We start from the raw sequence: 205,704 nt of genomic DNA on the forward strand, positions 1-205,704 counted from the left end.
CGGCACGCACGTCGAGGATCGTGCCGTCCGCGCGCCTGAGTTGCGCGCGCCACTCGCCACCGGCGCGCACGGCGCTCAGCAGCTTGGTGCGCGTGAGGATTTTCGCGCCGCGTTCCTGCGCGTCGAGCGCGTTCAGCACGACCAGACGCGCATCGTTGACCCAGCCATCCGAATAGACGAAGCCGCGTTTGATCGAATCGACCAGCGGCGCGCCGGCCGGATGGTCGCGCATGACGATGCCGCGCGAACCCGGCAGCAGTTCGCGTTTGGCGAGATGATCGTAAAGGAACAGGCCGGCGCGGATCAGCCAGGCCGGGCGCAGGTCGGGCATGTGCGGCATCACGAAACGCAGCGGCCACATGATGTGAGGCGCCGCGCGCAACAGCGTTTCGCGCTCCTGCAGCGCTTTGCGCACGAGGCCGAACTCGCGGTATTCCAGATAGCGCAGGCCGCCGTGAATCAGCTTGGTGCTGGCCGACGACGTATGTGCGGCCAGGTCGTCCTGTTCGCAGAGCAGCACGGACAGGCCGCGGCCTGCGGCGTCGCGTGCGATGCCCGCGCCGTTGATCCCGCCGCCCACGACGAGCAAATCGTATTTCGAGCCTTGCGTCACCTGCTGTGCCCCTTTGTGCGGTATCCGTATGCTGTTCGCCCGGACAAACTATCGAACCGATAGTGTTCGTTTTCGAACTCTAATGAACATATTCGAAAAAGTAAAGTTCGCTTTGCGGAGACGCCCTCTCCCAGATGGCTAAGGTGGTGGCGCAACGCGCAGCCACGGACGATACTCTCGGCAGCAGCCATAACGAGGTGAATTCATGCGTGGACTAGGGATAATCGGCGCCGCCGTGCTTCTGGCGGGATGTGTCAGCTCGCCGAGCTTGAGCGGCACGGCGGGTGCGCCGTCGTTCGTGGCGTTGCAGCAGATGTGCAGCGCGCAGACGGTGGATTACGGCAACGACGCGCAAGGCGTGTACGCGGCGTTATTCGACGCGTATGTGGCGAACCGGCGCGGCAAACTGTCGAAGGAAGATTTCTGCGGGTTCCAGGCGTCGATCGCGCAGAACTATACGAGTTTGGGAAAGAGCAGCGACGTCCAGACCCGTAACCAGTGGGTCCAGTTCTTTACGGATCAGCGCGCGAAGGCGATTAGCTGGCGCGCCGCAGCCGATCCTACCTTGCGTAGCGGCTGAGCGTTGCGGTAGATCGCACAGCGCTTGCGCTGTGGGTCATTCGGGCGGATGCCGTTCGGGTGGTTAGCCGCGCTGCGGCTGTGCTCCACGCCACAGCATCCGGCGAATTTGCGTCAGCACGGCCTCGCGCGTCGGCGCGTTGCTTGCGGCGGGTTGTTGCGCCTCGGGCAGCGGTAGCTGGTTCGCCAGCGCCAGCATCGTGAATCCGTGAAGGCTTGCCCAGTAAGCGTAGCCGATCAGTCGAGGGTCGCCTTCCAGGATGCCCGCGTCGACGAGACGCTCGAAATGGGCGCCGAGCATTTGCCACGCGCGTTGCGAGGCGTCGGCGAGTTCAGGGTACGCGCCGTCCTGCTGGGTCAGATCGAACATCAGCCGGTAGGCATGCGGTTCGTCGAGCGCGAAGGTCACATAAGCATCGCTGACGGCGGAATGGTGGTGCTCCGGGGCCTGCTTCGCCGCTGTTTCGAGGCGCGCCGCGAAACGGTTGAACGCGGCGGCGCGCACCATCGCCAGGATTTCGTCCTTGTCGCGGAAATAACGGTAGGGCGTCATCGCGCTGCAACCCAGTTCCTTCGCCAGTTCGCGCATCGTCACACCTTCTGCGCCGCGCGTAGCGAACGCGTTCTCGGCCACGCGCCGCATGGTTTCACGGAACTGGTGGATGTCGTCGGAGGAGAGCGTTTTGGGCATGCGCGAAGGCTGGAAATCCGTCGCGTGAATTTACTGTGTAAATGAGTTGGGCACAACAAAGCTTTCGCGAGGAGCGAAAGCCAAGGTTGACGCGAGTGAATGCGCGGCTGGCTGGTGGGCTGGCGCACGTTGATGCGACGATGTGCAAGGGTACGGGCAGCGCGGCGGAACCCGCATAGTCACCGCATGCTCGCGCTGCCGGGCGCATGCCGCTCGGCGCCGCACTCGCACCCCGACATTCCGTTCAGGAAAAACGCTTGATCGCGCGAAGCGCGCTGTCGCCCGATTCGGTCACGCGCCATTGTTCGCTGCCCGATGCGAGCCGTTCGAGTTGCACGAGCTGGCGTTCCAGCAACGCGTCGAGTTCTTCTCGCTCCATGTCGACCTGGTTGGGAGCATCCTTGACGAGCAACAACGTGGCGAATTCATGCGGACTCAGCATCGTTCTCTCCATGTCAAGCAAACGCGGACGGCCTTACAGGCGACTGGCCAGGTAGAGGCCAGAGAAGTCCGCTAAAGGATCGGGCGGGAGGTACGGCTTTTTCGACGGGCTACAGCAGTTTCAAAGCAGATTCGCAGCGCCGACACTCCGCATAACGCGGAACGGACGCTGGGGAACTGGAGTGTAGTCAACCGCACGCGAAAGACCAAAGTCGCCGCAGTAAATTTTCCCTTTGACAACCGCGCCCCGCAGAGGCGGTTGGGAGCCGTGGCCAGATCCTTGATTTCACTTGAAGTTTCGCGTGCGGTGCAGCATGGCGGCGCGTGCCTCGCGTCAGTCCGCCACGTACACCTGGCAGTTCGCGGCGGCGAGCGTTTCGATCATCTCGGCGGGCGGCGCGGCGTCGGTGAAAAGTGCGTCGATCTGTTCCAGATGACCCTGGCGGACCAGTGCGGGGCGGCCGAATTTCGAGTTGTCCGCGGCGAGGAACACCGTGCGCGCATGCTCGATGATCGCCTCGGCCACGCGCACTTCACGCGTGTCGAAATCGCGCAGCGTGCCGTCCGATTCGATCGCCGACGTGCCGATGATCGCGAAATCCACCTTGAACTGGCGGATGAAATCGATCGCCAGTTCGCCGACAATGCCCTTGTCCCACGGTCGCACGATCCCGCCCGTCACGAGCACCTCGCAATCCGGATAGCCGCTCATCATGCTGGCGACGTTCAGATTGTTGGTGATCACACGCAGCCCGCGATGCCGGTTGAGCGCGCGCGCCACTTCTTCGGTGGTCGTACCGAGGTTGATGAACAGCGAGGCCTGGTCGGGAATGTGAGTGGCCACTAATGCCGCGATGCGCCGTTTCTCGTCATGGAACATTCGCTGACGCGCGGTGTACGACACGTTCTCCGAACTGGTCGGCAGGCTCGCTCCGCCGTGATAGCGGCGCAGCAGGTTCATGTCGGCGAGCCAGTTGACGTCGCGGCGGATCGTTTGCGGCGTCACGTCGAAGTGGGCCGCCAGGTCGTCCACGGTCACGAAGCCGTCGCGTTGCACCCACTCCAGCAGTTCCTGTTGCCGGGCGTTGAGAGTCAGGCGGGGGTCTCGGGTCATGGGTCTCGAAGTCGTATGTTTTTGTCGGCGCCTGCTTGGGCCGACGACGCAAAGCGGGGTGCCGGGAAGCGGGCGAGGCGTGAATGGCGAATAGGCAGAGTGGGCTATTGTAAGACCATCGCCGCGCGCTGCCTGCCAACTCTTGCGACATGCATCCGACGCGTGCCGACTCATTCAGGCGATTTGTGCATTTATTCATTTGATAAATGAATTTGTTTTTTGGGCCGGATCGCGCTGCAATCCAAGGTTCCCGTTTTCACCCGTCTTCCATGGCTTACGGCGTTTTACCCACGCCCGGCCGCGCTTTCGAGAGTGTTCGACATGACTGGCTTCAACTGGCAAAACCCTTACCCGACGCCGCGTCTGCCTGTATTCGCGCGCAATATCGTTTCGACGTCGCATCCGCTCGCCGCGCAAGCCGGGCTGCGGATGCTGTGGAAAGGCGGCAATGCCGTCGACGCGGCGATCGCCGCCGCTGCCGCGATCACGGTAGTCGAGCCGGTGTCGTGCGGGCTGGGCGGCGACGCGTTCGCACTGGTGTGGGACGGCAAGAAACTGCATGGGCTGAACGCGTCGGGCGTTTCGCCGGCGGCATGGAACGTCGATTATTTCAAGCGCAAGTACGGCGAGGAAAACGGCATCGCGAAGCAACCGAAGCGCGGCTGGGACGCGGTCACGGTGCCGGGCGTGATCGCCGGCTGGGAAGCGTTGCACCAGAAATTTGGCTCGCTGCCGTTCGCCGACCTGATGGAACCGGCAATCGAGATCGCCGAGCGCGGTCACGCGGTGGCGAGCATCGTCGCGTACAAGTGGGCGGCGGCCGTGCCCGAGTTGAAAGACCTGCCGGGCTTCGCGCAAACTTTCATGCCGCGCGGCCGCGCGCCGGAAGTCAGCGAACTCGTGCGCTTTCCGGGCCACGCGAAGACGCTGCGCAAGCTGGCCGAACAAGGTCCGCGTGCGTACTACGAAGGCGAGATCGCCGAGCGGATCGCCGCGTTCGCGCGTGAAGGCGGCGGCGCGATGACCCTCGACGATCTGCGCAACTATCGCGCGGATTGGGTCGAGCCGATCGGCAAGGATTATCGCGGCTACACGGTGCATGAGATTCCGCCGAACGGCCAGGGCATCGCGGCGCTGATCGCGCTCGGCATCCTCGAAAAATTCGACGTGAAGGAACTGGCCGTCGACAACGTCGAGTCGCAGCATCTGCAGATCGAAGCCATGAAGCTGGCATTCGCCGACGTGTACCGCTACGTCGCCGACCCACGTTCGATGGACGTCACGCCCGAGCAGATGCTCGACGACGCCTACCTCACGTCGCGCGCGAAGCTGATCGATCACAAGCGCGCCACGCAGTTCGACTTCGGGATGCCAAAGGCCGGCGGCACGATCTACATGTCGGTCGCCGACGAGCGCGGGATGATGGTCAGCTTCATCCAGTCGAACTATATGGGCTTCGGCTCGGGCATCGTGGTGCCGGACAGCGGCATCGCGATGCAGAACCGCGGCTGCGGTTTCTCGATGGACCCGAAATCGCCGAATGTCGTGGAAGGCGGCAAGCGGCCGTTCCACACGATCATCCCGTCGTTCCTCACGCAGCAGGTGAACGGCCAGCAGGAAGCGGTGATGAGCTTCGGCGTGATGGGCGGCGACATGCAGCCGCAAGGCCATCTGCAGTCGATCGTGCGGATGCTCGACTACGGCCAGCAGCCGCAGGCGGCGTGCGACGCGCCGCGCTGGAAGGTCAACCGCGACTTCACGATCGACATCGAAGCGACACTCGATCCGAACACCGCCGCGGCGTTGCAGAAACTCGGCCACACGATCAAATCGGTCGACGATCCGTACATGGACTTCGGCTCTGGCCAGTACATCTGGAAGCTCGATCGCAACGATCCTGAGCGCGGCTATGTGGCGGCGAGCGATAGCCGTCGCGACGGGCTGGCTGCGGGCTTCTGATGACGACTACTCCCGCGCCGCATACCGCGACAGCTTCAATTCATTCCGCAGCCGCACCGCTTTCCAAGGCCATGGTGCGGCGAATCGTGTTTTCGTCGTCGGTCGGCAACGCGCTCGAGTGGTTCGACTTCCTGGTCTACGGCTATTTCGCGACCATCATCGCGAAACAGTTTTTCCCGATGCAGGACGAGTGGCTGTCGACGCTCCTCGCGATCGCCACGTTCGGCATCTCGTTCCTGATGCGGCCGCTGGGCGCGATCGTGCTCGGCATCTACGGCGACCGCAAAGGCCGCAAGGCGGCGCTCACGCTCGCGATCGCGCTGATGATGGTCGGCACTTTCACGATGGCCGTGATGCCGCCGTATGCGTCGATCGGTATTGCGGCGCCCGTGTTGATCCTGCTCGCGCGCCTCGTGCAAGGCTTTGCGGTGGGCGGCGAGTTCGGCAGCGCGACGGCCTTCATGGTCGAGCACAGCGCGTCGCGGCGCGGCTATTACGCGAGCTGGCAATTCGCCAGCCAGGGGTTGGCGGCGATCACCGCGGCGGCGTTCGGCTCGCTGCTGACCGCGTGGATGCCGCCCGCGGAGCTCAATAGCTGGGGTTGGCGCATTCCGTTCGTATTCGGCTTGCTGGTCGGGCCGATCGGCTATTACATCCGCTCGCATCTCGACGAGACGCCGGAGTTTCTCGCCATGCGCGAAGAGCGCGAGGCGGCGGCGAAACTCGCCGGCACCCGCGACGTGAAAGAGCCGGGCGCGTCGTTCAGCAACCAGTGGGTCAATCTGTTGCTGGCGGTGGGCATCGTCGCGCAATCGACGGTGGGCGTATATGTGCTGCAGCTCTACATGCCGCTGTATGCGGTCAAACAGTTGCACATGGCGGCTGCGGCGTCGTTCGGCGTGGTGGTGCTCAACGGCGGCTTGCAGTTCCTGCTGTCGCCGGTCATGGGCGCGCTGTCGGATCGCATCGGACGGATTCGCATCATGCTGACCACGTCGATCCTGATGGGCGCGCTGATCTATCCGATGTTCGCGTGGTTGCAGTCGCATCCGACCATCGGTTGGCTGCTGTTGCTGCAAGCGGTGGCCGGAATTTTCAAGGCGGCTTACTCCGGTCCGATGCCCGCGCTGATGTCCGAGATATTTCCCGCGCAGGTGCGCTCGACCGGTCTTTCAATCGGTTACAGCATCGGCGTGACGATCTTCGGCGGTTTTGCGCCGACGATCGTGGAAACCTTCATTCACTTGACCGGCGACAAACTCGCGCCGAGTTACTACGTGCTGATTGCCGCGGTGCTGTCGGGTTTGTCGCTCGTAGTCGTGGCCTGGCGTATGCGGCGCGTGCGGCGGATGGACGTCGTGCAGGCCGCCTGATCTCTTGCGTGGCCGTGACGGTTCGCGTTGCCGCGAGCTTCGATAAGCGTCAGCGAGGACCTTTCGCTCAAAGCAAAAGCCAGCTCCCGAAGCTGGCTTTTTTGCATCTGCTCTGTTGCAGATTATTACGACCGAATGATTCGACTATCGCGAATCCGGAACTGCGGACGCGCGGCACGGTCTGTGCTGGGTTATCTGCAGAGTTGCACAACACCGGCTAAGATGCAGATACACGGGGTTAACTCTAATTCAAGGCGCTGTATCCGACGCAGTGAGCCGTCCCGGCAAAGCGGGCGGCTTCGAGCGGGCTCCACGAGTCGATACAGCTTTCGGAGCAATGACACGATGCACATTGAGCTGAACCATGTGATGCCCTGGCGGATCGAGGATATCGACCTCACGCGCATTGACCGCCAGAAGGCCGCCTCCAACGAAGACTTGCTGCTGCTGCTGTGCGCGTCGTCCTTTATTGAAAGCGGCACCGATCTTTATACGAGCAATCTGAGCACCTTCTTCCACGGCGACCCGGAGGTCTCGGCCTGGCTGAATCAGGAATGGGAGCCGGAAGAAATGCAGCATGGCCGCGCGTTGAAGACCTATATCGCCTACGTGTGGCCCGAATTCGATTGGGACACGGCGTTCCGCAATTTCATGGAGGAGTACTCGCTGACCTGTTCGGTCGAGGACTTCGAAAAAACCCGCGCGCTCGAGATGGTGGCGCGCTGTGTGGTGGAAACGGGTACGGCTACGCTGTATCGCGCGATCAACGAATGTTCGGACGAGCCGGTGCTCAAGCAGATCACCGACAACATCCGGACGGATGAAGTCCGTCACTACAAGCACTTTTTAAAGTTTTTCAAGAAGTACAACAAGATCGAGGGCAATGGCCGTCTTGCCGTGCTCGGCGCGCTGATGCGCCGTGTGATGGAGATCAAGAACGAAGACTCGGAGATCGCGTTGCGCCATGTGTTCGCGGTGCGTTATCCGGAGCGCGTGCACGATTCGGCGTATAACCGCGAACGCGCGGCACGCATCAACGCTTTGGTGCGTCGCAATCTGTCCGCGGACATGTGCGTGAAAATGCTGCTCAAGCCGCTCGATCTGCCGGCGAGAATTCAACCAGGCGTGCATTATCCGCTCGCCAAGATCACGCAGCATGTGTTCTTTCGCTGATGCGCTAGTCTGTTTGAACCGCGTATGAGAATGGCCCGCTCGCGCGGGCCATTTGCGTTTCGACGCCTGATCGATCTTCTTGCGTTAAGCTTGATTCACCGGACCGCCGCGATGAACGAATCCCCCGCACCCTACCGCCCGCTCGAGCAAACCGTGTTCGACGAATGGCCCGCTGCCGTGCGCGCGTTGCTCGACGGTTCTTCGCTGGCGGCCAGGAAGGGCTTTACCGCATCGCTGCTGAGCGTCGACGCGAAGGGTCATATGCGGACGTCGCTGCTGGGTGTCGGCGAGCTGTATGCGCCCGATTCGCGCACGCTGTGCATCGCGTTGTGGCCGCAAGCGAGGGCGGCGCGGGCGATCGGCCAAAGCGGCCGGGCTGCGCTGAGCTTTGTCTGCGACGAAGCGTTCTATCAGGTGCAATTGTTTGCCGCGCCGTTAGCGGGCGTCGAAGGCGACGACAGCGGGCTGCGCTACCTGATCTGCTCGATCGATACAGGTGAAGCGCAAAGTGTGCGCTATGCGCGCCTGACGAGCGGCATCACATTCGAGTTTGCGCAAGGGGAAGGGGAAGCTGTGCTCGATCGTTGGGAACGACAGATCGAGCACCTGAAGCAGGCGGCCGCCGCGGCTCACCGTTAGGATTTCACTGGATTCACTAACGGTTAGCCGTCAAGCGGCCTTGCAGATCAACGGCCGCGCTGGCCGCTGCGCGACGGTTGGCCGCCACGCGGCGCGTCGTTGCGCGGCTTGGCGCCGCCCAGCAACGCGCCGGGATTGCCGCCTTGCGGCCGGTTGCCCTGCGGCTTGCGCGGCGCGTGCTGCGCGGCATTGCCGTCATGGTTGACCGAGCGCGGCTTGTCGTCGTGACGCTGGCCTTCGCGGCGCGGCTGGCCGCCGCCGCCGTTGCTGGCCGGCTTCGCGCCTTGCGGCTTCGGCTGTTGCTGAGCGCTGCCGTTGCCATTTCCGTTCGACGGACGCTGACCGCCGCCCGTACGCTGCGCCGGCTTCGCAGCCGACGCACCGTCGCGACGGCCGCCTTCGCGCGGCGCGCCATCACGTTTGGGCGCACCGCCACCCTGGCCCTGACGCGGCGAGCGACCACCACCGCCGCCACCACCCTGGCCACGGCGCAGAATCGGCTCCGGCTTCGCGGTCGGGTCCGGCTCGAAGCCGGCGATGACTTCCTGCGGCACCGGACGCTTGATCAGCTTCTCGATGTCTTTCAGCAGTTGCAATTCGTCGACGCACACCAGCGAGATCGCCTCGCCGGTCGCACCGGCGCGACCCGTGCGGCCGATGCGGTGCACATAGTCTTCCGGCACGTTCGGCAGATCGTAGTTGACCACGTGCGGCAGTTGATCGATATCGATGCCGCGTGCGGCGATGTCGGTCGCGACCAGCACCTGCAACGTGCCGTCCTTGAACTCAGCGAGCGCGCGGGTACGCGCCGACTGGCTCTTGTTGCCGTGAATCGCCAATGCGCTGATGCTGTCTTTGGTCAGTTGCTCGGCCAGGCGGTTCGCGCCGTGCTTGGTGCGCGTGAACACCAGCACCTGGAACCAGTTGTGCTGCTTGATCAGATGCGTGAGCAATTCGCGCTTCTTGTCGCGATCCACCGGGTGGATCTTCTGCGCGACCGTCTCGGCCGTCGTATTGCGGCGCGCGACTTCGATCAGCGCCGGCGAGTCGAGCAGGTTGTCGGCGAGCGTCTTGATTTCATCCGAGAAGGTGGCCGAGAACAGCAGGTTCTGGCGCTTCGGCGGCAGCTTCGCGAGCACGCGCTTGATGTCGTGGATGAAACCCATGTCGAGCATCCGATCGGCTTCGTCGAGCACGAGAATCTCGAGGTGCGACAGGTCGATGGTCTTTTGCTGCATGTGGTCGAGCAAACGGCCCGGCGTCGCGACGACGATGTCCACGCCGCTGCGCAGCGCGCCGATCTGCGGATTGATGCCGACGCCGCCGAACATCACGGTCGACTTCAGCTTCAGGTACTTGCCGTAAGCGCGCACGCTTTCTTCGACCTGCGCGGCCAGCTCGCGAGTGGGGGTGAGAATCAGCGCGCGAACCACGCGCTTGCCCGACGCGGAAGTGACGGCGGGCATCGTGTTCAGACGCTGCAGGATCGGCAGCGTGAAGCCGGCGGTCTTGCCGGTGCCGGTCTGCGCGCCGGCGAGCAGATCGCCGCCGTTGAGCACGGCGGGAATCGCTTGCGTCTGGATCGGAGTCGGCGTGGTGTAGCCGAGTTCGTGTACAGCGCGGACCAACGGTTCGGACAAGCCGAGGGAATCAAAAGACATAAAAACTCTTTGCAATGCAGTGTCGCGAACGGCACACAGGGGACTGATCGAGCCCGGGCGGGCTAAAACAGGCACAAGCACGGCATGAACACGCCCGCATGGCGCGTTCGAGGCCGAAGCCCGGTTCCGGTCGCAGAGAAATCGGCGGCACGCGGAAACGCGTGCCGAATGCTTCAACGCGCTATGCAGACACGTTGACTGGCCTTAAGTTGCACTTCGGTTGCACTTCGCCGCCGTGGGATGTCACGCGACATAGCGCGCGACACTGACGAATTGACACAGACTGCCCGCCAGTACGAACAGGTGCCAGATACCATGTCCATGCCGGATGCGCTCGTCGTTGATGAAGAAGTAGATGCCGGCGCTGTAGATGACCCCGCCGGCCACGAGCCAGGCGGTACCCGCTGCTGGTAATGCCTGCACCAGCGGGCGGACGGCAACGAGCGCGAGCCATCCCATCAACACATACAACACCATCGAAACGCTGCGGGTGCGCCGCCCGAGCGTCAGTTCCTGCACGATGCCAAGAATGGCAAGGCCCCAGCTTACCCCGAAAAGCGACCAGCCCCACGGTCCGCGCAACGTAACAAGTGTGAACGGGGTGTAACTGCCGGCGATCAACAGGTAGATCGCCGAGTGGTCGCATTTCTGCAGAACGGCTTTGAGACGTGGGGTGCGTACGCTGTGGTAAAGCGTCGAAATCGTGTACAGCACGATCAGCATCGCGCCGTACACACTGAAACTGACCACTTTGTACGGGTCGCCGGCAAGTGCGCCCATGGTGACGAGCGCGGCAAGACCCGCCACCGACAGTACGGTGCCGACGAGGTGGGTAATGCTGTTGAAACGCTCACCGACATGCACGGCTCTTTCCTCCTGCGCGGTTTCATAAGGGTTTAGCCCTACATGATACCGGTCCTGCAAAAACGAAGGGCGCGGCTGCTTGATTTCGCAGCCGCGCCCCGGATGCCTCGAACGCTGTTTAGTCGAGCGGCGCCGAACGCAAATCCGACACCTGCTGCGGCGACACAGCCGTACCGTGGTTGCCCCACGACATCCGGATGTACGTGACGACCGCTGCCACTTCCGTATTCGACAATGCCTGCGCGAACGGCGGCATGCCGTACGGATGCGGATTGCCATCCGTGCTCGGCGGATAACCGCCGTTCAGCACCATGCGGATCGGGTTGACCGCCGATGGCATCTGGATCGACTGGTTGTTCGCGAGCGGCGGGAACGCCGGCGGCATACCGAGGCCGTTTTCCGCATGGCATTTCGCACAGTTGTCAGCGTAGATCTTCTGACCTTGCTTCAACAGTTCGCCACCGAACTTTTCCGAGGTTTCGAGCTGCAGCGGTTCCGGTGCTTCGCTCTTCTGCGGAATCGTCTTCAGGTACGTGGCCATTGCGTTGATGTCGGCGTCCGACATGTATTGCAGGCTGTTGTGAACCACTTCGGCCATCGGACCGAACACCGCGCCGCGGTTCGACACGCCGGTCTTCAGCAGATCGGCGATGTCTTTGGTTTCCCAGTCGCCGAGGCCGGCTTCCTTGTTCGACGTGAGCGACGGCGCGTACCAGTTCTGCAGCGGGATCAGACCGCCGGCAAACGCGGCCGAGCTGACCGGGCCGCCCATTGCGTTGATCGACGTGTGGCACATGCCGCAATGGCCGAGGCCTTCGATCAGGTAAGCGCCGCGATTCCATTCCACCGACTTGGTCGGATCGGCCTTGTACTCGCCTTCACGGAAGAACAGCGTGCGCCAGCCGATCAGCATGTTGCGCTGGTTGAACGGGAATTTCAGTTCGTGCGGACGGCTCGCCACGTTGACCGGCGCGACCGAGCGCAGGTACGCGTAGATCGCGTCCGAGTCGGCGCGCGTGACCTTCGTGTAGCTCGTGAACGGGAAGCCCGGATACAGCAGGCTGCCGTCTTTCGAGCGACCGGTATGCATCGCGCGATAAAAGTCGTCCTGGGTCCACTTGCCGATCCCGTATTGGTCGTCGGGCGTGATGTTCGGCGTGAACATCGTGCCGAACGGCGTGGCCATCGGCAGGCCGCCGGCGAACTGCTTGCCGCCGCGCACCGTGTGGCAGGCGATACAGTCGCCCGCGCGGGCGAGGTACTCGCCCTGTTTGATCAGCGCGGCCTGGTCGGCGGGCGTGGCCGCCATGGCCGTGCCGTTATGCAGGTGGTCGCCGCCCGACCACAGGACGGGAACGAGTGCGGCAGCTGCAACGACGACGACTGCCGAGAGGGCGAACAAAGACTTGCGTTTCATTTGAGTGTCTCCCGGTGCCTTATTGCGGTTCGCTGCCGCAGGCAAGCGGAGTCTTCATCGAGCGGGCCGGAGCCGGCACGGGATTTTGCGGAGCCTGTTGTGTGGCAAGCCATGACGCGACGGCGTTCACGTCTTCGTCGGTGAGGCGCGTGGCGATGGTGTGCATGCAGTCAGGTGCGATAGCGTGACGCGAGCCCGAACGCCATGCGCCTAGTTGCGCGCTGATGTAGTCGGCGTGCAGTCCCACCAGACCCGGAATCGCCGGTTCCATGCCGGTCAGGCCCTTCCCGTGACAGGCCGCGCAAGCCGGAATCTGCTTGCCCGCGTCGCCGTTCAGCACGATCTGCTGGCCGCGCGCCAGCGTGCTCGACGACACCGTCGGCTTGGCCGGCGGCGGATACGGCGGACGCTGTTGCGAGAAGTACGTGGCGATCTGATGAAGGTAGTCGTCCGAAAGGTACGTGACGAGGTAGTTCATGGGCGGGTAGCGGCGGCGCCCTTCGCGGAAATTCTGCAGTTGGTTGTACAGATAATCGGCCGGCTTGCCCGCGAGACGTGGGAAGTAGTCGTTGTCGGTACCTTGGCCCTTCGAGCCGTGACAGGCCGTGCAGCCCTGCACGCGCGCTTCCATTGTGTCAGGGGCCTTCGGTTGAGTTTGCGCTTTCGCAGCGCTATACACACCCGCGGAGCCGATCAGCAGAAGAGCGAGCAACGGGCGGAAAATGCGTCTTGAAGACACGCGTAACTCCATCAATATCGGGGACCTGACCGAACTTCTAGAGGCTCGGTGTGGAGGGCAGCCGGCGCTGCGGCGACGCGGAATTCTATCATTGAAGGGTGATGATGACTATTTGTCAGCCGTTGTAAGGTTCCCCGCGTGACAGCGATGCGACAGTTTGACGCGCGAAGAATTTTCGCTTGGCGGCAATCCGAAATTGTGTGTCGAATCAACGCGCAAGCGTCGTGCTGGGGGTGTCGCGCGAGAAAGCCGGTTGAACCGACGCGCGTGTCTCCCATCGAAGCGTACACTTCCGGGCGCGCCGGCTTGCGTCACGCATTGACATCCGGCGAAACCCGGCGAAAGCCTACGACGCAAGCGCCCATCGTTTCCCTTTTTTCAAGCTATCGGCCTTACATGAAGCTATTCAATTTCTCGCCTGCCGCATTGCGCGCGTGGGCATTCGGCGCCCTGGCGCTGGCTGTCTCCTCCACGGCTTTCGCGCATGCGCATCTGGTGTCGAGCGAACCGGCCGCGAACGCCGACGTTGCCGCTCCCACCGAAGTGACGATCCATTTCACCGAACCGCTCGAACCGGCCTTCAGCAAGATCGAACTGAGCGACGCAGGCGGCAAGCCTGCCGCGCAGGCCGCGTCGCAAGTCGACAACGGCGACGCCAAGGTCATGCACCTCGCGTTGCCGCAGTTGGGCGCGGGCCGTTACGCGGTGCATTGGACGGCGGTGGCCACCGACGGCCATCGCACCCAGGGTGACTTTGCGTTCAACGTCAAATGAGCATCGACGGACTGTGGATCGGGCAGGTCGCCATGGCCGGGCTCATGAATGTCGCGTTTGCGTTTGCCGTCGGATCGGCGTTGCTCGGCGCGTGGCTCGCGCCGGATGCAAAGGCCAGTATCTCGCCGGCGCGGCCCGCGTGGTTGCGCGCGCAACGGTCGATGCAGACGGCCAGCGTCGTGCTGGTGCTCGCGGATCTCGGCTGGCTGCTGTACCAGGCGGCGTCGATGAGCGGCGTGGCGTTGCCGGCCGCGATCGGCGTGGTGCCCACCGTGCTGACGCAGACCCATGTCGGCTACGGCTGGAGCGTCGCGTTCGCCGGCTCGCTCGTGCTGCTCGGCACCGCGATGGCGAGCCACACCGGTATGCTGCGCAACGCGCTGCTATGGCTCGCGGTGATCGTGGTGGCGGCCGGCAAGGCTTCGCTCGGGCACGCGGCCGATGCCGGCCCGCTATCGGCCGCGATCGCCATGCAGACGCTGCACGTGCTGGTCACGAGCGTGTGGGGCGGTCTCGCGATGGCGGCGGGACTTTCGGTGCTGCCGGCGCTGGGTGCTTCGACCGCGCGCGGCATGCTGATCCGTACCGCGGGGCAGGTGTCGAATGTTTCGGTCGTGGCGGTCGGGTTGGTGCTGTTGTCCGGCGTGTTCAATGCGGTGCGCGGTTCAGGCGGTTCGTTCGAAGCGATCGAAATGAGCACCTGGGGTCATGTGCTGACGCTCAAGCTCGCGCTGGTCGCGCTGGCGCTGGTGCTCGGCGGACTCAACCGATTTTCGGCGCTGCCGCGCCTGCGCCGCACGGCTTCGACGATGGACGCGCACACCTTCGTCAACGTGCTGTATTTCGAAGCATTGGCGATGATCGGCGTGTTCGCCGCGGCGGCCGCGTTGTCGCATAGCGTGCCGGCGTTCGCCGCGTTGGGCTGAGCGGCAGGGTCATAAAAGCAGGCAATAAAGCAACGCCCTAAAAGCAACGCCATAAAAAAGCGCCGCACAGCAAAAGCGTGCGGCGCAATACACACGGTCGCCCGGCGGTGGCCGGCTGATCCGTTACTGCTTCAGGCGGCGAGCGCGTTGCGCACCCGTTCCAGCGTCTCCTCCGGAAACATTTCCTGCTGTAAGTCGCCGTCGGCGTCGAACCACTGGCAGATCAGCCAGTTGCCCGGCGCGAATACCACCGGTCCGCTCCACGTGGCCGTCATCGGACGTCCGCCGGATTTGAGCGCGAGCACGTCGCCGGCGGTGTACGCGGGTCTGGTGGATCGTTTGATCAGTCTGGTCAGTCGCATGCTGAGGGCTCCGGCGCGGGCCGCGCTTATTCGAAGCCGAGCCGATGGCCGAGGATCGGCGCGCAGAACAGCGCGATCGCGCAGCCGGCGGCCTTGCCTTCGAGTTCGGCGCCGGCGCTGTGCGAGCCGTACATATGCGTAAGCAGGTCGAAGAGTTGCGGCGCGCAGTACAGCACCGCCGCGCCGATAAAGCATTTCTCGACCACCGAGATGCGCCAGCCGCGCTCGTAAGCGAGCATCGCCCCGATGATGCGCAGCACGCCGAACACCACCAACGCGCCGACGGCGGCCTGTTCGCGGATCAGATAGTCAGGAAGGAATTCGCCCATGATGCACCCCGTTGCAAATGTCGTTTGATGGCATTTGAGCAAGGAGTGGGCCAAGCGTATGTCCGGTGCCGAACAAAAAGCCTGAAATCCTTTATGGGTAAGGCTTTGCGAGGTGGCGGCCACGGCTAGAAAAGCGGGCCGAAACGGCTGTTCGAGCCGTTTCGGTCCGCTGTGTTACGTAACTGAGACGGCACACGCTACGGCTGCCGTAACGCGCGCGCCGCCGGGCTCCACGCCGCTAGCGGATCCGCTCGATCCGCCCGACCACGAACAGATAGGACAACGCGCCGATCACGCCGACCGCGCTCATGAACACGAGCGCCGGCTTGAAGTCGTTGTTCCTGACGAGGAAACCGATCACAACGGGCACGCAGATCGAAGACAGATTGCCCATCAGGTTGAACATGCCGCCGGTGAGGCCGAGCAATTCCTTCTTCGCCATCGACGACACCAGCACCCACGTGATCGACGAAAACCCGCTGCCGAAGAACGCGATCGCCATGAACAGGATCACCATGGCCGGCGTCTCGACATAATTCGCGCCGACGATCGTCGTGGACAGCAGCAGGCCCGTCACGATCGGCACCTTGCGCGCAACGATGGGCGACACGCCGCGCCTGACCATCCAGTCCGACAGCAACCCCGAACTCAGAATCCCGACGAATGCCGCGAGAAACGGCACGGCCGCCATGAAACCGGCCTTCAGGAAGTCCATGTGCCGGTACTTGACGAGATAGGTCGGGAACCACGTCAGAAAGAACCACAGCGTCGAGGTGACCGCGATCTGGCCGATATACACGCCCCACAGCTTGCGATTGCCGAGTACCGCGCGCCAGTCCGCCGCGGTGTAGCGCGGGCGCGCGCGGCGCGCATCGCCCAGTTCGACGAGTCCGCCGCCTGCCCGGATTGTTTCAAGTTCGGCTTCGTTCACGTCCGTGGCTTCGGACGGTTCGCGATACAGCGCGTACCAGACCAATCCCCACGCAATGCCGATCGCGCCGGTCAGAAAGAACACGCCTTGCCAGCCGAAATGCTGTTGCGTCAGCACGAGCACGGGCGTCAGAAACGCGAGTCCGACATATTGGCCCGACGTATAACTGGCGATCGCGCGCGCCCGTTCGCTATCGGGAAACCAGGTCGTCACGACACGATTGAGCGTCGGATAGGCCGGCGCTTCCAGCGCGCCGAGCAGCACGCGCAGCGACAGCAGCACCGCGAACGCGCTGGCGAAGCCTTGCAGGATGGTCGCGAGCGACCAGAGCCCGATCACCAGCGCGAGCAGCAGGCGAGGCCGCGTGCGGTCGACCAGCATGCCGCCCGGAATCTGCAGCAACGCATACGACCAGCCGAACGCGGAAAACACCAGCCCCATCTGCGCGGGATCGAGTTGCAGGTCCTGCGCGATCGCGGTGGCCGCAATCGACAGATTGCTGCGGTCCAGATAAGTGATGACGACGGTGACGAACAGCATCGCGAGCAGACGGTGGCGCTTGCCGGTCGCTCGCGTTTGAAGGTGGGTTGTCTCCACGAGGTAGTCCTCTTCTTGTTGGATTGTTGGCCGGCGCGCCGCGGCCCGGCCACATGAAAACGCCGCCCACGGGCGGCGTTCAGCTACGCACTTACCATTCGGCGACGCTGCCGTCCTCGTGGCGCCACACCGGATTGCGCCAGCGGTGGCCGACCTTCGCCATCTCGCGCACTTTTTCCTCATTCACTTCGATGCCGAGGCCAGGGCCTTGCGGAATCGAGACGAAGCCATCTTCGTATTTGAAGACTTCCGGATTCCTGATGTAATCGAGCAGGTCGTTGCCCTGGTTGTAGTGAATGCCGAGGCTCTGTTCCTGAATGAACGCGTTGTAGCTGACCGCGTCGATTTGCAGGCAGGTTGCAAGCGCAATCGGGCCGAGCGGGCAGTGCAGCGCCAGCGCGACGTCGTAGGCCTCGGCCATCGACGCGATCTTGCGGCACTCGGTAATGCCGCCCGCGTGCGACGCGTCCGGCTGGATGATGTCGACGTAGCCGCCTGCCAGGATGTGCTTGAAGTCCCAGCGCGAATACAGGCGCTCGCCCAGTGCGATCGGCGTGTTGGTCTGGTTGACGATGTCGCGCAGCGCTTCCGCGTTTTCCGACAGCACCGGTTCTTCGATGAACAGCAGCTTGTACGGGTCGAGTTCTTTCGCCAGCACCTTCGCCATCGGCTTGTGCACGCGGCCGTGGAAGTCCACGCCGATGCCGATGTTCGGCCCGACCGCCTCGCGCACCGCTGCGACGTTGTTGATGACGCCCTGCACTTTGTCGAAGGTGTCGATGATCTGCAACTCTTCCGAGCCGTTCATCTTGACCGCCTTGAAGCCGCGTTCGACCACCGCGCGCGCGTTGTTCGCGACGTCGCTCGGACGGTCGCCGCCGATCCACGAATACACCTTGATCTTGTCGCGCACCTGGCCGCCGAGCAGCGCGTGAATCGGCACGCCGTGATGCTTGCCCTTGATGTCCCACAACGCCTGGTCGACGCCGGCGATCGCGCTCATCGTGATCGGGCCGCCGCGGTAGAAGCCCGCGCGGTACATCACTTGCCAGTGGTCTTCGATCAGAAGCGGGTCTTTGCCGATCAGATAGTCGGACAGTTCCTCGACGGCGGCGGCCACCGTATGCGCGCGGCCCTCGACCACCGGCTCGCCCCAGCCGACGATGCCTTCGTCCGTTTCGATTTTCAGGAAGCACCAGCGCGGCGGAACGATGAAGGTTTCGAGCTTGGTGATTTTCATGACGCGTCTCCTTGCGGCCTCGGCCCGTGCGAAATATTTCGAGGGTTCCCATGCTACAACAAAAGCGCGTTTAAGTACTATTAATAGTACTATTTGCCAGATAGTGAGCGGCGGCCCCTTCCGGCGCGGGTGCCGATCCAGTGGGGATTCATGCCGGGATACCGGATAATCGCGCTCGTTCCAGCTTCGGAACGGATATCCATTCACGCCGCGAGGCGGCTGGGAGAGAGCTATTCAGCACGATCTGCATGGGCGCGTCGCCCATCTGCTGGCGACCGCGATTCTGCGCGGCGACTACGCGCCCGATTCGATCCTGCCGCGCGAGGCGGAGTTGATGGACACGTTCGGCGTGAGCCGCACCGTGTTGCGCGAGGCGTTGCGCACGCTGACTTCGAAGGGGCTGATCGAATCGCGGCCGCGCGTGGGCACGCGGGTGCGGCCGAAGATCGCGTGGAATCTGCTCGACGTCGACGTGCTCGACTGGTACTCGCGGGTCGCCGAGCCGATGGCTTTCGCGCTCAAGCTGCAGGAAATGCGCGAGATGATCGAGCCTTACGCGGCGGGTCTCGCGGCGGCTTCGTACTCGGACGAGACTTTCGACGCACTGGCGGCGTCGCATGCGGCAATGGTGGCCGCGCGTAATGTCGACGAATGGGTGCGCGCCGATCTGCAATTTCATCTGAGCGTGTTGAGCGCGTGCAGCAACGAGTTGCTGATTCCGCTCGGCACGCTGATCGAGCGCACGCTGGAGGCGCAATTGCGTTTGAACGCGAAGCGCGCGGACGTGTTCAATGCGTCTTTGAGCGAGCACACGGCGGTGTTCGAAGCGATTCGCGAGCGCAACTCGACTGCGGCGCGCGACGCAATGGCAAGTTTGCTCGGCGTGACGCGCGGGCGGATCGAAGGGTAAGCGCAGCGCGTCGGGCGGATCAGCAGCAGCGACGGAATCATCAGCAGCGTCGCCATGAACATCAGCTTGAAGTTGTTCAGATACGCGATCATCGACGCCTGCTGCGTGATCGACACATCGAGCACCGCCATGTTGTAGTTAGAACCGCTGTTGAGCATCGGCTGGATCGAGCGCACCGCCAATCCGGAAGATCGCCGCGAACGCCAGGTGCACATGACGCCCAAGGCCGAGCGCACGCTCGGCAAGGCGCGCAAGGTGGGCGACGAAGTCGCGCTGGAAGCGCTCGACGGTTTCAGCGACGCGGAAGCGAAACAACTGATCGCGCTGCTGCAACGTGTTCGGGGCAATCTGAGCCGGCTGGTGGATCGCTGAAGCCGCACTGGCTTTACAAAAGCTAAAGCCTTTCGTAACGAAGTTGCCACGCAACGGTAATCGCGAGTACCGATACTGATAGTCAGGATCGCGAACTTCCGTTCGATCAAGGCGAAACCTCATCTTGTGTCTGATTTCCAACACTTTTTCTGCGTGTGGCCGATGTACGGATAATGCGCCCTGCATCGCGATAAGCACTGTCGGCGAGTAAAACGCTACCCGTGCTGACGCATAGACGAAAGGAGCGCGTGGACGGCCGCCTTTTTCACAGATCAAACCGTCCATACCAGATCAAACCAATGAATAAGAAACAGCTCACCGTCAAAGCGAAGCTGACGACGGCGTTCGGGGTGCTCGCGTTAAGCGTATTGCTCGTTGCGGGCATGGCGGTCAAATCGCTCGACGACGCGGACCAGCGCTTCGCCGATTACATCTCAGGGAGCAGTGCCCGTGCTGAACTGGCCGGGCGCGTGCGTACCGCGGTCGACCGGCGTGCGATCGCCGCGCGCAACCTGGCGCTCGTCACGAAGGCGGAAGATTTCGACGTCGAGAAAGCCGCCGAAGCGCAAGCCCAACAGGACGTTACCTCCCGTCTTGCCAAACTCAACCAGATGGCCGATGCCGCCGCCGATCCGTCCGGCAGAACGCATGCACTGGTGGGGGAAATGAATCGCATTGAAGCCGCTTACGCGCCCGTGGCGCAAGCCATCGTGGAGCTTGCGGTAGCCGGCAAACACGACGAGGCGGCGGCCAAACTGACCAACGATTGCCGCCCGTTGCTTGCCGCGCTGATCAAGGCGACCAACGACTACCTGGCGTACACGAATCAACAGGCGGAGCAGAGTGTGCGCGACGCAAGCGAGCGCAACGCGAATCAACGGAACTTGCAGATCGCAATCAGTCTGTTCGCGGTCGCGGCGGCCGTCGCCGCGGGCGTGTCGATCACGCGCGGTTTGACGCGCGCATTGGGTGCCGAGCCGGGTGAGTTGAGCGACATCACGCAGCGCGTCTCGGCGGGCGACCTGAGCTCGGTGCCGGGTGCGCAGCAAGCGCCGGCCGGCAGTGTGCTTGCGTCGATGGGCGGCATGCAGCAAAGCCTTGTGCGCCTGATCGGCCAGGTGCGCGCCGCAGCCGACGGCATCGCGACCGGTTCCAGCCAGATCGCGGCGGGCAACGTCGATCTGTCGTCGCGCACGGAGCAGCAGGCCTCGTCATTGCAGGAAACCGCGGCGAGCATGGACCAGCTCACCGCGACCGTGCGGCATAACGCCGAGAGCGCGCAGCAGGCGAGCGTGTTGTCGACTAGCGCGTCGGACATCGCGCATAAGGGCAACGAAGTCGTCAGCCGGGTTGTCGACACGATGGGCGATATCAGCGAGAGGTCGTCGAAGATCGCGGACATCACCGGGATCATCGAAGGCATTGCGTTTCAGACCAATATTCTTGCGCTGAACGCCGCAGTGGAAGCGGCGCGCGCAGGTGAGCAGGGGCGCGGCTTCGCGGTGGTGGCGAGCGAGGTTCGCAGCCTCGCGCAGCGTTCGTCGGTGGCTGCGAAGGAGATCAAGGATCTGATCGGCGCGTCGGTGGACAGGATCAGGGACGGCTCGTCGTTCGCGCAGGAGGCCGGCAGCACGATGGCGGAGGTCACGCAAGCGGTGGCGCGCGTGACCGACATCATGGGTGAGATCGCCGCGGCGACCGGCGAGCAGAGCCGTGGCATCGAGCAGGTCAATCAGGCGCTCACGCAGATGGACCAGGTGACGCAGCAGAACGCGGCGCTCGTCGAGGAGGCCGCGGCTGCTTCACAGTCGCTCGAGGATCAGGGGCGGCAGCTCAACCAGTCGATCGCGTTTTTCAGGCTGGAGCCGGCGCGCGCGTAGGTTTGTGGGCGGCGCGGCCGAATGTCTGCGACGACGGCGCGCCTGTTGGCCATGCGCGATGCGTCGGCTTACTTTGCGTCGGGCGCCGGGCCTGATGGCTGAACCAGTTCGAAGCAGGCTGCTTTCGTTCGGGCGTCGGGCTGCTGCGGATCGATGCATTTGAACGCGCTCTGGTCGCGCTGGACGAAGATCGTGTCGGCCATGCCCGCGTTGCCGCGCGCGCCGTTCACTACCGCGACGATCTTGTAGCCGTCCTGCAGCAGGTTGGACAGCGTGAGTGGGGTGGGGCGCCATTGGCTTGGACTGTCCGGTGCGGCTTGAGCAACGGCAGTGAGCGGAGCCGCGGCGACCAGCAGCGAAACCGAGACGGCGAGCAGGGTGGGGCGGAACGTCATCAAGAAAACCTCCTTGAAGTTGCGGTGCGGGAAGCCGAAAACGAAAAGCTGAAAACGAAAAGCCAAAACAAAAAAGCCGCTGAACCTTACGGATCAGCGGCTTTTTCTTGCAACTGGTGGCGAATCAGGGACTCGAACCCCGGACCTGCGGATTATGATTCCGTCGCTCTAACCAACTGAGCTAATTCGCCGAAAGAAGCGAGATTATGCGGACGGTGCCGGAGGCTGTCAACCCCCGGCGCGCAACTTTTTCAGCTTGCGCCTCGTCCACGCGTTGCATCAGTCCTGCGCGTAAATATCCGAGTCCTTGGTTTCCTTCACGAACAGCATGCCGATCACGAAGGTCGCGACCGCAATCACGATCGGATACCACAGCCCCGAAAAGATGTTGCCCTTCGCCGCGACGATCGCGAACGCGGTCGCCGGCAGGAAGCCGCCGAACCAGCCATTGCCGATGTGATACGGCAGCGACATCGACGTGTAGCGAATCCGCGTCGGGAACATCTCGACCAGCATCGCGGCGATCGGGCCGTACACCATCGTCACGTAGATCATCATGATCGTCAGGATCACGATGCTCATCGGCCAGTTGATCTGCGACGGATCGGCTTTGGCCGGGTAGCCGGCGGCTTTCAGCGTCGTCGAGATGGTTTTGTCGAACGCTTTGCCTTGCTCCTTGGCGTCGGCGGCCTTGCCGTCATACGTATTCACCACCGTATCGCCGACCTTGATCTCCGCGAGCGTCCCCGCCGGCGCGGCGACATTCTCGTAGTTCAGGCCGGCCTTCGAAAGCGCGGCCTTGGCGATGTCGCACGAACTCGTGAACTTCGACGTGCCCACCGGGTTGAACTGGAACGAGCATTCGTCAGGGTTCGCGATCACGACGATCGGCGCCTTCGCGCTCGCGGCTTCCAGCGCCGGGTTGGTGTAGTGCGCGAGTGCCTTGAACAGCGGGAAGTACGTGCACGCAGCGATCAGCAGGCCGGCCATGATGATCGGCTTGCGGCCGACGCGGTCCGACAGCGAGCCGAAGAACAGGAAGAACGGCGTGCCGATCAGCAACGCGACCGCGATCATGATGTTGGCGCTGCTGCCGTCGACTTTCATCGTCTGGGTCAGGAAGAACAGCGTGTAGAACTGCCCCGTGTACCAGACCACGGCCTGGCCGGCGGTCAAGCCGACCAGCGCGAGAATCACGATCTTCAGGTTCTTCCATTCGGCGAACGCTTCCGTCAGCGGTCTCTTCGAAGTTTTGCCTTCGGCCTTGATGCGTTCGAACACCGGTGATTCATGCAGTTGCAGACGAATCCACACCGACACGCCCAGCAGGATGATCGACGCGACAAACGGAATGCGCCAGCCCCAGGCGCCGAATGCGTCTTCGCCCATGGCCGTGCGTACGCCGAGAATCACCAGCAGCGACAGGAACAGCCCGAGCGTGGCGGTTGCCTGAATCCACGACGTATAGAAGCCGCGACGTCCCGCCGGCGCGTGTTCCGCGACGTAGGTGGCGGCTCCGCCGTACTCGCCGCCGAGCGCGAGGCCTTGCAGCATCCGCATCGCAATGAAGATCACCGGCGACGCAATGCCGATCGTCGCGTAGCCCGGCAGGAAGCCGACCAGGAAGGTCGAGAAACCCATGATCAGGATCGTGACGAGGAACGTGTACTTGCGCCCGACCATATCGCCGAGCCGGCCGAACACGATCGCGCCGAACGGCCGCACCGCAAAACCCGCGGCGAAACTGAGGAGGGTGAAGATGAACGCGGCGGTCGGATTGACGCCGGAGAAAAAGCTTTTGCTGATGAAAGCCGCAAGCGAGCCGGCCAGGAAGAAGTCGTACCACTCGAAAACCGTACCCAGCGAAGACGCGAAGATCACCCGCTTCTCTTCTTTCGTCATCGGCACGTGCGAGATTTGCCCGCCAACGGTAGCCATAAGTCGTCTCCAATATTGATATGTACACGCGATTCGCCGGCAAAGGCGTTCCCGTGCGACCGATTATTGGAGTGGAAACTTACGGCGTACTGACGTGGAAGAGGGAATTCGAGAGGTGCCATGTGCCGGACGATTTCGCTAAAAATGCGCTAAGTTGTGGTCAATGGCGTTAATTTTACGGATAAGTTCTCTCTAAATCGCGCTTTCTGAATTTCGCGTGCTGGCCGCGTTAGGGTAAGTCCCGTACCCGTTCCAGTACGTGCAAGCTGACGCGCACGAGCGTTCCTGCGAGGCGCGGCGAGGTTTGATAGACGTTGTCGTCGATGGTGAGTTCGCCGCCGTGCATCGTCGCGATTTCGCGGACGATCGCAAGCCCGAGGCCGCTGCCGTCGCCCTCGCGGCCCAGAATCCTGTAAAAGCGTTCGATTACCCGCGAACGCTCCGCCACCGGAATGCCGAGCCCCGTGTCTTCCACTTCGAGATGGACGAGCCGCGCGGCCGCGTCGTGCCTGACGCGCACGGTGATGCGTCCGCCGGCCGGCGTATAGCGGATCGCGTTGTCGATCAGGTTCGACAGCATTTCGCGCAGCATGACCGGATTGCCGTCGACTTCGACCGGCTGTTCGGGCGCTTCGTAGCCGAGATCCATCTGCTTGGCGAGCGCGGCCTGGACCCAGTCGCGCACCGCGTTGCGCGCCACTTCGGTGACTTCGACCGGCGTGAAAATCTGCCCGGACATGCGGTTTTCCGCGCGCGCCAGCGCCAGCAGTTGCGTGACGAGCCGAGCCGCCTGCTCCGAGCTGGTCGCGATCTGTTCGAGCGAGCGGTGCACTTCCGCGGACGCGTCCTGGCGCAACGCGAGCTCGGCCTGAGTGCGCAGGCCGGCCAGCGGCGTTTTCATCTGATGCGCGGCATCGGCGATAAAGCGCTTTTGCAACTCCATGTTCTGCTCGAGGCGCGTCAGCAGATCGTTGAACGACGTCACCAGCGGTTCGATTTCCGGCGGCGCGCGGCGTGCTTCGAGCGGCGACAGATCGTCCGGCCGACGCGCGCGGATATGCGCCTGCAACGCGTGCAACGGCGCAAGTCCGCGCGACAGCCCGAACCACACCAGCAGGATCGCCAGCGGCAGGATCACGAACTGCGGCAGGATCACGCCTTTGATGATGTCGTTCGCGAGCTGGCTGCGTTTGTCGAGCGTTTCGGCAACTTGCACCAGCACCGGCTGCGCGCCGGGCGTCTGCGGGAACTCGACGGTCGTGTACGCGACGCGGATATCGTTGCCGCGCAGCACGTCGTCGCGAAACTCGACGAGACCGGGTTGCGGCCGGTCTTCCTCGTGCGGCAGCGGCATGTCGCGTTCGCCGCCCACCAGTTCGCCACGCGTGCCGAGCACCTGATAGAACACGCTGTCGACGTTATCGGTGCGCAGGAAGTCGCGCGTGGAGTCGGGCAGCGACAGCTCGGCCACGCCGTTGACCGGATGGATCTGCCTCGCGAGCACGTAGGCGTCGGTTTCGAGCGCGCGGTCGAACGGTCCGTTGGCGATCGACTTGGCGACCAGGTAGGTGACTGCGAGGCTCATCGGCCAGAGCAGCAGCAGCGGCGCCAGCATCCAGTCGAGAATCTCGCCGAATAGCGAGCGCGGACGCGCTTCGGCGGCGGCCTCGGTCTCGTCGGGCGGCGCGAAGGGATTGGCGTAGCGCTCGTCGCGCGCCTCGTCGAGGTCCGCCGCGTGCGCCGGGGCGCGGTTTGCGCGTGCGGACATGGTGCCTTCTATTTGTAGTGGTGGCTCGCCGGCATCGCGCCGGACGGCGGCTCGGGCGGGGCGGCGGGCGGTGTGGCGCCTGCGTCGGTGCTGGCGTTCGCCGGCAGGTTCGCAGCCGAAGCGGCTTTTTCCAGGCAATAGCCGAGGCCGCGCACGGTGATGATGCGCACGCCGCTCGGCTCGATCTTTTTACGCAGCCGGTGCACATACACCTCGATCGCGTTGTTGCTGACTTCCTCGCCCCATCCGCAAAGATGGTCGACCAGCTGTTCCTTCGACACCAGCCTGCCGATCCGCTGCAGCAGCACTTCGAGCAGGCCGAGTTCGCGTGCGGACAGGTCGATCACCTGCTCGTTGACATAGGCGATCCGGCCGACCTGGTCGAACGACAGCGAGCCGTGGCGCACCACCGTCGGACCGCCGCCGGCGCCGCGCCGGGTCAGCGCGCGCACGCGGGCTTCGAGTTCGTTCAGCGCGAAGGGTTTGGCCATGTAATCGTCAGCGCCGAGATCGAGGCCTTTGACGCGCTCGTCGACGCTGTCCGCGGCAGTCAGGATCAGCACCGGCACCGTCGAATTGCGCGCGCGCAGGCGGCGCAGCACCTCGAGACCGGACATGCGCGGCAGGCCGAGATCGAGGATCAGCAGGTCGAAAGTCTGCAATGACAGCGCGGTGTCGGCCTCGACGCCGTTCTTCACGTGATCGACCGCATAGGCCGATTGGCGGAGTGATCGAACCAGACCGTCCGCGAGTATGCTGTCGTCTTCGGCAATCAGAATTCGCATGATGCGCAGCCTGGCCTTGCCGGCACCGTGGGGAAAGCCCCAGGCGCACAGCGGTCTCCGGATTAATTGTGGGTAGTTGGGCGGCGCGACTGTAAAAATGCGCGTTCGCATGAGAATCGCGCTTGCCAAAACTACTGTTTTTTTATACAGTGTCTGGGTTTCGTGTGCTGTTGTTCACGAGTCACTTGAACTCGGGGCTGCACACCTGCCTCAGACGCCGTTCATCATAGCAAAGGACGATTCATGGAAGAAAGCAAGAAAGGCTCGGCTGGACTGACTGCTGAAAAGAGCAAGGCACTTGCTGCCGCACTCGCGCAGATCGAAAAGCAGTTCGGCAAAGGGTCGGTCATGCGGCTCGGCGCAGGTGAGGTAGTCGAAGACATCCAGGTGGTCTCAACGGGATCGCTCGGCCTCGACATCGCGCTGGGCGTCGGCGGTCTGCCGCGTGGCCGTGTGGTCGAAATTTATGGCCCGGAATCGTCCGGTAAAACCACGCTGACGCTGCAGGTCATCGCCGAAATGCAGAAGATCGGCGGCACGGCGGCGTTTATCGACGCGGAACACGCGCTGGATATCCAGTACGCGGGCAAGCTCGGCGTGAACGTGAACGATCTGCTGGTGTCGCAGCCGGACACGGGTGAGCAGGCGCTTGAAATTGCCGACGCACTGGTGCGCTCGGGCTCGATCGACATGATCGTGATCGACTCGGTCGCGGCGCTGGTGCCGAAGGCTGAAATCGAAGGCGAAATGGGCGACTCGCTGCCGGGTCTGCAAGCGCGGCTGATGTCGCAAGCGCTGCGCAAGCTCACCGGCACGATCAAGCGCACGAACTGCCTCGTGATCTTCATCAACCAGATCCGCATGAAGATCGGTGTGATGTTCGGCAATCCGGAAACCACCACCGGTGGTAACGCACTGAAGTTCTACGCGTCGGTGCGTCTGGACATTCGCCGGATCGGCTCGATCAAGAAGAACGACGAGGTAATCGGCAACGAAACCCGCGTGAAGGTCGTCAAGAACAAGGTGTCGCCACCGTTCCGCGAAGCGATTTTCGACATCCTGTACGGCGAAGGCATTTCGCGTCAGGGTGAAGTCATCGACCTGGGCGTGCAAGCCAAGATCGTCGACAAGGCCGGCGCCTGGTACAGCTATAACGGCGAACGGATCGGTCAGGGTAAGGACAACGCGCGTGAGTTCCTGCGCGAAAATCCGGACATCGCCCGTGAGATCGAAAACCGCATCCGTGAATCGCTGGGCGTGAACGCAATGGCGGAAGCGGCGACCGGCGTCAGCGCGGAAGTCGCGGACGAAGAAGAGTAAGCGTCGCGTGATACGTAAGGGCCGGTCGCTGTCCAACGCAGCCAATACTGGACGCTACGCGAACGGCCCGCGCGGCAATGCGCGTGGCGGCAATTCCGCGGATTCATTCGATCCGCCTGATTCTTTGGATCCGCTTGATCTACCCGATCCATTCGAATCGTTCGACGCACATGATCGGGCCGCAGGCCGAGGCCGGTCGCCCGATTCTTCCTCTGAGTCCGCCGCGGACCCATCCGAAACGACCTACACCCGCTCGCGTCGCACACCTGGTGAAGCGAAGCCGGAGCAGGCCGATTCGAAAAAATCGCAACGCCCAGCCCGTTCGCTAAAAGGACGCGCGCTCGGCTATCTGTCCCGGCGTGAATACAGCCGCACCGAACTGGCGCGCAAGCTGAAGCCGTTCGTCGAAGAAACCGATTCGCTGGACACCTTGCTCGACTCGCTCGAGGCCGAAAACTGGCTGTCCGACTCACGTTTTGCGGAAAGTCTGATTCATCGGCGCTCGTCGCGGCTGGGCGCAAGCCGGATCGTCGGTGAACTGAAGCAGCATGCGGTCGACCAGACGCTGGTCGAAGAAGCCAGCGCGCAATTGCGCGAAACCGAGCTCGCGCGTGCGCAGGCCGTGTGGCGCAAGAAATTCGGCAAGCGCCCCGAAACGCCGGTCGAGCGCGCCAAACAGGCGCGATTTCTGGCGTCGCGCGGCTTTTCCGGCGCCACGATCGGCAAGATCCTCAAAGGTATCGACGAGGAATGGAGCGGCGAGTAGCCGCGTCGCGTCGCCGGCCGCCGGCAACAGCGCTTCAAAAACAAGCTTTAAAGATAAGGTCCCCCGCGCGCAGCCCCACGGCTCGTGGCGCTGCGCATTCCGGCCTGTCTCAAATACCCAGTATGCTAAAATTCGTGGGTTTTCCAATCCGGCCTTTCCTTTCCGCATGCCGCTCCCCTCGCCCGTGTCCCGTCAGTTGCGCCACCGTCGCGCAATCCGAGCGGAAGCCTATGAGAGAGCCGATGGCCTGTGGGATGTGGAAGCGTGCTTGACCGACGAAAAGCCGCGCGACGTGGTGCTTGCGTCGGGCGTCCGGCCCAATGGCCAGCCGATCCATGAACTCTGGCTTCGCATCACCATCGATCGCAAGCTCAATGTCGTCGACGCCCAGGCGTCGTCTGACTGGGTGCCCTATCCTGGGCTCTGCGAAGCCAGCAATCCCGCCTACCGTGCCCTCATCGGGCTCAATCTGTTCCATCACTTCCGTCGCGATGCCGCCCGTTTGCTGGCCGGCACCGCGGGTTGCACGCATCTCACCGAGTTATGCGCGCTACTGCCTACGGCCGCGATTCAGGCGTTCGCCGGCGAAGTATGGAACACCCATCAAGGCACGCCGGGCGCGAGCGAAGGTTCGGGAGACGAGTCGTCTAACAGCACAGGCGAGCATTCCAACGACAAACCGCCATTCCAGCTGGGACGCTGCCACGCGCTGCGTTTCGACGGCGAGGCGGTGCAGCAGTTTTATCCGCGCTGGTATGGCCGCGCTCCTTATACAGCAAACCGCGCAGCGGACCGCGCGGCCTCGTCAGGCGACGCGGCGCCTCGCCAGCAAAGCGAGAGCGGCAATGCGTCCGGCATGGACGGCAGCGGAAACGATGTTCAATCCAACTCTCAGACTGAAGGGAATCACGCATGAAGATTCACGAGTACCAGGGTAAGGAAATCCTGCGGAAATTCGGCGTCGCGGTACCGCGCGGCAAGCCGGTCTTCTCGGTGGATGATGCGGTCAAGGCCGCGGAAGAGCTTGGCGGCCCGGTATGGGTCGTGAAGGCTCAGATCCACGCGGGTGGCCGTGGCAAGGGCGGCGGCGTGAAGGTCGCCAAGTCGCTGGATCAGGTTCGCGAGTATTCGCAACAGATCCTCGGCATGCAGCTCGTCACGCACCAGACCGGTCCGGAAGGCCAGAAGGTGAATCGTCTGCTGATCGAAGAAGGCGCTGACATCAAGAAGGAACTGTATGTCGGCCTCGTGATCGATCGCGTTTCGCAGAAGATCGTCGTGATGGCGTCGAGCGAAGGCGGCATGGACGTCGAAGAAGTCGCGGAAAAGACGCCTGAGCTGATCCACAAGATCGCCGTCGACCCGGCTACCGGCCTGAAAGACGCCGAAGCCGACGAGCTCGCCACGAAGATCGGCGTGCCCGCCGCTTCGCTGCCGCAGGCACGCGCGATCCTGCAAGGCCTGTACAAGGCATTCTGGGAAACCGACGCATCGCTCGCGGAAATCAACCCGCTGATCCTGACCGGCGACGGCAAGGTCATCGCGTTGGACGCCAAGTTCAACTTCGATTCGAACGCGCTGTTCCGTCATCCGGAAATCGTCGCGTATCGCGATCTGGACGAAGAAGATCCGGCTGAAGTCGAAGCGTCGAAGTTCGACCTCGCGTACATCTCGCTCGACGGCAACATCGGCTGCCTCGTGAACGGCGCAGGCCTCGCCATGGCGACGATGGACACCATCAAGCTGTTCGGCGGCGAACCGGCGAACTTCCTCGACGTTGGCGGTGGCGCCACGACCGAGAAGGTCACGGAAGCGTTCAAGATCATGCTGAAGAACCCGAACCTGACCGCGATTCTGGTCAACATCTTCGGCGGCATCATGCGCTGCGACGTGATCGCGGAAGGCGTGATCGCGGCGTCGAAGGCCGTGTCGCTGAAGGTGCCGCTCGTCGTGCGCATGAAGGGCACGAACGAAGACCTGGGCAAGAAGATGCTCGCTGAATCCGGTCTGCCGATCATTGCGGCAGACAGCATGGAAGAAGCGGCCCAGAAGGTCGTCGCGGCCGCTCAAGGCAAGTAAAGAGCGCTCGGTTATCCAATTAGCCAGGATTAACCAGGATTACGAATGGCGGCGCGCGAGCGACGCGGGCGGAGAACATCCCGCCCCGTGGCGCAACAGCGCGACGCCAAACGAACAGAGGTCAATACATGTCGATTCTGATTAACAAAGACACCAAGGTCATCACGCAGGGCATCACCGGCAAGACCGGTCAGTTCCACACGCGTGCTTGCCGTGAATATGCAAACGGTCGTGAAGCGTACGTTGCGGGTGTGAACCCGAAGCGTGCGGGCGAAGACTTCGAAGGCATTCCTATCTACGCTAGCGTCGCTGAAGCCAAGGCTGAAACGGGCGCGACCGTGTCGGTGATTTACGTTCCGCCGGCAGGCGCTGCTGCTGCGATCTGGGAAGCGGTCGAAGCCGACCTGGATCTGGCGATCTGCATCACGGAAGGCATTCCTGTGCGCGACATGATCGAGCTGAAGGCACGTATGCGCGCTGAAAACCGCAAGACGCTGCTGCTCGGACCGAACTGCCCGGGCACGATCACGCCGGACGAACTGAAGATCGGCATCATGCCGGGTCACATTCACCGCAAGGGCCGCATCGGCGTCGTGTCGCGTTCGGGCACGCTGACGTACGAAGCAGTCGGTCAATTGACGGCGATCGGCCTCGGCCAGTCGTCGGCAGTCGGTATCGGCGGCGACCCGATTAACGGTCTGAAGCACATCGACGTGATGAAGATGTTCAACGACGATCCGGAAACGGACGCCGTCATCATGATCGGCGAGATCGGCGGTCCGGACGAAGCGAATGCTGCTGAGTGGATCAAGGACAACATGAAGAAGCCGGTGGTCGGCTTCATCGCCGGCGTCACGGCGCCTCCGGGCAAGCGCATGGGCCACGCCGGCGCGCTGATCTCGGGCGGTGCGGATACGGCCGAAGCGAAGCTGGAAATCATGGAAGCCTGCGGTATCAAGGTCACGAAGAACCCGTCGGAAATGGCGCGTCTTCTGAAGGCGATGCTGTAAGACAAAATTCGCGCGCTGTCACGGCGCGTTTTTTGATACGCTTACGAGACCCTTTCGTGAGCGGGCAGTCCCAAAAGCGGGGGAGTCGAAAACTCCCCCGCTTTTTTATTGGCTGCGCGTCGGATCCCTTCTTATATTTCCAGCCATGCTCGAATTTTTCGCCACGCTCCACTGGGGCGCTGTCATTCAGATCATCGTGATCGACATCCTGCTGGGTGGCGACAACGCGGTCGTGATCGCGCTGGCGTGCCGCAACCTGCCGGCTTCGCAGCGCACGAAAGGCGTGCTGTGGGGCACCGCGGGCGCGATCGTGTTGCGTATCGCGCTGATTGCTTTCGCGGTGGCGTTGCTGGATGTGCCGCTGCTCAAATTCGCGGGCGGTCTGCTGCTGTTGTGGATCGGCGTGCGGCTGATGGCGCCCGCGCACGACGTGCACGAAAACGTCAAACCGGCGGACAAACTGATTTCGGCGATCAAGACGATCATCGTCGCCGATGCCGTGATGAGTCTCGACAACGTGATCGCGATTGCCGGCGCGGCCGAAGCGGCCGATCCCGAACACCGGCTCGCGCTGGTGATTTTCGGCTTGCTGGTGAGCATTCCGTTGATCGTGTGGGGCAGCCAGATCGTGCTCAAGCTGCTCGACCGTTTTCCGATCGTCATTACGCTCGGCGCCGCGCTGCTCGGGTGGATCGCGGGCGGTCTGATCATCAACGACCCGGCCGGTGACCGTTGGCCGATTCTCGATTCGCCGCTGGCCGAATACGGGATGAGCGTCGCCGGCGCACTGTTCGTCGTGTTGCTGGGCTATGCGCTCAAGCGCCGCAATGCGCGCCGTGAGGCGGCTTCGAATTGAGTGAGCGTGAACGGCGCATGAACGAAGGCTGCTTGCCGCTGTAGAGTTAGCCATCCGGCTGACTGCCTGATTCCGGTACTGCTGGCTACGATAGGAACGCCTGTCCCCGAAACACGGGGCAGGCGTTTTTCGTTTCAGGAGCCTGCCTATGATCGTTACTTTGCCGTATTCGCTTCACCGTCAATCCACGTCGTGCACGACCTTCACGCGACTCGCAGCCGGCCGGACGCACTGGGCCGCGCGATTCGCGCTGGTCAGCCGCAGGCTTGGCCGCGGTTTCACCCTGATCGAGCTGATGATCGTGCTGGCGATCGTCGGCGTGATCGCCGCTTATGCGATTCCCGCGTATCAGGACTATCTGGCCCGTAGCCGTGTGGGGGAGGGCTTGTCGCTGGCTTCATCCGCGCGGCTTGCGGTTGCGGAAAACGCCGCGAGCGGAAACGCGTTCGGCGGGGGTTATGCATCGCCGCCGGCCACCCGCAATGTCGATTCGATTCACGTCGACGACGATACCGGCCAGATCACCGTCACCTTCTCCACGCGCGTGGCGCCGGCCGGCTCGAACACGTTGACGCTGGTGCCGTCGGTGCCGGACAACATGGACGCGCCGACCGCGCGGATCGCGTTGGCCAGGGGCTCCTCGCAGCCGGGCGCACTCACGTGGGAATGCTTCGCCGGCAGCAAAACGGCGTCGTCGTTACCGGCGCCGGGCGCGGGACCGACTCCCGCCGATGCCCCGACCTTGCCGTCGAATCTGGCGCCGCCGGAATGTCGTGCGTGAGGGCCGGCAGCCCGGTGGGCATGAGTAGTGCCGTCCGCGCGTAAAACGCTGATTTTTGGGATATTTCAGCCCAGCCGGCGCACAGCAGGAGGATTTTTTTGTATAGTGCGCCGGTTGCTGACGCCCACCGGTTCCTCGATGCCCACCCCATTTGCGCGCTACTTTTCACTGATTCTGTTGGCTCTCGCGTTGATGCTGCCGTACGCAGTCGTCAACCACACCTATCCGATTCCGACTTTTTACGCCGAGTTCACGGCGCTGGCGCTTTATCTGCTGACCGGTGCGGGCGTCGTGTTCATGATCCTGAGTTCGACGCCGCGCATTGCGTTCGCGTCACCGGTAGTGGCGCTCGTGCCGTTGTTGTTCGGGCTCTTGCTGGTTGCGCAGTCGGTGCTATTGCCGGTCACGCAGCCGACGATGAACTGGCTCGGCGGCGGCTACCTGCTGGCGGCGCTCATGGCGACGCACGCCGGTTATGGATTCGCGCGCGCGAGGCTCAACGAAACCGCGTTGCGTTGGGCGGCGGGCGCGTTGATCGTCGGCGGGCTGTTTGCGGTGTTCTGTCAGGTGATCCAGCTGTTTCACCTGGAGGTGCGCGTGTCGCCGTGGGTGGTGGCCTATAACGTGACCACCGAGCGCCGGCCGTTCGGCAATATGGCGCAGGCGAATCACCTCGCCACCTATATTGCGTTCGCGACGGCGGGGGCGATGTTCCTCGTGCAAACGCGCAAGATCGCCGTAGCGATCTGGTTGCTCGTGTCGACCCTCTTCGCGGTCGGACTCGCGTTGACCGTGTCGCGCGGGCCCTGGTTGCAGATGGGCGTGATCGTGGTGGCAGGTTTCTGGATGGCGTTTGCGCAGATTCGCAGCCAGCCGCTGCTGCGTCGCAGTCATCGCGAATGGCTGATTCCGATCGCGCTGGCGGTGCTGTTCTTCGTGGTCAATGCGTTGATCCGCTGGGCGAACGTGCGCTATCACCTGGAACTCGGGCAATCCGCGGCCGAGCGTTTCAAGGACGCCGGCCAGATCGCGCCGCGTCTCGCGCTGTGGAAGTACGGCTGGACGATGTTCAAGGCCCATCCGCTGCTGGGCGTCGGCTGGGGCGAGTTTCCGCACTACCAGTTCGACTATGCAAAGGCGCTCGGCTCGGTCGAAATCGCCAACAATTCGCACAACATTTTCATCGACCTGCTTGCAAAGACCGGCCTGATCGGCCTCGCGATCGTGTTGTTCGGGCTGGTTGCGTGGCTGGTGCGAGTCTTACGCGCACCGCAAAGCGCTGCGAGCGTGTTCGGTATCGCGCTGATCGGCGTGCTGGTGATGCACGCGTTGGTCGAGTATCCGCAGCAATACATGTTCTTCCTGCTGCCGGCGATGTTCGTGTTCGGCCTGCTCGAAACGCGGCCGTTGCGGCTCGTGCCGGGCCGGCTCTCGTTCGGTGTGTTCGTCGTGGTGGTGTTCGGCGGGATCGCCGCGTTGTATCCGGTGTACCGCGACTACGCGCGCGCCGAGGTGCTGTATTACGGCTCGCGGCCGGCCGAGCAGTATCGTGCGGACCCGTCGCATCTGTTCAGCGCGTGGGGCGAGTACGGTCTCGCGACGCTGTTGCCGATGAATCAGACGGATTTGCCGAACAAGCTCGCGATGCACAAGCAGGCGATGGCGCTGCTGCCGGGCGAAACCGTGCTGCGCCGCTATGCGGTGCTACAGGCGTTGGGCGGCGACACGGCCGGCGCGTTCGACACGGTTGAGCGCCTGAAGCTTTTCGCACTGGAATTGAACGACTGGCCGTTGCAGCTCGGCTATCTGTACGAACTGCTCGACGAGCAGAAGACGCTCGCGGGCTTCAAGGCGGAATTGGTGAAACGCTACGGCGCGGCAGCGAGCGGTAGCGATCAGGATGACGATAGCGACGAGGATTGAGGTCGAGAGCTATCGTTCGGATCCACCCCGAACCGACGTGTAGACGCCCGGCCGATTCGATTCATGTCTGCGGCCATTCCTGAGTGCTACGGAATGTTGGCGTCGACTTTCTCAGGTTGGCTTCAGTCGATCGCAGTCACCGCAGCATGCAGGCCAGCAAAAAACGCGCGATCGGGAGCGAAGGTGCCAAGCGACGCAGCCATGTCGTGCAGAGTGGCATCGTCCGGAAAGCCGTCGCCGTGTGCGCGCTGCTTTTCCGTAACGGAACGGGTTGCACACGTGGGCGCTTCCGTCGTTGCGTCGCTAGCCGCCCCAGCATCGGAAGGGCGCTGCGCCCCCGCTGCCGATGCCGCCTCTCCCGGCTCATGCGCCACAAAATCGAGCGCGGCGACGAACGCACCGTTCGTCAGCGCCGCATCCGCATCACGCAACGCCGAGCTTGCCTGCCGCTGATTCAGGTATTTCACGATCAGCGCGGCCATACCGGTGCCGAGGTCGCGCCAGATCGCCGGCTGTTGTTCGGGATCCTCCTTCTTGCGCGTGTTGACCAGTGTGACGATCATGTCCTCGCTGAACGCGCTCGCAGCGCTCGATAGCAGCGACACGCCGAGCAACCCGAGGTAGCCGGGCAGCGGCACCTTCGATGCCCCGCCGGCGAGGCCATTGACGAGGCGTGGAATGAGCTGTGCGCCGGCCGAGCCCAGAACACCCAACTGGAACGACTTGCAGAAGCTGCGCATCATCTCGTCGGTCATTTCGCGGCGCGTCCATTTGGCGCCGATTGCCGCACGCCAGAGCCCACCGCCCGAAGCATGACGCGCGACATCGACGGCGCGTCCGCTGATCTCGGGGTGCGCCGCGCCGTCTCCGGAGCGGGCCAGCCAGTCGAGCCGATCGGCTTTCCAGTCCTTCAGCGCCTGATCGATGACCCGCCGGCGTTCCGGCGGATAACGGTCGAGCGCCAGCTCGGTCGCCTTGAACGCGCGTTCGAGCATGGCTTCGGCCGGCGAGACCACGAGCTTGCGCAGCTTGTTCTCGTCCATGTCCTCGGGCGCCAGAGTCAGGCCCGCGTCGATTTTGGCGCGGCTCTCGGGTTTGACCACATCGGCGAACAACGCATTCAGCCGATGCTTCGCGTCTACCTTGCGCTTCTGGTCGCGCGGCGCAAGCAACAGAAACTGGACGACCAGGCTGGCGAGCACGATGCCGATCGACACGAACAGCACTTCGCGTGACGACAGCAGATTGGTCCGGTGCGGGCCGAGCAGCGACGCGACGGCCGCCAGTGGCGGGCGCGAGATTCTCAACAGCGCCTGGCTCCTGTAACCCGCGCTCTGGCGCAGCAGGCCCGTCATGACCATCATCAGCGTGGCTGCGTTGTTGCTGGCCTGCTTGCCGGTGTCCGCGACATGTCGGTATGCGCTGATGAGCCGAGCCCGCTGTTCGGGCGCGAGAGCGGACAGCCTTGTGTGGATGTCGGGTGCGTCAGCCGGCACGTCCGGTCCGAACGCTTCGTCGAGGCACTGGCGCAACGCGTGGTTGGCCGCGTCGAGTTGCCGTGCAGCTTCGCGCGTGTTCGCGGCCTCGATCGGCATCCGGTGCTTGAAGTTGACCGATTTTTCATCGAGCTTGATCGACGGACCGCCGCGCGCCTGGATGAACTCCGAGGTGCCGGCCGTGACCGGCTGCATCATCGCGTTGATGACGAGATTCGCGATCGACAGCACCGCGCTTGCATAAAAAGTCTTCATCGGATCGCCGGTCGCGATGCCGACTGCCGGTACGACGCCGTATTGCAGCGCACTCGGCGCAAGACGCGCGACCAGCAGCAAGTGGTTTGCGCTCCGCTGAGCACGCTGCTGCGCGCTCAGATCTTCCGGTTCCATCCCGAGCGCCTTGCGCCAGCGGTCCAGATACTGTTCGTCGACCCGGGCGAGCAGCGCTTCTGCGGAGAGCGCCAGTTTGTCCTCGCGGATCGCCCGCGCCCCGGTCCCGCGTACCTCGTTGACGATCGCCGCGACCTCGGCTGTATCGATCGGCCGGGAGCGCGCGGCCGTGACCTGTGAGCGCAGGCCCGCCCAATCCTTCGGCAGCGTATCGAAGAGCGGGCGGCGATTCGCTTCGAGATCGCCATCGGGTGGGCGCGGCGACCTGGCGCGCGAACTTGATGAGCCGCGCGATGAGCCGCGGGACGGGTCGCGCGATGGGCTGCATGAGGAGCCGCTCAGCTCGCGCAGACGGATGTCGGTCGCGGGGCGCGAAGACGGCGTTTCCGGCGACGGGCCAGCAACTGCGTTGCTATTGCCGGCGTCGCCTATATCGACGGATGTCGGGGTTCGGACTGAGAGGATGGAAGGCAACGGATCTCCGATAGTGGGTCGAGTGAACATTTGCGACCTGCCTATCGAACTTCAGGAGTTCCTGGGTACTAGCGCAATCTTGGCCCGAGCGTGCCGGGCGTCATGACTCAGTCAACATAGTCGACGCCGGAAGAGCGAGCCGGTTCTGGCGCGAAATCATGGTTCGCATGACGAAGCAGATAACGACTGCGATCGCAGCAATATCGCGAGCGTCCATTCGCCGGCGAGTTCGCAAATCGACTTCCCGTTTCGTGATCCCGATGCGAAGCGAACACCGGGACACGTAGTGTTCACCCGATATTTTTTTCCTCGCTCAATCCAGACTCGCCATGCCATCCTCGATCCGCTCCATCTCTCCGCCTCCTGTCACGCACGCAACTCAACCCGACGGCGGCCCGCTCGAAACCGCGCCCACCGCTGATGTGGGCCGTTCTTCACGCGGCCGCTCGGAAGCAGCGTCGATGCAATTTTCCACGCTAAAGTCGCGTCGCTCGGGCGAGAGCCCGGATGCACGCTCAGGCGAAAGCAAGACAGCTTCGTCGCGCAGGAGAACAGGCGCGCTGCCGACAGATCATCGGTCAGTATCTCCCGATGCCGCCCACGTGCTCGGCAGCGGACAGTCGATGGAGATGACCAACCTCTCGCGCACGAACTCTACGGCCGCCTCACAAGTCAGCAAAGTCAGCACGGAGTCGGGCGACGACGACATCAAGCTGAAGTTGCCTCCCCCTTGCGGCGGTACGCTGAGCGTGGGCGACGATGGACGCTTGCGCTGCGAGCAGGATCACGGTGTACAGGGCCTGCTCGATCTGATGGCCGAGCTGGATTCAACGGCCATGAGAGAACTGACCGTACCGCCGGGCACGCAGATCCACATCGGGTGGGACGAGAACCTGACGGGCAAGATGGGTGAATTCAGGAAATTTGCCGGCGGCAATCTGCTGGTTGCCACCGATCTGCTGCGCGATGCAATTGGCAAGGGTGAGAGCGCATTTACACCCGAGGCCCGCATCCCGGGTACGAATCAGCACCCACTCGAATTCCTGCGTGGCATCGGCATGCGCGTTCACGTCACTCCGGACACCGGAATTGGCGCTCGCCTGCAATCCATATTGGAGCGTCAGTCCAACGATCCGGCCAACAATGCACGGATAGCAAAATTCCGCAGCGATTTCGGCGCGATGTCGCTGCTCTCGCTCGCCACCAACAAGGACTTCAACAAGGGGCTCGCCTATGGTCTCGGTGCCAGCCTGATCGGTACCGGTGCGATCGGCGCGACCTTTGACTACGGGGTGTGGCGCAGCGTCAAGAATGCGATGGGCGCCGAGAACGCGGCCAAATACGGCCCGCTGATCGATTCGCTGACGCCGCTGTTCGCGGAAACCTTCGACTCGATGGTGATCAAGCGGCTGATGGAGGTGATGAAGGGCGGCAACTTCATGCCGGACGACATCGCTGCGGCATTGGGCGACCTGAAGGGCGCGGCGTTCTCGGGTTCGATCGCGGCGGTCGGTTCGATTCCGAACAACTTCGTGCGCGAACTGGCCAAGGCGGCGAGAGATAGCGGCAACACCAGTCTTGCTATCGGCCTGCTGGTGGCGAAGCAGTTCACCAACCTGCTGGCAACGTGGACCTCCGGCGCGATGGTGCCACTGGAGGTGATGGAAGACCACAAGGCGCTGGTCGACGCCAAGATGTCGATGATCGACGCCGGGGCCATTCCGCGTCCTGATGTAGCCGACGTGCGCAAGCATGTCAGTGACGAGGCGCTCAACACGTTGCGCGCGGCGCGTGGCACCGGATCGTCGATCCGGTCGATGGCCACGGGTGGCGAGATTGCCGCGACGCTCGGGCTGACGCTCTCGCTGCTCGAACACAACGGCCTGATTTCGAGTTCGGTCGAACAGTTGATCACGTTGATGTACTCGACACCGACCGAAGTCATCAGCATGTTGTCGACGATGGCGGCCGAGAAGTGGGTGGGCGCCGACGCGAGCGAGGCGAACGCGCGCATTACCACCGACGCCGCCAAGCAGAGCGGCATGCTGGCCCAGATTTCCAGATCGGGCTCGACGACGCTCGCCGACCTCGACCGGGGAGCCCGGCCGTATGGTGAGCGCAATGCGCAGATCGGCTCTGCCGTCACCGTTGCACTCGGCACGGCAATGGGGCTGGTGGAAAAGGGCGGCGAGCTCGGTGCGCAATACGCCAGCACCCTGGGGCAGGGCGTGCAGGCATGGTCGGGCGCTGCATACGAACATGCGCTCAAGCCGGTGGGCCAGGGCATCGCGTGGACGGCGCAGAGAACAGCCGAAACAGTCGGCCCGATCCTCGCCCCGGTCGGAGGCGCCGCGATGGCGGCGGCATCGGCGGCCGGAACCTACGCGCTTCAACCGACGGCCAATGCGACCGCAATGGCATTCGACGGGATCGTGCGAGCGCCAGGCGCGGGAGCGAAACTCGTGAGCCAGGCCGTGTCGAGCGGAACGGAACTGGCCATGAACCTCGCGAAATCGAGGCATCGTCGTCAGGACAACGAGCCGACGGGTGACGAGATGGTTTGACGACGCCTTGGGATCGGACCTGGGGACACGCACGACGGGATTCCATGATCAACGCCGCATGCCATGGGCGGCAGGAACCTGTCGTGCTCGCCGATGCGAGATGTGAGGGATTCTTTGCGTGACTGCATCGACCGGCTTTAACCCGCCACCCAATCCCCCGACTTCCCACCATGCTTCTCCAGCACTTTCACGTCGGTGATGGTCATCCCCCGATCCACTGCCTTGCACATGTCGTACACCGTCAGCAAACCCACCTGCACGGCGGTGAGCGCTTCCATCTCCACACCCGTTCGCCCAAGCGTCTCCACCTGCACCGTGCAATGCACGCCAGGCAGTGTTTCATCGAGTTCGAAGTCCACTTTGACGCGCGTCAGCGCGAGCGGATGACATAGCGGAATCAGATCGGCGGTGCGCTTCGCGCCCTGGATCGCGGCGATACGGGCGATGCCGATCACGTCGCCCTTTTTGGCGTTGCCGTCGCGAATCAGCGCGAAGGTGTCCGGCAGCATGCGAATCGAACCGCGCGCGAGCGCAATACGCTTCGTCTCCTGTTTGCCGCCGACATCCACCATATGCGCCTGTCCGGCGGCATCGAAATGAGTGAGTTCAGGCATGGTCGGGCTCCTTCAGAGGGCGCCATCATAGCAGCGTGGCAGAGCGGGCCGGGATGATTACAATTGCCCTATGCCCGCTATCTTAGTCCGAGCGGCGGGCCTCGCTTTTCGACCTGGTACTATCGACCTCGCCAACCTCGCGATGCGTTCAAAACGGATTCTTGCCGCGTTGTTATCCGCCGCGCTGATCGCGCCGCCGGGCGCGTTCGCGCAAACGCCCAGGAGCCCGCCCACGAGTCTCGCGCTCAACATGCCGTCCGCGGAACCGCCGCTCGAAAGCGGTCCGATCGAATCCTTCGCCGACCCGATCGTGCCGCCCGACATCGCGCGCGGCGTATTCGGCGTGTACGGCGGCGCGCAGAGCCGCTTCTCCGGCAACACGGGCGTGAGCGGCAACTGGCGCACGCCGATCGTCACGCAGCAATTGCCCGATCTCGGCAACGGCGGCTCCAGTTCGCTCACGCCGCAAGCCGAACGCAAACTGGGCGAGCGTGTGATGCGCGAACTGCGCCGCGACCCCGACTATCTCGACGACTGGCTGGTGCGCGACTACCTGAACTCGATCTCCGCCAAACTGGCCGCGGCGGCGAGCGCGCAATACCTCGGCGGCTATCGTCCGGACTTCGACCTGTTCGCCGTGCGCGATCCGCAGATCAACGCGTTTTCGTTGCCGGGCGGCTTCATCGGCGTGAACACCGGTTTGATCGTCACGACGCAGACGGAATCCGAATTGGCGTCGGTGCTTGGCCACGAGATGGGCCACGTATTGCAAAGGCATATTTCGCGGATGATCTCGACCGGCGAACGCAGCGGCTATGCCGCGCTTGCCGGCCTCCTGTTCGGCGTGCTGGCGGGCGTCCTCGCGCATAGCGGCGATCTCGGCAGCGCGATTGCGATCGGCGGTCAGGCGTACGCGGTCGACAACCAGTTGCGCTTCTCCCGCTCCGCCGAACACGAAGCGGACCGCGTCGGCTTCCTGCTGCTGGCCGGCGCCGGCTACGACCCGTACGCGATGTCGAGTTTCTTCGGCCGTCTCGATCGCGCGGCGATGAGCGACACGGGCATCCCGGCCTACGCGCGCACCCACCCGCTGACGGGCGAGCGCATCGCCGACATGGAAGACCGCGCGCGCCGCGCGCCCTACCGGCAGCCGCGTCAGTCGTCCGAATACGGTTTCGTGCGGGCGAGGGCGCGTTTGCTGCAAGACCGTTCGCGCGGCGAATACGCGGATGAGATTTCGCGCATGCGCTCTGAAATCGAAGATCGCACGGCGGTCAACGTCGCCGCCAACTGGTATGGCATCGCGTATGGACAGTTGCTGCTCGAGCGCTATGACGAAGCGTCGTCGTCGTTGATGAGCGCGCGCGGCGCTTTTGTGGCCGGCGAGCGCAGCGAGGGCGACGCGACGCGCAGTTCGCCGAGCCTCGACGTGCTGGCCGCCGACATCGCGCGGCGCGCCGGCCGCGACGACGAAGCGGTGCGTCTGGCCGCGCTGGCGCAGCAACGCTGGCCGCAGTCGAACGCTGCTATCGATATGCATATCCGGACGCTGCTCACGTTGCGCCGCTTCACGGACGCGCAAGCGCTGGCCTTGCAGGAGACCCGCGCGCATCCTGATCAGCCGGACTGGTGGCTCTATCTCGCGCAGGCCAGTGCGGGCAGCGGCGATGCGTTGACGCGGCATCGCGCGTTGGCCGAGAAATTCGCGCTCGACGGCGCGTGGCCGTCCGCGATCCGGCAGTTGAAGGAAGCGCGCGATATGAAGACGATCGGGTACTACGATCTCGCGACGGTCGACGCGCGGCTTCATGAAATGGAAAACCGCTATCAGGAAGAGCGGCTCGACGAGAAAAGTTAGGTTGCCTGAGGGCGATCGCTTAGCTCGCGGTCTTGCCGCTTGCCCGGTCAGCCGGGCTGGCGACGAACCCGAAGCGCTCGCCCACTTCCGCCTGCCGGATGCTCTGGATCGGCAGTACCTGACCGCGCCACGTGAATCCTCCGCTCGCCGCGCCGTCGTCGGCGATTTCCGCGTGTTCGGAGAACACACCCAGATCGTGATCGTGCAAAACCGCGACTCGCAGCGGCTTGGCTTCATCGCTGCGACCTTCGGTGAACAGAATGCCGCCTTCGTCGTCGATGAACACGGCCGAAGGCTCGAAAGCACTGCCCGCCTGATCGCTCAACGAGAGCAAGCCGTCGGCGGCTGCGGACAACCTGACCACCCACGGCGTATAAGCCAGCTCGACATACACCCGCTGCGGCCCGTTCTGGAAGAACCACTGTCCGCGCTCATCGGCGTCGTAATTCCGGTTGATGAAGCCGAGCAACGCTTCATGCCGGATCGGCTCGCCGAGCGCGCCGCTCGCCTGCGCGGCCTCGTCCCGCATGCGCCAGTTGCCGCGCCGGTCGAGCAGCAGCCAGCCTGTGCAACTCGGGACGTTCGGCCATTTGGCCAGTGCCTGCCTGACGATGTCATCCATGATCGATGTGCCGCTCCAGATAGCCGAACACGCGCCGCGAGAGCCAGTCGATGCGGCCCGGAAACGGGCCGGTCATAAAGCCGGCGTGGCCGCCGTGTTTGGGTTGATCGAGTTCCACAGTAGCCGACACTTCGTGCCGGGACGGTAAAACTTCCGCGGGCAGGAACGGGTCGTTGCGCGCGTTCAGCACCAACGTGGGCACGGCGATTCCGGGCAGCAAAGGCCGCGTGGTCGCGGTGCTCCAGTAGTCGTCGGTATTGCGGAAACCGTGCAGCGGCGCAGTCACCACGTTGTCGAATTCGTACATCGTGCGGCTTGCGATCATTGCGTCGCGATCGAACAGGCCGGGGAACTGCACGAGTTTCTGCGCGGCTTTCTGCTTGAGCGTTTTCAGGAAGCTGCGCGTATAGATCATGCCGAAGCCTTGCGACAACGCGCGGCCGCCCGCGTGCACGTCGATCGGCGTGGAAATGGCCGCAGCCGCCGCGATCACCGAAGCCGCGTCCTCGCGCCGCTCGCCGAGCCAGCGCAGCAGCACATTGCCGCCGAGCGACACACCCGCTACGACGATCGGGCCGCGATGCGTGGCGCGCAAACGCCGCAGCACCCAATCGACCTCGTCGCTGTCGGCGAGGTGATAGAAGCGCGGCATCAGATTCAGCGAGCCGCTGCAACTGCGGAAGTGCGGCACCACACCGTGCCAGCCGGCGTTGCGCGCGGCGGCCATCAAGGCCAACGCATAGTGCGAAGTCGAACTGCCTTCGAGGCCATGGAACAACACGAACAGCGGCGCATCGGGCGCGGGAAGTTGGGGCGCGGCGGCAGGCAATGCCGATGGCGCGGCCGATGAGCCGTCGTGCACGACCCAGTCGAGATCGATGAAGTCGCCGTCCGGCGTATCCCAACGCTCGCGCCGGAAACTGACCGCCGGGCGGCGCGCGAACAGCGACGGGACGATGGTCTGCACATGCCGGTTCGGCAACCATAGCGGCGCGCGATAAAGCAGGTCGACGCTCGCCTCGACGGCCGCTGCCGCCGCGCGCACCGCGCCGGACGAAGCGGACGGGTCGGGGGGCGTCGCCCGGCTGCCCGCCAGGGCTTCCTGCGAAGCGGGGGAGTTCCTGCGAGGCGTGCTCATGCGTGCGCTAAAGCAAAAGAATAAAACAGGTGAAGCACGGCAAACGACGCCCGCGCTTTAGTGCAGCGACCCTTGGCCATGGCGCATTTTCGTGGCGAACTGGCTGGCGGTCTCGTTCGGCATCGGGCTCGCGTGAATATGCGCGATGCGCCATTCGCCGCGTTCGTGGACCATCACGTAAGTCGTGAACACCATGTTGGGTGCGGCTTTCGGATCGACCGGCCGATGCACTTCGGCAATCGCGTAGACGACCGTGCCGAGGCTGTCGTACACGCGGATATCGAGCGGCTCGATCGAAACCGGCGCGGTTTCCAGCTGGATCTGCAAGCCCGTGCGGATGCTCTCGAGCCCGTGCAGGTGCGAGCCGTCCGCACAAATGCAACTGACGAACTCTTCATCGATCCACAGGCCCATCAAGCTGTCGATATTTACCTCGGCGACTGCCTGGTAATAGGCGTTCAGCGTGTCAGCGGCGGCTTCGAAGATATGGGCAAAACGTGGCATGGCTCGTCAGTCTCTTGTGCGCGGCGCGCGGTTGCGGGGCAGCGGTCAGCGGGACAGTCCGGAGCACCGGACAATCGCTTCCAGAACGCGAGAATGCCCGCGCCGCGAGGCGTGAACATGACGCAACGCGTTGAGGGGCGTGCGGTGTTGCGTGTCTGCAATCGATTTGCAGGGACCCGTGCAGAATCAGGCCATTGTACCTGTGGAGGTTGGCGCTTGGGGTCTGGGTGGCGAATGACGGTTGCTGCGGATTAAGTGAGGGTGCGCGCGAGGGTCGCGTTGGGAGCAGGTTATGGCGAGGGAGGCAGGCGTGCCGGATTCATTCAGCGGGCCAACGGGCGTTGGCCGCGGTCGAATCTGCCGACGGTGAGCACGGAATCATGCAGGCACTACGTCTTGGGTGAATTGCAAAATAATGAACTCCGCAGGGCGCGTAGCGGCCATTCCGACTTGAACGATCATCTGACCTTGCGCGATGTCGTCGGCGGACATCGTGATGTCTTTGCCGATCTTGACGAAATAGGCTTGCTGTTCGGTTGTGCCGACCAATGCGCCTTGTCGCCATAAGCCGTACAGGTAGTTGTTGATCGCGGAGCGTACCTTTTCCCAGGTGGGTTGGTTATTTGGCTCGAAAACCATCGACCGCAACGAGGTTTTTATGTCTCTTTCTGCGCTGTTGAACAGGCGTCGTACTGAGATATAGCGCCATTCGTCGCTGTCTTCCAGCGTTCGTGCGCCCCAGACGAGGAGCCCGCGATCGTCGATTTGGCGGATCATGTTGATCGCCTTGCCCGTGTTGTATTTGCCCTGAAGATCATCAGTGACGATGTATTGCGGAGTGTAGCCGGCTGGTAAAGCAATATTGGCAGGTGCCTTCCATATGCCGCGTGTGCGATCGGACACGCAATACATACCTGCCATTACGATGGCTGCTGGAATGTTTCCTGCGTTCCAGGGCGCTTTGAGCCACGGATAATAAGTGGCAGCAAAAGGCGTTTCGGGGTAGTCGCTCGCTGCCGTGCTGTTGGTGATTTCAGTCGCGGGTCTGTCAAGAAGAGCAAACAAACCTCTACCAGGCTGACAGAGTGCGGCGACATCGCTGTTCATGTCGTGTTTTCTGGCGTTAACCAGGAGTGTCACGTCATCGTGCTTGGGCACCTCGGTTAAAAAATCTTTATAGGACACAACGTAGCAGGGTCCGCCACCACATTCGAAATAAGAATGCATGTCAATATCGTCATCTCCATTCGTATCGTTGTGGGATAAAAAATCGGCATAACTATTCAGCTTTTGCGCTGCACCGGCTGGCCATCCCTCCAGTCCAATTATCGGAACGGTAGTTTCATTTGAGTAAACAACGGGAGAGGTTGAGGTTATTTCTTTAACGTATACACCGGGGTAGCTGGTTGGATCGGACACTTTAAGTACTCCAGATATTGAATGTAAAGCCGATGATTGCGCGAATCACAGAAAGGCCGGCACCTGTAATGATCTTCGTTCGGGTTATTGGGAATATCTAATCGTAAAATACTGGTGGAAGAGCGCGGGCGCAAGAATTATTTTATCTGGATTGTTCGGAAAGTCGATTTGAAAATTGTAATTCTATTTAAATCCGAAACAGTCGAAATAATCGGTGTCTTTATTGCGGATTGCAACTATGTTGCGGATTCGTGGCCACGTAATCCGTAAATGTAATGCCGGGAGTGTTTCAGAGACCCGTGGGCGAACGGTTTCGCTGCTGTCGGCATTCCGGCCGTGGAGATTCGACCCGGCGCACCGAGCGTGCGCCGTCTGCCAAGTCGGTCAAGTTTGCAGTTCGTTCGCGGACCTGGAGCGCTCTGTAGAGATTGAACCGGAAAGCGCTGACCCTATGCTGCGTCAGCACCCCCACATTCACCGCTGCGCCAGCAACATCCCCCGCAAATCGCCAAACACCTGTTCGGCGCTCAACTGCTTGAGACAGTTCAAATGCCCAAGCGGACACTCCCGCTCAAAACACGGGCTGCATTCCAGATGAAGCCACTGCACCTTCGCCAATTCCGACAACGGCGGCGTGTGGCGCGGATCGGTCGACCCATACACGGCCACCAGCGGCCGGCGCAACGCAGCGGCCACATGCATCAGCCCGGAGTCGTTGGTGACCACCGCATTAGCCCGCGAAATCAGCGTACAAGCCTCGCCGAGCGCGGTCTGGCCGCACAGATTGCGCACATTCGGCGCTTTCTCGGCGATTGCCTGCGCGAGCGGCGCATCCTTCGGCGAACCTAACGCGACGATCTGCGTATACGGAAACGACTGCCCGACCATCTGCGCGAGCGCCGCGAAATGCTCCGGCGGCCAGCGCTTCGCCGGACCGTACTCGGCACCCGGACAAAACACCAGCAGCGGCACGCGCGTATCCAGATTGAAGCGCGCCGACACGCGCGACGCTTCGTTCAGGTCGGCGTCGAGCCGCGGCATCGGCAGGTCGTCGGGAATCCTGGCGCCGGGCGCGTACGCGAGGGCGGCGTAGTGGCCGACCATCGGCGGGCGCTCGTCCTTGCGCGGATTCGCGTGACGCACGTTCAACAGGCCGTAGCGGCTCTCGCCGGTGTAGCCGATGCGCAGCGGAATACCCGCCATCCACGGAATTAGCGCCGATTTGAGCGAGTTCGGCAGCACATAGGCAGCGTCGTAGCCCACATCGCGCAAATCGCTCGACAGTTGCCAGCGGCGCAGCATCTGCAGCTTGCCGTGCGCGAGGTCGGTCGCGTAGACGTCGCGAATCTCGGGCATGCGTTCGAGCACGGGCGCGACCCACGAGGGCGCGACCGCGTCGATCACGATGCGCGGATGCAATTTCACGAGGCGCGCAAACAGCGGCTGCGCCATCAATGCGTCACCGATCCAGTTCGGTGCGATAACCAACGCGCGACGCATCAGAGTGAGTGTCCGGTGTCGAAACGAAACGCCGCGCATGTCGTATGCGCGGCATTCGGATAGGTAAAAGGGAAGGAGCCGCGAGCCGGGAGACGCGAGTCCGGTAAAACCGGAAGCGCGTCTGCGCCGACGGCCAGCATGCAATGCGCTCGCCCGCTCGCCATGGGCCGCCGCATGCGCGAAACCGGCCGGTGCAACGAAGCACCGGCCCAGACAGCGGGCAGCAGAACGGTCGGCAAATCCGGCAAGCCGCGTTGCACGCGATCAGCGCTCAGTGTTCAGGTCCAATCAATGACCTCTGACCACTTCGCCGTCGCGCAGCTTGTACCGCGTGCCGCAATACGGGCAACGCGCTTCGCCGTGCGTGACATCGATAAACACACGCGGATGCGCGCTCCAGCGCGCCATGGCCGGGTTCGGACAGTACGCCGGCAGGTCTTTCGCCGACAGTTCGACCAGCGGCATTTCCTTGATTTCGCTCATGTGGACTTTCTCGTTGTATGCAGGGTGCGTGCGTTGCGCGACGTGCGTCAGATTTTGGTGAGCCAGTGCGCGTACTTGTCGCTCTTGCCGTTCACGATATCGAAGAAGCCCGATTGCAGCTTCTCGGTGATCGGGCCGCGTGCGCCGGAGCCGATCGTGCGGTTGTCGAGTTCGCGGATCGGCGTGACTTCGGCGGCGGTGCCGGTGAAGAACGCTTCGTCGCAGGTGTAGACCTCGTCGCGCGTGATGCGCTTTTCGATCACCTGAATGCCGGCGTCGCGCGCGAGCGTGATGACCGTGTCGCGCGTGATGCCGTCGAGGCACGACGACAGATCCGGCGTGTACAGCTTGCCGTTGTTCACGAGGAAGAAGTTCTCGCCCGAGCCTTCCGACACGTAGCCGTCCACGTCGAGCAGCAGCGCTTCGTCGTAACCGTCGGCGATCGCTTCCTGGTTCGCGAGGATCGAGTTCACGTACCAGCCGGACGCCTTCGCGCGAACCATCGACACGTTCACATGATGGCGCGTGAACGACGAGGTCTTCACGCGGATGCCCTTGGCGATGCCGTCTTCACCGAGGTAAGCGCCCCACGGCCACGCGGCGATCGCCACGTGAATGGTGTTGCCCTTGGCCGACACGCCGAGCTTTTCCGAGCCGACCCAGATGATCGGGCGCAGATAGCAGGACTCGAGCCTGTTTTCGCGCACGACTTCGCATTGAGCGGCGGCCAGCGTTTCGTGGTCGAACGGCACGTCCATCTGGAAAATCTTGGCCGAGTTCAACAGGCGCTTGGTGTGCTCCTGCAGACGGAAAATCGCGGTGCCGCCGTCGGCCGTCTTGTACGCGCGGACGCCCTCGAAAACGCCCATGCCGTAGTGCAGGGTATGGGTGAGCACGTGGATCTTGGCGTCGCGCCAGTCGATGAGCTTGCCATCCATCCAGATCTTGCCGTCGCGGTCGGCCATTGACATACGGTTCTCCAGCAGGAATTTTGTGGGTGCCCCAAACCCGCGCGCTTGCGTCAGGCCCCCGAGGGGAAAGAAAACCAGGGCGGCCCGGCAGTTTCTTTTTGAGGTGTAGGGTGAAGGCCGTTATTTTAGCGTCTTTTGCACATGAAACGGGCATTTGGCCGCACGCCGGGCGCTATAATTCGGCGCACGCATAATTCAAATCCGGATGCGCCAGCGGGTGCTTGACGACCTGGCGCCGACTTCCCATCGTTGCGGCGCGCCTCGCGCCGATGCGTTTCGCCTCATGCTCTCTCGCCTGTCAGACATCGATCGCCGCGCCTTCCGACAGGGGGCACGCGACTATTCGCCCACGCTGATGGCGATTCTCTCGTGGGGGCTCGTCACCGGCATCGCGATGAGCAAGTCGGTGCTCACGCTGCCGCAGTCGCTCTCGATGTCGCTGCTGTGCTACGCCGGTTCGTCGCAACTGGCCGTGTTGCCGCTGCTCGCGGCCAAATTGCCGATCTGGACCGTGCTGCTCACCGCGGCCATGGTCAATACGCGTTTCGTGATCTTCAGCGTCGGCCTCGCGCCGCATTTTTCCTATCTGCCGATGTGGCGGCGCATCCTGCTCGGCTACTTCAACGGCGACGTGATCTATCTGCTGTTCCAGAAGAAAAGCTTTGCGACCGGTCACGTGCCGGGCAAGGAGGCGTACTTCTGGGGGATGGCGAGTTGCAGCTGGGTGTCGTGGCAGGCGTCGTCGATTGCCGGCATTCTGCTCGCGAGCCTGATTCCCGATAACTGGGGCCTCGCGCTCGCGGGCACGCTCGCGCTCCTGCCGATCATGGTGTCGGCGATCGCCACGCGCTCCACGCTGGTGGCGGTCGGCATTGCCGGCGTCGTTGCGCTGCTCGCGTTCGATCTGCCATACCGGCTCGGCCTGCCGCTCGCGGTGATCGCCGCGATCCTCGCCGGCAGCGCGGCCGATCTGATGGTCGAGCGCGCCGATCTGCGCCGCATCCGTAGTAACGCCGGAGATTCCCGATGACTTCCACGCAAATCTGGATCGCGATTGTCGGCATGACCTTCGTCACCGCCGTGACACGCGCGATGTTTCTAATCGGCGGCGAGCGCACGGTGTTGCCGGCGCGGGTCCAGCGCATGTTGCGCTACGCGCCCGCCGCGGCGCTGGCGGCGGTCGTGCTGCCCGACGTGCTGTCGACTCCGGACGGGTTGTCGTTCGCGCCGTCGAACCACGAGTTCTACGCGACGCTGGCGGGTCTCGTGTGGTTTTTGTGGCGCCGCACCATGCTCGGCACGATTGTCGTCGGGATGGTGGTGTTCACGCTGCTGCGGCTCTTCATGTGATTGGCCGAGTGGCAAATGTTGCATTGCGGCAAGCGTGGCGCTATCCGCCGCGCCTCCATCAGGCAACCATCAAATACGGGACATTCGCCCGCCGGCGGGTCAGAAGGGAGTGGGGATCAGTTAAAATGCTCGTTTCCGGGATAAGCGCGCAGCAGCACCGCGCGAGCGCCGCGGCCCACGCCGCCGGCCCCCGATTCAGTGGAGCCGCTGCCATGTCGAAGCGCTGGAGTCCGTTGCGCTGGCTGGCGGCGCGTCGTCCGCCACCGCCTTCCCATCAACTCGCACACAAACGCCCATGAACAAGGTATTGCGTCTCTCCGATCTGATCGCCGAAGGCAAACTGTCCGGCAAGCGCGTGTTCATCCGCGCCGATCTGAACGTGCCGCAGGACGACCAAGGCAACATCACCGAAGACACCCGTATCCGCGCCTCCGTGCCGGCCATCAAGGCCGCGCTCGACGCAGGCGCCGCCGTGATGGTCACCTCGCACCTGGGCCGCCCGACCGAAGGCGCGTTCAAGCCGGAAGATTCGCTCGCGCCGGTCGCGAAGCGTCTGGCCGAACAGCTCGGCCGCGATGTGCCGCTGGTCGCGAACTGGGTCGAAAACGGCGTGAACGTGGCGCCGGGCCAGGTCGTGCTGCTGGAAAACTGCCGCGTCAACCAGGGCGAAAAGAAGGATTCCGACGAGCTCGCGCAGAAAATGGCGAAGCTCTGCGACATCTACGTGAACGACGCGTTCGGCACCGCGCACCGCGCGGAAGCCACCACCCACGGCATCGCGAAGTACGCGCCGGTCGCCTGTGCCGGTCCGCTGCTGGCCGCCGAACTCGAAGCGCTCGGCAAGGCGCTGGGCGCGCCGAAGCGTCCGCTGACGGCGATCGTCGCCGGTTCGAAGGTGTCCACCAAGCTGACCATTCTGAAATCGCTGGCCGACAAGGTCGATCAGCTGATCGTAGGCGGCGGGATCGCCAATACGTTCATGCTGGCCGCGGGCCTCAAGATCGGCAAGTCGCTCGCCGAAGCGGATCTGGTGGAGGAAGCGCGCGCCATCATCGAAGCGGCGAAAGCCCGCGGCGCGTCGGTGCCGATTCCGGTCGACGTGGTCACCGCGAAAGAGTTTTCGCCGACCGCCAAGGCCGAAATCAAGGCCGTCGCCGACGTTCAAGACGACGACCTGATCCTCGACATCGGACCGGAAACCGCGAAGGTACTGGCCGCGCAACTCGAAAAAGCCGGCACGATCGTGTGGAACGGCCCGGTCGGCGTGTTCGAATTCGACCAGTTCGGCAACGGCACGAAAACGCTGGCGGACGCGATCGCGAAGTCGTCGGCATTCTCGATTGCCGGTGGCGGCGACACGCTCGCGGCCATCGCCAAATACGGGATCCACGACAAGATCAGCTATATCTCGACGGGCGGCGGCGCCTTCCTCGAGTTCCTCGAAGGCAAGAAGCTGCCGGCGGTCGAAGTTCTGGAATCGCGGGCTTAACGTGGCAACGCGCTCCCCAACGGCAAAGTCTGCAAAAGCGCGCGGCGCGAAGTCGCCGCGCAACACCGCGGCTGCAACGAGTGGGGAGCGCGCGGCGCGCTCCGCCGCCGCTCCAGGCGCGGCCGAAGCCGAAGTCATCGCTCATCGGCAGGAACCCGGGTCGCCCGGCGAGTCCATCGAGTCAATCGAGCCCGTGGAGTCGACCACTGCCGGTGCGGCAGCGAACTTGCCCGGCACGAACGCCGCGCAAGCCGTGCTGGCGTCAGCAGAACTCCCGGACGGCGAAATTACGCTCGCCCCTCCATCGGCCTCTCCGGTGCTGGTATCGAACACCGCTTCACCCCATAAAGCGACGCTGGTTTCAACCGGCGCGCAACCCCTGGCAGCATCTTTCGGTGCGCAGCCTCCGCATCCGACTCGCAGCGCTTATCCCAGCGATCCTATCCAGACGAGGAGACTCATGCATCGCGCCACCAAGATTGTCGCAACCATCGGCCCGGCTTCCAGTACGCCGGAAATCCTGCTGCAAATGATTCAGGCAGGTCTCGACGTGGTGCGGCTCAATTTCTCGCACGGCACCGCCGACGACCACCGCCAGCGCGCCGAATTCGTGCGCGAGGCGGCCCGTCAGGCTGGCCGTGAAGTCGCCATCATGGCCGATCTGCAAGGCCCGAAGATCCGCGTCGGCAAGTTCGAAAACGGCAAGATCACGCTGGTCGCTGGCGAGCCGTTCATTCTCGATGCCGACTGCGAACTCGGTAACGAACAACGCGCCGGCCTCGACTACAAGGATCTACCGCGCGACCTGAAAGCCGGCGACGTGCTGCTGCTCAACGACGGTCTGATCGTGCTGAACGTGGCCCGCGTGATCGGCAACGAGATCCACACGATCGTGAAGATCGGCGGCGAGCTGTCGAACAACAAGGGCATCAACCGCCAGGGCGGCGGCCTGTCGGCGCCGGCGCTGACCGCGAAAGACATGGAAGACATCCGCACCGCGATGTCGCTCGGCGTGGATTTCGTCGCCGTGTCGTTCCCGAAGAACGCCACCGACATGGAAATGGCTCGCCAACTGGCGAACATCGCCGGCGCGCCGTTCGGCATCAAGCCGAAGATGATCGCGAAGATCGAGCGCGCGGAAGCGATTCCGGCGCTGCAAGGCATTCTCGACGCGTCGGACGGCATCATGGTCGCGCGCGGCGACCTGGCTGTGGAAGTGGGCAACGCCGCGGTGCCGGCGCTGCAAAAGCGCATGATCCGGATGGCGCGCGAATCGAACAAGTTCGTGATCACCGCGACCCAGATGATGGAGTCGATGATCTACGCGCCGGTGCCGACCCGCGCTGAAGTGTCGGACGTCGCGAACGCGGTGCTCGACGGCACGGACGCGGTGATGCTGTCGGCGGAATCGGCGGCGGGCAAGTATCCGGTGCAGACGATCGAAACCATGGCGGCGATCTGTATCGAAGCCGAGAAGTCCGAGCAGTCGGAACTGGACAAGGATTTCCTCGACCGCACGTTCACGCGGATCGACCAGTCGATCGCGATGGGCGCGCTGTTCACGGCGTTCCATCTCGGCGCGAAGGCGATCGTCGCGTTGACGGAATCCGGCTCGACCGCGTTGTGGATGTCGCGCCACTGGACCCACGTGCCGATTTTCGCGCTGACGCCGCGGGTCGGCAGCGAACGGGCGATGGCGTTGTACCGCAACGTGACGTCGCTGCATCTCGATACCAACACCGACCGCGATACGGCATTGCAGCAGGCGTTGGAGACCGTGGTGAGCAAGGGTTATGCGTCGCGCGGCGATATGGTGGTGCTGACGGTCGGCGAGCCGATGGGGCAGGCTGGTGGCACCAATACGCTGAAGATCGTGCGGGTGGGTGAGCCGTATTGATTGGGTGGTGGTTTTGCGTGGGGCTGGAGTAGGCGCTGAAGCGCTAGCTCTGGTCGACTCGCTTTGCGTGGGGTCAGAGTAGGCGCTAAAGCGCTAACTCTGGCCGACTCGCTTTGCATGGGACAGAAGTAAGCGCTAAAGCGCTAACTCTGGCCGACAGGCACGGCTCGGATCGGGTGAAGCGTTGCTGTGATGCCCCGCGAGAGGCGGCGCACAGACTTCAATCGCGCATCGAAGGACACTGCGCTTTAAAGACTGCGCGCAAACGGGCTGGCAGTTTGCTTCGCGATCGGATCGCCATAAAAAGATGCCGACGACAAAGATTTCGTTTCAATCTATGGAGTTTTAGATGCCTCTCGTATCAATGCGTCAACTGCTGGACCATGCCGCCGAAAGCGGCTATGGCATTCCGGCATTCAACGTGAACAATCTGGAGCAGGTGCAGGCGATCATGGCGGCGGCCGACAAGGTCAACGCGCCGGTCATCATGCAGGCGTCGGCCGGCGCGCGTAAGTACGCGGGCGAGCCGTTCCTGCGTCATCTGATCGAAGCGGCGGTCGAGTCGTATCCGCATATTCCGGTCGTGATGCACCAGGATCACGGCCAGTCGCCGGCGGTCTGCATGGCCGCGATCCGCAGCGGTTTCACCAGCGTGATGATGGACGGCTCGCTCGAAGCCGACGGCAAGACGGTCGCCTCGTACGAATACAACGTCGACGTGTCGCGTAAAGTGGTGGAAGCGGCGCACTCGATCGGCATCACGGTGGAAGCGGAACTGGGCGTGCTCGGTTCGCTGGAAACCATGAAGGGCGACAAGGAAGACGGCCACGGCGCGGAAGGCACGATGACCCGCGAGCAACTGCTGACCGACCCGGAGCAGGCCGCCGACTTCGTCAAGCAGACGCAGTGCGACGCACTGGCCATCGCGATCGGTACGTCGCACGGCGCGTACAAGTTCAGCAAGAAGCCGACGGGCGATATCCTGTCGATTCAGCGCATCAAGGAAATTCACCAGCGCATTCCGAACACGCACCTGGTGATGCACGGTTCGTCGTCGGTGCCGCAGGACCTGCTCGCTGAAATCCGCGAATTCGGCGGCGACATGAAGGAAACCTACGGTGTGCCGGTCGAAGAAATTCAGGAAGGCATCAAGCACGGCGTGCGCAAGGTCAACATCGACACCGACCTGCGTCTCGCGATCACCGGCGCGATCCGCCGCTACATGGCGACCAACCCGGGCAAGTTCGATCCGCGCGATTACCTGAAGCCGGCGCGCGAAGCGGCCATGAAGATCTGCATCGAGCGCTTCACGCAATTCGGCTGCGAAGGCCAGGCCGGCAAGATCAAGCCGGTTTCGCTTGATAAAATCGCGGAGAAGTACAAATCGGGCGAGCTCGCACAGGTTGTCCGCTAAGCTATAAGTAAGCTCAGGCCTGGCCGAAAGGCCAGGTTGTCGTTAGACCGCCGTTCCCGCATCATCCGGGGAACGGCGTTTCCCTTTTGTTCCGGCCATACTTTTTGCCCCATTTTTAGCGAACCACGACGATGTCTACCCTTTACGAATCCACGCTCCGCTCGCTGCCGCTGCTCGGCCGCGGTAAAGTCCGCGACAACTATGCGGTGGGCAACGACCAGTTGCTGATCGTCACAACCGACCGGCTGTCGGCGTTCGACGTCATCATGGGCGAGCCGATTCCGAATAAGGGCCGGGTGCTCAACGAAATGGCGAACTTCTGGTTCGACAGGCTCAAGCACGTGGTGCCGAACCACCTGACGGGCGTCGCGCCCGAATCCGTGGTGGCGGCGGACGAAGTCGAGCAGGTGAAGGGCCGCGCGGTGGTGGTCAAGCGCCTCGAGCCTATCCTCGTCGAAGCCGTGGTGCGCGGCTATCTGGCCGGCAGCGGCTGGAAAGACTACCAGGCCACCGGTTCGGTATGCGGCGTGGAACTGCCGCCGGGCCTGCAAAACGCGCAGAAGCTGCCCGAGCCGATCTTCACGCCGGCAGCCAAGGCCGAAATGGGCCATCACGACGAGAACATCACCTACAACGAGATGGAACGCCGGATCGGCACCGAACTGTCGGCCACGATCCGCGACATCTCGATCAAGCTGTACAAGGAAGCGGCCGACTACGCGGCCACGCGCGGCATCATCATCGCGGACACGAAGTTCGAATTCGGTCTGGACAACCACGGCAAGCTGTACCTGATGGACGAGGCGCTGACCGCGGATTCGTCGCGATTCTGGCCGGCCGATCAGTACCAGGTCGGCACCAACCCGCCGTCGTTCGACAAGCAGTTCGTGCGCGACTGGCTCGAAACCCAGCCGTGGAAGAAAGAACCGCCGGCGCCGAAGCTGCCGGACGACGTCGTCACGAAGACGGGCGAAAAGTATCAGGAAGCGCTCGAACGCCTGACCGGACAGAAGCTCGCTTAAGTGCGTCGACCAGAGAGAAGGAAGCCGTAACATGAGTGAAGCTCAAACCGCCCATACCCATGCGGCGCCGGTCGTCGGCGTGCTGATGGGCTCCAGTTCCGATTGGGACGTGATGAAGAACGCGGTCGCGATTCTGCAGGAATTCGGCGTGCCGTACGAAGCGAAGGTGGTGTCCGCGCACCGCATGCCCGACGAAATGTTCGCGTACGCCGAAAGCGCGCGTGAGCGCGGCATTCGCGCGATCATCGCCGGTGCCGGCGGTGCCGCGCACCTGCCGGGCATGCTGGCCGCCAAAACCACGGTGCCGGTGCTCGGCGTGCCGGTCGCGAGCAAGTATCTGAAGGGCGTGGATTCGCTGCATTCGATCGTGCAGATGCCCAAGGGCGTGCCGGTCGCCACCTTCGCGATCGGCGAAGCGGGCGCGGCCAACGCGGCGCTGTTCGCGGTGTCGATCCTGAGCGGCACGGGCACCGACTATGCGGAGAAGCTCGCAGCGTTCCGCGTGCGCCAGAACGAAGCGGCCCACGCGATGGCGCTGCCCGCGCTGTAAGCGCGACAATTTTTAGACGTCCCCTGTCTGACCCCCGGCCGGGTGTTTCGCATGAAGGCATGCGTATCCGGCCGCGACCGACCACTAAGATGAACCCAGACAACACACCGGTTTCACCGATTCTGCCCGGCGCATGGCTTGGCATGGTCGGTGGCGGCCAGCTTGGCCGCATGTTCTGCTTTGCCGCCCAGGCGATGGGCTACCGCGTCGCCGTGCTCGATCCGGACGAAACCAGTCCGGCGGGCGCGGTGGCCGACCGCCACATCCGCGCGGCTTACGACGACGAAGCGTCGCTGACCGAACTCGCTCGCCTGTGCGCGGCGGTGTCGACCGAATTCGAGAACGTGCCGGCCGCGAGCCTCGATTTCCTCGCGAAAACCACCTTCGTGAGCCCGGCCGGCCGTTGCGTCGCCGTCGCGCAAGATCGTATCGCCGAGAAGCGCTTTATCGCGTCGTCGGGCGTGACGGTGGCGCCGCATCTGGTGATCGAGTCGTCGGACGCGCTCGCCGCGCTCGACGACGCGAAGCTCGACGCCGTGCTGCCCGGCATTCTCAAGACCGCGCGCATGGGCTACGACGGCAAAGGCCAGATCCGCGTACGCAACGCCGAGGAAGTGCGCGCGGCGCATGCGTCGCTGGCCGGCGTGCCGTGCGTGCTGGAAAAGCGTCTGCCGCTGAAGTTCGAGGTGTCCGCGCTGATCGCGCGCGCGGCGAACGGCGCATCGGTGGTGTATCCGCTCGCGCAGAACACCCATCGCGACGGCGTGCTGTCGCATACGATCGTCCCTGCGCCGGACGCGAGCCCGACGCTGGTCGAGCAGGCGCAACAAGCCGCGCTGCAGATTGCCGACAAACTCGGCTATGTGGGCGTGCTGTGCGTCGAGTTCTTCATTCTCGAAGACGGCTCGCTCGTCGCCAACGAAATGGCGCCGCGTCCGCACAATTCCGGTCACTACACGGTGGATGCCTGCGCGACCAGCCAGTTCGAACAGCAGGTGCGCGCGATGACCGGCATGCCGCTCGGCGACACGCGCCAGCATTCGCCGGCGGTGATGCTGAACATCCTCGGCGACGTCTGGTTCCCGGACGGCCCGAAGGGCGCAACGCTCACGCCGCCGTGGCACGAAGTCGCGGCGATGCCGGCGGCGCGTTTGCATCTGTACGGCAAGGAAGAGGCGCGTTGCGGCCGCAAGATGGGTCACGTGAACTTTACGGCCGCGACGCTCGAAGAAGCGCGCACGGCCGGCCGCGATTGCGCGCGGCTGCTGCATATCGTCACGAGCTGATACGCACGCCATGCCCGAGCAAAACAAACCTGCCGAAGCCGGCGCGCCGCGCGTCTTGTCCGTGAGCGCCGAGCAGATCGCGCACGCGGCGGCGCTGCTCGACGCGGGCGGTCTCGTCGCGTTTCCGACCGAGACCGTGTATGGGCTCGGCGGCGACGCGGAAAGTCCGGACGCGGTCGCACGCATCTATGCGGCGAAGGGAAGGCCCGCGAATCATCCGGTGATCGTGCATCTGGCGCCGCAGGGCGATCCGAACTATTGGGTCGACCAGTTGCCGGAGCAAGCGCAGCGTCTGATCGACGCGTTCTGGCCAGGGCCGCTTACGCTGATTCTGAAGCGTGCGGCGCGGATTAATCCGGCGGTGAGCGGCGGGCAGGATTCGGTGGGTTTGCGCTGTCCGTCGCATCCGGTTGCGCAGGCGCTGCTCGAAGCGTTCAGCGCATTGCGCGGCGGACATGGCGGGGTGGCGGGGCCGTCGGCGAACCGCTTTGGGCATGTCAGTCCCACCACTGCGCAGCACGTGCGCGACGAGTTCGGCGGTGCGATCCACGTGCTGGACGGCGGCGCGTCGGATGTCGGGATTGAATCGACGATTCTGGATTTGTCGCGTGGTTTTCCCGCGTTGTTGCGGCCGGGGCGTGTGACGCCGCAAGACATCGCCGACGTGCTCGGCGAAGCGCCGCGTTTGCCGGACGGTTCGGATGCGACTGCGCCGCGAGCGTCCGGAACGTTGAAGGCGCACTACGCGCCGCGCACGCCGCTCGCGTTGTTGCCGTTCGCTGCGCTCGAGCCGTTGCTCGCCACGCGCGAAGCGGGCGAGCGTGTCGCGCTGGTCGCGCGGGCGTCGCGTGCCGGGCATTGGGCCGATGCCGACGGCGTGCATTTCATCGCCGCGCCGGAAGACCCCCACGTCTATGCGCGTGAGTTGTATGGCTTGCTCAGAGCGCTGGACCGCGAGAACGTCACGCGCATTCTGATCGAGAAGCTGCCCGACACCATCGAATGGATCGCGGTCAACGATCGGCTTGGGCGGGCTGCCGCAGCTTTTGAGTCACAAGGGTAGAAGGGTAGGGCAGCCGATTTCGCGTGACCACAAAAAACGCCCCGGCTCGACCAGCGAGCGAGGGCGTTCCTCACAGCCTCTTTCTACTACCGCCAGACGGCGGCAATCCGCTTACTTCCCCAGACCCGTAGCCGCGATCTGCTGCTGGACATACTGCGCGAACAAAGCATGCGTGTGCGTGCTCGGATGGACCGTATCCGCGAACATGTAGGTTTGGTCCGCACCGGCCACCGTATAGGTCTGCGGCGAGCAGAATAGCGACGAACCGAACTGCGCGCCGTACTGAGCCGGAGTCAACCCGTTCGTCGCGCCCGGATTGGCGGTGGCGTAGGCGGTTGCGTTGCTCACCATCGCTGCCAGGTTGCATGCCGTGCCGGTGTTGGAGACCGTGAAGCCCAGCGCCTTGTAGTTCGGCAATTGCTGATCCAGCCACGTGAATGCATCGGCGACGATAACCTTGCCCGCACCCGTACCCACGAGGCCGAGCGCCGTCATGTTCTGGACCAGCAGATAGTTATACGCGGCGGTAATGCCTGTCAGCAGTTTGGACGAGCCCGGCGTGGCCGCTTCGGCCGCAACGCCGAGCGGTGTATTGCCGATGTCCGGCACCGTCGACACCACCACATGGGTCGCGCCCGAGTTGACGATGGTCTGGACTTGCGCGGCGAGTTGGGTGGCGGCTTGCGCGATTTGCGGGTTCGGCAGTTGCTGCAGATAACCGACGATGAACGCGACCTGGCCCGCCTGCGAGTTCGGCAATTGACCGGCTTGCACGAGCAGCGGGTATTGCGTCGCCAGCGCCGTGGCGAGTGCGGTCAGATTGGCGGTGGTTCCGGCAAACTGGAAGATGTCGTTCGCGCCGCCGTTCACCAGCACGAGCTGATTCGCGTTGAAGTTCGTATGCGCGGACAGGTAATTCGCCACCTGAGTCACGACCGGCACCGTGGTCGCCGCCAGGTTGTTCGGCGCCCAGCCCTGACCTTGCGGATTGACGACGTCCGAGCCGCCCTGCGCGTAACCGAAGCCGCCTGTCGCGACCAGCGGCTGGCCGAAACCGCCGACGTAAGCCGGCGTCAACGTGCCGCCGTAGTATTCCGCCACCTTCTGCGTCCACACTTCGCCGGGGTTGGTCGTGAAGCGGCCGCCGCCGAAGCTCGACTGGATCACCGGCGAATACGTGCCGACGTCCGACAGGCTGTCGCCGAACGACACCACCTGCAGTTTGACGCCGCCTGCCGGCGTGCTGCTCGCATTGTTGTTGTTGTCGCTGCCGCCGCCGCAAGCCGCGATCAGGGCAAACGCAGCGCTAGCCATGGCGATCTGCGTGACGCGAATGAATTGACGCTTCTTCGATGCTGTTTGATTCATGTTGACTACATCTCCTCGTATGTGTGGCCCTGATGCCATGTATTGCAGGCGGCGCCCACCGCGTCGGCGGTATGACACAGCTTACAGAATCTTCTACGGCCTGCGAGTCGGGTGAAACGCGGCTGTATGGTTTTCTTCGATGCCTATGTCGCGAACTGTGGAGGCCGCAGCGCCCGCGCGCGACGCGTGATATTGCGCGGCCCAGGCCGGCGGCGCGAACAGCGCGCGCAGCTTGTTGCGCCAGCCGTGCACGCTCGCGAAATCGGCGGCCATCGATTGCCATTCGTGGAACGTCGCCTTCAGCGGGTTATACGTGTGCAGCGGCTCGACGATGCCGTACACCGGCGCATCCTGCGGATCTTCGTCGACGTAACTGCCGAACAGGCGGTCCCAGATCACCAGCACGCCTGCGTAGTTGCGATCGATATAGCGGTCGTTGCGCGCGTGGTGCACGCGATGAATCGACGGCGTATTGAACACGTACTCGAGCCAGCCGAGCTTGCCGAACGCCTGCGTGTGCACGAAGAACTGGAAGCCGAGATTGATCAACACGACGGCGACGATCTGCTTCGGCGGGAAGCCGAGTACCGCGAGCGGAATCCAGAACAGCCACATGCCTGCGACCGGATACATCAGGCTCTGACGGAACGCGGTCGAAAAATTCATTCGCTCCGACGAGTGATGCACGACATGCGCGGCCCACAGCCAGCGCACCCGATGGCTGCTGCGGTGAAACCCGTAGTAGAGCAGATCTTGCGCGATGAACAGTACGACGAACGAAACCCACGTGGACGGCCACGTGGCGATGCGGTAACGATCGTAGAAGAACGCGTAGACGGGAATGATCGCGAGCCACGCGAGTTTGTCCGCGGCTTGCTGCATCAGCGCGAGCGCGGCGTTGCAGAAGGTGTCGCGCCAGCTATAGATTTGTGCGCCCGGGCGGGTACGCCGCAGGTGCCACGCCTCCCAGCCGATGCATGCGAGAAAGACTGGCGCCATGGCGAGCAGCAGCAATTCGGCATCGAATTGCATCGTGTCTTCCTCCGTGGTCCCGGGGCCGCGGCGTTGGTCGCCGCGGACGTTGTCGTTATCGTTTGATTGGGCCCCGCTCTTGCAGCCGATGCGCGGTTCGCGCACTACGCATCGTGTTTCACGTGCGCCTCAATCACTGCCCGACAGCGTACACGCTTGGACGCGATGAGACGCACGGCTTCTATAGAAGGAATATTCAATGGCCCGCGCGCTTGTGCGGGTTTTTCCTGGGCTTGGCGCGCGCCGGTTCGGCCGGATCGGAGGGCGGCGCGGAGACTTTCGTGGAGACCTTCGTGAATCCCTGGGACGGACCCTGGTAGACCCATTCGAGCAACGCATCATGCGCGGCGCGCGCGGCTTCCGAATGCGGGTCGTTGATCAGGCTCACCACCACGTAGCTGTTGCCGTCCGCCGACGCGACATAGCCGGCGATCGCACGCACGTCGCGCAACGTGCCGGTCTTGATGTGCGCGTTGCCGCCCGCGCCCTGGTTCGTCAGACGGTTGCGCATCGTGCCGTCCACGCCCGCGATCGGCAGCGATTCGACGAACACCTGAGCGACCGGGCTCGCGTTGGCCCGTTGCAGCAGATCGGCGAGCGCGAGCGCGGTGACGTGTTCGTCGCGCGAGAGGCCCGAGCCGTTGTCGAGCGTCAGGTATTCCATGTCGATGCTGTCGCGGCGCAGAAACGCTTCGATCGCGCGCGCCGATTTCTCGGGCGTGGCCGGCGGTTTTTCTTCGGTGGCGCCGATCGTCAGGAACAGGTTGCGCGCCATCGTGTTGTTGCTGAACTTGTTGATGTCGCGAACGATGTCGGACAGCACCGGCCCCTGGTGTGTCGCGACCAGTTTCGCGCCCACCGGCACCGCGCCTTCGCGAGTCGCGCCGCTGAAGGTGCCGCCGGTTTGCTGCCATAACGCGAGGAAGCCGCCCGCGAAGAACGCCGAGTGATCGAGCACGGCGACGTTGATCGTGCGCGGGCCGCAGCGCACCGAATACTCGCCGGCAAACGACGCCACCACGGTGCCGTTCGGCTGCGGCGTGACGCTCGGCGACACGGCTGCGGCGTCGCCGCGGCATGGGCCATTGACCGCGTGCATCTGATTGTCGATCTGCAACTGCGCGAGCGCGGGCAGCACGTCGATCGCGACGCTGCCGTTGGACGACGGCGTCAGCGTGAACGACAACGACTTGAACGCGTACAGCAGCGGATCGGGGCCGACGTTGTACGGCGCGCTCGCGTCGTCGTCGAATGGCGGCAGGTCGCGCGTCGACGGATCGAAGTAGCGCTTGTCGAGCACCAATGCGCCGTCGATACCGTTGATGCCCGCCTTGTGGATCTTCTGCACGAGGTCGATCAATTCTTCCGGCACCAGCTTCGGGTCGCCCGTGCCCTGGATGTATAGATTGCCGTGCAGCACGCCGTTGCCGTCCACGGTGCCGTCCGAGTACGCGCTGGTGCGCCAGCGATAGTCGGGGCCGAGAATCGACAGCCCGGAATAGGTGGTGACGAGCTTCATCGTGGACGCGGGCATCATCGGTTTGCCGGCGTTCAGCGCGAGGATCGGCGTGCGGTCGCCTACTTTTTCCACGACCACGCTGATCGACGACAGCGGCACATGCGCGCGCTGCAAGCCCACCATCACCGCTTGCGGCAACACCGTGGTGACGTTGACGCTCGGATGCGCGGCCTTGACGCGCGCCTGGGCCGCGAGCGGCACGGACGCGCCGCTCACGAGCGCGATGCCGGCAAATATCAGCGCCGCGCTGCGAGGAGCGAAACGGCGCGGCACGCAAGTGTGGGCAGCAGTGACAGCGGCGGGAGCGGAGCCAGGCGAACGCAATACCGGAAGGTGAACCAGACGGCGTGCGAGGGAAGACAGAAAAGCGTGCGTCATGAACGGGCGGGCAGAATTTCAGGGCTTCGGACACATCGACAGCCGGGTGCCGCGAAGCAAAGCGCCCATTGTAGAGACATGCCGCGGCGCTGCGGTGAAAAAGCATCATGCCTCGCGCCCGCCCGCGCGGACGCTAGAATGCGGCATCGATGAATGTTTCAGGACCGTCATGTCATGCGCATATTGCTAGTCGAAGACGACCGGATGATTGCCGAAGGGGTGCGCAAAGCGTTGCGCGGCGAAGGCTTCGCGGTGGACTGGGTGGAAGACGGCGAAGCGGCGCTCAGCGCGGCGTCGAGTCAACCTTACGATCTCGTATTGCTGGACCTCGGTTTGCCCAAACGCGACGGCCTCGACGTGCTGCGCACGCTGCGCGCGCGCGGCCACGCGCTGCCGGTGCTGATCGTCACCGCGCGCGATGCGGTCGCCGATCGCGTGAAGGGGCTCGACGCTGGCGCCGACGATTACCTCGTCAAACCCTTCGATCTCGACGAACTCGGCGCCCGCATGCGCGCGTTGATTCGCCGCCAGTCCGGCCGCAGCGATTCGACGATTCGCCACGGCAACCTCACGCTCGATCCCGCGTCGCATCAGGTCACGCTCGACGGCGCGCCGGTCGCGTTGTCGGCGCGCGAATTCGCGCTGCTCGAGGCGCTGATCGCGCGGCCCGGCGCGGTGCTGTCGAAGAGCCAGCTCGAAGAAAAAATGTACGGCTGGGGCGAGGAGATCGGCAGCAACACGGTCGAGGTCTATATCCATGCGCTGCGCAAGAAGCTCGGCGCGGAACTGATCCGCAACGTGCGTGGCCTCGGCTACATGATCGCGAAGGACGCCTGAGCCGATGCGTTCGATTCGCCGTCAATTGCTTGTGTGGCTGCTGGCGCTGGTGTTGCTCGGCGTCGGCATTGCGGGTTGGCTGATCTACCGGCAGGCGCTGGCCGAAGCCAACGAACTGTTCGATTACCAGCTGGAGCAGATCGCCGCGGCGCTGCCGTCGGAACCGTTCTCGCAGGTGCTCGGTTCGCGCGACACCGGCGACGAAGGCATCGTGCTGCAGATCTGGAATCGCAACGGCGTGCTGATGTACTACTCGCGTCCGCGTGCGCCGCTCGCGCCGCGCGCCGAACTCGGCTTTTCGACCGAACGCACCGAGCGCGGCGACTGGCGCGTGTATGGCGCGATCGTCGGCGATAACGTCGTGCAACTGGCGCAGCCGATTTCGGTGCGCAACCGGCTCGCGGCGAACGTCGCGCTGCGCACGTTGTGGCCGCTGCTCGTGCTGTTGCCGCTGATGGGCGTGGCGGTATGGATCATCGTCGGTCGTGGACTCAAGCCGTTGCGCCGCGTGACCACCGCGCTCAACGCGCGTCATCCCGAAGCGCTCGATCCGTTGCCCGACCAGCGGCTGCCGCTCGAAGTGCAACCGCTCGTGCGCGCGCTGAACGGTCTGCTGCAACGGCTCGCGACTGCACTCGATATCCAGAAGGCTTTCGTCGCCGATGCCGCGCATGAGTTGCGCACGCCGCTCGCCGCCGTGCAGATCCAGTCGCAACTGGTGGCGCGCGCGAAAGACGACGTCGCGCGCGGCGAAGCGCTGGCCGATCTGCAGGCCGGCGTCACGCGGGCGACCCGTCTTGCCGAGCAATTGCTGGCGCTCGCGCGTTCGGAGCCGGATGGCCTCGCTGTCACCGACGCAATCGACTTGCGCGCGCTGCTGCGCGACTGCGTGGCAGCTTACGCGCCGCTTGCGATGAATCGCGGCGTCGATCTGGGTATCGACGCGAGCGAGTCGGCCACGGTGATCGGCGACCCGGAAGCGCTGCGCGTGATGTTCAACAACCTGGTCGACAATGCGGCCAAGTACACGCCGCACGGCGGTCACGTCGACGTCAGTCTGCATGTCGAAGACGGGCATCCGGTGGCGCGCATCGCCGATAGCGGACCCGGCATCGCGCCGTCCGAACGCGATCGTGTGTTCGATCGCTTTTACCGCGCCGGTGCGGGCGAAAACCGGGTGCGCACGGACGTCGGCGGCACCGGCCTCGGCCTCGCGATCGTGCGCCGCATCGCCACTCAACATCGCGCGACGGTCACACTCGACGAATCGCCTTCAGGCGGTTTGCAGGTGAGCGTGCGTTTCTGAAAAAAGCACCGTTTGCGCGGTGCTGCGGCTGGTTCGGAAAGAGGCTTAAAACAGCCTTAAAACCGACTCTAACGACTAAAAACCGGGCAAAAAACGATCTGTCGCTGCTTAAGACTCATTTAAGCGACGGTCCGTACGCTTCACGTCATCCCGAAGCCTCTTTCTGCCAGTCAGGAGTACACGATGAACGCGAAAACCTTGTCCCGCAGCGCGGTTGCTGTAGCTGTCGCCGTGGCGCTGTCCGCCGGCTATGTGGCGGGGCATCGCGACGTGCCGCCGCCGCAGGTCATCACGCAGGCGCAAGCCGCGATGATGCCCGCCGAAGCCGCCGCCAAAACCGGTGTCCCCGACTTCTCGGGTCTGGTCGAAACCTACGGCCCGGCCGTCGTCAACATCAGCGCGAAGCACGTGGTCAAGCAGGCCGCGTTGCGCGGTAACGGCAATGGCGGCGCCAGCGGCAACCAGTTGCCGATCGACCCGAACGATCCGTTCTACCAGTTCTACAAACGCTTCTTCGGCGGCATGCCGGGCATGCAAGGCGGCGACGGCGGCGATGCGCCCGATCAGCCGAGCGCGAGTCTCGGCTCGGGGTTCATCGTCAGCAGCGACGGCTATATCCTGACGAATGCGCATGTGGTGGACGGCGCGAACGTCGTCACCGTCAAGCTGACCGACAAGCGTGAATTCCGTGCGAAGGTGGTCGGCGCCGACAAACAGTCCGACGTCGCGGTGCTGAAGATCGACGCGAGCAATCTGCCGATCGTGAAGATCGGCGATCCGCGCCAAAGCAAGGTCGGCCAGTGGGTGGTTGCGATCGGCTCGCCTTACGGCTTCGACAACACGGTGACCTCGGGCATCATCAGCGCGAAGTCGCGCTCGCTGCCGAACGAAAACTACACGCCGTTCATCCAGACCGACGTGCCGGTGAACCCCGGCAACTCCGGCGGTCCGCTGTTCAACCTGCAAGGCGAAGTGATCGGCATCAACTCGATGATCTATTCGCAGACGGGCGGCTTCCAGGGTCTTTCGTTCGCGATTCCGATCAACGAGGCGATCAAGGTCAAGGACGACATCGTCAAGACCGGCCACGTGAGCCGCGGCCGTCTCGGCGTCGCCGTGCAGGGGATGAACCAGACGCTCGCCGATTCGTTCGGGATGCAGAAGCCGCAAGGCGCGCTCGTGAGCTCGGTCGATCCGGGCGGCCCGGCTGCGAAGGGCGGTTTGCAACCGGGCGACGTGATTCTGTCGGTGAACGGCGACCCGGTCGGCGATTCGTCGGATCTGCCGGCGCAGGTCGCGGGTCTGGCGCCGGGCAGTTCGGCCACCGTCCAGGTGTGGCGCGACAAGGCGACCAAGGATCTGAAGGTGACCATCGGTTCGCTGTCGGATGCGAAAACCGCTTCCGCGGACAAGGCCGATCAACCGACGCAGCTGCAAGGCCGTCTCGGCGTGGCCGTGCGGCCGTTGACGCCGGCGGAGCAGAGCGGTGCGTCGGTGTCGCACGGTTTGCTGGTGCAGCAGGCGGGCGGCGCGGCTGAAAGCGCCGGCATTCAACCGGGTGACGTGATTCTGGCGGTCAACGGCCGGCCGATCTCGAGCGTCGATCAGTTGAAGCAGATGATCGCGAGCGCCGGCAACAGCATCGCGCTGCTGATCCAGCGCGACAACGCACAGATCTTCGTGCCGGTCGATCTCGGCTGAAATCCCGTGGTCCGACCGTTCGACCGGGCCGTGTGGAAATCGAAGTAATAGATGCCGGTCCCTTGCACTTACTGCACGCGGACCGGCTTTTTTACATGCAGCCCAACGTATTCAGCAGACGTAAACCGCAGCGGCGCGCCTCGTGCGGCGGCAAAGCAGCGGTTTCCCGACGGCGCGATCTGCCCGGTGGCACGCAGGTTGCGTCTCCATGAACCCGGGCTCGTGAAGAACCCGGAGCAGTCGAAGAAAGCGACAAGGACCTTAACAAGGAGCGAACCGATGAAAACCCAACGCAATCAGCGAAGGATCGTAGCCGCTGCACTCTGCGCAGCGCTCACGCTCGGTCTGGCGGGCGGCGCGTATGCACAGCAGGCGAGCGATGTAAGCGGCGGCTCGACCGCCGACGACAGCAGCGCAGGCAACGCGAACGGCGGCGGTCTGCCGCAAATCCAGCACCACGGCGACGTCTCGTTCGTGTCGGGCGGCGTCGGTCAGGACGAATCGAAGGCATTGCAACACGCGCAGAGCCAGTGGCCGCTGTCGCTGCGCTTCACCGGCCCCGGCTCGGACTTTCTCGCCGACGTCCACGTTCGGGTGGTCGACGCGCACAACGGCGAAGTGTTGAGCGCCACGTCGCGCGGGCCGTACATGCTGGTGAAGCTGCGTCCGGGGCGTTACACCGTGCACGCGCAATATAAGGATCGCGACCAGACGAAGCCGGTGACAGTGCCGGCCAAGGGCACGGCGAAGGCCGCGTTCTACTGGAATACGCAGTAAACAACGCGGCCGGCCGGGCGCTGAAAGGCGCGCAGGAAGGCCGCGCGCTCGGCGGGAGTTTGGCCGATAATGAAGCCACGGGCGCGCCCGTGGCTTTGCTCTATGTGCCGCCGCGCCCTTGCACGACCGTAGACGCCACTTGAGCACGTCGATCGAACACGCCGCTTGCACAGGCGCTTGCACATGCGCTTGCACATGATTAAGGAGCCGGGACATGAGCGATGCCTTGACACCTCACGGACACCCCGGCTCCGGGGCCGGCGCGAGCGCGGGCGGCCACACGATCACGATTTCTGGCAACAACCATCGGGTGCGCGTGATTCACGGCGGCGTCACGATGGCCGATACGCAAGCGGGGCTGACGCTCAGCGAAACCGGTCTGCCCGACGTGTTTTATTTCCCGCGCGAACACGTGAACATGGCGCGGCTGGAACGCTCCGCGCACACGTCGCATTGCCCGTTCAAGGGCGACGCGTCGTATTTTCACCTGCGCACGGAAGACGGTCTGATCGAGAACGCCGTGTGGAGCTATGAAACACCGCTCGAGCCGGCAAAACAGATAACAGGGTATCTCGCGTTTTACTCATCGCGCGTCGACCGCATCGATCAGACGTCCTGATCCGCTGTCGCGCGTTTATCGGGGAGGCTGCCATGGAGCTGAACGACGCGTTACGTATTCCGCTTGCGCCGTCCGACGTTTGGGACGCGCTGCAGGACCTCGCGCTGTTGCGTGCCAGCCTCGACAACTGCGAATCCTTTACGCGTCTCGCCCACGGCGAGTACGAGTTGACCATGACGGTGCCGCTCGGGCCGCTACGGGCGCGTTATCAGGCGCGGGCCCACGTCGCCGGTCAGGATTCCGGGCCGGCTGACGCCGAGCGCCGCACCATCAACTTCAAGGCGCGCGCCGAGGGCATCGGCGCGCTGCGCGGCCAGATCGAAATAAAATTGCGCGCCGACGACCACGGGCACGGCGCCGGCAAGGAACATGGCACGCGCATCGACTATACGATCTGGGCGACGTCGTCCGGCCCGCTCGCCGAACTGCCGACACGCCAGCTCGAAAATGCGCTGCGCGAGCTGGCGGATGACTTTTTCACCGAATTCGACGCCGTCGTGCGCGCGAAGCATGGACAAGGACCGAACCGCGCGCGCGGCGGGGCGCCGCGGCGTCAGCACGTGTTTCTGCGGCCGATCACGCTAGGCGGCATCGCGCGGCGCACGCGCGTGGATCACGGCAACGGATTGACCGGCCGCGCGGCGAGCGCGTCGCACGGGGTGTCGCATGGAGTCTCGCATCGCGAGCCGAGTCCGCATGTGGTTCCGAACTGGGCGTGGGCCGCGATGATTTTCGTGGTCGCGCTGCTGCTTTATGTGGCGCGGTGGATCAGCGAGCACTGACGCTGTCGCGTTCACGCGACTACGAAATCACGTTGGCTCCTTACGAAACGGCGGTGCCTGAGCTTCCTGCCTCCCACGCAACGCATCGCACATCGCTCACACCCCGCGAAACTCGCGCCGCCACGCGGAGGGCGACGTGCGGAACGCTTCCGCGAAATGTTGACGAAGCGAAGCCGTCGAACCGAAACCCGCCATTCCCGCGATCGCTTCGACCGACTCGTCGGTGGTCTCGAGCAACTGCTGCACGCGCGCGAGTCGCTGCGACAACAGCCACGCGCCGACGGTGCTGCCGGTGGCGAGGCGAAAGCGTCGCGTGAACGTGCGGCGGCTCATCAGTGCGCGCCCGGCCAGCGTGTCGAGCGTGTGCGGCGCGTCCAGATTGCCGCTGACCCATTCCAGCAGGCACGACAGCCGATCGCCGCGCACGTTCGGCGCGACCGGCTGCTCGATGAACTGCGCCTGCCCGCCTTGCCGATGCGGCGACACCACCAGCCTGCGCGCCACACGATTGGCCGCCTGCGCGCCGCACATCTTGCGCAGCACGTGCAGACAGCAGTCGAGGCCGGCGGCGGTGCCGGCCGAGGTCAGCACGTTGCCGTCGTCGACGTAGAGCACGTCGGGGTCGAGCCGCACGCGCGGATAGCGGCGCGCGAAATCGTCGGCCCACGCCCAGTGGGTGGACGCCGGCCGGCCGTCGAGAATCCCGGCGGCGGCCAGCACGAACGCGCCGAGGCACAGGCCGACCAGCTGCGCGCCGCGCGCGTGGGCGGCACGCAACGCGTCGAGCAGCGCGGCGGGCGGTAGTTCGTCCGGATCGCGCCAGCTCGGCACGACGATCGTGTGCGCGTCGGCGAGCGCCTCGAATCCGTGCGTGACGGCGATCGAAAAGCCGGCGGTGGTGGTGAGCGCGCCGGGCCGCTCGGCGCAGACGCGAAAGTCGAAATCGGGCAAGCCGTCGCGACGGCGGTCCTCGCCGAATACCGCGCACGGCACGGCCAGATGGAACGGGCTGATCTGATCGAATGCGATTACCGCGACGACGTGTGGCTGCGGGTCCGCGGTCGCGGTGTCGGAGGATGCGGGTGTCGCCATCGGTGGCTCCCTGGATTCGACGATGGCCCGATTCTAGCGAATCTTGTCATTCGGGTCGCTGTCGGCGATCGCGACGCGCGGCAACAATGCATCCATCGCTGCTGCCTGTTCGCGGCCCATTCCGGGCCGCGCAGCACGAACATTATTCACCGAGGAGTCTTGCCATGTCCGCACCGCGCCGCGCGCTGATCGTCATCGATGTGCAGAACGAATATGTCACCGGCGATCTGCCGATCGAATATCCGCCGGTCGAGACCTCGCTCGCCAACATCGGCCGCGCGATGGACGCGGCGCGCGAGGCCGGCGTGCCGATCGTGGTCGTGCAGAACTTCGCGCCTGCTACTTCGCCGCTGTTCGCGCGCGGCGGCGCGATGGCGGAGCTGCATCCGGTCGTGGCTTCGCGCCCGCATGACCACTACGTCGAGAAGTCGCTGCCGAGCGCCTACGCCGGCACCGATCTGGGCGCATGGTTGCGCTCGCAGCAGATCGACACGCTGACGGTAATCGGCTACATGACCCACAACTGCGACGCGTCGACGATCTTCCACGCGGTTCACGACGGGCTCGCGGTCGAATTCCTCGACGACGCGACGGGTTCCGTGCCGTACGAAAACAGCGCGGGGTCGGCTAGCGCACAGGAGATTCACCGGGTTTTCAGCGTGGTGTTGCAGTCGCGCTTCGCGGCGGTGGCGAGCACGGATCAATGGATCGACGCGGTGAAGGGCGGGGCGCCGCTCGAGCGCGGCAATATCTATGCGTCGAACCAGAAGGCGCGGGCCAGCCGGCAGGCCCGCTAACTCTCGGCAGGATCGGCCGACGACGCTCCATGCCCCGTGCGCAACGCGGGGCTTAGCAGCAACGCGTCGAAAATCCCGGCGACCATCTGCTCGGCATGTTGGCCGAAATCGGTCGCGTCAGGCAGGAACAGCATGTCGCGCAGCGAGCCGCTAATAAACGCATGCACCATCGCCGCGGCCATTTTCGTGTCGAGATCGGCCGGCAGTTGTCCTTTGGAGATCGCGTTGCGCAGGCCGCCTTCGATCTTGGCGAGCCCTTCGCGCATATTGGTCTGATAGCGGATCATCACTGGACCCATCTCCTCGACGAGTTCGCACTTCAGAAACAGGATGTCGAACACGCGGCGGCGGCGCGGGTCGTTGGCGGTATCGCGCAGGCAGACGATGCAAATCTCTCTGATACGCCCGAGCGGATCGGGCTCGCTGGGATTCTGCGAAGCGGCTTTGAGTTCGTCGAGCGGCAGCAGCACGCGATCGAACATCTCGGTGAACAGGTCGCTTTTGTGCGAGAAGTGCCAGTAGATCGCGCCGCGCGTGACGCCGGCTGCCTGCGCGATGTCGGCAAGCGACGTGCGCGACACGCCCTTCTCGAAGAAGACCCGTTCGGCTGCGTCGAGAATGCTGTTGCGCGTCTCCAGCGCCTCTTCTTTGGTTCTTCTGACCATAATGGATGCGACCTCCCCTCTGGTGGGAGTTTTCTCGAGCCGTTTTAAGTCTGCTCGATGACAATCTGACTACAGTTAAGCAAATTACGAACCAATCTTGCGAGCCCACCGCTAACAAGAGAAGAGATTGCACTTATACATGCATTCGTGAATGTATATATAATAGCATCCCACGATCGGATAGCCCAAGCCGTGACGACCGGTTAATATCCGTCACTGTTGCCTTTCAAAACGCTATTGCGCCGTGCCTCGATGGCGGCGTCGCGCGGCATTTCCCAGATATGGCGCATTGCGCTCAGGACGCCCTTCCGGTTCGGTGTGCGTTCATGGGCTTCCGGTCAGCGTCGCAAGACGCATGTGTGCGCTGTCGTCCTGCGGAAGGATGCGCGCACTTTTTCATTCTCAGTCTTAGACAGAGGTCGCTCCATGCGCGTCGAACGGGTTCCATTCCGCTTAATCAGTGCCGCGACGGCTGCCGTATTGCTGGCAGCGTGCGGACCAAAACAATCGGCCCCGCCGCAACAGACGCCCGAAGTGGGTGTCGTCACCATCCAGCCGCAGGCTGTGCCCGTCGTGACCGAGTTGCCGGGCCGCACCAGCGCCTTCCTCGTGGCGCAAGTGCGCGCGCGGGTCGACGGCATCGTGCTGCGTCGCGAATTCACCGAAGGCGGTCAGGTCAAGGCGGGTCAACGCCTGTACAAGATCGATCCGGCGCCGTACATCGCCACCTTGAACAATGCGAAGGCCACGCTCGCGAAGGCGCAGGCCAACCTCGCGTCGGTTACCGCGCAGGCCAACCGCTACAAGGTGCTGGTCGCGGCGAACGCGGTCAGCAAGCAGGACTACGACAACGCGGTGGCCGCACAAGGCCAGGCAGTGGCCGACGTCGCTGCCGGCAAGGCCGCGGTCGACACGGCGCAGATCAACCTCGGCTACACCGACGTGACCTCGCCGGTGACCGGCCAGATCGGCATCTCGCAAGTCACGCCGGGCGCTTACGTGCAGGCGAGCGCCGCCACGCTGATGTCGACGGTCCAGCAGCTCGACCCGGTCTACGTCGATCTGACGCAATCGAGCCTCGACGGTCTGAAGCTGCGCCGCGACGTGCAGGAAGGCCGTCTGAAGACGTCCGGCCCGGATGCCGCCAAGGTTTCGCTGATTCTCGAAGACGGCCGCACCTATTCGGAGAAGGGCAAGCTGCAGTTCACCGACGTGACGGTCGACCAGGGCACCGGTTCGGTCACGGTTCGCGCGGTCTTCAAGAACGCGGACAAGGTGCTGCTGCCGGGCATGTTCGTGCGCGCGAAGATCGAAGAGGGCGTCAACGAAAACGCGCTCGTCGTGCCGCAAGTGGGGATCACGCACGACCAGAAAGGTCAGCCGACCGCGCTGGTCGTCGGCAGCGACAACAAGGTCGTGTTGCGTCAGCTGACGACGTCTGGCACCTACGGTCCGAACTGGGTGGTCGAAAGCGGCCTGAAGCCCGGCGATCGCGTGATCGTCCAGGGCACCGAGAAGGCGCACCCGGGTCAGGAGGTCAAGACCGTCGCCGCGCAACTTCCCGCCACACCCGCTTCCGGCGCATCCGCTCAGGCTGCGCCGGCCGCCAGCGGTGCTGCGCAGACGGCACAACCTGCCTCCGCTGCATCGGGCGCGTAATAACAGGGAGCCCGCCTCATGGCAAAGTTCTTTATCGATCGCCCGATTTTTGCATGGGTGATCGCCATTATTCTGATGCTCGCGGGTATCGCGTCGGTGTTCACACTGCCGATCGCTCAATACCCGACGATCGCGCCGCCGGCCGTGCAGATCAGCGCAACGTACCCGGGCGCATCGGCGAAGACGGTGGAAAACACTGTCACGCAGGTGATCGAGCAGCAGATGAGTGGTCTCGACCACTTGCTGTATCTGTCGTCGACTTCTGACGACTCGGGTACGGCAACCATCACGCTGACGTTCGCGGCCGGCACCAATCCTGACATTGCGCAGGTGCAGGTGCAGAACAAGTTGCAACTGGCCACGCCGCTGCTGCCGCAAGCCGTGCAGCAACTCGGGACGAAGGTCACCAAATCGAGCAGCAGCTTCCTGCTCGTGATGGCGTTCAACTCCGAAGACGGCAGCATGAACAAGTACGACCTGGCGAACTACGTCGCGTCGAACGTCGAAGATCCGATCAGCCGGATCGACGGCGTGGGTACGGTGACGCTGTTCGGCTCGCAGTACGCGATGCGGATCTGGCTGGACGCGAACAAGCTGACCAACTTCGGCCTCACGCCGGTGGATGTGCAGACTGCGTTGACGAACCAGAACGTGCAGGTTGCGGGCGGTTCGCTCGGCGGTACGCCGTCGGTGCCGGGTCAGGTGCTGCAGGCCACCATCACGGAAGCCACGCTGTTGAACACGCCTGAACAGTTCGGCAACGTGCTGCTGAAGGTGAATCAGGACGGTTCGCGCGTTCGTATCAAGGACGTCGGGCGCGTCGAGCTGGGCGGCGAAAACTACAACTTCGACACCAAGTACAACGGTCAGCCGACCGCGGGCTTCGGTATTCAGCTCGCCACCGGCGCGAACGCACTGGCTACGGCCAAGGCGGTGCGCGCGAAGGTCGACGAACTGTCGAAGTACTTCCCGCACGGCCTCGTTGTGAAGTACCCGTACGACACCACACCGTTCGTGCGCCTGTCGATCGAAGAAGTGGTCAAGACGCTGCTCGAAGGTATCGTGCTGGTGTTCCTGGTCATGTACCTGTTCCTGCAGAACCTGCGCGCCACGCTGATCCCGACGATCGCCGTGCCGGTGGTGCTGCTGGGCACGTTCGCGATCATGGGTCTGGTGGGCTTCTCGATCAACACGCTGTCCATGTTCGGGCTCGTGCTGGCGATCGGCTTGCTGGTGGACGATGCGATCGTGGTGGTGGAAAACGTCGAGCGGGTGATGCAGGAGGAGGGCTTGTCGCCTCGAGACGCGACCCGCAAGGCGATGGACCAGATCACTGGCGCGCTGGTCGGCGTGGCGCTCGTGCTGTCGGCGGTGTTCGTGCCGGTGGCGTTCTCGGGCGGTTCGGTCGGCGCGATCTACCGGCAGTTTTCGCTCACGATCGTGGCGGCGATGGTGCTCTCCGTGCTGGTCGCGTTGATTCTGACGCCGGCATTGTGCGCGACGATCCTGAAGCCGATCGAGAAGAATCACGCGGAAAAAACCACTGGCTTCTTCGGCTGGTTCAACCGTACCTTCAACAAGAGCCGCGACAAGTATCACTCGGGCGTGCACCACGTGATCAAGCGCTCGGGCCGCTGGCTGATCATCTATATGGTGGTGATTTTCGCGGTCGGTCTGCTGTTCGTGAAGTTGCCGAAGTCGTTCCTGCCTGACGAAGACCAGGGCACGATGTTCGTGCTGGTGCAGACGCCGTCGGGCTCGACGCAGGAAACCACGGCACGTGCGCTGAAAGACGTCTCCGACTACCTGCTCAACGGCGAGAAGTCGATCGTCGAATCGACCTTTACCGTGAACGGCTTCAGCTTTGCCGGCCGCGGCCAGAACGCGGGTCTCGTGTTCGTGCGGATGAAGGACTATGCGGAACGTCAGCACTCGGACCAGAAGGTTCAGGCGCTGGTGGGCCGTCTGTTCATGCACTTCGCCGGCTACAAGGGCGCGCTGGTGTATCCGGTGAATCCGCCGTCGATTCCTGAACTCGGCACGGCCGCGGGCTTCGACTTCGAATTGCAGGATCGCGCGGGCATCGGTCACGAGAAGCTGATGGAAGCACGCAACATGCTGCTCGGTATGGCGTCGAAAGATCCCACGCTGGCTCAGGTGCGTCCGAACGGGCTGAACGATACGCCGCAGTTCAAGGTGGACATCGACCACGAGAAGGCTTCGGCGCTCGGCGTGTCGCTGTCGGCGATCGACCAGACTTTCTCGATCGCGTGGGCGTCGCAGTACGTGAACAACTTCCTCGATACGGACGGCCGGATCAAGAAGGTGTACCTGCAAGGCGACGCACCGTTCCGCATGAACCCGGAAGATCTGAACGTCTGGTACGTGCGCAACGCGTCGGGTGGCATGGTGCCGTTCTCGTCGTTCGCAAGCGGCTCGTGGACCTACGGTTCGCCGAAGCTGGAGCGCTATAACGGTATTTCCGCAGTGGAAATCCAGGGCGCGGCGGCACCGGGCAAGTCGACCGGTCAGGCAATGACGGCCATGGAAGCGCTCGTCGCGAAGTTGCCGGCGGGTGTCGGCTACGAATGGACCGGCTTGTCGCTGCAGGAACGTCAGTCCGGTTCGCAGGCGCCGATTCTGTACGGCATCTCGATTCTCGTCGTGTTCCTGTGTCTCGCGGCGCTGTACGAAAGCTGGTCGATCCCATTCTCGGTGATCATGGTGGTGCCGCTCGGCGTGATCGGCGCACTGCTGGCCGCCACGCTGCGCGGTCTCGAGAACGACGTGTTCTTCCAGGTGGGTCTGTTGACCACGGTGGGGTTGTCGGCGAAGAACGCGATTCTGATCGTGGAGTTCGCCCGCGAGCTGCAGCAGGGTGAAGGAATGGGGCCGATCGAGGCCGCGCTGGAAGCGGCGCGTCTGCGGTTGCGTCCGATTCTGATGACCTCGCTCGCGTTCATTCTCGGCGTGATGCCGCTCGCGATCAGTAACGGCGCAGGCTCGGCGAGCCAGCACGCGATCGGTACCGGCGTGATCGGCGGGATGTTGACGGCGACCTTCCTCGCGATTTTCATGATTCCGATGTTCTTCGTCGTGATCCGCGCGAAGTTCGGCGGCGAGAAGGAAGACCCGGATGAGGCGCTCGCACACTACAACCAGCACCACCCGCATGATGGCGGCGGCGCGGCTGGCGAAGGCTCGGGCAAGGACGGACATTGAGATGCAAAAACACTCTTTGATAGCAGTGGCGGTCGCGCTGTTCGCCGCGGGTTGCACGATGGCGCCGAAGTACGAGCGTCCGACGCCGCCCGTGACGAGCACTTTCCCCGCCGGCGGCGTGTACGACACGCAGCCGGGCGCGAGCCAGCCGGACGCGGGCGCGGCGCGCACCGCGAATGGCCAGGCCGCGGCCGATATCGGCTGGCGTGATTTCTTCGTCGATCCGCGCTTGCAGCGGATCATCGAAATCTCGCTGAAGAACAACCGCGATCTGCGTGTGTCGGTGCTGAACATGCAGGCGTCGGCGGCGCAGTACCGGATCGTTCGCGCGGGGCTGTTGCCGACGCTCGACGCGGCCGCGTCGCAGAGCAAGCAGCGCACGCCGACCAATCTGTCGGTCGGCGGTCAGAACATCTCGAACACGTATTCGGTGGGCTTGAATGCGTCGTGGGAAATCGACTTCTTCGGGCGTATTCAGAGCCTGAAGGACCAGGCGTTGGCGCAGTACCTGGCCACCGCGCAGGCTCGCAAGGCTGCGGAAATCGCGCTGGTCTCGCAGGTCGCGAATCAGTATCTGACGGTGCTCGAGCTGGACGATCTTCTGAAGGTCACGCAGAACACGTTGAAGACCTCGCAGGAGTCGTATCGGATCGCGAAGCTGCAGTTCGACAACGGCACGGGTTCCGAACTCGATTTGCGTCAGTCGCAGACGGTGGTCGAGACGGCCAGCGCGAATCTGCAGTCGCAATTGCGTCTGCGGGCTCAGGCGGAAAACGCGCTGGTGTTGCTGGTCGGCGAGCCGTTGCCCGCCGATCTGCCGCCGGGTATGTCGCTGAGCGACGAAAATCTCCTCACGGACATTCCGGCTGGTTTGCCGTCCGATCTGCTGACGCGTCGTCCGGACATCATGGAGGCCGAGGAGAATCTGCTCGCGGCCAACGCGAATATCGGCGCGGCGCGCGCGGCGTTCTTCCCGAAGGTCTCGCTGACCGGCAGTTTCGGTACGCTGAGCCCGTCGCTCGGCGGTCTGTTCAAGCCGGGTTCGGCGGCGTGGAGCTTCGCGCCGTCGATCACGTTGCCGATCTTCGAAGGCGGTCAGAACCTGGCCAACCTCGATCTCGCCAACATCCAGAAGAAAGTCCAGATCGCCACGTATGAAAAGGCGATCCAGACGGCCTTCCGCGAAGTGGCGGACGGACTGGCGGCACGCGGCACGTACGATCAGCAGATCCAGGCGCTGGAGCGCGATACCTTCGCGGAACAACGCCGTCTGGACCTGTCGAATCTGCGTTATACGAACGGCGTCGACAGCTATTTGTCCGTGCTGACCGCGCAGACCGATCTGTATTCGTCGCAGTTGTCGTTGACGACCGCGCGCATGGAGCGGCTGCAGAACCTGGTGACGCTGTATCAGGCACTCGGCGGCGGCTGGATCGAGCGGAACGGCGAACAGCCGCGTCCGGCCGATGCACCGGTGGATTATGGTGCGGCAAGCGCGCCGGTTGCGGCTTCGGCGGCGACGGCGGGTTGAAGGTTTAACTTAAGTCCAACAAAAAACGCCACGGTATGCCGTGGCGTTTTTTATCTGCAGCATTCGCGCGCCCCAACGTTTCATTCACGCAGCGCGGACTTCAATGCAAATCCACCGCCCTCAGCATCTCGTCGCGTGGCGGCTCATTGCCGCCGCGTCCGTCGAAGTCATGGCCGGCTTTGCGAATCTCGCACTGCGCTTTCTTCTCGCTTTTCACGCCGTTGAAGATCAGGTTCAGCACCACCGCCGACACCGACGCCAGCAGAATCCCGCTATGCAGCAGCGGCGACAGCGCCGGCGGCAACTTCGAGAAAAAGTGTGGCGACACCACCGGCACCAGACCCATCCCGATACTCACTGCGACGATGAACAGGTTGTGCTGGTTCTTCACGAAGTCGACCTTGGCGAGCACTTTGATGCCGTTCGCCGCGACCATGCCGAACATCACGATGCCCGCACCGCCGAGCACGAAGGCCGGCACCGACGCGACCACCTGCGCCATCTTCGGAAACAGACCGAGCAGCACGAGGATCACGCCGCCCATCGCGCAGACGAAGCGGCTCTTCACACCGGTCACGCCGATCAACCCGACGTTCTGCGAGAACGAAGTATGCGGAAACGAGTTGAAGATGCCGCCGATCAGCGTGCCGAGACCGTCGACGCGCAGGCCGCGCACCAGCGTCTTCTGATCCACCGGACGGTCCACCATGTCGCCGACCGCGAGAAACATCCCGGTCGATTCGATGAAGGTGACGAACATCACGGTGACCATCGTCGCGATGGAGAGCGGATCGAAATGCGGCAAGCCGAAGTGGAACGGCATCACGAAGCCGACCCACGGCGCGTGCGTGATGCCGTCCATGTTGACGCGGCCGAGCGCCAGCGCGATCACGAAACCGGCGACGATGCCGAGCAGCACCGAGATATTCGCGACGAAGCCTTTGGCGAACTTGTTGATCAGCAGGATCAGCATCAGCACGACCAGCGACAGGCCCAGATAAACCGGATTGCCGTAGTCGGGGTTGCCGACGCCGCCGGCTGCCCAGTTGATGCCGACTTCCATCAGCGAAAGGCCGATCACCGAGATCACTACGCCGATCACCACCGGCGGGAAGAAGCGCAGCAATTTGCCGACCGCCGGCGCGAGCAGGATGCCGATCACGCCGGCCGCGATCGTCGAGCCGAAGATGTCGAGAATGCCGAGCGACGGATTGGTGCCGATCGCGACCATCGGACCGACGGCCGCGAACGTGCAGCCCATGATGACCGGCAGACGGATCCCGAAGATCCACAGACCGAGCGTCTGGATCAGCGTGGCGATCCCGCAGGAAAACAGGTCGGCGCTGATCAGGAACGCGATCTGGTCTTTCGGCAGTTTCAGCGCCGCGCCGACGATCAGCGGCACCGCGACCGCGCCCGCGTACATCACCAGAACGTGCTGAATGCCGAGCGTGAGCAACTGGCCCGCGGGCAGTCGCTCGTCGCACGGATGAACCGTGTTCGATTGCATATCGTCTGTCTCCACCATCTGTTTTGGAATGACTCCAAGGTATCGGGGACGAAAAAGTGCAACAAGACCGCTGGGGCCTATTCCGGCATTCCCGGTGACGATATGCGTGAAGCCCGTTTGAAAGGCAATAGAAATGCGTTGATCCCGCGAAACGCTGCAAACCCCTTTGCAGCGGCGCGGCGCGATCGCGTGCTGTGCGGCGTCGGTGGAGCCGATATGTGTGAGAATCGATGAGGTGTATCTCGCGCGACGCATAGTGCTGTTTTCATGCGGCCCGCGGCGTGGCGGGGTTAACCCGCGATCGGGCGGCCTCGCGCAGAAATACGCGTCGTTCGTGAAGCCACCCGGCCGCGGCGAAAAGCCCTCGTTTCGCGCGCCTTTCGTATGTCTGCACTTATGCTCATCTTCACGTCTACTTACACGTTTTCTCGCCCATGAGTTTTCTCGGCATCGACCTCGGAACAGGTTCCCTCAAAACTGCAATCGTCGACGAAGACGGCCGCGAACTGGCCGCAGCGAGCGTCGCGTATGCGCTCGACACGCCGCAGCCGGGCTGGGCGGAAACGTCGGTGCATACCTGGTGGAGCGCGCTATGCGAAGCGGCCGCGCGTTTGCCCGCCGATCTGCGGCGCGATGTGCAAGCGATCGGCTTCTCCGGACAGATGCACGGCGTCGTGCTGATCGATGCCGATGGCGAAGCCGTGCGTCCCGCGATGCTGTGGCCGGACACGCGTGCGCGGCATCTGCTCGATCAATGGCCCGAGCCGCAGCCGAATCCGGTTGCGCCTGGCATGGCCGGCCCGTTGCTGAGCTGGATCGTGCGCAATGAACCTGAGTCCGCGCGCCGAACGCGTTGGGCGCTGCAACCGAAAGACTGGTTGCGCGTGGCGCTCGGCGGCGCGATCGGCACCGATCCCTCCGATGCCTGCGCGACCGCGCTCGCCGATCCGGCCGGCGTGTGGGACCTCGCGTTGCTCGACCGGCTGCATCTGCCGCACGAGTGGTTTGCGCCGTTGGCGCCTTCGTATGCGGCAGGCGGCACGTTGTCGGAGAAAGCTGCGCTGGCGTTGGGTCTGCGTGCGGGCATCGTGCTCGCAACCGGCGGCGCCGATACGCCGTGCGCGGCGCTCGGCAGCGGACTTGCACAGACCGGCGACGCATTGCTCACCACCGGCACCGGCGGACAGATCGTCGTGCTCGCCGAAGAAGCGCCTGCCGCGGTGCGCGGGCTGCATCGCTATCGCGCGGTGAGCGATCACTGGTATCGAATGGCCGCGATGCAGAACGTGGGCGTCGCACTGGAACGGGTGCGTGGCTGGCTCGGGTATGAATGGGCCGATGCATATCGCGATGCATTCGATACCGGCGCCGACACCGGCCTCACGTTCCTGCCTTATCTGACCGGCGAACGCACACCGTGGCTGAACCCGGCCGCGCGTGGCGGCTGGCTCGGTCTCGCGCTCGACCACACGCGCGGCACGATGATGCGCGCCGCGTTCGAAGGCGTCGCGTTCTCGCTGCGTGCCGGGCTCGATGCGATTCGCGCGAGCGGTGCGAGCGTGACGGCATTGAAGCTGGCGGGTGGCGGTTCCGTCGATGCGCGCTGGCGGCAATTGCTCGCGGATGCACTGAACGTCGAGCTGCATGCGGTCGATTGTCCGAATGCGGCGGCGCGTGGTGCGGCGATCCTCGGTGGCCTCGCGAGCGGACATTGGCATGCGGGCGATCTGCCGAGTCTCGCGCCCGGTGCGACGCGCGTCGCGAGTCCGCAACGCGACGATGCGCTCGGCGAACCGCTTGCTGAACGCTATGCGCGCTTTCTCGACCTGTACGGCCGCGTCGAAAGCTGGTTCGACGAGACGTCGAGCCACTAGCGGCGCCGATGTCCGCTATGGACAATGCCGCGACGCACTTTGCCATACCATTACGTTTTTTTCGCGCTAAGGTCGATGTTCGGCGCAACCTCCGACACGCGGCGCGCATCAGCATTCACTGATACACAGGAGCATTCACGATGAAAACCAAAGCAGCCATTGCCTGGAAGGCCGGCGCCCCGTTGACGATCGAAGAAGTCGATCTGGAAGGCCCGCGCGCCGGTGAAGTCCTGATCGAAGTGAAGGCGACGGGCATCTGCCATACCGACTACTACACGCTGTCGGGCGCGGACCCGGAAGGCATCTTCCCGGCGATTCTCGGCCACGAAGGCGCGGGCGTGATCGTCGATACCGGTCCGGGTGTCGGCACGCTCAAAAAGGGCGACCACGTGATTCCGCTCTACACGCCGGAATGCCGTCAGTGCAAATTCTGTCTGTCGCGCAAGACCAATCTTTGTCAGGCGATCCGCTCGACGCAAGGCAAGGGCTTAATGCCTGATGCCACGTCGCGTTTTTCGCTCGACGGCAAGCCGCTGTTTCACTACATGGGCACGTCCACGTTTTCGAACTACATCGTCGTGCCGGAAATCGCGGTCGCGAAAGTGCGTGAAGATGCGCCGTTCGACAAGATCTGCTACATCGGCTGCGGCGTGACGACCGGCGTCGGTGCGGTCGTGTACTCGGCGAAGGTCGAGGCGGGCGCGAATGTCGTCGTGTTCGGGCTCGGCGGCATCGGACTGAACGTGATTCAAGGCGCGAAGATGGTAGGGGCTGACAGGATCATCGGCGTCGACATCAACCCGGGCCGTATCGAACTTGCGAAGAAATTCGGCATGACCCACTTCATCAACCCGAACGAAGTCGAGAACGTGGTCGATCACATCGTGCAACTCACCGACGGCGGCGCGGACTACTCGTTCGAATGCATCGGCAACACCAAGGTGATGCGTCAGGCGCTCGAATGCACGCATAAGGGTTGGGGGCAGTCGTTCATCATCGGCGTGGCGGCGGCGGGCGAGGAGATCAGCACGCGTCCGTTCCAGCTGGTGACGGGCCGCGAGTGGAAAGGCTCGGCGTTCGGCGGCGCACGCGGGCGCACCGACGTGCCGAAGATCGTCGACTGGTACATGGAAGGCAAGATCAACATCGACGATCTGATCACGCATCGTCTGCCGCTCGAGCGCATCAACGAAGGCTTCGATCTGATGAAGAAGGGCGAGTCGATCCGCTCGGTCGTGCTGTACTAATGCGGGATTGAAAGGAGCATGACGATGCTTGAACTCCTGTCGTCGCATGCCTGTCATGGCGGCGAGCAGCGCTTCTACACGCACGATTCGCAGACCGTCGGGCTGCCGATGCGCTTCTCGGTGTACCTGCCGCCGCAGGCCTTGCAGGCCGGTGCGAACGTGCCCGCGTTGTTCTACCTGTCGGGGCTGACTTGCACCGAAGAAACGTTTCCGATCAAGGCGGGCGCGCAGCGCTTCGCCGCGCAGCATGGGATCGCGCTGATCTCACCCGACACCAGTCCGCGCGGCGCGGGCGTGCCGGGCGAAAGCGCGGCGTGGGACTTCGGTGTGGGCGCGGGTTTTTACGTCGACGCGACTCAAGCGCCCTGGTCGAAGCATTACCGCATGTACTCTTATGTGCGCGACGAGCTGCGTGAAACGGTGCTGGCCAGTTTGCCCGTCGACGGCGCGCGGCTCGGTATTTTCGGCCATTCGATGGGTGGCCACGGCGCGTTGATGCTGGCGCTGCGTAACCCGGAGATCTATCGGTCGGTGTCGGCGTTCGCGCCGATTGCGGCGCCGGCGCGTTGTCCGTGGGGCGTGAAGGCGTTCAGCGGCTATCTCGGCGAAGACCGTGAAGCGTGGAAGCAATACGACGCGAGCGAGCTGGTCGCGCACGCGTCGCGCAAATTCGCGGAAGGGATTCTGGTCGATCAGGGGCTAGCGGATCAGTTTCTTGCCGAGCAGTTGAACCCCGATGTGTTCGAAGCGACCTGCCAGACGGCGGGGCAGCCGCTTACGTTGCGTCGTCATGAAGGCTACGACCACGGTTATTACTTCATCTCGAGTTTCATCGAGGATCATCTCGCGCATCACGCGAAGGTGTTGCTCGGTTGATGCGCGGATAGTCAGTGCGGCGGCGGTGGCGGTGGCGGCAAATCGTGCCGCTGCCGTTTCTTCCCCCGCACACGTTAGCGCCGCTTCAACAGACTCCCGCCATACACCAGCGCCGACAACACCGTGATCCAGAAGCTCGTCGGCCAGTCGGTATAGAACGCCAGCGTCAACCCCAGCCACGCCTGCACCAGCGCGAACACCGCGGCAAGCACGAGACCGGTGGAGAGCCGCGTCGTGACGTTTTGCGCGGCGGCGGCCGGACCGACCATCAGTGTGAACACCAGCAGCACGCCGACGATCTGCGTGCACGCTGCAACCGCCAGCGCGGTAATCGCCAGAAACAGCACCGACACCAGCCGCAACGACACGCCCTTGGCTTCCGCGAGTTCCGGCTGTAGCGAAGCGAACAGCAACGGCCGCATGATCGCCGCCAGCGCGACGAGACTGACGATGCCCAGCACCGCCAGCACGCCGAGCGTAGACGCATTCACGCCGAGCACGTTGCCGAACAGCAGCGCGGTGACCTGCGTCGCGTACGCGGTGAAAAAATGCAGAAACAGCAAACCGAAACCGAGCGACAGCGACAGGATCACGCCGATCGCCACATCGCGTCCGGCGAGCCGCTCGCCTAGCGCGCCCATACCGACGCCCGCCGCCAGCGTGAAGCCGATCATCCCCCAGATCGGCGAGATGCCGATCAGCACCGCGCCGGTCGCGCCGGTGAAGCCGACGTGCGACAGCGCGTGGCCCGCGAAGGTCTGGCCGCGCATCACGAGGAAGTAACCGACCACACCCGCCAGCACCGCGACGATCCCCGACGCGGCGAACGCGTTCACCATGAAATCGTATTCAAACATCGTGCGTGTGTCCGTCGCGTGTGTCGTGAGGGTGGGAGTGGCCGTGCGTGTGGCCGTGATCGTGAGAATGCGCGTGGCCGTGCGTGTGGCCGCCGTTCTCGTCGTGTTCGTGCTCGTGGTCGTGTTTTTCCACTTCGACGTCGCCCGACATCACGAAGATGCGGCCGTTCACGCGCATCACGTCGATCGGCGAGCCGTAGAGACGCGACAGCACCGGCCGCGTGATCACTTCATCGACGGTACCGAGCGCGGCCACGCCGCTGCCGAGGTACAGCACGCGATCGAGCGAGTTCAGCAGCGGATTCAGTTCATGTGCGGAGAACAGCACGGCGATGCCGAGTTCCTGCTGCACGCGCCGCACCAGTTCGACCACGCTCTTCTGATGATGCGGATCGAGGCTGATCAACGGTTCGTCGAGCAGCAGCAGTTGGGGATTGCCGAGCAGGCATTGCGCGAGCAGCAGGCGCTGCCGCTCGCCGCCCGACAGTTCCGACAAAGGCCGCTCGGCCAGCTTGCGGCCGCCGACCAGATCGAGCACGCGTTCGACGTCCGCGCGCGTGGTGCCGTCGGCGTGCGGCAGACCCCAGCGATGACCGTCGGCGGCCATCGCGACGAAATCGCGGCCGCGCACGCGGCGTCCGGCGAGCGCGCTGCGCGTTTGCGGCATGTAGCCGATCGACGCGTTGCCGCGTTCCACCGGCTGCCCCAGCACGCGGATCGCGCCGTTCGTCGCCGGTACCAGGCCGAGCACGGCGCGCATCAGCGTCGTCTTGCCCGCGCCGTTCGGCCCGAGCACGCCGATGAACTCGCCCTGATTGACGACAAAACCGGCGTCGCGCAGGATCGCGCGGCCGCCGAGTTCGAGCGTCACGTGCTCGAGTTCGAGCACGGGCGCGCTGCCCGGCGGATTGCCGGGCGGGTTGGCTGGCGTGCTGCGGCCAGTTTCATTCATTGAGTTTTTCCTTTGCCCGCACCGCTCGCGCCCAGCGCCTTATCGAGCGCGTCGAGCTGCGTCAGCATCCACGTCTGATAGGTCTTGCCGGCCGGTTCGGTTTCGGTGACGCTCATCGTCGGCACCTTCGATTGCTGCGCGAGCTTCAACATGCGTTTGGTCAGGGCCTCGGTTGCCTGGCTGTTATAGATCAGAACGCGCACCTGTTTCTCGCGCAGGTCGCGTTCGAACGCGGCGATATCCGTCGCGCTTGCTTCCGTATCGTTCATCGTCGCCAACTGGAAGCGCAGATTGCGCATCGAGAGGCCCACCGCGTCCGACATATAGCCGAACACCGGCTCGGTTGCCGTAACCGGCAGGCCGGCGTAGCGGCCGTGCAGGTCGGCGACCCGGGCGTCGATCGGCTTCAGCGAATCGAGAAACTTCGCGAGGTTCGCATCGTACGCCGACTTGTGCGCCGGGTCAGCCGCGACGAGCGCCGCGCTCACCGCGCGCGCCACTTTCGGCATCGTCGCCGGGTCGTACCAGAGGTGCGGATTATCGCCGCTTTTCTTGCCGGTCAGGTCGGCGGCCACGATCGTCGCGCGGTTCGTGCCCTTGGAGGCGGCCAGCAGCTTGGCCATCCACGGATCGTAGTCGGCGCCGTTGTAGACCACGATGTTCGCATGCTGCAACGCGCGCGCCGTCTTCGGGCTTGCTTCGAACAGATGCGGGTCCTGATCCGGGTTGCTGAGAATGCTGGTCACGTCGACACGGTCGCCGCCGAGTTGCTGCACTACGTCGCCGTAGAAGTTTTCCGCGGCCACCACCGGGATTTTCGCATCCGCGGCAAACGCGCCGTGAGCGAGCGTCAACGCGGTGGCCCCCGCCGCGACGTACTTCGACAGCTTCAGCGCGTGACGCGCCCCGTTCAACATCGTGCCGATTTTCTTCATTTTCGTTCCTGCTGCGTGAGAGTTGAATGAACCACAAACGTTAGGGATGACCTGCTTCAGTGTTCATGCGCGACGCCGCGCGGGCGCAGCGCGCGCACAGGCCGGTCAGTTCGACCACTTGCCGATGCACCTCGAAACCGTGCGCCGGTCCGCTATGCGACAACTGCTCGGCGAGCTCGCCGCCGGGGATCTCGAGCGTCGCGCCGCAGCCGTCGCAGATCAGAAACTGGCTGCGATGCGGAATGCCGATTTCGCAACAGGCCACGAACGCATTCTTCGACTCGATCCGATGCACGAAGCCGTGAGCGAGCAGAAAGTCGAGCGCGCGATAGACGGTGGTGGGCGGCACCCGTCCGCGCTGCGGCTCGAGTGCGTCCAGCAGTTCATAGGCGCCGATCGCCCGCTCACTGGCGAGAATTGCCGCATACACCTGGCGACGCAGCGGCGTCAGTGCGAGCCCATGTAGCGCGGCGTGCGCCTCGGCATGCGCGAGACGCAGCGCGTGATGTTCTGCGAGCGAAACAGCCATCGGCGGGATTCCCCAATGAGTTGACGAAGCTGGGGACGAACCAGCACACACGCGCAAAGCCGCATCGAAGCGAACAAGCCCTCCAGCGGCGCGCGGTCGAAATGATATAACGTATCTCAAATATTTGTCACCGCCTTATCTAAAAAGCGAATCGATCGATATCGCTATCTCGTATTAGTGTTGACCCGGAGCCCGCCACGCCCAGCCTGGCTCCTGCCGCGCTGCACCATCGAAATCTGTTCGCGCGCCTTGACATGACCGGGTGCGTATCCGATCATTCGATCACAAACAGAGCAATTGTTCGCGCGATGGGCGTTCGCTCACCGCGCCATAGAAAGCGAAACGAACCGGAGACAGGCAGTGGCGGGTCGATTGCAAGACAAGGTGGCAATTCTCACGGGCGCGGCAAGCGGAATCGGCGAGGCGGTAGCGCAGCGATATCTGAACGAGGGCGCGCGCGTCGCGCTGGTCGACGTGAAGCCGGCCGACAGTTTCGGCGGCGCGTTGCTCGCCGAATACGGCGAGCGCGTGCTGACCATCGGCGCCGACGTCACGCGCCGCGACGACATCGAACGCATCGTCGCCGGCACGCTGGCGCGGTTCGGCCGGATCGATATCCTGTTCAACAATGCGGCGCTGTTCGACATGCGCCCGATCCTCGACGAATCGTGGGACGTGTTCGACCGCCTGTTCGCGGTCAACGTGAAGGGCATGTTCTTCCTGATGCAAGCCGTCGCGCGGCAGATGGTCGAGCAGGGCGAAGGCGGCAAGATCATCAATATGTCGTCGCAGGCCGGGCGGCGCGGCGAGGCGCTGGTGTCGCACTACTGCGCGACCAAGGCGGCGGTGCTCAGCTACACGCAGTCCGCGGCGCTCGCACTCGCGCCGCACAAGATCAATGTGAACGGTATTGCGCCGGGCGTCGTCGATACGCCGATGTGGAAGGATGTCGACGCGCTCTTCGCCCGTTACGAAAACCGTCCGCTCGGCGAGAAGAAGCGCCTGGTGGGCGAAGCGGTGCCGCTCGGCCGCATGGGTGTGCCGGACGATCTGACCGGCGCGGCCCTGTTTCTTGCGTCGGCGGATGCCGACTACATCACTGCGCAAACCCTGAATGTCGACGGCGGCAACTGGATGAGTTGAATGGGCTCATTGAACGTGTCGCCGAGCCTGTCATCGAATCCACCTGGACCCACGGTAGAACAAACGCAGTACTACATAACGTACGAGAAAGGAGACAACACATGAAACCAGTCCTCAAATCCGCGTTGAAGGCGGTCAGCGCCGGCGCTGTTGCCTGCTTTGCGCTGAACGCGTCGGCGGCCACGGTGACGATCGCGACGTTGAACAACCCGGACATGATCGAGCTGAAGAAGCTGTCGCCGGCCTTCGAAAAAGCGAATCCGGACATCAAGCTGAACTGGGTGATTCTCGAAGAAAACGTGCTGCGTCAGCGCGCCACCACCGACATCACGACCGGCAGCGGCCAGTTCGACGTGATGACGATCGGTGCATACGAAACGCCGCAATGGGGCAAGCGCGGCTGGCTCACGCCGCTCACCAACCTGCCCGCCGAATACGACCTCAACGACGTGGTGAAGACGGCCCGCGACGGCCTCTCCAGCGGCGGTCAGCTGTACGCGCTGCCGTTCTACGTCGAAAGCTCGATGACGTATTACCGCAAGGACCTGTTCGCGGCGAAGGGTCTGAAGATGCCCGACCAGCCGACCTACGACCAGATCGCGCAATTCGCCGACAAGCTCACCGACAAGGCCAACGGCATCTACGGCATCTGTCTGCGAGGCAAGGCGGGCTGGGGCGAGAACATGGCGTACGGCACGACGGTGGTGAACACCTTCGGCGGCCGCTGGTTCGACGAGAAGTGGCAGGCGCAGCTCACGTCGCCGGAATGGAAGAAGGCGATCGGCTTCTATGTGAACCTGCTGCAGAAGTACGGGCCGCCGGGAGCGAGTTCGAACGGCTTCAACGAAAACCTCACGCTGATGTCGTCGGGCAAGTGCGGGATGTGGATCGACGCGACGGTTGCGGCCGGCATGCTCTACAACAAGCAGCAATCGCAGATCGCGGACAAGGTCGGCTTCGCAGCCGCGCCGATCGCCGTGACGCCGAAGGGTTCGCACTGGCTGTGGGCGTGGGCGCTGGCGATTCCGAAGTCGTCGAAGCAGGCCGACTCGGCGAAGAAGTTCATAACGTGGGCGACTTCGAAGCAGTACATCGAACTCGTCGCGAAGGATGAAGGCTGGGCCTCGGTGCCGCCGGGAACCCGTCAATCCACGTATGCGCGTCCTGAGTACAAGCAGGCTGCACCGTTCGGCGACTTCGTGCTGAAGGCGATCGAAACGGCGGACCCGGATCATCCGACGCTCAAGCCAGTGCCGTACACCGGTGTGCAGTTCGTCGGGATTCCTGAGTTCCAGTCGTTCGGCACCGTGGTCGGTCAGAGCATCTCCGGTGCGATTGCCGGTCAGATGACGGTCGATCAGGCGCTGGCAGCGGGTCAAGCCACGGCGAACCGTGCCGTGCAACAGGCCGGCTACCAGAAGTAACCTGTCTGGATAAGCCGTACTGCAAGTACTGTGACGTAACGTGAAACGCGCCGGCTGACGCCCGTCAGCCGGCTCACGCAGCACAGCGGGTCGTGCCGGCGTGGCCGCGCAAGCGGTCGCGTCGCCGGCAACGGCAGCAGCCACTGCAGCGACAGCCGCAGTGGCGAACGCCGCGTCCCGCGCATTACGAACAGGTGGTCAATCATGCGTCCTCTACGCCTGCCCCTCATGCATGCCCATCCCCAGACCGAGAAAGAACGCGAAGTCCGCAAAGCCAATTCCGCCCGCTGGCTAGTCTCGCCATCGGTCGCCGTACTGGTGCTGTGGATGGCGATCCCACTCGCGATGACGATCTGGTTTTCGTTCTCGCGCTACAACCTGTTGAACCCGGACCTCAAAGGTTTCGCCGGTTTCGACAACTACAAATACCTCGCCACCGATCCGTCGTTCGGCCCATCGATCGGACACACGCTCCAGTTGATCATCTCGGTGCTGGTGATCACGGTGGTCGGCGGCGTGCTGATGGCGATTCTGTTCGACCGCAAGTTCTACGGCCAGGGCGTCGCGCGGCTGCTTGCGATCGCGCCGTTCTTCGTGATGCCGACCGTCAGCGCGCTGATCTGGAAGAACATGATCCTGCATCCGGTGTATGGCCTGATCGCGAGCGGTATGCGCGCGATGGGCATGCAACCGATCGACTGGTTCGCCGACTATCCGCTCACGGCGGTGATCATGATCGTCGCGTGGCAATGGTTGCCGTTCGCGTTCCTGATTCTGTTCACCGCGATCCAGTCGCTCGATCAGGAGCAGAAGGAAGCGGCGCGCATCGACGGCGCGGGTCCGTTCTCGATGTTCTTCTACATCACGCTGCCTCACCTGAAGCGGGCGATCGCGGTGGTGGTGATGATGGAGACGATTTTCCTGCTGTCGATCTTCGCCGAAATCTATACGACGACCGGCGGCGGTCCGGGCACCGCGACCACCAATCTGTCGTACCTGATCTATTCGCTGGGCCTGCAACAGTTCGACGTCGGTCTCGCTTCGGCGGGCGGCATTCTGGCTGTCGTCCTGGCCAACATCGTGTCGTTCTTCCTCGTGCGGATGCTCGCGAAGAACCTGAAAGGGGAGTACGAAAAATGAGCCACGTTGCGTCTACTCCGGCGTCGGGCACGACGCCGATGACCGTGCCGGCCAAGTCGCCGTTCGCCGCGATTCGCCGCGGCATTCCCGGCGTGATCGCCTGGCTCGTCGCGTTGCTGCTGTTCTTCCCGATCTTCTGGATGACGATCACCGCGTTCAAGACCGAACAGCAGGCCTATTCGTCGTCGCTGTTTTTCGTGCCGACGCTCGACAGCTTCCGTGAGGTGTTCGCGCGCAGCAACTACTTCGCGTTCGCGTGGAATTCGATCCTGATCTCGGTGGGCGTGACGGTGCTGTGTCTGCTGCTCGCCGTGCCGGCCGCCTACGCGATGGCGTTCTTCCCGACGCGCCGCACGCAGAAAGTGCTGCTGTGGATGCTGTCGACGAAGATGATGCCGTCGGTCGGCGTGCTGGTGCCGATCTATCTGCTGTGGAAGAACACGGGGCTGCTGGATTCGGTGTCGGGTCTGGTGATCGTCTACACGCTGATCAATCTGCCGATTGCGGTATGGATGTCGTTCACGTACTTCGCCGAAATTCCGCGCGACATTCTCGAAGCCGGACGGATCGACGGCGCGGTGACGTGGCAGGAAATCGTCTATCTGCTGATGCCGATGTCGCTGCCCGGACTCGCATCGACCGCGCTGCTGCTCGTGATCCTGTCGTGGAACGAAGCGTTCTGGAGCATCAACCTGTCGAGTTCGAACGCCGCGCCGCTGACCGTGTTCATCGCGTCGTATTCGAGTCCTGAAGGGTTGTTCTGGGCGAAGCTGTCCGCGGCGTCACTGCTCGCGGTCGCGCCGATCCTGATCGTCGGCTGGCTGTCGCAGAAGCAACTGGTGCGCGGCCTGACTTTCGGGGCGGTCAAATGACGGCGAGTCGGACAGCGGGTACGAGCGCCGGCACGGGTGTGAGTCATTTCGCGCTGATCTGCGATTGCGACGGCGTGCTGATCGACAGCGAAGCCGTGGCGGCGCGCATGCTGGTGCACGAACTCGAAGCGCGCTGGCCCGGCGCCGATGTCGAACCGGTGGTGCTGCCGCTGCTCGGCCTGCGCATCGAGGCGGTGTTGCAAGGCACTGCGTCGCGGCTCGGCAAGAGCCTTTCGGTCGCGGACATCGACGCGATCCGTCGCGCCGTGGAGGCGGCGGCGATGCAGGCGCCGGCGGTCGAAGGGATCGAGACGGCGCTCGCTCAGGTGCCGTTGATCAAAGCATGCGCGAGCAACAGCTTCCGGCCGTATGTGGAAAGCGTGCTGGCGCGCACCGGGCTCGTGAGGTTTTTCGGCGACCGCCTGTTCACCGCAGACTCGGTGCCGAATCCGAAGCCCGCGCCGGACGTTTACCTCGCGGCCGCGGCGGGCCTCGGCTTCGCGCCGTCGGCGTGCCTCGTGGTGGAAGACAGCGTGACCGGCGTCACCGCCGCGACCGCGGCGGGAATGACGGTGCTGGGCTTCATCGGCGGCGGTCATGCGAGCGATGCGCAGATCGACAAGCTGCATGCAGCCGGCGCGCGTCACGTGTTCGACGACATGGAGCAACTGCCCGAACTGGTCGCGCAATGGACGCTCAGCACGACGGCGGCCGCGCCGTAAGCGTGGCCACCGGGCCACGCGACATTGGGATAACGAATTAACGCAGCAAGAGCATTAACGGAGACACATCATGGCAAGCGTAACTCTGCGCAACATCAGAAAGGCTTACGACGACAACGAAGTGATGCGCGACATCAATCTCGACATTCTCGATGGCGAGTTCGTCGTGTTCGTGGGCCCGAGCGGTTGCGGTAAATCGACGCTGATGCGGATGATCGCCGGCCTCGAAGACATCAGCGGCGGCGACCTGACCATCGACGGCACGCGTGTGAACGACGTGCCGCCCGCCAAGCGCGGCATCGCGATGGTGTTCCAGTCGTACGCGCTGTATCCGCACATGACGCTATACGACAACATGGCGTTCGGCCTCAAACTGGCCGGCACCAAAAAGCCGGAAATCGACGCCGCCGTGCGCAACGCGGCGAAGATCCTGCACATCGACCATCTGCTCGATCGCAAGCCGAAGCAACTGTCCGGCGGCCAGCGTCAGCGCGTGGCGATCGGCCGCGCGATCACACGCAAGCCGAAGGTGTTCCTGTTCGACGAACCGCTGTCGAATCTCGACGCCGCCCTGCGCGTGAAGATGCGCCTCGAGTTCGCGCGTCTGCACGACGAACTGAAGACCACGATGATCTACGTGACCCACGATCAGGTCGAGGCGATGACGCTCGCCGACAAGATCGTGGTGCTGTCGGCGGGTAACGTCGAGCAGGTGGGTAGCCCGACGATGCTGTATCACGCGCCGGCGAATCGCTTCGTCGCGGGTTTCATCGGCTCGCCGAAAATGAACTTCATGGAAGGCGTGGTGCAGTCGGTCACGCACGACGGCGTCACGGTGCGCTACGAAACCGGCGAGACGCAGCGCGTCGCGGTGGAGCCGGGTGCGGTGAAGCAGGGCGACAAGGTGACCGTGGGCATTCGTCCCGAACATCTGCATGTGGGCACGACGGAAGACGGCATTTCGGCGCGCACGATGGCGCTCGAATCGCTCGGCGACGCCGCGTATCTGTACGCGGAATCGAGCGTGTCGCCCGATGGACTGATCGCGCGGATTCCGCCGCTCGAACGGCACGCGAAGGGCGAGATGCAGAAGCTCGGCGCGAGCCCGGATCATTGCCATCTGTTCGACGCCGATGGTAAGGCGTTCCAGCGCAAGATCGTTGAAGTGCTGGCTGCGTGATGACGTGATGACGTGATGAGAAAGCGGCGCGCGCCGCTTTCTCCCTTCAGACCTCCAGCGCCGCCCGCGCGCACAACTCGTCGGTCACCAGTCCCGACAGCCAGCCGCCTTTGAGCACCGCGATCAGCGCTTCACGTTTGCGCGCGCCGCCCGCAAAACCGATGGTCGGCCGGCGCGGCGGCGAATCGAGCGCGATGCTGGTGACGCGGCGGCCGGTCGGCGATTCGACGTGCGCGCCGGCGGAGTCGATCGGCAGACCGAGCATTTCGGCCACTGCGCCGTTGTGCATCAACTCCTTCACCTCCGCCGAAGTAATAAAGCCGTCTTCGTGCAGCGGACATTTCGGTCCGATATTGCCGATCCCGACAAACGCGACATCCGCCTCGGCCGACAACGATTCGACGATCCTGTACAGCCGGTGATTGCACCACTGCGCGCGCTCGGCTTCGCTATCGGCGAGCAACGGCGCGGGCAGCAGAAAATGCTTGCCGCCGGTCTTCTCGGAAATGTGCAGCGCGACGTCATAGCGGTTCGAGGAGCCGTCCTGGGCGATCGCCCCAACCATCGATACCAACCGGTGCTGCGGACGCTCCAGCTGCGCGATCTGATCGACCGCGGCCTTCAGCGTCCGGCCGCTGCTTACGGCGACCACCATCGGCTTTTCTTCGCCGAGATAACGCTCCATCACCTGCGCGCCCGCCACCGCCAGTTTGCGGTCGACTTCGTCGGCGTTGTCGCCGTCGATCGGCACGACTTCGCACATCGAAAGACCATAGCGTTTGGACAACTGATCGGCGAGCGCGAGGCAGTCGGCCAGTTTGTGATCGACGCGCACGCGGATCAGATTCTTCTCGACCGCGAAGGCCACCAGCCGTTGCGCGACCGGGCGCGACACCTGCAGTTTTTCGGCGATCTCGTTCTGGGTATTGCCGGCAACGTAGTAAAGCCACGCGGCGCGGGTGGCGAGGTCTAATTTTTCTGTGGACTTGGGCACGGTGACGGTTCGCTGAAAGTGCGCCGATGATAGCAGCCGGTGTCCGCGTCTCGACGGCCACCGGCGGCGGTTGGCCGGTCAGGCGAGCGGCTCGCGCGCCGGGTCGAACAGCGGCCGCACGTGGCGATACAGCGCGCGATACGCGTCGAGCCGGCGGCGCAATTCCGCGTGCCGTTGCGGGTTCGGCGTGAATGCTTTGACCACCGGCGCCTTGGCGAGCACCGTGGCGGGGTCGCCGCCGGCCGCGAGCCAGCCCAGACGCGCCGCGCCCAGCGCCGCGCCGGTTTCGCCGCCGCCGTGCTTGCAGGTGGTGGTGTCGAGCGCGTCGGCCAGCAGTTGGCCCCAGTAGTCGCTGCGCGCGCCGCCGCCCAGCAGCGACAGCGCTTTCGCTTCGGTGCCGGCCGCGCGCAACGCGTCGAGGCCGTCGGTGAGCGCGAGCGTCACGCCTTCGAGCACCGCGTAGCCGAGCAATGCGCGGTCCGTCGCGTGATTCATGCCGAAGAACACGCCCTGCGCGTACGGGTCGTTGTGCGGCGTGCGTTCGCCCGACAGATACGGCAGAAAGAGCGGCGCGGTAGCGAGCGCGTCGGGCGCGAGCGCTTCGACTTCGGCGAGCAACGTGGGCTCGTCGGTGGACGTGAGCTTGCAGACCCAACGCAGGCAGCTCGCCGCCGACAACACCACGCTCATCTGATGCCAGCGATCGGGAATCGCGTGGCAGAACGCATGCACCGCGGACGCGGGATTCGGCCGGAAGCTGTCGCCGATCACGCACAACACGCCGGACGTGCCGAGCGACACGAAGCCGTCGCCCGGCTGCACCGCGCCGATACCGATCGCGCTCGTCGCGTTGTCGCCGCCGCCGGCCGCGACGATCACGCCGTCGCGCAAACCGAATTCGCGCGCCACGTCGGGCAGCAGCGTGCCGGACGGCTCGCTGCCTTCGCAGAGGCTCGGCATTTGCGCGCGCGTCATGTTGCAGGCAGCGAGCAGCGAATTGGACCAGTCGCGTTTGGCGACGTCGAGCCACAGCGTGCCCGCCGCATCCGACGGATCGGACACCTTGCCGCCCGTCAGTTGCAGCCGCAGATAATCCTTCGGTAGCAGCACACAGGCGGTCTGCGCAAAGATCTCGGGTTCATGGCGCGCGACCCACAGCAACTTCGGCGCGGTGAAACCCGGCATCGCCAGATTGCCGGCGACGGTGTGCAGATCCGGCGCGCGCTCGGTCAACTCCGCGCATTCCTTGTCGCTGCGCATGTCGTTCCACAGGATCGCGGGACGCAGCACGCGGTCTTCGGCGTCGAGCAGCACGGCGCCGTGCATCTGACCGGACAGCCCGATGCCGCGAATCTGCGCGAACTCGTCCGGGTGCCTCGCGCGCAACGTGGCGAGCGCCGTGCGCGTGCCCGCCCACCAGTCTTCGGGATTCTGTTCGGCCCAGCGCTGATGCGGGCGCGAAACGGTAAACGGGGAGCCTGCGGTGCCGATCACGCGTCCGTCGGACGCGAGCAGCAGGACTTTCACTTCGGACGTGCCGAGGTCGATGCCGAGATACATGGGCGCGAAACCTTCGTCGATAGGGATGCGCTACTTTAGCCGCACATGGCGCGCGGTGCCATGCGCATTAAGCCTGGCACCGTGGCCGGATAGAGGTGTGGCGCTTCGGGACGCGGCAGCGAGCGCCGCGCCTTTCGTGAGCGCCGTGCCGGTTCAGGCCGCGCCGCGTTTGGCGAGCCACACGTCGACGCGCGCCAACGCGCCGGCCAGCGCCGATTCCAGTTCCGGCGTCTGCGCCATGCTGCCCCACAGCAGCCGGTCGGCTGCGAAGACTTGCAGCGGATCGGCTGCGGCGAAGAAACCGTGCGCGACGCGCTCGTCCATCACGCCGTCCTGATACGCGTACGGCAGCTTGCCCGTGTGCCAGCGTTCGAGGAAGCGGAAGAACAGCGCGGGCAGCATTGCGGTAGCGCCCGGCGTCACGCCGCGCTCGAAGCATTCGGAGAGCGTCGGCGCGATGAAGCCGGGCAGCTTCGAAAAGCCGTCCGCCGCGACGCGCTGATTCGTGTCCTGGATGTACGGATTGCCGAAGCGCTCGAGCACCACGTCGCGATAGCGTTCGAGATCGAGCGGACTCGGCGTGAGGCACGGAATCACGTCTTCGCTCACGTAATCGAACGCGAACCGGTTGATGTCTTTGTCGAGCGTGCCTTCGTGGATGTAGTTCAGCCCGACCAGCGTGCCGGCCCACGCGATACAGCTATGCGTCGCGTTGAGAATGCGGATCTTGGCTTCCTCGTACGGCATCACCGAGTCGACCAGTTCCGCGCCGGCCTTTTCCCACGCGGGACGGCCGGCGATGAAGTCGTCTTCGATCACCCACTGGATGAACGCCTCGCCCATCACCGGGCATCGATCGTCGACGCCGGTCGCGGCCTTCACGCGTTCGCGCACGTCCGGCGTGGGGCGCGGCGTGATGCGGTCGACCATCGAACTCGGGCATGCGGTGTTGTCGTCGAACCATTGGGCCAGATCGTTCGCGCCGCGCCGCTCCAGAAACTCGCTCATGCCTGCATGAAAGCGCTCGCCGTTGCTGCGCAGGTTGTCGCAGGTTTGCAGCGTGACCGGTCCCGCGCCGCGCTTCATTCGCGCGTCCAGAATCGCCGCGAGCGCGCCGTAGATCGTCGTGTGACCGCCGTTCAGATCGGCCGCGAGATCGGCATTGGCCGTGTCGAGCTCGTCTTCGTCGTCGAGGTAATAACCGCCTTCGGTGACGGTGAACGAGATGATCTTGCAGGCCGGATCGGCGCCCGCTTCGATCAGCGCATCGAGGCTTTCGGTCCACGGCACCACGCGCTCGATCGAGCGGATCGTCTCGTACGCGCGCTCACCTTGCGGCGTGACGGTTTCGAGCGTGTAGACGCCGTTTTGCGCGGCCAGCGCGTCGAGCACCGCGTTCATGTCGCTACGGATATTGCCGACCGTCAGCGACCAGTGCGGCTCGCCGGGCACTTTCGCTTCGTTCAGCCGATGCAGATACCACGCCTGATGCGCGCGATGAAACGATCCCGCGCCGATGTGCAGGATCACGTGTGCGGCCGCGCCGCTGCCTTGCCCGCTGTTCATTTGCGTCTCCTGAATGTCCTGAATCGCAGCGCTCGGAGCGTGCGTTTTTTCTGAGGTGGAGCATTTGCTCTGTCTGTGAGCGAATGATCGTACCCGCGGAATCGAATGTCAAGGCGGCGCGCGCGGCTTTTCGTGGCGCAGCGCGGCGTGAGCGGACTCGCAGCAAGACTTGTTGCGCGCCGATGCGTTGTGGGACGCGTCGGGACGCGCGATGTCCGCTCTTTTGCGTTGCAACAAATTTGACTTTTGCCGCGCCAGGACTAACCCGAATGCAAAAAAGTATCGGTCCGCGGTTTCATTTTTAGTGGTGCGGGGCGCGGATGAGGACTACTTTTCGCTATACAAGACGAAGATCAGCGGGCGCCTTCCGGCGAGCCGCTTCATGGAGGAAGACAGTGCAACCCGATCTCGAGCTCGTGGCCGTACGCCGTGACGAATCGTTCAAAGTGTGGTCGCACGGCTATCCGTATCGCACGGTGCGCTGGCACTTTCACCCGGAATACGAAATTCATCTGATCGTCGCGACGAGCGGCAAGATGTTCGTCGGCGACCATATCAGCAACTTCGCGCCGGGCAACCTGGTGTTGATGGGCCCGAACCTGCCGCATAACTGGGTGAGCGAAGTGCCGGACGGCGAGATCATCGCGCAGCGCAATCTGGTCGTGCAGTTCGGTCAGGACTTCGTGTCCGGTTGCCTCGACCGCTTTCCGGAGTGGCGCCAGGTCGAAGCGTTGCTCGCGGATTCGCGCCGCGGCGTGTCGTTCGGCGCGCAAACCAGCGCCGCGATCAAGCCGCTGTTCCTCGAATTGCTGAACGCACGCGGACTGCGCCGGCTCGTGCTGTTCATGTCGATGCTCGAAACGCTGATGAGCGCCGAAGACCGCGAGACGCTCGCGAGCCCAGCGTATCAGGCCGATTCGACCGGCTTCGCGTCGACCCGCATCAATCACGTGCTGTCGTATATCGGCAAGAACCTCGCCAACGAATTGCGCGAATCGGATCTGGCGCAACTCGCGGGACAAAGCGTCAGTGCGTTCTCGCGTTACTTTCGCCGTCATACGGGGTTGCCGTTCGTGCAGTACGTGAATCGCATGCGGATCAATCTCGCGTGTCAGTTGCTGACCGACGACGACCTGAGCGTCACCGACATCTGTTTCAAGTCGGGCTTCAACAACCTGTCCAATTTCAACCGGCAGTTCCTCGCGGTCAAAGGGATGGCGCCCTCGAAGTTTCGCCATTACCAGCAACTGAACGACGCGAGCCGCGATGCGTCCGAAGAAGCGGCCGCGCGTGGCGTGGGCATCGACGGTGTGCCTGGCATCGTGCTCGCGTCAGGTTTGCCAGGTTTGCCGCGCAGCGCCGCTGCTGCGTATCAATCGCGTAGCGCACCGACGTAGCGTTTCACACGCTTCCGACCGAAGCGTTTCATTTCAGCCCTGGTTTTACACGCATCGCGCTGTCTCGCACAGCGCGAGGGACGTGCTTATTCTTTAAAAAATGGAGACAACCATGACGCAATCCTTTTCGAAGATCTTCACGCGCAGCGCCACCGCATTCGCGACGCTCGCCGTCGGTGTGTCGCTGATCGCCGCGCCGGCCGCGCAAGCCGCGCCGCTGAAAATCGGCATGACGTTCCAGGAGTTGAACAACCCGTATTTCGTGACGATGCAAAAAGCGCTGAACGACGCGGCTGCGTCGATCGGCGCGACGGTGGTCGTCACCGATGCGCATCATGACGTCAGCAAGCAGGTCAGCGACGTCGAAGACATGCTGCAGAAGAAGATCGACATCCTGCTCGTGAATCCGACCGACTCGACGGGTATTCAATCGGCGGTGACATCGGCGAAGAAAGCGGGCGTGGTGGTCGTGGCCGTGGATGCGAACGCGAACGGTCCGGTCGATTCGTTCGTGGGCTCGAAGAATTACGACGCGGGTGAAATGGCCTGCGAGTATCTGGCGAAGTCGATCGGCGGCAGCGGCGAAGTGGCGATTCTCGACGGCATTCCAGTCGTGCCGATTCTCGAACGCGTGCGCGGTTGCAAGGCGGCGCTCGCAAAAGTGCCAGGCATCAAGCTCGTGGATACGCAGAACGGCAAGCAGGAACGTGCGACCGCTTTGTCCGTGACCGAGAACATGATTCAGGCGCATCCGAATCTGAAGGGCGTGTTCAGCGTGAACGACGGCGGCTCGATGGGCGCGCTGTCGGCGATCGAATCGTCGGGCAAGGACATCAAACTGACCAGCGTCGACGGTGCGCCGGAAGCGATCGCCGCGATCCAGAAGCCGAATTCGAAGTTCATCGAAACCTCCGCGCAATTCCCGGCCGATCAGGTGCGGATCGCGCTCGGCATTGCGTTGGCGAAGAAGTGGGGCGCCAATGTGCCGAAAGCCATTCCTGTCGATGTGAAGATGATCGACAAGAGCAACGCCAAGGGTTTCAGCTGGTAAGCCGAATGCCTGCCGTCGTGCTTCTTTGAATACGACGGCAGGCAGCAGAGGAGGACCCGATGGACACGATACTCAAGCTCGACAACATCACCAAAAGTTTTCCCGGTGTGAAAGCGCTGCAAGGCATTCATCTGGAAATCGCGCGCGGAGAGATTCACGCGCTACTCGGTGAAAACGGCGCGGGCAAATCCACGCTGATGAAAATCCTGTGCGGTATTTATCAGCCGGACGTAGGCACGATCACGATCGCAGGCGAAACGCGGCACTTCACGAACTATCACGACGCGGTGGCGGCGGGCGTCGGCATCGTGTTTCAGGAGTTCAGCCTGATTCCGTATTTGAATGCGGTGGAGAACATCTTTCTCGGCCGTGAGATGAAGAGCGGCTTGGGTCTGCTGGAGCGCGGCAAGATGCGGCGCGCGGCGGCGGCGATTTTTCAGCGGCTCGGCGTGGCGATCGATCTGTCGGTGCCGATTCGCGAGTTGTCGGTTGCGCAGCAGCAATTCGTGGAGATCGGCAAGGCGTTGTCGCTGGAGGCGCGCATTCTGATTCTGGATGAGCCGACCGCGACGCTCACGCCCGCCGAAGCCGGGCATCTGTTCGCGATCATGCGCGATCTGAAGACCCAGGGTGTCGCGATGATTTTCATCTCGCACCATCTGGAAGAGATCTTCGAAGTGTGCGACCGCATTACCGTGTTGCGCGATGGCCAGTACGTGGGCATGACCGAGGTCGCGCAATCGGATGTGAGCCGCCTCGTTGAAATGATGGTGGGCCGTCGCATCGAAAACAGTTTTCCGCCGAAGCCGCCGTTGCGCGCCGATGCGAAAGTCGTGCTCGAAGTCGACAAATTGCAATTGCTGAAAGACAGCCCGATGCTGAAATTCAACCTGCGCGAAGGCGAGATTCTCGGCTTTGCGGGACTGGTCGGCTCGGGGCGCACGGAAACCGCGCTCGCGGTGATCGGCGCGGATCCGGCATACGTAAAGGAGATTCGCATCGACGGTGCGGCCGCGAAGCTCTCCGATCCCGCCGATGCGTTGCGCGCCGGGGTTGGCATCCTGCCGGAAAGCCGCAAGACCGAAGGCCTGATCACCGATTTCTCGATCAAGCAGAACATCTCGATCAACAACCTCGGCAAGTATCGCTCGCTGCGTTTTTTCATCGACCAGCGCAGCGAAGCGCGCGCGACCGCCGACATCATGAAGCGCGTCGGCGTGAAGGCGCCGACGATGCACACCGAAGTCGCCACGCTGTCGGGCGGCAATCAGCAGAAAGTGGTGATCGCGCGCTGGCTGAATCATCACACCAACATCCTGATCTTCGACGAACCGACGCGCGGCATCGACGTCGGCGCGAAAGCGGAAATCTATTTGCTGATGCGTGAACTCACCGCGCGCGGCTACTCGATCATCATGATCTCGTCCGAACTGCCGGAAATCGTCGGTATGTGCGACCGCGTCGCCGTGTTCCGGCAGGGCCGCATCGAAGCGATGCTCGAAGGCGACGAGATCGACTCGAACGCCGTGATGACCTATGCAACAGCCGGCACTCGTGGAGCCAGTCATGAACACGCCTAATCCTTCTTCATCGCCTGAACCGTCCACGGTCAGCAGCGATACCCCCGGCGCTCCGGTTCGCTTCACGTGGGCCGCATTGAAACGCTCGACGCTGTTCTATCCGTTCATCGGCTTGCTGGTGGTTTGCATCGTGATGGTGTTCGCGAGCGACAGCTTTCTTTCCGGCGCGAACATCGAGAACGTACTGCGTCAGGTGTCCATCAACGCGATCATCGCGGTCGGCATGACGTGCGTGATTCTGACCGGCGGCATCGATCTGTCGGTGGGATCGGTGATGGCTTTGGCCGGCACGCTTGCCGCTGGTTTGATGGTCGCCGGCATGAACGCGGTTGCCGCGTTGGCGGTGGGCATCGCGGTCGGTTTGGGTTTCGGCGCGGCTAATGGGTTCTTCGTCGCGTTCGCCGGGATGCCGCCGATCATCGTCACGCTCGCGACGATGGGAATCGCACGCGGCCTCGCGCTGATCTACACGGGCGGCTACCCGATCGACGGTTTGCCGGACTGGGTCAGCTTCTTCGGCAGCGGCAAGATTCTCGGCGTGCAGGCGCCCGTCGTGATCATGGCGGTGATCTACGTGATCGCGTGGGTGCTGCTCGAGCGCATGCCGTTCGGCCGCTATGTGTACGCGATCGGCGGCAATGAACAGGCGACGCGTCTTTCCGGTGTGCGTGTGGCGCGTGTGAAGCTGATCGTCTACACGATCGCCGGCTTGACCTCCGCGTTTGCCGCGATCGTGCTCACCGCGCGTTTGATGAGCGGCCAGCCGAATGCGGGCGTCGGCTTCGAACTCGACGCCATCGCTGCCGTGGTGATGGGCGGCACTTCGATTTCCGGCGGGCGCGGCTCGATCATCGGCACGCTGATCGGTGCGCTGCTGCTTGGCGTGCTGAACAACGGCCTGAACATGGTCGGCGTGAATCCGTATGTGCAGAACGTGATCAAGGGCGGAATCATCTTGCTCGCAATTTACATCAGCCGCGACCGCAGAAAGTAACTCTCTCCACTGACTCCTCTTTTCAAGCAGGACCATGCAATGACTCAAACTACTCAAGCCAATCAATCCGGTCGGCAGGATATGACGGCGATCGTCTGCCATGCACCGAAAGATTATCGCGTCGAGCAGGTATCGAAGCCGAAAGCTCGGACTCACGAACTGGTGATCCGCATCGCCGCGTGCGGAATCTGCGCGAGCGATTGCAAATGTCATTCGGGCGCGAAAATGTTCTGGGGCGGCCCGAGTCCCTGGGTCAAGGCACCGGTGATTCCGGGGCACGAGTTCTTTGGATTCGTCGAAGAAATCGGCGAGGGCGCGGCAGACCACTTCGGCGTGAAGATCGGCGATCGCGTGATTGCTGAACAGATCGTGCCGTGCGGCAAGTGCCGCTATTGCAAATCCGGTCAGTACTGGATGTGCGAAGTACACAACATCTTCGGCTTTCAGCGGGAAGTTGCCGATGGCGGGATGGCCGAGTACATGCGCATTCCGCCGACCGCGATCGTCCACAAGATCCCTGACGGGATTTCGCTGGAAGATGCGGCGATCATCGAGCCGTTGGCCTGCGCGATCCACACGGTGAATCGCGGCGAACTGCAACTCGACGATGTCGTGGTGATTGCGGGCGCCGGGCCGCTCGGTTTGATGATGACGCAAGTCGCGCATCTGAAGACGCCGAAGAAGCTGGTGGTGATCGATCTAGTCGAAGAGCGTCTCGCACTGGCTCGCGAATACGGTGCGGATATAACGATCAATCCGAAACAGGACGATGCGCTTGCGATCATCCATTCGCTGACCGACGGTTATGGTTGCGACGTCTACATCGAAACCACCGGCGCGCCGATCGGCGTCAATCAGGGCATGGACCTGATTCGCAAGCTTGGACGCTTTGTCGAGTTCTCCGTGTTCGGCGCGGATACGACGCTCGACTGGTCCGTGATCGGCGACCGCAAGGAACTCGATGTACGTGGCGCGCATCTCGGGCCATACTGTTATCCGATCGCGATCGATCTGCTGGCGCGCGGGCTGGTGACGTCTAAAGGCATCGTCACGCACGGCTTTTCGCTGGAAGAGTGGGACGAAGCGATCAAGGTTGCGAATTCGCTCGATTCGATCAAGGTATTGTTGAAGCCGCGCGGCTGATTGGCCGAGTACGAGCGGCAAATAAACGGAGACTGTATGGACTACGTCATCGGCGTCGATATCGGCACGCAGAGCACGAAGGCGCTGCTGGTCGATCAGCATGGCGCGATCGTCGCGCAACACGCGTCGAGCTATCAGCCGGATACGCCTAAGCCGTTGTGGGCCGAACAATGGCCGGCCGTGTGGTTCAAGGCGGTGGTGGAATGCGTGGCCGCGTGCGTCGCGAAAGGCAAGGAGGCCGGCGTCGCGGCGAAGTCGATCAAGGCGGTATGCGTAAGCAGCCTGTATGGCGGATCGGGCATTCCCGTCGACAGCGAAATGCGGCCGCTCTATCCGTGTCTGATCTGGATGGATCGCCGCGCGACCGATCAGGTCGAGTGGGTGCGCGGCAACGTCGATCTCGACCGTCTTTATGCGATCACCGGCAACGGCGTGGACAGCTACTACGGCTATACGAAGATGCTGTGGCTGCGCGATCGTGAACCGGACGTGTGGGCCAATACGCGTTACTTTCTGCCGCCGAATGCTTACGTGATCTACATGCTGACCGGCGAAGTCGCGGTCGATCACAGTTCAGCGGGGAATATCGGCGGTATCTACGATATCGCTAAACGCGACTGGTCCGACGAAGCGCTCGACATGCTCGGCATTCCCGCGACGATGATGCCGGAGCGGCTGGTGGAATCGTCGGATGTAGTGGGTGGATTGTTGTCGCAGTGGACCGGACAGCTCGGGCTGGAAGCGGGCACTGCGATCGTCGCGGGCGGCGTGGATGCGGCGATGGCGACGTTCGCCGCGGGCGTCACGCGTGCCGGACAACACGTCGCGATGATCGGCACGAGCATGTGCTGGGGCTATATCAACCAGACTGTCGACGCGCGTCATGGTTTGATCAGCATGCCGCATGTGTTCAATAGCCAGCGCGATATCTATGTGTTCGGCGGGGCGATTACTGCGGGTGCTTCGGTGACGTGGTATCGCGAGCAGTTCTGCCACGCCGAGATCGAGGCAGCGCGCGCGACGCCGCATGGCGATCCGCATCGGTTGCTGGAGGAGAGTGCTTCACAGATTCCGGCGGGGTCGGACGGCGTGCTGTTCCTGCCGTATCTGATGGGCGAGCGCAGTCCGGTGTGGGATGCGAAAGCGAGCGGCGCGTTTATCGGGTTGAGTCTGTTCCATACGCGCGCGCATTTGTATCGGGCGGTGTTGGAAGGTGTGTCGTTTGCTTTGCAGCACAACATCGAGGCGGGACGAAAGGGCGCGCAATCACTCGACGACAAATTGATCGTAGTGGGCGGTGCCGCGCATTCGGATTTGTGGATGCAGATCATCGCCGATGTGACCGGGTATCCGGTGTATACGATCGAACAGGACGTGGAGGCGGCGATGGGGGCGGCGTTGCTGGCGGGTGTCGGCGTCGGACTGGTTTCGCGTGAAGAAGCGCAGGGCGGCTGGGTGACGCTGGTCGAGCGCGCGCAGCCGGACGCGGCGCGTATGGCGTTGTATGAGCAGCGCTTTGGCGTTTATCGGGATCTGTATCCGGCGTTGAAGCCGGTCATGCATCGGTTGCAATCGTCATGAACGCTACTTTCGATTTTTCCGGGCGCTCGATTCTGGTGACGGGGGCGTCGAGTGGAATAGGGCGCGCGACGGTGGAGGCGCTGTGTACTGCCGGCGCGAATGTGGTCGCGGCGGCACGTAACGTTGCCGAGCTTGCGCGGTTGGCTGAAGAGACCGGGTGTGAGCCTTTGGTGCTCGATGTGGGCGATGAGGCCGCCATCGACGATGCGCTGGCATTGCTCGAACCATTCGATGGGCTGGTGAATTGCGCGGGGATCGCGTTGCTCGAGCGTGCGGTGGACACGACTGCTGCCAGTTTCGATCGTGTGATGGCGGTGAATGCGCGCGGGGCGGTGTTGGTCGCGAAGCATGTGGCGCGGGGGATGATTCAGGCGAAACGTGCGGGGAGCATCGTGAATGTTTCGAGTCAGGCCGGGCTAGTCGCGCTTGATGATCATTTGAGTTATTCGGCTTCGAAGGCGGCGTTGGATGCGGTGACGCGCGCGTTGTGTATTGAGCTGGGGCCGTTTGGGATTCGCGTGAATAGCGTCAACCCGACAGTGACGTTGACGCCGATGGCCGTGATGGCGTGGAGCGATCCTGTGAAGCGCGATCCTGCGTTGCAGGCGATTCCGTTGCGGCGATTCGCGGAGCCGGTGGAGGTCGCGGCGCCGATCATGTTTTTGTTGAGCGATGCGGCTTCGATGGTTAGTGGGGTGAGTTTGCCGGTTGATGGGGGGTATACGGCGCGGTGAATGAAGCCGGGGTACTTGCCGAAATGGAAATTGAAGTAGTCGAACGGATCGGGCTTCAGGACCAGTGTGGCAAAGTCGCCCGTTCCCTTGAACGCCAGCAAGTGGCGGATCAGGTCGAAAAATTTCTGGGTCTGAAGATCGATGGTGTCGAAGTACAACAGGTCCGTCGACGGAACTGTACCCAGATTTTTTACTTCAGTTGTAGCGCGCGTCCACAGAGACAGGAAGTCGGAACGATCGTGAATGAAGTCGATGGTGCTCATGTTCTTTGGTTTGTTATGTAGTGGATTGCTAGTCGATAAGTTTGAAACCGGGAGCGACGTGCACGAGGTCGCGGGTTAGCGTTGCGCGAGCAAATGCGGTGGCTTCATGTGACGAGGCGAAGGCAGCCGTTTCCTTCGAATCGTCTCCATAGGCTATCCACCCACCCGCTTGAGGCATAACCACATAAGCCCAGGTGTTGAAAGCGAGCGCATCGGCCGGGCTACCGCCGGGGTCAGTTTGCAGCTTCGTGCAATAGTCCATTTCATCGTCCTCCGGTTGAAAGACGATCGCAGGGAACTTGGAGAAGTGACTGAAAAAGTATCCGAACGGGTCCGGGCGCAAACCTACGAAAGCAAAGCTATCTGTTGCTGTGTCGGTGAAGCAAAGCAGTTCCCTGACGAATCGATAAAAGTGGCGGGTCGTCACGATCGCTGAGTCGAAATAGACAAGTTCATGTGGGGCATGCTGCTGGAGTGTGTGCATGCCGGCAGTTGCGCGTGACCACAGACTGTCAAACGCAATAGGGTCGTCGATGTAGATCTGTTTTTCCATTTCACTATCGGCCGTAACGTTCGGCCGAGCATTTTCTTAGTCGAAGGTCGGACACTCGGGATTTCCCTGATCGGGATTCTCGTAGAAAGCGAATGACTCTCGTGCGAAAGCCATGACATCTGCGGGTCCAGATAGCACACCTGTTCCACCGTCCCAGTCCCGATCGGCATACATGAACCATTCACCTATGATTGGTAACACGACATATTGCTCGGAATAGAAGCCGATCGCGTCGGCCGGACTGCCTCCAGGGTCCTTCATCAGGATTTCAAAGAAGGCGTCGTCGTCGTGACCGGCTGTGACAATGAATCCCGAGTACTTGCCAAAATGAAAATGGAAGTAGTTGAATGGATCGGGGTGCAAGACGATTACAGCGAAATCTCCATTTCCATTGAAAGATGCGATGCTGCGGATCAGGTCACGGAACCGCTCTATCCCGATGTTTGAGGAGTCAAAGTGGAGCAACTCCGTGACTGGAGTCATCGGCAATTGTTGCTTGCACGCACATGCACGCTGCCAAAGCGCAATGAAGGTGTCGCGATTCTGGATGAAGTTAATGTTGCTCATTTCACCAACCGGATTTTGATGGTCGCGTTCACGGCTCGACGCGGAATCCGCTCGGCGGCTTGATAAAAAACGGATAGAACTCGCGTGCGCATTCCATCACGTCCGACGGCCCGTGCAACACACCGACCTCCCATGAACGATCGCCGAATGCAATCCATTCACCGTCGATCGGCATGATCACGTAATGCTCGTGATTCACCCCTAGTGCGTCGGCCAGACTGTCTCCGGGGTCTTGCATCATGAAGTCGAAGAACTCGACGTAAGTATTCGTTCGTCCGTGAATGAAGCCGGGGTATTTGCCAAAGTGATGGTGAAAGTACGTGACGGGGTCGGGCTTTAAGATCAAGGTTGCAAAGTCGGCGGCACCTTGAAAAATAAGTAATGTCTGTACCAGGTCAAAGAACTTCGGCGTCGCAATGTCAATTGGATCGAAGTAGAGCAGTTCGGCGACGGGTATATCCGTAAGCCGTTGCACACTGGTCTTCGCACGATCCCACAGCGCCGTGAACTGGGAGAAGTCGTGTATGTAATCGAGTTGGTTCATTGTTTAAGAATTCAGCGTCAAACAGGGCGGCCCTTCGTCAGGCCCTGTTAGCGTTTTGCGAGAAATAATCAGTGATGGGACCGATCGAAATTGAGAATTCGCACACTGTGGTTCCGGTGGTGTTCTTCCCTCAAAACGTCGGTCAAGAATATTTGTCGACCGCTTCCTGGTAGTTCGGTCGACGGTCGCGCGTATCGTGAGATTCAGTCAACTATCCGGAAATTTGGTCCGGGGTAGAGGAAGAATGGATAGTGTTCTCGACTGAACTTGAGAACATCCGCCGGTCCGATTAGGGCGCTCATTTCCTTGCTCCAGTTTCCGTAAACGAACCAGCTACCGTTGGTCGGCAGAATTGCGTAACGTTGCGCATTGCTAGCCAATGCATCCGCCAAGCTGTCACCGGGGTCGGCGTTAAGAAATGCAAAGTAGTCGTCGACGCTGTGCTCAGGGCCAACATGGAAGGCCGGATATTTTTGAAAATGATGATGGAAATAGGTGAACGGATCTGGGCGCAGGGCCAGTACCGTGAAGGTATCCGCGTGCTCGAACGCCAGGAGCGCGCGAATAAAGAAGAAAAACGTTGGGGTCGAGATATCGATGGAATCAAAATAAAGGGTTGGCTGAGTTCGCGCCGATTCAGCCAGTGTTTGAACCGCTGCATTAGCCCGATTCCATAGCTGCATGAAATCTTCCAGGTTGTACAAGAAGTTGCTTTTTTGTCGATTGATCATTTTCCGCCCAAGCGAATTTTTACTGTAGCTTTGCCACCACCCACCGCGTAGCCTGCGGACAGCAGGACGCCCTCGCGTAATTCGCCATCCCGCCGGGCGTATTACCGACTACATCCAGTCGACAGGTTTTTGAGCCCGGCGTTGCGCCGGAGTCCGAGTAGAGCTCGAAACAGTCTTTTGCGTTGGTGCCGAACGCGACCAGCAATAACGCGAATGCGGCAAGGAAACGGATCAGCACGCCGGCTGCGCCGTTTTGAGATTTCCTTGAAGTCATTTTTCTCCCTTTAGTTGTTCATTACGCTTGTGTCGGCGTAAAGACTTTTAAGGAGAATGAGTTTTTTGAGGGGGCGAAAATTCCGAAAAGACTATCGAATTGGCTTCATCGCGCGGCGATTACACAGGCTGGCGCTATGGCCTCATGCTCACGCTGATATTCCTGACGCGTGATCAGAAATGCCTTACGTGGTTTTGAACTTAACCGAAGATTGACGGCCGGGATCTCGTCGGCGTCACATGCAGATCGGCAAGTGCCCAACCCGGTACACAAAGATATTTCGGATGCCGACGCATTGCACGCCGGCATCGTAAAGCCCAAAGCGCCCAAAGCGCCTAAAGCATCGTCCTCACATGCCAAAGCTCGGGAAACAGAACCACGTCCAGCATCTTGCGCAGATAAGGCGCGCCGCTGGTCCCGCCCGTACCCTGCTTGAATCCGATAATCCGCTCGACGGTGGTCACGTGTCTGAATCGCCACTGCCGAAACGCATCTTCAAGATCGACGAGTTCCTCGGCCATCTCATACAGGTCCCAATGCTGCGAAGGATTGCGATACACCTCCAGCCACGCCGCTTCGACGGAAGCATCATGAGTAGTAGGTTGCGTCCAATCCCGCTCCAATCTTGCCGGTGAAATCGCAAACCCACGACGCGACAACAGGCGCACGACTTCGTCATAAAAAGAAGGCGCTTCCAGCGAAGCCTTGACCTCGGCAAAAACATCAGCCCGATGCGCATGCGGCTTCAACATCTGTTCATTCTTATTGCCGAGCAGAAACTCGATCTGCCGATACTGATAAGACTGAAACCCAGACGAACTCCCCAGATAAGGCCGCATTGCGGTGTACTCGGAAGGCGTCATCGTTGCGAGAACGCTCCATGCCTGCACGAGTTGCTCGAGTATCCGCGACACGCGCGCGAGCATCTTGAACGCGGGCGGCAACTCGTCCTTATGCACCGCCTTCAACGCCGCCTGCAATTCATACAGCGCGAGTTTCATCCACAACTCGCTCGTCTGATGCTGAATGATGAACAGCATCTCGTTGTGATCCGGCGACAGCGGATGCTGCGCATCGAGCACCGTGCCTAGCGACAAATAATCGCCGTAGCTCATCGATTCCGAAAAATCGAGTTGCGCGTCGTGCCAGCCATCGCCGGAATCATCGGCGGACGGTGCCGCGGTAGCATGACCGCCGTGTCCAAACGGACATCCCTGTGCAGGCTTTTCTTCCGGCAATCCCGGCGTTTGCATGTGATCGGTCATCGCGCGCTCCTCAGGTCACCGCGCCGCGAGCGGCAAATTCAGGGGCCCGCCAGGTCTCGTTGACGAGTACTTCGCGCAGCGTCTCCACGGCATCCCACACATCGACAAACCGCGTATACAGCGGTGTAAAGCCGAATCGCAACACGTACGGCTCGCGATAATCGCCGATCACGCCGCGCGCGATCAACGCCTGCATCACCTCATAACCTTGCGGATGTTCGAAGCTCGCATGCGAGCCGCGCCGCGCATGTTCACGCGGCGTCACGAGCTTCAGCGGGAATTCGCCACAACGAGCCTCGACGAGTTCGATAAACAGATCGGTCAAAGCCAGCGACTTGCTGCGGATCGCCTGCATATCCGTTTGCAGGAACACGTCGAGTCCGCATTCGACCAGCGACATCGACACCATCGGCTGCGTGCCGCACAGAAAGCGGCCGATGCCGTCGTCCGGTTGATACGCCGGGTCCATCTTGAACGGCGCGCGGTGTCCCCACCAGCCGGAGAGCGGTTGCGAAAAATCGTTCTGATGACGCTTGGGCACCCACACGAAGGCCGGCGAACCCGGACCGCCGTTCAGATACTTGTACGTACAGCCCACTGCGTAATCCGCGCCGACGCCATTCAGATCGACCGGCACTGCGCCGGCCGAATGCGCGAGATCCCACAGCGCGAGTGCGCCCTTGTCGTGGATCAGTTGGGTCAGCGCGGCCATGTCGTGCATATAGCCGGTGCGGTAGTTCACGTGCGTGATCATCGCGATCGCCGTGTCGTCGCCGATCGCGGCGGGCAGCTCGGACGGATCGTCGACGAGACGCAGTTCATAGCCGCGGTCGAGCTGTTCGATCAACCCTTGCGCGATATACAGATCGGTCGGGAAATTCGAACGCTCGGACACGATCACGCGACGCTTCGGGTCACGCGCATTCGCGAGCCGCAACGCGGCGGACAGCAGCTTGAACAGATTGATCGAAATCGTATCGGTGACGACCACTTCGTTGTCGGCCGCGCCGATCAGCGGCGCGAGCTTGTTGCCGAGCCGGCGCGGCAACTCGAACCAGCCGGCCGTGTTCCAGCTGCGGATCAGCCCTTCGCCCCATTCCGCGCCGATCACGGTCTGCGCGCGTTGCGCGGCGGCGGCGGGCGGCACGCCGAGCGAATTGCCGTCGAGGTAGATCGTGGTTGACGACAGCGCGAATTGATCGCGTAGCGCGGCCAGCGGGTCGGCGCGGTCGAGCGCCAGTGCTTCGTCACGGTGGTTCATGGTGGTCCAGTCGGTCAGATCAAAGTGTTTGGTGGTGAGGCCCCGCATTCCTTCGCGTTGCCTTGCGTTGCGTCGCCTTGCGCTTCGCTCAGCCAGCGTCGGGCAGCGCGCGCAACACGGCGCGCACCGGACTTGCGTCGAGCGTGGTCAGCTTCAGCGGCAGTGCGATCAGCTCGTAATCGCCGGGCGCGACGGCATCCAGCACGATGCCCTCGAGAATCGCCATCCGATGCGCTCGGATCCGGTGGTGGGCGTCCATCGTCTTCGATTCCTGCGGATCGAGCGACGGCGTGTCGATGCCGATCAGCTTCACGCCGTTGGCTGCCAGCAGGTCGATCGTCTCCGGCGCGACTGCGCAGAACGCGCTATCCCACGCGGTGGTGGGTGCGGTTTTGTAAGTGCGCAGTAAGACTCGGGGCGGCAGGTCGTCGAGCGAGCCGGCCAGGTGTTGTGGCGTCACAACAGGCGTCGCGCCGATGCAATGAATCACGCGGCAGCGGCCGAGGTACGCATCGAGCGGAACGTGGCCGATCGCGGCGCCGCCGGCGTCGTAGTGAAGCGGCGCGTCGGTGTGAGCGCCGGTGTGCGGCGACAGCGTGAGCCGCGCGACGTTGACCGGCGAGCCTGCCTCCATGCGCCACACGCGTTCGATGCCGACCGGCGTATCGCCCGGCCAGACGGGTGTCGTCGTATCGACGGCTGGCGTGATGTCCCAGAGTGTGTCCATGTCTCCATCGGCGAATTGTGTCTATCGGTGAATGATAGGTGGCCTGCCGCGAAATGTGATTGCGAAAAAATCTCCTTCTGCGGCTTGTCTTGGAACATAATTTGATTCAAATGGGAAAGGGAGACCGAATATGAACGCGATCTCGCTCGACGCCACCGATTGCCGTATCTTGACGGTGCTTCAGCAAGAAGGACGGATCAGCAATCTCGATCTTGCGGAGCGGATTTCGCTCTCGCCATCAGCCTGTCTACGACGCCTGCGTCTGCTGGAAGAGCAGGGCGTCATCGAGCATTACCGTGCGTGTCTGAACCGCGAGGTGCTGGGCTTCGAACTGGAAGCGTTCGTGCAGGTGTCGATGCGCAACGACCAGGAGAACTGGCACGAGCGTTTCGCGGAAGCGGTGCGGGATTGGCCGGAGGTGGTCGGCGCGTTCGTCGTGACCGGCGAGACGCATTACCTGCTGCGGGTACTCGCGCACAACCTCAAGCATTATTCGGATTTCGTGCTGCAGCGTTTGTACAAAGCGCCGGGCGTGATGGATATCCGTTCGAATATCGTGCTGCAGACGTTGAAGGAAGATTCAGGCGTGCCGGTTTCGCTGGTCACGAAGACCGGCGGCCATAGCGCCGTGCACAACGACCGCTGAGATCGCGGCGGCGCCGGCGCTTCGGTTCAAAGCCCTTTGAGCCCGTGAAATTGCCCGTTCTGAAACACAAGCGGTGCAATTTCCGCGGCATCCGCACGCACGCCGCAGCGCTCCACTTCACCGACGAAAATCACGTGGTCGCCCTCTTCGTAGCGGCTGCGGTTATGGCATTCGAACCACGCGAGCGCGCCTTCCAGCACCGGCATGCCGGTGTCGCCTTGCGCGTGGGACACCCCTTCGAAGCGATCGCCCTTCACGGTCGCAAAGCGTTTGCACAGATCCAGTTGCGATGCGGCCAGCACGTTGATCACGTAGTGGCTATTCGTGCGGAACACCGGCATCGACGCGGACCGCGTCGCGAGACTCCACAGCACGAGCGGCGGATTGAGCGAAACCGAATTGAACGAACTGGCCGTGATGCCGATCAGTTGACCGGACTCGGCGCGCGTCGTAATGACGGTCACGCCGGTGGCGAATTGACCGAGCGCCTGTTTGAAGGCGGGTTGGTCGAAGTTGGGCGGGCTTGCGCGCTTCATTGGGCGTGAGCCTTCCGCGCAAACCGGCTGAACCCCGGCGTGAACTCAACGCGCGTACGGCTGGAAACAAATGATTCGAAAGTCATAGTGAAAATCGTCAATTTGTTTGGATTTTAACTGCAATTGCAGAGGACCTCGGCTGCGACCCCTGTCGGTCGATGGGAAATCCGTTAAGCTGGAATGCTTGGGCCGTGGCACGAGCGTTGCGCTGAAGAGTAAGCGGCACCGGCCGATTGTGAGTTTCAAGGAGCAAGCAGCATGAGTCAGACAAGCGAAGTCGCCACTCTCGGCGGCGGATGTTTCTGGTGCCTCGAAGCCGTGTATCTGGGCGTCGACGGCGTGAACGCGGTGGAGTCGGGCTATGCGGGCGGCGAGGCGCAGCATCCGACTTACGAACAGGTATGCGACGGCGTGACCGGCCACGCGGAAGTCGTCAAAGTCGACTTCGATCCGGCGAAGATCAGCTATCGCGAGATTCTGGATATTTTCTTCGCGATCCACGATCCGACCCAACTGAACCGCCAGGGCAATGACGTCGGTACGCAGTATCGGTCGGTGATTTTCACGCATTCGGACGCGCAGCGCGAAACGGCGCTACAGGCGATCCGCGAGATTGCCGATCAACGGATTTACGACGGCCAGATAGTCACGCAGGTGCTGCCGCTCGACGGCAACTACTGGCCCGCGGAGGCGTATCACCAGAACTACTTCGCGCAGCACCCGAATCAGGGTTACTGCTCGTTCGTGGTGGCGCCGAAGGTCGCGAAATTCCGGCAGAAGTTCGCGCATCGGATCAAGGCGAGCTGAAGTACTGCGCATCGAGCCGATTGTGGAGATTGTGGAGTGAGTGAGGCAGCGGTCAACCCGCTTCAGGGTCTTCGCTGCTTTCCTCGCTCTGCGGCGATGTGTCCTGCTCACCAGGCGGCGCTTCTTCTGCGTCCTCTTTTTCACGAACGTCTTCATGTTCGTGCTCATGAACCTGGCGCGTGTATGCGTCGACAATCGCGCGCGCCAGTTCCACGCAGCTTAACGGCGCCGAACCCTCCGCCTTGTTGTTGATCGCGATCACCACCGGCTGGCCGGCCAGCGCGTAGCGCGCGGCCACCTCGGCGAGCGACGCACGGGTGGCCGGGTCCTGATCGACCAGCCGGTTGAACGGTTCATATTTGGCCTTCGCCTGCTCGTATTTGAAGCCGCCGTGCAGGCTCCAGCGCACGATCAACGGGCCGGACGGCTCGCCGTCGAGCAGCGCGAGCGCCGCCGCCTGGCGCAGCGGATCCGGCATCCGCGCATGAATCCCCACGCAATACCGCACACCGGCCGCTTTCAGCGTGCGGATGAAGCGCGGCGTCAGCAGACTGGCATCGCGGATTTCGACTGCGTAGCAGGTGCCGTCGGGAAGTGCCGGCAGCGCGTGCAGAAAAGCGCCGAGTCGTTCGATGAACGCCGCCGGCTGCGCAAGCATCTGATCGGGCAACGGCGAAAGCTGAAACACCAGCGCGCCGGCTTTTTTGCCGAGGCCTTCGACGCAAGGCGTGACGAAATCGTCGATGGCCATCTGCGCATTCAGGAAGCACGGATTCAGTTCGACCGGCTCGCCGCGTTCGGCGCGCACGGTGGCGTCGGTGACCGTCATCGGCGCTTTGACGATGAAGCGGAAATGCTCCGGCACCTGCTGCGCGTAACGCAAGTATTCGGTGACCGTGAGCGCCTGATAAAACGACCGGTCGATGCTGACGGTTTTCAGCAACGGATGCGCGCCATAGGCGCCGAGGCCTTCGCGCGAGAGTTTGCTGTTGCTGTATTCGTCGCCGTAGACGATGCCGTTCCAGCCCGGAAACGACCACGTGGACGTGCCGAGGTGAATCTGCGGCGGCAACTGTGCGGCAAGTGCAAGGAGTTCGGGCGACGGCGGGGCGGCGGTGACGTCGCGAGTGCGGCGTTTTTTCGGTGCGTCGGCGTTGTTGGCCGGCGGCTCGGATGATTCAGTTGCGGCGCGCGGCGCTTTGGCATCGCGCTTTGCATCGGCTTTCGCAGGCGCAGCCGCCGGCTCGATCGGCATCCCGAACAGATCGAACTGCACGGCGTCGGCCTGCACGTCCGGTTCGCCGCTTACCGGCTCTTCATCGACTTCGTGTGTCCCGCTTTGGCCCATCGTCGTTCGACCTGCTGTTGAAAGTTGCGCCGCGTCGCTTCGCGGTCACGGCAAAAACGCCGCGGCGCAATCTATCACAGCGTTTTGTCGTACATATAACGGCGCGACCACGGCAGGGTTTTGGCGCTGCGGCCCGCTTTGCGGCATACCACCTGGTAGATCGACACGTCGTCGTTTTCGAACGCATATGCGCAACCGGCCAGATACACGCGCCAGATGCGGAATTTTTCGTCGTCGACGAGCTTGCGTGCTTCGTCCGCGCGCGCCTCGAAGTTTTCCGCCCAGATGTCCAGCGTGTGCGCATAGTGACGGCGCAGGCTTTCGACGTCAACCGCTTCGAGCCCGCCGCGTTGCATCGCTTCGAGCGCGAGGCTGATGTGCGGCAGTTCGCCGTCCGGGAACACGTAGCGGTCGATGAACTCGCCGCCGCCCAGTGCGGTTTCGCCGCTGTCCGAATCGCTCGACGTGATGCCGTGGTTCATCGCGACGCCGTCGTCGACCAGCAGGTCGCGAATCTTCTGGAAGTAGCCCGGCAGATTCTTGCGGCCCACATGCTCGAACATGCCGACGCTCGTGATCCGGTCGAACTGGCCGTCGACGTCGCGATAATCCTGCAGACGAATCTCGATCTTGTCTTCGAGACCGGCGGCCTTCACGCGCGCGGTGGCCAGATCGAACTGGTTCTGCGACAACGTCACGCCCACACACTGCGCGCCGAACTTCGACGCCGCGCGCAGCACGAGCGCGCCCCAGCCGCAGCCGATGTCGAGCAGACGCTGCCCGGGCTGCAACTGGATCTTGGTGAGGATGTGGTCGATCTTCTTGATCTGCGCGGTGGCGAGGTCTTCGTCGCCGTTCTCGAAGTACGCACACGAGTACACCATGTTCTCGTCGAGCCACAACTGATAGAACTCGTTCGAGACGTCGTAGTGATACTGGATCGCCTTCTTGTCCGACGACTTCGAGTGATTGAAGTAGCGTCGTACGCGCGCCAGCTTGCTCGCACTGGTGACGGTGCTGCGCGCAAGCGAATAGCCGATATTGATGATGTCCGACAGCTTGCCTTCGATGTCGATCTTGCCCTTCACGTAAGCCTCGCCAAGATTGTCGAGGCTCGGTTCGAGCAGGTAAGGCAGCGCCGTGGCGCTTTTGACATGCAGCGTGACCCGAGGCGCGGCAAACTGCCCGAAGTCGTGTTGCTGGCCGTCCCACAGCACAAGACGTGCAGGCAGGTTAGCCGTGGTTTTTACGTCTTCCACCCACTGCGCCAGCTTCTTCTCCCAGAACATGTGATTTCTCCGTGTCCGTTGAACTAAAGCAAAGCCTGTGTGGATTGCTGCTCATCGTGCGGCCCGACTCCTATGCCGCGAAGCGCAATCCGGCCGGCGCGCGCGGCTGCTTCGGCTGCGCGCGTACGGTGTTGTATTCAGATTCAAGGCGATAGGCGGGAGATTTGCCAGTCGCTAGTTTCGCTTGAACGTGTGTAGAGCAGACGGTCGTGCAGACGCGACGGCCGGCCCTGCCAGAATTCGATTGCTTCGGGCACCAAACGATAACCGCCCCAGTGCGGAGGGCGCGGCGGTTGGTCGCCGTATTGCAGGCTGATTTCGCGTTCGCGTGTTTCGAGCTGCGAACGGCTTTCAATTACCTGACTCTGATTGGACGCCCATGCGCCGATCCGTGAACCGAGCGGACGTGACGCGAAATAGGCATCGCTTTCTTCCGCGCTCGTTTTGACGACGCGGCCTTCGATACGCACCTGGCGTTCGAGTTCGATCCAGTAGAACAGCAGGCTCGCGAAGGGATTCGCGTTGAGTTCGCGGCCCTTGCGACTTTCGTAATTAGTGAAGAACACGAAGCCGCGTTCGTCGACAACCTTGATCAGCACGATGCGCGCCGAAGGCCGGCCGCGCGAATCCACCGTGGCGAGCGTCATCGTATTCGGCTCGGGTAGCTGGGCGTCGACAGCTTGTTGAAACCATTCGTCGAACTGGCGAAATGGATCAGGGTCGATATCGGCCGCGTCCAGAGAACCCAGTGAATAGTTTTTTCGAAGTTCGGCGAGTGAGGTCATGTTCTTATGCGAACGCTACAGTCAGTCCAGTATAGCTAAGGAGAAAATTTTTTGCGCGCAGCCGGGCCAACGCTTCACCCGGTTTGCCGCTTGTGTTCCGATGCGTGCGGTCATGCGAATCGATGCGATCAGGCAAAATACGGGCTGCGGGCGTGTGCGAGCGCTAGCGCTTTCTGTTTTGCCCACTGTTTTTCCGTATCCACCGAGCCCGTCACCATGTCAAGCACTGCCGCGCAATCCGATCTTACTACCACCCTCGACGGGAGCGAAACCGCCGACCGCGCGCGGCGCTTCGGCGGCATCGCCCGTCTCTATGGCGCGCCCGCGCTGGCCGCATTCGAAGGCGCACATGTCGCGGTGATCGGTATCGGCGGAGTGGGGTCGTGGGTGGCGGAAGCGTTGGCGCGCAGCGCGCTCGGCACGCTGACGCTGATCGATCTCGACAACGTTGCCGAGAGCAACACTAACCGGCAGATCCACGCACTCGACGGCAACTACGGAAAACCGAAGGTCGAGGCGATGGCCGAACGGATCGCGGCGATCAATCCGTTCTGCGATGTGCGGCTGATCGAAGACTTCGTGGAGCCGGATAATTTCGCTGCGACGCTCGGCGGTGGTTTCGATTACGTGATCGATGCGATCGACAGCGTGCGCACCAAGACCGCGTTGATCGCATGGTGTGTCGAGCGCAATCAGCCGTTGATCACGGTGGGCGGCGCGGGCGGCCAACTGGACCCGACGCGCATCCGTATCGACGATCTCGCGCTGACGATTCAGGACCCGCTGCTCTCGAAGGTGCGCGGACAACTGCGCAAACAGCACGGCTTTCCGCGCGGTCCGAAAGCGAAGTTCAAGGTGAGCGCGGTGTATTCCGACGAGCCGCTGATCTATCCCGAGGTGGCCGTCTGCGATATCGACGAAGAAGCGGAACACGTGAGCACGTCGCCGGGCCATACGGGGCCGGTCGGTCTCAACTGTGCGGGATTCGGTTCGAGCGTATGCGTGACCGCGAGCTTTGGTTTTGCCGCAGCCGCGCATGTGTTGCGAGCGTTGGCGAAACAGGCGGCGGGGTGAGGGTTTTGCTGCAGGTGCGGCCAGCGCCGCACCTGAATTTCTGAAAGCGTAAAGCAGCGCTCGGGTTAGTACAGCAGCGCGCTCAGCTTGCGGCGCCATTGCGACACCAGTTGCGGTTGATGCGAGGCGAGATCGAACACCGACAACATCGTCTTGCGGCCGATATCGTCGCGGAACGTGCGGTCGCGTTGCACGATCGCGAGCAGATGCTCCAGCGCGCCTTCGTACTTCAAACGGGCGATCAACGCGCTAGCCAGATCGAAGCGCGCTTCGAGATCGTCCGGATTCGCGGCAACTTTCGCTTCGAGCGCATCGGTGGGCGGCAGATCGGCGGCGGCGTCGACGGCATCCAGACGCGTCTTGATCGCATTGAAGCGCGCGTCGATCCCTTGTGTGGTTTTCGGCGACAGCAGGTCGACTTCGCTGCGCGCTTCGTCGATGCGTTCGTCTTCCAGCAGCAATTCGATGCGGTCCATCCGTGCTTCGTCGAAGCCCGGGTCGTAGGCGAGCGCGGCCTGCAGCGCTTCGTATGCGTCTTCGCGACGGCCTTCGGCGAGCGCCGCCTGCGCGTCGACGCGCGCGGCTTCCGGTCCTTGCGGCACGAGACGATCGAGAAACTCGCGCAGTTGCCCTTCAGGCAATACGCCGATGAACTGATCGACCGGGCGGCCGTCGGCAAACGCCATCACGTGCGGAATGCTGCGCACCTGAAAATGCGCGGCCAGTTCCTGATTCTCGTCGACGTTGACCTTCACCAGCTTCCATTTGCCGGCCGCTTCGGCTTCGAGCTTTTCGAGCATCGGACCGAGCGTTTTGCAGGGGCCGCACCAAGGCGCCCAGAAGTCGACCAGCACAGGGGCCAGGGTCGACGCCGTAATCACGTCCTGTTCGAATGTGGCCAGAGTGGTGTCCATTGCGTCCTCGTGGATAAAACAGATGTTCGTTCAGTTGGGGTCAAAGCGGGGAATTTCAATGGCCCTTGCGCTCGGGCAAAGGAATCCACTCGGTTTCTCCCGGCACCGTGCCCATTTCCTGATGGGTCCACGCGAGCTTCGCGGCCTCGATTTTCTCGCGCGAACTCGCGACGAAATTCCATTCGATGAAGCGCTCGCCGTCCAGTTTCTCGCCGCCCAGCAGCATCACGCGCGCGCCGTTGGTGCTGGCGAGCGTGACGGTTTCGTCGAGTGCCAGCACGGCCATCTGGCCTGCTTCGAGCGGCGTGCCGTCGATTTCCAGATCGCCGTCCACCAGATAGACGCCGCGTTCCTCGTGCTCCGGTTCGAACGCGAACGCGCTGCCCGGCGCGAAAAGTGCGCACACGTACAGCGTGCCGGAGAATGTCGTGACCGGCGAAGTCGCGCCGAACGCGGTGCCCGCGATCACATGCAGCCGCACGCCATTGCGCTCGATCACGGGCAGCGTATCCGCCGCGTGATGCTCGAACGACGGCTCCACTTCTTCGTCTTCGAGCGGCAGCGCGACCCAGGTCTGGATTCCGTGCATGGCGAGGCCGCTCGCGCGGTCCTCCGCGGGCGTGCGTTCCGAATGGACGATGCCGCGGCCGGCCGTCATCCAGTTGACGTCGCCGGGGACGATCTTCTGCTCGGAGCCGAGGCTGTCGCGATGCATGATCGCGCCTTCGAACAGGTACGTGACGGTGGCGAGGCCGATGTGAGGATGCGGACGCACGTCGAGGCCGACGCCCGGTTCGAGCCGCGCGGGGCCCATGTGGTCGAAGAAAATGAACGGGCCGATCAGACGGGCGGCCATGGCCGGCAGCACGCGCCGCACGGTCAGACTGCCGACGTCGCGCAGATGCGGCTTGAGGACGGCTTTGATCGAGGAAGACATGGGCAGGCTCGGCTTGTGGGAGGGGGTTGGATTTTTGGGGCGATTGTCGATTCTACTGCGCTGGGTGGAATGCTGACGGCTCGCCGCCGTTGCCTGTCTCCGGGAACCCGTAGCGTGCGGGTTCGCTGGGCGTTTCCTCGTCCGCTAAACTGGCGGATCGAACAAAAAACTGGAGACCGGGATGTCACCCAGGGACTTGCTGCTCGCGCTGGTCGTGGTCGTTGCGTGGGGCGTCAATTTCGTCGTGATCAAGGTGGGGCTGCACGGTGTGCCGCCGATGCTGCTCGGCGCCTTGCGCTTCACGCTCGCCGCGGTGCCGGCGGTGTTCTTCGTCAAACGTCCGCAGATGCCGTTGCGCTGGCTGTTCGCGTACGGGTTGACCATCTCGTTCGGCCAGTTCGCGTTCCTGTTCTCGGCGATGTATGTCGGCATGCCGGCCGGTCTCGCGTCGCTGGTGTTGCAGGCGCAGGCGTTTTTCACGCTGATTTTCGCGGCGCTGTTTCTGCATGAGCGGTTTCGTTTGCCGAACGTCGTCGGCCTGTTGATCGCCGCAGGCGGACTCGCGGTGATCGGCCTGCAAGGCGGCCATGCGATGACGCTCGCCGGTTTCGTGCTGACCCTGTGCGCCGCGTGCTCGTGGGCGCTCGGCAACATCGTCACGAAGAAGGTCGGCAACGTCGATCTGGTCGGGCTGGTGGTGTGGGGCAGCCTGATTCCGCCGTTGCCGTTCTTCGCGCTGTCGTATGCGCTCGAAGGGCCGCAGCGGATCGTCACGGCGCTTGCCGGAATCAGCGCGATGTCGATCTTCGCGATCGTTTACCTCGCGTTCATCGCGACATTGATTGGTTATGGATTGTGGAGCCGCTTGCTGTCGCGCTATCCGGCGAGCCAGGTCGCGCCGTTTTCGTTGCTCGTGCCGATTGTCGGGCTGGCGTCCGCGTCGCTGTTTCTGGATGAGCAATTGTCCGCGGCGCAGATTGCCGGCGCGTTGCTGGTGATGGCGGGGTTGGCCGTGAACGTGTTCGGTGGTTGGGTGATGCAGCGGCTTGCGCCCGCGCGTTGACCTTGATGAGCCCGATGAACAAGCTTCGCTGCGCGATATGAAAAACGGCCGCGTTTGAGCGGCCGTTTTTCACGTGCTTGCCTCACGTCATGCGACTCTTCGCCAACGGCGGGTTCGCTGCGAAATAGCGCTTGATGCCGGTCATGATCGCATCGGCCATTTTCTCGCGATACGCGTCGTCGTTCAGGCGGCGCTCTTCATCCGGGTTGCTGATGAACGCCGTTTCCACGAGGATCGACGGAATGTCCGGCGCCTTCAGCACCGCGAACCCCGCCTGTTCGACCGAGCCCTTGTGCAGCTTATTGATGCCGCCGATTTCCTTCAGCACGAAGTTGCCGTAGCGCATCGAGTCGCGAATCTGCGCGGTGGTCGACATGTCGAACAGCGCACGGTTGACGGTGGCGTCGGCGGATTTGATGTTGATCCCGCCGATCTGGTCCGACGAGTTCTCCTTGTTCGCCATCCAGCGCGCAGCGGCGCTCGACGCGCCATGCTCCGACAACGCGAACACCGACGAGCCTTTCGCGTCCGGCGTGGTGAACGCGTCTGCGTGAATCGACACGAACAGGTCCGCGCCGACTCGCCGCGCCTTCTGCACGCGCACGTTGAGCGGCACGAAGAAGTCGGCGTCGCGGGTCATCATCGCGCGCATGTTCGGCTGGCCGTCGATCTTCGCGCGCAGTTTCTTCGCGATGTCGAGTGCGACGTGCTTCTCGTACGTGCCCGAGCCGCCGATCGCGCCGGGGTCTTCGCCGCCGTGACCCGGATCGATCGCGACGGTCAACAGGCGCACCGTGTTGCTCTTGCCGGTCTTCGGGTTGGTGAATGCGTAGTTGTCGCCGCCATCGTCGTCGCTGCTGCCGAGGGTGCTGCCACTCGTGCTGCCCGGGGTGCTTCCGCTCATGCCGCCAGCGGCGGCACCCGCGCCGGCGCCCTTGTTGTTGCGCGCGATCGCGACAGGCGGCACGACCGGCGCCGCCAGCTTGCCGAGGATCGGCGGCATGGGCGTGGGCGTCAGATGCGCCGGCGGATGCGGCACGCCGGACGCGCTGCCGCCACCACCGCCACCGTTCTGCGCGTAGCGCTCGAAAAACGCTTCGCTGTTGTCGGCGGTTGGGGGCGTGGTGCCGGGGCCGCTCAGCGTGGCGGGCGGCGCGCTGTTTTCGTCGAGCGTCTGTTGCTTGCGCTCGGTCTGTGCGAGCAGATCCATCAGCGGATCGGGTGCGACGGCGGGGTACAGGTCGAACACCAGCCGGTATTTGTACGCGCCGACCGGCGGCAACGTGAACACCTGCGGCTTCACCGAACCCTTCAGGTCGAACACCATGCGCACCACGTGCGGCTGATATTGACCGACCCGCACCGACTGGATCTGCGGATCGTTCGGCGTGATCTTCGACACGAGGTCTTTCAGCGACTGATCGAGATCGAGCCCGCTCAGATCGACCACCAGCCGGTCGGGACCTTGCAGCAATTGCTGCGCGTTCTGCAAAGGCTGGTCCGATTCGATCGTCACGCGGGTGTAGTCGCGTGCCGGCCAGACGCGCACGCCCAGCACCGAACTGGCCAGCGCAAGACGCGGTGCGACGAGCCCGAGCATCAGCGTGGACGCGCCCGCGCGCAGAATCTGCCGGCGCCGCCAGTTATGCGTTGCGGTAGCCGCCGATTCGATCGAGCGGAACGGTTTGATCAACATCTTTCGAGACATGCCTTTCCTGATTCGCTGTAGGCCCGGGCGACGAGCACCCGGCCGTCCGCCTCGTTGCGGCTGTCCAGCTCGAGTGAGAAGACGAGATCCGGCACGCCTAGAAGACGCCCGGCGCGTTGCGGCCATTCGACAAGGCAGATCGCGCCGCTGTCGAAGTACTCGCGAAAACCCGCGTCGGCCCATTCGGCCGGATCGGTGAATCTGTACAGATCGAAGTGATAGAGCGCGAGTTCCCCTGAGGGTCGTTCGAGCACGTAGGGTTCGACGAGCGTGTACGTGGGACTGCGCACCCGGCCGCTATGGCCGAGGCCGCGCAAGGTCGCGCGCACGAGCGTGGTTTTGCCGGCGCCGAGATCGCCGATGAGCTGGACCTGCAGACCGTCGAACGCCGCCTTGCTGTTTGCGTCCGGCGCGTTGTTCTCGCCTTGCGCGTGTTCATCCGCGTTGCGATGCGCCGCTTCGCGCACGCTTTCGATCGCCTGCGCGAAGCGTGCGCCGAACGCATTCGTGGCGGCTTCGTCCGCGAGCGCGAACGTGCGTTCGAAGAGGACAGGCGCGGACGGTTGGATCGCGAGATCGGGATTGACGGGCATTCTCGTAAAATGGCGTGATGAACCGAAGTCCGGAGTCCCCCGTTGCCTGCACGCCCGCATCTACCGACGATGCGCGTGCCGAGCGTCGTTTCGATGAAGCGGCGCTGAGCACGCTTGCGCTGAACATCAAAACATGGGGCCGTGAACTGGGTTTCGCAGGGATCGGTATCAGCGATACCGATCTCTCTGCTGCCGAAGCGCCGCTTGCAGCGTGGCTGGAAGCGGGGTGCCACGGCGAGATGGATTATATGGCGAAACACGGGATGAAACGCGCGCGGCCCGCCGAGCTTGTGGCCGGTACGCGACGTGTGATTACCGCGCGCATCGCTTATCTGCCCGCGCAGACGTTGAGCGGAAAGCCCGGCGAAAGCGCTTTGGAGGATCGCGGCGCAGAGCATGCGACGCCTGCTGCGGCGCTCCCGCCGCTCCCGCCGCACGACTGGCGCGCGGCCGAACATGCCAGGCTCGCGGATCCGTCGGCCGCGGTGGTGTCGATTTATGCGCGCGGCCGCGACTATCACAAGGTGATGCGCAACCGTCTGCAGCAACTGGCCGACAGGATCGAAACAGAGATCGGCGCGTTCGGCTACCGCGTCTTCACCGATTCGGCGCCGGTGCTCGAAGTGGAGCTCGCGCAGAAGGCCGGCCTCGGCTGGCGCGGCAAACATACGCTGCTGTTGCAGCGCGACGCGGGCTCGCTGTTCTTCCTCGGCGAAATCTATGTCGACGTGCCGTTGCCCACCGACGCCGAAACTTCCCCTGAAACCGCGCCTGAAACACCCGGCGCGCATTGCGGCAGTTGCACGCGCTGCATCGGCGCATGTCCGACCGGTGCGATCGTCGCGCCGTATAAGGTCGATGCGCGCCTGTGCATCTCGTACCTGACGATCGAGCTGAAGGGCAGCATCCCGCTGGACATGCGTCCGTTGATCGGCAATCGCGTGTATGGCTGCGACGATTGTCAACTCGTGTGTCCATGGAACAAGTTCGCGCAGGCCGCGCCGGTCGCCGATTTCGATGTGCGGCATGGGCTCGATCGCGCGTCGCTGGTGGAGTTGTTCGCGTGGAGCGCGGACGATTTCGACACGCGCATGCAGGGCAGTGCGATTCGTCGCATCGGCTATGAGAGCTGGCTGCGCAATCTTGCTGTTGGGATGGGGAATGCGTTGCGGGCCTCGGGTGGAGCGCTGGGCGCGGAGGCTCGCGAGGGTATCGTCGATGCGCTGAGATCGCGTGCTGACGACCCATCCGCAGTAGTCCGCGAGCATGTGGAATGGGCATTGGAAGCAGCGTAAAGTAGCGGGATTCCGGCGGGCGTTTGCTGTTGGCGGCGTACCTGCATCCCATGCAGGTACGCTATCGCGCAACATGACAACGTAACGCAGTGCCGCGCCGCCAGTCACGGAGCAGCAATCATGTTCAACGCAGTAATCGATGCGCCCTTCGGCAAGGTCGGCATCCGCCTCGAGGGCGAGGCTGTGCGCGAGATCGTCTATTTGCCCGAGTCGATGCAGAGCGTCGCGCCCGACACGCCGCTTGCCGAGCAGGCGGTCGCGCAGATCGAGCGTTATTTCGAACTGGCTTCGGCGAAGTTCGACTTGCCGCTCGCGCCGGTCGGCACACCGTTCCAGAAGCGCGTGTGGGACGCGATCTGCAACATCCCGCCGGGCGTCGTGCTGACTTACGGCCAACTGGCGAAGCAGGTCGGCAGCATGCCGCGCGCGGTCGGGCAGGCATGCGGCTCCAACTATTTTCCGATTGTGATCCCGTGTCATCGGGTGGTGAGTTCGAGCGGCCTCGGCGGCTTCGCGCATCATGCTGAAGATGGGTTCTATCTCAACGTCAAGCGCTGGCTGCTGGCGCATGAAGGTCTTCCGTACGCATGAGCGACACCCTGGCTGACGACGCGCCCGTCGCGTCCCCTCTGTTTCTCGCGAGCACGGCATCGATCGATGCATTCTGCGACGCGTTGTGGCTCGAACACGGTTTGTCGCGCAACACGCTCGATGCATACCGGCGCGACTTGCGCCTGTTCTGCGAGTGGCTTGCTCATAGCCGCAATACGTCGCTCGACACCGCTTCGGAAGCCGATCTGAACGCGTACAGCGCAGCGCGTCAGAAAGACAAATCGACTTCGGCGAACCGGCGGCTCTCGGTGTTTCGCCGCTACTACGGTTGGGCGGTGCGAGAACATCGCGCGACAATCGATCCGACAGTACGCATTCGCTCAGCCAAACAGCCGCCGCGTTTTCCTTCGACGCTCACCGAGGCGCAAGTCGAAGCGCTGCTCGGCGCACCGGATATTGAGACCGCTTTGGGTCTGCGCGATCGCACGATGCTGGAATTGATGTACGCGAGCGGACTGCGCGTCACTGAACTCGTCACGCTGAAGACGGTGGAAGTCGGCCTGAACGAAGGCGTGGTGCGCGTGATGGGCAAGGGTTCGAAGGAGCGGCTGATCCCATTCGGCGAAGAAGCGCATGGCTGGATCGAACGCTATCTGCGCGAAGCGCGGCCCGCGCTGCTGGGCGCGCGCGCGAGCGATGCGCTGTTCGTGACTTCACGCGCCGAAGGGATGACGCGCCAGCAGTTCTGGAACATCATCAAGCGACATGCGGCGGCAGCCGACGTGCATGCGCCTTTGTCGCCGCACACGCTACGGCATGCGTTCGCGACGCACTTGCTGAACCACGGCGCCGATCTGCGTGTGGTGCAACTGCTGCTTGGGCATACCGATATCTCGACTACGCAGATCTATACCCACGTGGCCCGCGAGCGGTTGAAATCGCTGCATGCGCAGCATCATCCGCGGGGTTGAAGGTGAGCTGAGGGTGGACCGGGAGCCGTGAGCGGTGCCGCCTTCGTCACGGCAACCGCCGCACTAGACATACTCGCGCAACCGGTGCTTCAGAATCTTTCCGGTCGACGCGGCCGGCAGCGTGGCGAGCACCTTTACTTCGGCGGGGCGCTTATACGGCGCCAACCGTGCGCCACACCATGCAATCAACTCGGCGGGCGTTACCGTGGCGCCCGCCATGACTTCGACGAACGCAATCACCTCCTCGTTGCCCTCGACCGCGCGCCCGATCACCGCGGATTGCACCACGTGCGGATGCGCATTCAACGCCTGCTCGACTTCCGCGGGATACACGTTGAAGCCCGAGCGGATGATCAGCTCCTTGCTGCGCCCGACGATATGCAACGCGCCGTCCGGATCCTGGCGCGCGAGGTCGCCGGTTTTGAGCCAGCCGTCTTCAGTGACGGCGCTGCGCGTCTGCTCCGGATTGCGGTAGTAGCCGAGCATCACATTCGGACCGCGCACCCATAGCTCGCCGATTCTTCCCGGTGCCGCGTCGATGCCGTCGAACCCGACGAAACGCACATCGACCCCCGGAATCACCTCACCGACCGAGCAATCGCTTCGCGGCGCGTCGAGCATCGTGTGCGACACGGTCGGGCTGCTTTCAGTCATTCCATAGCCGTTGTGCAACGGCAGCCCGTAGACGCTTTCGACGTGAGCCTTCAACGCGGCGTCGAGCGGCGAGCCGCCCGAATAGGCGAAGCGCAGATGCGGCGCGGACCACGCGTGGCCCTGCGTGTGCAGATGCTCGAGCAGCTTCGCGTGCATCGCCGGGACGCCCTGGAAGATCGACACACGTTCTTCGGCAAGCGCGCGACGCACGGCTTCCGGCGCGAAACGCGGCACGAGCCGCAACGTGGCGCCCGCATGCAGGCTGCCGAGACACACGGACGCGAAACCGTACACGTGCGAGATCGGCAACACGGCGTAGACGACGTCGTCAGGGCCGACCTTGCGCAGGCGGCTCGAAACGGCGGCAATGAACAGCAGATTGCGGTGCGACAGCATCACGCCCTTCGGCGTGCCCGTGGTGCCGGTTGTGTAGATCAGCGCGGCGCACTGGCGCTCGCCGGTTACCTCGACGGGTTCGGCATGCGCCGTTGCGTCGACGGTGTACGACCATGCGCCGATGCCCGGCTCGATGGCCGGCGCTTCGACAGCCTGATGACGCAGTGCGTGCTGTTGCGCGTCGGCCGAGCTTTCCACCGCGTACGCAACGACCCGCGGTTGCGCATGCGCGCGGATCGCATCGAGTTCGGCGGCGGAAAGACGCGCGTTCGACACCAGCGCCCATGCGTCGAGCTTCGCGGCGGCGAACAGCAGCACGATCTGCGCGATGCTGTTTTCCGCGACGATCATCACGCGATCGCCGCCGCGCACGCCGAATCCGGCAAGCAGCGCGGCGGCGGCCTCGACCGCTTGCTGCAGTTGCGCGTTGGTCAGGCGGCGCGCGTCTTCGATCAGCGCGACATGCTGGGGATCACGCGCGGCGGCGAGCGCCGGAATCTCGGCGATCCGCGCGGGCAGCGCGGCCAGCAACGCGGGAATGTCGATGTCGTGGCGAATGGGTGAAGCGGCGCTCAATGCAAGTCTCCTGATCCGTTGATCGAGCCGGCATGCGTTGCACCGGATGATTTTCGAACGATCGTGCCACAATCGCCGGGCTCGAACAATTGGCCGAACGGCCAATAGCCGCTGTGCAAACTCGCCATTACAATGCGCCGATGAGCAAATCCAGACACGTCTCCGAAACGCCCGCGACACAGTTTCTGCGCCGTCACGGCGTCGCGTTCGGCGAACATCCTTACGACTACGTCGAGCACGGCGGTACCGCGGAGTCGGCGCGCCAGCTCGGCGTGGACGAGCATCACGTGGTCAAGACACTCGTGGTGGAAGACGAGCACGCAAAGCCGCTGATCGTTCTGATGCACGGCGATCGTACCGTCAGCACCAAAAATCTGGCGCGGCAGATCGGCGCGAAACGCGTCGAGCCGTGCAAGCCCGAGGTGGCGAACCGGCATTCCGGCTATCTGATCGGCGGCACGTCTCCATTCGGCACGCGCAAGCAGATGCCGGTGTACGTCGAGTCCACGATTCTGGAGCTGGACCAGATCTGGCTGAACGGCGGGCGGCGCGGTTTTCTCGTGAGCATCGCGCCGCGGGTTCTGACCGATTTGCTGGAGGCGAAGTCCGTGCAGTGCGCGAGCGTCGATTGACGTTTGCCTGAATGTCTTGCGAGCCGTCGGGTTCGGTAGAATGTGCGCCGCTCGGTTTCGTGTTGTTTGCCCTGTTGCGGTTAGGGTGTCGAGTGTCAGACCGCTGATCCTTATAAGAGTCCCCGATGCAAAACCTGATCGTTGCTGTCGTTGCCTACCTGATCGGCTCGGTGTCGTTCGCCGTGATCGTGAGCGCCGCGATGGGTCTCGACGACCCGCGCTCGTACGGTTCCGGCAATCCGGGCGCCACCAACGTGCTGCGCAGCGGCAGCAAGAAGGCCGCGATTCTCACGCTGATCGGCGATGCATTCAAAGGGTGGTTGCCGGTGTGGGTGGTCGTGCATTTCGGCGCGCGCTACGGGCTGGACGGTAACGCCGTGGCGCTTGCGTCGGTTGCCGTGTTTCTCGGTCACCTGTATCCGGTCTTCTTCCGCTTTCAGGGCGGCAAGGGCGTGGCGACCGCGGCGGGCGTGCTGCTCGCGATCAATCCGGTTCTCGGCGGCGCGACCCTGCTCACCTGGCTGATCGTTGCGTTCTTCACGCGCTATTCGTCGCTGGCGGCTTTGGCCGCAGCGGTGTTCGCGCCGCTGTTCGACGGCTTTCTGTTCGGGCCGAACATCGTCGCGCTGGCGATCGTCGTGATGAGTTCGCTGCTGGTGTGGCGCCATCGCGGCAATATCGCCAAGCTGATGCGCGGCGAGGAAAGCCGCATCGGCGACAAGAAGAAAGCCGCGGCGGCGCCGGCGAACGGCAACGAAAACTGAGTGTTGACGGGTGCCGCGCATGACTGGCGATTCCGAAGCTTCTTTTGCTGCTGACGCTTCGGATGCGTAGGGCGATCGACGCCCGTCTCGCGCTCGGCGCCGGACCACGAAGCCCCACGCCGACGCCGCGCTGCGTTAATCGCGGAAGTTGTTGAAGTCGAGCGGCGTGTCGGTCACGTCCTTGCGCAGCATCGCGATCACGCTTTGCAGATCGTCGCGCTTGCCGCCGGTGATACGCACGGCGTCGCCCTGAATGCTCGCCTGGACCTTGATTTTGCTGTCCTTCACGAGACGCACGATTTTCTTCGACAGGTCGCCGGACACGCCCTTCTTGATCTTGATGACCTGCTTGACCTTGTCGCCGCCGATCTTCTCGGTCTTGCCGTAGTCGAGGAAGCGCACGTCGACATTGCGCTTGGCCATTTTCGACACCAGTACGTCGGTGACCTGGCCGAGTTTGAAATCGTCGTCGGCATAGGCGGTAATTTCGCTTTCCTTTTGCTCGACGCGCGCGTCCGACCCTTTGAAGTCGAAGCGGGTTGAGATTTCCTTGTTGGACTGCTCGATCGCGTTCTTGACTTCGATCATGTTTGCTTCGCAGACGACGTCGAACGATGGCATTGCTTTCTCCCAATAGTGCTGCGGTGCGCGACGCGGCCGGTCGGCCGTTCGCGGGGCACTCGCTATAATCACGGACCGGACATCATTTTACCGACCCGGTTCTCTTTTGCCCAAGGCCGCCGCGCATTGTCGCGCGGCCGGAGCCCGAGGCGGGGTCAATTGCCGTTGTCTGTTTCATTTACCGTCGCATTCTTCCCGTTCCGATGTCCCAATCCGATTCCGCCGCATTGATTGCCGGCTATCCGCTGAAGGCGCATAACACCTTCGGCTTCGATGTTCGCGCGCAGTTTGCATGCCGGATCGAGCACGAGTCGCAACTGCTGGCCGCCGTGCGCGATCCGCGTGTGGCCGGTTTGCCGCGGCTGGTGCTGGGCGGCGGCAGCAACGTCGTGCTCACGCGCGACTTCGCCGGGCTGGCGTTGCTGGTTGCATTGCGAGGCCGCAAGCTGGTGCGCGAGGACGACGACGCGTGGTATGTCGAGGCGGCCGCCGGCGAGCCGTGGCACGACTTCGTTGCGTGGACGTTGGCGCAGGGACTGCCGGGGCTCGAGAATCTCGCGCTGATTCCGGGTACGGTCGGCGCGGCGCCGATTCAGAACATCGGCGCTTACGGGTTGGAGATGGGCGAGCGGTTTGCTTCGTTGCGGGCGGTGGAACTGGCCACGGGCGCCGTCGTCGAGCTCGACGCCGAGGCGTGTCAGTTCGGCTATCGCGACAGTTTTTTCAAGCGGGAAGGGCGGGATCGTTTCGTCATCGTTTCGGTCACTTTTCGTCTGCCGAAGGTCTGGACGCCGCGAGCGGGCTACGCGGATCTCGCGCGAGAGCTGGCCGCAAACGGCCACGCGGGTGCGCAGCCTGGCGCGCAGGCGATCTTCGACGCCGTGGTAGCGGTGCGCCGTGCGAAGCTGCCCGATCCGCTGGTACTCGGCAACGCGGGCAGTTTCTTCAAGAATCCGGTGGTGGACGCGGCACAGTCCGACGCGCTGAAGCTCAAGGAGCCCGATCTGGTCTCGTATCCGCAGGCGGATGGCCGGGTGAAGCTCGCGGCCGGTTGGCTGATCGATCGATGCGGCTGGAAAGGTCGTTCGATGGGTGCGGCGGCCGTGCACGAGCGACAGGCGCTGGTGCTGGTGAATCGCGGCGGAGCGAGCGGGGAGGACGTACTGGCGCTTGCGCAGGCGATTCAGCAGGATGTGCTGGCGCGGTTTGGCGTAAAGCTGGAAGCGGAGCCGGTCTGCTTGTGAAGCGTTGAACTCGTCATCAGCAGAGGGCGATGAAGAAAAAAGGCGCTGGGGAGTTATCTCCCCGCGCCTTTTTACATCAGTGCTTGTCGAACCACCGCCGTTTGCGTGGCGCTGAACGTGGATGCCTTGCCTCGTATTCAAGGCCCCGTCGCGCTACACGCAGGTGCTGCAGAGCCATTGGCTCAATGATTGAGCTTGCCGAGCAGCAGATATTCCATCAATGCTTTTTGCACATGCAGGCGGTTCTCCGCCTCGTCCCACACGACGCTCTGCGGACCGTCGATCACTTCTGCGCTGACTTCCTCACCGCGGTGCGCAGGCAGGCAGTGCATGAAGAGCGCGTCTGCATTGGCACGCGCCATCATTTCGGCGTCGACGCACCAGTCCGCGAAGGCTTTCTTGCGCGCCTCGTTTTCGGCCTCGAAGCCCATGCTGGTCCAGACGTCGGTGGTGACCAGGTCGGCGCCTGCGCAGGCTTCGTTCGGGTCGTCGAATTCCGTATAGAACGGCGCGCTCTCCGCTGCCACCATCGCGCGGTCGAGCTTGTAGCCCGGCGGCGTGGACAGCTGCAACTTGAAGCCGAGAATCTGCGCGGCTTCGATCCATGTGTACAGCATGTTGTTGGCGTCGCCGACCCACGCGACCGTCTTGCCGCGGATCGGCCCGCGGTGCTCGAAGTACGTGAAGATGTCCGCCAGTACCTGACACGGGTGATACTCGTTGGTCAGCCCGTTGATCACCGGCACGCGCGAATTTTCGGCAAAGCGCGTGAGGATGTCCTGACCGAACGTGCGGATCATGATGATGTCGACCATGCGCGAAATCACTTGCGCTGCGTCTTCGATCGGTTCGCCGCGGCCGAGCTGCGTGTCGCGCGTGCTCATGAATACCGCGTGGCCGCCCAGCTGGAAGATGCCGGCTTCGAACGACAGGCGCGTGCGAGTCGAATTTTTCTCGAAGATCATCGCCAGCGTGCGGTCGTGCAGCGGGTGGTAGGTCTCGTAGTTCTTGAACTTGCGCTTGAGAATGCGCGCGCGTTCCAGCACGTACTCGTAGTCGTCCAGCGAGAAATCCTTGAACTGCAGGTAGTGGCGAATTTTCTTGGCGGTCATGAAACAAATACGGCGGTCTCACCCGGCAGGATTGCCGGACGGCGCCGCCGTCGTTTGTGGTAACTCAAAGCAGCATAAAGGATTTCGCCCCATTTGACGAGTCACCCAGAAGGCCGGGAAAGCTGTCTGAAAGCCTTGCGCAACGTGCGGAAGCGGCTTGTGTGCAGTGCGGAAAAAGGCCCGCTGCGCTATAATCTGCGGGTTATCCCAAAGCCCAGCAGGCCGGTATCGCGCTTGCGGCAGCACGGTCCGCGCGGGCTCGCGCGCCCGGAAGGCTTCCCCGCGGTGCGCCGTCATGTAAGCGCCGGGGCGGTTCGAGTAGCCCTTCGCGGTTTCTGGTGGCGCAGCCCGCCATAGCGGCGCGGCCGACGTGTTCAGGCGCCCCAAGGCCGTATAGCTGTCGGCTTTGCCGTCATCCGTTGGGCAGTCACACAGGTATTCCTACATGGCCGAAGCAGCTCCAACCGAATTCTTCATTCAGGGCATTACCTCGACCGGAAAGAAATTTCGGCCGAGCGACTGGTCGGAACGGCTCGCGGGCGTCATGGCATGTTTCGGTCCGAGTCCTGGCGGCAAAGGTCCCAATGCCTATCTGCAATATTCGTTGTACGTGCGGCCGACCATGATCGGCGACCTCAAGTGCGTGATTCTCGATTCGCGCCTGCGGGATATCGAGCCGATGGCCTTCGATTTCGTGCTGAACTTCGCGAAAGACAACGACCTCGTCGTCACGGAAGCCTGCGAGTTGCAACTCGAACACGCTCCGCCATTGGCGAAGCGTCACGTGTTGTAATTTGCGGCAGTTGGATTGCCATAAAAAACCCGCAAGTAGCGGGTTTTTTTATGGCTGAGGTCAAGCCTCAGCGAATCCGGTGGTCCCAAGCAAAAAAGCCCGCCAAAGCGGGCTTTTTTGTGCAGCGGAAACAGGAGGTAGCCCACCGAAGCGGGCTCGCCGGAATTACTGCGCTGCGGACGCTTGCAGACCCTTGATGGCTGCAGCGAGACGGCTCTTATGGCGAGCTGCCTTGTTCTTGTGAACGATTTTCTTGTCGGCGATGATGTCGAGGGTCTTCGACGATGCCTGGAAGATTTCAGCGGCCTTAGCCTTGTCGCCGGCGTCGATCGCCTTGCGGACAGCCTTGATAGCCGTGCGGAACTTCGAGCGAAGTGCCGAGTTGTGCGAGTTTGCCTTGGCGGCCTGGCGGGCGCGCTTGCGTGCTTGTGCGGTGTTTGCCATGACGGTTCCTTATCCTGTTCCTGTTTCCAGTACCTGACCTTCAAGTGGGTGAGGTGCTGCTGATGTGATGCTTTTTCGAGCTTCGAAACCGACGATTATAGCAACAAAATCAGGCACGTGGCAACGGGGAATCGCCGGGCCCGCGATGCCGCGGCTGCCGATCGTCGCACGAGGATCGAACGTCTGCGCGGTAAATCGGTCCGACTCGCGTTCCGGCTCGTCGTCCGCACTTGCGGCACCCGTATAATAAGCGCCCCATGAATCTATTCCGAGCCCTGCTGACGGTCAGCGGCTTCACGCTGCTGTCGCGCGTGACCGGACTGGCCCGCGAAACGCTGATCGCTCGCGCGTTCGGTGCCAGTCAATTCACTGACGCGTTCTACGTCGCCTTCCGCATTCCCAACCTGCTGCGCCGGATTTCCGCCGAAGGCGCGTTCTCGCAGGCCTTCGTACCGATTCTCGCCGAGTTCAAGAACAGCCAGGGGCACGACGCCACCAAGGCGCTGGTCGATGCGACTTCCACGGTGCTCGCGTGGGCGCTGGCGATTCTGTCCGTGATCGGCGTGGTGGGGGCATCGGGTGTGGTGTTCATCGTCGCGTCGGGTCTTGCGCACGAGGGGCAGGCCTACGCGCTTGCCGTCACGATGACGCGCATCATGTTCCCGTACATCATTTTCATCTCGCTGACGTCGCTCGCGTCCGGCGTGCTGAACACGTACAAGAATTTCTCGCTGCCCGCGTTCGCGCCGGTTCTGCTGAACGTCGCGTTCATTGTTGCGGCGGTGTTCGTCGCGCCGCATCTGCAGACGCCGGTCTACGCGCTCGCGTGGGCCGTGATCGCGGGCGGCGTGCTGCAGTTCATCGTGCAATTGCCCGGGCTGAAAAAGATCGACATGCTGCCGCGCATCGGTCTGAATCCGCTGAAGGCGCTCGCGCATCGCGGCGTGAAGCGGGTGCTGTCGAAAATGGTGCCGGCGATGTTCGCCGTGTCGGTCGCGCAAATCAGCCTGATCATCAACACCAATATCGCGTCGCGCATCGGTCCCGGCGCGGTGTCGTGGATCAATTACGCCGACCGTCTGATGGAGTTTCCGACCGCGCTGCTCGGCGTCGCGCTCGGCACGATTCTGCTGCCGAGTTTGTCGAAGGCGCACGTCGACGCCGATCCGCACGAATACTCGTCGCTGCTCGACTGGGGCTTGCGCGTCACGTTTCTGCTTGCCGCACCGAGCGCCATCGCGCTGTTTTTCTTCGCCGAGCCGCTCACGGCCACGCTGTTTCACTACGGCAAGTTCGACGGTCATTCGGTCGTGATGGTCGGGCGCGCGCTCGCGGCATACGGGATCGGTTTGATCGGCCTGATTCTGATCAAGATCCTCGCACCGGGTTTTTACGCGAAGCAGGACATCAAGACGCCGGTGAAGATCGGCGTCGGCGTGCTGATCGTCACGCAGTTGAGCAACTATGTGTTCGTGCCGATCTTCTCGCATGCGGGTCTCACGCTGAGCGTCGGGCTCGGTGCTTGCGTCAACGCGCTGTTGTTGTTCCTCGGTTTGCGCAAGCGCGGCATCTATATGCCGTCGGCCGGCTGGGTGAAATTTTTCGTGCAACTGTTCGGTGCGTGCCTCGTGCTGGCCGGCGTGATGCATTGGCTCGCGATCAGCTTCGACTGGATCGGCATGCATAGCGAACCGGTTCAGCGCATCGTGCTGCTGGGGGCGTGCCTCGTTCTGTTCGCCGCGCTATATTTCGGTATGCTTTGGCTGATGGGCTTCAAGTACGCGTATTTCAAAAGGCGAGTGAAGTGATCACGATGACGCGAGTTCTCGACTATTTCAGCACGCTCGTCGCCGAAGACGACAGCCTGCCACTCACCGAGGCGGCACTTTCGCTTGCGCAGGACGCGTATCCCGACCTCGATCTGCAAGGCACGCTGGCGGAGATCGACGAGCTGGTGCTGCGCCTGCAGCGCCGCATGCCGGACGACGCCGACATCCGCCAGAAAGTCGGCATCCTGAACCGGTTTTTCTTCCGCGAGCTGGGCTTTGCCAGCAACCTCAACGATTATTACGACCCCGACAACAGCCATCTGAACGCGGTGCTCAAGCGCCGTCGCGGCATTCCGATTTCGCTCGCGGTTCTGTATCTGGAGATGGCCGAGCAGATCGGCGTGCCGGCGCGCGGCGTGTCCTTTCCCGGGCACTTTCTGCTGCGCGTGACCACGCCCGACGGCGACGTGATGCTCGATCCCACCAGTGGACATTCGCTGTCGGAATCGGAGATGGTGGAGATGCTGGAGCCCTACGTTGCGTCGGCAGGCGATTCGGTGAGCCGCGCGCTGCGCATGCTGCTGCAACCGGCCACGCGGCGCGAGATCATCGCGCGGATGTTGCGCAACCTGAAGTCTACGTATCTTCAGACGGAACGTTGGCAGCGTCTGCTGGCCGTGCAGCAGCGGCTTGTGATCCTGCTGCCGGGGAGTATCGAGGAAGTGCGCGATCGCGGCTTCGCGTATGCGCGGCTCGATTATCTGCGTCCCGCGCTGGAGGACCTGGAGCGCTATCTCGGCGACTGTCCGGATGCCGAGGATGCCACGGTGGTCGAGTCGCAGTTGCATGAACTGCGTCAACGCACACAGCACGACGATCGCGATTGAATCGGCTGCGGGCCCGTCCGCTGACTGAAGAAACGCCTGCGCATGAATGCTCATGCGCAGGCGTTTGTCATTGGGCGCTGGGTTTCCAGCGCCCGTTGCTCGCAATTACTTCGGCTGCATCCGGATCGCGCCGTCGAGTCGGATCACTTCGCCGTTGAGCATCGGATTGTCGAAGATCTGCTTGGCCAGCATCGCGTACTCGGCGGGTTTGCCGAGGCGCGGCGGGAACGGCACCATCGCGCCGAGCGCATCCTGCACGTCCTGCGGCATGCCGAGCAGCATCGGCGTTTCGAAGATGCCCGGCGCGATCGTCATCACGCGGATCGCGTTGCGCGACAGGTCGCGTGCGATCGGCAGCGTCATGCCGACCACGCCGCCTTTGGACGCCGCATAAGCCGCCTGACCGATCTGGCCGTCATAAGCCGCCACCGACGCGGTATTCACGATCACGCCGCGCTCGCCGTTCGCGTTCGGCTCGTTCTTCGACATTGCCGCGGCGGCGAGCCGGATCATGTTGAAGGTGCCGATCAGATTGATGGAGATGGTGCGCGCGAACGAGTCGAGCGGATGTGGGCCGTCTTTACCGACCGTTTTCACGGCGGGCGCGATGCCCGCGCAATTGACGAGGCCGCGCAGCGTGCCGAGTTTCGTGGCGGCTTCAACTGCTTGCGCGGCGTCGTCTTCACGGCTCACGTCGCATTTGACGAACACGCCGCCGAGTTCTTTCGCGAGCGCTTCGCCTGCGTCCTGGTTCAGATCGGCGAGCACTACCTTGCCGCCGTGTTCGACGAACAGGCGCGCGGTGGCGGCGCCGAGTCCCGATGCACCGCCGGTGATCAGGAATACGTTGTCACGAATCTCCATATCTTCTCCTTGACTTCAGTTCGGGAATGTCTCGATCGAATATTTTTTCGATGATCGATTGTAGCGGCTATGCTGCAGCGCGGAAAGCGAGGCGGGCAGCATGACGGCCAGAGGGGACGAGTGCGGCGTAAATCGCTATGGATGGCTAAGCAATACCGGCGCTTGGGAAAACCGCACGAGCGGCGTCGGCGACAAATAAAAAACCCGCCGGTAAAGGCGGGTTCTTCGAACGACACGTCAGTGCCGACAACGCGATGCGCGCTTACTTCAACGCGTCGAACACGCGTGCGCGAATTTCATCGACACCGCCAAGACCCGAAATGCGCCGATACTGCGGCGCCTTCAACGCGCTCGACGAATCGCCGTTCTGCGCCCAGCCGTTGTAGTACTCGATCAGCGGCTTGGTCTGCGCTTCGTACACTTCCAGACGCTTCTTGACCGTTTCTTCCTTGTCGTCGTCGCGCTGGATCAGCGGCTCGCCCGTTACGTCGTCTACGCCTTCGACCTTCGGCGGGTTGAACTTGACGTGGTACGTACGGCCCGACGCGGCGTGCGAGCGGCGGCCGCTCATGCGCACGATGATCTCGTCGAACGGCACGTCGATTTCCAGCACGTAATCGATCGGCACGCCGGCCTGTTTCATCGCTTCCGCTTGTGGAATCGTGCGCGGAAAACCGTCGAACAGATAACCGTTCGCGCAGTCCGGCTGTTGCAGACGTTCTTTCACGAGGTTGATGATCAACTCGTCCGTGACCAGTTCGCCGGCGTCCATGAAACGCCTGGCTTCGATGCCGAGCGGCGTGCCTGCCTTGACGGCCGCGCGCAGCATGTCGCCAGTGGAAATTTGCGGAATACCGAATTTTTCCTTGATGAAGTTTGCCTGAGTGCCCTTACCCGCGCCGGGTGCACCCAAAAGGATCAAACGCATGTGATATCTCCAGATCTATGTGAATTCGTGGCGGCGTTACTGCCATCCCGCGATTCGTCGAGGGACCCGCGTCGGCTGCCGTTTCGAATCTCGCGCTGCTCGTCGAACACGACGGCGCTGCAAGATGAAACCGGCGCGACCGGGTGCAAACCCTGACTCCCGCTTGCAAAGGGAGGCGCGCACAACCGTCCGATTATGCCATGGGTTTTTGCGCTCAAGCCCCGAATAAAGCCTGCACGCGCGCCAGATCGGCAGGGGTATCGACGCCGGGCAGCGGCACGTCGTGAGTGACGAGCACCGCGATGCGCTCGCCGTGCCACATCGCGCGCAACTGTTCGAGCTGCTCGACCTGTTCGAGCGGCGAGATGGCGAGCGTCGGGTAAGTGCGCAGGAATTGCGCGCGATACGCGTATAGGCCGATATGCCGATGCACGACCGCCGGCGCCGGAGGAACGGGCATCGACGCGACGTTCGGCCAATGCGCCTGATAGGCGTCGCGCGCCCACGGAATCGGCGCGCGCGAAAAGTACAGCGCGACACCGCGCGCGTCGAGCACGACCTTGACCACGTTCGGATTGAAGATTTCGGCGGAGTCTGCGATCGGATGCGCGGCGGTGGCGATCGCGCAGCCGCTGCTCGCCGCGAGGTGCGACGCAACGCCGCACACGAGGTTCGGATCGATCAGCGGTTCATCGCCTTGCACGTTGACGACGATCGTGTCGTCGCTCCAGCCGAAATGGGCCGCGACTTCCGCCAGACGGTCCGTGCCCGACGGATGATCGGCACGCGTCAACACGGCTTCGAAGCCGTGCTCGTGAGCCGCGTCGAGTACCGCTTGCGAGTCCGACGCGATCAGCACCTGCTGCGCGCCCGATTCGCGCGCGCGCTCGGCGACCCGCACCACCATCGGCTTGCCGCCGATATCGGCGAGCGGCTTGTTCGGCAGGCGCGTCGAAGCGAGACGGGCCGGCACGACGGCGATGAACGGAGGGGTAGTGGCGTGAGCTTGAGTCATCGGATGGGCAAGCGCGGAAGGACGAGCGGCGATGGAACCGGAACAGGGCACTCGCGAAACAAACGCGGGCGCCGGCAGAAAAGCTGATCGGTGTGTCGGACGCGAGGCAGGCGAGGCGGCAGGGAAGCAACCGCGCCGAACAAACTCAGGCGACCGAACCCGGATTCAGATCGACGGGTGTGCCTTCCACCGTTTGACGCGCTTCGTCGACGAGCATGACGGGAATGCCGTCGCGGATCGGGTACGCGAGTTTGTCCGCGTTGCAGATCAGTTCCTGCGCGGAACGGTCGTAGCTGAGCGGACCCTTGCAGATCGGGCAGACGAGGATTTCAAGCAGGCGAGCGTCCACGGACTTTCTCCACAACTAATGCAATGAGGCGATGATCGAGCGCGGCTTCGACCGGGACAACCCAGATGCGCGCATCGTGCCAGGACCCCAATTTTACCGCATCCTTTTCTGTTACCAGGATGGCGTCGGCGTCCACGTCGGAAAACGGATTGCGCTCGAACGCATAGTGATCCGGCAACGCGCGGGTCGCGGGCGTGAGGCCGGCGGCGCGCAGCGTCGCGAAAAAACGCTCCGGTGCGCCGATGCCGGCCGCAGCGAGCACGCGCTCGCCGCTGAATTGCGCGAGCGGTCGGCGCAGGCCCGGGTTGTCGAGATGCCACGCGTCGCCGGGGGCGAGCTTCAGCGCAAAAGTATTCGGCCACGCGGGCAGCGAGCGGGCGTATGGATCGTTGATCAGCGTCGCATCGCGGCGGCGCGACAGCGGTTCGCGCAGCGGCCCGGCCGGCAGCAGAAAACCGTTGCCGCCGAGCCGGTGATCGAACACGACGAGCTCGGCGTCGCGTGCGAGACGATAGTGCTGCAAGCCGTCGTCGCTGACGATCACGTCGACGTCGCGATGCGCGGCGCACAAGGCCTGCGCCGCCGCGACACGATCCGGGCAGACCCATACCGGCGCGCCGGTGCGCCGCGCGATCAACAGCGGTTCGTCGCCGCCGACGCTCGCTGCCGAAGCGGCCGTGACCGCCGTCGGCGTTCTGACGCGCGCGCCGTAGCCGCGCGACACCACGCCGGGCGTGAAGCCGGCCGCGCGCAGCGCTTCGACCAGCGCGATCACGGTCGGCGTCTTGCCGGTTCCGCCGACGGTCACGTTGCCGACCACCACCACCGGCACGCCGACCCGCACGGATTTCAGCCAGCCGAGCGAGAACGCGGCGCGGCGGCCGGCCGCGATCGCGCCGAACACGCACGCGAACGGTGTGAGCGCCCACGCGAGCGGTCCGCGCTGTTGCCATTCGCGGGCGAAGCGGGCTTCGAGGCGGTTGTTCAGTTCGCTCATTCGCGAGCCGCCGGGAACGGAAGCGCGGCGACGGACGACGCGGCCCGCGACGGGCGGTGAAGCCTCGACGGCGGCGTGAAAGCGCTAGGCGCGAAACGCGGGGCATGCATCAACGCGGTTCTCCGGACGATCAAAAGTGAAGCGAAAGTGACTCGCCGACAGCGCGGCTTGCCGATGCGAAGGGCGCCGCCGCAGCATTGCCACAACGACCGCCGCGATGCCACCGGGCACGCCGGCGAGCCCGCCACTCTAGCGCGCGTGCGTCCCGCCCGGCAAGCTGCGCACCTTGCGCCGGCTCGCAAATTCACAACTCAGACGATTTAAACAGCCTGTGGATAACTTTGTGGAGAACCTGCCTCCGAACCGCCCGACAACCCCGCGCAAAGCCCACCCAATCGACAATCATTCTCTTTAATGAGATATAAATTCCATATAAATCAAAGACATGCTGCCAATTTTCGCGCTTCTGGCGGGCACTCAGGCGGCATTCGCCTGGCGACTCCCGCCATGTGGACACTTTTAACAATTCGACCGCCGCGCTGGACGCGGATGGCCAGTCGGTCTATCGTCTGTCCGGCCAGTCACAGACATTCCTCGCATGAATCCCGAAAGCCCATTTGCCTCGTCGGCCGCGCCCGGCGGTGAAGTCGTCGTTCCCGTTTCCGCGCTCAATCGCGCGATCGGCACGATGCTCGAACGCTCGTTTCCGCTCGTCTGGGTGGCGGGCGAAGTGTCCAACTTCACCCGCGCCGCGAGCGGCCACTGGTATTTCTCGATCAAGGACGCGCAAGCGCAGATGCGCTGCGTGATGTTCCGGGGTCGCGCGCAATACGCGGAGTTCACGCCGCGCGAAGGCGATCGCATCGAAGTGCGCGCGCTGGTGACGATGTACGAGCCGCGCGGCGAATTGCAACTGAACGTCGAAGCGGTGCGCCGGACGGGCCAAGGGCGTCTTTACGAAGCCTTCCTGCGGCTGAAAGCGCAACTCGAAGCCGAAGGTCTCTTCGCCGCGGAGCGCAAGCGTGCGCTGCCGGCGCATCCGCGCGCGATCGGTATCGTGACGTCGTTGCAGGCGGCGGCGTTGCGCGACGTGCTGACCACCTTGTCGCGCCGCGCGCCGCATATTCCGGTGATCGTCTACCCGGCGCCGGTGCAGGGCGTGGGCGTCAGCGCGAAACTCGCCGCGATGGTGGAAGCCGCGAACCGGCGACGCGAAGTCGACGTGCTGATCGTGTGCCGCGGCGGCGGTTCGATCGAAGACCTGTGGGCATTCAACGAAGAAGTGCTCGCGCGGGCAATCGCGGAAAGCGCGCTGCCGGTGGTGAGCGGCGTCGGTCACGAAACCGATTTCACGATCGCCGATTTCGCCGCCGACGTGCGCGCGCCGACTCCAACCGGTGCCGCCGAACTCGTCAGTCCGCAGCGCGTGATGCTGCTGCGCGAACTCGATCATCGGCATGCGACGCTCGCGCGCGGTTTCGGCCGCATGATGGAGCGACGCGCACAGCAACTCGACTGGCTCGAACGTCGGCTCGTGTCGCCGGCCGAGCGGCTCGCGCGGCAACGCACGCATTTGCAGCAATTGAGCGTGCGGCTGGCTTCGTCCGGCGCGCGTCCGGTGCGCGATGCCAGAGCGCGTTTTTCGCTGCTGCAGATGCGCTGGCAAAGATGGCGTCCGGACCTCGCCGCGCATCAGGCGAAACTCGGCAATCTGAGCCAGCGACTCGACGCGGCATTGTTACGCCAGCATGAACGTCAGAGCGCGCGTATCGCGACACTGCATGCGCGGCTCGAAGTGTTGAGTCCGCAGCGTACGCTCGAGCGCGGTTATGCCGCTGTGCTCGACGCGCAGAACGGGCGCGCGGTGCGATCGCCCGCTTCGTTGAAACCGGGGCGACGCCTGACTGTGCATCTCGCCGAGGGCGCGGCGGACATCGCATTGGCCGATGTACAACCGCGTCTCACGGACGGTTTCTGACACTCTGTTGACAGTGCATCAGGGACTTTGCAAGCAGCGGGCACGGGCCGTGCGACCGCACTCTTCACGCTGGATGCGCGGCGTGTTTTCTCATGCCGGGCATAAAGTCCGTTGGTTTGCGGGGTTATTCCAACTCGCCTACAATCGAGTGCTCTAAAGCGTTATCCGCAGACTCCCCCACAACAGATACAGATAGAAGGAAAGCACCATGGAACATACGCTCCCGCCGCTGCCGTTCGCGAAAAACGCTCTCGCTCCGAACATGTCGGAAGAGACGCTCGAGTTTCACTATGGCAAGCACCATCAGACCTATGTCACCAACCTGAACAATCTGATCAAGGGCACGGAGTTTGAGAATCTGTCGCTCGAAGAGATCGTCAAGAAAGCCTCGGGTGGCATCTTCAACAACGCAGCGCAAGTGTGGAACCACACGTTCTTCTGGAACAGCCTGTCGCCGCAAGGTGGCGGTGCGCCGACCGGCGCTCTGGCTGACGCGATCAACGCCAAGTGGGGTTCGTTCGACAAGTTCAAGGAAGAGTTCGCGAAGACCGCAGTCGGCACGTTCGGCTCGGGCTGGGCATGGCTCGTGAAGAAAGCTGACGGTTCGCTCGACCTCGTGTCGACGAGCAACGCTGCTACGCCGCTGACCACCGACGCAAAGGCACTGCTGACGATCGACGTGTGGGAACACGCGTACTACATCGACTATCGCAACGCGCGTCCGAAGTTTGTCGAAGCGTACTGGAACATCGTCAACTGGGAATTCGCGTCGAAGAATTTCGCGTAAGTTTGCTGGTTGTTCTGCTGGAAGGAAGTTTGGTGATGGAAGCAAACTTTGGAAGCGGAATGACTTGCGTGCAATGAGGTCGGCACTACATGCCGACCACGAAAAGGCCCTCTTGTGAGGGCTTTTTTGTTTATTGCCTGATAGCTTTCGCTGACCTTCGTGTCGGTGTGCCGGGTAGGTTGGCGCTGCCGATCAATTCGTGATCCGTAGGAATGTCCTGTGTGGCGACATTCGCGTGCCGGCTTTGTCACAGTTGGTAACCGAGTGATACGAGTGATCGACATAAAGTCGTCCGCACGTGCCGGAATGTAAGGCGGAAAACATCCGGTAACGAAACCGTAACCAGGCGGCATGCGGATTGGCCTAACGTTGGGTTCCGTTATCAACGAATCAGCGCCAACATGATCTCAAGCCTCAAACCGATCCACGTCGCGATACCCGTAGGCGCCGTCGCTCTGGCGCTCCTCGGCGGTTGTGCAGTCGTACCGCCGAGCGGCCCGAGCATCGTCGCGCTGCCGCGCACGGGTGAGCCGCTCAATCAGTTCCAGCAGGACGACTACGCTTGTCGCGATTACGCGTTCCATTCCACGGATGTCGCCGGCGCGGCGCAAGGCGCAACCAACAATGCGGTCGGCAGCGCTGCTGTCGGCACGCTCGGCGGTGCTGCGGTGGGCGCGCTGATCGGCGCCGCGGCGGGCAACGCAGGCGCAGGCGCGGCGATCGGCGCAGGCAGCGGATTGCTGCTGGGCGGCGCGGCCGGCGCGAATGGCGCACAGTACTCGGCGAACGGTCTGCAGGCTCGCTACGATGCAGCGTACGCGCAGTGCATGACATCGAAGGGCAACACGATTTCCCAGCCGCAGATGCCGGTTTATGCACCTCAGCCGGTCTACGCGCCGCAGCCGGTATATGTTGCTCCGCCGCCGCGCTACGTCGCTCCTCCGCCGGTAATGTATGCCCCCTATCCGTACTACTGAGTAGATCGCGTAGAGCGTGTCCGGCATGTCCTCGCGTTCGCCGTCTCATTGCGGTCATGGATGGCGGAGAGACGCGAAACGATGGCGTCAACCAACCCTACAAACAGCGTACGGTTAGCTTGCCGCATTAGCAACCAACGGTTTAACGGTCCGGGAGCCGCGCGTGGTGAACTCCTCGAATGCGGCGCGACGTGATTTCACGTAGCGCTCGGCGTGCGTGGGAGTGAACGTCGCATCGTTAAACACGACGAGGCGGACATGCGGATCTCACAAGGCGACGCTGAACCATCGAGACAGAGCGGGTGGTCCCGCGTGTGCGAGGCGGCTGCGCTCGCCGTCATCGTGTTGTGTTTTGCATCATGCGGCGGCGGTTCGGGCGGCACGTCGGGCACGGCGTCAGGGTCGGCCGCGGGTAGCGGCGGTGGGAGCAGCGGATCAGGATCCGGCGGCATGACTGGCGGCACGGGTGGCGTGGGTTCAGGCAGCACGCCCACGCCGACCACCACCACAGCGTTTGCGACCGACGTGCTGATGCATCACAACGATCTCGGCCGTACCGGGCAGATGCTCGCCGAAACTACGCTGACCCTCACGAACGTCAATTCCGCGAGCTTCGGTAAAGTTGCTTTCCTGGCCGCGGACGGCAAGGTCGACGCGCAGCCGCTGTTCGTCACCAGTCTTTCTATCGGCGGCGCCTCGCATGATGTGGTCTACGTGGCCACCGAGCACGACAGCGTCTACGCATACGATGCCACCACCTTCACGCCATTGTGGAAGGTCTCGCTGATCGGCGCGGGCGAAACACCGAGCGACGATCATAGCTGCCAGGACATCACACCCGAAATCGGCATTACGTCGACGCCGGTCATCGACCGCACCCGCGGCCCCAACGGGGTGCTGTATGCGGTTGCCATGACGAAGGACGCGAGCGGCGGCTACCATCACCGCCTCCATGCGCTCGATCTGACGACTGGCGCTGAAGCGCTCGGCGGCCCGACCGAGATCGCGGCGACCTATCCGGGCAACGGTTCCGGCAGCGTCAACGGCGTGCTCACGTTCAATCCGTCCTTACACACCGAGCGCGCCGCGCTGACGCTGGTCGGCGGCAACATCTACATGGGCTGGACCGCGCACTGCATGTCGGGCGCTTACACCGGCTGGCTGATGGCTTATAGCGCCGACACGCTGAAGCAGACCAGCGTGCTGAACATCACGCCCAACGGCAGCCAGGGCTCGATCTGGATGGCCGGCTCGGGGATGGCGTCGGACGGTACTTCGCTGTACGTCGTGGACGGCAATGGCACATTCGGCACCACGCTGAACGCGCAGGGCTTTCCCGTCGATGGAGACTTCGGCAATTCGCTGATGAAGCTCTCGGCCGGCAATCTGCAGGTGACGGACTATTTCGCGATGTACAACGTCGTGGCCGAGGCCAACGTGGACGGCGATTTCGGCTCGGGCGGCGTGATGCTGCTGCCGGATCAGACGACGGCAAGCGGCACCGTCAAGCATCTCGCCGTGGCTGCGGGCAAGGACAATCTCATCTACGTTGTGGATCGCGACTCGATGGGGAAATTCAACCCGACCTCCAACAACATCTGGCAGGTGTTGACTGGCACGCTCGCGGGCGGCATCTGGGGCTCGCCTGCTTACTACAACGGCACCGTCTATTACGGTGGCATCAATGACAACCTGAAGGCGCTGCCTGTCACGTCCGCGCTGTTCGCAACCACGGCGGCGACGAAGAGCCCGACCACCTTCGTGTATCCAGGCGCGACGCCAGCGGTGTCGGCGAACGGCACGAGCAATGGCATCGTCTGGGCCGCCGAAAACAGCACGATCGGCGCCTTGCACGCGTACGACGCCAGCAATCTGTCGCGTGAGCTGTACAACAGCAACCAGGCCGGCACGCGCGATCAGTGGGGCGCGGGCAACAAGTTCATCACGCCGATGATCGCGCGCGGCAAAGTGTATGTCGGCGCGACCAACGGCGTGGCTGTGTTTGGGCTGTTTTAGGACGTTGGCGTTGATGTTGATGTTGGCGCGTTGATGCGGGTGGCCTTGGCGCGTTCCCGCGAGCAGACGCTTACTCCGCGTTGCTTGCGGCCGTTGCCTTGCGCGGACGACGGCTGCGTGGCGCCGCTTTACGTGCAGCCTTCTTTGCAGCGACAGGCACTTCTTCTTCGCTGACAGAAGCGGCTTGCGCCTCAGCAGGCGCTGCGATTTGCGGGATGTCGTCGAGCGTTCGTTGCGTGTCCTTCTTTACCTTCTTCGTGGCCGTTTTGCGCGGTGTGCGTGTTTTGCTGCGTTTGGGCTGCTTGTCGTTGGCTTGTGCCGTTGCTTCGTCGGTTACGACAACTGGCTCGGTGACGAAGTCGTGCGATTCCGATTCTGTCCAGTCTGATTCCGGTTGCGCGAAAACGTGCTGCTGGGCGGTGTGAGTCGACGATTCGTCTTCATGGGCCGATGGCGCTTCGCTATGAGTCGGTGCCGGGTTCCCGTGTGAAGATGCTGCTCGGTCTTCCTGAACGTTTTCCTGCTGATTGCGACCCGCTGCTTTGCGATTGCCGCGCCCTCTGCCGCGCCGCGATTCATGTTTGCCTGCCGATTCGGCGATCACCGTTTCGACAACCTGAGCCTCGTCAGTCTGTTCTGCGGACTCGGCCGGTTCCGTTGCTTCGACATGCTCGCCCGCGTTCTCGCCAGCCATGCTGGCGGCTGCGCTTCGATAAACGTAGGCGCCCGATTTCTCGTCGCGGCCGAATTCCAGCAAGCCTCGCGCCTGCGCTTCTTCGAGCAGATTGCCGAACGCGCGAAAACCGTAGTACGTCTCGTTGAAATCCGGCTTGCGGCGCTTGATTGCGTTCTTCAGCACCGATGCCCAGATTTTGCCGCTGTCGCCCCGCTCGGAGGCGAGCGCGTCGAACGTTTGCACTGCGATTTCCACTGCCTTCGTGCGACGCTTTTCCAGGTCCTCCTTGTTGCGCGTTTTCTCTTCGTCGGGCGCGCGTTTCGCAGCGGGCTGCGCGGCTTGTTGCGGGCGCGCCGACTCGCGTTTCGCGACGGTGCGTTGACTTTCGCGCACGAGATCGTCGTAAAAGAAAAACTCGTCGCAGTTCGCGATCAGCAGATCGGACGTGGATTGCTGAACGCCGACGCCGATCACCTGCTTGGCGTTCTCGCGCAGTTTCGACACCAGCGGCGAAAAGTCCGAATCGCCGCTGATGATCACGAACGTATTGACGTGCGATTTGGTGTAGCAGAGGTCGAGCGCATCAACTACCAGCCGGATGTCTGCGGAATTCTTGCCTGACTGACGCACGTGCGGAATCTCGATCAATTCGAAATTGGCCTCGTGCATCGCGCCTTTGAAACTCTTATAACGGTCCCAGTCGCAATAAGCTTTCTTGACGACAATGCTGCCTTTGAGCAGCAACCGTTCGAGCACCAGCTTGATGTCGAACTTGTCGTACTTCGCGTCGCGCACGCCGAGCGCTACGTTCTCGAAGTCGCAAAATAGCGCCATGCTGACGGTTTCGTTGGATGACGCCATGGTTATCTCCATTGAAGCGATCGTCGGATTCGACGAATCGCGACCATGATAGCGATTCCTGCGGAGGTGATCAGCTTTTGTGACTCCGGCGCACCGGTAGACGATCTCCTTTGCTGTGATTGGCGAAGGCGTTGCGAGATCGCCGACAGGCGTGCTGGCGGCTCTTGCTGGAGTACTCTGCTGCTACCGGCTGCTACCGGCTGCTACCGGCCGAGGCCGTGTAAAAACGCGTGTGATCACCTAGACTGAATCAACCTGCTGAAACGAGAGGCGCAGATGGGGCGATTTGTCGAAGGTGCGCAACGCAGTCAGACCACACTATTGCCAGAGTGTCTTGATGACTTCATCGCTGAAGACAACCCTGTGCGGATCGTCGACGCATTCGTCGGAGAACTCGAACTGGCATCCCTCGGATTCGAAGGAACCATGCCCGCGAGCACGGGGCGACCTTCTTACCACCCTGCAGTGCTTCTCAAGATATATATCTACGGTTATCTCAATCGTGTGCAGTCGAGCCGTCGTCTGGAGCGGGAGTGTCAACGCAATGTCGAACTGATGTGGTTGACCGGCCGGCTCGCGCCAGACTTCAAGACGATTGCCGAGTTCAGGCGTAGCAATGGTGAAGGCATTCGCAACGTGTGCCGTCGCTTCGTGATGATATGCCGGGACCTGAAGCTGTTCACACAAGCAGTCGTAGCCATCGACGGTAGCAAGTTCAAGGCGGTCAACAGTCGCGATAACAACTTCACGCCCAACAAGATTGCACGACGTCAGGAGCAGATCGAGCAAAGCATCCAGCGTTATCTGGATGCACTGGAGACCGCCGATCGCACTCAACCAGCCGAGGTAGAAGCGAAGACTGAACGCCTCCGGGAGAAGATCGAGACGCTGCGTGAACAGATGCGTGATCTGGATCGCGCAGCGGAGCTTCTGAACGACCTGCCTGAAAAGCAGGTCTCACTGACCGACCCCGACTCACGCTCAATGATCTCTCAAGCCAAGGGTACGGGCGTGGTTGGCTATAACGTTCAGGTCGCCGTCGACGCCCGGCACCATCTCATCGTTACCCACGAAGTCACGAATGTCGGCAACGACCGGACGCAGTTGAGCCCAATGGCCAAAGCGGCGCGCGACGCGATGGGCAAGAAGAAAATCAAGGCACTGGCAGACCGTGGATACTTCAGCGCACCAGAGATCAAGGCATGCGACGACGCGGGTATTACGGCATTAGTGCCCAAATCACAAACCTCCGGGGCAAAGGCTGACGGCCGCTTCGACCGGGCCGACTTCATTTACATCGCCAGAGACGACCAGTATCTGTGTCCGGCAGGGCAACGCGCGATATACCGCTACACCTCGTTGGAGAGTGCGAATCTGCTGAAATTACGGACCTACTGGAGCAGTGCCTGCCCACACTGTCCACTCAGAAAGCAGTGCACGCCGGCGCCGTATCGGCGCATTCGCCGATGGGAACACGAAGCGGTGCTCGACAGAATGCAACGCAGACTCGATCGTCAGCTTGACGCGATGACAATACGGCGACGAACCGTCGAACACGTGTTTGGCACGCTAAAGCACTGGATGGGCTCAACCCACTTCCAGATGCGCAGGCTTGGGAACGTCTCGACTGAAATGAGCTTGCATGTGCTGGCGTACAACCTCAAACGCGTCATGAAGATCCTCGGATTCGCAAAGACGCTGCGAGCGATGAAGCTCGCAGGCGCGTAATCTCCACACCTGCCTATGCTTGCTGGCGTGGCGCAATCAGTTCAGTCGCAGACAACAGGAAGCTGCGAAGGCGCGGCCTCACCAGTCGCTCGACAGACTGTCGGCTCACGCGTTTTTACACGGCCTCGGCCGCTACCGGCCGCTACCGGTTGATATCGGCCGCTACCGGTGGATATCGGTTGCTATCGATTGGAGATGGTGGCGACGGACCCGCCCTGCGCCGTGCTACGAGTCGTTGAGACGCGTCGTGCCGCTGAGTGCTGCCCGTGTTTCCAGCACTTCGTCGACCAGACCGTATGCCTTGGCGCCATGCGCGGACATGAAGTTGTCACGATCGGTGTCGCGTGCGATTTCTTCGACGCTGCGCCCGGTCCGCTCAGCCATCATGGCGTTCAGCCGCTCGCGCAGATAGAGGACTTCCTTTGCCTGAATCTCTACGTCTGCGGCGGTGCCCTGGCTGCCACCTGACGGCTGGTGAATCATGATGCGCGCATTGGGCAACGCATAACGCTTGCCGCGCTGGCCGGCGGTGAGCAGAAACGTGCCCATGCTGGCCGCGAAGCCGGTGCACAACGTTGAAACCTCGGGTTTGATGAACTGCATGGTGTCGTAGATCGCGAGGCCGTCGTACACCGAGCCGCCCGGCGAATTGATGTAAAAAGAAATATCCTTGTCGGGATTCTCGGACTCCAGGAACAGCAGTTGGGCGACGATCAGACTCGCGGACTGTTCGTCGACCGGACCGACCAGGAACACGATGCGCTCGCGAAGCAGACGAGAATAGATGTCGTAAGCGCGCTCACCACGACCGGACTGCTCGATCACGGTGGGCACGAGGCCGAGGCCGGTAATGGACGGATAGCTGGAATGCATGTTTTCCTCGTGTCGATATAGCTGTTAAGGGCTACGCCGCGAGTGCGGTGGGCGCCTCAATGGCTGAACCAGGCACCAGCACATTCATTGCGCCGGTTTCTGTCCATATGACGACGGCGCGGGCGTTCGCGTGACACGAATATTTTTTGCGTCGCGCTGTCACATCGGCGTGTGCCCAGGCGTCAAGCAGGCAAGGATGTCGATGGCGGCGCGCCTGGAACACATCGCAGGTAATGCGGCGCGCGCCGCGGTGTGCCTTTTTCTCAACACGCAGGAACTGGGGGTCTACGCATGACGGAACAAGTAATCGACAAGGCATCCAGTTTCGAGGCGGTGCGAGCCCGCCTGCTCGCGCTGGCGTACCGCATGCTCGGCAGCCGCGCAGAGGCTGAAGACGTGGTGCAGGACGTCTGGCTGAAATGGCATCTCGCCGATACGGGAGAGGTGCAAACACCGCCTGCGTGGCTCACCACGCTTACCACGCGTACGGCGATTGACAGGCTGCGGCATGTGCAGCGCGAGCGCGCGTCGCAGGTGTCCGGCTGGTTGCCGGAACCGTGGCTGGACGAGGTCGCGCCTTCAGCAGAGGAACTGGCGTTGCGCGCGGCTGAGATGTCCTACGGCGTGATGCTGCTGCTCGAGCGGCTGAAGCCCGACGAACGGGCGGCGTTCGTTCTGCATGAGGCTTTCGATTGCGACTACGCGGAGATCGGCCGGATCCTCGAACGTTCACCTGCCACCTGCCGGCAGATCGTTCACCGTGCGAAGGGCCGTTTGCAGCGAGCGGGCGCGCCGCTGGAGCGTCCCGATCCTGCCGCGCACTCGCGGATCGTCGAGCGTCTGCGCACGGCGCTTGAAGAGCAGGACCGGGCAGGTTTGCTGCGGCTCTTCAGCGACGCACCGGAGGTGGTGAGCGACGCGGCGGTGTCCACGCAGGAAGTCAGCGTAGTGGGGTGGCTGGAAAAGGTGACGGCGCTCGCGCAGCAGGCGAGTTATGCCGAGGTAGTGTCGGTGGAAGGTGCGCAGTGCATCGCGTTGCTGTGCGAGGGCGAGGTGGTCGGCGTGATCGATGTGTCCACGGATGGCGCTGCGAAGATCGTCGCGTTGCGAGTTGTGACGAGCGAGGCGCGTCTGCGCGCCACCAATCGGGTGTTTGGCCGTGCGGCGGTTACCCAGTTGATTGCGCGGATCCAGCGCAATTCGGCGGTCGGAGCAACTGAGGCTGCCGCAATTGCAGCAGCCTAAACCGCGGCAACCTTAACCGTGGCGACCTCAGCTGCAGCGACCTCAACCGCCACAACTTCAACTGCCACAATTTCAACCGCCACAACCTCAACTACGATGGGCCGCCACTTCCCAGTTGATGTCTACGCATAGCACTTGCGTGCCCTGCGGCGTGTGCGCGGCGATCGAAGCAGTCACACACAGGTGGGCTTCATTGATCGACAGATAGGGCGGCGTGAGGTGCACCTGACCCGGCACCCGCATCGCCTGAATAAAGTACGGCCGGCGTTCCCAGCTTGCGCCTTCCGAATGCAGCAGCGGGCGAAAGCGTTTGGCGCGTTGCGATGAACGGCCCGGCGGCAGGACGTTGTCGCCGATCTGCCGGCCTGAGCGGTCGAGCACGAAGCAGCGGGCGGTTTCGCCGAGTGTCAGCAGTGGCGCGGTGGCCTGCGCAACGGATTGGCCGGCCACGAGTTCTGCCGACGCGGTCTCCAGCGCCGTGACGTAAGGTGCGAGCCGTGTGGATTGAGCGCGATCGCGGGTGGCCACGCGTTCGCGCAACGCTGCGGAGAGCGAGTCCATCAAACCGGCCGCCGCTTGCGGCTTGACCGGTTCGACGCTCGGGCCCGCGAAAAACGCGCCCTGCACGAAGTCGACGTTGCATTCGAGCGCGATCAGTGCGTCGCGCTCGGTGGTCAGGCCGCCCATCAGCACCAGTTGACCGGATTCGTGCAGCAGTGAAACAAGGCCCGGCAGCACGCGTTCGATATGCGAGTGCTCGCTGGCTTGCGCGAGGATGCAGCGGTCGAGCGTGACGATATCCGGCCGCAGGTTCCATACACGGTCGATGTTCGAATGCTTTGCGCCGAAGCCGTCGAGCGCGATCAGGAAGCCGGATTTGCGCAATGCGTCGATGATTTCCGCAAAGCGCGTGGTTTCACCGCCAGCCTGCTCGGAAACTTCGAGCACCACGCGTTGCGGTGGCAGGCCGAGCGCCTTGAGGCCGGCGAGCAGCGCGTCGCCGTAGCTGGTGTCCATCAGCGCGGCGGGGTGCAGGCTGAGGAAAAGCCATTCGTCGTGGCTGTCGAACGCGTTGAAGTTGCCCAGATGCAGCGACTCGGCAAGCCGCCCGAGTTCCAGCAGGTCGCCGCGCCGGGCCGCTTGCGTGAAGACCTCGTGCGACGGCACTTGTTGCGCATGTTCGTCGCGGGCGCGCAGCGAAGCGTGATAACCGATCGCACGGCGGTGCGACACCGAGAAAACGGGCTGAAACACGCTGAAAACGGTATAGCCGCCGTACAGAACGGTGCGCCGTGAGCCTTCGTCACCGGCCATTGGGCGCGGCGGCTGGAAGCCGGGAGGATCGAGTTCGATCATGCTCATGGTGTCGGTCGTGTGAATGTGTCGGCGCGCTACAAGTTCGGCTCGGGGTCCGCACGCGCAAACTGTGAGTTTACAGGATAGGCGAGCAAGAACTATGCGCGAGCGTAAAGAGCATACTTCGCGCATCGTTGCGACCTGAACGACGACGATTGTGCGCCAGTGCGGAATCGAGCGCGACAATTCGCACTTCGCTGGTGCGAGCCGCGCCCTGTTGAGGGTCGGCGAGTCTGCGAGTGGCGCTGCTTGCGCGTCAGGTCCGCTCTGAAGGATCGGTCTTTTTAGCCGGCGTACGGATGTCCGGCGCCAACTGCGCGAAGATCCACGACGAGCCCGCGGTGATGATGCCGACACACAGGAACGTCGCATGAAACGCGGGCAGCGAGTTGGCAGCGGTCACACGCGGCAGTAGCCCGGTGAAGGTTGCGAGCAAAGCGCCGGCCACGGTCACACCGAGGCTCATCGAGAGCATTTGCACCAGCGAGAACAGGCTGTTGCCGCTGCTTGCGCCGCCAGTGCCGAGGTCTTTGAGCGTCAGCGTGTTCATCGCGGTGAACTGCATCGAATTCACGCCGCCGAAGAACGCCAGTTGCACGAGCCGCAACCACAGCGGTTGATTGGCGCTGGTGAGCGCGAAGCTCGCCATCGTCAATCCCACCAGTACCGTGTTGACGATCAGCACGCTGCGGTAGCTGTATTTGACGATCAGTGTCGTGACGAGCCGTTTGGCTGCCATGCCCGTAGCTGCCACCGGCAGCATCATCATGCCGGCTTCGAAGGCGCTATAGCCGAGACTCACCTGCAATAGCAGAGGAATCAGATAGGGCATTGCGCCGCTGCCGATCCGCGCGAACAGATTGCCGAGCAGCCCGACGCTGAACGTGTGGATCCTGAACAGGTCGAGCGGAAAAATCGGCGCGGGTTCGCGCACCGCATGCAAGCCATACGCAACAAAGCAGGCGAGGCTCAGGATCAGCAGCACCAGCACGGTGGCGTGCTGAATGCCGAACTCGGTGCGACCGTCGAGTGCGAAGGAAATCGCCACCATGCCGAAGATCAGCAGCAGGTAGCCTTTCAAGTCGAACTTGCCGGTGTGCTCGTTGCGGCTATCCGGCATGAAAATGAACGTGGCAATGCAGCCGACGATACCCACCGGCACGTTGATCAGAAAGATCCAGTGCCACGACGCGATCTTCACGAGCCAGCCGCCGAGCGTCGGGCCGATCAGCGGTCCGATCAGCCCCGGAATCGCGACGAACGACAGCGCGGGCAAATACCGCTCGGCTGGAAACGTGCGTAATACCGCGAGCCGCCCGACCGGCAGCAGCATCGCACCGCCAACGCCTTGCACGATGCGGTACACCACCAGTTGGTTCAGCGTGTGAGCGTTCGCGCACAGCAGCGAACCGATGGAGAACACGAGGATTGCGCTTAGAAACACGCGCCGTGTGCCCAGTTTGTCGGCGAGCCAGCCGGACACCGGGATCATCACGGCCATCGTCAGCGAATAGGCGATCACCACCGATTGCATGCGCAACGGCAATTCGCCGAGACTCGTCGCCATCGCGGGGAGCGCAGTGTTGACGATCGTCGAATCCAGCGTCTGCATGAAGAAGCCGGTCGCGACAATCCACAGCATCACGCTGAGCGAGCGGGGCGAAGGCGTGACGGCGGTAGAGGTAGGCAGGGGCGGCGGCGTGGGCATGGAGGGCGGCAGGGCGCGCAGGAGCAGGAGCGGAGTCGCTATTCTAGGGAAAGTAGGGGCAAGCGTGTCGTAACGTCGCTCATCAGAGGAGGAGGTGCGCGCGCTGATCAAGGCGCGTCGCCCGGATCATCCCCGCAACGCGGCAGCCGCATGAAAAAACGTGCGCGCCCGCGGCTCGTTGCCGAATGCCGCGTGAATCCGCACATATGGGCTCACTTCCATGTTCGGCCGGAAATAGCTGCCGGGCACGACGGTTACGCCGAGCGGTACGCCGTATTCCACCAGCTGTTCGGCATTGTCGATATGCGGCACGCGTGCCCAGACGAACTTGCCGCCCGCCGGCTTTTCGAATAGCTCCCAGCCGGCGTCTTCGAGTGTCTGGATCGTCGAGCCGAGCGCGTCGCGCATGCGGCGGCGCAGCCGCTCCAGATATTTGCGGTACGCGCCGCGTTCGAGCAGGGACACGGCCACCGCTTCGGCAAAACGCGAGCCGCCGATGCTCGTCAGCATCTTGATATCGGCGAGGTCCTTGATGATCGCGTGGCTCGCCACCACGCAGCCGATCCGTAGCGACGACGACAGCGTCTTCGACAACCCGCCCACATAGATCACGTGTTCGAGTTGATCGAGCGTCGCGAGCCGGTCGGTCACATCGGTCTGGAAGTCGGCGTAGATGTCGTCCTCGATGATCGAGAAACCGTGTTCGCGCGCCAGTTGCAGCAGCCGGAACGCCACCGGCGGCGCGACCGTCGTGCCGGTCGGGTTGTGAAATACGGTGTTGATGAACAGCAGCTTCGGCCGATGCAGCTTCAATTGCGCTTGCATCACGTCGAGATCCGGCCCATTGCGGGTACGCGGAATGCCGACCAGGTTCACGCCGTGCAGCTTCAGCAGTCCGTACAGATTGTAGTAGCCGGGGTCTTCCACGAAGATCGTGTCGCCCGCTTTGAGCATGTAGCGCATCAGCAGATCGATGGCCTGGCTCGCCCCCTCGGTGATCAGGATCTGCGAGGTCTCGGCCTGAATGCCCAACTGACCGATGCGGCCTTGCAAATGCTCACGCAAGGTTAGATTGCCGAGCGGCGTCGCGTAATCGACCATGCTCGCCGGATCGGTGCGCGACACGTGGCGGATCGCCTGCGCGATGCCGTCCATGTCACGCCACGATTCCGGAATCACGCCGCTGCTGAGCTTGAGCATTTCGCCTGGGTGATCGAACTGCTGAAGGATGTGGTTCGACTCGTCTTCGGCGCGGCGCGGGTCGGAGGTGCCCTGGCAATGCGTGACGACCGGCTGGCGGTCGGCAACATAGAAGCCCGAACCGTGCCGCGAATCGACATAGCCGAGCGACACCAGCCGGTCGTAAGCCTCGATGACCGGGAAGCGGCTCACGCCGTAGTCGGCGGCGAATTGACGGATCGACGGCAGTTTCGAGCCGGGATGAGCGATGCGCGAACGGATCCAGCCGGTGACGCCCGCCACGATCTGCTCGGTAAGCGGCACACCGTTTTCGCGATCGAGCTGGATTTCGAGTTTCATGAGCTTTTTCCTTCAACAAGAACGCGTCGCAGACCGGACATCCAACACCCAATCGGCGTTCACTAAAAGCGATTCTCGCTGAACTGTTCGGTTTTTTAACTGCACAGTTCCGATCGAACTGTTCGGAACTGTGCATGGGAGTCTGATCATCACACGACAATAATGCGATCAACAGGAAAGTTCTTTGAAGGAGAAAGGCGATGCGCGAAGTCCGTATTTTCGAGTTGGAACATGACGAGCCCGCTGCGGCCTGGCGTGTCGCGCGTCCGTCGGTCTTCAAGGTGATCTCGGGCGAGATCTGGCTGACCGTGCAAGGCGACAGCGAGGATCACTGGCTTGCGACCGGGGAATCGATCGAACTGCCGCGCCGCGCGGTGGCATGGATCAGCGCGGGGCAGTCTGGAGCGCGCTTCGCGCTGGCGAGCGGTTCGGAGCAGCGTGCGGTGCGGCCGGTACGTGGGCTGCCGGGGCTGAGCTGGTTGCCGCGCTGGCTCGGCGTGGCTTGACGCGCTCGCCTCTCTGACGCGGCAGATGCGATACGCCGATGCGGATTTCCACCGCACCGGGTTTTCAGCACCACCGTTCTCACTCGATGCCCGGCGCTTCATAGTCGCCGATATACCGCGCGCGTGGCCGGATTAGCCGGCCATCGCGCGTCTGTTCCATTGCGTGAGCAATCCAGCCGACCACGCGCCCTGTCGCGAATAGCGTAAAGGCGGCGCCGGCCGGCAGGCCGAGCACACGTTCAATCGCGGCGAGCGCGAAGTCCACCGTCGGCTCCGCGCCGGTCGTGTCGCGCACTGTGCGTGCGAGTGCCAGCACTTCGCCGAGCGGCGAGCGGGCCGGCGCACAATCGGCCAGCAGGTCCATCAACAGACGCGCGCGCGGGTCGCCGTCCGGATACAGCGGATGACCGAACCCTGACAACACCGGCCCATGCGGGCCATGTTCATGGCGCGCGAGCCGGTTCGCGAGATAGCGGTCGAGATCGGGCGCACGCGCGGCTTCGTCGAGTAGCGCGGCGATCCGCACGGTTTCGCCACCGTGGCGCGGTCCGGCCAGTGCGGCGAGACCGCCCGCCACCGCGCCGAACAGATGCGTACCCGTCGACGTGATGCAGCGAACCGTGAAGGTCGACGCATTCAGTTCGTGATCCGCGCAGACCACTAGCGCCGCGCGCAGCAGCGCCGCTTGCTGCCGGTTACGCACCTGCCACACGGAAGCCAGTTGCCGATGCAGCGGTTCGTTCGACGGCGCCCCCGAAATCATCGCGGCGGCCAGCAGGCGCATGACGGAGCACGCGGTATCGAGTTGCGCATCGCGGCCGAGCGCCCAGACGCGCGGCATCTGCGCCGCCGCCGCCGGCAGCAGCACGAGCGCGCGATCGAGCGGCGTGCTGTCGCTCCACAGCTTGAGCCACGCGGCCCATTGTGCGGTGGCGAGCGGCACGGCGGGTGCGTCGGCGATGCGTCGCGCGCCGCATTCCCACAGCAGCGCCGCGATATCTTCCAGCGCCGCGCTGCGCGCCAACTCCATCGCGTCGTGCCCGCGATACAGCAAGCGGCCGTCCGCCACCAACGTGATCGACGATTCGAGCACCGGCACGCCCCAGTCCAGCACTTTCTGCGCGACCTTGCCCGCGCGTTTGCCGTCTTCCTTGCGGCGCGCGAGACGGCGCACTTCTGCCGCATCGTAGAGACGGCTCTTGCCTTGCCCATCGGGCGACGAGCTCAGCATGCCCCGGCTTACATACGCATACAGCGTGGCCACGCTGATGCCGAGCGCGGCGGCGGCCTCGCTGGCGGTAAGAGAATTTTCAGACGGCATGGAAGCGCCTCTAAACCTAATAAATTAATATATATTGATTATGATAATCAAGATTGATTGCGGCAACGGACAATTCTAGACTCGGTTCACTTTCTTCCTTGTCTCGAGACGAATGCCATGACGCCTGAACTTGCTCTGCAACATATCTGGACACTCGCCGGCTGCGATCCTACTGCGCTCAGATCGGCATCGCTGATCGGCGAGGACCCGGGCTTACCGTCCATCTATCGCGTGGGCACGCTCGCCTCGGCGACCATTGCCGCGACCGGTCTCGCGGCGGCCGAGTACTTCCGTTTGCGCACCGGCCGGCGGCAGAGTGTCGAGGTGGAGATGCGTCGAGCGCTGGCGTCGTTTCGCAGCGAGCGCTATCTGCGTATCGACGGTGGGCCGCCGCCCGCGTTGCGCGATCCCGTGACGGGTTTTTACGCGACGCGCGATGACCGCTGGATTCAACTGCATACCAACTTTGCTCATCACCTCGAAGGGGTGCTGAAGGTGCTCGGCTGTGCCAACGACCACGCCGCGGTGGCCGCCGCGATTCGTCATTGGGACGGCGCGACGCTCGATCAGACGCTTGCCGACGCCGGCCTGTGCGCGGCATTGATTCGCACGCCGGCTGAATGGGCCGCGCTCGACCAGGCGAAATCGATTGGCGGGTTGCCGCTGTTCGAGATCGAACGCATCGGCGATGCGCCGGCCGAACCGCCGCCCACCCAAGAAGCACAACGGCCGTTGAGCGGCGTGCGGGTGCTCGACCTGTCGCGCATCATTGCGGGTCCTGTCGCGGGACGCGCGTTGGCGCAGCACGGCGCAGACGTGTTGATGATCAACGGACCGCACCTGCCGAACATCGCGCCGCTGGTGATCGACAACGGGCGCGGCAAGCGCTCGGCCGTCGTCGATCTGCGCGATGCGGCGGGCCGCGAAACGTTGCTGGGGCTGACACGTGACGCGGACGTGTTCCTTCAGGCGTACCGGCCCGGCGCATTGGCGTCGCGCGGCTTGGGTCCCGAGGAAGTGGCGCGCACGCGGCCCGGGATCGTTTATGTATCGGTATGCGCATACGGCTACGACGGACCCTGGGCGAAACGGCGCGGCTTCGACAGCCTCGTGCAGTCCGCGAGTGGGATCGCGTTCACTGAGCGCGAGGCTGCGGGATGGGACGAACCCAAGCATCTGCCCTGTCAGGCGCTCGATCACGCCACCGGCTATCTGGCCGCGTTCGGCGCGATGGTCGCGTTGGCGCGCCGGGCGACTGAAGGCGGCAGTTGGCACGTGAAGGTGTCGCTCGCGCAGACGGGACGATGGTTGCAGTCGTTCGGCGTGATGCCCGACGGCTGGCGTGCGGACGAGGTGTCCCTCGACGACGTCAGCGATTGCCTGAGCGTGGTCGATTCGGAATTCGGCCGGGTGTCGGCGGTGAAGCCGGCCGAGGTGCTCAGCGAAACGCCCGCGTTTTTCGCGCTACCGCCGGCAAGAGTAGGCGCGCATGAGGCGAGATGGGCGTAGTGGTGGTGGCAGGAGGTGGGCTGTAGCAGGCTGCTCGTTTGCCACGGGTTGAGCGCATGCACAAATCGCAGCGACGTAAGTGCAAGCCCCAAACCCAAGCCCCGCGCCACCCACCACCTACTTTCTCAACTCGGCGACAAAATCGTAGTAGTCGTTGCGGCAGTACGTATCGGTCAACTCGATCGCTCGCTGGTCGGCGGTATAGCCCACGCGAGTGATCAGCAGCAGCGCTTCGTTGGGCGCGATGCTCATCTGCTGCGCAATTTCCTCATTGGCGTTCACCGCACGAAAATGCTGCAACGCGCGCACGATCGACAAGCCGCGATGCTCCAGATACGTGTACAACGAATCGCCGATCGCCTGCGGATCGGGAATCACCGCGGCCGGAAACGTGGAGTTTTCGACGGCCATCACGATGCCGTCCGCGAGGCGCAAACGCCGCAGCCGCGTGACGGCCGCCGCCGGCGACAAACCGAGTTGAATAACTTCGTCGCGATTAGCCGGCGAAATTTCACGCGACAGCCATTTCGAACTCGGCGTAAAGCCGCGCCGCCGCAGCATTTCGCTGAAGCTCGACAGGCGCGACAGCGGATCTTCGTAGCGTGGTGTGATGAAACTGCCCGCGCCCTGCGTGCGGCGAATCAATCCCTGTTCGACCAGCAACGCGATGGCCTTGCGCGACGTGATGCGCGACACGCCGAGCGCCTCGGACAACACGCGCTCCGACGGCAGCGCCTCGCCCGCGTTCCAGCGGTTTTCGTGAATCGCGCTGCCGAGCTTGCGGGCAAGTTGCAGGTAGAGCGGCGTGTCGTTTTCCGGGTCCGGGCGCAGATCGCGCCAGCGGTCTTCCGAGGCAGAGGTCATGGGACTCACGCGTGAAGGGCAAGCGGCAATTCTATGACATCGGCGCGCTCCGTTATAGCGGGCTTTTGCCTGGTCGCCGATCCGATCTCCGTTCAGCGGCTAAACTCGTCACTCGGATTCCGTCCAGGCAACGGCGCTTTTGCTGACGCCGCTGCATGCAGATGGAAGCGTTGCACATCGAACCACCGCGAGGAAAGACATGACGACCGATATCGCCAGCGTGAACCTGCCGGACGGCGAGCGCATTCCGAAGCTGGGGCAGGGCACCTGGGAAATGGGAGAACATCCGGCGCGGCGCGCGACTGAAATCGCCGCGCTGCGCTGCGGTATCGAACTCGGGATGACGCTGATCGACACCGCGGAAATGTACGGCGACGGCGCGACCGAGTCGCTGCTCGGCGAAGCGTTGGCGGGTCTGCGCGAGCAGGTTTTTCTCGTCAGCAAGGTGTATCCGCATAACGCCAGCCGCCGCGGCGTGATTGCGGCTTGCGAGCAGAGCCTCAAGCGTCTGAAGACCGACCGGCTCGATCTGTACCTGCTGCATTGGCGCGGCTCGGTGCCGCTCGCCGAAACCGTCGCGGCATTCGACGCGCTGCGCGACGCGGGCAAGATTCGCCACTGGGGCGTCAGCAACTTCGATACCGACGATATGGAAGAACTCGTCGCGACGCCAGGCGGGGAGGCGTGCGCGACCAACCAGATTCTGTATAACGTCGCGCGCCGCGGGCCGGAATTCGACCTGTTGCCCTGGCTGGCCGCGCGCAACATACCGGCGATGTCCTACAGCCCGGTCGACCACGCGCGCCTGCCGAAGCGCTCGCCACTCGACGATATCGCCGACTCGCGCGGCCTCTCGGTGTTTCAGGTGGCGCTTGCGTGGGTGTTGCGGCAACCGGGCGTGTTCGCGATTCCGAAAGCGGCGCGCGTCGAGCATGTGCGCGACAACCATCGCGCGTCGCAATTACAGCTCGGCGCGGACGAACTCGCCGCGCTCGACGCGTACTTCAAACCGCCGCGCAGCAAGCGCCCGCTCGAAATGCTGTGAGTGCAAAGGCCGCGGGCGGCCTGCGTGCCGCGGCGTCACGCTCCGTCAATTGCAACTGTGATGCATGTGCGCGGAGCCGAGCACGGCGACTTCCGCGGGCGTGTGCCTGAGCGAATCTTCGTTGACCTGGCCGGCATCCGCGACGAACTCGTCGACGATCGACGACACCTGCACGTCGCGCAGACACAGCGACACGCGCTGCGTTTCGTTGGCCGGGAGCGACGCACGCTGGCCGAGGAACAGCACGCCGTACTGATAGCCGTGGATGATCCCGCGGATCGCGCCGACGCATTGACCTTGCGCGACGTTGTCGTTCTTCTGTTTGCAGGTCTGCGCGAGCGAATACGCGGAGAAGGTGGGATCGACGGGCGGCGCGGCTTGAGACAGGGTTGGCGGTTGCGGCTGCGCTGGTGCCGCCGGGGCGGGCGCGGGCGTTTGCGCGTGGGCGAGCGATGCGAGGGACAACGCGGTGACCATCAGCAGGCTGGTGGCCGTGCGCGCCGCCGGGCGGGGGACATTTCGTTGCATGTTGTGGGGCCCTCATATCGAACGGTGAATTGATATGAGGCCAGCGCCGCGGTTTGGTTCCTGTTCCTGCTTCGTATGCCGCGGGCGTCCGCCGTGGCGCTGCTTGCCTGCCGGCTCCGACCGGCCTCGGGCGGTGACGCTCGACCGGGGGATCGAGACATCACCGCCGATTCCGGCGGATGGCGGACGATGTGCCGGAGCATCCCGACCGGAGCCGGCCAGAGCCGGGCAGGGCGCGGGGGCCCCCTGCCCAGGAAGCGGGCGTACGCTAGTGCCCGTTCCCTCCGCTATTGCCGCCACCGTTACCGCCGCTACCCTTGCCTCCGTGACCGCCGCCGAAGCCTCCGCCAAAGCCCCCGCCGAAACCGCCACCGAAGCCGCCGCCAAAACCACCACCAAAGCCACCGCCTTTACCACCTCCAGGGCCGCCTCCTTTGCCACCGCCAGGGCCGCCGCTGGAACCGCCGCAACCGCAACCGGCTCCACCGCTGCTGCTGCCGCCGCTACTGCTTCCACCGCTACTGCTTCCACCGCTGCTAGACCCACCGCTACTGCTGCCGCCGCTGCTAGATCCGCCACTGCTGGACCCGCCGCTGCTAGACCCACCACCGCTACTACCACTACCACCGCCACTACTCCCCCCACCACTATTTCCCTTGCCGCCGTTGCCGGAACTGCTTCCGCCACCGCTACCCGAGCCAGCCGCACCCGCAGCACCGCCAGCACCATTCCCGCTACCGCCACCGCTGTTACCCGAACTCGCAGCGCCGTTACTCCCGCTCCCGCCGCCACGATGCCCACACGCGATATCGGTGACACCCGTGCAATCGTGCGGCGCGAAGACCGCGGCCGCATCGTCCGCAGCGGTCGTCTCCCCGGCCGCTGCACCCGTCGATGAAGCGCCCGCCGCCGATCCCTCGTCCCGTGCGACCTGCATCGTGCCGCGCGGTGCGCTGGCGGGCAGCGCTGCGTCGGCAAGCACCATCCAGCGAGGGATCACATCGGTCGATGCGGAGTACGCAACCTCGGTCATCAGCAAAGCCACACCTGTCACGATTGCCGCAAACCGTATCGCCCCAAAGTAGTACTGATCAAATCTTCTGGTCTTCATCGCAGCTCTCCCGGAGGAACCCCGGCACCTCGCTGCCGCTGTCTCTCACGATGTTTCGTCGGCGGCGGGTCCGTCTGAACGCGGGCCTGGTCACGCTTCGCCCCCCGAGTCTGTCCTGCTCCGTCGTGTGGATGCGTATGCGGATGCATCGTCATCACGAGTCTTCCCGGCTTGCCGGCCGGTGAGCCGATCGGCGCATGCGAGCGCATCGGCGATGCTTCAATCTATGGGCTTCGAATCTCTGGACGATATATAGCGATATCCATGCCACTGACCGCAAAGCCTTGCGGCAACGGAGCGTGGACAGGGATATGCGATGCGCGCGCGCAAAAAATGCGCGAAAACGTTTCGGCGATGAAACGCGCGGCTACAAAAGCGCGTCAGGCCTCGTTAATCGCTGGTGGAGGTGTCGTCGACGGCGTTCAACGTGCCGTTGCCGGAGCGAGTGCCGGCCTGCAACACGCGCAACTGTGCGACGGGAATATGGCAACGGATCCGATGCACGGGCGCACTGCCATCCGTGCCTGCGCCGGCATCGAGAAACGGTGGATCCTGCTGCTCGCAGATCGCGCCGAGCTTGCGCGGACAACGCGTGTGGAACACGCAGCCCGACGGCTGCGACGCCGCGCCAGACAACTCGCCGGACAGGTGGATGCGCGTCGGGTTGCCGCGCGGATCGAGCGTCGGCACCGACGACAGCAACGCCTCGGTATAAGGATGATGCGGTCCTTCGAACACCGCGGCGGCAGGCCCGATTTCGAGCAGCCGGCCGAGATACAGCACGGCGATGCGATCCGACAGATAACGCACCACGTGCAGATCGTGCGAGATGAACACGTAGCTCACGCCGCGCTCGCGTTGCAGATCGGCGAGCAGGTTGAGAATCGCGGCCTGCACGGAGACGTCGAGCGCGGAGGTCGGCTCGTCGCACACCACCACACGCGGCTCGCCGGCGAACGCGCGAGCGATCGCCACGCGCTGCTTGAGTCCGCCCGACAACTGCCGCGTGCGCGACCCGAGATAGCGTTCGGGCAGGCGCACCGCGGCGGTCAACGTGGTGAGCCGTTCGTCGATCGCCGGGCCGCGCAGCGCGGTGAGGCGCGACAGCGCGCGGCCGATCAGCCGCTTCACCGAATGCGCGCGATTGAGTGCCGAATCCGGATTCTGGAACACGATCTGCAACGACTTCACCTGCTCGTCGTTGCGGCGCGTGACACGCGCGGCGAGCGGCGCGCCGTCGAGTTCGAGCACGCTGCCCGCGTCCGGCGTGAGCAGGCCGAGCATCAGCTTCGCGAGCGTCGTCTTGCCGCTGCCCGATTCGCCGACGAGCCCGAGCGTCTCGCCGCTCGCGAGCTCGATCGACACATCGTCGACAGCGCGCAACGGTGCACCGGATACGTGGAACGTCTTCGAGAGTTTCTCCGCGCGCAACACGGGAGCGGAGTTCGCGCCGTCGCGCAATGCGGCGTCGCGCGACGGCATGACTTCAGCCGTCGCGCGCGGCAATTCGATCGCCCGTTCGTGGTAGTGGCAGCGCGACATCTGATCGCCATGTGCGGCGCTCACGCGATAAGGCGGCGGCGCATCCGTGCGGCAGCGATCGTCGGCGAGACGGCAACGCTCCGCGTAGATGCAGCCTTGCGTGACCGAACCGGGCGAGGGCAGGCTGCCCGCGATCGTATCGAGCCGATCGCTGTCCTTGCTGCGGCCGACGCTCGGCAAACAGCGCAGCAAACCGACCGTGTACGGATGACGCGGTCGCGCGAATACATCCTGCGTCGCGCCTTCTTCGACCAGCTTGCCCGCGTACAGCACGCCGACGCGCTCGCACATCCTGCCGATCACCGCGAGGTTGTGGCTGATGAACAGCACCGCCGTGCCGAGTTCTTCGCGCAGTTGCGCGACGAGATCGAGCACTTCGGCTTCGACGGTGGCGTCGAGGCCGGTGGTGGGTTCGTCGAGGATCAGCAAGGCCGGATTCGACGCGAGCGCCATCGCGATCACCACGCGCTGCTGCATGCCGCCCGAGAGTTGATGCGGATAACTTTCCATTACGCGTTCGGGCGCGGCGATGCGCACGCGCTGCAAAATCTCGTGCGTGCGTTGCAGTGCTTCGTCGCGCGACGCGCCGGCTGCTTCGAACGCTTCGCTCACTTGCCGCGCGATCGTCAGTGAAGGATTCAGTGCGCGGCCGGGGTCCTGATAGACCATCGAAATCTGCTTTGTACGCATCGTGCGCAACGCGTCGGCGTCGAGCTTCTGCACGTCCTGGCCGGCGATCACGATCTTGCCCGCCTTCACCTTGCCGTTGCGCGGCAGGTAGCGCAGCGCGGCCATCGCGACCGTGGATTTGCCGCAACCCGATTCGCCGACGAGTCCATACGCCTCGCCGCGCCGCACGCGAAACGACACGTCCTGCAGCACTTCGCGATCGCGGCCGCGCATCCGGTACGTGACCGTCAGGCCGACCACGGTCAGCGCATCCGTGCGGTCGCTCTTCGATACGTCGAAGGCGGGGAACGAGGAGGGCGGCGGGCCGTTCATCGGTCGAGCACGCCTTGCACGCTATCGGCGATCAGATTCACGCCGACCACGAGCGATGCGATCGCGCCGGCCGCGAACACCACGGTCCACCATGCGCCGCCTGCCATCAGCGTGTACGACTCGGACAGCGCGAGGCCCCAGTCGGCCGAAGGCGGCTGGATGCCGAAGCCGAGAAACGACAGCGTCGCGACCGCGAAGATCGCGTAACCGAGCCGCACGGTCGCCTCGACGATGATCGGCGGCAGTACGTTCGGCAAAATCTCGGCGAACATGATGTAGGGCGCGCGTTCGCCGCGCAGTTGAGCGGCGGCCACGTAGTCGAGATGGCGTTCGGAGAACACGGCGGCGCGCACGGTGCGCGCGGTGATCGGCGTGAACGTGATGCCGATCACGAGGATCACGGTGAAGTTCGAGGCGCCGACCGCGGCGAGCGCGAGCAGCGCGACGATCACGAGCGGCAGCGCGAGTACGGCGTCGATCGCGCGGCCCACCACGTTGTCGACCCAGCCTTCGAAATAGCCGACCACCAGACCGAGCGCGGTGCCCGCCACCGTGCCGAGCAACGTGGCAAGCGGCGCGATGGTCAGGATGTCGCGAGCGCCCACTATGACGCGCGAGAACACGTCGCGGCCGAGCTGGTCGGTGCCGAACCAGTGAGTGCCGTCGGGCGGCGTCAGCGAGTTGAGGAGATCGGACGCGTACGGGTCGATCCGTACGATCCACGGCCCGGCAATCGCGCAGACGATCCACCAGCCGACGATCAACACGCCGACCACGAAGGTGGGCGAGCGCAGCAATACGCGCAAGCGGTCGAAGCGCGGTTCCACGACGGCGCGCGGCGCAGCAGGCACAGGTGACGAAGACGGTGGCACGGCGCTGCTCATTCGGCGCTCCTGACCCGCAGCCGCGGATTGAGCAGGACATTCAGCGCATCGGCGACGAGATTGGCGACGGTGTAGACCACGCCGATCGTCAGCACGCCGGCTTCGAGCATCGGAAAATCCTTGGCCTTGGCCGCGTTGTAGATCAGCGAACCGATGCCCTGATAGTGGAACAGCGTCTCGACAACCACGAGGCCGCCGATCATATAGCCGAGCTGGGTCGCGGCGACGGTGATGGTCGGCAGCAGCGCGTTGCGCAGCACGTGCCGCCAGATCACGACGCGGCGCGGCAAGCCCTTCAGGATCGCGGTGCGCGTGTAGTCGGCGTCGAGTGCTTCGACGGTGCCCGCCCGCGCCATCCGCGCGATGTAGCCGAAGAACACCAGCACGAGCGGCAACACCGGCAGCACCAGATGCCGCAACTGTTCGAACACGCCCGCTTCGGGCGGATACGACGCTTCGATCGGCAGCCAGCGCAGCCACACGCCGAACACGAGAATCAGCACAATCGACGAAACGAACTCCGGCACGACAGTCGCCGATAAACCGGTGATGCTGATCGTGCGATCGAGCCAGCGCCCCGCGTGCATCGCCGACCACACGCCGCCCGCGATGCCGAGCGGCACGACCACGATAAACGCGAGCAGCCCGAGCTTCGCCGAGTGCGCCAACGCATCGGCGATAAACGGGCCGACGGGTTCGCGATACGCATACGAAAGCCCCATGTCGCCGCGCACGAAATGCGAAATCCACTCGACGTATTGCGTGATCAGCGGCCGATCCGCGCCGAGCTGATGATTGAGCGCGGCGACCGCGCGCGCGTCGGCAAGTGGCCCGAGCACCGCGCGGCCGATATCGCCCGGCAGCAACTGACCGCCCGCGAACACGATCACCGAAAGCAGCCACAACGTGATCAACGACAGGCCGATCCGCGTCGCCAGAAAGCGCACGACGCGGCCCGCGTTGCCGCGCGAAACGGAGCGAGTGGACGAGGTCACCGTGGTCGACATCGCGAGTTCCTGCCGAAGAAGCGCGTGGCGCTCACGCGCTCAGCACCGCACGGTCGAAATAGAGTTGCGCGAGCGCGGTGAAACGCACGCCGTTCACGCCCTTGCGCATCGCGATCAACTGATCGTAGAAGAACGGAATGATCACCGGTGTTTCGTCGAGCAGCAACGTCTGGATCTGTCCGGACAGCTTCTTCTGCGAACCGAGATCCACCGCGGCGACGAATTGCGCGACCAGTTGATCGTATTGCGGGTTCCTGAAGTGCGCGGCGTTCCAGGTGCCGTTGCTGGTGAGCGGTGCGTTCAGGAACACGTTCGGCACGCCGCGATGACCGTAGTCGGTGATGCCGAGCGGCGAGTCGAGCCAGTCCGATTTGCCCGGCGTGCCCGCGCCGTAGTAAAGCGACTGGCTTTCCACCTTCAGGTTGATGCGCACGCCGATCGCCTTCGCGGCGTTCTGTACGACCACCGCGAGGTCGGGAATCTCCATGTACTTTTCGGTGGTGAGCGTCACGTCGAAACCGTTCGGCACGCCTGCTTGCGCGAGCAGTTGCTTCGCCTTCGCGACATCGAGCCGGCGTTGCGCGACGCCTGCATCCGACGACGGAAACACCGGCGCGAACGGGCTGTCGTTGCCGAGTTGCGCGCGGCCCTTGAACAGGCCGCGCACCAGCACGTCGCGATCGAGCGACAACGCGAGCGCCTGGCGCACGCGCTTGTCCTTGAACAGCGGATTGTCGTTACGCATATGAATCTGCCGATGCGCGCTCGACTTCACGCCGACTGCCTTGTAGTCCGGATTGTTCAGAATGCTGGCGCCGCCCTGCACGGTGAAGGTGCCCATCACGTCGGCCTGACGGCCTTGCAACGCGAGCAATTGCGCCTGTTCGTCCGCGTAGAACGAAAACTGTACGCGCTGCGGTAACGCTTTGTCGCCCCAGTAATCGGGGTTACGCACGAACGACGCGCCCACTTTCGCCTGATACTTTTCCAGCTTGAACGGACCCGTGCCGATAAAGCTCTTTTCATAACCGCCCGCATAGCTCGCGGGGAGGATGACAGCGTTGTAATTGTCCGATGAAACGTAGTACGGGAAATTGCCGTTCGGTGCATCGAGATGGAAGGCGACCGTATGTTCGTCGACCACTTTCGCCCCGCCCTTCGAGAGCACGCCCTTGAGCACCGAGAGCGCGGCCGAACCGCTTGCCGGATCGGCGAGACGATCGAACGTGGCGACCACGTCTTTCGCGGTGAACGGCTGGCCATCGTGAAACTTGACGTTCTGGCGCAGCTTGAAGGTCCACACGTCGCCCTTGTCGTTGGGCTTCCAGGACAGCGCGAGCGCGGGCTTCAGCACGAGCTTTTCGCCGTCGTCGTCGATCAGGAATTCGCCGGTCTGGTTCAGCAGCGCGAGACTTGCGGCGTCGGTCACGGTCAACGGATCGACCGCGCCGGCCGGCGTCAGATGGGCGACGCGAATCGTCTGGTTGCCCGGATTGCCGGCCCCGGGCGCGCCCTGCGCACGCGCGTGCGGCGCATTCAGCACGCCGCCGCCCACCAGCGACAAACCGATCATGCCCGCATAGCGCAGCAGTTCGCGGCGCGAGATACGGCCGGCAAAGAATTCGTCGATGGCGTGATTGCCGTAGGCGTCGGCGGTGCGGCGGGATGCTTCGAGTTCGGGGAATCGGTCCGCAGGAGTCTTCATCGGTGGAGTGTCCAGTCCGTTCTGTTGGCGGGTTCTGAAGGGCCGCGCCGGATTCGCGCGACAGGGCCGAGGCCACGTTAAAGTTTCGTCGACTGGGAGCGCGTTGAGGAAAACGGACCGCCCAACGCGCAGCAACGAATTGCGGCCTCAGTGTAAGCGATTGCTCGCGGATCGGGAGCGCCTGCCGCGCTGCCGGGTTCACGTTTGGCGGATAAAAGGGCCGGCGTGTGTCGTCACGACAACGCTCGCTGAAGCCGCGATGCATCGCGCCGGCGTCGCCGCACAAGCCGCGCCGCTGCGATGACATCCTTACCGATGCTATGCCGGAATCCAGTTGGATTTACCGCGCAAAGCTTCAGTGCTCGTGCGGATGCTTGTGAATCGGATCGACCCAGAAAACCGTTTCCGGTTGTTCGACCGCGTCGATGTTCAGATTCACCACCACCGCTTCGTTGTCGCTGCGCACCAGCACGCATTCGAGCGGATCGTCGGTGCTCGCGTTGATTTCCTGATGCGGCACATACGGCGGCACGAAGATGAAGTCGCCAGGACCGGCCTCGGCGGTGAATTCCAGATGCTCGCCCCAACGCATCCGCGCGTGGCCGCGTACGACATAGATCACGCTTTCGAGCGCGCCATGATGATGCGCGCCGGTCTTCGCGTTCGGATGGATCGTCACGATGCCGGCCCACAGCTTTTGCGCGCCGACGCGCGCCGCGTTGATCGCTGCCGCGCGATTCATGCCGGGCGTCTGCGCGGTGTTGCTGTCGAGTTGATCGCCTTTGATGACCTTGACGCCGTGCTCGCGCCAGTCGATCGTCGTTGCGGGCTGTTCGTGGTGGTAGTGCGGATGTTCGTGATCCTGGCTCATGATGTCTCCTCGCTGGCGTCGGGCAACGGCGCGGGTTTTGGCACGGGTTCCGCCATTCTTGCACGTTCATAAAGCGCGTGTACGTCAGTTGCAGCGGCGGCGCGGACGAAAAAAAGCCCGTCCACAACGGACGGGCTTCGATGCTTCGATTCAGAGTTGCTACACCTGCGAGGTGTGACCGCTCGGCGCTTACTTCTGCTTCGCGTTGATCACCGCTTCGGCCACGTTGTTCGGCGTTTCAGCGTAGTGCTTGAACTCCATCGTGTACGTGGCGCGGCCCTGGGTGGCCGAGCGCAGCGACGTCGAATAGCCGAACATCTCCGCGAGCGGCACTTCGGCGCGCACCAGCTTGCCGCCGCCGCCGGCGATGTCTTCCATCCCTTGCACCATGCCGCGACGGCTCGACAGATCGCCCATCACGTTGCCCATGAAGTCTTCCGGCGTTTCCACTTCGACCGCCATCATCGGCTCGAGCAATACGGGCTTCGCCTTGCGCATCGCGTCCTTGAAGGCCATCGAGCCGGCCATGCGGAACGCGTTTTCGTTCGAGTCGACGTCGTGGTACGAACCGAAGGTCAGCGTCACCTTCACGTCGACCACCGGATAGCCCGCGAGCACACCGGCCTTCAGCGTTTCCTGAATGCCCTTGTCGACGGCCGGAATGTATTCGCGCGGAATCACGCCGCCCTTGATCGCGTCGACGAATTCGTAGCCCTTGCCTTGTTCCGACGGTTCCAGCGAAATCACCGCGTGACCGTACTGACCGCGGCCGCCCGACTGCTTGACGAACTTGCCTTCGACGTCCTCGACCTTGTTGCGCACCGTTTCGCGATACGCGACCTGCGGCTTGCCGACTGTCGCTTCGACGCCGAACTCGCGCTTCATCCGGTCGACCAGAATTTCCAGGTGCAACTCGCCCATCCCGGAGATGATCGTCTGGCCGGATTCTTCATCGGTCTGCACGCGGAACGACGGGTCTTCCTGCGCGAGGCGATTGAGCGCGATGCCCATCTTTTCCTGGTCGACCTTGGTCTTCGGCTCGACCGCCTGCGAGATCACCGGCTCCGGGAAGATCATCCGTTCGAGGATGATCACGTGGTTCGGATCGCAGAGCGTGTCGCCGGTTGTCGCTTCCTTCAGGCCGACCGCCGCGGCGATGTCGCCCGCGTACACCTCTTTGATTTCCTTGCGCTCGTTCGCATGCATCTGCAGGATCCGGCCGAGGCGTTCCTTCTTTTCCTTGACCGCGTTGTACACGGTGTCGCCCGAATTCACCACGCCCGAATACACACGGAAGAAGATCAACTGGCCGACGAACGGGTCGGTCATGATCTTGAACGCGAGCGCGGAGAACGGATCGGTGTCGCTCGGATGACGCTCGATTTCCTTGTCGTACTCGTCGTGACCGGTGATCGCGGGCACGTCGACCGGCGACGGCAGATAGTCGATCACCGCGTCGAGCATCGCCTGCACGCCCTTGTTCTTGAACGCGCTGCCGCACAGCATCGGCACGATTTCATTGGCGATGGTGCGCGTGCGAATCGCCTGCTTGATTTCCTCTTCGGTCAGCGTCTCGCCGCCGAGGTATTTGTCGAGCAGTTCCTCGCTCGCTTCAGCGGCGGCCTCGACCATCTTGTCGTGCCATTCCTTCGCGGTGGCTGCGAGTTCGGCCGGGATGTCGCGGTATTCGAACTTGATGCCCTGGTTCTCTTCCTCCCAGTAGATCGCCTTCATCTTCACCAGATCGACCACACCCTGGAAATGCTCTTCCGCGCCGATCGGAATCTGGATCGGCACCGCGTTGCCTTTCAGGCGATCGCCGATCTGCCGCTGCACACGGAAGAAGTCCGCGCCGACACGGTCCATCTTGTTGACGAACGCAATGCGCGGCACCTTGTACTTGTTCGCCTGACGCCACACGGTTTCAGACTGCGGCTGCACGCCGCCGACCGAGTCGTACACCATGCACGCGCCGTCGAGCACGCGCATCGAGCGCTCCACTTCGATCGTGAAGTCGACGTGACCCGGGGTGTCGATGATGTTGATCCGGTGTTCGGGATAGTTGCCGGCCATGCCTTTCCAGAAGGCGGTGGTAGCCGCCGACGTGATGGTAATGCCGCGTTCCTGCTCCTGTTCCATCCAGTCCATCGTCGCCGCGCCGTCGTGAACCTCGCCGATCTTGTGGGTCACGCCTGTGTAGAACAGGATGCGTTCAGTGGTGGTGGTTTTGCCAGCGTCGATGTGAGCGCTGATGCCGATATTCCGGTAGCGCTCGATGGGAGTCTTGCGGGGCACGTGAACCTCCTTGGAATGGCGCGCCTGAAACGCTTGCCGGGCAAGCAGTCTGTGCTGCCCGGGGAGCCTTGATGCTACTTTGTCAAGACTACTAGGATAGCGCGTCGGCCCGTCTTTTGCAGGAATCTCGCCGCACCGGCGTGCAGCGCAGGCTGGGGTGGGCTGCGAGCATCGACGGCCGCGCGCGTGGCTTTGCATATGAGGACGCGCGGCCGTTAAAAAAAGCCGGCGCCTCGTGGAAGGCGCCGGCTTTTTGCTGAAGCGGCGGTATCGCGATGCCGGTTCGACCTGCGTGACTACCGCACCACTTACTGCGCGGCCGGCAGGCCCTGAATCTTCATCCCCGGTTTGATGCCTTTCGACGTGAACCAGCCCTTGCTCATTTCCAACGCATACACGCCGTTGTTCTTCGGGCAGTGATTATTGGTGGTCTCGGCCTGCATCTCGTCGATGTCGGTGACCGTGCCGTCCGCGCGCATGAATGCGATCGACAGCGGGATCAACGTGTTCTTCATCCAGAAGCAATGCACTGCGGTTTCGTTGAAGACGAACAGCATGCCTTCGTTCGGCGCGAGATTCGTGCGGTACATCAAACCTTGTTCACGATCCGCGTCGTTGGCGGCGACGGCCGCGTCGATCACGAACATGCCCGCGGTCAGCTTCGCGCGCGGAAATTCGCTGGGCTGTTTGGCGCCAGCAGGCATCTGCTGCGCATGAACCGGCGCGGTGGTCGTGACAACGAACGAAACGGCGGCGAGCGGCAGTGCAACGGCAACAGCGAAACGCGCAATCAACGAGCGCATGGAAAATCGCACGGCATGACTCCTTGCTGGGAAATTAACCCGCGAATGTTACGCGAGCGCGTCAAAAACAAAAAGGCAGATCGCCTTTCGGTGATCTGCCTTTCAACGCCGTAAGAACGGCAATGAAGCTAGTTCTTGACTGCGTTTTTACAACAAACTTACTCCGAAGCGCCCGAAGCTGCAGCTGCTGCTGCTGCCTTCTTGTGCGACTTCTTGTGAGCCTTCTTCGTGGTCTTCTTTGCCGACGAAGCAGCTGCTGCCGGAGCTGCCGAAGCTGCCACCGGTGCCGAAGCTTGTGCGAATGCTGCCGTTGCGAAGAGGCCAGCGACCAGAGCGGCGATCAGTTTGTTCATTTTGTGAATCCTCAGCTTTAGTTGATTAACCAAATGACCCGGTTATATGTAGAGTCATGTCGGTAAACGTGCCATCCACCTTTCGGTTGACAGCCGCATCGACAAATTTTTCGACGCGTCTGCGCGAGCGCTCAGACTCCCCGTACTTGCCGCGAGAACGGCTTGTGCAAAGGCCCTTAAGGCTGAATGCCGGATAGCTTCGGGCGGCATCTGCGTCGAATAACGCGTCAGCTTGCAGAGCGGTTGACGTAAATTTTCTGGAAAATTTATGCGTCGATGCGATAACGCAAATCGTGGATCGTGAGGCTCGCGCGATCGTCGATGTTTCACGCAAGGCGGGGTCACGTTTCACGTGCCGATTTATTCGCCGATACAACGGCTTAGCGTTTTTATCGCGATACGTTGCACGGCCGTGAACGCATTAGACGAGCCCGTCCCACGGCGCATTCGATTGCAGGTCGATACTCTCTCCCGGCTGCAATCCGAGCGAAAAAATATCGAGCGCGCCGACGCCGACACGCACGAGACGCAGCGTCGGGAAACCCACCGCCGCGGTCATGCGACGCACCTGACGATTCTTGCCTTCGGTGATCGACAGCTCGATCCACGTGGTGGGTATCGCGGCGCGATAGCGGATCGGCGGTGTGCGGGCCCACAACGCATCGCCGGGTTCGACGTAGTCGGCGCGGCAGGGGCGCGTCACATAGTCGCCGAGATCGACGCCGCGCGCGAGCTTCTTCAACGTGGCCTGATCGACTGCGCCTTCCACTTGCGCCCAATAGCGTTTGACAAGTTTGTGACGCGGCTCGGCGATGCGAGCCTGCAAGGCGCCGTCGTCGGTGAGCAGCAGCAGGCCTTCGCTATCCGAATCGAGCCGGCCGGCCGGATACACGCCCGGCACCTTGACCCAATCGGCCAGCGACGCGCGCGTCTCGTGCGGCGAAAACTGGCAGATGGTGCCGAACGGTTTGTTCAAGGCGAGGAGGCGCATGATGGAAATCGGTGAAGGTCGCGCGACGCACAACCGCAGCGGGGAGCAATAAAGTGGCGCGATGATAATGCATAAAGCGGCCCGGTACGTAGTTTGTCTTATATAAGATATAAGAGTCGCACCCTACTGGTTTGATATTGCGCAATGTTGGAAAACCCCGAGCCGCCGGGCCCGCGTGGCCGCGTCGGCGTGGGCTAGAATAAGCGACCAGGCCGCTCGCAGGCGTCCGGCATTGCGCAGCGAGGAGCGCCACAGTTTCCGCAGTCTCCCCATAAGCATTCAGCATAGCCTTCTCTGGAGTCCGACCATGCCGTATCAGCACATCAAGGTTCCGACCGGCGGTGACAAGATCACCGTCAACTCAGATTTTTCGCTCAACGTGTCCGACCAGCCGATCATTCCTTATATCGAAGGCGACGGCACGGGCGTCGACATCACGCCGGTGATGTTGAAAGTGGTGGATGCGGCGGTCGAGAAAGCGTACGGCGGCAAGAAGAAGATCCACTGGATGGAAATCTACGCGGGCGAGAAGTCGACCAAGGTGTACGGCCCGGACGTCTGGCTGCCGGAAGAAACGCTACAGGTATTGAAGGAATACGTCGTCTCGATCAAAGGTCCGCTCACCACGCCGGTGGGCGGCGGCATCCGTTCGCTGAACGTGGCGCTGCGCCAGGAGCTCGATCTGTATGTGTGCCTGCGGCCGGTGCAGTATTTCAAGGGTGTGCCTTCGCCGGTGCGCGAGCCGGAGAAAACCAACATGGTGATCTTCCGCGAGAATTCGGAGGACATCTATGCCGGGATCGAATGGCCGGCCGAATCCGAGCAGGCGAAGAAGGTCATCAAGTTCCTGCAGGAAGAAATGGGCGTGAAGAAAATCCGTTTTCCGAATACGTCGGGGATCGGTATCAAGCCGGTGTCGCGTGAAGGCACCGAGCGCCTCGTGCGCAAGGCGATCCAGTACGCGATCGACAACGAGCGCCGCTCGGTCACGCTGGTTCACAAAGGCAACATCATGAAGTTCACGGAAGGCGCATTCCGTGACTACGGCTATGGACTCGCGCAGAAGGAATTCGCCGCGGAACTGATCGACGGTGGCCCGTGGATGAAGGTCAAGAATCCGAAAACGGGTGGCGACATCGTCGTGAAGGACGTGATTGCCGACGCGTTCCTGCAGCAGATCCTGTTGCGCCCGGCCGAATACGACGTGATCGCGACGCTGAACCTGAACGGCGACTACGTTTCGGACGCGCTCGCCGCGCAAGTCGGCGGGATCGGTATCGCGCCGGGTGCGAACATGTCGGATTCGGTCGCGATGTTCGAAGCCACGCACGGCACCGCGCCGAAATACGCGGGCAAGGACTACGTGAATCCGGGCTCGGAGATTCTGTCGGCGGAAATGATGCTGCGCCATCTGGGCTGGACCGAAGCGGCGGACCTGATCATCAAGTCGATGGAAACGTCGATTCTGCAGAAGCGGGTCACCTACGACTTCGCGCGTTTGATGGAAGGCGCGACGCAGGTGTCGTGCTCGGGCTTTGGGCAGGTGTTGATCGAAAATATGTAAATAACGATTCAGCTGTGGCAATTTGCCCGGCGATTATTTCGATATGAATTGAAAAACCCCGGCGCCGCGAGGCTGCCGGGGTTTTTTACGTCATGCGTCAAACACTGCTCGACGCCGCCGTAGCGGAAAACTGGAAAACCGGACCTGGAAAAAAGAAACCCGGCACGGAGCCGGGTCTCAAAGGATCGGGTAACGAACAGTATCAGGCAGGTGCCTGGATGTTCGATGCCTGCTTGCCTTTCGGGCCTTGCACGACCTCGAAGGTTACCTTCTGGCCTTCCTTGAGGGTCTTGAACCCATTCATCTGGATGGCCGAGAAGTGTGCAAACAGATCCTCGCCGCCTTCGTCAGGCGTGATGAATCCGAAACCTTTTGCGTCATTGAACCATTTGACCGTACCAGTTGCCATTCCAACTTCCCCTGTAACTCATGTCACTACCACGAGCCCTCGAAAAGCTCGACGACCGCGCGAGCAGCCGCTCCCTCCTCACAAGCTCACCATCGGCATTTTTTCGATTTATCGTGCAGTGAAAAAAGTGCCAGCCTGATTGTTGGGGCTCTTAATTCGAGTGTCAAGAAAATTTTGAGATGCCGTTGTCGTCCCGCAAACAAAGGCTTTCCAGGGTTTTTACCGCTTTCGTCTGTTATGTGCGCTTGCGCAAGCGGGCTATCTTGAAAAGTCGCATAATCGACTCACATGCTGTCGTACGGGGCGCTCATCGTTCGACAAACCGGGCGAGCGCCGCTCAGCCAGTCCGGACAGGTTGTGCGATACTCGATCCGACTGCGGCGCAGCAAGGCCGCGCTGCATCACAGGATAGGGGGCCGGCTCCGCAATCGGCTCGTCGAATGACGCAACGCATCGGGGTATTTCCCATGATGTGGAAGCGAACGGGCTCACTGGCCGATCGGCCGGGTTTTGACAGGATTGCGGGCCTGTCCTAGATGTTTAGAATGGGTGTATGGCGATTATCCCGGACAAGCAGGACGGCACCGTACTGGAGCGGCAGGAGAAAAAGCTCAAGCCGCCGTCCATGTACAAGGTAGTGCTGCTGAATGACGACTTCACGCCGATGGAATTCGTCGTGATGATCGTGCAGGAATATTTCAACAAAGATCGTGAAACCGCAACACAGGTAATGTTGAAGGTGCATCGCGAGGGCAGGGGAGTTTGTGGGGTCTATACGCGGGACATCGCGTCGACCAAAGTCGAGCAAGTCGTTACCCACGCACGGCAGGCCGGGCATCCGCTGCAGTGTGTGATGGAGGAAGCATGATTGCCCAGGAACTGGAAGTCAGCCTGCACATGGCGTTCATGGAAGCGCGCCAGGCGCGGCACGAGTTCATAACGGTCGAACATCTTTTGCTGGCGCTGTTGGATAACCCAACGGCCGCGGAAGTGTTGCGTGCATGCGCGGCCAATATCGAGGATCTGCGCCAGAACCTGCGCAACTTCATTCATGACAACACGCCGACCGTGCCAGGCACGGACGACGTGGACACGCAGCCCACGCTCGGTTTCCAGCGCGTGATCCAGCGTGCCATCATGCATGTTCAGTCCACCTCGAATGGCAAGAAGGAAGTAACCGGCGCGAACGTGCTGGTGGCGATCTTCGGCGAGAAGGATTCGCACGCGGTGTACTACCTGCAACAGCAGGGCGTGACGCGTCTGGACGTGGTCAACTTCATCTCGCACGGCATCGCGAAGACGAGCAGCACGGACGCCGCGAAAGCGAGCGACGCGAATGCCGAGTCCGACGAAGCCGCCGCGCAGAAGGAAACGCCGCTCGCCCAGTTCACGCAGAACCTGAACCAGATGGCGAAAGACGGCCGCATCGATCCGCTGATCGGGCGCGAGTCGGAAGTCGAGCGCGTGGTCCAGGTGCTGTGCCGTCGTCGCAAGAACAATCCGCTGCTGGTCGGCGAGGCGGGCGTCGGCAAGACTGCGATCGCCGAAGGCCTTGCATGGCGAATTACGCGCGGCGAAGTGCCGGATATTCTCGCGGATGCACAGGTGTATTCGCTCGATATGGGCGCGTTGCTCGCCGGCACCAAGTATCGCGGCGATTTCGAACAGCGCCTGAAGACGGTTCTCAAGGAATTGAAGGAACGTCCGCACGCCATCCTGTTCATCGACGAAATTCATACGCTGATCGGCGCGGGCGCTGCGTCGGGTGGCACGCTGGACGCGTCGAACCTGCTGAAGCCGGCGCTCTCGTCGGGCACCCTCAAGTGCATCGGCGCGACCACGTTCACCGAATATCGCGGCATCTTCGAAAAAGACGCGGCTCTGTCGCGCCGTTTCCAGAAGGTCGACGTGACCGAGCCGACCGTCGAGCAAACGGTGGCGATTCTGCGCGGGCTGAAGTCGCGTTTCGAAGAGCATCACGGCGTGAAGTATTCGTCGGGTGCACTGTCGGCGGCGGCTGAGTTGTCAGCACGCTTCATCACCGATCGTCATCTGCCGGACAAGGCGATCGACGTGATCGACGAAGCGGGCGCAGCGCAACGCATCCTGCCGAAGTCGAAGCAGAAGAAGACGATCGGCAAGAACGAGATCGAGGAAATCATCTCGAAGATCGCCCGCGTTCCGCCGCAAAGCGTGTCGCAGGACGATCGCAGCAAACTGCAAACGCTGGATCGCGATCTGAAGAGCGTGGTGTTCGGGCAAGATCCGGCGATCGACGCGCTGTCGGCGGCGATCAAGATGGCGCGTGCGGGCCTTGGCAAGCTGGACAAGCCGATCGGCGCGTTCCTGTTCTCCGGCCCCACGGGCGTCGGCAAGACGGAAGTGGCGAAGCAACTGGCGTTCACGCTGGGCATCGAGTTGATCCGCTTCGACATGTCGGAATACATGGAGCGTCATGCGGTCAGCCGGTTGATCGGCGCGCCGCCGGGCTATGTCGGTTTCGACCAGGGCGGTCTGCTGACCGAAGCCGTCACGAAGAAGCCGCATTGCGTGCTGCTGCTCGACGAAATCGAGAAGGCGCATCCGGACATCTACAACGTGCTGTTGCAGGTGATGGATCACGGCACGCTGACGGACAACAACGGCCGCAAGGCGGATTTCCGCAACGTCATCATCATCATGACGACGAATGCGGGCGCCGAGGCAATGGGCAAGTCGGTGATCGGCTTCACGAATCGTCGGGAAACCGGCGACGAAATGGTCGACATCAAGCGCATGTTCACGCCGGAGTTCCGTAACCGTCTGGACGCAACGATCAGCTTCCGCTCGCTCGATGAGGAAATCATCATGCGCGTGGTCGACAAGTTCCTGATGCAGCTGGAAGATCAGTTGCACGAGAAGAAGGTCGATGCGCTCTTCACCGACGCGCTGCGCAAGCATCTCGCCAAGCACGGTTTCGATCCGTTGATGGGCGCGCGGCCGATGCAGCGTTTGATCCAGGACACGATCCGTCGTGCACTGGCGGACGAGTTGCTGTTCGGTAAGCTGATGAACGGCGGCCGCGTGTCGGTCGACGTGGATGCCGAAGACAAGGTGCAGTTGACCTTCGACGAACATCCGGCGCCGCGCAATCCGAATCCGGAAGCGGTCGAAGTCGAGTGATGCTTTAGTCGGTCGTATAGACTAAAAAACGGCGTGGGTTTTAAAACCCCACGCCGTTTTTCTTTGATGCGCCGCGCTGTTGGTTAAACGCTGCGGTATGTGTCAGTGCTTGCCCGTGCTGCCAAAACCACCTTCGCCGCGTTCGCTCAATTCGAAATCGTCGACGATGTTGAACTCGGCTTGCACCACCGGCACGATCACCAGTTGCGCGAGGCGCTCCATCGGATTCAGCACAAACGTGGTCTCGCCGCGGTTCCAGGTCGAGATCATCAGTTGCCCTTGATAATCCGAATCGATCAGACCCACCAGATTGCCCAGCACGATCCCATGCTTGTGGCCCAGGCCCGAGCGCGGCAGGACCAACGCCGCGTAGCCCGGATCGCCGACGTGAATCGCGAGGCCCGTCGGCACCAGCGCGGTTTCGCCGGGTTTCAGCGTCAACGGTTCGTCGAGGCACGCGCGCAGGTCGAGGCCCGCGCTACCGGTGGTTGCGTAGGCCGGGAGTTGGTCGCGCATCCGCGCATCGAGAATCTTCAGGTCGAGTTTCATGCAGGTTCGAAGGTTGAATTAAGTGTTAGAAGCCTGGCGTCCGAGTTCGAACGCATCGGCAAGGAGTTCATAGGAACGCAGCCGGGCGCGATAGCTGCCTGCCACGGTGAGCACGATCAGTTCGTCGGCCTGGAACTGCTCCTGCAACGCATGCAGCCGCTCGGTCACGACTTCCGGCGTACCGACGATACTGCGCGGCCGCTCGCGATCGATTACCAGCCGCTCGCGGTCGTTGTATTCCTGCGCGACACCCTGCGCGACGGTAGGAATCGGTTCGTTCAGACCGTACGCCATTTGCACGCGACGCAGGTCCACGGCTTTGGCCAGATCGGCGGCTTCCTGCTCGGTATCCGCGCAGATCACGAAGACGGCAGCGGCCAGATAAGGCTGCTGCGCTTCGTTGCCGGCTTTGAAACGCTCACGGTAGGCGAGCGCCACCTGATGTCCGAAATGTGCATTGATGAAATGCGCGAACGCGAAGCGAATGCCGAGTTGCGCGGCCAGCAAGCCGCCGAATTCGCTCGAACCGAGCATCCACAATTGCGGCCGCGTTGCGACTTGCGGTTGCAGCAACACGCCGTGCGCGAGGTGATCGTCGGGCAGCGTGCCGTGCATCAGGCCGACCAGGTCGGCGACCTGCTGCGGAAAAATGTCGCCGCGATTGTAGGCGCCGGCCGCGACCGCCTGCGCGGTGTGCATATCGCCGCCCGGCGCGCGTCCCACGCCGAGATCGATGCGATTCGGAAACAGCGCCTCGAGCATCATGAATTGCTCTGCAACCTTGAACGGGCTGTAGTACGGCAGCATCACGCCGCCGGAACCGAGCCGGATGCGTTGCGTGACGCTGCCGAGACGCGCCAGCATCACTTCGGGACAGGGGTTCGACACGCCGCGCAGGCCGTGATGCTCCGCGCACCAGTAGCGGGTGTAACCGAGGTTGTCGGCGAGTTGCGCCAGTTCCACCGTGGCGGCGATTGCGTCGGCCACCGTGTGCCCGTCGATCACGGGCGTTTGATCGAGCACGGAAAGTAGCGTCATGTCAGTACTGCTCCAGAAAACGCGCGAATGCCGAGGCGCTTGAGCGAGCCGCGATGTACGGCGCGTGAAACCCTACTCAGCGAATCAGGCTCGTGTCGGGCAGACGCTTTGCGATTTCCACGATCAACGCGCGCGCGAGCGTCTGCTTGTCGGCGCGTGGCAGCCTAGTCGTGCCGGCGGCTTCGAACAGGACGACTTCGTTGTCGTCCAGACCGAAGGTCAGCGGACCGAGATTGCCGATCAGCAACGGCACGTTCTTGCGCGCGCGCTTTTCTTCGCCGTGCACGTCGAGGTCGCCGCTTTCGGCCGCGAAACCGACCGCGAACGGCGGATGCGGCAGCTTCGCGACCGAAGCCAGAATGTCCGGATTTTCGACGAAGGTGAACGTGGGCATCGCACGGTCCGCGGTCTTCTTGATCTTGTGCTCGCTCGCGTGATCGACGCGCCAGTCGGCCACGGCCGCCACGCCGATGAAGATGTCGGCATCGGCAACCGAACGCATCACCGCGTCGTGCATTTGCTGCGCGGTCTGCACGTCTTCGCGGAACACGCCCCAAGGCGTTTGCAGCGACACCGGACCGGCCACCAGATGCACGTCCGCGCCGGCCTGTTGCGCCGCGCGCGCGAGCGCGAAGCCCATCTTGCCGCTCGAGCGATTGGTGATGCCGCGCACCGGATCGAGCGGTTCGAAGGTCGGACCGGCGGTCAGCAGCACGCGTTTGCCCGCGAGGATTTTCGGCGAGAAGAACGAAGCGATCGCCTCGAAAGTGGCCGCCGCTTCGAGCATGCGCCCGTCGCCGACTTCACCGCACGCTTGCGGGCCGGAATCGGGGCCGAGCACGTCGACCCCGTCCGCGCGCAGTTGCGCGACGTTGCGCTGCGTGGCCGGGTTCTGCCACATCTGCCGGTTCATCGCCGGCACGACGAGCAGCGGGCAATCGCGCGCGACACACAGCGTGGCGAGCAGATCGTCGGCCATGCCGTGCGCGAGTTTCGCGAGGAAATCGGTGGAGGCGGGCGCGATCACGATCGCATCGGCTTCGCGCGACAGATCGATATGCGCCATGTTGTTCGGCACGCGGCCGTCCCACTGGCTGGTGTAGACCGGACGGCCCGACAGCGCCTGCATGGTGATGGGCGTGATGAACTGGGTAGCCGCTTCGGTCATCACGACCTGCACGGTCGCGCCTGCTTTGGTCAGCAAGCGCGTGAGTTCGGCGATCTTGTAGCAGGCAATCCCGCCCGTCATGCCGAGGACGAGGTGTTTTCCTGCGAGTTCAGCGGTTGCCAACGAGTGCCTCCGACAAAGCGTAGTGGCCGTTAGTCACACGTGAAGCCACACATGAAGCCATACACGACGCGACTAACGGCTTTCAACGGATCCTGCAGCGTGGGCAGGTTAGCGCGAGCCGCGCACGCGCCGCAATTCGTCGACCACCAGCAGAATCGCGCCGATGGTAATCGCGCTGTCGGCGAGGTTGAACGCCGGCCAGTGCCACGCGCGCACGTGGAAGTCGAGAAAGTCGATCACGTGGCCGTACGCCAGCCGGTCGATCACGTTGCCGAGCGCGCCGCCGAGAATCAGCGCGAGCGCCGTGCAGAACATCTTTTGTCCGCCGTGCCGCTTGAGCAGATAGCAGATCACGAGCGCCGCGATCACGCCGAGCGCGGTGAACGCCCAGCGCTGCCAGCCGCCCGCCATCGCGAGAAAGCTGAACGCTGCGCCGCGGTTGTACACGAGGATCAGATTGAAAAACGACGTGACCTCGTGTGCGACGCCATATGCGAACACCTTCTGGACCGCGATTTTCGTCAACTGATCGAACAGGATCACGATCAGCGCGACGCCGAGCCACGGCGCCAGCGAACCGCTACCGGTAGACGTTTTCGACATGGTTCTTGCCATTATGCCGCGCTCCTCGTTTCACCGTTGCCGAACAGGTTGCTGAAGCAGCGGCCGCACAGCGTGGGGTGTTCGGCGTTCGCGCCGACGTCCGCGCGGTAGTGCCAGCAGCGTTCGCACTTCAGATACTTCGACGCGACCACGTCGACGCGTTCTTCCGCTTCGCTGTCCACCTTGACGACATTCGCGGCCGACGTGATCAGCACGAATTTCAGGTCGTCGGCGAGGCTGATGAGCGCGTCGTAACGCGCGCCACTCGCGCGGATTTCCACTTCCGCCTGCAACGACGAACCGATCAGGTTCGCGACGCGTGCTTCTTCCAGCGCCTTGGTCACGTCGCTACGCGCAGCGCGCAGGAGTGTCCATTTGTCCAGCAGCGCGCCGGCATCCGGCACGGGCGGGAACGCGTGATAGGTTTCCGTGAAGATCGTTTCGCTGTTCGGCGAGAAGATTTTCCACGCTTCTTCGGCGGTGAACGACAGGAACGGCGCCATCTGCCGCAGCAGCCCGTGCGCGATGTGATACAGCGCGGTTTGCGCCGAGCGGCGCGCAACGGAATCCGCCGCCGTGGTGTACAGGCGGTCTTTCAGCACGTCCAGATAGAAGCCGCCGAGGTCTTCCGAGCAGTACGTCTGCAACTTCGCGACGACCGGGTGGAACTCGTACTTCTCGTAGTGCGCGAGGATGTCGTTCTGCAGATTCGCCGACAGCGCTACCGCGTAACGATCGATCTCCAGCCAGTCTTCGACCGGCCGCGCGTGTTGCGCGAAATCGAAGTCCGACAGGTTCGCGAGCAGGAAGCGCAGCGTGTTGCGAATGCGGCGATAGCCTTCCGTCACGCGTTTCAGGATTTCTTCCGAAATCGCGAGTTCGCCTGAGTAATCGGTCGACGCGATCCACAGGCGGATGATTTCCGCGCCGAGGCGGTTCGCCACATCGTGCGGGTCGATCCCGTTGCCGAGCGACTTGCTCATCTTGCGGCCTTCGCCGTCGACGGTGAAGCCGTGCGTAAGCAGCGCGTTGTACGGCGGCCGGCCGTCGAGCATCGACGCGGTCAGCAGCGACGAGTGGAACCAGCCGCGATGCTGGTCCGAGCCTTCCAGATACAGGTCGGCGGGGAATTGCAGCGAGTCTTTGTGCGAGCCGCGCAGCACGTGCCAATGCGTGGTGCCCGAATCGAACCACACGTCGAGCGTGTCGCGGTTCTTTTCGTACAGGTTCGCGTCGTCGCCGAGCAGTTCACGCGGGTCGAGCGATTGCCATGCCTCGATGCCGGCCTTCTCGACGCGTTGCGCGACTTCTTCGAGCAGTTCGAGCGTGCGCGGATGCAGCTCGCCGGTTTCCTTGTGCACGAAGAACGCCATCGGCACGCCCCATTGACGTTGACGCGACAGCGTCCAGTCCGGGCGATTCGCGATCATGCTGAACAGGCGCTGCTTGCCCCACGCCGGATAGAACGCGGTATTTTCGATGCCTTCGAGCGCGGTTTCGCGCAGCGTCCTGTCGGTGTCGTTCGGCTTCACGTCCATGCCGGCGAACCATTGCGAGGTCGCGCGGTAGATGATCGGCGTCTTGTGGCGCCAGCAGTGCATGTAGCTGTGCGTGTACTTTTCCGTGCGCATCAGCGAGCCGGCGTTCTGCAGCGCCTCGACGATCTGCGGATTCGCGGCCCAGATCGACAGCCCGCCGAACAGCGCGAGCGATTCGATATAGCGGCCGTCGCCCATTACCGGATTGATGATGTCCGAGTCGGACATGCCGTGCGCCTTGCACGACACGAAGTCTTCCACGCCGTATGCCGGCGACGAGTGCACCACACCCGTACCCGTTTCGGTCGTCACATAGTCGCCGAGATAAACCGGCGCCGTGCGCTTGTAGGCTGGATGCGCGGCCGCGAGCGGGTGATTGAAGCGCAGATCGACGAGCTTCGCGCCCGGCGTGGTCGCGACGATCGTGCCTTCCAGGTCGTATTGCTTCAGGCATGCTTCGATGCGTTCTTCAGCGAGGATCAGCAGCCCGCGCGGCGTATCGACCAGCGCGTAGACGATTTCCGGATGCAGGTTCAGCGCCTGGTTCGCGGGGATGGTCCACGGCGTGGTGGTCCAGATCACGATGCCGCCTTCCTCGCGCGGCAGCGCGGCGAGGCCGAACGCGTGCGCGGTCTTTTCCGGTTCGGCGAAGCTGAACAGCACGTCGATGGTCGGATCGGTCTTGTCCTTGTACTCGACTTCCGCCTCGGCCAGCGCCGAGCCACAGTCGAAACACCAGTTGACCGGCTTCAGGCCGCGGAACACGTAGCCCTTTTCCATGATCTTCGCGAGCGCGCGGATTTCACCGGCTTCGTTCGTGAAGTTCATGGTCTTGTACGGATTGTCCCAGTCGCCGAGCACGCCCAGACGCCGGAAGCCGACCTTCTGCTTCTCGATCTGCTCGCTCGCATAGGCGCGCGCCTTCTGCATCACTTCGGCGGCCGGCAGCGATTTACCGAACTGCTTTTCGATCTGGATCTCGATCGGCATGCCGTGGCAGTCCCAGCCCGGCACGTAGACCGCGTCGAAGCCCGCCAGATTGCGCGCCTTGACGATCATGTCCTTCAGGATCTTGTTGACCGCGTGGCCGAGGTGGATGTCGCCGTTCGCATACGGCGGCCCGTCGTGCAGGATGAACTTCTTGCGGCCTTTCGAGGCGGCGCGGATCTTCTCGTAGATCTTGCCTTCCTGCCATTCCTTGACCCATTGCGGCTCGCGCTTGGGCAAGTCGCCGCGCATCGGGAACGGCGTGTCGAGCAGGTTGACCGGGTAGCGTGACTGCGGTTTCGAATCGGCTTTCTTGTTGCTCATGATGAGGTCGCGGTGAATTCTTTCTATGCGCAGCGGAACTGCGGTATGCGCGGGATGCGCGAGGGCGTGGGGCGCGCCCGGCAGGCATGTCGCGTGATCCACGGACGCCCTTCGATGCGCGCAGCGAGGGCACGGACAGCGCGGACAGCGCCGGCACGTACCGCGGCGGTTATCTAATTCGGTCGGTGGCCGAGGTGGCGAAACCGGTGGAACGGCTGCCCGGCGCGCCGGCGCCGACGGCCGCGAACCACGCGCGGGCATTGGCGACGTCACGCGAAATCGCGGCAGTCAGCGTGTCGAGGTCGACGTACTTTTCCTCGTCGCGCAGCTTCTTCAGGAATTCGACGCGCACGAGTTTGCCATACGCGTCGCCATGCCAGTCGAGCAGATGCACTTCGAGCAGCACGCGCCCGGAATCGTCGACCGTGGGGCGCAGGCCGAGGCTCGCGACACCCGGCAGCGGTTCGTCCGCCACGCCGTGCACGCGCACGACGAAAATACCGGCGAGCGCCGGGCGCTTGTGCGCGATCGTCAGATTGAGCGTGGGGAAACCGAGGTCGCGGCCGAGCTTCATGCCGTGCACGACATGGCCGCTAATCAGGTAGTCGCGGCCGAGCGCGGCGCGCGCCGCATCGAGGTCGCCTGCCACCAGCGCCGTGCGCACGCCCGAGCTGGAAATGCGCGCGCCCGACGGATCGGCGACCGTGGCCATCTGTTCGACTTCGAACCCGTATTGCTGACCCGCGGCTTGTAGCGACCCGAAATCGCCGGCGCGCTTTGCGCCGTAGCGGAAATCGTCGCCGATCATCACCCAGCGCGCATGCAGCCCGTTGACGATGATCCGTTCGACGAACGTATCGGGCGACTGGCTGGCGAAAGTGTGATTGAAGTGCTCGACCACCACGCGGTCGACGCCGTGGGTGCGCAGCGCCTCCAGCTTGTCGCGCAGCATCGCGATACGCGGCGGCGCGCCGGCCGGATTGAAGAATTCGCGCGGGTGCGGCTCGAAAGTCATCACGCAGACGGGCAGGCCGCGGGCATCGGCGGCGGCGCGCACGTGGGCGAGCAACGCCTGATGGCCGCGGTGGACACCGTCGAAATTGCCGATGGTCAGCGCGCAGGGCGCGCGGCTCTCAGCATTGGGAAGACCGCGGAAGACTCTCACGATAGCGGGTTTGAGGTAGGGCGGCCGGGGTGCCGCAAAATAAACGATTATAAACGCTCGGCGCATGAGACGGCGGCGCGTCGCGGTTTCGGGGTCCCCGAATGATAAAATCCGCGGATGAAAAAACTCGTCATCCTGATTTCCGGACGGGGAAGCAACATGGAAGCCGTCGTGCGAGCCTGCTCGCACGAGGCCTGGCCGGCGCAAATCGCCGCCGTGATTGCCAACCGTCCTGATGCTGCGGGCCTTGCGTTCGCGGCATCGCACGGTATCGCCACGGCGGTGGTCGACCACCGCCAGTTTCCCGACCGCGACAGCTTCGACGCCGCGCTTGCACGCGAAATCGATGCGTTCGCGCCCGACCTGGTGGTGCTCGCGGGCTTCATGCGGGTGCTCACGGCCGGCTTCGTCGACCATTACGCCGGGCGCATGCTGAACGTGCACCCGTCGCTGCTGCCGAGCTTTCCGGGCCTGAAAACCCATCAACAGGCACTCGACGCCGGTGTGCGGCTGCACGGCGCGTCGGTGCATTTTGTCACGTCGCAACTGGATCACGGGCCGATCGTCGCGCAGGCGGCGGTTCCCGTGGCAGCCGGCGATACCGCCGCCATGCTCGCCGAACGCGTGCTGGCAACCGAACACATTATTTATCCACGCGCGGTGCGCTGGTTCGTCGAAGGGCGCCTTGCTCTCGACGGCCTGCGCGTCACGCTTACGCCGCCGGAGCCGCAATGGCTCTTTGCCGGTCACACCGCCGGAGAGGGCGCATGAGATTGCATGGTTTTTTGATTGGACAAACCGAGACTTTGCTGGCTGAAGTCCTGAGACTGAACGGCCCGGCCGACGCCACCACGAGCCGCTTCTTCCGCGCGCACCCGAAGCTCGGGCACGGCGAGCGCGGTGTGATCGCCGAAGCCGTGTTCGCGGTGCTGCGCCGCCGGATGGAGTTCGCGCATCTGGCCGAAAGCGGCGCGGGCAGTCCGGCGCGCCGGATGGCCTTGCTGGGCCTGATGCAAACAGCCGGCCGCACGGCGCTCAAGCCGTTCGTGTCGGAATCGGAATCGACGTGGCTCGAGCACGTGTCGAAGATCGACCCCGAAAGCCTGCCGCTGCGGATTCGCCTGAACCTGCCCGACTGGATCTATCAGGCGCTGACGAAGCGTTTCGAAGCCGCCGAGCTGGCGCAGCTGGCCGCCGCGCTGAACTATCCGGCGCCGCTCGATCTGCGCGCGAACCCGATCAAGGCGAGCCGCGACGACGTGCTGGGCGCGCTGTCGAAGGCCGGCATCGAAGCCGGCGCGACGCCGTTCGCGCCGTTCGGCGTGCGGGTGGTCGGCAAGCCGCCGCTCACCAAACTCGACGCGTTCCAGCACGGCTGGGTCGAAGTGCAGGACGAAGGCAGCCAGTTGCTGTGCTCGCTGGTCGCACCCAAGCGCGGCGAGATGATCGTCGACTTCTGCGCGGGTGCAGGCGGCAAGACGCTCGCGCTCGGCGCGGCAATGCGCTCCACGGGGCGTCTGTACGCGTTCGACATTTCCGAGCGGCGCCTCGCCAAGCTCAAGCCGCGCCTCGCGCGCAGCGGTCTGTCGAACGTGAATCCGGTGCTGATCGACAGCGAACACGACGCGAAGATCAAGCGCCTTGCCGGCAAGATCGACCGCGTGCTGGTGGATGCGCCGTGCAGCGGCCTCGGCACGCTGCGCCGCAATCCGGATCTGAAGTGGCGCCAGTCGCCGGACTCGGTGGCCGAACTGGCGCCGAAACAGGCGTCGATTCTGGCGAGCGCGTCGCGTCTGGTGAAGAAGGGCGGCCGGCTTGTCTACGCGACCTGCTCGATCCTCGAAGCGGAAAACGAAGCCGTCGTGCAGCAGTTCCTTGCCGACCACCCGGATTTCGCCCTCGTGCCCGCGCGTGACGTGCTGGCCGAACAGCGTATCGACCTCGAAATGGGCGATTACCTGTCGCTGTGGCCGCACCGCCACGCTACCGACGGCTTCTTCGCAGCCGTGCTGGAACGCCAGAGCTAAGCGCAACGGGCTTTCGGCCGGCGGGTTCGGGGTTGCAGGTTAGTCTGGCTATTCCCGAACCCGCCGGCGATTTCAGCGACATCATGCAAAACCGCATCTTTTTCCATATGTTCGGCGACCTCGCGCACGACTTCGGGCAGCCCGTGATGCTCTGGCAGGTCGGCGTGCTGCTCGGCACGCTGGTGCTCGCGTGGCTGCTCGCGCGCGTGCTGCGGCGGGGGCTCGATCTGCGCCGTCAGACGCGTTACCAGACGCTGCGCTTCGGCGCGGAAAGCCTGAACCGCGCGTTCTTCCCGCTGATCGGCGCGGCGCTTGTCTGGATTGCGCGCACGGTCACCGGCCAGTTCATGCACACCGCGTTGCTCGATCTGGCGCTGGTGCCGCTTTTCGGCATCGGCCTGATCTACATCGTGTTTTTTTTCGCGCGACGGGTTTTCAGCCAGAACGGCGAGACGCAGCCGTGGCTGTTCCTCGTCGAAAAGATCGTTTCGCTGGTGGTCTGGATCGGCATGGTGCTCACGGTCATGGGCATCCAGGACGACGTGATCGCGTGGATGGGCAGCGTGCATTTCCGCGTCGCCAATGCCCACATGACGCTGCTGTCGCTCACCAGCGGGCTGTTGTGGGTGTGCGTGACGATGGTCGTCGCGATGTGGCTGGGCTCGGCGTTCGAAGAGCGCCTGATCCGCTCGGCCACCCTCGACGCCAATCTGAAAGTGGTGGTGGCGCGCGTCGGTCGCGCGGCGCTGCTGCTGGCGGCGGTGCTGGTGAGCCTGTCGCTGGTGGGGATCGACATCACCGTGCTGGGCGTGTTCGGCGGCGCGCTGGGCGTCGGGCTTGGGTTCGGCTTGCAGAAGATCGCCAGCAATTATGTGTCGGGCTTCATCATCCTGATCGACCGCTCGCTGCGTATCGGCGACACGATCAACGTGAGCGGCCTGCAAGGCCAGGTGACGCAGATCCGCACGCGCTATACGGTGGTGCGCGGTCTGGACGGCATCGAAACGTTGATTCCGAACGAAAAACTGATTACGGACGTGGTGCAGAACCAGTCCTCGTATCTGACTCGCGGCTACGCGAAGCTGGCGGTGCAGGTCGCGTACACGTCGAACGTCGAGCAGGCCATGGCGCTTCTCGCCGAGGCCGCGCAGGACGTGCCGCGCGTGCTGCAGGAGCCGGCGCCCACGCCTTATCTGGCCAGCTTCGGCGCGGACGGCATCAATCTGGAACTGGGTTTCTGGATCGAAGACGCGGCTACCGGCACGTCGGGCGTGCGTTCGGCGGTCAATCGCAACATCTGGCGTCTGTTTGCCGAACACGACATCTCGATTCCGTTTGCGCAACGCGAAGTGCGGATCGTCGGCAATGTCGGCAACCTCGGCGACGCGATGCCGCGTCCGGTAACAATGACCGCTCCCGCAGCGAATCAGGCGGACAAGGCCCTCTGACGGGCGTCCGGCGCCGCATGCCGGTCGGCAGGCGCGCTCCGGCGCGTGCTCCCCCCTTGATGCCGCACAAAAAATCCCTATTTGTTACAAACACTTGGAACGCTTCAAGTAGAATATCGTCCAATCCCGCTGTATGCTTTCACTTTCTTGACACGCGTATTTTGCGTGTGTCTCGTGTCTCTCGTTCCACAGGTAAATTGCCTTGTTGAATTCCTTGCTCGATTTCCTTGCCCACGGCCTGCTTCGCTTTTCGTGGTGGCAACTCGTGCTGTACACGCTGGTCGCGACGCACATCACGATCATCGGCGTGACGGTGTACCTTCATCGCTGCCAGGCGCACCGCGCGCTGGAGTTGCATCCTGTCGTCAGTCATTTTTTCCGGTTCTGGTTGTGGATGACCACCGGCATGCTGACCGGCCAATGGGCCGCGATTCACCGTAAGCACCACGCCAAGTGCGAGACCGAAGAAGATCCGCACAGCCCGCAAACGCGCGGCATCTGGAAGGTGCTGCTCGAAGGCGCGGAACTCTATCGTTCGGAAGCCAAGAACGAAGAAACTATGCGCAAGTTCAGCCACGGCACGCCGAACGACTGGATGGAACGCAACGTCTACACGAAGTACCCGATCCTCGGCGTGAGCCTGATGATGGTGCTGAACATCGCGCTGTTCGGCGTGGTCGGCCTGACCATCTGGGCCGTGCAGATGATCTGGATTCCGTTCTGGGCAGCCGGCGTGGTCAACGGTCTCGCGCATTGGTGGGGTTATCGCAACTTCAACTCCACGGATGCGAGCACCAACATCTTCCCGTGGGGCATCATCATCGGTGGTGAAGAACTGCATAACAATCACCACACGTATGCGACGTCGGCCAAGCTGTCGAACAAGTGGTATGAGTTCGATATCGGCTGGATGTACATCCGCATCATGTCCGCGTTCCGTCTGGCCAAGGTCAAGAAGATCGCGCCCACGCCGCGCCTTACCACCGGCAAGCTGGTGCTCGATCAGGACACGCTGCAAGCCGTGCTCGCGAACCGCTACGAAGTCATGGCTCGCTACGGTAAAGCGCTCAAGCGTGCATACCGTCAGGAGCTCGCGCATCTGAAGGAAGTCGGCGCGCGTGAGAAGTACCAGGTCATGCGCGGTGCGCGTAGCTGGTTCCACAAGGAAGAAGCCGGTCTGGATGAACCGCAGAAGCGTCAACTGCCGCAGATTTTCGCGAACAGCCAGAAGCTCAAGACCTACATCGACATGCGCAACGAACTCGCGTCAATGTGGGAGCGTTCGAATGCGTCGCGCGAGCAACTGCTGGTTCAGTTGCAGGACTGGTGCCATCGTGCGGAACAGAGCGGAATCAAGGCGCTCCAGGAATTCGCACTTCGATTGCGCCGTTATGCTTGATCGCGAAATCCATTAAAATTTCGCTACGTCACAAAACCCCGCGTTGGCGGGGTTTTGCTTTTTGGGCCGCGGAAACGTCAACCACACGCGATTGAGATTCCGCAGCGGCAGAGTGAAGGCAGAGGAGATCATGGATCAGCAGGCGATCAGGACCGTCGAATACGACCGGCCACAGGCGCAGAGCGGTACCTGCGGAATCGGGCAGGCGTGGGCGAAGGTGCCCGACATGCCGTCGGCGGAAGAGCGGCTGGCGCTGAAGGCGCGTATCCGAGCGTTGCTTAAGCGCGAAAAGGCCGTGCTCGTCGCGCATTACTACGTCGACGCGGAATTGCAGGAACTCGCCGACGAAACTGGCGGTTGCGTCGCCGATTCGCTGGAAATGGCGCGCTTCGGCCGCGATCACGACGCGCAAACGCTGGTGGTCGCAGGCGTTCGCTTCATGGGCGAAACCGCGAAAATTCTCAGCCCGGACAAGCGCATTCTGATGCCCGATCTCGACGCGACGTGCTCGCTCGATCTGGGCTGCCCGGCGGACGAATTCTCGGCTTTCTGCGACGCTCATCCCGATCGCACGGTGGTCGTATATGCGAACACCAGCGCGGCGGTCAAGGCACGCGCGGACTGGATGGTGACGTCGTCGATCGGCTTGGAGATCGTGGCCGATCTGCATGCGCGCGGTGAGAAGATCATCTGGGCGCCGGATCGTCACCTTGGCAGCTATATCCAGAACAAGACCGGCGCGGACATGCTGTTGTGGCAAGGCTCGTGTCTCGTGCACGACGAATTCAAAGGCATTGAACTCGATCTGCTGCGTGCCGAATATCCGGGCGCGAAAGTGCTGGTGCATCCGGAGTCGCCGGCTAACGTGGTCGAGCAGGCCGATGTGGTCGGCTCGACCACCCAGTTGATCGACGCCGCGCAGAAGCTCGACGCGATGCATTTCATCGTCGCAACCGATCTGGGCATCCTGCACAAGATGCAACTGGCCGCTCCCGGCAAGACGCTGATCGCCGCGCCCACGGCGGGCAACAGCGCGACTTGCAAGAGCTGCGCGCACTGCCCGTGGATGGCGATGAACGGTTTGGCCAATCTGGCCGACGTCCTCGAGCGCGGACACAACGAAATTTTTGTCGATCGTGCTATCGGCGAGCGGGCGCGTCTACCGATCGACCGGATGCTCGATTTCGCGGCGCGCCACAAGAAGCGCGTGCAGGCGAGCGGCGATCTTGCGCGCGACACGCAACTGTATTCGAACGTGGGAGCGGCGTGATGGGGGCGGTTGAGGGCGCAGTTGAGCGTAATCAGGCGAGTGCGGTATCGCCGTTGTTCGCCGAAATTCACGCACAGTACGGCGCGGCATTCGACGCCGCGTTGGCGCGCAATGTCGCCGATGCGCTGACGGAAGATGTCGGCGCCGGTGACCAGACAGGCCGGCTCGTCCCGGCGGACGACATGCGCGATGCACGCATCATCGTGCGCGAAAACGCGGTGCTGTGCGGCGTGCCGTGGTTCAACGCGGTGATGCGTGCGGTCGATCCGCGTATCGACGTTCAGTGGCGCTATCGCGAAGGCGATCGGATGAGCGCGGACACGACGGTCTGCGAGTTGCGCGGTCCGGTCCGGGCGCTGCTCACGGCGGAGCGCAATGCGCTGAACTTTCTGCAACTGTTGTCGGGTGTGGCGAGCGCAACGCGCCGCTACGTCGACGCAATCACGCACACGAAAACGCGCATTCTCGACACGCGCAAGACGCTGCCAGGCTTGCGTCTCGCGCAGAAATACGCGGTGCGGGTCGGCGGCGGCGCGAACCAGCGGCTCGCGCTGTACGATGGCATCCTGATCAAGGAAAACCATATCGCGGCGGCTGGCGGCGTCGGTGCGGCGATGGATGCGGCGCTTGCTTTGAATGCGGGCGTATCGATCCAGGTCGAGGTCGAAACGCTCGAGCAACTGGAAACCGCTTTGGCGCATCGCGCGCAATCCATCCTGCTCGACAATTTTTCGTTCGATGCGATGCGCGACGCTGTGCGCATTACCGCCGGACGTGCGGTACTCGAGGTGTCGGGCGGCGTGAATTTCGACACGGTGCGGACTATCGCGGAAACGGGCGTCGACCGCGTGTCGATCGGTGCGTTGACTAAAGACGTGCGTGCGACCGATTACTCGATGCGGATTGTCTGAGCGAAACGCGCGGGCCGTTTCTGGAAAAGCCATCGCTGGTGAAAATCGGCGATGGCTTTTTTATCGGCTTTTGCCGCGGTTTTATCAGTTTGCGATGCGACTCACACGTTTCGATTGCGTACCCGTTCCGGCGAAAGAACAGTCGGCAATGCTTTGGGTAAAGTGGCCGGCCAATCGCGGCTGAAATGCAGGCCACGGCTCTCGCGCCGTGAGCGTGCGCCTTCGACGATCAGCGACGCCACATCCACCAGATTGCGCAGTTCGAGCAAATCGCGGCTTACCTTGAAGTTCGCGTAATACTCGTGGATTTCGTCGCGCAACAACGTGAGCCGATGTTTCGCGCGCGCGAGGCGCTTGTCTGTCCGCACGATGCCGACGTAATTCCACATTAGCCGGCGCAGTTCATCCCAGTTGTGGGCGACCACGACTTCTTCGTCCGGATCGGACACGCGGCTTTCGTCCCAATCCGGCAGCGGGGCGTGGACCGCGGCACTGAAACCTTCTTGCTCGATCGCTTGAGCGGCGGAGCGTCCGATCACGATGCATTCGAGCAACGAATTGCTGGCGAGGCGATTCGCCCCATGTAGACCCGTGCAGGACGTTTCGCCGACCGCATAGAGTCCCGCGAGATCCGTACGCCCGGCAAGATCGGTGACGACGCCGCCGCACGTGTAGTGCGCAGCCGGCACCACGGGAATCGGCTCTTTCGTGATGTCGATGCCGAACTCCAGACAGCGCGCGAGGATCGTCGGGAAATGCTCGCGCAGGAACTCGGGCGATTGATGGCTGATATCGAGATACACGCAATCGATCCCGCGCTTCTTGATTTCGAAGTCGATCGCGCGTGCGACGATGTCGCGCGGCGCGAGTTCGGCGCGCTCGTCGTGATGCGGCATGAAGCGAGTGCCGTCCGGCAGCTTGAGAATGCCGCCTTCGCCGCGCACTGCTTCGGAAATCAGGAAAGACTTCGCGTACGGATGGAACAGGCAGGTCGGATGGAACTGGATGAACTCCATGTTCGCCACCCGGCAGCCGGCGCGCCATGCCATTGCGATGCCGTCGCCGGTCGCCGTGTCGGGATTGGTGGTGTACAGATAGACCTTGCCGGCACCGCCGGTGGCCAGCACGGTATGGGGCGCCTCGATCGTGACGGTGCGGCCGCTTTGCAGGTCGAGTGCATACAGACCGTGGCAGCGGCGTCCGGGCAGGCCGAGGCGGTCCGACGTGATGAGGTCGATCGCGTAGTGGTCTTCGAGCAGGGTGATGTTAGGGTGACGGCGCACCCGCTCGCTGAGCGTGGCCACGACCGCGTGGCCGGTGGCGTCCGCCGCGTGAATGATGCGGCGATGGCTGTGTCCGCCTTCGCGCGTCAGGTGAAAGCCGAGCTCGGCGGCGTCGTCTTTCGTAAACGGTACGCCTTGATCGATCAGCCATTGAATCGCGTCACGGCCATGCTCGACGATGAAGCGCGTGGCTGCCTCGTCGCACAAACCGCCGCCGGCGACGAGCGTATCGCGCACATGATTCTCGATGCTGTCCGCCGAGTCGAGTACGGCGGCGATGCCGCCTTGCGCCCAGTCGCTCGCGCCTTCTGTCATTGATCGCTTGGCGACCACCGCAACCCGCCGGGTCTCCGCGAGATTGAGCGCGACGCTCAAGCCTGCCAGACCGCTACCGACAATCGCCACATCGAATTCCATCGCCCACATCTCCGTCTTTCTCTTTGCCATGACGACGGCATGCGAGGTGCATGCCGCTAAAACGACAAAGGATACGCGCCGCGACGAATCAGGGAAAGCTGGCCGAACGTAATAGGGCGTTTGACTTTTGCCAGGATCGCCAATGAAACGCGTGAAGAAACGTGGACGCTGAAAACAAAAAAGCCCCGCACGAATGCGAGGCTTTTTGCATGTCTTTTGCCTTCGTCAGGCAGGAGCCAAGATTTACTTGATCTTGGTTTCCTTGTAGTCAACGTGCTTACGGACGACCGGATCAAATTTCTTGATCAGCATCTTTTCCGGCATGTTGCGTTTGTTCTTCGTGGTCGTGTAGAAGTGACCCGTACCTGCGGTCGATTCCAGCTTGATCTTGTCGCGTGCGCCTTTCGCCATGATTTACTCCTTAGGCTTCACCGCGTGCGCGCAGATCTGCGAGCACAGCGTCGATACCGTTCTTGTCGATCAGGCGCAGGCCGGCGTTCGAAACGCGCAGACGCACCCAACGGTTTTCGCTTTCCACCCAAATACGGCGGTTTTGCAGGTTCGGCAGGAACCGGCGCTTGGTTTTGTTGTTCGCGTGGGAAACGTTGTTGCCGCTCATCGGCGCTTTCCCAGTTACTTGGCATACGCGTGCCATGAGAGCACTCCTAATACGCTAATTCTGAGTTCGAACGCCGTGAAAGTTTCCCGAAAAGAGCCGCGCTGAAGTTTCGATCGAGTTTCGAAACCAGAGTCGCTTTTCCTTTCCGGAACGCCTTGGTGGCTTCGGAACAGGGGGTTGGAAATAGGCAAACCGGAATTATAGCGGAAAAAAAGCCGCAAAATCAAACCTTATTTGCGATGACCAACCCGGGGACGTGCCGCGATGCGCGTGATCCTTCTGTCAGGGCCAACCCGCGCGGGCAAACGAATAAGTGCTGTCGGCGCCGATCACCAGATGATCGATCAGTCGCATGTCCATTAACGCGAGGGCGTCGCGCAGCGTGTGGGTCAGGCTCTGGTCGCTTGCGCTCGGCTGCACCTCGCCCGACGGATGATTATGCGCGACGATCAGGCTGGCCGCGTTCAACGACAGCGCGCGCCGCACGATTTCGCGCGGATAGACGGCCATGCGTGTAATCGTGCCGCGTGCGCATTCTTCGCAACGGATCAGGCGGTGCCGCGCATCGAGAAACAGCGCTATGAAGATTTCCTGCGGACGGCCGCCGATCAGGAGCCGCAGATAATCTTCCACCGCTTCCGGCGAGTTCATGAGCGAACGCTTGCGCATTTTATGGACCAACGAGCGCCGCGCCATTTCGAGAATGGCCAGCAACTGCGTGGCTTTCGCCGGACCGATGCCGCGCAGGCCTTGAAAATCCGTGTAGTCGGCGTCGAGCATGGCGCGTAGCGAGCCGAAGCGCTCGAGCAACGCACGCGCGACGTCGAATACGTTGTGGCCAGGCAAGCCCGCGCCGAGCACCAGCACGATCAGTTCCGTATCGGACAACACGCCGGGGCCGCCGTCGATCAGCCGTTCGCGTGGCATGTCGTTCCTCGGCCACCTGGCGCGTGCGGTGCTGCGGCGACGGCGCGCGGGCTGGCGTTCGCCAGCGCTTGCGGACGGTATGACGGGCGGCGTTGCCTCGGGCCACTGCTGCCGCTGTTGCTGGTGCGGCGGTTCGCGTGGCATCGCGTCGCGTGGTCCGGTTGTGGGCAACGCCGCAGCGGGCGTAGGTTCGTCAATCGTGCAGACAGGCTCGTCCATATCTCTATCCTTCCTTGCTGTTTACGATGTGCCAACGTGCGGCGGCGCACGTGACGCGGCCAAGCCGCCTTCCGCTATGTGGCTTACAATAGGCGCTTTGCGCACGGCATGCCGACGGTTTGCCACACGCGTTGACTGCGCCCGCGGCGCACGCGTGCAGCGCGCTTCGACTGAGCGAGCATTGCATGAGCATCATCGACATTTCCGAAGTGAAACCCGGTTCACACGTGACGCTTCATTACCGGCTTTCCCTTGCCGATGGCGCCGAAGTCATCAACACGTTTACCGAAAAGCCGGCCACGCTGCTGCTCGGCGCCGGTCAGCTGGCGCCGCCGCTGGAAGATATTCTGCTGGGTTTGAAGGTCGGCCACCATTCGACCTTTCAGCTAGCCCCGGGCGTCGCGTTCGGTCCCCGCAATCCGGAATTGATCCAGCGCGTGTCGCTGGCCACGCTGCGTGAGAACAGCATGATCGGCGAGGATTTTTCGCCGGGCGATCTGGTCGAATTCAACGCGCCGGGTGGCGGCCGCTACGCGGGCGTCCTCAAGGAAGTCGGCGAAACCTCCGCGCTGTTCGATTTCAATCACCCGCTTGCCGGCCAGGCGCTGGCGTTCGAAGTGAAAATCATCGGGATTCTGTAAACATGAGCATCACGGATACGACTCTTGCTGAAGCCGAGATTCTGCTGGCGCAGCCGCGCGGATTTTGCGCCGGCGTCGATCGCGCGATCGAGATCGTCGAACGCGCCCTCAAGCTGTACGGTTCGCCGATCTACGTGCGCCACGAAATCGTCCACAACGCGTATGTCGTCGAGGATCTGCGCAAGAAGGGCGCGATCTTCATCGAGCAGCTGGAAGAAGTGCCGGCGGGCAACACCGTTATTTTCAGCGCGCATGGCGTGTCGAAAGCAGTGCGGGCCGAAGCCGAGTCGCGCGGTCTGCGTGTGTACGACGCGACCTGTCCGCTCGTCACCAAGGTACATATCGAAGTCGCGAAGATGCGCCAGGACGGTTTCGACATCGTGATGATCGGCCACAAGGGTCACCCGGAAGTCGAGGGCACGATGGGCCAGGCCGGCGAGGGCATGCATCTGGTCGAAGACATCGAAGACGTGCAGGCGCTGCAACTGGCCGATCCCGAGCGGATTGCGTTCGTCACGCAAACCACGTTGTCGGTGGACGACGCCGCCGAGATCATCGGCGCGTTGAAGGCCAAGTACCCGGCTATCCGTGAGCCGAAGAAACAGGACATCTGCTACGCCACGCAGAACCGGCAGGACGCGGTGAAGTTCATGGCGCCGCAATGTGACGTCGTGATCGTGGTCGGCAGCCCGAACAGTTCGAATTCGAACCGGCTGCGCGAGCTGGCCGAAAAGCTCGGCGTGCCTTCCTATATGGTGGATTCGCCCGATCAGATCGATCCGGTGTGGGTCGAAGGCAAGCGCCGGATCGGCGTGACCGCGGGCGCTTCCGCGCCGGAAGCGCTGGCGCAGGCGGTGATCGGCCGGTTGCGCGAGCTTGGCGTGCGCAATGTGCGCGCGCTCGACGGCATCGAAGAAAACATCGCTTTTCCGCTGCCGCGTGGGCTCGGTCTGCCTGCCTGACGATCCGCCTGCAGTTTCGAAAGATAAGCGCGCCCGAGGGCGCGCTTTTTTTCGCCCGTCGCTTTCCCGCTTACCTAAATATAAAGTGTCAGATCATGCAAAACGGCGGATTCCGACGCGTTCCGACTGATATTCTTTTGAATCCGGATACGGGTTTTAATTAATTTCCAACTGATGTGTCCCCGTTAATAATGAGCAAAACGGTTGCGTCGAATTTTGGCGCACTAAAATTGTGCGAACACGTTGATAACCGTACAAACGTATTACTTAACGCAAAGCGCGGCGCAATCGGGCATTCCGCGCGGATCGCCGCAACACTTGATGCCATTGGGTCCGACGATGGTGCAACTGATGCACGAAAAAGAATCGCAACCGGGTTGCACTTTTTGGCCGATTTAGCATTAAAAACAGGGTTGCAATGCAGGAAAACCCTGTCGCTTCAACAATATTGCCCGTCGCAAAATTGGAGTTACAATGCGCGCGTTCTCAAGGCCTCTGGGTCCCGGACAATAGATTTTGCAAGGCGCGGGAGACCTACTTAATGCGAGTCAGATTTGCTTACGCCGTGTCCATCGCGGCCGCGGTTGCACTGTTGACCGCGTGCGGCAAGAAACAGGATGGCGAGGCGGGAGCGGGTGCATCGGCGGCCACGGCGGCAGCGGCACCGGCAAGCGAAGCGACTGTCGTGAAGATCGGTCATGCGGCCCCGTTGACGGGCGGCATCGCGCATCTGGGTAAAGACAATGAAAACGGCGCGTGTCTCGCGGTCGAGGAAATCAATACGCAGGGTTTGACCATCGACGGTCACAAGATTCAGCTGGAACTCGACGCGCAGGACGACGCCGCGGACCCGAAAACCGGCACGGCGGTCGCGCAGAAGCTGGTCGACGATCACGTGGTGGCGGTGGTCGGCCATCTGAATTCGGGCGTGTCGATTCCGGCGTCGAAGATCTATAGCGATGCCGGCATCGTGCAGATCTCGCCGTCGTCGACGAATCCGGCCTACACGCAACAGGGTTTCAAGACGACCTATCGGGTCGTCGCGACAGACGCACAACAAGGTCCGGCGCTCGCCAATTACGCCACGAAGGCGTTGAGCGCCAAACGCATCGCGGTAGTGGACGATGCAACCGCCTACGGTAAGGGTCTCGCGGACGAATTCGCGAAGACCGTCGAGGCGAGCGGGGCGAAGATCGTCGCACGGGAGGCGACGAACGACCGGGCCACGGATTTCCGGGCCATCCTCACGAAGATCAAGAGTGTTCAGCCGGACGTGATCATGTTCGGCGGCATGGACGCAACGGGCGGGCCGTTTACCAAACAGGCGGCAGCGCTCGGTATCAGGGCAAAAATCCTTGGCGGCGACGGCGTGTGTACCGACAAGGTGGGGGAGCTGGCGGGAATCGCCGTGCAGAACCTGGTCTGTTCGGAAGCGGGACTCGCGCTTTCGAAAATGGACAAGGGAGCGGACTTCGAAAAGAAGTACGTGGACCGCTTCCACACGCCGGTGCAGATTTACGCGCCGTTCACGTATGACGCTGTGTACGTGATCGTCGATGCAATGAAGCGCGCTAATTCGATCGAGGCGCCCAAGGTGCTGGCTGCGATGCCGTCCACCGATTACAACGGGGTAATCGGCCACATCGCGTTCGACGACAAGGGTGATTTGAAAGAGGGCGCCATTACGCTTTACGACTTCAAGGACGGCAAGAAAGCGGTTCTCGACGTCGTGAAGATGTGATGACGGGACGTTCAGCCTGACGGCACCGAAACCACCCAACGGTGCCGTTTTTGCATCCGCAGAAGGTGAGGCCGCGACTGAATCACAGTCGTCAGGACGAACCGGTGGCGGAAATAACCCTTACCGGTCTTTTACATCAGTACCCGCAGTGCCGTTGAGATTCCGTAACGCATCACCGCCCACCGGCTGATGAGGAGCGCGAATCCAGTCGCACGGGCTAAGGAGCATTAAATGGATATCTTCATCCAGCAGGTCCTCAACGGGCTGGTGCTTGGCAGCGTTTACGCCATCATCGCACTGGGCTATACGATGGTTTACGGCATCCTGGGCATCATCAACTTCGCTCACGGCGATGTGTTGATGGTGGGCGCGATGGTTGCGCTCTCAGCCATCGGCGTGCTGCAGAACCACTTCCCCGGCCTCGGCAATGTGCCGACGCTCGTGATCGCGCTGATCATCGCGGCAGTGGTCTGCTCGCTGGTCGGCTATACGATCGAGCGGGTGGCCTACCGGCCGTTGCGTAAAGCGCCGCGTCTCGCGCCGCTGATCACCGCGATCGGCGTGTCGATCCTGCTGCAAACGCTCGCGATGATGATCTGGTCGCGCAACCCGCTGCCGTTCCCGCAACTGTTGCCCACCGACCCGATCAACGTGATCAAGGCCACCGACACGACGCCGGGCGCCGTGATCTCGATGACCGAAATCGTGATCATCGTGGTGGCGTTCCTCGTGATGGGCGGCCTGCTGCTGCTGGTCCACAAGACCAAGCTCGGCCGCGCGATGCGGGCGATCGCCGAGAATCCGGGCAATGCGTCGCTGATGGGCGTGAACCCGAACTTCGTGATCTCGGCCACCTTCATGATCGGCTCGGCACTGGCCGCGCTCGCCGGCGTGATGATCGCATCCGAATACGGCAATGCGCACTTCTACATGGGTTTCATCCCTGGGCTGAAGGCCTTTACCGCGGCGGTGCTGGGCGGCATCGGCAATCTCGGCGGCGCGATGGTGGGCGGCGTGCTGCTCGGGCTGATCGAACAGCTGGGCGCGGGCTATATCGGCAACCTCACGGGCGGGGTGTTCGGCAGTAACTATCAGGACGTGTTCGCCTTCATCGTGCTGATCATCGTGCTGGTGTTCCGTCCGTCGGGTCTGCTCGGCGAACGCGTTGCAGATCGCGCCTGATCCTGGGAGTAAATAAACATGACCTCAATTCAACCGATCGAGCCGTCCACGACGCTCATCCCTGAAAAGAACCTCACGAAGACGCTGACGGTCGGCATCCTCACCGCGGTCTTCGTGATCGCGGCGCCGATGATCATCGGTGCGGCCGGCGGCAACTACTGGGTTCGCGTGCTCGACTTCGCGATGCTGTACGTGATGCTCGCGCTCGGCCTCAATGTGGTGGTCGGCTTCGCCGGCCTGCTGGATCTCGGCTACATCGCGTTCTACGCGATCGGCGCGTACGTCGCGGCTCTGCTGAGCTCGCCGCACCTGACCTCGCAGTTCGAGTGGATCGCGCACCTGTTCCCGGGCGGCCTGCATGCGCCGATCTGGATCATCGTGCCGATCGCAATGGCGCTCGCCGCGCTGTTCGGGATTCTGCTCGGCGCGCCGACCTTGCGTCTGCGTGGCGACTATCTCGCGATCGTGACGCTGGGCTTCGGGGAAATCGTGCGGATTTTCATGAACAACCTCGACCGTCCGGTGAATATCACCAACGGGCCGAAGGGGATCACGGGGATCGATCCGGTGTCGGTGGGCGGCTTCAGTCTCGCGCAGACTCATTCGCTGTTCGGCTTCCAGTTCCCGTCGGTGTACTCGTATTACTACCTGTTCGTGCTGTGCGCGCTGCTGGTGATCTGGGTGTGTACGCGCCTGCAGCATTCGCGTATCGGCCGCGCGTGGGCCGCGATCCGTGAAGACGAAATTGCCGCGAAGGCAATGGGCATCAACACCCGTAATGTGAAGCTGCTGGCCTTCGCGATGGGCGCGTCGTTCGGCGGCCTGTCGGGCGCGATGTTCGGCTCGTTCCAGGGGTTCGTGTCGCCGGAATCGTTCACGTTCTGGGAATCGGTGGTGGTGCTCGCGTGCGTGGTGCTGGGCGGGATGGGTCACATTCCCGGCGTGATTCTCGGCGCCGTGCTGCTCGCCGTGTTCCCGGAATTCCTGCGCTCGACGATGGGTCCGCTGCAGAACGCGATCTTCGGCCATGAAATCGTCGACACCGAAGTGATCCGTCAGTTGCTGTACGGCCTCGCGATGGTCGTGATCATGCTGTACCGCTCGGAAGGCCTGTGGCCGTCGCCGAAGCACGAAGACAAGATTGCGAAACTGGCGAAGCGCAGCGGCAAGAAGCCGGTGCGGGCGTAAGGGAGAAAAATATGAGCGACAACATTCGACTGTCCGTCAAGGGCGTGAACAAGCGCTTCGGCGGTTTGCAGGCGCTGTCGGACGTCGGGCTTGAGATCCGGTCCGGCCAGATTTATGGCCTGATCGGCCCGAACGGCGCCGGCAAGACAACCTTCTTCAACGTGATCACGGGCCTGTACACGCCGGATTCGGGCGAGTTCAAACTCGACGGCACGCCGTACACGCCGACCGCCGTCTATCAGGTGGCCAAGGCGGGTATCGCGCGCACGTTCCAGAACATCCGTCTGTTCGGCGGGATGACCGCGCTGGAAAACGTGATGGTCGGGCGCCACGTGCGCACGAAGCACGGGCTGCTCGGCGCGGTGTTCCAGACGCCGTCGGAGCGCAAGGAAGAGCGCGAGATCAAGGAGCGCGCGATCGAACTGCTGGAATACGTCGGCATTGCGCAGTACGCGGACTACACGTCGCGCAATCTGTCGTATGGTCACCAGCGTCGTCTGGAAATCGCCCGCGCACTGGCCACGGATCCGAAACTGCTCGCGCTCGACGAACCGGCCGCCGGCATGAACGCGACGGAAAAGGTCGAACTCACGAGGTTGCTGGACAAGATCCGCACGGACGGCAAGACGATCCTGCTGATCGAACACGACGTGAAACTCGTGATGGGTCTGTGCAACCAGATGACGGTGCTCGACTACGGCAAGGTGATTGCGCAAGGTCTGCCGCAAGACGTGCAGAAGGATCCTAAGGTGATCGAAGCTTATCTGGGTGCGGGAGTCCACTGATGTCCACGACGCAAGCAATGTTGAAAATCAAGGGCCTGCAGGTCAATTACGGCGGCATTCAGGCAGTCAAAGGTATCGATCTCGAAGTCGCGCAGGGCGAGCTGGTCACGCTGATCGGCGCGAACGGCGCGGGCAAGACCACGACGATGAAGGCGATCACGGGTCTGAAGCCGTACACGATCGGCGACATCGAGTACATGGGCGAGTCGATCAAGGGTATTCCGGCGCATCTGCTGCTCAAGCGCGGACTTGCGATGGTGCCGGAAGGCCGCGGTATTTTTGCGCGCATGTCGATCGTCGAGAACATGCAGATGGGCGCTTATCTGCGCACGGATACGGACGGCATCAAGGCGGACGTCGAGCGCATGTTCGGTTTCTTCCCGCGTCTGAAGGAACGTGCGACGCAGTTCGCGGGCACGTTGTCGGGCGGCGAACAGCAGATGCTGGCGATGGCGCGCGCGATCATTTCGCGGCCGAAGCTGTTGCTGCTCGATGAACCGTCGATGGGTCTGTCGCCGATCATGGTCGAGAAGATCTTCGAAGTGGTGCGGGCGATTTCGGCTGAAGGGATGACGGTGCTGCTGGTCGAGCAGAATGCGCGTCTCGCGTTGCAGGCGGCCAATCGCGGCTACGTGATGGACTCGGGTCTGGTGACGATGTCGGGTGACGCGAAGCAGATGCTCGACGATCCGAAGGTGCGGGCGGCGTATCTGGGTGAATGAGTGGGCGAATGAGTGGGTGAACAGGCGCTGACCGTTTTATAGCGCCGAT

The 205,704-nt window shown here is 63.1% G+C and carries 185 protein-coding genes, 1 tRNA gene and 2 pseudogenes (1 of these 188 running past the window's edge); 95 read left to right on the forward strand and 93 right to left on the reverse strand.

What is annotated here, in order from left to right; translation table 11 throughout:
• On the reverse strand, window positions 1-613 hold the beginning of the coding sequence (glpD, locus tag PQQ51_RS00790) for a glycerol-3-phosphate dehydrogenase (protein ID WP_408493972.1). Its footprint begins 917 nt before the window's first position; only the first 613 of its 1,530 coding nucleotides appear in the window; the start codon lies at window positions 611-613; its stop codon lies off the left edge, out of view.
• A gap of 205 nt (window positions 614-818) precedes the next feature.
• Between glpD and PQQ51_RS00795 the strand changes: the two genes are divergently transcribed.
• Entirely contained in the window at window positions 819-1,193 is a 375-nt protein-coding gene (locus tag PQQ51_RS00795) for a hypothetical protein (RefSeq protein ID WP_408493974.1), read from the forward strand.
• Between the two features lie 63 nt (window positions 1,194-1,256).
• On the opposite strand, the gene PQQ51_RS00800 is transcribed toward PQQ51_RS00795, so the two are convergent.
• From PQQ51_RS00800 to PQQ51_RS00810, 3 genes are all read right to left on the reverse strand, one after another.
• A complete protein-coding gene (locus PQQ51_RS00800; RefSeq protein WP_408493975.1) occupies window positions 1,257-1,883 on the reverse strand; it encodes a TetR/AcrR family transcriptional regulator in 627 nt (208 codons plus the stop codon).
• 244 nt (window positions 1,884-2,127) lie between these two features.
• Complete coding sequence (locus PQQ51_RS00805) at window positions 2,128-2,325, reverse strand: hypothetical protein (protein ID WP_408493977.1); 198 nt, start codon at window positions 2,323-2,325, stop codon at window positions 2,128-2,130.
• 333 nt (window positions 2,326-2,658) lie between these two features.
• Window positions 2,659-3,438 (reverse strand): DeoR/GlpR family DNA-binding transcription regulator, encoded by a 780-nt coding sequence (locus PQQ51_RS00810; RefSeq protein ID WP_408493978.1) that lies wholly within the window; start codon window positions 3,436-3,438, stop codon window positions 2,659-2,661.
• 321 nt (window positions 3,439-3,759) lie between these two features.
• Here PQQ51_RS00810 and ggt point away from each other — a divergent pair, with 321 nt between their 5' ends.
• From ggt to PQQ51_RS00830, 4 genes are all read left to right on the forward strand, one after another.
• Window positions 3,760-5,397, forward strand: coding sequence for a gamma-glutamyltransferase (gene ggt / locus PQQ51_RS00815; RefSeq protein WP_408493979.1), 1,638 nt, complete (start codon window positions 3,760-3,762; stop codon window positions 5,395-5,397).
• Window positions 5,397-6,770, forward strand: a complete 1,374-nt coding sequence (locus PQQ51_RS00820; protein ID WP_408493980.1) for an MFS transporter — start codon at window positions 5,397-5,399, stop codon at window positions 6,768-6,770. The genes ggt and PQQ51_RS00820 overlap by 1 nt, the downstream gene beginning before the upstream one ends.
• 345 nt (window positions 6,771-7,115) lie before the next feature.
• A complete protein-coding gene (locus PQQ51_RS00825; protein WP_408493981.1) occupies window positions 7,116-7,943 on the forward strand; it encodes a ferritin-like domain-containing protein in 828 nt (275 codons plus the stop codon).
• A 111-nt stretch (window positions 7,944-8,054) separates the two neighbouring features.
• Window positions 8,055-8,582 carry a hypothetical protein gene (locus tag PQQ51_RS00830; RefSeq protein ID WP_408493982.1) on the forward strand — a complete coding sequence of 176 codons (528 nt, stop codon included), beginning with the start codon at window positions 8,055-8,057 and terminating at the stop codon, window positions 8,580-8,582.
• Window positions 8,583-8,629: 47 nt separating this feature from the next.
• Here PQQ51_RS00830 and PQQ51_RS00835 read toward each other — a convergent pair whose 3' ends face one another.
• The 4 genes from PQQ51_RS00835 to PQQ51_RS00850 form a co-directional block, all read right to left on the reverse strand.
• A complete protein-coding gene (locus PQQ51_RS00835; RefSeq protein ID WP_408493984.1) occupies window positions 8,630-10,243 on the reverse strand; it encodes a DEAD/DEAH box helicase in 1,614 nt (537 codons plus the stop codon).
• A 243-nt stretch (window positions 10,244-10,486) separates the two neighbouring features.
• Complete coding sequence (gene trhA, locus PQQ51_RS00840) at window positions 10,487-11,107, reverse strand: PAQR family membrane homeostasis protein TrhA (protein WP_408493985.1); 621 nt, start codon at window positions 11,105-11,107, stop codon at window positions 10,487-10,489.
• 118 nt (window positions 11,108-11,225) lie between these two features.
• Window positions 11,226-12,524: a c-type cytochrome gene (locus tag PQQ51_RS00845; protein ID WP_408493986.1), complete on the reverse strand. Its 1,299-nt coding sequence runs from the start codon at window positions 12,522-12,524 to the stop codon at window positions 11,226-11,228.
• 19 nt (window positions 12,525-12,543) lie between these two features.
• Entirely contained in the window at window positions 12,544-13,275 is a 732-nt protein-coding gene (locus tag PQQ51_RS00850) for a c-type cytochrome (RefSeq protein WP_408493987.1), read from the reverse strand.
• A gap of 384 nt (window positions 13,276-13,659) precedes the next feature.
• On the opposite strand from PQQ51_RS00850, the gene copC reads away from it, so the two are divergent.
• Both copC and PQQ51_RS00860 read left to right on the forward strand, forming a co-directional pair.
• On the forward strand, window positions 13,660-14,037 hold the full coding sequence (gene copC, locus PQQ51_RS00855; protein ID WP_408493988.1) for a copper homeostasis periplasmic binding protein CopC: 378 nt from the start codon (window positions 13,660-13,662) through the stop codon (window positions 14,035-14,037).
• Window positions 14,034-14,963, forward strand: a complete 930-nt coding sequence (locus tag PQQ51_RS00860; protein ID WP_408493989.1) for a CopD family protein — start codon at window positions 14,034-14,036, stop codon at window positions 14,961-14,963. Before copC ends, PQQ51_RS00860 begins: the two co-directional genes overlap by 4 nt.
• A 131-nt stretch (window positions 14,964-15,094) precedes the next feature.
• Here PQQ51_RS00860 and PQQ51_RS00865 read toward each other — a convergent pair whose 3' ends face one another.
• From PQQ51_RS00865 to dgoD, 4 genes are all read right to left on the reverse strand, one after another.
• Window positions 15,095-15,325, reverse strand: coding sequence for a YodC family protein (locus PQQ51_RS00865; protein WP_408493991.1), 231 nt, complete (start codon window positions 15,323-15,325; stop codon window positions 15,095-15,097).
• 26 nt (window positions 15,326-15,351) lie between these two features.
• Window positions 15,352-15,654, reverse strand: a complete 303-nt coding sequence (locus PQQ51_RS00870; RefSeq protein WP_408493992.1) for a hypothetical protein — start codon at window positions 15,652-15,654, stop codon at window positions 15,352-15,354.
• Between the two features lie 238 nt (window positions 15,655-15,892).
• Complete coding sequence (locus PQQ51_RS00875) at window positions 15,893-17,317, reverse strand: MFS transporter (protein ID WP_408494285.1); 1,425 nt, start codon at window positions 17,315-17,317, stop codon at window positions 15,893-15,895.
• Window positions 17,274-18,422, reverse strand: coding sequence for a galactonate dehydratase (gene dgoD, locus PQQ51_RS00880; protein WP_408493993.1), 1,149 nt, complete (start codon window positions 18,420-18,422; stop codon window positions 17,274-17,276). The genes PQQ51_RS00875 and dgoD overlap by 44 nt, the downstream gene beginning before the upstream one ends.
• A gap of 232 nt (window positions 18,423-18,654) precedes the next feature.
• Between dgoD and PQQ51_RS00885 the strand changes: the two genes are divergently transcribed.
• Window positions 18,655-19,332 (forward strand): FadR/GntR family transcriptional regulator, encoded by a 678-nt coding sequence (locus PQQ51_RS00885; RefSeq protein WP_408494287.1) that lies wholly within the window; start codon window positions 18,655-18,657, stop codon window positions 19,330-19,332.
• Here PQQ51_RS00885 and PQQ51_RS00890 read toward each other — a convergent pair.
• Window positions 19,332-19,502, reverse strand: a pseudogene (locus PQQ51_RS00890) (EmrB/QacA family drug resistance transporter); the annotation flags it as partial. The gene PQQ51_RS00885 and the pseudogene PQQ51_RS00890 sit on opposite strands and share 1 nt — an antisense overlap.
• Between PQQ51_RS00890 and PQQ51_RS00895 the strand changes: the two are divergent.
• Both PQQ51_RS00895 and PQQ51_RS00900 read left to right on the forward strand, forming a co-directional pair.
• Window positions 19,492-19,704: pseudogene (locus tag PQQ51_RS00895) on the forward strand (MarR family winged helix-turn-helix transcriptional regulator); the annotation flags it as partial. The pseudogenes PQQ51_RS00890 and PQQ51_RS00895 overlap by 11 nt on opposite strands.
• A 299-nt stretch (window positions 19,705-20,003) precedes the next feature.
• Window positions 20,004-21,584 (forward strand): methyl-accepting chemotaxis protein, encoded by a 1,581-nt coding sequence (locus tag PQQ51_RS00900; protein ID WP_408493994.1) that lies wholly within the window; start codon window positions 20,004-20,006, stop codon window positions 21,582-21,584.
• Window positions 21,585-21,652: 68 nt separating this feature from the next.
• On the opposite strand, the gene PQQ51_RS00905 is transcribed toward PQQ51_RS00900, so the two are convergent.
• The 5 genes from PQQ51_RS00905 to PQQ51_RS00925 form a co-directional block, all read right to left on the reverse strand.
• Window positions 21,653-21,979 carry a hypothetical protein gene (locus tag PQQ51_RS00905; protein WP_408493995.1) on the reverse strand — a complete coding sequence of 109 codons (327 nt, stop codon included), beginning with the start codon at window positions 21,977-21,979 and terminating at the stop codon, window positions 21,653-21,655.
• 114 nt (window positions 21,980-22,093) lie between these two features.
• A tRNA-Met gene (locus PQQ51_RS00910) sits at window positions 22,094-22,170 on the reverse strand.
• Window positions 22,171-22,258: 88 nt separating this feature from the next.
• Window positions 22,259-23,917, reverse strand: a complete 1,659-nt coding sequence (locus PQQ51_RS00915) for an MFS transporter (RefSeq protein WP_408493996.1) — start codon at window positions 23,915-23,917, stop codon at window positions 22,259-22,261.
• A 229-nt stretch (window positions 23,918-24,146) separates the two neighbouring features.
• Window positions 24,147-25,685, reverse strand: a complete 1,539-nt coding sequence (locus tag PQQ51_RS00920; RefSeq protein WP_408493997.1) for a sensor histidine kinase — start codon at window positions 25,683-25,685, stop codon at window positions 24,147-24,149.
• A gap of 8 nt (window positions 25,686-25,693) precedes the next feature.
• Window positions 25,694-26,470 (reverse strand): response regulator, encoded by a 777-nt coding sequence (locus tag PQQ51_RS00925; protein WP_408494288.1) that lies wholly within the window; start codon window positions 26,468-26,470, stop codon window positions 25,694-25,696.
• 243 nt (window positions 26,471-26,713) lie between these two features.
• Here PQQ51_RS00925 and recA point away from each other — a divergent pair, with 243 nt between their 5' ends.
• The 8 genes from recA (at window position 26,714) to PQQ51_RS00965 (ending at window position 35,205) form a co-directional block, all read left to right on the forward strand.
• Entirely contained in the window at window positions 26,714-27,790 is a 1,077-nt protein-coding gene (gene recA / locus PQQ51_RS00930; protein ID WP_408493999.1) for a recombinase RecA, read from the forward strand.
• Between the two features lie 7 nt (window positions 27,791-27,797).
• Window positions 27,798-28,556, forward strand: coding sequence for a recombination regulator RecX (gene recX / locus PQQ51_RS00935; RefSeq protein ID WP_408494001.1), 759 nt, complete (start codon window positions 27,798-27,800; stop codon window positions 28,554-28,556).
• A 166-nt stretch (window positions 28,557-28,722) separates the two neighbouring features.
• Window positions 28,723-29,472, forward strand: coding sequence for a DUF2889 domain-containing protein (locus PQQ51_RS00940; RefSeq protein ID WP_408494002.1), 750 nt, complete (start codon window positions 28,723-28,725; stop codon window positions 29,470-29,472).
• Complete coding sequence (sucC, locus tag PQQ51_RS00945) at window positions 29,469-30,635, forward strand: ADP-forming succinate--CoA ligase subunit beta (RefSeq protein ID WP_408494003.1); 1,167 nt, start codon at window positions 29,469-29,471, stop codon at window positions 30,633-30,635. The genes PQQ51_RS00940 and sucC overlap by 4 nt, the downstream gene beginning before the upstream one ends.
• Before the next feature lie 128 nt (window positions 30,636-30,763).
• Complete coding sequence (sucD, locus tag PQQ51_RS00950; protein WP_179734193.1) at window positions 30,764-31,645, forward strand: succinate--CoA ligase subunit alpha; 882 nt, start codon at window positions 30,764-30,766, stop codon at window positions 31,643-31,645.
• A 145-nt stretch (window positions 31,646-31,790) separates the two neighbouring features.
• On the forward strand, window positions 31,791-32,501 hold the full coding sequence (locus tag PQQ51_RS00955; protein ID WP_408494004.1) for a TerC family protein: 711 nt from the start codon (window positions 31,791-31,793) through the stop codon (window positions 32,499-32,501).
• A 148-nt stretch (window positions 32,502-32,649) separates the two neighbouring features.
• A complete protein-coding gene (locus PQQ51_RS00960; protein ID WP_408494005.1) occupies window positions 32,650-33,282 on the forward strand; it encodes a pilin in 633 nt (210 codons plus the stop codon).
• Window positions 33,283-33,420: 138 nt separating this feature from the next.
• Window positions 33,421-35,205: a PglL family O-oligosaccharyltransferase gene (locus PQQ51_RS00965; protein ID WP_408494006.1), complete on the forward strand. Its 1,785-nt coding sequence runs from the start codon at window positions 33,421-33,423 to the stop codon at window positions 35,203-35,205.
• Between the two features lie 122 nt (window positions 35,206-35,327).
• On the opposite strand, the gene PQQ51_RS00970 is transcribed toward PQQ51_RS00965, so the two are convergent.
• A complete protein-coding gene (locus PQQ51_RS00970; RefSeq protein WP_408494007.1) occupies window positions 35,328-37,565 on the reverse strand; it encodes a hypothetical protein in 2,238 nt (745 codons plus the stop codon).
• 329 nt (window positions 37,566-37,894) lie between these two features.
• Between PQQ51_RS00970 and PQQ51_RS00975 the strand changes: the two genes are divergently transcribed.
• Entirely contained in the window at window positions 37,895-40,129 is a 2,235-nt protein-coding gene (locus PQQ51_RS00975) for a hypothetical protein (RefSeq protein ID WP_408494009.1), read from the forward strand.
• Between the two features lie 137 nt (window positions 40,130-40,266).
• On the opposite strand, the gene moaC is transcribed toward PQQ51_RS00975, so the two are convergent.
• Window positions 40,267-40,743: a cyclic pyranopterin monophosphate synthase MoaC gene (moaC, locus tag PQQ51_RS00980; RefSeq protein ID WP_408494011.1), complete on the reverse strand. Its 477-nt coding sequence runs from the start codon at window positions 40,741-40,743 to the stop codon at window positions 40,267-40,269.
• Between the two features lie 142 nt (window positions 40,744-40,885).
• On the opposite strand from moaC, the gene PQQ51_RS00985 reads away from it, so the two are divergent.
• Window positions 40,886-42,601: a M48 family metalloprotease gene (locus PQQ51_RS00985; protein ID WP_408494013.1), complete on the forward strand. Its 1,716-nt coding sequence runs from the start codon at window positions 40,886-40,888 to the stop codon at window positions 42,599-42,601.
• Window positions 42,602-42,620: 19 nt separating this feature from the next.
• On the opposite strand, the gene PQQ51_RS00990 is transcribed toward PQQ51_RS00985, so the two are convergent.
• From PQQ51_RS00990 to PQQ51_RS01020, 7 genes are all read right to left on the reverse strand, one after another.
• On the reverse strand, window positions 42,621-43,223 hold the full coding sequence (locus PQQ51_RS00990) for a DUF2946 family protein (protein WP_408494014.1): 603 nt from the start codon (window positions 43,221-43,223) through the stop codon (window positions 42,621-42,623).
• Entirely contained in the window at window positions 43,216-44,361 is a 1,146-nt protein-coding gene (locus PQQ51_RS00995; RefSeq protein WP_408494016.1) for a YheT family hydrolase, read from the reverse strand. Before PQQ51_RS00995 ends, PQQ51_RS00990 begins: the two co-directional genes overlap by 8 nt.
• A gap of 57 nt (window positions 44,362-44,418) precedes the next feature.
• Complete coding sequence (locus PQQ51_RS01000; protein ID WP_408494017.1) at window positions 44,419-44,865, reverse strand: nuclear transport factor 2 family protein; 447 nt, start codon at window positions 44,863-44,865, stop codon at window positions 44,419-44,421.
• 378 nt (window positions 44,866-45,243) lie between these two features.
• Window positions 45,244-46,284: a phage tail sheath family protein gene (locus PQQ51_RS01005; protein ID WP_408494019.1), complete on the reverse strand. Its 1,041-nt coding sequence runs from the start codon at window positions 46,282-46,284 to the stop codon at window positions 45,244-45,246.
• A 474-nt stretch (window positions 46,285-46,758) separates the two neighbouring features.
• Window positions 46,759-47,784: a lipopolysaccharide heptosyltransferase II gene (waaF, locus tag PQQ51_RS01010; RefSeq protein WP_408494020.1), complete on the reverse strand. Its 1,026-nt coding sequence runs from the start codon at window positions 47,782-47,784 to the stop codon at window positions 46,759-46,761.
• Between the two features lie 288 nt (window positions 47,785-48,072).
• The gene (locus tag PQQ51_RS01015) at window positions 48,073-48,267 is read right to left on the reverse strand and encodes a zinc-finger domain-containing protein (RefSeq protein ID WP_408494021.1); all 195 of its coding nucleotides are present in this window, start codon (window positions 48,265-48,267) and stop codon (window positions 48,073-48,075) included.
• A gap of 47 nt (window positions 48,268-48,314) precedes the next feature.
• Window positions 48,315-49,238 carry a branched-chain amino acid transaminase gene (locus PQQ51_RS01020; RefSeq protein WP_408494022.1) on the reverse strand — a complete coding sequence of 308 codons (924 nt, stop codon included), beginning with the start codon at window positions 49,236-49,238 and terminating at the stop codon, window positions 48,315-48,317.
• Window positions 49,239-49,521: 283 nt separating this feature from the next.
• Between PQQ51_RS01020 and PQQ51_RS01025 the strand changes: the two genes are divergently transcribed.
• The 9 genes from PQQ51_RS01025 (at window position 49,522) to PQQ51_RS01065 (ending at window position 59,309) form a co-directional block, all read left to right on the forward strand.
• Entirely contained in the window at window positions 49,522-50,268 is a 747-nt protein-coding gene (locus PQQ51_RS01025; RefSeq protein WP_408494023.1) for an AzlC family ABC transporter permease, read from the forward strand.
• A complete protein-coding gene (locus PQQ51_RS01030; protein ID WP_408494024.1) occupies window positions 50,265-50,588 on the forward strand; it encodes a branched-chain amino acid transport AzlD family protein in 324 nt (107 codons plus the stop codon). Before PQQ51_RS01025 ends, PQQ51_RS01030 begins: the two co-directional genes overlap by 4 nt.
• 295 nt (window positions 50,589-50,883) lie before the next feature.
• Window positions 50,884-52,077 carry a phosphoglycerate kinase gene (locus tag PQQ51_RS01035; protein WP_408494025.1) on the forward strand — a complete coding sequence of 398 codons (1,194 nt, stop codon included), beginning with the start codon at window positions 50,884-50,886 and terminating at the stop codon, window positions 52,075-52,077.
• Window positions 52,078-52,537: 460 nt separating this feature from the next.
• A complete protein-coding gene (gene pyk, locus PQQ51_RS01040; protein WP_408494027.1) occupies window positions 52,538-53,974 on the forward strand; it encodes a pyruvate kinase in 1,437 nt (478 codons plus the stop codon).
• Window positions 53,975-54,323: 349 nt separating this feature from the next.
• The gene (fba, locus tag PQQ51_RS01045) at window positions 54,324-55,388 is read left to right on the forward strand and encodes a class II fructose-bisphosphate aldolase (protein ID WP_408494029.1); all 1,065 of its coding nucleotides are present in this window, start codon (window positions 54,324-54,326) and stop codon (window positions 55,386-55,388) included.
• Window positions 55,389-55,519: 131 nt separating this feature from the next.
• The gene (locus tag PQQ51_RS01050) at window positions 55,520-56,410 is read left to right on the forward strand and encodes a phosphoribosylaminoimidazolesuccinocarboxamide synthase (protein ID WP_408494031.1); all 891 of its coding nucleotides are present in this window, start codon (window positions 55,520-55,522) and stop codon (window positions 56,408-56,410) included.
• Window positions 56,411-56,441: 31 nt separating this feature from the next.
• On the forward strand, window positions 56,442-56,960 hold the full coding sequence (gene purE, locus PQQ51_RS01055; protein ID WP_408494033.1) for a 5-(carboxyamino)imidazole ribonucleotide mutase: 519 nt from the start codon (window positions 56,442-56,444) through the stop codon (window positions 56,958-56,960).
• 89 nt (window positions 56,961-57,049) lie between these two features.
• Window positions 57,050-58,246 (forward strand): 5-(carboxyamino)imidazole ribonucleotide synthase, encoded by a 1,197-nt coding sequence (locus PQQ51_RS01060; protein ID WP_408494035.1) that lies wholly within the window; start codon window positions 57,050-57,052, stop codon window positions 58,244-58,246.
• Window positions 58,247-58,256: 10 nt separating this feature from the next.
• On the forward strand, window positions 58,257-59,309 hold the full coding sequence (locus PQQ51_RS01065; RefSeq protein WP_408494037.1) for an L-threonylcarbamoyladenylate synthase: 1,053 nt from the start codon (window positions 58,257-58,259) through the stop codon (window positions 59,307-59,309).
• 111 nt (window positions 59,310-59,420) lie between these two features.
• On the opposite strand, the gene PQQ51_RS01070 is transcribed toward PQQ51_RS01065, so the two are convergent.
• The 3 genes from PQQ51_RS01070 to dacB all read right to left on the reverse strand — a co-directional run bounded on the left by PQQ51_RS01070 (window position 59,421) and on the right by dacB (window position 63,606).
• The gene (locus PQQ51_RS01070; protein WP_408494039.1) at window positions 59,421-60,677 is read right to left on the reverse strand and encodes an SGNH/GDSL hydrolase family protein; all 1,257 of its coding nucleotides are present in this window, start codon (window positions 60,675-60,677) and stop codon (window positions 59,421-59,423) included.
• Window positions 60,678-60,770: 93 nt separating this feature from the next.
• Window positions 60,771-61,709: a sterol desaturase family protein gene (locus PQQ51_RS01075; RefSeq protein WP_408494042.1), complete on the reverse strand. Its 939-nt coding sequence runs from the start codon at window positions 61,707-61,709 to the stop codon at window positions 60,771-60,773.
• Window positions 61,710-61,905: 196 nt separating this feature from the next.
• Window positions 61,906-63,606: a D-alanyl-D-alanine carboxypeptidase/D-alanyl-D-alanine endopeptidase gene (gene dacB / locus PQQ51_RS01080; protein ID WP_408494044.1), complete on the reverse strand. Its 1,701-nt coding sequence runs from the start codon at window positions 63,604-63,606 to the stop codon at window positions 61,906-61,908.
• Between the two features lie 174 nt (window positions 63,607-63,780).
• Between dacB and PQQ51_RS01085 the strand changes: the two genes are divergently transcribed.
• The 6 genes from PQQ51_RS01085 to PQQ51_RS01110 all read left to right on the forward strand — a co-directional run bounded on the left by PQQ51_RS01085 (window position 63,781) and on the right by PQQ51_RS01110 (window position 69,628).
• On the forward strand, window positions 63,781-64,443 hold the full coding sequence (locus PQQ51_RS01085; RefSeq protein WP_408494046.1) for a response regulator: 663 nt from the start codon (window positions 63,781-63,783) through the stop codon (window positions 64,441-64,443).
• A 4-nt stretch (window positions 64,444-64,447) separates the two neighbouring features.
• Window positions 64,448-65,749, forward strand: a complete 1,302-nt coding sequence (locus PQQ51_RS01090; protein ID WP_408494048.1) for an ATP-binding protein — start codon at window positions 64,448-64,450, stop codon at window positions 65,747-65,749.
• Window positions 65,750-65,932: 183 nt separating this feature from the next.
• On the forward strand, window positions 65,933-67,450 hold the full coding sequence (locus PQQ51_RS01095) for a DegQ family serine endoprotease (RefSeq protein ID WP_408494050.1): 1,518 nt from the start codon (window positions 65,933-65,935) through the stop codon (window positions 67,448-67,450).
• Window positions 67,451-67,729: 279 nt separating this feature from the next.
• Complete coding sequence (locus PQQ51_RS01100) at window positions 67,730-68,227, forward strand: carboxypeptidase regulatory-like domain-containing protein (RefSeq protein WP_408494051.1); 498 nt, start codon at window positions 67,730-67,732, stop codon at window positions 68,225-68,227.
• A 214-nt stretch (window positions 68,228-68,441) separates the two neighbouring features.
• A complete protein-coding gene (locus tag PQQ51_RS01105; protein WP_408494052.1) occupies window positions 68,442-68,846 on the forward strand; it encodes a DUF427 domain-containing protein in 405 nt (134 codons plus the stop codon).
• Between the two features lie 32 nt (window positions 68,847-68,878).
• Window positions 68,879-69,628 (forward strand): SRPBCC family protein, encoded by a 750-nt coding sequence (locus PQQ51_RS01110; RefSeq protein WP_408494053.1) that lies wholly within the window; start codon window positions 68,879-68,881, stop codon window positions 69,626-69,628.
• Window positions 69,629-69,724: 96 nt separating this feature from the next.
• Here PQQ51_RS01110 and PQQ51_RS01115 read toward each other — a convergent pair whose 3' ends face one another.
• Window positions 69,725-70,720 carry a helix-turn-helix domain-containing protein gene (locus tag PQQ51_RS01115; protein ID WP_408494054.1) on the reverse strand — a complete coding sequence of 332 codons (996 nt, stop codon included), beginning with the start codon at window positions 70,718-70,720 and terminating at the stop codon, window positions 69,725-69,727.
• 164 nt (window positions 70,721-70,884) lie between these two features.
• On the opposite strand from PQQ51_RS01115, the gene PQQ51_RS01120 reads away from it, so the two are divergent.
• A complete protein-coding gene (locus PQQ51_RS01120; RefSeq protein ID WP_408494055.1) occupies window positions 70,885-71,517 on the forward strand; it encodes a cysteine hydrolase family protein in 633 nt (210 codons plus the stop codon).
• Here PQQ51_RS01120 and PQQ51_RS01125 read toward each other — a convergent pair.
• Window positions 71,514-72,182, reverse strand: coding sequence for a TetR family transcriptional regulator (locus PQQ51_RS01125; protein ID WP_408494056.1), 669 nt, complete (start codon window positions 72,180-72,182; stop codon window positions 71,514-71,516). The genes PQQ51_RS01120 and PQQ51_RS01125 overlap by 4 nt on opposite strands.
• Window positions 72,183-72,608: 426 nt before the next feature.
• Here PQQ51_RS01125 and PQQ51_RS01130 point away from each other — a divergent pair, with 426 nt between their 5' ends.
• The 3 genes from PQQ51_RS01130 to PQQ51_RS01140 are packed head-to-tail and all read left to right on the forward strand — an operon-like array spanning window position 72,609 to window position 78,594.
• On the forward strand, window positions 72,609-73,841 hold the full coding sequence (locus PQQ51_RS01130; protein WP_408494057.1) for an efflux RND transporter periplasmic adaptor subunit: 1,233 nt from the start codon (window positions 72,609-72,611) through the stop codon (window positions 73,839-73,841).
• Between the two features lie 18 nt (window positions 73,842-73,859).
• The gene (locus tag PQQ51_RS01135) at window positions 73,860-77,063 is read left to right on the forward strand and encodes an efflux RND transporter permease subunit (protein ID WP_408494059.1); all 3,204 of its coding nucleotides are present in this window, start codon (window positions 73,860-73,862) and stop codon (window positions 77,061-77,063) included.
• A gap of 1 nt (window position 77,064) precedes the next feature.
• Window positions 77,065-78,594, forward strand: coding sequence for an efflux transporter outer membrane subunit (locus PQQ51_RS01140; protein WP_408494061.1), 1,530 nt, complete (start codon window positions 77,065-77,067; stop codon window positions 78,592-78,594).
• A gap of 100 nt (window positions 78,595-78,694) precedes the next feature.
• Here PQQ51_RS01140 and PQQ51_RS01145 read toward each other — a convergent pair whose 3' ends face one another.
• Entirely contained in the window at window positions 78,695-80,104 is a 1,410-nt protein-coding gene (locus PQQ51_RS01145) for a nucleobase:cation symporter-2 family protein (protein WP_408494063.1), read from the reverse strand.
• Between the two features lie 434 nt (window positions 80,105-80,538).
• Here PQQ51_RS01145 and PQQ51_RS01150 point away from each other — a divergent pair, with 434 nt between their 5' ends.
• From PQQ51_RS01150 to fghA, 3 genes are all read left to right on the forward strand, one after another.
• Entirely contained in the window at window positions 80,539-81,978 is a 1,440-nt protein-coding gene (locus PQQ51_RS01150; protein ID WP_408494065.1) for a xylulokinase, read from the forward strand.
• A 140-nt stretch (window positions 81,979-82,118) separates the two neighbouring features.
• Window positions 82,119-83,225: an S-(hydroxymethyl)glutathione dehydrogenase/class III alcohol dehydrogenase gene (locus PQQ51_RS01155; RefSeq protein WP_408494066.1), complete on the forward strand. Its 1,107-nt coding sequence runs from the start codon at window positions 82,119-82,121 to the stop codon at window positions 83,223-83,225.
• Window positions 83,226-83,249: 24 nt separating this feature from the next.
• Window positions 83,250-84,101, forward strand: a complete 852-nt coding sequence (gene fghA, locus PQQ51_RS01160) for an S-formylglutathione hydrolase (protein ID WP_408494067.1) — start codon at window positions 83,250-83,252, stop codon at window positions 84,099-84,101.
• A gap of 74 nt (window positions 84,102-84,175) precedes the next feature.
• On the opposite strand, the gene PQQ51_RS01165 is transcribed toward fghA, so the two are convergent.
• Genes PQQ51_RS01165 through PQQ51_RS01180 form a run of 4 tightly spaced genes read right to left on the reverse strand, consistent with a single transcriptional unit; the run spans window position 84,176 to window position 87,374 of the window.
• Complete coding sequence (locus tag PQQ51_RS01165) at window positions 84,176-84,958, reverse strand: metal ABC transporter permease (protein WP_408494069.1); 783 nt, start codon at window positions 84,956-84,958, stop codon at window positions 84,176-84,178.
• Window positions 84,951-85,910 carry an ABC transporter ATP-binding protein gene (locus PQQ51_RS01170; RefSeq protein ID WP_408494071.1) on the reverse strand — a complete coding sequence of 320 codons (960 nt, stop codon included), beginning with the start codon at window positions 85,908-85,910 and terminating at the stop codon, window positions 84,951-84,953. The genes PQQ51_RS01165 and PQQ51_RS01170 overlap by 8 nt, the downstream gene beginning before the upstream one ends.
• Entirely contained in the window at window positions 85,907-86,845 is a 939-nt protein-coding gene (locus PQQ51_RS01175) for a metal ABC transporter solute-binding protein (protein WP_408494073.1), read from the reverse strand. The genes PQQ51_RS01170 and PQQ51_RS01175 overlap by 4 nt, the downstream gene beginning before the upstream one ends.
• Before the next feature lie 40 nt (window positions 86,846-86,885).
• Complete coding sequence (locus PQQ51_RS01180) at window positions 86,886-87,374, reverse strand: Fur family transcriptional regulator (RefSeq protein ID WP_408494075.1); 489 nt, start codon at window positions 87,372-87,374, stop codon at window positions 86,886-86,888.
• 360 nt (window positions 87,375-87,734) lie between these two features.
• On the opposite strand from PQQ51_RS01180, the gene PQQ51_RS01185 reads away from it, so the two are divergent.
• The 6 genes from PQQ51_RS01185 (at window position 87,735) to PQQ51_RS01210 (ending at window position 93,855) form a co-directional block, all read left to right on the forward strand.
• A complete protein-coding gene (locus tag PQQ51_RS01185; protein ID WP_408494077.1) occupies window positions 87,735-88,517 on the forward strand; it encodes an L-iditol 2-dehydrogenase in 783 nt (260 codons plus the stop codon).
• Window positions 88,518-88,618: 101 nt separating this feature from the next.
• Window positions 88,619-89,941: an ABC transporter substrate-binding protein gene (locus PQQ51_RS01190; protein WP_408494079.1), complete on the forward strand. Its 1,323-nt coding sequence runs from the start codon at window positions 88,619-88,621 to the stop codon at window positions 89,939-89,941.
• 204 nt (window positions 89,942-90,145) lie between these two features.
• Window positions 90,146-91,081 carry a carbohydrate ABC transporter permease gene (locus PQQ51_RS01195; RefSeq protein ID WP_408494081.1) on the forward strand — a complete coding sequence of 312 codons (936 nt, stop codon included), beginning with the start codon at window positions 90,146-90,148 and terminating at the stop codon, window positions 91,079-91,081.
• A gap of 38 nt (window positions 91,082-91,119) precedes the next feature.
• Window positions 91,120-91,953 carry a carbohydrate ABC transporter permease gene (locus tag PQQ51_RS01200; RefSeq protein WP_408494289.1) on the forward strand — a complete coding sequence of 278 codons (834 nt, stop codon included), beginning with the start codon at window positions 91,120-91,122 and terminating at the stop codon, window positions 91,951-91,953.
• Window positions 91,950-92,675 carry an HAD family hydrolase gene (locus PQQ51_RS01205; protein ID WP_408494083.1) on the forward strand — a complete coding sequence of 242 codons (726 nt, stop codon included), beginning with the start codon at window positions 91,950-91,952 and terminating at the stop codon, window positions 92,673-92,675. Before PQQ51_RS01200 ends, PQQ51_RS01205 begins: the two co-directional genes overlap by 4 nt.
• A 70-nt stretch (window positions 92,676-92,745) precedes the next feature.
• Window positions 92,746-93,855 carry an ABC transporter ATP-binding protein gene (locus PQQ51_RS01210; RefSeq protein WP_408494085.1) on the forward strand — a complete coding sequence of 370 codons (1,110 nt, stop codon included), beginning with the start codon at window positions 92,746-92,748 and terminating at the stop codon, window positions 93,853-93,855.
• Window positions 93,856-93,901: 46 nt separating this feature from the next.
• Here PQQ51_RS01210 and PQQ51_RS01215 read toward each other — a convergent pair whose 3' ends face one another.
• From PQQ51_RS01215 to dalD, 3 genes are all read right to left on the reverse strand, one after another.
• Entirely contained in the window at window positions 93,902-94,849 is a 948-nt protein-coding gene (locus PQQ51_RS01215; protein ID WP_408494087.1) for a sugar-binding transcriptional regulator, read from the reverse strand.
• 78 nt (window positions 94,850-94,927) lie between these two features.
• On the reverse strand, window positions 94,928-96,409 hold the full coding sequence (xylB, locus tag PQQ51_RS01220; RefSeq protein WP_408494089.1) for a xylulokinase: 1,482 nt from the start codon (window positions 96,407-96,409) through the stop codon (window positions 94,928-94,930).
• A 153-nt stretch (window positions 96,410-96,562) separates the two neighbouring features.
• On the reverse strand, window positions 96,563-97,975 hold the full coding sequence (dalD, locus tag PQQ51_RS01225; RefSeq protein WP_408494091.1) for a D-arabinitol 4-dehydrogenase: 1,413 nt from the start codon (window positions 97,973-97,975) through the stop codon (window positions 96,563-96,565).
• A gap of 395 nt (window positions 97,976-98,370) precedes the next feature.
• On the opposite strand from dalD, the gene PQQ51_RS01230 reads away from it, so the two are divergent.
• From PQQ51_RS01230 to PQQ51_RS01265, 8 genes are all read left to right on the forward strand, one after another.
• Window positions 98,371-99,372 (forward strand): AraC family transcriptional regulator, encoded by a 1,002-nt coding sequence (locus PQQ51_RS01230; protein WP_408494093.1) that lies wholly within the window; start codon window positions 98,371-98,373, stop codon window positions 99,370-99,372.
• A 112-nt stretch (window positions 99,373-99,484) separates the two neighbouring features.
• The gene (locus PQQ51_RS01235; protein ID WP_408494095.1) at window positions 99,485-100,423 is read left to right on the forward strand and encodes an ABC transporter substrate-binding protein; all 939 of its coding nucleotides are present in this window, start codon (window positions 99,485-99,487) and stop codon (window positions 100,421-100,423) included.
• 59 nt (window positions 100,424-100,482) lie between these two features.
• Complete coding sequence (locus tag PQQ51_RS01240; protein WP_408494097.1) at window positions 100,483-102,003, forward strand: sugar ABC transporter ATP-binding protein; 1,521 nt, start codon at window positions 100,483-100,485, stop codon at window positions 102,001-102,003.
• On the forward strand, window positions 101,990-102,997 hold the full coding sequence (locus PQQ51_RS01245; protein WP_408494099.1) for an ABC transporter permease: 1,008 nt from the start codon (window positions 101,990-101,992) through the stop codon (window positions 102,995-102,997). Before PQQ51_RS01240 ends, PQQ51_RS01245 begins: the two co-directional genes overlap by 14 nt.
• A 39-nt stretch (window positions 102,998-103,036) precedes the next feature.
• On the forward strand, window positions 103,037-104,140 hold the full coding sequence (locus tag PQQ51_RS01250) for an alcohol dehydrogenase catalytic domain-containing protein (RefSeq protein WP_408494101.1): 1,104 nt from the start codon (window positions 103,037-103,039) through the stop codon (window positions 104,138-104,140).
• Between the two features lie 36 nt (window positions 104,141-104,176).
• A complete protein-coding gene (locus PQQ51_RS01255; RefSeq protein WP_408494103.1) occupies window positions 104,177-105,721 on the forward strand; it encodes an FGGY-family carbohydrate kinase in 1,545 nt (514 codons plus the stop codon).
• Window positions 105,718-106,455, forward strand: a complete 738-nt coding sequence (locus PQQ51_RS01260) for an SDR family oxidoreductase (protein ID WP_408494105.1) — start codon at window positions 105,718-105,720, stop codon at window positions 106,453-106,455. The genes PQQ51_RS01255 and PQQ51_RS01260 overlap by 4 nt, the downstream gene beginning before the upstream one ends.
• Window positions 106,452-106,739, forward strand: coding sequence for a hypothetical protein (locus tag PQQ51_RS01265; protein WP_408494107.1), 288 nt, complete (start codon window positions 106,452-106,454; stop codon window positions 106,737-106,739). Before PQQ51_RS01260 ends, PQQ51_RS01265 begins: the two co-directional genes overlap by 4 nt.
• Window positions 106,740-106,746: 7 nt before the next feature.
• Here the strand turns inward: PQQ51_RS01265 and PQQ51_RS01270 are convergent, their stop codons facing one another.
• The 8 genes from PQQ51_RS01270 to kynB form a co-directional block, all read right to left on the reverse strand.
• The gene (locus tag PQQ51_RS01270; protein ID WP_408494109.1) at window positions 106,747-107,271 is read right to left on the reverse strand and encodes a hypothetical protein; all 525 of its coding nucleotides are present in this window, start codon (window positions 107,269-107,271) and stop codon (window positions 106,747-106,749) included.
• 36 nt (window positions 107,272-107,307) lie between these two features.
• A complete protein-coding gene (locus PQQ51_RS01275) occupies window positions 107,308-107,838 on the reverse strand; it encodes a hypothetical protein (RefSeq protein ID WP_408494111.1) in 531 nt (176 codons plus the stop codon).
• A gap of 28 nt (window positions 107,839-107,866) precedes the next feature.
• Window positions 107,867-108,382: a hypothetical protein gene (locus PQQ51_RS01280; RefSeq protein WP_408494113.1), complete on the reverse strand. Its 516-nt coding sequence runs from the start codon at window positions 108,380-108,382 to the stop codon at window positions 107,867-107,869.
• A 203-nt stretch (window positions 108,383-108,585) separates the two neighbouring features.
• Window positions 108,586-109,065 (reverse strand): hypothetical protein, encoded by a 480-nt coding sequence (locus PQQ51_RS01285; RefSeq protein ID WP_408494115.1) that lies wholly within the window; start codon window positions 109,063-109,065, stop codon window positions 108,586-108,588.
• 67 nt (window positions 109,066-109,132) lie between these two features.
• Window positions 109,133-109,387, reverse strand: coding sequence for a hypothetical protein (locus tag PQQ51_RS01290; RefSeq protein ID WP_408494117.1), 255 nt, complete (start codon window positions 109,385-109,387; stop codon window positions 109,133-109,135).
• Window positions 109,388-109,722: 335 nt separating this feature from the next.
• Complete coding sequence (gene kynA, locus PQQ51_RS01295) at window positions 109,723-110,652, reverse strand: tryptophan 2,3-dioxygenase (protein WP_408494119.1); 930 nt, start codon at window positions 110,650-110,652, stop codon at window positions 109,723-109,725.
• Window positions 110,653-110,662: 10 nt separating this feature from the next.
• A complete protein-coding gene (gene kynU, locus PQQ51_RS01300; RefSeq protein WP_408494121.1) occupies window positions 110,663-111,913 on the reverse strand; it encodes a kynureninase in 1,251 nt (416 codons plus the stop codon).
• Window positions 111,914-112,001: 88 nt separating this feature from the next.
• Window positions 112,002-112,640 (reverse strand): arylformamidase, encoded by a 639-nt coding sequence (gene kynB, locus PQQ51_RS01305; RefSeq protein ID WP_408494123.1) that lies wholly within the window; start codon window positions 112,638-112,640, stop codon window positions 112,002-112,004.
• A gap of 130 nt (window positions 112,641-112,770) precedes the next feature.
• On the opposite strand from kynB, the gene PQQ51_RS01310 reads away from it, so the two are divergent.
• Window positions 112,771-113,286, forward strand: a complete 516-nt coding sequence (locus PQQ51_RS01310) for an Lrp/AsnC family transcriptional regulator (RefSeq protein WP_408494125.1) — start codon at window positions 112,771-112,773, stop codon at window positions 113,284-113,286.
• A gap of 26 nt (window positions 113,287-113,312) precedes the next feature.
• On the opposite strand, the gene PQQ51_RS01315 is transcribed toward PQQ51_RS01310, so the two are convergent.
• A complete protein-coding gene (locus PQQ51_RS01315; RefSeq protein ID WP_408494127.1) occupies window positions 113,313-113,822 on the reverse strand; it encodes a flavin reductase family protein in 510 nt (169 codons plus the stop codon).
• A gap of 258 nt (window positions 113,823-114,080) precedes the next feature.
• Here PQQ51_RS01315 and msrA point away from each other — a divergent pair, with 258 nt between their 5' ends.
• Window positions 114,081-114,629 (forward strand): peptide-methionine (S)-S-oxide reductase MsrA, encoded by a 549-nt coding sequence (msrA, locus tag PQQ51_RS01320; RefSeq protein WP_408494129.1) that lies wholly within the window; start codon window positions 114,081-114,083, stop codon window positions 114,627-114,629.
• A 52-nt stretch (window positions 114,630-114,681) separates the two neighbouring features.
• Here msrA and PQQ51_RS01325 read toward each other — a convergent pair whose 3' ends face one another.
• The 3 genes from PQQ51_RS01325 to pdxH all read right to left on the reverse strand — a co-directional run bounded on the left by PQQ51_RS01325 (window position 114,682) and on the right by pdxH (window position 118,051).
• The gene (locus PQQ51_RS01325; RefSeq protein ID WP_408494131.1) at window positions 114,682-115,977 is read right to left on the reverse strand and encodes a DUF72 domain-containing protein; all 1,296 of its coding nucleotides are present in this window, start codon (window positions 115,975-115,977) and stop codon (window positions 114,682-114,684) included.
• A gap of 74 nt (window positions 115,978-116,051) precedes the next feature.
• A complete protein-coding gene (locus tag PQQ51_RS01330) occupies window positions 116,052-117,266 on the reverse strand; it encodes a class I SAM-dependent methyltransferase (protein ID WP_408494133.1) in 1,215 nt (404 codons plus the stop codon).
• A 143-nt stretch (window positions 117,267-117,409) separates the two neighbouring features.
• Complete coding sequence (gene pdxH, locus PQQ51_RS01335) at window positions 117,410-118,051, reverse strand: pyridoxamine 5'-phosphate oxidase (RefSeq protein WP_408494135.1); 642 nt, start codon at window positions 118,049-118,051, stop codon at window positions 117,410-117,412.
• Window positions 118,052-118,267: 216 nt separating this feature from the next.
• Between pdxH and tcdA the strand changes: the two genes are divergently transcribed.
• A complete protein-coding gene (gene tcdA / locus PQQ51_RS01340; RefSeq protein ID WP_408494137.1) occupies window positions 118,268-119,125 on the forward strand; it encodes a tRNA cyclic N6-threonylcarbamoyladenosine(37) synthase TcdA in 858 nt (285 codons plus the stop codon).
• Window positions 119,126-119,190: 65 nt separating this feature from the next.
• Here the strand turns inward: tcdA and trxA are convergent, their stop codons facing one another.
• Both trxA and PQQ51_RS01350 read right to left on the reverse strand, forming a co-directional pair.
• Complete coding sequence (gene trxA, locus PQQ51_RS01345; RefSeq protein WP_408494139.1) at window positions 119,191-120,039, reverse strand: thioredoxin; 849 nt, start codon at window positions 120,037-120,039, stop codon at window positions 119,191-119,193.
• 55 nt (window positions 120,040-120,094) lie between these two features.
• On the reverse strand, window positions 120,095-120,976 hold the full coding sequence (locus tag PQQ51_RS01350; RefSeq protein WP_408494141.1) for a pirin family protein: 882 nt from the start codon (window positions 120,974-120,976) through the stop codon (window positions 120,095-120,097).
• A gap of 181 nt (window positions 120,977-121,157) precedes the next feature.
• Between PQQ51_RS01350 and PQQ51_RS01355 the strand changes: the two genes are divergently transcribed.
• Complete coding sequence (locus PQQ51_RS01355; protein WP_408494143.1) at window positions 121,158-122,039, forward strand: EamA family transporter; 882 nt, start codon at window positions 121,158-121,160, stop codon at window positions 122,037-122,039.
• A gap of 82 nt (window positions 122,040-122,121) precedes the next feature.
• Here PQQ51_RS01355 and PQQ51_RS01360 read toward each other — a convergent pair whose 3' ends face one another.
• Complete coding sequence (locus tag PQQ51_RS01360; RefSeq protein WP_408494145.1) at window positions 122,122-123,747, reverse strand: N-acetylmuramoyl-L-alanine amidase; 1,626 nt, start codon at window positions 123,745-123,747, stop codon at window positions 122,122-122,124.
• Window positions 123,729-124,340 (reverse strand): tRNA (adenosine(37)-N6)-threonylcarbamoyltransferase complex ATPase subunit type 1 TsaE, encoded by a 612-nt coding sequence (tsaE, locus tag PQQ51_RS01365; protein WP_408494147.1) that lies wholly within the window; start codon window positions 124,338-124,340, stop codon window positions 123,729-123,731. Before tsaE ends, PQQ51_RS01360 begins: the two co-directional genes overlap by 19 nt.
• A gap of 17 nt (window positions 124,341-124,357) precedes the next feature.
• On the opposite strand from tsaE, the gene queG reads away from it, so the two are divergent.
• The 3 genes from queG (at window position 124,358) to xerD (ending at window position 127,158) form a co-directional block, all read left to right on the forward strand.
• The gene (queG, locus tag PQQ51_RS01370) at window positions 124,358-125,635 is read left to right on the forward strand and encodes a tRNA epoxyqueuosine(34) reductase QueG (RefSeq protein ID WP_408494149.1); all 1,278 of its coding nucleotides are present in this window, start codon (window positions 124,358-124,360) and stop codon (window positions 125,633-125,635) included.
• A 120-nt stretch (window positions 125,636-125,755) separates the two neighbouring features.
• Window positions 125,756-126,226 carry a methylated-DNA--[protein]-cysteine S-methyltransferase gene (locus tag PQQ51_RS01375; RefSeq protein ID WP_408494151.1) on the forward strand — a complete coding sequence of 157 codons (471 nt, stop codon included), beginning with the start codon at window positions 125,756-125,758 and terminating at the stop codon, window positions 126,224-126,226.
• Window positions 126,223-127,158: a site-specific tyrosine recombinase XerD gene (gene xerD / locus PQQ51_RS01380; protein WP_408494153.1), complete on the forward strand. Its 936-nt coding sequence runs from the start codon at window positions 126,223-126,225 to the stop codon at window positions 127,156-127,158. The genes PQQ51_RS01375 and xerD overlap by 4 nt, the downstream gene beginning before the upstream one ends.
• A 63-nt stretch (window positions 127,159-127,221) precedes the next feature.
• On the opposite strand, the gene PQQ51_RS01385 is transcribed toward xerD, so the two are convergent.
• Window positions 127,222-128,784 (reverse strand): class I adenylate-forming enzyme family protein, encoded by a 1,563-nt coding sequence (locus PQQ51_RS01385; RefSeq protein ID WP_408494155.1) that lies wholly within the window; start codon window positions 128,782-128,784, stop codon window positions 127,222-127,224.
• A gap of 140 nt (window positions 128,785-128,924) precedes the next feature.
• Here PQQ51_RS01385 and ybaK point away from each other — a divergent pair, with 140 nt between their 5' ends.
• A complete protein-coding gene (gene ybaK, locus PQQ51_RS01390) occupies window positions 128,925-129,416 on the forward strand; it encodes a Cys-tRNA(Pro) deacylase (protein ID WP_408494157.1) in 492 nt (163 codons plus the stop codon).
• Window positions 129,417-129,541: 125 nt separating this feature from the next.
• The gene (gene plsY / locus PQQ51_RS01395; protein WP_408494159.1) at window positions 129,542-130,180 is read left to right on the forward strand and encodes a glycerol-3-phosphate 1-O-acyltransferase PlsY; all 639 of its coding nucleotides are present in this window, start codon (window positions 129,542-129,544) and stop codon (window positions 130,178-130,180) included.
• Window positions 130,181-130,315: 135 nt separating this feature from the next.
• Here the strand turns inward: plsY and PQQ51_RS01400 are convergent, their stop codons facing one another.
• Window positions 130,316-130,801 carry a YajQ family cyclic di-GMP-binding protein gene (locus tag PQQ51_RS01400; RefSeq protein WP_408494161.1) on the reverse strand — a complete coding sequence of 162 codons (486 nt, stop codon included), beginning with the start codon at window positions 130,799-130,801 and terminating at the stop codon, window positions 130,316-130,318.
• A gap of 203 nt (window positions 130,802-131,004) precedes the next feature.
• Here PQQ51_RS01400 and murB point away from each other — a divergent pair, with 203 nt between their 5' ends.
• Entirely contained in the window at window positions 131,005-132,045 is a 1,041-nt protein-coding gene (murB, locus tag PQQ51_RS01405; protein ID WP_408494163.1) for a UDP-N-acetylmuramate dehydrogenase, read from the forward strand.
• 182 nt (window positions 132,046-132,227) lie between these two features.
• On the opposite strand, the gene argF is transcribed toward murB, so the two are convergent.
• Complete coding sequence (gene argF, locus PQQ51_RS01410) at window positions 132,228-133,157, reverse strand: ornithine carbamoyltransferase (RefSeq protein ID WP_408494165.1); 930 nt, start codon at window positions 133,155-133,157, stop codon at window positions 132,228-132,230.
• Between the two features lie 445 nt (window positions 133,158-133,602).
• On the opposite strand from argF, the gene PQQ51_RS01415 reads away from it, so the two are divergent.
• A complete protein-coding gene (locus tag PQQ51_RS01415; protein ID WP_408494167.1) occupies window positions 133,603-133,950 on the forward strand; it encodes a DUF3579 domain-containing protein in 348 nt (115 codons plus the stop codon).
• 165 nt (window positions 133,951-134,115) lie between these two features.
• Here the strand turns inward: PQQ51_RS01415 and rpsT are convergent, their stop codons facing one another.
• Window positions 134,116-134,394 (reverse strand): 30S ribosomal protein S20, encoded by a 279-nt coding sequence (gene rpsT, locus PQQ51_RS01420; protein WP_408494169.1) that lies wholly within the window; start codon window positions 134,392-134,394, stop codon window positions 134,116-134,118.
• A 257-nt stretch (window positions 134,395-134,651) separates the two neighbouring features.
• Here rpsT and murJ point away from each other — a divergent pair, with 257 nt between their 5' ends.
• Together murJ and PQQ51_RS01430 are read left to right on the forward strand one after the other, a co-directional pair.
• A complete protein-coding gene (gene murJ / locus PQQ51_RS01425; protein ID WP_408494171.1) occupies window positions 134,652-136,202 on the forward strand; it encodes a murein biosynthesis integral membrane protein MurJ in 1,551 nt (516 codons plus the stop codon).
• 5 nt (window positions 136,203-136,207) lie between these two features.
• The gene (locus PQQ51_RS01430; RefSeq protein ID WP_408494173.1) at window positions 136,208-137,050 is read left to right on the forward strand and encodes a SirB1 family protein; all 843 of its coding nucleotides are present in this window, start codon (window positions 136,208-136,210) and stop codon (window positions 137,048-137,050) included.
• A gap of 105 nt (window positions 137,051-137,155) precedes the next feature.
• Here PQQ51_RS01430 and PQQ51_RS01435 read toward each other — a convergent pair whose 3' ends face one another.
• The 5 genes from PQQ51_RS01435 to lpxK form a co-directional block, all read right to left on the reverse strand.
• Window positions 137,156-137,914, reverse strand: a complete 759-nt coding sequence (locus PQQ51_RS01435) for a 3-hydroxyacyl-CoA dehydrogenase (RefSeq protein WP_408494175.1) — start codon at window positions 137,912-137,914, stop codon at window positions 137,156-137,158.
• 262 nt (window positions 137,915-138,176) lie between these two features.
• Window positions 138,177-138,842 carry an adenylate kinase gene (gene adk, locus PQQ51_RS01440; protein ID WP_408494177.1) on the reverse strand — a complete coding sequence of 222 codons (666 nt, stop codon included), beginning with the start codon at window positions 138,840-138,842 and terminating at the stop codon, window positions 138,177-138,179.
• Between the two features lie 214 nt (window positions 138,843-139,056).
• Window positions 139,057-139,857: a 3-deoxy-manno-octulosonate cytidylyltransferase gene (gene kdsB, locus PQQ51_RS01445; protein ID WP_408494179.1), complete on the reverse strand. Its 801-nt coding sequence runs from the start codon at window positions 139,855-139,857 to the stop codon at window positions 139,057-139,059.
• Window positions 139,858-140,002: 145 nt separating this feature from the next.
• On the reverse strand, window positions 140,003-140,206 hold the full coding sequence (locus PQQ51_RS01450) for a Trm112 family protein (RefSeq protein ID WP_006050060.1): 204 nt from the start codon (window positions 140,204-140,206) through the stop codon (window positions 140,003-140,005).
• Window positions 140,187-141,203, reverse strand: coding sequence for a tetraacyldisaccharide 4'-kinase (gene lpxK, locus PQQ51_RS01455; RefSeq protein ID WP_408494181.1), 1,017 nt, complete (start codon window positions 141,201-141,203; stop codon window positions 140,187-140,189). The genes PQQ51_RS01450 and lpxK overlap by 20 nt, the downstream gene beginning before the upstream one ends.
• A 598-nt stretch (window positions 141,204-141,801) precedes the next feature.
• Here lpxK and xseA point away from each other — a divergent pair.
• From xseA to PQQ51_RS01475, 4 genes are all read left to right on the forward strand, one after another.
• Window positions 141,802-143,181, forward strand: coding sequence for an exodeoxyribonuclease VII large subunit (xseA, locus tag PQQ51_RS01460; RefSeq protein ID WP_408494183.1), 1,380 nt, complete (start codon window positions 141,802-141,804; stop codon window positions 143,179-143,181).
• 208 nt (window positions 143,182-143,389) lie between these two features.
• Window positions 143,390-143,968 (forward strand): superoxide dismutase [Fe], encoded by a 579-nt coding sequence (gene sodB, locus PQQ51_RS01465; protein ID WP_408494185.1) that lies wholly within the window; start codon window positions 143,390-143,392, stop codon window positions 143,966-143,968.
• A 401-nt stretch (window positions 143,969-144,369) separates the two neighbouring features.
• Window positions 144,370-144,945 carry a glycine zipper family protein gene (locus PQQ51_RS01470; protein WP_408494187.1) on the forward strand — a complete coding sequence of 192 codons (576 nt, stop codon included), beginning with the start codon at window positions 144,370-144,372 and terminating at the stop codon, window positions 144,943-144,945.
• 258 nt (window positions 144,946-145,203) lie between these two features.
• Window positions 145,204-146,961 carry a PQQ-binding-like beta-propeller repeat protein gene (locus tag PQQ51_RS01475; RefSeq protein ID WP_408494189.1) on the forward strand — a complete coding sequence of 586 codons (1,758 nt, stop codon included), beginning with the start codon at window positions 145,204-145,206 and terminating at the stop codon, window positions 146,959-146,961.
• A 70-nt stretch (window positions 146,962-147,031) separates the two neighbouring features.
• On the opposite strand, the gene PQQ51_RS01480 is transcribed toward PQQ51_RS01475, so the two are convergent.
• Window positions 147,032-148,498 carry an NYN domain-containing protein gene (locus PQQ51_RS01480; RefSeq protein WP_408494191.1) on the reverse strand — a complete coding sequence of 489 codons (1,467 nt, stop codon included), beginning with the start codon at window positions 148,496-148,498 and terminating at the stop codon, window positions 147,032-147,034.
• 276 nt (window positions 148,499-148,774) lie between these two features.
• Here PQQ51_RS01480 and PQQ51_RS01485 point away from each other — a divergent pair, with 276 nt between their 5' ends.
• The gene (locus PQQ51_RS01485) at window positions 148,775-150,226 is read left to right on the forward strand and encodes an IS1182 family transposase (protein WP_408494193.1); all 1,452 of its coding nucleotides are present in this window, start codon (window positions 148,775-148,777) and stop codon (window positions 150,224-150,226) included.
• Between the two features lie 225 nt (window positions 150,227-150,451).
• Here PQQ51_RS01485 and clpP read toward each other — a convergent pair whose 3' ends face one another.
• The gene (gene clpP, locus PQQ51_RS01490) at window positions 150,452-151,099 is read right to left on the reverse strand and encodes an ATP-dependent Clp endopeptidase proteolytic subunit ClpP (RefSeq protein ID WP_408494195.1); all 648 of its coding nucleotides are present in this window, start codon (window positions 151,097-151,099) and stop codon (window positions 150,452-150,454) included.
• Between the two features lie 291 nt (window positions 151,100-151,390).
• Between clpP and PQQ51_RS01495 the strand changes: the two genes are divergently transcribed.
• The gene (locus tag PQQ51_RS01495) at window positions 151,391-152,344 is read left to right on the forward strand and encodes a sigma-70 family RNA polymerase sigma factor (protein ID WP_408494197.1); all 954 of its coding nucleotides are present in this window, start codon (window positions 151,391-151,393) and stop codon (window positions 152,342-152,344) included.
• Between the two features lie 87 nt (window positions 152,345-152,431).
• Here PQQ51_RS01495 and PQQ51_RS01500 read toward each other — a convergent pair whose 3' ends face one another.
• The 3 genes from PQQ51_RS01500 to PQQ51_RS01510 all read right to left on the reverse strand — a co-directional run bounded on the left by PQQ51_RS01500 (window position 152,432) and on the right by PQQ51_RS01510 (window position 156,947).
• On the reverse strand, window positions 152,432-153,706 hold the full coding sequence (locus tag PQQ51_RS01500; protein ID WP_408494199.1) for an EAL domain-containing protein: 1,275 nt from the start codon (window positions 153,704-153,706) through the stop codon (window positions 152,432-152,434).
• Window positions 153,707-153,956: 250 nt separating this feature from the next.
• Complete coding sequence (locus PQQ51_RS01505; RefSeq protein WP_408494201.1) at window positions 153,957-155,408, reverse strand: multidrug transporter subunit MdtD; 1,452 nt, start codon at window positions 155,406-155,408, stop codon at window positions 153,957-153,959.
• 126 nt (window positions 155,409-155,534) lie between these two features.
• On the reverse strand, window positions 155,535-156,947 hold the full coding sequence (locus PQQ51_RS01510; RefSeq protein ID WP_408494203.1) for an aminotransferase-like domain-containing protein: 1,413 nt from the start codon (window positions 156,945-156,947) through the stop codon (window positions 155,535-155,537).
• Window positions 156,948-157,147: 200 nt separating this feature from the next.
• Here PQQ51_RS01510 and PQQ51_RS01515 point away from each other — a divergent pair, with 200 nt between their 5' ends.
• Complete coding sequence (locus tag PQQ51_RS01515; RefSeq protein WP_408494205.1) at window positions 157,148-157,453, forward strand: DUF2917 domain-containing protein; 306 nt, start codon at window positions 157,148-157,150, stop codon at window positions 157,451-157,453.
• A 79-nt stretch (window positions 157,454-157,532) separates the two neighbouring features.
• Here the strand turns inward: PQQ51_RS01515 and PQQ51_RS01520 are convergent, their stop codons facing one another.
• Window positions 157,533-158,774 (reverse strand): citrate synthase family protein, encoded by a 1,242-nt coding sequence (locus PQQ51_RS01520; RefSeq protein WP_408494207.1) that lies wholly within the window; start codon window positions 158,772-158,774, stop codon window positions 157,533-157,535.
• A gap of 117 nt (window positions 158,775-158,891) precedes the next feature.
• Here PQQ51_RS01520 and PQQ51_RS01525 point away from each other — a divergent pair, with 117 nt between their 5' ends.
• Window positions 158,892-160,283, forward strand: a complete 1,392-nt coding sequence (locus PQQ51_RS01525; RefSeq protein ID WP_408494209.1) for a CoA transferase — start codon at window positions 158,892-158,894, stop codon at window positions 160,281-160,283.
• A 117-nt stretch (window positions 160,284-160,400) separates the two neighbouring features.
• Here PQQ51_RS01525 and PQQ51_RS01530 read toward each other — a convergent pair whose 3' ends face one another.
• Entirely contained in the window at window positions 160,401-161,147 is a 747-nt protein-coding gene (locus tag PQQ51_RS01530) for a GntR family transcriptional regulator (RefSeq protein ID WP_408494212.1), read from the reverse strand.
• A 199-nt stretch (window positions 161,148-161,346) separates the two neighbouring features.
• Between PQQ51_RS01530 and PQQ51_RS01535 the strand changes: the two genes are divergently transcribed.
• Window positions 161,347-162,192: an aldo/keto reductase gene (locus tag PQQ51_RS01535; RefSeq protein ID WP_408494214.1), complete on the forward strand. Its 846-nt coding sequence runs from the start codon at window positions 161,347-161,349 to the stop codon at window positions 162,190-162,192.
• Window positions 162,193-162,237: 45 nt separating this feature from the next.
• Here PQQ51_RS01535 and PQQ51_RS01540 read toward each other — a convergent pair whose 3' ends face one another.
• Window positions 162,238-162,720, reverse strand: coding sequence for a hypothetical protein (locus PQQ51_RS01540; protein WP_408494216.1), 483 nt, complete (start codon window positions 162,718-162,720; stop codon window positions 162,238-162,240).
• Between the two features lie 812 nt (window positions 162,721-163,532).
• Here PQQ51_RS01540 and PQQ51_RS01545 point away from each other — a divergent pair.
• Window positions 163,533-163,805, forward strand: a complete 273-nt coding sequence (locus tag PQQ51_RS01545; protein WP_408494218.1) for a hypothetical protein — start codon at window positions 163,533-163,535, stop codon at window positions 163,803-163,805.
• 416 nt (window positions 163,806-164,221) lie between these two features.
• On the opposite strand, the gene PQQ51_RS01550 is transcribed toward PQQ51_RS01545, so the two are convergent.
• From PQQ51_RS01550 to PQQ51_RS01590, 9 genes are all read right to left on the reverse strand, one after another.
• A complete protein-coding gene (locus tag PQQ51_RS01550) occupies window positions 164,222-166,375 on the reverse strand; it encodes an ABC transporter ATP-binding protein (protein ID WP_408494220.1) in 2,154 nt (717 codons plus the stop codon).
• Window positions 166,372-167,259, reverse strand: coding sequence for an ABC transporter permease (locus PQQ51_RS01555; protein WP_408494222.1), 888 nt, complete (start codon window positions 167,257-167,259; stop codon window positions 166,372-166,374). Before PQQ51_RS01555 ends, PQQ51_RS01550 begins: the two co-directional genes overlap by 4 nt.
• On the reverse strand, window positions 167,256-168,266 hold the full coding sequence (locus PQQ51_RS01560; protein ID WP_408494224.1) for an ABC transporter permease: 1,011 nt from the start codon (window positions 168,264-168,266) through the stop codon (window positions 167,256-167,258). The genes PQQ51_RS01555 and PQQ51_RS01560 overlap by 4 nt, the downstream gene beginning before the upstream one ends.
• Before the next feature lie 31 nt (window positions 168,267-168,297).
• Window positions 168,298-169,971: an ABC transporter substrate-binding protein gene (locus tag PQQ51_RS01565; protein WP_408494226.1), complete on the reverse strand. Its 1,674-nt coding sequence runs from the start codon at window positions 169,969-169,971 to the stop codon at window positions 168,298-168,300.
• A gap of 355 nt (window positions 169,972-170,326) precedes the next feature.
• Complete coding sequence (locus tag PQQ51_RS01570) at window positions 170,327-170,842, reverse strand: cupin domain-containing protein (protein ID WP_408494228.1); 516 nt, start codon at window positions 170,840-170,842, stop codon at window positions 170,327-170,329.
• Window positions 170,843-171,031: 189 nt separating this feature from the next.
• Window positions 171,032-173,137, reverse strand: coding sequence for an elongation factor G (gene fusA / locus PQQ51_RS01575; RefSeq protein ID WP_408494230.1), 2,106 nt, complete (start codon window positions 173,135-173,137; stop codon window positions 171,032-171,034).
• Between the two features lie 308 nt (window positions 173,138-173,445).
• Complete coding sequence (locus tag PQQ51_RS01580) at window positions 173,446-173,952, reverse strand: DUF192 domain-containing protein (protein ID WP_408494232.1); 507 nt, start codon at window positions 173,950-173,952, stop codon at window positions 173,446-173,448.
• A 146-nt stretch (window positions 173,953-174,098) separates the two neighbouring features.
• Window positions 174,099-174,293: a hypothetical protein gene (locus PQQ51_RS01585; RefSeq protein ID WP_408494234.1), complete on the reverse strand. Its 195-nt coding sequence runs from the start codon at window positions 174,291-174,293 to the stop codon at window positions 174,099-174,101.
• Between the two features lie 421 nt (window positions 174,294-174,714).
• Window positions 174,715-175,284: a pseudouridine synthase gene (locus tag PQQ51_RS01590; protein ID WP_408494236.1), complete on the reverse strand. Its 570-nt coding sequence runs from the start codon at window positions 175,282-175,284 to the stop codon at window positions 174,715-174,717.
• Between the two features lie 307 nt (window positions 175,285-175,591).
• Here PQQ51_RS01590 and icd point away from each other — a divergent pair, with 307 nt between their 5' ends.
• Entirely contained in the window at window positions 175,592-176,848 is a 1,257-nt protein-coding gene (gene icd, locus PQQ51_RS01595; RefSeq protein ID WP_408494238.1) for an NADP-dependent isocitrate dehydrogenase, read from the forward strand.
• Between the two features lie 202 nt (window positions 176,849-177,050).
• Here the strand turns inward: icd and PQQ51_RS01600 are convergent, their stop codons facing one another.
• Entirely contained in the window at window positions 177,051-177,257 is a 207-nt protein-coding gene (locus PQQ51_RS01600) for a cold-shock protein (RefSeq protein ID WP_007180614.1), read from the reverse strand.
• Between the two features lie 553 nt (window positions 177,258-177,810).
• Here PQQ51_RS01600 and clpS point away from each other — a divergent pair.
• Window positions 177,811-178,125 (forward strand): ATP-dependent Clp protease adapter ClpS, encoded by a 315-nt coding sequence (gene clpS / locus PQQ51_RS01605; RefSeq protein WP_006050100.1) that lies wholly within the window; start codon window positions 177,811-177,813, stop codon window positions 178,123-178,125.
• Window positions 178,122-180,419, forward strand: coding sequence for an ATP-dependent Clp protease ATP-binding subunit ClpA (gene clpA / locus PQQ51_RS01610; protein ID WP_201645819.1), 2,298 nt, complete (start codon window positions 178,122-178,124; stop codon window positions 180,417-180,419). Before clpS ends, clpA begins: the two co-directional genes overlap by 4 nt.
• Window positions 180,420-180,521: 102 nt before the next feature.
• Here clpA and dut read toward each other — a convergent pair whose 3' ends face one another.
• The 6 genes from dut to PQQ51_RS01640 form a co-directional block, all read right to left on the reverse strand.
• Window positions 180,522-180,968: a dUTP diphosphatase gene (gene dut, locus PQQ51_RS01615; protein WP_408494241.1), complete on the reverse strand. Its 447-nt coding sequence runs from the start codon at window positions 180,966-180,968 to the stop codon at window positions 180,522-180,524.
• A gap of 18 nt (window positions 180,969-180,986) precedes the next feature.
• Window positions 180,987-182,006, reverse strand: a complete 1,020-nt coding sequence (locus tag PQQ51_RS01620; protein WP_408494243.1) for an LLM class flavin-dependent oxidoreductase — start codon at window positions 182,004-182,006, stop codon at window positions 180,987-180,989.
• Between the two features lie 76 nt (window positions 182,007-182,082).
• Window positions 182,083-183,297: a bifunctional phosphopantothenoylcysteine decarboxylase/phosphopantothenate--cysteine ligase CoaBC gene (gene coaBC, locus PQQ51_RS01625; RefSeq protein WP_408494245.1), complete on the reverse strand. Its 1,215-nt coding sequence runs from the start codon at window positions 183,295-183,297 to the stop codon at window positions 182,083-182,085.
• A gap of 108 nt (window positions 183,298-183,405) precedes the next feature.
• Complete coding sequence (lspA, locus tag PQQ51_RS01630; protein WP_408494247.1) at window positions 183,406-183,912, reverse strand: signal peptidase II; 507 nt, start codon at window positions 183,910-183,912, stop codon at window positions 183,406-183,408.
• Window positions 183,912-186,749 carry an isoleucine--tRNA ligase gene (gene ileS, locus PQQ51_RS01635; protein ID WP_408494249.1) on the reverse strand — a complete coding sequence of 946 codons (2,838 nt, stop codon included), beginning with the start codon at window positions 186,747-186,749 and terminating at the stop codon, window positions 183,912-183,914. The genes lspA and ileS overlap by 1 nt, the downstream gene beginning before the upstream one ends.
• Window positions 186,750-186,918: 169 nt before the next feature.
• The gene (locus PQQ51_RS01640) at window positions 186,919-187,914 is read right to left on the reverse strand and encodes a bifunctional riboflavin kinase/FAD synthetase (protein WP_408494251.1); all 996 of its coding nucleotides are present in this window, start codon (window positions 187,912-187,914) and stop codon (window positions 186,919-186,921) included.
• 117 nt (window positions 187,915-188,031) lie between these two features.
• On the opposite strand from PQQ51_RS01640, the gene purN reads away from it, so the two are divergent.
• The 6 genes from purN to nadC all read left to right on the forward strand — a co-directional run bounded on the left by purN (window position 188,032) and on the right by nadC (window position 194,969).
• Window positions 188,032-188,685: a phosphoribosylglycinamide formyltransferase gene (purN, locus tag PQQ51_RS01645; RefSeq protein ID WP_408494253.1), complete on the forward strand. Its 654-nt coding sequence runs from the start codon at window positions 188,032-188,034 to the stop codon at window positions 188,683-188,685.
• Window positions 188,682-189,941 (forward strand): RsmB/NOP family class I SAM-dependent RNA methyltransferase, encoded by a 1,260-nt coding sequence (locus PQQ51_RS01650; protein ID WP_408494255.1) that lies wholly within the window; start codon window positions 188,682-188,684, stop codon window positions 189,939-189,941. Before purN ends, PQQ51_RS01650 begins: the two co-directional genes overlap by 4 nt.
• Window positions 189,942-190,024: 83 nt before the next feature.
• Window positions 190,025-191,389, forward strand: a complete 1,365-nt coding sequence (locus PQQ51_RS01655) for a mechanosensitive ion channel family protein (protein ID WP_408494257.1) — start codon at window positions 190,025-190,027, stop codon at window positions 191,387-191,389.
• A gap of 202 nt (window positions 191,390-191,591) precedes the next feature.
• Window positions 191,592-192,788, forward strand: a complete 1,197-nt coding sequence (locus PQQ51_RS01660; RefSeq protein WP_408494259.1) for a DesA family fatty acid desaturase — start codon at window positions 191,592-191,594, stop codon at window positions 192,786-192,788.
• Window positions 192,789-192,918: 130 nt separating this feature from the next.
• Entirely contained in the window at window positions 192,919-194,058 is a 1,140-nt protein-coding gene (gene nadA, locus PQQ51_RS01665) for a quinolinate synthase NadA (RefSeq protein WP_408494261.1), read from the forward strand.
• The gene (gene nadC, locus PQQ51_RS01670; protein WP_408494263.1) at window positions 194,058-194,969 is read left to right on the forward strand and encodes a carboxylating nicotinate-nucleotide diphosphorylase; all 912 of its coding nucleotides are present in this window, start codon (window positions 194,058-194,060) and stop codon (window positions 194,967-194,969) included. Before nadA ends, nadC begins: the two co-directional genes overlap by 1 nt.
• Window positions 194,970-195,070: 101 nt before the next feature.
• Here the strand turns inward: nadC and nadB are convergent, their stop codons facing one another.
• The 4 genes from nadB to radC form a co-directional block, all read right to left on the reverse strand.
• Entirely contained in the window at window positions 195,071-196,669 is a 1,599-nt protein-coding gene (nadB, locus tag PQQ51_RS01675) for an L-aspartate oxidase (RefSeq protein ID WP_408494290.1), read from the reverse strand.
• Window positions 196,670-196,912: 243 nt separating this feature from the next.
• Window positions 196,913-197,080 carry a 50S ribosomal protein L33 gene (rpmG, locus tag PQQ51_RS01680; protein ID WP_006050116.1) on the reverse strand — a complete coding sequence of 56 codons (168 nt, stop codon included), beginning with the start codon at window positions 197,078-197,080 and terminating at the stop codon, window positions 196,913-196,915.
• 10 nt (window positions 197,081-197,090) lie between these two features.
• Window positions 197,091-197,324 carry a 50S ribosomal protein L28 gene (rpmB, locus tag PQQ51_RS01685; protein ID WP_007180631.1) on the reverse strand — a complete coding sequence of 78 codons (234 nt, stop codon included), beginning with the start codon at window positions 197,322-197,324 and terminating at the stop codon, window positions 197,091-197,093.
• A gap of 246 nt (window positions 197,325-197,570) precedes the next feature.
• Window positions 197,571-198,359, reverse strand: a complete 789-nt coding sequence (gene radC / locus PQQ51_RS01690; RefSeq protein ID WP_408494292.1) for a RadC family protein — start codon at window positions 198,357-198,359, stop codon at window positions 197,571-197,573.
• A 260-nt stretch (window positions 198,360-198,619) separates the two neighbouring features.
• Between radC and PQQ51_RS01695 the strand changes: the two genes are divergently transcribed.
• The 7 genes from PQQ51_RS01695 (at window position 198,620) to PQQ51_RS01725 (ending at window position 205,655) form a co-directional block, all read left to right on the forward strand.
• Window positions 198,620-199,075, forward strand: coding sequence for an FKBP-type peptidyl-prolyl cis-trans isomerase (locus tag PQQ51_RS01695; protein WP_408494265.1), 456 nt, complete (start codon window positions 198,620-198,622; stop codon window positions 199,073-199,075).
• Between the two features lie 2 nt (window positions 199,076-199,077).
• On the forward strand, window positions 199,078-200,037 hold the full coding sequence (gene ispH, locus PQQ51_RS01700; protein ID WP_408494267.1) for a 4-hydroxy-3-methylbut-2-enyl diphosphate reductase: 960 nt from the start codon (window positions 199,078-199,080) through the stop codon (window positions 200,035-200,037).
• 541 nt (window positions 200,038-200,578) lie between these two features.
• Window positions 200,579-201,778, forward strand: coding sequence for a branched-chain amino acid ABC transporter substrate-binding protein (locus PQQ51_RS01705; RefSeq protein WP_408494270.1), 1,200 nt, complete (start codon window positions 200,579-200,581; stop codon window positions 201,776-201,778).
• A 231-nt stretch (window positions 201,779-202,009) separates the two neighbouring features.
• Complete coding sequence (locus tag PQQ51_RS01710; RefSeq protein ID WP_408494272.1) at window positions 202,010-202,960, forward strand: branched-chain amino acid ABC transporter permease; 951 nt, start codon at window positions 202,010-202,012, stop codon at window positions 202,958-202,960.
• Window positions 202,961-202,978: 18 nt separating this feature from the next.
• Window positions 202,979-204,148 carry an ABC transporter permease subunit gene (locus tag PQQ51_RS01715; protein ID WP_408494274.1) on the forward strand — a complete coding sequence of 390 codons (1,170 nt, stop codon included), beginning with the start codon at window positions 202,979-202,981 and terminating at the stop codon, window positions 204,146-204,148.
• 11 nt (window positions 204,149-204,159) lie between these two features.
• A complete protein-coding gene (locus PQQ51_RS01720) occupies window positions 204,160-204,933 on the forward strand; it encodes an ABC transporter ATP-binding protein (RefSeq protein ID WP_408494276.1) in 774 nt (257 codons plus the stop codon).
• Between the two features lie 17 nt (window positions 204,934-204,950).
• Window positions 204,951-205,655 carry an ABC transporter ATP-binding protein gene (locus PQQ51_RS01725; RefSeq protein ID WP_408494294.1) on the forward strand — a complete coding sequence of 235 codons (705 nt, stop codon included), beginning with the start codon at window positions 204,951-204,953 and terminating at the stop codon, window positions 205,653-205,655.
• Window positions 205,656-205,704 lie beyond the last annotated feature (49 nt).

This window comes from Paraburkholderia xenovorans (assembly GCF_046030735.1).
In the GTDB taxonomy this organism is placed as follows: Bacteria; Pseudomonadota; Gammaproteobacteria; order Burkholderiales; family Burkholderiaceae; genus Paraburkholderia; species Paraburkholderia xenovorans_A.

Bases quoted from the DNA above. Each gene is read 5' to 3' on its own strand.
- pdxH (WP_408494135.1), bottom strand. From the start codon at position 118,051: ATGACCTCACTCGCCGAACTTCGAAAAAACTATTCACTGGGTTCTCTG.
- PQQ51_RS00985 (WP_408494013.1), top strand. From the start codon at position 40,886: ATGCGTTCAAAACGGATTCTTGCCGCGTTGTTATCCGCCGCGCTGATC.
- xseA (WP_408494183.1), top strand. From the start codon at position 141,802: ATGAATCCCGAAAGCCCATTTGCCTCGTCGGCCGCGCCCGGCGGTGAA.
- argF (WP_408494165.1), bottom strand. From the start codon at position 133,157: ATGACCGCCAAGAAAATTCGCCACTACCTGCAGTTCAAGGATTTCTCG.
- clpS (WP_006050100.1), top strand. From the start codon at position 177,811: ATGGCGATTATCCCGGACAAGCAGGACGGCACCGTACTGGAGCGGCAG.
- PQQ51_RS01550 (WP_408494220.1), bottom strand. From the start codon at position 166,375: ATGAACGGCCCGCCGCCCTCCTCGTTCCCCGCCTTCGACGTATCGAAG.
- PQQ51_RS01430 (WP_408494173.1), top strand. From the start codon at position 136,208: ATGACGCGAGTTCTCGACTATTTCAGCACGCTCGTCGCCGAAGACGAC.
- sodB (WP_408494185.1), top strand. From the start codon at position 143,390: ATGGAACATACGCTCCCGCCGCTGCCGTTCGCGAAAAACGCTCTCGCT.
- PQQ51_RS01280 (WP_408494113.1), bottom strand. From the start codon at position 108,382: ATGAACCAACTCGATTACATACACGACTTCTCCCAGTTCACGGCGCTG.
- PQQ51_RS00850 (WP_408493987.1), bottom strand. From the start codon at position 13,275: ATGGAGTTACGCGTGTCTTCAAGACGCATTTTCCGCCCGTTGCTCGCT.
- PQQ51_RS01020 (WP_408494022.1), bottom strand. From the start codon at position 49,238: ATGTCAATGGCCGACCGCGACGGCAAGATCTGGATGGATGGCAAGCTC.
- PQQ51_RS01090 (WP_408494048.1), top strand. From the start codon at position 64,448: ATGCGTTCGATTCGCCGTCAATTGCTTGTGTGGCTGCTGGCGCTGGTG.
- PQQ51_RS01100 (WP_408494051.1), top strand. From the start codon at position 67,730: ATGAAAACCCAACGCAATCAGCGAAGGATCGTAGCCGCTGCACTCTGC.
- PQQ51_RS01505 (WP_408494201.1), bottom strand. From the start codon at position 155,408: ATGCCCACGCCGCCGCCCCTGCCTACCTCTACCGCCGTCACGCCTTCG.
- PQQ51_RS01705 (WP_408494270.1), top strand. From the start codon at position 200,579: ATGCGAGTCAGATTTGCTTACGCCGTGTCCATCGCGGCCGCGGTTGCA.
- dalD (WP_408494091.1), bottom strand. From the start codon at position 97,975: ATGAACAGCGGGCAAGGCAGCGGCGCGGCCGCACACGTGATCCTGCAC.
- xerD (WP_408494153.1), top strand. From the start codon at position 126,223: ATGAGCGACACCCTGGCTGACGACGCGCCCGTCGCGTCCCCTCTGTTT.
- msrA (WP_408494129.1), top strand. From the start codon at position 114,081: ATGAGTCAGACAAGCGAAGTCGCCACTCTCGGCGGCGGATGTTTCTGG.
- PQQ51_RS01110 (WP_408494053.1), top strand. From the start codon at position 68,879: ATGGAGCTGAACGACGCGTTACGTATTCCGCTTGCGCCGTCCGACGTT.
- PQQ51_RS01355 (WP_408494143.1), top strand. From the start codon at position 121,158: ATGTCACCCAGGGACTTGCTGCTCGCGCTGGTCGTGGTCGTTGCGTGG.
- PQQ51_RS00995 (WP_408494016.1), bottom strand. From the start codon at position 44,361: ATGAGCACGCCTCGCAGGAACTCCCCCGCTTCGCAGGAAGCCCTGGCG.
- PQQ51_RS01310 (WP_408494125.1), top strand. From the start codon at position 112,771: ATGAACGCGATCTCGCTCGACGCCACCGATTGCCGTATCTTGACGGTG.
- PQQ51_RS01655 (WP_408494257.1), top strand. From the start codon at position 190,025: ATGCAAAACCGCATCTTTTTCCATATGTTCGGCGACCTCGCGCACGAC.
- PQQ51_RS01260 (WP_408494105.1), top strand. From the start codon at position 105,718: ATGAACGCTACTTTCGATTTTTCCGGGCGCTCGATTCTGGTGACGGGG.
- PQQ51_RS01135 (WP_408494059.1), top strand. From the start codon at position 73,860: ATGGCAAAGTTCTTTATCGATCGCCCGATTTTTGCATGGGTGATCGCC.
- dacB (WP_408494044.1), bottom strand. From the start codon at position 63,606: ATGACGCACGCTTTTCTGTCTTCCCTCGCACGCCGTCTGGTTCACCTT.
- kynA (WP_408494119.1), bottom strand. From the start codon at position 110,652: ATGACCGATCACATGCAAACGCCGGGATTGCCGGAAGAAAAGCCTGCA.
- ybaK (WP_408494157.1), top strand. From the start codon at position 128,925: ATGAGCAAATCCAGACACGTCTCCGAAACGCCCGCGACACAGTTTCTG.
- radC (WP_408494292.1), bottom strand. From the start codon at position 198,359: ATGCCACGCGAACCGCCGCACCAGCAACAGCGGCAGCAGTGGCCCGAG.
- PQQ51_RS01150 (WP_408494065.1), top strand. From the start codon at position 80,539: ATGAGTTTTCTCGGCATCGACCTCGGAACAGGTTCCCTCAAAACTGCA.
- PQQ51_RS01530 (WP_408494212.1), bottom strand. From the start codon at position 161,147: ATGACCTCTGCCTCGGAAGACCGCTGGCGCGATCTGCGCCCGGACCCG.
- purN (WP_408494253.1), top strand. From the start codon at position 188,032: ATGAAAAAACTCGTCATCCTGATTTCCGGACGGGGAAGCAACATGGAA.
- PQQ51_RS00830 (WP_408493982.1), top strand. From the start codon at position 8,055: ATGAACGAATCCCCCGCACCCTACCGCCCGCTCGAGCAAACCGTGTTC.
- PQQ51_RS01590 (WP_408494236.1), bottom strand. From the start codon at position 175,284: ATGCGCCTCCTCGCCTTGAACAAACCGTTCGGCACCATCTGCCAGTTT.
- PQQ51_RS01485 (WP_408494193.1), top strand. From the start codon at position 148,775: ATGGGGCGATTTGTCGAAGGTGCGCAACGCAGTCAGACCACACTATTG.
- PQQ51_RS01560 (WP_408494224.1), bottom strand. From the start codon at position 168,266: ATGTCGACCACGGTGACCTCGTCCACTCGCTCCGTTTCGCGCGGCAAC.
- PQQ51_RS01480 (WP_408494191.1), bottom strand. From the start codon at position 148,498: ATGGCGTCATCCAACGAAACCGTCAGCATGGCGCTATTTTGCGACTTC.
- PQQ51_RS01065 (WP_408494037.1), top strand. From the start codon at position 58,257: ATGCCCGAGCAAAACAAACCTGCCGAAGCCGGCGCGCCGCGCGTCTTG.
- PQQ51_RS01050 (WP_408494031.1), top strand. From the start codon at position 55,520: ATGTCTACCCTTTACGAATCCACGCTCCGCTCGCTGCCGCTGCTCGGC.
- PQQ51_RS01175 (WP_408494073.1), bottom strand. From the start codon at position 86,845: ATGAAGAAAATCGGCACGATGTTGAACGGGGCGCGTCACGCGCTGAAG.
- dgoD (WP_408493993.1), bottom strand. From the start codon at position 18,422: ATGAAAATCACCAAGCTCGAAACCTTCATCGTTCCGCCGCGCTGGTGC.
- PQQ51_RS00955 (WP_408494004.1), top strand. From the start codon at position 31,791: ATGCTCGAATTTTTCGCCACGCTCCACTGGGGCGCTGTCATTCAGATC.
- PQQ51_RS00820 (WP_408493980.1), top strand. From the start codon at position 5,397: ATGACGACTACTCCCGCGCCGCATACCGCGACAGCTTCAATTCATTCC.
- PQQ51_RS00805 (WP_408493977.1), bottom strand. From the start codon at position 2,325: ATGCTGAGTCCGCATGAATTCGCCACGTTGTTGCTCGTCAAGGATGCT.
- PQQ51_RS01620 (WP_408494243.1), bottom strand. From the start codon at position 182,006: ATGACGCTACTTTCCGTGCTCGATCAAACGCCCGTGATCGACGGGCAC.
- PQQ51_RS00990 (WP_408494014.1), bottom strand. From the start codon at position 43,223: ATGGATGACATCGTCAGGCAGGCACTGGCCAAATGGCCGAACGTCCCG.
- PQQ51_RS01470 (WP_408494187.1), top strand. From the start codon at position 144,370: ATGATCTCAAGCCTCAAACCGATCCACGTCGCGATACCCGTAGGCGCC.
- sucC (WP_408494003.1), top strand. From the start codon at position 29,469: ATGAAGATTCACGAGTACCAGGGTAAGGAAATCCTGCGGAAATTCGGC.
- PQQ51_RS00960 (WP_408494005.1), top strand. From the start codon at position 32,650: ATGATCGTTACTTTGCCGTATTCGCTTCACCGTCAATCCACGTCGTGC.
- PQQ51_RS01650 (WP_408494255.1), top strand. From the start codon at position 188,682: ATGAGATTGCATGGTTTTTTGATTGGACAAACCGAGACTTTGCTGGCT.
- PQQ51_RS01195 (WP_408494081.1), top strand. From the start codon at position 90,146: ATGCGTCCTCTACGCCTGCCCCTCATGCATGCCCATCCCCAGACCGAG.
- lpxK (WP_408494181.1), bottom strand. From the start codon at position 141,203: ATGAGCGAACTGAACAACCGCCTCGAAGCCCGCTTCGCCCGCGAATGG.
- PQQ51_RS01235 (WP_408494095.1), top strand. From the start codon at position 99,485: ATGACGCAATCCTTTTCGAAGATCTTCACGCGCAGCGCCACCGCATTC.
- PQQ51_RS01145 (WP_408494063.1), bottom strand. From the start codon at position 80,104: ATGCAATCGAACACGGTTCATCCGTGCGACGAGCGACTGCCCGCGGGC.
- pyk (WP_408494027.1), top strand. From the start codon at position 52,538: ATGCATCGCGCCACCAAGATTGTCGCAACCATCGGCCCGGCTTCCAGT.
- PQQ51_RS01165 (WP_408494069.1), bottom strand. From the start codon at position 84,958: ATGTTTGAATACGATTTCATGGTGAACGCGTTCGCCGCGTCGGGGATC.
- PQQ51_RS01285 (WP_408494115.1), bottom strand. From the start codon at position 109,065: ATGCAGCTATGGAATCGGGCTAATGCAGCGGTTCAAACACTGGCTGAA.
- PQQ51_RS01025 (WP_408494023.1), top strand. From the start codon at position 49,522: ATGCTCTCTCGCCTGTCAGACATCGATCGCCGCGCCTTCCGACAGGGG.
- PQQ51_RS01120 (WP_408494055.1), top strand. From the start codon at position 70,885: ATGTCCGCACCGCGCCGCGCGCTGATCGTCATCGATGTGCAGAACGAA.
- xylB (WP_408494089.1), bottom strand. From the start codon at position 96,409: ATGTATCTCGGCATCGACCTCGGCACGTCCGAAGTGAAAGTCCTGCTG.
- PQQ51_RS00920 (WP_408493997.1), bottom strand. From the start codon at position 25,685: ATGTCCGCACGCGCAAACCGCGCCCCGGCGCACGCGGCGGACCTCGAC.
- PQQ51_RS01180 (WP_408494075.1), bottom strand. From the start codon at position 87,374: ATGGCTGTTTCGCTCGCAGAACATCACGCGCTGCGTCTCGCGCATGCC.
- PQQ51_RS01325 (WP_408494131.1), bottom strand. From the start codon at position 115,977: ATGGGCCAAAGCGGGACACACGAAGTCGATGAAGAGCCGGTAAGCGGC.
- PQQ51_RS01720 (WP_408494276.1), top strand. From the start codon at position 204,160: ATGAGCGACAACATTCGACTGTCCGTCAAGGGCGTGAACAAGCGCTTC.
- purE (WP_408494033.1), top strand. From the start codon at position 56,442: ATGAGTGAAGCTCAAACCGCCCATACCCATGCGGCGCCGGTCGTCGGC.
- PQQ51_RS01415 (WP_408494167.1), top strand. From the start codon at position 133,603: ATGGCCGAAGCAGCTCCAACCGAATTCTTCATTCAGGGCATTACCTCG.
- murJ (WP_408494171.1), top strand. From the start codon at position 134,652: ATGAATCTATTCCGAGCCCTGCTGACGGTCAGCGGCTTCACGCTGCTG.
- waaF (WP_408494020.1), bottom strand. From the start codon at position 47,784: ATGCGTCGCGCGTTGGTTATCGCACCGAACTGGATCGGTGACGCATTG.
- rpsT (WP_408494169.1), bottom strand. From the start codon at position 134,394: ATGGCAAACACCGCACAAGCACGCAAGCGCGCCCGCCAGGCCGCCAAG.
- PQQ51_RS01565 (WP_408494226.1), bottom strand. From the start codon at position 169,971: ATGAAGACTCCTGCGGACCGATTCCCCGAACTCGAAGCATCCCGCCGC.
- PQQ51_RS01330 (WP_408494133.1), bottom strand. From the start codon at position 117,266: ATGTTCTGGGAGAAGAAGCTGGCGCAGTGGGTGGAAGACGTAAAAACC.
- PQQ51_RS01140 (WP_408494061.1), top strand. From the start codon at position 77,065: ATGCAAAAACACTCTTTGATAGCAGTGGCGGTCGCGCTGTTCGCCGCG.
- PQQ51_RS00825 (WP_408493981.1), top strand. From the start codon at position 7,116: ATGCACATTGAGCTGAACCATGTGATGCCCTGGCGGATCGAGGATATC.
- queG (WP_408494149.1), top strand. From the start codon at position 124,358: ATGAACCGAAGTCCGGAGTCCCCCGTTGCCTGCACGCCCGCATCTACC.
- nadA (WP_408494261.1), top strand. From the start codon at position 192,919: ATGGATCAGCAGGCGATCAGGACCGTCGAATACGACCGGCCACAGGCG.
- PQQ51_RS00965 (WP_408494006.1), top strand. From the start codon at position 33,421: ATGCCCACCCCATTTGCGCGCTACTTTTCACTGATTCTGTTGGCTCTC.
- PQQ51_RS00860 (WP_408493989.1), top strand. From the start codon at position 14,034: ATGAGCATCGACGGACTGTGGATCGGGCAGGTCGCCATGGCCGGGCTC.
- PQQ51_RS00800 (WP_408493975.1), bottom strand. From the start codon at position 1,883: ATGCCCAAAACGCTCTCCTCCGACGACATCCACCAGTTCCGTGAAACC.
- PQQ51_RS01715 (WP_408494274.1), top strand. From the start codon at position 202,979: ATGACCTCAATTCAACCGATCGAGCCGTCCACGACGCTCATCCCTGAA.
- PQQ51_RS01360 (WP_408494145.1), bottom strand. From the start codon at position 123,747: ATGTCTCGAAAGATGTTGATCAAACCGTTCCGCTCGATCGAATCGGCG.
- PQQ51_RS00810 (WP_408493978.1), bottom strand. From the start codon at position 3,438: ATGACCCGAGACCCCCGCCTGACTCTCAACGCCCGGCAACAGGAACTG.
- PQQ51_RS01130 (WP_408494057.1), top strand. From the start codon at position 72,609: ATGCGCGTCGAACGGGTTCCATTCCGCTTAATCAGTGCCGCGACGGCT.
- PQQ51_RS01070 (WP_408494039.1), bottom strand. From the start codon at position 60,677: ATGAATCAAACAGCATCGAAGAAGCGTCAATTCATTCGCGTCACGCAG.
- nadC (WP_408494263.1), top strand. From the start codon at position 194,058: ATGGGGGCGGTTGAGGGCGCAGTTGAGCGTAATCAGGCGAGTGCGGTA.
- kdsB (WP_408494179.1), bottom strand. From the start codon at position 139,857: ATGACTCAAGCTCACGCCACTACCCCTCCGTTCATCGCCGTCGTGCCG.
- PQQ51_RS00845 (WP_408493986.1), bottom strand. From the start codon at position 12,524: ATGAAACGCAAGTCTTTGTTCGCCCTCTCGGCAGTCGTCGTCGTTGCA.
- dut (WP_408494241.1), bottom strand. From the start codon at position 180,968: ATGAAACTCGACCTGAAGATTCTCGATGCGCGGATGCGCGACCAACTC.
- PQQ51_RS01435 (WP_408494175.1), bottom strand. From the start codon at position 137,914: ATGGAGATTCGTGACAACGTATTCCTGATCACCGGCGGTGCATCGGGA.
- rpmB (WP_007180631.1), bottom strand. From the start codon at position 197,324: ATGGCACGCGTATGCCAAGTAACTGGGAAAGCGCCGATGAGCGGCAAC.
- PQQ51_RS01375 (WP_408494151.1), top strand. From the start codon at position 125,756: ATGTTCAACGCAGTAATCGATGCGCCCTTCGGCAAGGTCGGCATCCGC.
- PQQ51_RS01205 (WP_408494083.1), top strand. From the start codon at position 91,950: ATGACGGCGAGTCGGACAGCGGGTACGAGCGCCGGCACGGGTGTGAGT.
- PQQ51_RS01155 (WP_408494066.1), top strand. From the start codon at position 82,119: ATGAAAACCAAAGCAGCCATTGCCTGGAAGGCCGGCGCCCCGTTGACG.
- PQQ51_RS01290 (WP_408494117.1), bottom strand. From the start codon at position 109,387: ATGACTTCAAGGAAATCTCAAAACGGCGCAGCCGGCGTGCTGATCCGT.
- PQQ51_RS01350 (WP_408494141.1), bottom strand. From the start codon at position 120,976: ATGTCTTCCTCGATCAAAGCCGTCCTCAAGCCGCATCTGCGCGACGTC.
- ispH (WP_408494267.1), top strand. From the start codon at position 199,078: ATGAGCATCACGGATACGACTCTTGCTGAAGCCGAGATTCTGCTGGCG.
- murB (WP_408494163.1), top strand. From the start codon at position 131,005: ATGTCCCAATCCGATTCCGCCGCATTGATTGCCGGCTATCCGCTGAAG.
- PQQ51_RS01095 (WP_408494050.1), top strand. From the start codon at position 65,933: ATGAACGCGAAAACCTTGTCCCGCAGCGCGGTTGCTGTAGCTGTCGCC.
- PQQ51_RS00865 (WP_408493991.1), bottom strand. From the start codon at position 15,325: ATGCGACTGACCAGACTGATCAAACGATCCACCAGACCCGCGTACACC.
- PQQ51_RS00900 (WP_408493994.1), top strand. From the start codon at position 20,004: ATGAATAAGAAACAGCTCACCGTCAAAGCGAAGCTGACGACGGCGTTC.
- PQQ51_RS01500 (WP_408494199.1), bottom strand. From the start codon at position 153,706: ATGAGCATGATCGAACTCGATCCTCCCGGCTTCCAGCCGCCGCGCCCA.
- PQQ51_RS01695 (WP_408494265.1), top strand. From the start codon at position 198,620: ATGAGCATCATCGACATTTCCGAAGTGAAACCCGGTTCACACGTGACG.
- clpA (WP_201645819.1), top strand. From the start codon at position 178,122: ATGATTGCCCAGGAACTGGAAGTCAGCCTGCACATGGCGTTCATGGAA.
- nadB (WP_408494290.1), bottom strand. From the start codon at position 196,669: ATGGAATTCGATGTGGCGATTGTCGGTAGCGGTCTGGCAGGCTTGAGC.
- PQQ51_RS01015 (WP_408494021.1), bottom strand. From the start codon at position 48,267: ATGAGCGAAATCAAGGAAATGCCGCTGGTCGAACTGTCGGCGAAAGAC.
- PQQ51_RS01270 (WP_408494109.1), bottom strand. From the start codon at position 107,271: ATGGAAAAACAGATCTACATCGACGACCCTATTGCGTTTGACAGTCTG.
- PQQ51_RS01250 (WP_408494101.1), top strand. From the start codon at position 103,037: ATGACTCAAACTACTCAAGCCAATCAATCCGGTCGGCAGGATATGACG.
- PQQ51_RS01030 (WP_408494024.1), top strand. From the start codon at position 50,265: ATGACTTCCACGCAAATCTGGATCGCGATTGTCGGCATGACCTTCGTC.
- PQQ51_RS01585 (WP_408494234.1), bottom strand. From the start codon at position 174,293: ATGAACAAACTGATCGCCGCTCTGGTCGCTGGCCTCTTCGCAACGGCA.
- trxA (WP_408494139.1), bottom strand. From the start codon at position 120,039: ATGGACACCACTCTGGCCACATTCGAACAGGACGTGATTACGGCGTCG.
- PQQ51_RS01520 (WP_408494207.1), bottom strand. From the start codon at position 158,774: ATGCCGTCTGAAAATTCTCTTACCGCCAGCGAGGCCGCCGCCGCGCTC.
- PQQ51_RS01255 (WP_408494103.1), top strand. From the start codon at position 104,177: ATGGACTACGTCATCGGCGTCGATATCGGCACGCAGAGCACGAAGGCG.
- PQQ51_RS01495 (WP_408494197.1), top strand. From the start codon at position 151,391: ATGACGGAACAAGTAATCGACAAGGCATCCAGTTTCGAGGCGGTGCGA.
- plsY (WP_408494159.1), top strand. From the start codon at position 129,542: ATGCAAAACCTGATCGTTGCTGTCGTTGCCTACCTGATCGGCTCGGTG.
- tsaE (WP_408494147.1), bottom strand. From the start codon at position 124,340: ATGCCCGTCAATCCCGATCTCGCGATCCAACCGTCCGCGCCTGTCCTC.
- lspA (WP_408494247.1), bottom strand. From the start codon at position 183,912: ATGGCAAGAACCATGTCGAAAACGTCTACCGGTAGCGGTTCGCTGGCG.
- PQQ51_RS01475 (WP_408494189.1), top strand. From the start codon at position 145,204: ATGCGGATCTCACAAGGCGACGCTGAACCATCGAGACAGAGCGGGTGG.
- PQQ51_RS00940 (WP_408494002.1), top strand. From the start codon at position 28,723: ATGCCGCTCCCCTCGCCCGTGTCCCGTCAGTTGCGCCACCGTCGCGCA.
- PQQ51_RS01210 (WP_408494085.1), top strand. From the start codon at position 92,746: ATGGCAAGCGTAACTCTGCGCAACATCAGAAAGGCTTACGACGACAAC.
- PQQ51_RS01105 (WP_408494052.1), top strand. From the start codon at position 68,442: ATGAGCGATGCCTTGACACCTCACGGACACCCCGGCTCCGGGGCCGGC.
- PQQ51_RS01515 (WP_408494205.1), top strand. From the start codon at position 157,148: ATGCGCGAAGTCCGTATTTTCGAGTTGGAACATGACGAGCCCGCTGCG.
- kynB (WP_408494123.1), bottom strand. From the start codon at position 112,640: ATGGACACACTCTGGGACATCACGCCAGCCGTCGATACGACGACACCC.
- PQQ51_RS01525 (WP_408494209.1), top strand. From the start codon at position 158,892: ATGACGCCTGAACTTGCTCTGCAACATATCTGGACACTCGCCGGCTGC.
- PQQ51_RS01170 (WP_408494071.1), bottom strand. From the start codon at position 85,910: ATGAATGAAACTGGCCGCAGCACGCCAGCCAACCCGCCCGGCAATCCG.
- PQQ51_RS01240 (WP_408494097.1), top strand. From the start codon at position 100,483: ATGGACACGATACTCAAGCTCGACAACATCACCAAAAGTTTTCCCGGT.
- PQQ51_RS01000 (WP_408494017.1), bottom strand. From the start codon at position 44,865: ATGCCACGTTTTGCCCATATCTTCGAAGCCGCCGCTGACACGCTGAAC.
- copC (WP_408493988.1), top strand. From the start codon at position 13,660: ATGAAGCTATTCAATTTCTCGCCTGCCGCATTGCGCGCGTGGGCATTC.
- fghA (WP_408494067.1), top strand. From the start codon at position 83,250: ATGCTTGAACTCCTGTCGTCGCATGCCTGTCATGGCGGCGAGCAGCGC.
- rpmG (WP_006050116.1), bottom strand. From the start codon at position 197,080: ATGGCGAAAGGCGCACGCGACAAGATCAAGCTGGAATCGACCGCAGGT.
- tcdA (WP_408494137.1), top strand. From the start codon at position 118,268: ATGTCAAGCACTGCCGCGCAATCCGATCTTACTACCACCCTCGACGGG.
- PQQ51_RS01725 (WP_408494294.1), top strand. From the start codon at position 204,951: ATGTTGAAAATCAAGGGCCTGCAGGTCAATTACGGCGGCATTCAGGCA.
- PQQ51_RS01510 (WP_408494203.1), bottom strand. From the start codon at position 156,947: ATGAAACTCGAAATCCAGCTCGATCGCGAAAACGGTGTGCCGCTTACC.
- PQQ51_RS00925 (WP_408494288.1), bottom strand. From the start codon at position 26,470: ATGCGAATTCTGATTGCCGAAGACGACAGCATACTCGCGGACGGTCTG.
- recA (WP_408493999.1), top strand. From the start codon at position 26,714: ATGGAAGAAAGCAAGAAAGGCTCGGCTGGACTGACTGCTGAAAAGAGC.
- PQQ51_RS01035 (WP_408494025.1), top strand. From the start codon at position 50,884: ATGAACAAGGTATTGCGTCTCTCCGATCTGATCGCCGAAGGCAAACTG.
- PQQ51_RS00870 (WP_408493992.1), bottom strand. From the start codon at position 15,654: ATGGGCGAATTCCTTCCTGACTATCTGATCCGCGAACAGGCCGCCGTC.
- PQQ51_RS01315 (WP_408494127.1), bottom strand. From the start codon at position 113,822: ATGAAGCGCGCAAGCCCGCCCAACTTCGACCAACCCGCCTTCAAACAG.
- PQQ51_RS00795 (WP_408493974.1), top strand. From the start codon at position 819: ATGCGTGGACTAGGGATAATCGGCGCCGCCGTGCTTCTGGCGGGATGT.
- ileS (WP_408494249.1), bottom strand. From the start codon at position 186,749: ATGAGCAACAAGAAAGCCGATTCGAAACCGCAGTCACGCTACCCGGTC.
- PQQ51_RS00835 (WP_408493984.1), bottom strand. From the start codon at position 10,243: ATGTCTTTTGATTCCCTCGGCTTGTCCGAACCGTTGGTCCGCGCTGTA.
- PQQ51_RS01190 (WP_408494079.1), top strand. From the start codon at position 88,619: ATGAAACCAGTCCTCAAATCCGCGTTGAAGGCGGTCAGCGCCGGCGCT.
- PQQ51_RS01535 (WP_408494214.1), top strand. From the start codon at position 161,347: ATGACGACCGATATCGCCAGCGTGAACCTGCCGGACGGCGAGCGCATT.
- PQQ51_RS01200 (WP_408494289.1), top strand. From the start codon at position 91,120: ATGACCGTGCCGGCCAAGTCGCCGTTCGCCGCGATTCGCCGCGGCATT.
- PQQ51_RS01085 (WP_408494046.1), top strand. From the start codon at position 63,781: ATGCGCATATTGCTAGTCGAAGACGACCGGATGATTGCCGAAGGGGTG.
- PQQ51_RS01060 (WP_408494035.1), top strand. From the start codon at position 57,050: ATGAACCCAGACAACACACCGGTTTCACCGATTCTGCCCGGCGCATGG.
- PQQ51_RS01075 (WP_408494042.1), bottom strand. From the start codon at position 61,709: ATGCAATTCGATGCCGAATTGCTGCTGCTCGCCATGGCGCCAGTCTTT.
- kynU (WP_408494121.1), bottom strand. From the start codon at position 111,913: ATGAACCACCGTGACGAAGCACTGGCGCTCGACCGCGCCGACCCGCTG.
- sucD (WP_179734193.1), top strand. From the start codon at position 30,764: ATGTCGATTCTGATTAACAAAGACACCAAGGTCATCACGCAGGGCATC.
- PQQ51_RS01115 (WP_408494054.1), bottom strand. From the start codon at position 70,720: ATGGCGACACCCGCATCCTCCGACACCGCGACCGCGGACCCGCAGCCA.
- fba (WP_408494029.1), top strand. From the start codon at position 54,324: ATGCCTCTCGTATCAATGCGTCAACTGCTGGACCATGCCGCCGAAAGC.
- PQQ51_RS01540 (WP_408494216.1), bottom strand. From the start codon at position 162,720: ATGCAACGAAATGTCCCCCGCCCGGCGGCGCGCACGGCCACCAGCCTG.
- PQQ51_RS01245 (WP_408494099.1), top strand. From the start codon at position 101,990: ATGAACACGCCTAATCCTTCTTCATCGCCTGAACCGTCCACGGTCAGC.
- PQQ51_RS01555 (WP_408494222.1), bottom strand. From the start codon at position 167,259: ATGAGCAGCGCCGTGCCACCGTCTTCGTCACCTGTGCCTGCTGCGCCG.
- PQQ51_RS01710 (WP_408494272.1), top strand. From the start codon at position 202,010: ATGGATATCTTCATCCAGCAGGTCCTCAACGGGCTGGTGCTTGGCAGC.
- PQQ51_RS01570 (WP_408494228.1), bottom strand. From the start codon at position 170,842: ATGAGCCAGGATCACGAACATCCGCACTACCACCACGAACAGCCCGCA.
- clpP (WP_408494195.1), bottom strand. From the start codon at position 151,099: ATGCATTCCAGCTATCCGTCCATTACCGGCCTCGGCCTCGTGCCCACC.
- adk (WP_408494177.1), bottom strand. From the start codon at position 138,842: ATGCGTTTGATCCTTTTGGGTGCACCCGGCGCGGGTAAGGGCACTCAG.
- ggt (WP_408493979.1), top strand. From the start codon at position 3,760: ATGACTGGCTTCAACTGGCAAAACCCTTACCCGACGCCGCGTCTGCCT.
- PQQ51_RS01275 (WP_408494111.1), bottom strand. From the start codon at position 107,838: ATGAGCAACATTAACTTCATCCAGAATCGCGACACCTTCATTGCGCTT.
- icd (WP_408494238.1), top strand. From the start codon at position 175,592: ATGCCGTATCAGCACATCAAGGTTCCGACCGGCGGTGACAAGATCACC.
- PQQ51_RS00915 (WP_408493996.1), bottom strand. From the start codon at position 23,917: ATGGCTACCGTTGGCGGGCAAATCTCGCACGTGCCGATGACGAAAGAA.
- PQQ51_RS01600 (WP_007180614.1), bottom strand. From the start codon at position 177,257: ATGGCAACTGGTACGGTCAAATGGTTCAATGACGCAAAAGGTTTCGGA.
- PQQ51_RS00975 (WP_408494009.1), top strand. From the start codon at position 37,895: ATGCCATCCTCGATCCGCTCCATCTCTCCGCCTCCTGTCACGCACGCA.
- PQQ51_RS01125 (WP_408494056.1), bottom strand. From the start codon at position 72,182: ATGGTCAGAAGAACCAAAGAAGAGGCGCTGGAGACGCGCAACAGCATT.
- PQQ51_RS01400 (WP_408494161.1), bottom strand. From the start codon at position 130,801: ATGCCATCGTTCGACGTCGTCTGCGAAGCAAACATGATCGAAGTCAAG.
- PQQ51_RS00905 (WP_408493995.1), bottom strand. From the start codon at position 21,979: ATGACGTTCCGCCCCACCCTGCTCGCCGTCTCGGTTTCGCTGCTGGTC.
- moaC (WP_408494011.1), bottom strand. From the start codon at position 40,743: ATGCCTGAACTCACTCATTTCGATGCCGCCGGACAGGCGCATATGGTG.